This is a genomic window from Paenibacillus hubeiensis (genome assembly GCF_032334105.1).
GTDB lineage: Bacteria > Bacillota > Bacilli > Paenibacillales > Paenibacillaceae > Paenibacillus > Paenibacillus hubeiensis.
Genome location: NZ_JAVYAE020000007.1, coordinates 1 through 230,686, shown reverse-complemented (window position 1 = coordinate 230,686; position 230,686 = coordinate 1). Strand labels below are relative to the sequence as shown.

The window sequence follows — 230,686 nt, the reverse complement described above, 5'->3', positions numbered from 1 at the left end:
TTTTGTTATGTTAAATTATAATAACGTTATTATATTTGTAATGTACTATGTATGTACACGTCCGTCAATTGTTCATGCCGTTCACATCACTTTCTTCGATGAAGGAGCCTTGCCATGTCACGAAAAATTTCCATCCAAACGCTGGCCGACCAGCTCGGACTGTCCAAATATGCGGTATCCCGTGCCCTCGGCGGCAAATCGGGAGTCAGCGAAGAAACGCGCGCACGGGTGCTCGAATTAGCCCGAACGCTCGGATATCGCCAACACACGCCAGGCATTACGTCCACGCCGATAGCCAATGCAGGAGCAGACCCTCACAGGCCACCGAGCCCGCTGTTTGCCCTGATCTGCATGAACCAATCCAATCTCAGCGAGCCGCATTATTGGCAGCGCGTGCTGTCCGGCATGATATCTGCCTGCGATGAACGGGGATGGCATCATGCTATCGTTTCGCCTTCACTGTCTGCCGATGATGACCGCCTATCGCCGGAGCAAGCCCTCGCTCCGCACCTCGACTGGACGCATTGCGCAGGGATCGTTGTCATGGGTGCATTCCCGCATACCGTGATGAAGCGGCTGTCGAAAACGGGACGCCCCCTCATTCTGGTGGATCACCATGATCCGCTCCTGAACTGCGACACCGTCAGCCATGACAACCTGGAGGCGGGCATGACCGCCGCACAATACCTGCTGTCCGTCCGCTGCCGACGAATCGGGCTGATCACCGACGACGGCCGGGCCACCAGCTTTGCCCAGCGCAGAATAGGCATGGAGCTGATGGTCAAGCAGGCGCAAGCACAAGATGGCGTGACCGCAGCGCTGCGCGAATGGAGCATTCCTTATGAGCACGGCGATTGGCTTGAACAGTTGGCCCGCGAGTTTCGCCGGCTGCCTGAAGCAGAGCGTCCGGACGCCTGGGTTGGCGTCAATGACGACATTGCGATGCGATGGATGCGCAAGCTGCAGGACATGGGCTTCTCCGTGCCGGGCGATTGCCGTGTGCTCGGCATCGACAACGTACACGCGGCCGCCTCTGCGATTCCCCCCCTGACAACGGTTCACCTGTGCAAGGAAGAGCTGGGGCAGCGTGCAATCGAATCGCTGCAGCGCCGCATGGAGCGGCCCGGTTCGCCGAGGGAAACGATTATGCTGTCCACCAACCTGATCCCAAGGGACTCCGCGTAGCTTCTAGCATGCGGGCTCGGCTCGGGGGTATGGGTACTTGCCGTATGCTGAACCTTCAACAACAAAAAAGAGCGAAATTCTCCCGGACAACAGTGCCGGAAGCTTTCGCTCCTTTGTCTCTACATCTCCATTTTGACTCTTACGAACCTCACACATCTTATTCGGGCCATTTTGGAAAATTGAATTTCTTACGAACGTCAGACACCTTATTGTGGCCATTTGAGCGCCAGGAACTTCATTTTCACGCCAATAGCGTGTCTGTGATTCGCAAGAAATTTCTTTCCCTGAAAATTCGTTTAATAACGTGCGTCAGGTTCTTTAAAGCCTGATCCGTTTCACGCGCAAAGCTTCTCAGACACTGCCCTAACGCATTCGGAGCCTCGTTATCTACCAATCTACACAATTCAATCCCCGGCAGACATCGTCATGATCCGATCTCATTGATTCAACCAAGGCAGATGCTCCGATGAAGGAAGCTCCACCTCCCAATCGACGTCTTGATAATCATGAGTCTCCAAGGTGCGCTTCAAGGTCAGTTTGGTGCCTTTGTTTTGAGAAAATCCCCGAATAACGTACTTCAGATTCGCCGAAACAAATTTTCCACCATATTCAGAAGCAGTAGAGGTTCCGGCGATTTCCACTGTGTATTGCTCGCCATGCTCGTCTACTGCGACCCAGTGATCGGCTTGTGCTTCTTTCTGCCAGAACGAGCCTGAACCTTCAAGAATTAGATCCCCCCTATCATCTAATACACTTATCGGCTGGTTACCAGATACCCGGACGTGACCATACCCATAGTCGCTCAGCACCAGCTCATCCCCAGACTGTTCAAATTTCACCGGCTGCTCGCGGATCCGGTCCAAATCAATCTCTATTGATTTCTCATCTTTGACAGGCAAGGTGTACCCGTCCAGTACGAAACGAATCGGTCCCGCGCCTAATGTGACGAATTCGGGGTCCCACATTTCCGACAGCTTCAGCACGCCGCCATTCCCGCTCAGTCCGGTCGTATCGCGAAGGCTGTATTTTGCCTTACGAGCACCACTTCGGCTGCCGTTGAATATTCGATATTCCTGGGTAGCCGGGATCTCCAGATGGTACAGAATCTCCACTTGGTTTTCCCAACCCTCTCCCACCTTGGCAAGAAGCTTATCGTTCAGGCTTATATCCAGATCAAGACGTGTTCCGGTTGGCGTTTGCAGCAACTGCTTCATTTGCAAACGAAGCCCTTCCGGCGTCACATAGCTTTCGTTCATTGCCTTCTGCACGGCATATGTTTTGGCTTGGGCCAGATCGATTCCAAATTGAAAGCTCCAATCGACATAGGCCGTTTCATCGGTATACGTTCGGCTCTTCGCATCATATACATTGCCTACATTAAGGTGATTCAGTTCCCCTCGTACCACAATCCGATCCGGAACGTCATCATGCAGCTGAAAAACAAACTGGCTGTACTTCAAGCTTTGTATATTTACCTCTACTTCGGAGACTACGGATTCTCCCTTCTCATCCGTGATATGGATCCTGCTGGGGTCAGGTGTAATATCAATGGGCCCGCTTCCATCCGGTGCAGACCCCTGAAGTGTCAGCACAATCCGTGAACGATCCACCAGCACTTCTTCGATTTGCAGCGTATAACCCTGATCCTCAATCCGGATATTCGGATTAACGACCAGTCCGAGCGGTTGCAGGCGCTTATAATCATTGACCATATTATTGATCCTGAATTCATCCGGTACCGGAATATCCGGGAGTGGCGGATTTACCGCATGAATCGTACTTCTCGCAGCTGGCTGCTGCTGCACCCACTCCCAAGCAAACCATGCTCCGCCAACCAGCAGCAGCAGCGCCGCTGCGGAAACGGCTGCACGTTTCATCCTTTTCCCGGGAAGCTTGATCTGCGCTCCAACCGGATTCCCTTGCTCCTTTTTATCGATGAAGACCCCATCCAGCTTCTCCATGACGCGCAGCGTAAAATCCGACTCGGGCTGTTCATGAAACAAAACGCGCTCCCATTGCCGGTCCTCTTCACTTGGAATAGGCTTCATATATCGATAAACCTCCCTTGCGGTCCATTTGTTTTCTTAGAGCTTTTTTGCCACGATAAAGCGCATTGCGCACCTGGAGCTGATTCATGCCCATAATGCGAGCAATCTCCTCATAACTCAGCTCATTTGTGTACTTCAGCATTAACACGAGGCGATACGCTTCCGGCAATCGATCCAGCTGCTGCACGATCTCGCGTTTCATCTCCTGCTGCAGCACCGTTTTTTCGGGCGTTCCCTCCTCGGCAGCCTCCACCAGTTCCAGGGTATCTGCGACCATAACGGGTTTCTGCTGCCGCATGAAATCGCGCATCCGATTCACCGCAATCGTGTAGATCCAGGCCGAAAAGCTCGAGCCTTCCCGCCGGGTCGCCAAATACCGGTAAACACGGATAAACACATCCTGCGCCAAATCCTGCGCATCTTGATGGCTCGCGCCCATTCCGCGCAAAAGGCCAAACACTTTATTTTTGTACCGGTCCACAATTATGGCAAACAGCTGCTTCTCCCCCGCCACAATGCGCCGAACCAGCTCATCCTCCGGGATTTCAGGCATATGCTGTGTCATTGTATCCCCCTTCTCTACAGCGTCCATGCATGGTTCTGTACTCTATAGACGTCCTCTCCCCCTGAAACTTCTCACTTTGGCAAAAAAAAGAATTCACCCTTTCCCGCAAAAGTGCGTTTGGGGTGAATTCGAAAGACTGATGCCGCTTGCTATTCGCTTCCTATTTCCCGGCCACAAACTCGCTAAGCTGTGCATAAATGGCCACGATTTCATCCATGGACATGCGTACCAGCCCGCTGGAGGAAGGAGCAACAAATTCATGGATTTCCGGGACGACCGGGTCGTCCTGAAATCCCCAATCCGTTTTTCCGCGTTTGCTGTACTGGGCGTATACGCCTTTGCCGACGAAGCAGGCCACTTGCGGCCGGTATTCCTCCAGCTTTTGTTTCAAAATGAGGCGTCCCTCCGCATACTCCTCGCGCGTAATATCCTCTACGCCTCTCGTGGGGCGGGCCACGATATTTGTGAATCCATACCCCAGCTTGAGCAGATCTCCGTCCTCTTCCGGTGCATACAGACGCGGAGTCAAGCCCGAGCGTTCGAGAATGCGCCAGAAACGATTTCCTTTATAAGCGTAATGATGGCCCGTTTCGCCAGACGTCAGGCTTGGATTAAAACCGATGAACAGAATGGACAAGCCATAATCGAGATGGTCCGGAATAGCCATAAATTACCCTCCGTTTCATTTTTCAAATTGCGTCCTCGGATATATGCATGAAGTGATATAATGAGTAAAGTGTTTTTCGAAACCGGATTGAATCCCCATGAAAAAGGAAGCTGAACTCGATGATTTTTGACATCATACTGGAAGTTGTCCTGCCCGTCTTTCTCCTGATCGGAGTCGGGTCCTGGATGCAAAAGATCTTTAAGCTCGATTTATACACCCTCGCCAAAATCAACTTTTACTGCATCACTCCCGCCGCCGTATTCATGAGCATGTACCATTCCGACATGTCGGGCGAGCTGCTCGGGACGGTTACGCTGTTTTACGCCATTTACGTCATCGTTCTATATGTTCTCGGGTCAGCAGTCTCCCGGGCGCTCAAACTGAATAAAGGCATGAAAGCCGCCTTCAACAACAGCATCATGCTGGACAATGCAGGCAATTACGGGCTGCCGATCAATGCACTCGTGTTCCGCGGCGATCCGCTGGCCTCTTCCATACAGGCTCTCGTCATGTCGCTGCAATCGCTGCTCACCTTTACGTTCGGCGTTCTGTCGATCCAAGGGGCCAAGCTCAAAGGCAATTACCGCGCGGTCATCATCGGCTTTCTGAAAATGCCCGTGCCTTATGCGCTGCTGCTCGGCCTTCTATTCCAGATGTGGCATGTTCCGCTGCCGACCTTCCTGTCCATGCCGCTCACGTACGCGCAGCAAAGCATGGTCGCCGTCGCGCTGCTGACGCTGGGTGCCCAGATCGTCAAATATCCGATCAGGCTGTATCGCCTTGATGTGTATATTAGCACATTTTTGCGCCTCTTGATCGGTCCGGCCATCGGCATCTCCATCGTGCTGCTTCTGGGTATGCAAGGCGTCGCCGCCCAGGCGCTGATCATCGCTTCCGGCATGCCGACCGGCGTCAACGCCTCCATTTTGGCGGAGGAATATGACAACGAACCGGATTTCGCGGCTCAGACCGTGCTGATCTCCACCTTGCTGAACATCATCACGATTACTGCGCTGATCTCGTTTGCAAGAACGTTCTGAGCATATGGATTCGACTACGATCCTCCTTTCATAGATCTAAACCAAAAACGTTCAACCCAAAAACCTGTCCGGTATTTAAAAGCCGGACAGGTTTTTGGGTTGAGTATTGCAAGTATGCATCCAGATCGCTGGATCTTCGATTAGCGAGCTTCTTCTTGATAGGCTGCCGCTTCTATTTTATAGTTGCCGGCCTTGTTAAACACCACTTTGAATGTAGTATCCATGGACGGGCTGGTCACTGTGGCTAATTTGTTGGAGCTGGCGTAGAACACTCCGTTTTGTGTAAAACCATTCAATTTTACTGCCTCATTATTGATCATTTGATACACAGTCACATCGTCATTCGTTTCCACATAGGTATTATCTTCTGTTCTGGTGATGTTGAACTCGTAACGAATATTGTCATAATTTTGGCTCACGGTGGCACGCAGCGTCAGTTCTTTCTCTTCTCCTGCGTTTACCTCTTGAGTCGGGAGTACATTGACTTCAGCGCCGCTCGAGTTGATCCAGCTCAGCATGTATGTAGGTTCTTCCGGAGCATTTACCTTGAACGTAGCGGTGATCTCGTTGGAAAGAGTGATGTATGGCGCTGCTCCCGCATAGGCGGGGGCAACCATGGTAAACAGGGCGGAAGACAACAACAACGCTTTTATGAATGCAGGGGTTTTCATTGGATTTGATCTCCTTTTTCATGATTTGACGGTGAATTCGATGTTCACACGGTATATGATTTGAATCGGTTTTTACCTTTAAGAAGGAACTTTTATGGCTACAACTTTGATCACATACTCGCCAGCAGTGTTGAATTTCAGATTATACTTGAAATCTTGGCCTGGCGTAGAAATCGAAGGGTAAAAATCAGAGAAAATCACCAGATCTCCGATTCCATTCACATTTCCTGTTTCAGCATTTCCAAGGGAATCTTCAACGTACTCGGCCAGTTCCACGTCACCATTCTGCATGGTTGTACCGTCGGTACGAGTTATGGTGAACTTCAATTCAACGTTTGTATAAACTTGAGAGGTGATCGCGCGAACGGTTACATTCCTGCTGTCCCCGCTATTAACAGTTTGAGGCGAAAGTGTGTCCAACAATTCATCATCGCCGACCCATTTCAGCACAAAGCTAGGTGTCACGGGTTTGACCGTGAATGTGGCCGAAACCGTATTGGACACCTTTTGGGATGAAGCAGCATACGTAGGGGCAGCCATCATCAATAATGCCGAGGAAAGCAACAAAACCTTTACAAATCTGGTCGTTTTCATTGAATTAACACTCCTTTAGTATTCATGATGTTCATGCTTAACGGCAGTAATCTTCACGCTGTAGGTGCCCGGTTCGCCAAATTCCACTTGAAGGGACAACGTTTCTTTGGAAGTCGTCGGAGAATCGTCTGTTTTGGTAAGCAGCCAGCCGTTCCCCAGCTTCTCGTACTCATACCCTTCCGCACGAATAAACTTCGCTTGACTGGAAGGTTCGCCGTTCTCATCCGTCCATTGGAACAGGTAGCTTATATGCTCAACGTTGTTGGCCACTTCAAGGAGAGGCTCCGATGTGAAAGTGATGGTCTTGGCTTCGCCTGGCGTTGTCACAACGATGTTGGAGTTCTCGTTCCCGATCGTCAGCTTCAACGGCAGCCTGACATCCAGCTTCAGCTGAGCCTTCTCCGCTACCCCTTCCACCTTGCCCGAAAATACGTATACTCCCGGCACTTTGATGTGAACCGCACCATCCGTAATTTGCACGCCTTCAGGCGCGGTCCAGGCCACTGTCCGGTTTACCGTCGTGTTGCCGTCCAAACGCACGGACACTTGAGCAGGAAGCACGTACGCTTTGTCGACCTCTTGTATTTTGTTAATCGTTGGGATTACCGGGGCCGAGGAATTGCTATCGCTCCCGGAACTGCTGCTTCCAGAACTGCTACTGGTGCCCGATCCGCCGGAAGCAGCGGTTTGCGTTTCCCGGGGTTGTCCATTAATGAGCTGAATTTTGCCCTGGTTAATGCCATAATCCTTGACCAGGTTCGGCACAAGCCGTTTGTCCGGAACGATAATGTCGTTAATCTCGCCGGTTTCTTTCAACACGATCGAAGATCCGTCAACGGCAGTCTGGCTCACCGTCAAAGATTGAATTGAAGAATTTCCTGTCAAGCTCAGCTGGGAAGCCGTGGCAAGCTCCAGTTGATTCGACGTCACGTCGTGCAGCTCCAATGACGTTTTAGGTGCTCCGCCGGCGACGATTTTGCCGGCAACGGTCAAATGCTGGAGCTTGATGTGGTCTCCCAAAATCGTGATATTGCCGGAAACGCGGAGACCGCCGCCATCGAGGGTCAAATTGCTTTTGGAGGCAGGCACGGTCAAATCCACGATCTCCTGAATCTTGAAACCGGAGGTCAGCTTTACCTTTAATGTCGAACCGGAAAGCAGCTCTTTGTTGCCTGCGGTAAAGAGTGCCTTCATGTCATCCGTCACCGGATATTGGAAGGCACCGATGCGAACGATGCTTTCGTTTACGAACGTCAGCTCCAATTCACGGTTTTGCGGTTCCTGAAGGGCATCCATCAAACGAGTCAAAAAGACCGCGATTTCTTGCCGTTCCGTCGGTTTGTTCAAATCCAGCTTGCGACCGTCCCCTTGCAGCAAACCAAGCTCCAGAGACGTTTCAATGCTTTGTTTACGCTCGGGAGAGCTTACTTCACCTTCAGGCAGCGCAGTCGTTCCTCCCCCCTTCGCTCCGGTTGCTTGCACAAAAATCGACAGCAGCTCTTCCCGGGTAACGACGTCCGTAGGACGAAAAGGCTCATCGGGACGCCCCATCAGTCCCTGGTTCAGCACACGCTGAATGCTGTCGGCAGACCAACTGGACGGACGAACGTCTGAAGGCAATGTTACCGACGATGCACTCGTTGGAAGCTGCAGCGCGCGCACAAGCAGTTCGGCCACTTCCTGGCGGGTGATGGGTTTGCGCGGTTTGTACGTTCCGTCATCGTATCCGTGGGTAATGCCCTTTTCATTCAAATAGGCAATCGAATCCAATGACCAATTGGATGCCTGATGAATGTCGGAAAAGAGCAGATCCGACGCTTGCGCGGAAGCAAAAGGCACCTGAAGCTGACTGAGCAGGGTTACGCTCAGCGTCGTACGCAGAAGCCACTTGTTCACAAATATTGTCTCCCTTCGACAACAGATCGGAGGTTCATGAAGGTCATTCCTACTATTCAGCAGGATGACAGATCATGAAAACACTACCTTAGTCCTGAATTTTATTAGTTCAATAACCCCACTTTAACAAACCCGTTCTAAACAAATTCCAAACATGCGTAAAAACGCAAAAAAGTTCACATGTAACCCTCGAAGGATCCATGTGAACTTCTCATGATCGTGTACAAAAAACATGGCAGCTGCAAGGAAGTGATCGCCCTGCCGCAAAGAATCAGGACTCAAACGTCGTTCGATCGGGAAAATTCCCGCCTTCCCTAAACAAATACCGAACCAGCCGCTGCGCTGCCCGATTGAAATAAAAGCTTGAATTGACGCCCTCGACCCGGACCGGCTCCAATTCCTTGACGCTTTCTTTGATCTTATTCATTTCGATAAGTCCCATCTTGCGCTCATCCGGCCCGAATCGATAAATAACCTTCTCATCGTCCTCCGCCTGTTTGACCAGCAGAATCATGGATGCCATGCAGGTTACCCCCTATCGTTACTAACTGAGATTTCAATAAAAACATGCTCATTATCATTATCTCCCAGATCAGGGGGTAATCATATAGGGCTTTGGTTCGTTTGGGTATCCGGAATATCCCGGTCTCGCCTTTCCACAACCGGACCAACGTCCCTATGATTGGATGGCGATCCGTCCTCTGGAACGGTTTCCTTATAAACAATCGCTCAACATGAATCCATTCATCCTGCCGTCCGCCTTAAGAAATCAACCACGAATAACGGCTGCGATGAGTGTACACCTCCTCGGCATGAACAATCGCGGGAATGACATCCCCCCCTTTGTACAAAATCCGGTCCGCAAGCCTCTCTACGGGAACATGGTACGAAATTCGCAGCGCTCGGATCAGCATCGGTTCCAATAGCGCAACAAAGCAATTCAACCGGTGAAATTCCGCAAACTGTACGGCGGCCGACAACAGTTCGGCAACATAAGGCCCGCGGTGCGAGGATAACACGGCCAGCTTGTCAATTTCGGCAACCGCCCCGGAACCATTGGCGATCAGCGGATGATCTTGGAAATCACATATTTCATTGATATAACTTTCTCGGGAAAAGGGCTTGATTTCCGCCGTCCCGACGTAGCGTCCCTCCTCCGTGATGACAACATATCTTTCCAGAAATTGTTTCGAGTATTCCAGTTCATACCCTTTCTCGGCCCAAACCGTAGTCCAGATCCCATTAAACATGACCAGTTCCAACTCGTTTTCCACCACTTTGAACATCGTTTTCCCTTCCTCTCTCGCGCCAAATCAACGAATATAACCAGGTTTATCCGACGATGAAGACCTTTGAACAACGGGAATCAATCTCAAAAAAACAGTGATTATCAAACAGCATTCCGGAAAATCATCACATGAAGAAAAAGGCAAGCTTGCAAGGCCCCTTTCCCATAAATTTGCCTGCATCCGCTACAATCGCGGATCGATCCGCTCGGATTCGAGCGCCAGCGCTGCCAATATACACTCGTGAATGCGTTCTACAGGCTCACGGCGAACAAAGCGGTCGATCGCTTCCATGCCCAGCGCGCTTTCCATCAGCGCATGACGCTCCTTTCTGGACGTTCTTCGTTTGCGAAGACGTTCCAGATTGTCGGGGGCCAGATAATCCATGCCATAGATGATGTGCAGGTAGGAACGCCCCCTTACTTTGATCGCAGGCTGGATCATGTTGTCGCCGTTCCAAGCACGGAACCTGTCCGGTTTGACCACGATTCCCTCATGCCCCTCTGCCGTCATTTCCTCCCACCAGCGGACAGCTTCCTCTTCCTCGGCTTCGTTCGTAATGACGCGATACTCCGTCTCTCCGATCAGCGAAGACATTCCGGCCAGTTCGCGTCCCTGCTCCATATGCCACTCGTGCGACTTCTCCCAGAACGTTCCGGTGCTATGCGCTAACACATGAAATGGAGCTATCGCGATATCGTTTAGATCCTTCACGTCCCAACAGTATTTCTGGAACACGTCACGGAACAGCCCCGCATTTTCGCGTTTTCTCTCCGTTTCCCGGAGCCAGTCTTCCACATGCCGTCCGGCAGCCAGCGCTTTGCCCAACTGATCCAGCAATACGTCCCGATCCATCATCGCCGCCTCGGCCACGTGGGCATATTGGGACGAAATTAACTCACGCGCTTTCAGGTTCCATGGCACGATTTCGGCGTCCAACAGCACAAACTCGGTGGAGTGCCGTTCAAAGTAACCGTTCGCCCGAAGATCCGCATGCAATCGGGACAGCACCTCGCGTTCCGTCTCCGGGTCGAAGAAGGATCTGCCTGACCGCGTCACGATATTGCCCAGCATCGGCCTTCCCACCCATTGCAGCCCTGCCGCTTCATCCCGGAATAGAAGGAGCACTGCCCGGCTGCCCATATGTTTTTTCTCGGCTACCATGCGGGTCACTCCCTGTGCCCGGTAATACTGAAATGCGTCGCGTGGATGCTCCAGATACCCATCGACGGAGCAGGTTCCGGGCGGCGGGCTCATCGTAGGCGGCACATACACCAATTCTTCGAGCGGTACGGTAAAATGCGAGAACGTATCGATCGCGGCTCTCGCCTGCTCCCCGTTAATAGAGACATTCATCCGCGAGCCCGTCTGAACCGCGAAGCCTTCCGTGAACTTGCGCAGATTCGGCGCGGCGAACCGCCGCCGTTCCCAGCGCCGCAGCGGGCTGTCCGGGTCCCCCGCGTAATCCTGCCGCGCGGGAACGCTGACGGCTTGCCGCTCAGGCATCCTCCATGCGGTCAGCATGCCGCCGAATACCACGCCCTGATCGATGTTCACCGTGTCGTTCACGATGGTGGGGTAAGGCCTCGGATCATGGCCCCACACGATGCACTCGCCGGATTTGTGGTCCACGTACCAATCCTTGCGCATCGGCCGACCCGCAGCGTCCGTACCCTCCACGTCGCCGTACCGGCAGTAATCCTGGATGCGCGCCGACTGTTTGCCGATAAAGTGATCCCGAATGCCTGCGTGGGCAACAACCACTTGCCTGATGCCGTTTCGAGTGAATACGAGATGCGAGGGAGCCTCCTGCAAAAAATGCTTCAATGCGTCTTTGAATTGGCGAGCCACTTCTTCGCCGCGCTCTTCTTCAAACCGGCGCAATTCCTGCTCGACCAATTCGTCGCCATGGCCAAGCGTGACGTTGCGCCCATCCAGATAACGCGCGATCTTCCAGCCATGGTTGCTGTCCACCATGTAAGCAAGTCCTGCGGCACAATGTTGGTGCCAGAACATCAGGCTGGCAAGAGACTTCGGTCCACGACTCGTAACATCGCCTACCGAGACCAGCTTGCGGCCTTCCGGATGGCGAAACAGCCCATCCCCGTCGCGATTTACATAACCGAGCTTTTCGATCAGCTCCATCATTTCGTCGTAACAGCCGTGGATGTCGCCAATGATATCGATTCCTGTGCCGATGTCGACCATCAACGGGTTCTCTCCCCGGACAAACGCAATATCGTCCGGCTGCTTCAAGACATACACCGCATCAAAGCCGTCTTCGCGAACTCCGCGCTGCGTGCGTTTGAATTGCTGCACCTGCTGCTTGATCCGTTGGCGTCCGCGCGGATGTTCCCTTCCGGCATCACGCGCCAGCAATTCCTGTTCCGGAATGTCCAGCACAACGGCAATAACCGGCACATGCGCCTTGCGGGCAATATCCACCAAGCGTTGACGGTCCTCCGGATACAGATGCGTGGCATCGATCCACGTCAGCTTGTTCAAACGGCAGCGCATGCCGACATGCGACTCCAGTGCTTCAAACGCCTTCGCCGATACCTGCTGATATTCCGCGTAAATGACGTCGGCTTCACTGCGCGGACGGTTCCGCCAATCCACGTATTCGTCGTCTCCGATCAGCATGCGGAACTGGTCGGAAGATACCGCCTCGGTAGACAGAAGGGCACCTTCGGCAACGAGCCGCCGCAGCAGCGTCGTCTTGCCGCTGCCCGATGGCCCGACCAGCACGACGATGCCCGCATGCGGCATGCGAACCACGCGGTGATGTGCCCTATCCACTGATTTTGCGTCAGCTTGATCCTTGTTTGTATCTTTGTCTGTCCCTCTTTCCTTCTTCAGGACATGTGTGTTCCGATCCTCTTTCATGCGTTCCGCTCCTTTCCTTGCGTGAAGATCACCAACTGTGTCGGTTCCCCGAAACCGGCTGCTTCTTCCCCGATTCCCCGGATGTCGTAGGTGTATCCGCTATGCCGTGTCCATGCCTTGCAGCGTTCGGCCAGCTCAGCCCGGCTCCACTCGAATCGGTGATCGTGATGCCGCATGCTCCCCTGCTCCATTTCGTAGACAGCATTATACTCTCGATTCGGCGTTGTTACGATAAGCGCTTTAGGCCGATAATCATGCAAGAGCATCTCCATGATGCCGCTAAGGCGATACTCCTCGACATGCTCGATGACTTCGCACAATATCATGACGTCCTGGTCTTGCAGTTGTTCGTCAAAATAAAACAGGGATCCAATCACGGCCTCCGGCAAAGCGACGACATCCCTGCGCTCCTCCAGCTTCGCGAAGCGTTCCATGGCTCGCAGGCGGGACTGTCCGGAAGGTTCCACGGCCAGAATGGATTCCACGCCGGCCATATAGGCCAGCCGCGCAGACAGCTTGCCTTCCCCGGCACCCATGTCCACGATGCGCTTGCGTGCCGGAAGCTCGGCCACCATATCGACAATCGTCCGGTAGCGCAGCTCGTTCAAGCGAACAGGCCGCTCTTGGGGTGATTCCATGTCCGGGCTTTCCATGTCTGGGCCTTCCTCCTCCTGCTCTACTGCACGCACTGCCGAAATTGGCCCGGCAACTCGTTCATACTGCCGGATCAGATCGGAGAACCTCAACGCGCGGCGCACGATCAGTTCCTTCAACGGATGTTCGTCCAACCACCCGCTGCCGTATCGTCTCAGCTTATCGATTTCGTCCTCTCCGATGAAATAGTGCTTGTAATCGTCCAACACCGGAATCAGTACGAACAACTGGCGCAGGGCATTCTGTACCGTCGCTTTCCCGCGCAGGGAAATGCGGCGCACCGTGCTTCTTTTTTTCAACTCGAACGCATAGGATAACTCGCCGCGCTCCACGGACACCTCATACCCGACATGGGAAAACAAGGCTTCCACCACGTTATCCGGCAGATCCGAGGCAACCGGGCCAAAGGTCAGCTCCAGGTCAAACGGATGCTCCACCCACTGCAGATAAGGCTCCTTCGGTTTGCCGTTTAATGCAGTTCCGAGTGCAGAGCGAATGTAGGAGCAAAACAAGCTGCTCGTCACAAACTCCCGGTCATTGATATATTGCGTGATATCGTAGCCTTCCGGCGTGCCTTTAACCAAATCCACCGGGTCCGGCTCGGCATGAATCAACACTTCTGTATCGTTTTCTTCGTCCCTGGTATACACCATTCTGACGCGAACGCCTTTGTCCGTCCGATCATAGACGTTCTGCGGATGTTTGGCGAGCAAATGCGAAACGGCACCCGCGCCGTCTCCGCTAGCCCTGATCATGAGATGCATTCAAATTGGCCTCCTTGCCATAAATTGATGTACCACTCGAATTTACTCCGATGCTGCCCATACCTCATCCAGCGCGGCACGGAAGATACGATCCAGCTCGGCAACATCGACGACCGTTTCATGGGCCATGGCAGCTGCACGCTGTTCATACCACGCAATCCGTTCCTTCAGAAAAGCGTGAATGGCCGGCAGCTGGGGCTCCAGATCAAGCTCGTCGCCGGATTTCTTTCGCCGCAACAACTCTGTAATTTCGGAGTATAAAAGCGTGTCTGCCGGAATTAACTCTTCTACGAGCTGCCCAAATTCCATCGGCGGCATCGTATTGTGGCGTTCGATCCAACCGCAGGCCAGCAATGGCCGCAGCACGTAAAAATACTTTTTGATCTTGACGCGTTCGCCCTGCAAGTAATCGCGAAAATTCCCTTTGGCCATGTTCAGGTAATGGTACATGCATGACTTTGGCGAAAAGGTAAGCGGCGACAACCCACGAATACGTTCGGCTGCGCTATACCGTTCATCGTATTGGATCGGGGATTGCAGCCATTCCAGCAGCGGCGGGTTTGACTTGCGGAACAGTTTCAACGCTTTGCGCAAATCCCAGCCATTGATGTCGAGCTGATCGCTGATCGGAACTTCGATCACATCCCTCTGTTCTTCGATAGAGAGATACCATTCCAAAGGCCTGACGTATAAGAAACGCACATCGTAGTCGCTGTCCTGCGAGGGAAAACCCCATGCACGGCTGCCTGATTCGCAGGCATAGATGATTTTCACCTGCTCGTCCCGTTCGATTCGCTCCAGTTCCTGCCGTATCGTGTGTTTCATCTCTTCTTGAATGTTCATGTTCATCTTGTTCAACTCCTTCCGCACCATGGTTCGTGCTTCAATGGTTCGTGCTTCAATGGTTCATCGTTCACTGGCTCTTCCTCTTCATTATGCCTCGCGTGCGCGTGAGGGAACATGGCGAAAGTATGGCGAGATGTCCGTTAAATGCATCTATATAAACTGTAAAAACATACACACGTTAACGAAGAGGCAGAACCAATCTGAAGAAGCGAAGCGTTCGCCTTTATCACCGGATTTTTCCCTTAGAAAAGGGGGATTCAAAAAAATCTGGGGATAACAGCGATCGGAAGATGGTACTGCACTCGTAGTGGCCTAGTGTGATTGATTAATGCAGTTTCAATATTTCCAATATGGGCACTCCTTCATGAAACATGCCGGGAAGCCTGTTACAATAGAGGATACACATCTGACAACAGCAGCAAACAGGCAACGTCGGGCATTCGGGTCGGCCCCACCCGACATCAGCCATTGGGGAGTGAAACGCATGGCCAAAGAAAGCTTTGACAAGGAAATCCAGTTTCTTCGCATGCTCTCGCTGACAAACGGGGCTTACAGCCGCAAGCAATACGCAGAGAGACTTGGCATATCTATACATACGTTCGACAAAACGACCCGCCGTTTAAAGGAAATCGTGCAAACCGTCGCAGAGCAGCAAAGCGCGCCTGAACAAGGAGTCGAAATAGCAGACCTCATCCGGTTCCAATACGGGGATTCCGCAGAGCCTCTGTTGCTGTTTCTGTACCGGGCCAAATCGATGAAAGAAACCGAGGTACAGCGCTTATCCGTTATTTTGCATGCCCTTCAGGATGAACCGCTTACTGCCATGGAGCTGCTGGATACTTGCTGCGAGGGAATGCCTGAAGACATGGCGCTGCCCGACGAAAAAACGATCCGTTCCGACCTGAAATACCTGGAAGAAGTCGGGGTCATTCGCAAGCAGCCCGGCGGCAGGCCATATCGCTACAAGCTGGAACAGGACGCGCTGACGGAACTGACGGCAGAGGAACAACTGGAGCTGTACGATTTTGTGGATATTATGGCGAATACTCAGGTTCCGTCGGTACAGGGCTACCTGCTGCGCGACAGTCTCAAAAAGGCCATTGCCGCGAGTTATCCGCAAGAAGAAGCGATGGACCCGTTCATTTACAAGTATCATTATTACTCGCGCATTCTCGACGAAGCCCATTTGTATCCTCTCCTTGCTGCCATCCGGGAGCGCAAAAGGGTACAGTTCATATACTACTCGCCCAAAAAACCGTCCAGTTACAGCTCGCAGAATACAAATCCGTTGTTCGAGCGCGAATCGGGCGGGCGGCTCAATCGCATCATCCCGCTGGAGATTGTATACGACCACCAGTACGGACGATGGTATGTCATCGGCTATCAGGGAAGACGCAGATTCGTCAAATTCCGGATGGAAGGCATTACCCAACTGGAGGAACAGGATGACATCGAGGAAAAATACATGAGTCGGCTGAAGCAGGAATGGGCAGAACTTAGCCGCTATAGCTGGCTTGTGGACACGGGCCAACCGGTGACGGTAAAGGTACGTTTCTTCCATCCTTTGCACAACGAACGCAATTTCATACTGGATCGCGTTCGGCTGCAAGGACAATGGGGAACGATCACGCCGGAAACGGACGAATCTTTCCTCTACGAAATCCAGGTCAACGGCACAACGGAAATCAAGCCATGGCTGCGCAGCTTCGGTTCCAGCTGCGAAGTGTTGGAGCCGCGCAGGCTGCGGCAGGAAATGATCCAGGAATGGAAGGAGATTGCGGCGTATTATGAACCTGTTCGAGAAAATGTTCAATTACCAGATGATGACGAAGCTGAATGAAACCGGACTGTTTACCTGGACGGCGCAGGAACGCGCCTGGCTTCGCATGATGCTGGATCACCCGTCGGCGCAAGGCGCGCTGACCCCGCAGACACGCGAGAAGCTGGTGCACATGCTGGACGGGGAGCAAGACATGCAGCTTGGCGAGTATTTGACCGAAAAAGCAAAAAGCGAGGAAGCCAGCGTCCATCATCCGCTGTTGAAACCGCTGCGCGAGATGCTGCTGAAGCGGCAGGGCTTCCGGCTGACAGGCCGGGTGCGTCACGGGTGCGTCAGCCATGATCAGCTGGGATACCCGTATCGCCTCGAATATTCCATGGTCAAAAAGGAATGGTATGTCCTGTGGTACGCTCCGCGTTATCGCAAACTGATGGCTACCAAACTGCACAGCATCGTGGCCATAGAGCCCGTGGAGTTGAACCCTGAAGATATCGGCCGCTACGACAGGCAGATTGCCCTGTTGACCGACCGCCGAAAAACAAGCATCACCATTGAAGTGCTGCCTGAATACAACTCCGAATTGTCGCGTATTCTGTACGCCTTCTCCTGCTTCGAGAAACAAGTCACGTACGATGAGCCTACACAAACATATCGGATTGAGCTTAGCGTGCCTCGCGGCGAAATCGATTATGTCCTATCCAAAATGCGCTTTCTGGGCAAACGCGTACGCATCATCGAGGATGAGGTCTTACGTGGACGCATGTCCGAAACGGCAGCCAAAGTTTTGGCTCGGTATGCCGAAAGTGACATGGAGGAGATCGGCAATGAAAAGGATAGGAAATCCAGGGGCATGAACAACAGCTCCATTGAAAAAAAGGAAATCAGCGGCAGCGTTTAGCATATCCTTGGGAAGGCTCAGCCCGCTCTCCATACCGAACGGAAAACATGCCAAAAAGCCCTGCTCTATGCCAGGGCTTTTCTTCATGGCCGCTCCGTAAATACGCTATGATGCTACGTACTGCTGCTGGATGCGGCCGAGTTACGTATTTTGTTGATAGCATGTACGCCCATGACTACGGCGACCAATTCATAGCTATCGAGCTGATCGGATGTATTGCTTAGCATAAAAGCGCCCGAACTGAACCATCCACTCGTTCGCTGAAAGCGCGCAACCACGCTTCCATCCGTGCCCGCGATCTCGTAATCCTGGGAAAATGCAGGCGCACTCACTTCGTATATGCCGCGCTGCCCGGCATCGTATTCGTACTTTTTGCTGAAGAAGCTGAATCTGGCCCTCAGCACGCCGAGCGGGTACCCATCCGCGCGATCGATCTCCCATCGGTTGCTGAGCATGCGGAATTTCCCGCTGCACGCCAGGCCGGATCGGTCATAAACATCCAGCGATGAACCCCATGCGCTTTTCAGATCCAAATAACCGGCCTGTTCCTGTGCATGATTCATGATCTCCGTATAACCGGCATTGAAGAAGTTATCCCTGAAGTAAAGTTCCATGATCCCCCTCCTTATGCGACAAAATTAAAATTTCTGCCAAAAAAGACAATATATCATTTTTTACGTATAAGAGAGGGAATGGTTTCATTCACTCAGGCTTCCACCCTCCGATGGTTAAGATAAACCGTCACACCCACAAAGATGGCAGCCAACGCCACTTCAAAGACGATATGGCCCCACACCATCGAATCCCAGCCAAAATTCGTGGAGACAATGGAAATTTCGCTGCTGCTTTCCGTTACAACGAAAACATCCATCGGATTGATCCGTCCCGAGAAAATGATGTTATCCAGCCACGAAACCACGTTGGTTAACACGAAAAACGCAAGAATGCCGATCCAAGGGCCGGTTTTCCAGCGGAACGCCCCTGCAATGGAAATGGACAGGAAAATCGTAATGGCCATGAACATCGCGACCCACCAAGCAAAAAGGATAATCGCGGCCACCTTCGAAGGCCCAAATCCCATCATTTCAATAAAGTAGCCGAGGCCTGGCGTACCGTGCGCTGCTTTATAAATATAGAAATGAATGGCGGCCAAACCAAGCAAAACCAGTCCGCATATCGTGCCGAACAACAACGGTGACAGGACGTGGGACAATCCATGTACCGGTACAAGCCTTCGACTGTACGATCTCAGGTTGGACAGATAGGTGCGGATGACTTTGATGAAGATGGCTACGCCCACGCCAACATAACTGAATACCGCCAAAATCTCCTGCTGCGCTGGGAAGAAAAGCGCCATGGCAACCTGAATCGCGGCCAATACCACGAGCGAGGCAAGCAACCTGTTGAGGTTTTTTCTAAAATCGTATTTCAGCAATGTCATCATTCCGCATATACCTCCTTGAACATGTCATCCACGCTTTTCCCGTGCTGGAGACGAAGTGTCTCCACCTCTTCCTTCATTAACATTTCGCCTTCACGTATAAATACAACCTCATCGAAGATCCGTTCGATATCACTGACAAGATGCGTCGATATGATCAGACTGCTATCTTCGTCGTAGAACTTGACGATGGCATCCAGTATTTTGCCACGGGCCACCGGGTCCACGCCTGCGATCGGCTCATCGAGCAAGTAAAGATGTGCTTTTCGGGAAAGCGCCAAGGTCAGCTGCAGGCGTTCATTCATGCCTTTGGACAGATTGCGTACCCGTTCCCCGGCATCAAGCTTCATGAAAGCAAGCATTTCACGGGCCTTTGCTTCATCAAAATCCGGAAAGAAATCCCGGAAATAAGCCACGGCATCACGCACCTTCATCCAGCTTTCGGTCAAGGGCCGATCCGGCATAAACGACACCAAGGTTTTCGTTTCCAGTCCAACGGGCCTGCCGTTGATCTCAATCGTTCCGCTGCTCGGATGCAGCAGACCTGCAGCCAGCTTCATCAGCGTACTTTTGCCGCTGCCATTGCTGCCCAACAAACCGACGATCTTGCCGGGTTCAATGCGCAGCGAAACATCGCGAAGCGCCCTTTTGCTGCCATAGTTTTTGCTGACATTGCTTAGTTCAAGAATGCTGCTCATGTCCAGTTCCTCCCTTTCCCTGCTGCCCTTCGGCAACGGCGTCCGCCACAATGGCCACAATATCCCGATCTTCGATGCCAAGCTCCTGCATGCCGGTCAGGAACCGCTCCAACAGTTCGCCGGCCATCTCTTTTTTGATCGTCATGATTTTCGCCTCCTCGCTAGTCACGTATCTGCCCAGTCCGCGCCTGGTTTCCACCACTTCTTCCCGCTCAAGCTCCTGGAACGTGCGCTGCACGGTATTGGGATTAATCTGCAATTCCGCCGCAAGCTCGCGAACCGAAGGAATCTTGTCGCCGGCCTTGAGTTTTCCGGTCACGATTTGTTTTTTGATATGCTGCATAATCTGCAAATAAATCGGCAAGTTATTGTCAAATTCCATAGCCATATCGTGTCTCTCCTTTCTGTAACGGTGTGTTAGTTACATAGTACACTGGTATTCTATTACTGTAAAGCCCATTTTCTAATTTTCAATAAAAAGCAGTTCGCACCCATGAAAAAAGAGCAGATGCATACATCTGCCCTTCAATCATTTCCTGTTCCATTGATGTTCAAAAAAAGAACTAGACCATATCCAGCGGGACTTTGCGCCCCGGTGCGGGGAAAGCCTCGTTGATCCGTTCCAATTCTTCAGCCGTCAGGACGATGTCCATCGCGGCGGCATTGTCTGCCACATGGTCCGGCTGCACCGCTTTCGGAATAGCTAGCACGTCACCGTCTCGTATAACCCAGGATAGCGCAATCTGGGCCGGTCGCACCGATCGGGCCGAGGCGATATCCCGAATGACCGGGTGCTCCAACAGATCCCGGCGCAATCGTCCCCCTTGGGCAAGAGGACAGTAAGCCATAACGGGGATGCGGCGCTCCCGCTGCCACGGCAGCAAATCATGCTCGATCCCGCGCGAAGCGGCATGGTACAGCACCTGATTGGCAGCGCACTGTTCTCCGCCGTGTATGCGCCATAATTCTTCCATGTCTTCCGTATCCAGATTGGAGACGCCCCAACGCAAAATTTTGCCGGACTTCTTCAGCCGCTCCAATTCCTGCACCGTCTCTTCCAGCGGTATATGACCGCGCCAATGCAGCAAATACAAGTCGATCCGATCCGTGTTCAACCGTTTCAGGCTGTTCTCGCAGGCAGTCTGCATGTGCTTGCGACCGGCATGATGGGGATACACTTTCGAAACGATAAATGCTTCGTCCCGACGGCCCTTTATAGCCTCGCCCGTCACTTCTTCCGCTCTACCGTCGGCATACATCTCCGCCGTATCGATCAGCGTCATGCCCAGCGCCAGTCCGCTCTGCAGCGCTCTCACCTCATCATCACGTTGATGGATGCTTTCGCCCATATACCAAGTGCCTTGCCCGATGGCCGGCAATTCCGTTCCATCGGGAAGCCGCACCGTTCGTGTTTCTGCTTTGTTTCTGGTCATGTGTCTTCCTCCTTTTCCCGCCTGTTCAGAGCGATATTGGACGATTGGATTGAATGATGACCCTTTACGCTTTTCCAGCGCCATGGCGGGATTTCATCGAAATCAACCGCATTCAAGCCATATCTTCTAGGATTCGGCACCCCGTGAGCAATTCCTTTTCCGCAAACTTTACTTGATTTTAAAGTGTTGTCCAGGTCGGCGCATTGATTTATGATAAATGGAAAGGTCAGGAAAATAAAACAATGGCAGGAGGAGACACATTGAGCAAACAGCGTGGCATTACGCCGGAGGATCTATATCAGATTACATGGGTCCATGACCCAATCCCCTCTCCCGATGGCACTCGGCTTGTCTACGTTAGCCGCAGGGTCAATGAGCAGCAGGATGGCTATGTATCCCGCTTGATGCTTTTGGAACTGGATGAGCTCAAAGAGAGGCCATTCACCTCAGGTACGCGTGATCACTCGCCTGCCTGGTCGCCGGATGGAACACGGCTGGCCTTTCTGCGGGAACATGAAGGCAAAACCCAAGCGTGGCTGATTGCTGCCGATGGTGGAGAGGCGATTCGGGTCAAGCACCTTGAACAAGGTGTCAGCTCCCTGTGCTGGTCGCCCGACGGTTCCTCCTTGCTCGTGAAATCATCCGTAAAACCGGATACGGGAGCCGGAGAGGATGCGGATGAACCGGACAAACCGCTGCGGGAACTCGTAGTGGATCGAATCCGGATGAAATCCGATGCCAGCGGGTTGTGGAATGGGCAGCGAGCTCACCTCTTTGTTTTACCTGTAGACGGAGGCGAATCCCGGCAGGTCACTTCCGGCCATTTCGATGTGGCTGACTATGCATGGTCACCCGACGGGTCCAGCATCGCCTGGATCACCCAAATGCCAAAGGCGGGCGAGGACAACAACGACTTTTCAATGACTAACCATGTTTACCTTGCCCGTCCGGACGGTTCGGATGTCCAGCAACTGACGCCGGAGGGCTATCAATTCAGCCGTTTGGCCTTTGCGCCGGATTCAGGGTCCATCGCGCTGTTTGCCAGCGACCGTTCTTATGGCAATGCCACGCTCACCAAGTTATATGTCCTTCCTGCATCAGGTGGGGAACTTCGCTGTGTGAGCAAGGATTGGGATGTTCAGCTCGGTCATGCCATCGTTGGCGACATGCGATCAACACTTACCACGACCGGACCGGTATATACACGGGATGGCTCAACGATTTTGTGCCTGGCCACCGTTCATGGCAGCGTACGCGTTGCCCGATTCCCGCTGGATGGGCGTCATGGGGAATACCTGCTGCCTGCGGAAAAGGAAATTTATCAGTTCGCGGAATTGCCTGACGGATCGATCATTGCCGCTCAAGCCGATGTCCTGAATCCGGGTGATATTTATCTGTACGAACACAGCAAAGCATCGGAACAGGAGCCTGTGCAACTGACTTGCAGCAACCCGCAATTGGGGAAAGAAATCGGTGTCTGCACTCCTGAAACGTTTTGGTTCGATGCTTCGGACGGACTGCGTTTGCAGGGATGGATCATGAAACCCGGACATACGACCAAGGACGTCAAAGTGCCAACCATTTTGGAGATCCACGGGGGTCCGCACATGATGTACGGCTTCACGTTTATGCATGAATTCCAAATGCTCGCCGCGCAAGGTTATGCCGTCGTCTACCTTAACCCTCGTGGCGGTTTGGGCTATGGGCAGCAGTTCGTTAACGCATGCCGCGGGGATTACGGAGGCGGGGATTATCGCGATTTGATGGAAGCTTTGGACTACGCTTTATCCGCATACCCGTACATCGACGAATCCCGATTGGGCGTAACGGGAGGCAGTTACGGCGGCTTCATGACCAACTGGATCGTTGGGCATACGAACCGCTTCAAGGCCGCAGTTACGCAGCGCTCCATCTCCAATTGGCTCTCCTTCTACGGAGTCAGCGATATCGGATACTATTTCACGGAAGACCAGATTGGCGGCAACGCTTGGGAAGATACGGAAAAGCTGTGGAAGCACTCCCCTCTTGCTTATGTGGGACAGATCCATACGCCGCTGCTAATTTTGCACGGAGAGCAAGACCTCCGCTGCCCGATCGAACAGGCAGAGCAGTTATTCATCGCCTTGAAGCGACGCGGGCAAAAGACGCGTTTGGTCCGCTTTCCCGGCGCGAATCACGAACTGTCCCGCGGCGGCAATCCGTACCTGAGAGTGCGGCGGCTGGAACACATCGTCGGCTGGTTTAACGAGCATTTATAAAATATCGGCAATATGAACAACCACCACGGCTGATCTCCTATATTTCGGAGGATGCCTTGCGGTGGTTGTTTTTTTGGCGCCCTGTAATGCCGCACAAGCGAATAAATCCCCTCGATTTTGCAGATACAGGATATGACCCAAACCTATGGGAGACGGTTGCGCAATCGATGAATTTATCAGATAATAGTCTGTCGATTAGTGTCGCAAGAACGGATCTGAAGGGGGATTTTCCATTGAAAAAGAATACATTTGACGAACCGATTAATCGGCTTTCCTCCGGTTCGGAAAAATGGGATGCGCTGGAGGAAATATTCGGCGTCGCGGACGCGCTGCCGATGTGGGTCGCAGACATGGATTTCGCTGCGCCGCCATCTGTCGTACAGGCACTCCAACGCCGCGTGCAGCATGGGGTCTATGGTTATACTGTGCGTACCCGTGATTATCACGAGGCTGTGCGGGGCTGGATGCAGCGACGTCACGGCTGGCACATTCAGGACGAGTGGATGGTGTTTACGCCGGGAATTGTGCCGGCCTTGAGCATTGCGGTGCAGCGTTTCACCAAACCGGGAGATGCCGTCGTTATCCAAACCCCGGTATACGCGCCATTTTACCAGGTAGTGCGCGGCCAGGACCGGGAACTGATGACCAACCCGTTAAAACTGGAAAACGGCCATTATTTCATGGATCTGGAGCAACTGGAATCCTGCCTGCAAACCGGACGTGTCAAAATGCTAATTCTGTGCAGCCCGCATAACCCGGTTGGACGGGTTTGGACACGGGAGGAATTGGAAAAATTGTCCGAGCTATGCCTGCAATACAACGTGCTCATCGTTTCGGACGAAATCCATGCCGACCTTGTGCACCAACGCGGAACGCATACTCCGCTTTCGCTGGTTTCGGCCGAGATCGCTGAGCGAAGCATCATTTGCACAGCCCCAAGCAAAACGTTCAACATTCCGGGGCTCAGCACCTCCAACATCATTATTCCGAATGCCAAGCTTCGCGAAATATTCAGCCAAGGCGTGCAAACGATGGGGCTTTCGAGCATCAGCACCTTTGGCGCCGTCGCCACGGAAGCGGCATATAACGGTGCCGAAGACTGGCTGGACGACTGCCTCATGTATGTCCAAGGAAACATGGAGTTTGTGCAGCAATATGTCTCCGAACATTTGTCGCAGGTGGGGGTTCATCTCCCGGAAGCAACCTACCTGCTGTGGCTCGATTTTCGTGCCTTGGGCATTCCCCAGGAGCAGCTTGTTGACCTGTTGTTGAATGAGGCAGGACTTGCCTTTAATAGCGGCACTGCCTTCGGTTCCGAGGGGGACGGATTCATGCGGATGAACGTGGCCTGTCCGCGTTCCACGGTGGAAGAAGCGATGCGCAGGCTTCATGCACTTATACGTCGACTGGAATCCTCGAAGTAAGTGGACTCAGAATGGGAAACCCGCCATCTCCATACCGGAATATGGCGGGTTTCCCACGTTATACGAAGGCATCACGCAATACGAAGGCATCGCGCATTCATTGGCTATGTTTCTCGATAAACCGCGCTGCGGCGTGCAATGCCTGTTTGCCGCTGGCCGTGTCCAGCGCAAATTGATAGTCATGGCCCAGCTTGGCCGTTGAAGCCGAAAAAAAGAGCGTTTCGGTCTCCACTTCCAGCCGTTTCAACACTTGGGCAAGCTCGACCGACTGAACCGTCAAAGGGTCCTTATTCCCCGATGTAATAAATGCAGGCGGAAAATCCTTCGTAACCTGCAATACCGCGGACATCTCGTTCAAGCGCGGATATTCCTCGTAATCCTTCATGCCCGTATACGACCACAGGAACGTGCGCATGAACGGGAATCCGGTTTGGCCGACCGTGCTCAGATTGTACGGACCGCAGTACAGAAGCACCCCTCTTAATTGTTCCGCATCAACGGCGGGATGAATATCCATCAACCTGGCCAAGGACGGGTTCGTGATCACGGCTGCCATCTGGCTGGCGATCTGCGCACCCGCAGAATTGCCGGCCAAGAACAGTTTGGATGCATCGCCGCGAAACTCGGCTGCATGTTCCTTCACGTAAGCAAGCGCCTGATTGGCCTGCATGACAGGCGAGGGATATCTTTTTTGGGGCGCCAGTGCGTAATTCATGCTGACGACGACGTGACCCCGCTTCGCCAGTTCCGCTGCATAATGGGCAATCTGTCCTTTATCCCCCATAACCCAGCCGCCGCCATGGATCCATACAACGATGGGCAGCCGCTTCTTCGCCTCGGTTGGATAATACACGTCGAGCGTGCTATTGTCATGCTCTTGCCCATAAACGACATCTTGCAAGCGTGAAACACCCGCTCCTTTCATGAAGCGTTCATCCAATCCATGGTCAGGCGAGGCAAGGCGCATAACAGACTTCATCAACAAAACATTTACCTTCGGTGTGATGTGTCCCATAGCCCAGAGTCCCACGGCGAACAATGCCAAAACCAATGACGTAAGCCAAAGCATTTTCCTTGCAAACATAGGCCGATCCCGTGGACTCGATTTCAACTTTGACTGCAAAAGCTTCACCCCAATTCATTCCTTGAAGCGTTCCTCAACATTCAAAGTTGTTTACGCACAGGCAGCCCCTTAGGTTTCCGCGGTCACATCTGTTCTTCTTCGCTTCGCCTTCTGCAGCGTATCGTTCAAGAACTTAACTGTTGTTTTACCTTCTGGTAAACAGCCGTCACCTTCAGCTCCAGTTCATGAATCCGCTGTTGCGAGCCCGACCAATTCTCAGCGGCGGTGGCCAATGATTTGGCATCGGTTAATGTACGTGCTGCCTGCCCTGTCTTCATCGTCTGCTTCAACCTTTGCAAGGCGCTGGAATACCGTTCCTTGGAAGAGCTCGCCTGCCGTTTGGCCGTTTGAATCTGTTTTTTGACGGTGTCGGCGCTCGCAAGCCCGCTTCGCAGCTGTTTCATTTTTGCATTTTTTTGTTTGCGTGCATCGGCCAGTTTTTGTTTCTTCCCACGAATGTCCTGTCTTGCCAGCTGCACGACCGGTTTCATGCTCTCCACCTGTGTCCGGATGGCAGCGGTCCACTCCTTGTTCTTTGCCGCACGGGCTGCCTTAAGCTGTTTGTTAAGCGTTTCATACAGCTTGAACATCGGAGCGTAACGCGCTTCTGTTTGCTTCACCTCGCTTAGAAGTCCGTCCAGTTTGGCTGCATCCGTCTGTCGGATTGCCAAACGCAACCGATCTGCCTCGGCTGCATTGGCGGCATGGAGCACCTTGATTTTCTGCTCCCATGCCTGTTTCCGGGCTACCCACATTCCCGCATGCCCGTATGCTTCCTTCAATGCCGTGCTCGTCTTTGTATCCGCTTGCCCAAGCACTTTGTCCCACGCTTTCTGATAGGTCGGGCTCAGCTCAAGCCCCGAAGCCTCGGCACCGGTGGGCGGCCAAACGAACATCGTCAGGCCAAACAGCACAAACCATGCCGCGCAGACGGTAATCATGCGGCGAAAACGCGGTTTACCTGCCTCCTTGCCCTTGATTGAGCGATGATTCGATACAGCCGTACGTGCATTTCCGTTCAACGTTTCCATTAGCTCTCGTCCTCCCCGATAGAAGTATTGAAATGGGAGCATGAATTGCTCCAGCTGCAATGAATCGGCAGTATTAAACAACAAAAAACACCCGCATGACAGGTGTGTGAACAGTACCTGTGTCATACGGGTGCTTCCCCATAAGCCGTTCATTGCCGTGATTCGCCTTCATATTTGTTTGGCGGCGAATCACGATCATCTTTTTCTAATATATTCCATACCACTCTTGCAGTCAAGCCTGGTTGGAGCAGCCCATGACCGGGAGAACCCTTCCCGGAGCCTTCATGGGTTACTGCTCAGCCAAGATTTCTTTCATTTCCTTGGTCAAATCTTCCTGTTTGAGCATCATGTAGATGCTCTCGCCCCGATCGACGTTCAGCTTGATGTGGTAGACGACGTCCTGATCGGTATAAAATGCCGAACGCTGGCGCTCCAGCAAGTCGCCGATGATCTTTTTGTTATTGGTCGCGACCTGCTTGCTGCCATCGGGACTTCCATTCATAAAGTTTTCCTCTGCATACACCCATTTGAACTTGCCCGGACTGTTGATCTCCTCTTTCACAAATTGCGCGGACGAAATTTCATCGGGGGATACCTCAAGTTGTTCGTACTGCCCATGCTGCTTCAGCCATTCGATGGTTTGTTTGTAACTCGGCTTAATTTCATAATACGTCATGGGTACCTGCTGGTTTATGGATGCAGCGTCGGACAGTGCATAAATCTCGACGTTGAATTTCGGACTCCATGGCGTTAGCTGATCGTCATAAGTCTGATTCAGGACATCCTGCTTCAACAAGGCCTTGAATTCGCGGATCTGTCCGGGATTACTGATATAGGCCTTGCGGTTTCCGCTGACGTTGGAACTCAAACCGATGCTTCGTACGTCCCCATCCAGCAAATCGGTAGAATACGCGACGCGTTTATACTCGTCGGTCTCTTTGATCGCCTTCAATTCCTGCCTGAATTCCTCTTCGGGAATCTGGTATTTGCGCTGCATGGTTTTGCCGTTATCCAATTGGTAATTGATCATCACCGTTTCATCACGGAGACGATCCATGCTCGACGAGTTGGTCGGCAGCGGAAGATCCGACGTAACGATTTTTTCATGAAGTGCCAGGACGGCGCCAATATATTCCGGATTATCGGAGTATAAGTGGCTGTCATCGCTTTTCAGATACACGCCGTCTACATAAACGTAATAATCCCCGCCAAGCTTGACACTCTGAACCTTTTCAGGCTCAGGCACTCTGGAAGCATAACCGTTCCAGTCGGCGACCGGCACGTACAAAATCAGTCCTGCAACGATGCCGTAAACGGCAAATTGGGGCAGAAGCCTTGTGTCCCAAATCAACCAGGTTTTGCGAATGATCATTTCGGCTCCAATATAACCGACAATACCGCCTAGAACGTATCCCATGATACCCCAACCGGATGAGCCCTCAGGAGAGATCACTTCAAAGTAAGCTCCACCGATCAGCACCAGCGTGAACATGAACCCAAAACGGAATACCGGCTTCACGATCCGGAACGTCACAGCTTGCGTAGCCGATTCAACTTTCCTGCGTGCATATAACACGTAGCTGAGCAAAATGAATATAACGGTCAGAATTCCGTATATCGTCAGTTCAATCGTGTACGGGGGAACGCTGCTGATCGAAGCCACCCGTGTCACAAGCGATATTTTTTCGGCGTAACGTCCGATGGCTTCGCTCGGAAAACCAAGCAGATAATGCTGCAAATGAAGTTCGAAAACGCCCCAAACGACGACGGGCAGCAACAAAATGGCATATACCGTAAGGCCTTGCAGGACCGTTTGCCCGATGCACATGCCGATCGCTACGGTCAACATGAACATGAACAGGGTATAAATCGTCATGCTCAGGCCCCACATCCATATCTCTGCACCGCCAAAAATAAACGCCGGTTCCGCCTGCGCGGCCCACACCCACCCTGTTATGCCCACGGTCAACCAGATCGGCACCAGAAGCAGGATGAACCCGCTGAACAGATTAACCGTAAGCAGATGCTCGCGGCGCAAAGGCAGGCTGTGGAACAAATCCGCCGGTCCACCGGATTGCAGATACCGGAAAATAAACAGTCCGGCAACAACCGGAAAAGTGATCGCAAATAACAGCTGCGCCTCGCCATTGACCAGGAAAAGGCTTGCGATCTCCTGCGGCACCTCCCTGTATTCCGTGGCAATATGAAGCGGCACCGCAAACAGCAGCGCAAACAGATATAAAATGCCGATCCAGCCGTGCTGCCTGAAATTTTGGATCAGGATGCCCCGGTTAAAGTACAATCGGTTGAATGTCATACCCCGCATCCTCCATTTCGTAAATGAATATTTCCTCCAGCGTCAGCGGCAGCACATCCAGCAAATACGGCTCGAACGCCCGGAAGCTGGCCGTCACTTCGTCGCGATTCCCCTTGACGATAAACAGCGAGACGCTGCCGCGTTTCTCTTCGTGCAAAATCTCCAGCTGCCCGTCAAGCGCATCGGCATGTGCCGGATCGCGGAAAGCCACCTGTATTTTGTGCGTGTCGGCCTTGAGGTCGTCCAAATCGCGTTCCACGATGATGCGGCCTTTGTGCATGATGGCAACATGGTCGCACAGGTCCTCGATTTCGCGCAAATTGTGGGATGAAATCAGTATGGTCACCTGACGCTCCGCAGCTTCCTGGAACAACAGGTTTTTGATCTGCTGCCGCATGACCGGATCAAGTCCGTCGATCGGTTCGTCCATGAGGAGAACGTCAGGCATGCAGCTGAGTCCGAGCCAGACAGCGGCCTGGCGGCGCATGCCTTTGGACATGCGGTGCAGCTTGCGTTTCCTGTCCAGTTTGAATACATGGCCAAGCTGTTCGAAGCGCTCCTCGTTCCAACGCGGATACGCGCTGCGGTAGAAGGAAGCCATCTGCATAATCGAAGACTGGGGAAAGAAATAGGGAGCATCCGCCATAAAGATGACGCGATCCTTCAGGTCCAGATTCTCATAAATCTCCCTGCCGTCGATCCGGACCGTACCGTGATCCTGGCGATAAATGCCTGCCAGAATTTTAAGCAGGGATGTTTTGCCTGCGCCGTTGGAACCGAGCAGTCCGTAGATCGATCCTTTATGTACCTGCATCGTTACGCCATCAACGGCCTTCTCATGCTCGAATGCCTTGATGACCTGATTCAGTTCAATCATTCGGCTCCCCCTTTTCAATCCGGGCCATGGCCTCCTGGAATAGAAGCGCAATATCCGCCTTGGTCAAGCCCGCATAGCTGGCTTCGGCGATCAGTTTTACCAAAGACGCTCTGATTTCATCCCTCATGGCTGTATTCGGATGTTCCACGGACGATGATACGAAGCTCCCTTTTCCCTGCAATGAGTATATGAAACCTTCGCGTTCCAGCTCCCGGTAAGCCTTCTGGACCGTATTCGGATTCACCGTCAGTTCGGTCGACAGACTGCGCACGGAAGGAAGCTGCTCATCGGGTTTGAGAACGCCGTATACGATCATTTCTTTGAATTTATCGACCAGCTGTTCATAGATCGCCTTACGGCTGCGCACATCCAATTCGAACATCCCGCACCTCCTCTCTAAAATAGGTAATACACCTACACCCAATGCTGCTGCCGAATTCAGAGCCGGATTGGATGGATACGATTCAAGTGTATTAACTGTACTATTATTATTAGTACACCCCATACAGTATGTCAACCTTAACTTTTGACTTCTCATCGGAATCGCGTTATTTTTAAGATTGAATATGAATAAAGTAACATAACATTTTACTTTGACTAGGTTCGCCATTTGTGCGGATTGGCAGGAATGCCATGGAATTTCATACGCTTCAAGGTTGTTCTCCGCTTTTGGATTCCGTTAATATGGAGAAGAGGACATGCACTGGCATGACGTGTACTGTCCAAATACGACTATTTCAGTCTAAAAGGGAGAACCATCGATGAATTCGTCAAATGAAGCTTCGACTCATATAGGACAAACCGCTCAAGCACCGGGCGCTTCCGTGCCCCGCGTATTAATCGTCACCGCCGTCGACGCGGAAAAGGATGCCGTGCTGCGCGGTCTGGGCGACAACGCCGCCGCGCGCTTCGAAGTGATCGCTGCGGGGGTCGGCCCCGCCTCCGCCGCAGCGGGCACTGCCGCTGCGCTGGCCTATGCTTCGCCGGCCGCGGCGGCAGTGCCCGGGCCGGGCAGCCCGACCGACACCGCTAACCCACCGGCGCCCTATGCGCTGGTGGTTAGCGCGGGCATCGGCGGGGGCTTTCCCGGCCGGGCCGCCGTCGGCTCCCTCGTGGTAGCCGACGCCATCGTTGCAGCCGATCTGGGCTCGCAGACGCCAGACGGCTTCCTCAGCGTGGACGAGCTCGGATTCGGCTCGTCCATGGTGGCGGCGGACGCTGCGCTCGCCGCCCGGCTGCGCCAGGCGCTGGAGCGTGCGGGGCACGCGGCCAGCGGCGGCACCGCGGTCACCGTATCCACGGCGACCGGGACGGCCGAAATGGCCGCGGAGCTGCTGCGCCGCGTGCCGGATGCCGCCGCCGAAGGCATGGAGGGCTTCGGCGTGGCTACGGCGGCCGCGCGGTTCGGCATCCCCGTGCTCGAGCTGCGCGGCATTTCCAACGCGGTCGGCCCGCGCGACCGCGACGCATGGCGCATCAAGGATGCCCTGGATGCGCTCCAAACCGCCAGTTCCATTCTCAGGGAGGTACTTACATCATGAAGATCGCTTTTTCCCCTTGTCCCAATGACACATTCATTTTCCATGCCTGGGTGCATGGCCTGATTCCGGGCGCGCCCGAGCTGGACGTCCGCTATGCCGACATCGACATCACCAACGGGCTGGCTGCCAATCCAGGCGGCCCGGACGTATTGAAAATTTCCTACGCCGCGCTGCCATACGTGCTGAACGAGTATGCCCTGCTGCCTGCCGGAGGCGCGCTTGGCCGAGGCTGCGGACCGCTCGTGCTGACCGCAAACGGAACAACCGATCCGGCCTACTTGTCCGGACGCCGCGTTGCCGTTCCGAGCGAAAAATCAACGGCCTACTTGTTGTTCCGGCTATGGGCGGCACAGAATGTTCCCGGCGGCGTCGGCGAAATCGTCGTCATGCCGTTCGACCAGATCATGCCTGCAGTCCGCGACGGCCAGATCGATGCCGGCCTCGTCATCCACGAAGCCCGCTTCACGTATCCAACGTACGGGCTGAAACTGATGACAGACCTCGGCAGCTGGTGGGAGAGCGATACAGGCCTGCCGATTCCGCTCGGCGCCATCATTGCGCGCCGCGGCATGGATGTGCAAGCCTTGGCCGGATGGGCTCGCGCTTCCGTCGAATATGCCTGGGCCAATCCGGAGGCATCCAAGGCATACGTCATGGAGCACGCCCAGGAGATGGACCCCGACGTCGCTGCCCAGCATATCGCCCTGTACGTGAACGAGTTCAGCGCCAACCTGGGCGAGGACGGTTACGGCGCGATCACTGCCCTGCTTGGGCGGGCCATGAAGGAAGGGCTTGTTCCCGAATTTGATCTAAATCTGCTGCGCAATTAAACAAAATGGGGCTGGAATGACATAAGTGGTCACTCCAGCCCTTTCCTATAAACGTTGTATATTCTAACAAACCTGACGCATCTTATTTGGCCGCATTTCGCCAACATTATTTCTAACGAACTTTAGACACCCTATTAACCGGAATTCGGGTCCGAATTGCTCATTTTGTCTCCAATAAGGTGTCTGAGGTTCGTTAGCCATTTTCATCATTGAAAATCTGCAAAATAAAGTGTCTGAGGTTCGCTAGAGCTCTGATTTATAAAACAAGTGCTGGAACTGCGTCCACTTCAAAAATGGAGCAACCCCAGCACTCATTTCAAAACTCATGACTACCGTCTGCGTGCACTTCGCACCCGACATTTACTCAAATTTATAACGTAATCCCCATTGACCGCGAATGGTATCCATCAGCTTCATGATTTCCAGCGATTCTTCCAGCGGGATGACCGTGCTCTCCGTGCGCCCTTCCAAGATGCAGCGACCGGCTTCCTCAGCCTCGAAAGCATAACCGATGCAAGTCCGATCATCTTTAAACGTTTTCGGTTCGTCCTGACCGTTCTGGTGCAAATAGGCCTCTTTGCCTGCAAGGAAGAATGGCAAACGAATGTAACCCTCGGTACCGTAAATGATCGCTTCATTGCTCAGGTTGAGCCGCACCGCGCCATTCAGCGAAGCCGAGCGCCCGCCCGGGTAGGACAACAACACCGAGAACTGCTCGTCCACGCCGGTCTCGCCGATATGGGCCGTGCTCCACACATTCTGTGGCTGCTCGCCAAAAATCATCGACGCAAATGAAATCGGATACACGCCAGCGTCCAGCAAAGCGCCTCCGCCCAAATCCGGATTAAGCAGCCTGCTCTCCGGTTCCCAGCCGATCCGGAAACCAAAATCGGCCTTTACGAGGCGTACCTCCCCGATCTTCCCTTCGGCAATCCATTGTCTAGCCTGTACAACGGGCGGCAGGAAACGGGTCCACATGCCTTCCATAAGAAAAAGCTTGTTCTCCCGCGCGATTTCAACCAGCTGCTCCAGTTGGCGGGCATTCATCGTGAACGGCTTCTCGCACAACACCGCTTTTCCGGCTTCCAGGCAGGCGAGCACGTTTTCTTTATGAAACGGATGCGGCGTCGCGACATAAACGATATCCAGTTCCGGGTCCTGCAGCATTTCGTTGTACGAACCATAACTGCGTTCAAATCCATGCTCTCCCGCAAATCGGGCTGCACTTTCCTCCGAGCGCGAAGCCACGGCATATTTTGCCGCATTTCCCGCATGGGCAAGATCTTTCGCAAATTGGGAAGCAATCCAGCCTGTCCCCATAATGCCCCAATTTACTTGATTTCGTCCGGCCGTGTCTGTCATGATATATCCTCCTTGTCATGGATCATCGAAATACGGATGTTCAACATTATGATTCCACCCCTTATGGCACAAGTCGAAGACGACTCCCCTTTATCTTACCAAAAACAACCTTTTGTTGCAGTTGCTTTCCGAAGCCGTCACGGACGGCGATTTTCATTGCTCATCATTTTTGCTAAGATGATTAACATCATGTTGGAAAGGACGTATGCGGCTTGTCTACATTAGTATCCATCCATCAGTTGGCCAAAGTGATCGGCACCGAAGAGCAGCGCCTTCTGTTCAGCAGCGTTGAGGCCGCGATCGATCAAGGCGAACGGATCGCTGTACTGGGCGCTTCCGGTCAAGGGAAAAGCACGCTGCTTCGCATCCTCGGCCTGCTTGACGCGCCCAGCGAAGGCGACATGTTGTATAATGGCATCTCCTATCGCGCCTCCGATCCCCGAAACTGGCGCATGCGCATGACGTATGTCGCGCAGCAACCGGTGATGCTTGCAGGCAGCGTGGAGGATAATTTGAAAACCGTGCATCTGCTGCATCGCAAACCGTATGAAAAAGAACTCGCCGTCGAGCTGCTGGCCGGCATGGGGCTTGCCGGGCTTGATCTGCACAAGCGGGCCGGTGATCTGTCGGGCGGGGAAAAGCAGCGCGTCGCGCTGATCCGCTCCTTGCTGCTGCGTCCCGAAATCCTTTTGCTGGACGAGGTTACGGCGTCTCTGGACCTGGTCAACGCAAAGCTCGTGGAAGCTCAGCTCACAAGGTGGAGCAAGCAGGAAGGAACTTCGCTGGTATGGATCACCCATGACCAGGAACAAGCCCGCTCCTTCAGCGACACCGTCTGGTTCATGGGCAATCACACGCTGCTGGAGCGCCAGACCACGACCCGATTCTTTGCCGCGCCGGAAACCGAGCCTGCCCGGCAATACCTTTCACAATCCGATTCCGCCCTGAAGGCAGATTAAGGAGTGGTGCACTTATGTCCATCTTTGCATTAAGCTTCACGGTTGTGTTTATCATGATTACCATGCTCGTCTCCGTATGGCAAAAGCTCGGGCTCGAACGCGACATTGCCGTGGGCACGGTTCGTTCGGCCGTTCAACTGCTGCTTGTCGGTTATGTGCTGCAATTCATATTCAATACCGATCATCCGATCCTCATCGTGGCCATCGTCGCTTTCATGATTATGGTCGCCTCGTTCAATGCTGCCAAACGCGGCAAAGGACTGCGACGGGTCGGCCTGCATATTGCCATTTCGCTCGCCGTGACGGAAATGCTTATGATGGGACTGCTGCTTGGCCTGCACATCGTGGAGCCGACGCCGCAATACATCATTCCGCTCAGCGGCATGACCATCGGCAATGCGATGGTGGTTGCAGGACTGTTCTTGAACCAGATGAAACGCGAAGTCGAGACGTCCAAAGGCGAAATCGAAACGCTGCTCGCTCTTGGAGCTGCCCCCAGACGTGCTTTCCAGGACGTGCTGAAGCGGGCGGTCAAAGCAAGCATGATTCCAACCATCGACGGCATGAAAACCGTTGGTCTCGTTCAGCTTCCCGGCATGATGACAGGCATGATCATTGCCGGCGCCGACCCTGTTGAAGCAGTACGGTATCAGATTTTGATCGTGTTTGCCTTTACCAGCTCCGCCGCGATTACCGGCATCATTCTAAGTTTGCTGACATACAGGCAATGGTTCACTTCCGATATGCGGTTGCGTTCCCTATAATCGGCTTTCATCCATTTTTCGAGAGGAGGATTCGCTCATGTTTACTAACCAACCTGATTCTTTAGGAGCTGATTCCTCCGGATTGGCCGTTTCCGTTTCCCATTCGTCACATGCATCCAGACGGCACACCGAATCGAAGAGTACGCCGGAAGCCTTGGTTCAACCTGATCTGGACGCATTCCTGGCCAATGCCCTGATCGAACTTCGCCAAGCGGTACGCATCGCGAACGACTCCGGCATCGAATGGAGCAATCCTTTCCCGGAACGGCATGTTTTCATTTATCTGCATAAATTTGCAGGCAAGCTGATCGTGGATGGCGCGGAAAAATCGGTCGTCCGCAAAATTGCTTACCTCTGCCCCCCGGGAGCCCCTCTGAAGCTGATCGGCGATGCGGACCAAGAACTAGAGATTTTCGTGCTTGCTTTCGATCTGTTCCGTGCAATCGAAAAGACGGATGCAAGGCGTACTTACGAGCGGGAGTCCGATTTTCCGGTAAAAGGCTGGATTCGGGGTCCTTTTTACGGCATACAGCGCATCGCCTCCCAATTGGCGGAAAATGCCGAACTGGGTGAATTCAAACGCCAACGGCTGATCACCGATCTGTTATGCATGCTGTGGGCCCAGGAAGAATCGGATGCCCCTGCTCACGATCAGGAACAACCGGATGCTTGGCTCCATGCCACGATGCAGTACATGCGAGATCATTACATGCACGAGATCAAATTGGAGAAACTGGCCGACATTGCAGGCATGCATCCATCGTATTACTCCCAGCTGTTCAAAAGCCGGATGCATAAAAACCCTATTGAATACCTGACCCATCTGCGGATGAATCGTGCCAAAGAGCTCATGCTGACCTCGGACCTGCGCATTCGGGACGTTGCGCGCAGCGTCGGATACCGGGACGAATTTTATTTCAGCCGCCGCTTCCGCAGCCACTCGGGATTCGCACCGACCATCTATGTCAAACAAGTGCATCGAAACGTCGTCTCCCTGTCTTATCCATATACGGATCATTTGATAACGCTCGGCATCACTCCCTGTGCGGCGCAAATCCAGGGGCAGCTGCCCCATTTGCCCAAATCGCTAACCCTGCCGTTCCATGCTCACGAGCCTTGGGAACAAGGACGCCAGGCCTTCCTTGACGTCAAGCCCGACCTGATTCTGACCAAGGACAATGCTGCGGCCAAAGCGCTGGAACATATCGGGGACATCGCGCCGATCATCACCATTCCCTGGAACAAAACAGACATGTTCGGCCATCTGCAAACGATAGCCGGCATCATGGACCGTGAACATGCCGCAAAGGAATGGCTCGAACGTCATGACCGCAAGGCGGAGCGAGCCCGCAAACGCATCCGGGAGACGTGGGGACAGGCTGCCGTAGCCGTCTGCACCTTGACGGACAAAGGACCGCGAATGTACAGCAACCGCAATTTCGGCCATGTGTTCTACCGCAGCCTGCATTTGACGCCGCCCGATCGAATCCGGGCTGAACTGGCAGGCAAACCGACGGGCGTCGGCTTCAACTGGTTGCCCTTTACCCCCGGCGAATGGGATGGCCTTGAAGCGGACATCTTGATCGTAGCCATCACCTCCATGCAGGGCCGCGCAGCGGTGCTGCAGCAGCTTGCAGCCGATCCGCTCTGGCAGCGTCATCCTGCCGTGCGCCATGGGCGCGTGCATGTCATTGATTGGAATTCGTGGGTGGTGTATGCTCCTTATTCCATCAACCTCCAGCTGGATGAGGCCGTTCAGCTGTTGACGGGCAAAGCACCGATTATGTAATCTGAAAAATGTCCATCCCGAACATCTTAATTTATGTCATGTACGGGCATGAATTAAGATTTTATAATGATCTCTAATTGATAATGATAATCAATAACAGCAGCAATGCTTCGTTGTGCTGGCAACAAAGGAGTGACCCGCATCCAACATCCTGCTTGGCCAAATCGGAAGCCCAACTCGTCCAGAAATGCGACAACGGTTGGACTGATGTTCTTGTCTGCCCTCGCCGTCCTGCTGATGATCCTGTTCGTCTCGATCTCGCTTGGAGCCAAATCGCTGTCGCTGGAAACGGTGTGGGCAGCCATATTTCAATATAACCCGGCGCTGACGCCCCATCAGATCATCCATGAGCTGCGCCTGCCCCGGGTCATTGCCGCGGCTGTCGTCGGCGCTGCCTTCGCCGTTGCCGGTGCGCTCATGCAAGGCATCACCCGCAATCCGCTTGCGGATACGGGCGTGCTCGGCATCAATGCCGGCGCATCGTTTATGGTGGCGCTCAGCTTTGCCCTGTGGCCCGGCTTGCCTTATGCCTGGCTGATGGGCATTTCCTTTGTCGGCGCGGTCCTGAGCACGCTGTTTATTTTCATCCTTGGCTCGGCTGCGCCGGGCGGGCTGTCATCGATCAGGCTCACGGTGGCCGGGGCCATCGTCGCGGCCATGCTCAGCTCCCTGAGTGCAGGCATCGCCATCTATTTCGACCTCAGCCAGGACCTTGCATTTTGGTATGCCGGCGGCTTTGGCGGCATGGAATGGCGGCATGTCAAGCTCATCGTTCCGGTATTGCTGATCACGCTGCTGCTTACCATGCCGCTGGCCCGCCGCATATCGCTGATGTCCCTCGGGGAAGAGGCTGCCGTCAGCCTGGGCATCCGCCTGCGCTGGACGCGGATGCTTGCGCTCGCCGCCGTGGTCGTGCTAGCAGGCGTGTCCGTCTCTGCCGTCGGCTCCATCGGTTTTGTCGGACTGGTCATCCCGCATATTTCCCGCAAACTGGTTGGCGTCGATTATCGGCTCATCATTCCGATGTCCTCGCTGCTCGGAGCCATTCTGCTGGTGCTGGCCGATCTCGGATCACGCATCGTCAATCCGCCGGAGGAACTTGCTGTAGGCATCATGGTCGCCTTTGTCGGCGTGCCGTTTTTCCTCTATCTGGCCCGTAAGGAAAGGAGGGCCTTATAGTGAACCCAAACCAAAAGAACGCCGCTTCGCGGACGCGGCGATCCATTACGGTCAGCCTGATCCTGTTGGCTATCGCCTGTGTCGTCATTATCGTCAGCCTGAACACGGGCACGATTCGCCTGTCGCCCATGGCGGTGCTGCAAACCCTGTTTGGCGGCGGCACAGAGGCGGACCATATCGTACTGTTCGATTATCGCCTGCCCCGCATTCTGATTACCGTGCTCGCCGGAGCAGGTCTTGGCGTGGCGGGCGCCGCGTTGCAGGGCATCACGCGCAATCCGCTGGCCGATCCGGGCATTCTGGGCATTCACGCGGGTGCAGCGCTGGGCCTGATGGCGTTCGCCAGCCTTTCTTTTTCGATGGACAGCTCTGTCGCATTGTTGATCCCGCTGTTTACCTTTGCGGGAGGCATGCTCTCGGCATTGATCATCATGCTGCTCGCCTATGATCGCCATAACGGGGTATCCCCCATCAAACTCATTCTGGTGGGAATCGCCGTTGCGGCTGGATTTCACGCGCTGACGCTGTATTTGTCCCTGCGCCTCGATGAGGACACCTACTCCTTCGCGGCTCGCTGGCTGGCGGGAAGCGTCTGGGGACGGGACTGGATCCACGTCGCCGCCCTGCTCCCCTGGATCTTGCTGTGCATCCCTTACGTCTGGAGCCGTTCCAAAACACTGGACGCCCTAGGGCTTGGGGATGCCGCCGCCACGGGAATCGGCACGGCCGTAAAATCCCAGCGCATATGGCTGCTCTTGTGCACGGTCGCCTTGTCGGCCGTCAGCGTGTCGATGGCGGGAGGCATCGGCTTCATCGGGCTTGCGGCTCCGCACCTGGCACGGAGGCTTGTCGGCCCGATGCATCGCCACTTGATTCCGGCTGCCGGATTGATCGGCATGGTCATTCTCGTCGCAGCCGATACGGTGGGGAGAACCCTTTTTCAGCCCAATGCGATTCCTGCCGGAATTGTCGTTGCTGCACTGGGCGCACCCTACTTCCTGTATTTACTCGTCCGTACGCGTTAATCCCTATTCCAATGAAACCAAGGAGATTTCGAATATCCATGATCAAGAAAAACCTGATGTTATCCATATGCGCCGTCCTGCTGCTTCTGCTGGCAGCATGCGGCAATGCCGGCTCGTCAACCAACGCTGCCGACAACCGTTCTTCCAACGCCCCATCCGGACAAGCGGATGACAAGCCTGCTTCCGATTCTGCCGGCGAACAACGCATCGCGTCCATGTCGATCCACCTGACCAACGACTTGCTCGCATTGGGCATTACGCCTGTCGGTTCAGTTATTGGCGGCGAGGCCAAAGCCTTCCTGTCCCATGTAGCCGACCGTTTGCAGAACACGACGCCCCTGGGCCCGGTCAAAGACCCCGATATGGAAGCCCTGCTCGCTTTGAAACCGGATGTCATCTACCTGGATGAGGAATTCTCCGGCGACGATCAAGCCAAATTCGAAAAAATCGCGCCGGTTCACGTCTTTAATCTCGATGATGGCACATGGCGCGACCATTTGAAAGCCATAGGCAAACTGGTGAACCGTGAAAAAGAAGCCGATGCGTTCATCGACCATTACGCCAAGGAAACGGAAGAAGTGAAATCGCTCATCCATGACAAAATCGGCGACGGCAAAGTCATGGCCATTCGCGTGACCGCCAAGGAATTGCGCGTATTCAGTACAGCTCGTCCAATGGGACCGATCCTGTTTGACGATCTCGGATTGACCCCGGCCAACGGGATTACCGAAATGGATGCCTCGAAGCCCTATCAGGTCATCTCTCGCGAGGTGCTGCCGGACTATGATGCCGATGCCATCTTCGTTGTGGTGAATTCGGATGACGAAGCGAAAAACATGTTCGCCGAGCTGCAAAGCAATCCGATCTGGCAAGGCCTGAAAGCCGTCAAAGCGGGACATGTATACACCATCGGCGCCCAGCCATGGCTCGACTACTCCGCCATCGGCAACCAGATGGCGATGGATGAAGCCAAAGAAATGTTCTCGAAATAACAGCAGGGCCAATGAAAACACAAAAAACCTCTCTCCGGAAGCGGCGGGAAACGTGCAACGCGTATGCAAAAAGCACGTTCCCTCCCCTCGCGGAGCAGAGGTTTTGTTGTTTTGAGCCTCGAGTCATAGACTGCACACCACGATCTCGACATCTGTATCGGCGAAAGCATCGCGAATGATGCCGCTGGCCTTCTCCCATTTCAATCGGTCAAGCCCACAGCCGATCTGCGGCATGGCCAATTTCTCGATCCCCTCTTCGAGACAGACATCCTTCATGGACTCTACGGCTTGGGTAAAGGAAGCATACGTCGGTTTGTACGAAAACTTAGCCTTTGTGACCAGGTTCAAAGTACGGCCGACGCGGTAACATCGCCCGATCTCCAATGGCTCGATCTTGGCCTGTTCCTGCAAGTTTTCCAGACCGAACCGCTGCCGAAACTGTACGGCAATGCCTGCCCCCATCCGTGCGTCCGCCGAAATGCAGTGGGCCAAAACGTAACGGTCATCCATGGCAAACAGGTCTTGTTGTATTTCGCGAAATTCCATCGCGGTTCCCCTCCTCCGGGCATGAATCCGAATCCGTCAGGCTTTGGCCAAACGTTCCTGAAAAGCCTTTAAGGTTTGCTGACCGCGACTGCGGTCATACACGGCAAATACGATCCGGTCAAACAGATTCCCGTATCCTTGACCAATCAACACGTCATGGAAATAAGCGGCCACCTTGGCCGGGTCGTTTCGGAAAACGCCACATCCGTATGCCCCAAGCACCATCGTGCGATGTCCATGCCCTGCAGCGACGTCCAAAATATAGGCAATACGCTGTTTCATCACGGCTTCAATCCGTTCGTCATCCGCCTCGCCCCGTTCCTTCACGACGCCTGCATTGACCGCAGGTGCCGTGATAAACGCGGAAGCATAATACTGGTCGAGCAGACGGTCTTCATCGTCCCGAATGACCGGAACGCCAGGGGAATAGATCATATGATCCGAGTACAGGCAGGTTCGGAGTTTACGATTAAACTCGTACATTTCCTGCATTTGGGCAATGCATGGATACAGACCCGTAGCCCTTGCCAAACTTTCCTCCTGGGCCTGACTCCCGCCAAGGAAACCGCCGCCCGGATTTTTGGCCGAAGCAAAGTTCAGGCAGGCCGCGTCCTGTCGTCCTTCGCCTACGACCAGACGAGCTGCCGCAGCCAGCGTCGTTTCCCCGGTTACTTCGATATGCGATAATCCTGCCGAAGTGGTGGAATTGGCCGCCTGCATCGCATGAACTTGCTCGCTCACCTTTGGCAATTCCTCCGGTCGGTACAACACCGAATTTCGAATGGCCTCTTGCAGATCCGCGGCAATGCTCACCCGGCGATCATAGCCATTCACGTATTCGCCTGCCTCCAGAATCGCTAACGTCTCTTGCGCGATGCGCGCACGGCCCGCGCGCTGTCCCGTACTTTTCAGACCATTATGGTTTGTATTCATCTCGATCACTTCCCTATAAGTTCTTCTCGCAGCCGGGTCAAAATTTCACCCAGCCAATTGCTGCCTCTCCATGTACTTCGATTGCGAATTCGCGGATCTTCTTCCGCCAGCCCAACGCCCCAGATGCGGTCATCCGGGCTTGCTTCCACAAGGGTGGTTCCCTTCGTATCCAGCAGGGCCTTCAGCAGCTGTTCGTCCTGCGTGAATTTGGCGTAGTTGCCTTCGTAAACGATGCGCCTGCAGTGTTCTTCCCATACAGCCTGGTCGAAGCCCGCCACCTGCCTGCCCAGCTTTTTTTGGACCGAAGGAGAATTTGCCTTCATAATGTTGTCCGCGATGGCCTGATCCCCGAACAGCAGTGCCTTCTGATGCATCATGTACTGCTCCGCGCTGGAGTAGCTCGTGCCGTTTACCGTGAAACGGGCGGGATGCCACTGCGAGAACGGGGAAGCCGTCCGCCAAAAAAACGTAAATTTCTCTTTGCTCTCTTTGCTCATACTCTTATCCCCCTTTGCTTGAACGATTTGCTGATCTCATACTCTGTGCGGTTGTCCTGCGCTCATCACCGTTCCTGAGAGTTCCTGAGAACAGGTCTACATGTTTTCCCGTTCCGGGTTCAACCGGTATAAACGGGAAGGACGATGTCCGCCATGATCCGCATAGTCGCCGGTCTCGACGACCCAATCGGCGATTTTGCGCCGGAATGCCGCAGGTAACCACTTTTTGCCGCCAATGACTTCATACACTTTCTGCAAGGCCGTCAGCGTGAACGTTTCAGGCATCAAATTGAACGCAATATCCGTATAGTCCACCTTGGAGCGCAGTCGAGCCAGCGCATAATGAATGATCTGTGCGTGATCAAAGGCAATGCCGTCCGTTTGCACGACTTTCATGCTGCTGCTCTGTACCCTTCCCGACGTCATTTCCTTCGTTTCAACGATCGCCGTCAGCTCCTCCGTGCCGTTCGTCAGCACCAGCTGTACCCTGCGCTCCAACGTGCGTCCACGCTCATGAATATGCCGCTTCTCCTCCAGAAGCCTCTCCTGCAGGCGAAACCAATCGGCTTCGCTCGCATCGTCCCCGGCCTCAAGCTCCAATTCCGTGCTGTCCACCAGCGCCATATACGAACAACTGATGACCCTTGTGCGCGGATCGCGATCCACGTCGCCCCACGTATACAGCTGCTCCAGATAGATATCGTCCAGTCCGGTCTCTGTCCGCAGCTCCCGTCTTGCGGCATCTTCCAGCGACTCTTGCATGGAGACGAATCCGCCCGGCAGTGCCCATTGGCCCAGGAAAGGATGCCCTCCCCTGCGGATGAGCAGCAGTTCGAGCGCAGGCTCGGCGAGCTTCCGGTAATTTTCCTGAACTTCGCTGCGCACCGTAAACACCAGCATATCCACCGTTACCGAGGGACGCTCATAATCGGCCGCATCGTACGACGCCAGAAACTGGTCCTCGCTCATTCGTTCATGATCGCCGCGGTCCAGCTCTTTTCCTTCGAATTTCTCTTCATGCTCCATAAGCGAAAACCCCAATCCACGAACATCGTATTTTGTTATATACAATTTGTTATTAACAAAATGATATTAACAAATTAACACACCTCTCTTCCGGCTGTCAAATTTTCCAATTATCGATATCTTTACATTCCAAAACTATGGTACAAAGCACCAGTGTTCTCCCTAGAGTGCAAGTAAGGTTTCTGGCATTTTTTCGCTTTTGATTACGTTTTCACTTGACCATATGTCAAACCAAACTTATTATTTAGTTAGTCGACTAATTAAAAGGATGGGAGCTATTATGAAACCTGCCGGAAACGATCGGTTAATGGGACAGATGTCCGAACTCGTCAAATTGCAGCGATACAAGGTCCACGAACTGCTGACGAACCACCCGGAATTGTACCCCGGCCAACCGCCCCTGCTCTTCAAGCTGGAACGGGAAGACGGCCAAACCCAGAAAAGCCTGGCCGAACAGCTTCATCGTGCCCCCGCCACCGTTACCGTCATGCTGAAACGCATGGAAGCCGCCGGATACGTGCGCCGCGAACCGGACCCCAACGATCTGCGCAGTCTGCGGGTGTATCTCACCGGTCTCGGCCATGCGGCCCTTCGTGACTTGCGGGAAGCCTTTCAGAAACTGGAACGCCATGCGCGCAAAGGATTTACGCCCGAGGAAGCGGAGCTGATGTCTTCGCTGGTGCAGCGCATGGTGCAGAATCTCAAGGAGCTTTGATTCATTCATCAAATTCAAATTTTATGAGGTGATTATCTACTTGTGGACGCTCAAAAAATATTTGGCCCCCTATAAAACGGCGGCCATTCTTGCACCGCTGCTGATGGTGCTCGAGGTAGCCATGGACCTGCTTCAACCAAAGCTGATGTCGAGCATCGTGGACCATGGCGTGCTGGCAGGCAACCTGTCCCACATTGTAAGCACGGGACTGCTTATGCTTGTCTTTGCATTAATCGGTTGGGTCGGCGGTGCAGGCTGTACGCTGTTCTCCAGCAGAGCCTCCGTCGGATATGGCAGCGACCTGCGCCAGGAGCTGTTCGACCACATCCAGACGTTTTCCTTTCGCAACCTGGACGGATTCCAGCAAGGCTCGCTGATCACTCGCCTGACCAGCGACATTACCCAGATGCAGACGTTCGTGCAGATGCTGCTGCGCATGTTCATTCGTTCGCCGATGCTTATTATCGGGAGCGTGATCATGGCGTTTACGATCAGCGTCAAGCTGGCCCTGATCCTGCTGGTGACCATGCCCGTGCTGTTCATCCTGCTGTACGTTCTTATCAAAGCATCCTATCCGCTGTTTGCCGGCGTTCAGGAAAGGCTGGACAAAGTGAATGCCGTGCTTCAGGAAAATTTGGCAGGCATTCGCGTCGTCAAGGCGTTTGCGCGAGCCAAGCTGGAAAAGGAACGGTTCAACGAGTCCAATCAGGACTATACCAACACGGCCGTCAAAGCATGGCGCATCGTCACCCTGAACGTTCCCGTGTTAAACCTGATGCTGAACGCCACCGTCGTGGCCGTGCTGTGGTTCGGGGGCTTCCAGGTGACCAGCGGCGGATTGGCTGCAGGAGATCTGATCGCATTTATCAACTATGTTACCGTTGTGCTCTCTTCGCTGACGTCGATCGGCATGATGATGATGAGCTTCTCCCGCGCCAAAGTATCGGCCGCGCGGATTAATGAAGTGCTGAACACCGAGCCTGACATCCGATCGGCCAACTCCGATTCTTCAGCAGCGTCCAGGGTGCATCCGCTTGCGGCAGAAGCCGCAGCCTCAAGGACACCTCAGGGTAAGGGTGATTCCTTACCTACGCATAACCCGGACGTAGGCCGAATCGAATTCAGAGACGTTCACTTCCGTTACGACGGTGCAGATGCCTTGTCCGGCATCACGTTTACGGTTGAACCCGGACAGAAGGTCGCCTTACTTGGTTCCACCGGCTCGGGCAAAACTTCGCTGGTGCAGCTGATCCCGCGCCTTTACGATGCAACGCAAGGCGAGGTGCTCGTGGGGGGCACCGATGTTCGCGACTGGAACCTGGAAGAACTGCGCCGCCGAGTCTCGATCGTGCTTCAAGAGGCCGTGCTCTTCAGCGGCAGCATCCGGGACAACATTTGCTTCGGCAGGCCGGACGCGACGGAGACGGAAATGAGAACCGCCGCCAAGGCCGCCGCAGCCGACGATTTCATCGCCAAGCTGAAAGACGGCTATGGCACAGAGCTCGGCCAGCGCGGCGTCAACCTGTCCGGAGGACAGAAACAGCGGATCTCGATCGCCCGTGCATTGCTGATGCAGCCGGACGTGCTGATTCTGGATGACAGCACAAGCGCGGTCGATCTGCGCACGGAAGCCGGCATCCAGCGGGCCTTGAAATCGCTCATGAAGGACCGGACCACCTTGCTGATCGCACAGCGCATTTCCTCCGTGATGGATGCCGACTGCATTTACGTGCTGGACGAAGGACGGATTGTGGCCAGCGGCACTCATGAGCAATTGCTGGAATGTTCGCCGCATTATCAGGCGATCCATGATTCCCAGCAGCGAAAGGAGGATGTGCAGTATGGCTAAAACAGCGACTACACCGCACCAGCAGCATGTTATGCCGCCAATCGGAAGAGGCGGCCCTCCGGGCCGTATGCCGCTGCCCAAAGTGCGGGCCAAAAATGCCGGGCACACCCTGCTTCGCATCTGGTCCTACATGGGCCGTCAGCGAAAAGGCGTCATCGCCGCGCTTGCGCTCACGGCGCTGGGCACCCTGCTGAATCTGGCAGGTCCCTACTTGCTTGGCCGTACCGTAAATGAGCACATCGTGCCCAAATTGACGGACGGACTGCTCAAAGACTGCCTGCTGCTTCTGACGGTATACGTCCTGTCATCGCTCATGTTATGGGGCCAGTCCTATGTCATGATCGGGGTCTCCCAGCTGACGGTCAAAGATTTGCGTCAGGCTTTGTTTTCCCGGCTGCAGCAGCTGCCCATTCGCTTTTTTGACCGGAACCAGAGCGGGGATCTGATGAGCCGGGCCACCAATGACATCGATAATGTCTCGACCACGCTGAACCAGAGCGTGACCCAACTGATGTCCAGCGCCATTTTGCTGGTCGGATCATTGTCCATTATGGTGGCGCTGGATATTCGCCTTACGTTGCTTAGCCTGGTGACGGTGCCGCTGATCATGTTTGCTACGAAAATGATCGCCTCCCGCACGCGCAAACATTTTACGGCGCAGCAGAAGCTGCTTGGCGAGCTGAACGGTTTTTCCCAGGAAACGATCGCCGGGCAAAAGGCCGTCATGGCCTATAATCGACAAGAGGAGTCGCGCAAACATTTCAAGGAATTGAATGATAAGCTCCGTACGGCAAGCACGCAGGCACAAACCGTATCCGGCCTTGTCGGTCCGACCATGAATGTCATGAACAATATCGGTTTCGCCATTTTGGCGGCCGTAGGCGGTTGGATGGCTTATCACGATCTGACGTCGATCGGCCTGATCGTCAGCTTCCTCGCTTATTCCAGACAGGTTGAACGCCCGATCAACGATCTCGCGAACCAGTACAATCTGATTCAAGCGGCCATTGCGGGCGCAGAACGCGTTTTTCAAATCATGGATACGCCGGGAGAGTATGAAGATGAACAGGATCAACAACTGGAGCGCATTAATGGGAAGGTGGTATTCGACCACGTATCGTTTGGATACGATCCCGGGAAGGAAATATTGAAAGAGGTCAGCTTCACGGCCGAACCCGGCCAGATGATTGCCCTCGTGGGGCCTACGGGGGCAGGCAAAACGACCATTATCAATCTGCTGCCCCGATTCTATGACATTACAGGCGGAAAAATCACGATTGACGGCCAAGACATCACCGGGCTTGATAAGGACCATCTGCGACAAAAGCTCGGCATAGTTCTCCAGGATGCTTACCTGTTCTCAGGCACGATTCGGGACAACATCGCTTATGGCAAACCTGATGCCACCGATGAGCAGATTATCCAGGCCGCCAAACTCGCCAATGCGCATGGATTCATCCGCAAGCTCGCTGATGGGTATGATACGCCGATTTTGGCCGGCGGGGGAAATCTCAGTCAGGGGCAGAGGCAGCTATTGACGATTGCGAGGGCGATTCTGGCCGATCCGGCCATCCTGATTCTGGATGAGGCGACCAGCAGCATCGATACCCGCACGGAGCTGCAGATTCAAGAGGCGATGCGCACGCTGATGAAGGGACGAACCAGCTTTGTGATCGCCCATCGACTGAGCACCATACGCGAGGCGGACCAGATTCTCGTCATCGATGCCGGCCAAATCGCGGAGCGGGGAACGCATGATGAGCTCATGCGCCAACACGGATTCTATTATCAGCTTCATCAAAGCCAGCGCAGCCAAAATTAGCTGATTTCATCTGCCCATAAAAAGATCGTGACGAACGCCGCACCGATTTCTCTTGGAATCGGATGCGGCGTTATTCGGTTTCCTTTCAGGAGACTCCGGCCACAATCGGCAAATGGAGCGTAAACGTAGATCCGATGCCGACCTCGCTCCGCACGGTAATTTTTCCGGCGTGATCCTGCGCGATCTTCTGGCAGAGGGCCAGTCCCAATCCGGTCCCTTCTTCCTTGGTAGTATAGAACGGATTGAAAATTTGCGTCAGGGCCTGCTCCGGGATGCCGCTGCCCGTATCCGTAATCGAGATCAGCACCTGTTCTGGCGCATGCAAGAGTTCGATATGCACCTCGCCCGGGTCATGCATGGCTTCAAATGCGTTGCGGATCAGGTTGATCAGCACCTGAACGATTTTGTCCCGATCCATGTTGACGATGATGGTCTCGTTCACCATATTCAAATACATGCGATGCCCCCGCGAAGCAGCGTCCGATTCGGTCAGCGACATCACCCGCTCCAGGCAGTGAGCGACCTGTTCCGGTTTCATATGTTTGGCCTGAGGCTTGGAAAACTGCAAAAACTCGGCCGTGAGATCCGTCACCCTCGTAACCTCGCTCATGATGACTTCATACCACGGAGCAATGTTATAGGCCTGTCCGCGGGACAACTGAAGAAACCCTCGAATCGCTGTCAGCGGGTTTCGAATTTCGTGAGCCATGCCGGCCGCGAGTTCGCCTACCGCGCGCAGCCTTTCGGAGCGGAAAAGCTCTTCCTCGCTCTGTATCCATTTGTTGCGCTGCTGCTGAAGCAACCCGTCCTCCGCGATCGTAATGAATTGCTGCAATGACTCTGCGGTGCCTGGGTATTCGGCAATGCTGTAGACCACCTGCAATGGACCGAAATCCGCATCAAGCAGGTGGCTTAACCGTTCTTTGACATGTTCGGCACACTGCAATTCAGGCAAAATGATCGCGAACCGGTCCCCGGAGTATCGGGATATGCCCGCTGCTTCCGGGAACGCTTGCGTAATGCTAACGCTGATATTTTTGATGACAGTGCTCCAATGATCCTCACCATCTCGATGAAAGCCGTTCAAATTCTGAATACTGAGCAAAATCAGCAAAAACGGACGTTGTTCCGCAGCGGTCCGATTCAATGCGGTTATGTATCCTTCATAGTTCAAAAGACCTGTCAGCGGATCATGCTGGGCCAGAAAAAAGTTTCGTTCCCGCAATTGGCGTTTTTCCGCCTCGCTTCTGGTCAACGTATGGTACAAAACAATAACGACGATTACCGTTAATATGTCAAACAACGAAACTAATGCCGTGTAAGAGCCTGTCGGCGTATAACTGAGCCGAATTATGGTATATTGGAACATCAGCAGCATGGAAATCGGCAGCGTGTGAGTGACACGCTGTTTATTCTCGATCATCGACAAAATAAGCATGTAGTAAAGCAGGCTGCACCAGTCCAGTTCGCTGAAATAATGGAATGTCCCCAGAAAAATCCATTGCACCAAACGCAATGCCGGATATTTCCGCTCTGCACAGATGCTTGCCATAAAGATCAATCCGGCCAAAATGGTAAGCCGGAGATTGGAGGTGTATCCCAGGTAAGAAGAGGACAGGATCACAAGCAAACATCCCACCGGAAAAATTATCATTTTCATCTTATAGCTCAGCAAACCCGCCTCGCCCCCTTTGACCATAAATGCTTCTACCTAACACCTCATTCACATGTATTATATCGAGTATGATTAGCTAATGTTGTCGATTATTGGAAGATGGGCAAATTCGTAATCATGCACAACCGCAAGCTTCAGGCAAAGTTGCACCACATTATGGTAATATATGTATTGAGGTGATTTCATGACGCTTCAACACAAAAAACTGGGTATCGGCTCGCTTTCGCTCCTGATCATTTTCCTGGGACTGTTGTTCAATCTGCCTACAGGCCATGATCACATTTCCTTCAGTCATCACCTGTTTCATTTTATGGGCGTGCCTGTGTACAGTAACGGCAACCAGGGACTGCATTATCCCTTCCTGGCAGCTGCGATATTCTGGGTTCCGGCTTTCTGGCTTGCGCGCAAGCACCGTTCTCATTACGGAACAGGTCTATCCTATTATCTGTCCGGGCTAATGCTGGCTTTTTGCCTGATCGGCCCCCTAATCCTCATCCTGGATTGGTTCTTTTGAGAATTATGGATGGAAGGCCAGCCGCATAAACGGAAATCATACCGAGCAGCAGGCAAAAAAAGCGGAATTCCGGGATGGAATTTCGCCTTTTTTGATATGCAGGTGTTTCAATCCATGGCTATCTTGATCATCCGGACCTAATATTTAGGTATAACGAAGGCATGAATGTGCATCCAGCTATTTTTTCGCTACGTATTTGCGAATGTCGAACGCAACGGCGGCGACGATAATCAAACCTTTGATAATAAGCTGCCAATACGGACTCACGCCGATAAAGGTCAGACCATAGTTGATGACGCCGAAAATGAGGACCCCTGCCATGACGCCGGGCACGGTGCCGATCCCTCCGGCGGTCGATACGCCGCCGACAACGCAAGCGGCAATGGCATCCAGCTCATACATGTTGCCGTAGTTGTTCGTGGCACCACCGGTGCGGGCGGCCTCAAGCACCCCGCCGAGTCCGTACAGCGCACCCGCGATCGCATACAGCGCCACCAGGTTGCGTGCAACGTGAATGCCGGATACATGTGCGGCTTGAATGTTGCCGCCGATGGCGTACATGTTTTTGCCGAGACGTGTTTTGTTGAACACGACCCAGCAGACAAGGGCGACCGCTATGGCGATCAACACGATGTACGGGATCGAGTACCCTCCGCCCAAATCGATATACCCGGAACCGATAACGGTAAAATCGGGACGCAGCCCGCCGATCGGCTGCGACTGGTTCGGTTCGGTATCGAAATAAATCGAGTTCAGTCCATATACCGCCACCATCGTGCCGAGCGTAGCAATGAACGGCGGCACGTTCAACTTCGCCACGATAATGCCGTTGACCAAGCCAACGGCCAAACCGACCACGATGCCCACGAGGATCGGTATTCCTACCCACAAATGCGGCAGGTCGGGAAAGAAACGGTTGGCGTACTCATCCACCTGCAGCATGGATGCCGAGACCACGGCAGTCAGGCCGACGACCCGGCCTGCAGAAAGATCGACGCCGCCCGTAATCAGAATGAATGCCGCCCCCAGCGCGATGATGGCCCGAGTGGACGACTGCTGCAAAATGTCTCGCAATGTCGAGAATGCAAGGAAATTCGGATCGGCAATGGCGATGCCGATGACCAGCAGGATCAGCACGATAAAGATGGCCCGCTGCGTCACGTATTGCTTGACCTGGTTCACGATTGGTGTGTTCATCGGTTTCCCTCCCGACTAAGCCATGCGCTGCTGCGCGGCCAGTCTCATGATTTCCTGCTCCGTGGCATCGGCACCGTCGATGATCCCGGTCATGCGCCCTTCGCTCATGACCATGATGCGATCCGACATGCCGATTAGTTCAGGCATCTCCGAGCTGATCATGATGATGCTTTTGCCCTGTCTGGCAAGCTCGGTAATGATCGTGTAAATTTCGAATTTCGCCCCGACGTCAATGCCCCGCGTCGGCTCGTCAAGCAGCAAAATTTCCGGGTCGGTCAGAAGCCAGCGGGCCAACAGCACCTTCTGCTGATTACCGCCTGACAGGTTTCGAATCAGCGTGTTAACCGAAGGCGTTTTGGTTTTGAACTTTTGCGTCTGCTCGTACGCTTCCTCGCGGCCCTTCTTCTCGTCCAAAAGCCCAAGGCGATTCCGGTAGCGGCCAAGGCTTGCAATGATCGTATTTTCGTACACCGACAGCACCGGGAAAATGCCCGTAACCCTCCGTTCCTCCGTCAACAGCGCGATATTGTGGCGTTTCGCCGCCGCCGGGGAACCGATCCTCACCTTCCGCCCATGGATCGAGATCGAGCCCGAAGCAAGTCCGCGCAAGCCGAACAGCGATTCCATCAGCTCGGTGCGCTGCGCCCCGACAAGGCCGCCGATCCCGAGAATTTCGCCTTTTCTCAGCTCGAACGACACGTCCTTAAATGAATGCGGATGAATGGAAGTCAGTCCCTCCGCCTTCAGGATGACGTCGCCGGGGATATTGTTCCGCTCGGGGAAACGCTCGCTGAGATCGCGGCCCACCATGCGCGTAATAATGAGATCCGTGGTCAAGTCCTTCGCTTCCCACGTGCCCACCACGAAGCCGTCCCGCATGATCGTGACTTCGTCCGAGATCGTCAGAATCTCTTCCATCTTGTGCGAAATGTAAATAATCGACACCCCGCGGCTGCGCAGCTCCCGGATGATCGCAAACAGCTGTTCCACTTCCTTGCCGGTGAGGGAAGACGTCGGTTCGTCCATGACGATGACTTTGGAATGGAACGACACCGCCTTGGCGATCTCCACCGATTGTATTTTGGACACAGACAATGTCCGGGTCTGGGCCTTCGGGTCGATGTCCAGGTTCAGGTCTTTGAACAGGGCCAACGTGTCGTCATACATGCGTTTCTCGTCCACGAACCAGCCCTTCATCGGAAATCGGCCAAGCCAAATGTTCTCCATTACCGGACGGTGCGGGACGGGATTCAGCTCCTGATGAATCATGGATATGCCGTGCTCAAGTGCAGCTTTGGAGCTGGAAATCTGCACCTGTTCTCCATCAATGCGAATCATGCCTTCATCGGGACGATACATGCCGAACAGGCATTTCATCAGCGTGGACTTGCCTGCCCCGTTTTCGCCCATCAGAGCATGCACCGTTCCCGGCTTGACCTTCAGCGTCACTTGGCTCAAGGCCTGCACGCCGGGAAACGCTTTGGATATGCCGTCCATCTCCAGCAGATACGGCGATTTCATGCTTGTTCTCCCCTTCCAGATCCTGGCAAAAAAGGACGTCCCCTCACGGCGGACGTCCCTGCTGTGCATTATTATTGGGCGTCGGCGATGTTGTCTTTCGTAATTTTTTTGTAAGCGATCCAGACGTATTTGCCGTCCGTAATGTCATAGCCCGTATTTTCCTTGGTCGGCGTCTCCCCTTTGGCGAGTACCGAAGCCAGCGCCACGGTTGCCGCGCCCTGGTTCTTTGCATCGTTCAGCACCGTGCCGAGCATCGTGCCGTCCTGCAGCGCCTGAATCGCCGGAGCCGTTGCGTCTACGCCGACGACCGGCATCGTTTTGCCGTCTTTGAAATATCCGGCCGCCTTCAGCGCTTCGATCGCGCCGAGGGCCATGTCGTCATTGTTCGCCAGCACGGCTTCGATTTTGTCCCCATGGGACGCAAGAAATGCCTGCATTTTTTCCTGTCCTTTGACGCGGTCCCACATCGCCGTATCCTCAGCCAGCGCCTCGACCTCGATGCCCGCATCCTGGATCGCCTGCACCGAATATTTGGTGCGCAGCTCGGCATCCTGGTGGCCCGGCTCGCCCTTCAGCATGACATACTGCAGCTTGCCGTCGCCGTTTTTGTCCGCTTCGGGATGCGCTTTCCAGTAATCCACGATGAGCTGGCCGGAAATCGTGCCCGATTCCTCCGCTTTGGCGCCAACGTAGTACACTTTATCCCATTTGTTCATATCCTCCGCAACCGGTTCGCGGTTCAGGAACACGACCGGAATGTCCGCTGCTTTTGCTTTGTCGATGATGACACCTGCAGCAGTCCGGTCTACCGGATTGACGGCCATCGCGTTGTATTTTTTGGATACAAACAGGTCCACTTTTTCGTTCTGCGTCGGCTGCGCGTTCTGGCTGTCCACGATATCCAGTGCAGCTTTGCCTTCGGCCGCGGCGGTCATGGCATTACGCACGCCGGTCATAAACGTGTCGTCGAATTTGTAGATGGCCACGCCGATCTTCGGCGTCTCTGCGACCGTTTCCGTTCCCGTCTTGTCGCCGCCCGTGTCGGTACCGGTACTGCCTCCCGCACTCTCTCCACCGCCGCTGCTGCAACCTGCCGCCACGACCATCATTGCAGTAACCAGCAGCGTCATCCATGCTTTCTTCATCCCTGATGACCTCCCCCAATTTCATTCGGTTAACCCGATGCCTTTATTATGAAAGGGTTTACATCCAATGCGAATACAATATCTTCATCCGTTTTATCGAAATCTTCCTCAATTCACCAGTTCGACGTCGTTCCTTCATGTTCTGCGGAACGTGTCCCGTCACCGACAAGCCTGACATGAAATCCCGCCCCGTTCATTGCACAAAAGGAAACAACAGCTTCTGGTTATCCATCCAGAACATATTGTCCGTGCCGACAAGCTTGGTTTCGAGCGTGACGCGCGTCTGGGTCTGGCCGCCACGCAGTCTGGCCACCGCCTGATTCAGCCCGAGATATCCCGCGCTGAAGCCATTCTGTACGATTAATTGCTGGAAAACGCCTTCCTGCAGCTGCGCAAGCTGCTGCTGCTCGCTGCCAAAGGCGACGACGTTCACCTCCGCCGCCGATTCGCGCCGATTCAGCTCATCCGCCGCGCCAAGGGAGGCCATCTCCTGAAGGGCGATGATGCCGTTCACCGGGTTTCGGTCCAGCATCCGGGCTGTCTTCTGCCCGCATTCCTCCCGCGTGCCGCATGAAATTGCCGGAAGCACTTCAATCTCCGGATATGATCCCAGCGCCTCCATAATGCCCTGCTCCCGCCGTGCAAGGCCCGGATGGTTCAAAGGGTCCGAGCCAAGCAAAACGACGGTTCCCGAGCCATGGAGCAATTCCGCCATCGCTTCGCCTGCCTGGCGTCCAGCGTCTTCATGATCGATGGAAATGACGCTGGCAATGCCTTCGACCGGAAACTCATCGTTCAGCACGATGACGGGCACCGCTGTCCCCGCCGCGCCGGATTCTGCCGCCTGACGAACCATTTCCGTCAGCGCATGCTCGCTCATCGGGTCCACGATAAGCGCGGATGCCCCTTGCTTCAAAGCGCGTGCGACCGCTTCGATCTGCGCCTGCTCCCGCTCCTCAAGGGTTAACATGCCGGTGTCCGCCGACACGGCATGGCCCTTGGCGCGCGAGGCGTCTGCACCTGTGCCGACCTTATCGGACACGGCACTTCCCGAGGTCGGCTGTGCCGGCGGATAGGCCTCCACCGCAACCAGCGCGGCTCCGCTTTCTTTGGCCGCGGCCTCGGCGCCCAGCCGGATCGCCTGCGCCAGCTCGCCTGCGCCGGCGGGGGTAATCAGCGCTATGCGCAGCGGCGCTGAACCGGAACTGCTGCTGCCGGACATGCCGCCGCAGGCGGTGCTGATCAGCAGCAGACCCCATGCCGCAGCCGCCGTCAGCGCAAGCCGGCGTCTGCGAAGGAGGTTTCTGATCCAAACCGCACTAAGCCATCGTTTTTTTCTGATCATCCTGCGCTCCACCCTCCTCTGGTGCCCGCTGCACCGGAATGCGAATCCAAACCGTCGTGCCTTCCTCCAGCTCGCTTGCATATTCCAATCCATAAGCATGGCCGTAATACAGCCGAATCCGGTCGTGCACATTGCGCACCGCAACGCCCGAACCCGCGCCGCTTCTCGCCATGGGATATCCTTGTGCCAACGCACGCAGCTGCTCCTCGCTCATGCCGACGCCATTGTCCGTAATTCGGTACACCAGGCAATCCGCTTCCCGATATACGCGTACTTCAATATGCCCTTCGTCCATGTCGTATTCGATGCCGTGCACGATTGCATTTTCGATGAGCGGCTGCAGCAGCAGCTTCAATGTCAGGCAGTCCAGCGTATCGTCGTCCGCGTTTAAAGTGAAGCGGAATTTGCGTTTGAACCGCATCTGCTGGATCGTCAAATAATGGTGGGCATGCTCCAGCTCTTCTTTGACCGTAATGATCGTTTTTCCTTTGCTGAGGCTGATGCGGAACAAGCGCGACAGCGAGGTGATCATCGTGACGACCTCTTCATTGCGGCTCATGCCGACCATGCGCACCATCGAATTCAGCGTATTGTACAAAAAATGGGGATTGATCTGCGCCTGCAGCGCTTCCAGCTCCAAACGCCGTTTCTGCTCCTGTTCCCGGATGATTTCATCCATCAGCGTACGGACTTTGTGCACCATCAGGTTGAAACGGCGCGATACCCTCTCCACCTCCAGCGGACCTTCGATGGGCAGTTCCACGTTGAAATCGCCGCGTTCCACCGCCTTCATCTTGCGTTCCATGCGCCGGATCGGCCGCGTTAAGCTGGCGGAAAGCATAAGGGATACGAGAACGGCGAGCACCAGCACCACCGCCAGCACGCGAACCATATACCCGCCGACTTCCTGCCGGGTTGTAAGCATCTCGTCAAGATAGGCAACGCCGACGATTTTCCATCCGATATTGGGGACGGATTTGACCGTGTTCAGCCTTTTCTGGCCGTCCGCTTCGTCTTCGTAGCTGCCTGTGGCCACAAGCGCCTGTTCGATGTTTTCGCTGCGCAGCCCCATGTACATCAATTGCTGCTGGGGATGATACACGATGTTGCCTGCGCTTTCGTCGATGATGTATACGTATCCGCGCTGTCCAAGGCTGACCCTGCGGCTCAGCTCGTCCATCTGTTTGAAGTTGATGTCCACCAGCAGGATGACCTGCTGCTCCTGTCCGTTCCGCTGAACGGTAATGCCTTTGCTCATGGAGACGACCCACCGATAGGGACCTTCGTACATGTTTTGGATGTGCGGCAACGAAAAACTCAAATGATCGGGTACCCGCAGCGCGGATTGGAACCACCCCTGCTGGGTGACGTGGGCGCTCGGCTTCAGTGCGGCCGCAGGCCTGTTTTTGAGCAGACGACCGTCCGAATCCAGCAGTGTGATGGACAGGATATCCTCCCTGCTGCTCAGCAAGGTGTCGAGTTGTTTGTCGACCTGCTCGCCCTCCCAGGTGCCGTCCCGCAGCATATGCTCCTCGATCGCGCGATACAGATGCGACATGCTGCGGACATAATCCTCCAGATTGTAGCTGACCTGGTCCACGATCTGTTTCGTGCTCAGCTCGGCGCTGCGTTCGGCCGTTTGCGCGAATTTGTCGTAGAGCAGCATCGACATGATCGTAAGCACAAGCACGATGAACGCGGAAAAGGACAGCATGATGATGGCACCGATGCTGTTCCAGGCAAAGGACTGCAGCCCGGTGCGAACCCGGAGCATGCGGCGTCCGATCCAGCCGGCCAAGCTCCTCATGGCATCCTTCCTCCGTCCGGAGCGGAGGATGCTTGCTTACGATATTCCTTGGGAGAGATGCCGATATGTTTCTTAAAACAAAAGCTGAAATAGTTCGGCTCGGCAAAACCGACCTGCTCGGCGATTTGAAACGACTTCAGATCCGTGGAACGAAGCAGCTCTTTCGCGGCCTCCATGCGAATCTGCATCAGGTATTGCAGGAAGGTCAGCTGCACTTCTTTTTTGAAAATGGCGCAAAAATAACCGGAGCTGATGTGCAGATGCCCGCATACCTTCTGGATGGACAGCTCCGGGTCGGCATAGTGCTGCTTCGTAAACGCAAGCGCCTGCTCCACGATATCCTTGTATGCATGCTGGCGTCCGCTGGCGATCCGTCTCTGGACGTTGGCGCATACTTCGCGCACCCTGCCCTGGGCTTCCGGCAGACCGGGCAGCCGGAACAGATCGGCGTACAGCTGGAAGCCCGCTCCGAAGATATCCTCCATTTGTTCCCCGGAGGCCTGCGCCGCCTTCCAAACCGTGGTCAACGCCTCGATCAAATAGAGCTGGATGTCGCTGCGGCCGTGTTCGGCTGTAATTTCCCGGAAAATGATGTCCAGCACCTCACCCAGTTCATTCTGCGTGCCTGCCTTCAGGCAGCGCGTAAGCGCCTGCTGTTTCAATTCGTCGAAGCGCAGCTTGCCAGCCGCCTGCCGCTCCACGTCGCCGATATAGATGAGCGGGTCCGTTCCCGGTACAAGCCGGTAATCCAGCGCCAGCAGCGCATCCTCGTAAGCGTGCTTCACTTGGTCCAGCGATTGCACCAAAGCTCCAGAACCGATCGTAGCCTGCATGCGCAAATAGTGGTTGATGCTGCGAATGACCGTTTCGAGCGCCTGCTGCTGTCGTTTCTCGCCATCCTCTCCGCCCCACCGGTCGACGAACAGCAGCACAATGGCCTCCTGATGGATGAACGCATGGCCTGCTTCATGCTCTGCCCATACTTCTGCCGCAACATTCAAGGCGGCGAACTGCTTCAGCTCCCCGTCTTCCGAGTCCCGTATGGCGCCCGCGGCAGATGCCTTAACTTCTTCCGTTGTTTCACGCTGATCTGACTTGAGGGAAGAAGCGTTCAGGGACTGTTTCGGCGTTTTGCCGTCCGTATGCAGGGTTACCACGGATACGCCGTAACGGATGCCCTTCAGATCCAGCCCGCATTGCTCTGCCTTGCCGTGAATGTAGGCCGGCGGCTTCCGCCGATGAAGCAAGGTCGCCATCAGGTCGGCCTGCATCAAAGGCAGGCTGGCATAGTAATGTTCGCGCAGCTGCTGCACATTTTCGCGTTCTGCCACCTCGGCGGCCATTTGTCCGCGCAGGCGGGTGAGCAGTTCGGCCAGATGCGCGGCAGAAAACGGTTTGAGCAAATATTCATCCACGCTCAGCGAAACAGCCTGCCGGGCGTAATCGAATTCATCGTATCCGGTCAGAATGACGACTTTGACGAGCGGATTGCGCTCCCTTAACCTGCGGGCCAGCTCAAGACCGTCCATGAACGGCATGCTGATATCCGTCACCACGATGTCCGGCTCGACCCGTTCGGCCATTTCCAGCGCTTCCCTTCCGTTTTCGGCAAGACCAACGATCCGCAAATCCAGCGCTTCCCAGTCCACTTCCACGACCAAACCTTCCCGCACATCCTCTTCATCGTCAACCAGCAGCACCCGGTACATCGGGATTCCTCCTTTTTATTCAAGCAGGGCATGTGCCCAGGCAGTTATATATATGTCTCAACGGCTCAAGCTTGCCATCATACTATACAATATCGGTCTTGTTTTGTAACCGCTTACTTTATTACAGACCAAAAAGCCACCCATCAAGGATGACTTCGTAATATCCATACTCTGCGCATGGATGAATCGTTATGCACTTCCAACATGCTACTTAGCTTAACCGCCTGATCCAGCAAGCCTTGTCAGGAAGAAAGACCGTTCTGCGTGGACTTTTTATAGGCCATGGGTGTCATGTTCATCGATTGGCGAAACTGCTGGATGAAATAACTGGTGCTGTTGAATCCCACCTGATAGGCGACATCCGTAACGCTGCGCTCCGGCTGCTGGAGCAACACCAGGCTCTGCCGAATGCGGACGTCCATGACGTATTGAAGCGGTGATTTCTTGAGCATTCGCTTGAAATAACGGCAGCATTCGGACCGGCTTAGCTGCCCTGCACGCGCGATATCGTCCAGCAGCACTTTCTGGGCATAGTGTCGGTGAATCCAGTCCAGCATCGCCTTCATGCGCCGGTTTTTCAGCATCTCTGCCTGTTCGTATTCCAGCGGGAATCCGTTGGCGATCAGGTTTTTCCACAAGCGGGCGAGATTTGCGGTAATGTCCAGTTCATAATGGGCCGGGCGCTGCTCCACCAGCTGATGAATGGCAACAATGGCTTCCAGGATGGCTTCAGCCCACTCCTCTTCTGCATTCAAACGTACATAAGGCAGATTGGTCGCTTGCATGTAAGGATAAACGTAAGCCGAATAGAGCTCTTGGGACACCACAAACGATGGCGCTACGTTCAGGCAGATATATACGCACCCCGTCCGATGTTCATCCGTCGCCATATGCAAACAACCGCTGTTGATAAACAAACCTTCTCCCTGACCCAGACGAACATGCTTATCCTGCACCCGGAAATCAGCCTGCCCTTTCATCACGCGGACAAATTGAAACTCTTCGTGCCAGTGAAGCGGAATATGTCCCTGCATATGTTTGCGAATGGTCGTCCGGTAACATGCAAGCGGCAGCACGATTGTGCGATGCTCTGTCAGTTCCCTTAAATTGGGGTCGATTTGAAAATCCATGATTTGCATCCCTTTACCTCAATATATTTATATTTCTTCATCCGATTCGAGTATAATATTCAGTCGTTTCCTTTTAATATCTACAATATAACATACTATTTTTACATTCATGATGGAGAGATGAACATGCATCGGGGAAAAGGATTATTTTACATTATTACAGGGGCCGTATTCTGGGGTATTGGCGGCACCGTGGCCAAAAAACTGTTCCAGCACTACGGCGTGGACGTGAATTGGTTCGTCGCGGTGCGATTGCTCCTGGCAGGCGTATTGCTGCTGTCCATTCAAGGCTTTAACCGCAATCGCGGCCAAATCTGGTCCATTTGGACCCACTGGAAAGACGCGCTGCGTCTGCTCATCTTTGGACTGATCGGCATGCTTGCCGTCCAATACACTTACATGGCTTCGATCAAAGAAGGCAATGCCGCCGTAGCTACCCTGCTGCAATACTTGTCACCGGTTATGATTATCGGGTACCTGTTTATAAGCAGACAGGCCAAGCTGACGCCCAGGGATGGAATCACGGTATCGCTGGCGCTAGCCGGATGTTTCCTGCTCCTGACCAACGGCTCGTTCTCCCAGTTGTCCGTTCCCACGCCAGCCATCGTATGGGGGATATTGTCGGGCGTCGCGGCCGCCTTTTACACGCTGTATGCCATTCCGCTGCTCAAAAAGTTCGATTCGCTCGTCATCGTAGGTTGGTCGATGGTGATCGGGGGTTCTGCCCTTTCCCTGATTCACCCGCCGTGGCGGATCGAAAAAGGCCTTCTGACGGGCGATGCCTACCTGTATCTGGCCTTCGTCATCCTGTTCGGCACGATGCTTGCGTTCTGGTTCTATGTCGAAAGCCTGAACTACCTCGCCCCCAAAGAAACAAGCTTGCTCGGAAGTCTCGAACCGCTCGCCGCCGTGATCACGACCGTGTTCTGGCTGCATGACCCCTTCGGCCTGTTCCAGTGGATCGGCGCGGCGTGCATTCTGATCATCGTTGCTTTTATGGCTGCCGACAAACCGGCGGAATCGACCACCTCAACGACGGGATAGGCGTATGCGCAGACCGATGGCGTGAAGTTGTTCTGCTTGGGTTGATGTGGTGCACTTCTGCTGAACTTTGAGCAGGAGCTTCGCAGCCGGGGAAGGCATTCATGCCTAACAAACCTGAGACGTCTTATTAGGCGTCATTTCGAACATTTCGAATTCTAACGAACATGAGAGGCGTTATACCGAACACATCGCGTTCATCTGGTTCATTTTGAGCCGAATAAGGTGTCTGAAGTTCTTTAGCGAAAAAATACACCCAAAGATGACCGAATAGCGTGTCTGAGGTTCGTCAGCCCAAAAAGGGACCTTGATGCATCATTGCATCAACGTCCCTTTTTTCTCTTTTCACAAGCTGCTAACTGGATGTCAGGCTCACTTGTGAGGCCGTCTTGTCCCAGTCCACTTTCATTCCCAATGCCTCGGTAACGAGGCGAATCGGCACAAGCGTGCGTTTGTTCTGAAGGATGGCCGGTGTGCCGAGATCCAGCGATGCGCCGTTTAGCGTGGCTGCACTACTGCCGATCTTGATGACCAGCGTTTGCTCGCCCAGCTCGGCGGTTACGGTTTTCGCAGTTTTGTCCCAAGTGACTTTCGCACCCAACGCTTCAAGGATCGAATTCACAGGAACCATAACTCTTCCGTTTTTCAGAATCGGTGCCTGATTCGGGAACGACACCGTTTTGCCGTCCAGCGTTACGGAAATATCCTTGTTCGTTGAACCTGAGGAAGCATTGCCCGCAGCTGTTCCTGCACTCGTACCGGAAGAAGCATCCGTACCCGTTGATTCGCTTGCTCCATCGGACGTTTCCGGCAATGGCGTTACTTCGCGTCCAAGCTGTTCCTGTAGGTTGGCCAGGCGGTTGAGCGCAAAGGTGGTCAAGGAGCCGGCTGCCATGTTACCCATGCCTTGCCCGCCGCCGAAACCGCCTTGCGGAGGCGTTGGCATGCTGCCTGTCGTGCTGCCGTTATCCCCGGCAGCCGCCGCCTCGTCGCTGCCATCCGCCGTTCCGCTTGCCGTACCGTCAGGTCTCGTCGGCGCTGTCGTTCCATCCGGAGGCGTCATGCCTTCGAATCCTTCCGGCGGCGTCATGCCATCCGGAGGTGTCATGCCTTCAAACCCTTCAGGAGGCGTCATGCCCTCGAATCCGCCCATACTTCCCTCTTCTTCAGCATTTGCGGAATACGTAATGTTGGATTCGAACTGTTCCATCGTGTAGAACTTGCTTGGATCGGCTTCCACGTACGGACGGATCAGGTCGGAAAGATCGGTGATCCGGTCTTGAATGCCTTCAAGGTAATCGGTCAGCTCATTTACATAGCCGAGATACTTCGCTTTGTATTCCGGCACGGCCAGCAGGTTGCTGATCATTGGCACGCTATCCATGCTGATGCCCAGTACCGGTTCATCTATGGATGCGGTCGTTGCATTTGTGTTTGTTGCGGTGGTGCCTGTCGTTCTACGTCCACCGCCTCCAGCGGAGTATCCGTTGAAAGACATGTTAAAGTCCCACGGCACGACGCTGAATTTGCCGTTGGCGTCGCCGTATAACATGTAGTTATGCCCTTTGTCCCCGTTGTAGCTGTCATAGTTGCCGAATACAACGTTCCCTGCAATATATTTGAGCGCGGAATCGACGTCCAGTACGCTCTCGATCTCGCCTTTTTCGCCATCCGGCATGTCATTCAGCACTTTAATGAAGTTTTTGAGCTTCGTTTTGTCCTTGTCGGAGCCCAAATCCTTTGTCAGGGTGCTGTACTCCTCATTTTCCTCATATTGCAAATAGCTTTTCTCTTCCGTATCGTACAGAACGCCATCTTCATATCCTTCGCCATAGTTCCGTTCCAGGTAGCTGTCGTCTACCGACTCGACCCCGGTATAAAATCCGAACAACTCGCCGTTGATGTACAGGTTGACGAACGTCGTTTCCGGCACGTCCATCCCGATGCTGCGCAGTGCCTCATAATGCAGGTATTCGCGCAAGTAAGACGGGTCGGTGTAGTTGTTGTTCAGCACCATTTTGTCCAATCCGAGCAGCGTCTGGGTTTTATCGTATTTGTCGAACTTCAGTCTGAAGCTGTAACGGTCCGAATCCTCCATCGAGGCTACCGATCTCAGCGTCATGTTGCCTTTGGTGGAAAAACCAACGTTATCGAGCTTGTTGCCGTCTACCTCCACGCTTACGCTTTTGTATTCCTTGTCCATCGGGCTGGCGAGAATGCTCTCCCAGTCCTCATCACTGATCGTAACCTTCACATCGATCACGCGGTCTCCTTCAAACAGCGAAGAATACGCTGGCGTGGATGTTGTGCTTCCCTCTTCCGCGGCATAGGCGGTCGACGTTCCCAACGTCCATACCAGAGGCGCCGCAACCATCGACAGCGACAGTGCCGCAGCTGCAAAACGTTTCATGACCCTATTCACGAATCAAGTCCTCCCTTTTGGTTTCTGTAAGCAAAACATTGGCTTATATACCCAGTCTAGGAGACAAACCTTGAATGAATCTTAAATCGATGAGGAGATTAATCGTTGTAAATTTAATACCTGAGATTTGCGCAAATATTCATTAATAAACATAAATGTGAAAGAAACGCGGAAAATGCGTTCCAAATGTTGGTCCTTTAGCACCCTTTTCATTCCAAAACTAACATAAAAGTCACTCAGCATCCGATATATTTCATGAATGCCTCATGTTTGTACAGCTTATTTTAGTTAAATATACCCCCTCCAAATGAAATATATGGGAAATATAATATGAACACGTATAATACTTCCATCATGGATAGGAATAAGCAAATTGCACAAACATGAAAATTCGACAAATACAAACTAAGAGGAGTGAACCATGTTGTTTGCAAAGTTTCGATGGAGTACCCTTCCATTTTTCGCAAAAAACCTGATCATCTCGTTCGGCAGCATCACGCTGATCGGTATAATCCTGATTACGGCAGCATATCAGCTGCAAAAAAGTATTTTGGTTGAACAGCTGCACGACCAGGCCACCGTCATTACCGAAAAATGGTACAACGACCTGGACACCGGCAAAGTCGCCGAGGCTGTCAACGAAAAAAGTTATTCCGGTCCCGTACAATCGGAACTTAGAACGTATCTGGACTCCATCCATGAGTTTTATCCAAACATCGCGCAAGCGTACATTTTCGGTTCGGAACTGGAGCAAGGTAACGGCACGTCCATTATTGCGGTTCCTACCAATTTGTTGGAGCCCTTTGAGGAGAGCAATCTGGCCGCAGGCGCCATGTACCCTCTTCCCGAAAATAACGTCGTTGTCCTGGAACAAATGAAGATCGACGGCAAACCGGCCTTCAGCGATTTCTATACGGATGAATATGGAACATGGACCACCTTGATGTATCCGATCAACAATGCCGACGGATCCATTTACGCCGCTCTCTTTTTCGACGTAGATGCCAGCGCAGTTCCGAAAGGACTGGACAAACTGCTTACATACGGTTTGATGTTCCTTATCGGCTTCCTGCTCCTGTTCATGGTGCTTCAGTACGTTCTGTTGAAAAAGACGCTGCGTCCGATCCGCAACCTGATGAAGGGCATCGAAGAAGTCAGCACGGGCAACCTGGACGTATCCATTCCAACGGGGCGGGACGATCTAGGCATTATCAACGAAAAATTCAATACGATGATCGAACGCATCAACAACACGATGTTCAAGGTAAAAACGACGTCGGGCCACCTCTCGGACTCGTCCAAAAAGCTGTTGGAGATCTCAGCCGCGAACAACGAAAACATTCAATCGATCAGCAGCAACATCCGGGAAATCTCTGCGGGACTCCGCTCACAAAATCTGGCTACCGTAGAAAGCGCCCGTGCCATGACCGAAATGTCCACAGTGGTGCAGACGATCGCCAGCAGCTCGGCAGACGCGGCCGACGAAGCGCTGACCATGGAGCAGCGCTCCAATTCCGGCCATGAGATCATGCAGCAAGTCATTGATCAGATGCGCCTGATATCCGGCGCGGTACAGAACACGTACGCGTCCATCCAATCCCTGGAGAATCGTTCCAACGAGATTAGCAGCATCGTCAATATCATTACCGACATTGCCGGGCAAACCAACCTGCTTGCCCTGAACGCCTCCATCGAAGCGGCGCGCGTCGGCGAAGAAGGCAGAGGATTTGCGGTGGTGGCCGGAGAAGTCCGGAAACTTGCAGAACAATCTCAGGAATCAGCCACGCAGATCCGTGCTCTGATCGACGAGATCCAGAGAGACATCTTGCAGTCGGCCGAAGCGATGCAGCTCGGTTCCCAAGAGGTTGAAAAAGGGATGAGCGTGACTAGCGAAACCGGCGTATTCTTCGAGGATATCCTGTCTGCGACGGGCAAAGTCGCCAATCAGATTCAGGACATCTCCAGCTCCACCCAAGAAATTTCGGCCAGCACGGAGCAAATGTCCGCCACGGCGGATGAACTGTCCTCGAGCGTCAGCAAGGCGGCAAGCAGCACGAAACAGATCGAGCAATCCGTGGCCGAGCAGGAAGCCTCCATGGCCTCCATCGTCACGGCTTCCGACGAGCTGTCCGCGGTTTCGGAGCAGCTGCAGGAACTGATTTCGTTCTTTAAGGTAAAAGGAAACTGATCAGTTTCTAACCGACCAAAAAAGAAGACCATTATTACGCAAAAAACCAAGGCATCTGAGTTGTTGACTCGATGCCTTGGTTTTTTTGTTGGTTGCTGGTGCCTGGGAATTGCGACTGAGTAGGTTGTACAATTCATACGTTCTTGCAGGGTACGATCGGGACAAGGAAGATTAGAGCTTAGCTTTATCAGCTTCAAAGTTTAAACCTTGCACTCGGGATGACCAAAGAAATTGAATACCCACGACATGGTAACCATCACTTGAAGGTGTTTGGACATATCTTAGCGGCGCTCGACGGCTACGCCACCAAAGACTCCCCACAGATTTGCGGGATCATTTAAATATTTATGAGGAAAGCCGAGCTCAATCGCGCTTACCGTGTCGAGCCTTTGCAGTTGTTCCTCCGTAAGCTGCACATCAAGCATATCCAAATTGCTTTCAAGCTGTCCGGCTTTGCTTGCCCCCAGCAAAATGGATGTCACGGACGATTGTGCTCTCAGCCATGCCAACGCTACATGCGCTGCCGGAGCATTCACTTCATCTGCTACTTTTTTGACTTCATCCACAATATTAAATACCCGCTCATTCAGCATACCATGGTTAGCCATCATGGTTACCCGCGAGCTCCAGCCTTCGGATTCCTTGCTTGGCTGCTGCAAATCCTCTCTTGAATATTTTCCGGTCAAAAGACCGTTGGCCAGCGGCGACCAGGCAACAACCCCAAGCCCCATCTCCTGAGCCATCGGAGTGAGCTCTCTTTCCGACGTTCGCTCGATCAGACTGTGTTCATTTTGCAGGGCAACCAGAGGCGACCACCCTCTCAGGTCGGCGATCGTCTGCATCCGCGAAATCTGCCAGGCCGGCGTATCCGATATCCCTACATAAAGCACCTTGCCCGCTCGTACAAGATCATCCATAGCGCGCAGCACTTCCTCAACCGGCGTCGTGTTGTCCCAGGAGTGTAGATACAGCAGGTCGATATAATCCGTTTTCATCCCGACAAACTTGTTTCAACCGAGCGAATCATGCTTTTTCTGTGATTTCCGCCTGCATTCGGGTCGCCTTGATGCGTATTCATCGTATATTTCGTGGCAAGCACGATGCGCTTACGACGCTCGCCCAAAATTTCACCCAACATGTTTTCCGAGCTTCCGTTCGTGTATCCACTGGCCGTATCGACAAAATTTCCACCCCGGTCGAGATAAATGTCCAGCATGTTCTGGGCTTCATCCGTGCCTGCGCCCCATCCCCAATCCGTACCGAAAGTCATGGTGCCAAGGGCAAGCTCCGAGACGCGTAATCCGCTTTTTCCTAAGAAATAGTATTTCATATATGCCTCCTAATAATCGTTATTCTTTTTTCAAACTGAAAATCTATCATTTTTTATAAGAAAATGATCTTCGTGGATACGCCGCTTTTTTCATGAATCATCCCCTTTAATTAATATCTCTCCACCATGGAACCGACGGTATTTCAGAAGAACCAATCTCAACACTTTCGCCTATGCGAGGTACCGCGATGACAACGTTTCTTTCAGACGCAGCCTTGAGAACACGTTTGATCGGTTCATCCCAGTCATGGAACGCGAGTGTAAATGCGCCCCAATGAACCGGGAGCAATAAGTTACCTTGAAGTTCAATGTGGGCTTGAACCGTCTCCTCGGGGAGCATATGCAGTGGCCACCACCCGCTGTTGTCGTATTGTCCGGCCTCGAATAGTGTCAGATCAAAAGGACCATAATGATTACCTATCTCTTTAAAGTGAGGACCGTAGCCGCTATCCCCGCTGTAAAATATCTTTGTATGTTTTCCTTCGATAATCCACGAACACCACAATGTGGTATTTTGCTTAGAAACACCTCGTCCCGAGGAATGTTTTGCCGGTGTACAGCGAAATTTCAGACCTTCAAACCTGGCTTCCTTCCACCAATCAAGCTCCACAATCTTCTCAGGAGCAACACCCTATCTTTCCAAATGACTGCCAACCCCAAGGGGAACATGAAATGTTCTCACTTTATCCTTTAATCTCCGGATCGACCGGTAATCCAGATGATCATAATGATCATGTGAGATGAGCACCGCATCAATCTGCGGCAGATCTTCGATTTCAATGGGCAGTTGTTCGCTATAACGTCTGCCGCCAAACCTGAAAGGAGAGGAATAGGGCTCGAATATCGGATCTAACAGCAACAGCTGTCCATCCAGCTGAATTAACGATGTAGAGTGCCCGAGCCATGTAACTGCCGTTTTATTAACATCTTCCTTTGATAAAGGTGTGACGATTCGCTGTACCGGGAGTATTTCTTTCGGCCGTGCCCTAGGATTGCCTTTGATATATTGCCGAAGGATTGGGAGTAAAGCCTTCATGCTATAATCGACACGCGTTTCAACAGGATATTTAAATCTCCCGTTTACGAAGTTTTTGGATGTTTGATATTCCGTTCTTCTCTTACTGGACATAGGTATCAACTCTCAAATGGTTTATTGAAATTAATAAAAAATTGAATGTTCATTCATTTTAAAATTAAAAAAAGAAGGACTCTTATGCTTTAACAGCGTCCCAACTCGATTGAATCAAGTCCTTCACATTTTTATCATTAAATTCAAATTCTTTTCTGTAATATTGCTTGGCCAGTTCGGTAACAGGAGCATAAATCAAAACTAATAGCAGCATGGTATCGTAATCTTTAAGCAACTTCTGTTCTTTGCCTTCCTCAATCAATGTATAAAAAGGCTGGAACATCAAACTGGAGTCTTCTAGAAACAAATTTTCGACAAGCGGTGAATTGCAAAATTGTTCATAGAAGAGAAATTCATCTTTATGGTTAAGAATGAATTCAATATAGTTGCTCATAATCCGTTCAAATCTTTCCTTGACCGGCATTGGATGATGGACACCCTGGAACATACTCGAACTAATCTTTTGCTCGACGTTCAAAAACAGCTTCCTCAGCATGTCCTCCTTGTTTTCGAAGTAAACATAAATCGTTCCTGGTGATACCTGAGCCCGTTTGGCAATTTTAGACATGGAAATTTCAGAGAAGCCGATCTCGTTCAAAAGTTGAATGGTTGCTTGAAAAATAGCTTCATTTTTATTTTTGTCCTTATATCTCATGGCTGAATAATAAACGATCATTCAATTAAAGTCAAATCCATTGAGACACGTTCACGAGAAATTCCTGTTTATTGAGCGGCTTGCTGCTGACTCCAACCATTAAAGTGGCTGATGGCAATATTAGATTTCAATCCACGCACTCCATACGGAGTGCGACGGCTTGCTGATAATTTGCATGATCGCACTCATTTGCTTTCACTTTGAATAAAGGTCTTATCTATATTGTTCCAATTGCAAATGACAGTATGAAGACATTGAAAGTGCAACTCGCAGGCAGTGTGTCTCCGATGCAAACTCAAGACCTCGCGTGATCGTTCAGTTGGCTTACTTTGGAGTGAGTCCAGCAAACGTTTAGTGTCTTTCCTTCAAGTGTTGGAGTGGAAGCCATTTGGGTCTTCATATGTCTCCTTACCGTTGTAATCTACGTAACAATGCTTGTGCTTGCTTGTTTCGTTCTATTGCTGCTTCAGATGGCTTACTGTTTGTCTCTTTGAGAAATTACTCTGTGTATTCACTTTCTATGTAGGTAGTTATAGTAGTATCAATTGGAATAATCCTTGCAAAACCATCATTAACATCAACAACAATGTGGTTGTCTCGAGATCAATCGAATTTCTTTTTGCTAATCGTTCAGACATTGGAACATTTGAGTGTGGATTGGCTAGTTTGGATCTAGTTAATGGTTTGTCAGAAATTTTAATTCTATTCTTCATTTTCAAATTGCTCCCGCACTCTTTGTGTTTCCAGTTCAAAGTGTTGTTCCATTTTCTCTAGCTCCTTCACATCTCCCCGCATCGCCTTATCCATGTCACATCCACAATGTTCATTTAACCACCTCAAAAGCACACCAAGTCACCTCACAAATTCATCCATTGCCGAATCAGCCCAATATTCTGGCCCCATATGTTGTGCCATGCAATATCTTCCATGATTTCTTTATCAATTTCAGGCATGAAAGCATATTTAGTAGCTAGGTCAGGATCGATATTGTAAGTGTCAACCAACTCACGAGCAATAGCATTCTTAAAATTTGGATAGCCGTTCGCCAGTTCTTGCATAAGGCGATGTTCAATGCTTCCCCTTCTAGGTACGCGAACATGATTTTTGAGCCTTTCACGTACTTTCTCAATGATTGGGTCATACGGTTGATTCACGCCATGGGCAAAGTCAACAAAATCTCTATACTCTTGTTCACTGTTAACAATGACTTTTGTTGGACGAATCGGTTTTACTTGATTTCCTTCATTTTCATCTCCCTTTCTGCATAAAACTGAGCGACAATAATTACCAGCAAAGAGTTAACTTTTGCATCAAACTGTGCTAAACTATAGTCAACAAGGATACAATAAAAAAGAGTAGGGATGCGCGAACATCCCTACTCTTTACAACAGCCGCTTCTAAGGGCGGTGGCTGAACACAGGTAGCAGACTTAGACCGTCACCTTTGCCGAGGGCGGTCTATTTCTTTTTGTTAGACAGTAGCGCTACGATCAGCGAACCAAAGGTTAGCATCAGCATAAGTGCTTCAAATACTGTCACAAGGCATCACCTCCCTTCCGGGAGACTAGCCGACCGCCCATATTAGCCAATCTGTTGATAGGGATATTATACCACAGGTTATTACTCTAGCCTATTGTTATGTGAATGACAGGAACCACTAGGCTGATCAGAACACATCTGATTTATACGCTTAGTGTTTGCACACGATTCTAGTGGGTTTACTCTGTCATAATCAATCTAATTCAAACTAATTGGTTTGTTAATATTGGACATCAAAAAAAGCACCCCTAGGCGAGTGCTTAACCCCCCCATAAAAATCTCAACTTGTTTATCGTAGTGAGCTTTATGGGCAACTTTTCTTTTTCATAGTCTTCTGTAGAAATTACTTTGTTGATTTGATGCTCTTTATAATAATACATAAAAACGCAGTAAAGACAAACAAATACCAAGAGAAAGGACAACCAGTTTCCTTTCCCGTAAACGAACGCAAAAAGAAATGTAGCAACGCCAGCCAAAATCGCTCCATATTTGTACTTTTTTAGCATTCCCCTATCCATGTTGACTCACCTCCCAACTAGGGAAGATTATACCATGTGCAAGGTAATGGGGCTGTGGAATCAGCTAGATTTAATCAAAGCAGGGAGAGCATGCGCAGGCACGTCAAAGCTGTGTTTGTTATTCTTCGTATATAGAAACTCTTATCCAACTTTGACCAACATAGTTATGAATGATTTGAAGCACAATTTAATAGTACTCGTTCTGCTTGGGCGTTTCTCCCGTTCCTTCCGTAATACATTGCTAGTTCATAGCTGTATTGTAGATAATATGAGGCATCTACATCAGAAATGTTCTTCCAGTCAATGACCTGTATTTTTTCTTCAAATAAACTTTCCAAATTATTTATAGGCAATCCGCTTAATCGATTTGCCTCAAGTAGCGTTAAGAGCCCAGAAACCAACTCGTCCTCACTTTGCAGTATAATGTAAATATTCATCTAAAACCTCTGTTTTACCTTCCAATAAATCCAACACCATCAAATTAACTTTAGAGATTTCTGTATAATATTTAATTTCATCTATCGTTTCTGCATCTGTGATTCTTAACCATTTAAAATCGCCATAACCCTTAATACACTCTCTGGCTTTATCAAATTCCAATAACTTTTGATAAGCTATTCCCCGCATCAGTAGATGCATAGCCCATATAATAAACAAGCGCCCGATCCGTATGTAATTCTCCGAAGTCCCCTTATCCAACTATCATGTTTAAATTGTAAATTCTTATGGATTCATCATATAGTGTTTTGGCCTAGTACAATTATTTCGCTCCAGTTATTTAAACCATAAGCAATTCTGAGTAGTGTCACAGTCGAGTCAAGTTCAGATCCTTCATATAAGCTCGACATACCCTTCCTCCTTATTTACATTTAATAACACTATATTGATTATTATTCCATTTATCAATATGTTTTTATCTGGATCTTTTGCAGATAGATTTTATTTCATATCTCATTCATTTCTATCTAACACAAAAAACTCACCTCGTATCCCTGTGTAACATGGGTACGAGGTGAGTTTTTATTTCATGTATATAACTTCGTAGTATCCCTACTTTAATAGAGAATATGGCAACTCAAAACTCTCTTCTATTTAATCCCTGCACTTCATACGGAGTTCGACCAGTGACCCTCTAATGTAATCAATCTAGGCTGCAAATTTCAATCCACACACTCCATACGGAGTGCGACAGGGTGTAGCTCAGTTTGGTTAGAGCGCTTGTCTTGATTTCAATCCACGCACTCCATGCGGAGTGCTACCCCTTCCATTCCCATAGCTTCTATTTGAGTATTTCAATCCACGCACTCCATACGGAGTGCGACAGCGAAAAAAGACGTATATGTCTCTCTTTTAAACAATTTAACACGTTATTCCGCAACTTCCAACGATCAATATTCCCTCTTTATGCTAATCTACTGCGCCAGGTGTTGCCAAAAGGTTATAATTCGCTATGTTTCGACAAATTCTGAGGTGCGAATCCCCCAGGAAAACCATGTGAGCTTGGGGTTGCACCAGACTGAATCAACCTTTGTCTGAGTTGCAGCAATCCTGCCTTACCTCCTTAAAAACCCTATCACAACCCCGACACGGATACCTCGTTGTATAAAAAGACCATAAGCAAAAGCAGCACAAACAGTATCGCATAAATAAGCGTGCCGATGATGCCGCATACCAGGCCTGCAATGGCCATTCCCCGTCCTTGTTCCAGATTGCGTTGGATCTCTTTAAGAGACAACGACGCAAAAATAATGGCAGCAATGCCGATCAGGAGCCCCACGTACGGAGTGATGATCGATAATATGCCCAAGACCAAAGCGGCAATGGATTTACCGTTCGTCTTTGGTCCATAAGGCGGAGGTGGGGTTAATCTATGCTGATTCCAACCAGGTTGATGCTGTTCCAAAGTAAACCCTCCCTACTTCTCTTCAATAACCCCCATTACTAGGGTACTGATATTCAGTTCGTCAAGAAACCATCCCACTGCCAGCCCCCATCTTCGGCACGAATGTAATTGAATACCAACTCCGCGTACCCTTCATCATAGAGCCGAGCCAGCATGAGAACAGAGCGATTCGCTTCTTCCTGATGGTACCCTCTGAACTCCAAATCTCCCGGACGGACGTTCTTCAGAAATGCCGTTTCGTATTTATGCTCGCCGTCTTCAAAGCGGATCGAATTTTGCGCTTTGAGGATGTCAACATGAGAAGAAGCCACGGACTCCATGTAAGCATAGTCCTCGTTTTCCATGGCGGAAATCAGCTTGAATGCCAGATTCATCGTCTCCCGGATGTTCCCCTGCAATTCCTCTTCATTCACCAGACCAGCATCCTGCGCTTCTAATTGCTGCGTTAACTTTGCATTTTCATTCCGCAGTTGTTCCAGCTCATCTACACGACCTGCCTCACTGCCGATCCCCTCAAGACGGGAAGTTTCCGTCGCTTCTTTCTCACCATAGCAGCCTGTCAACGAGAGCCCAAGCAGCAGCCAAATGCCTAACCTTTTCATGACGTCCCCCCCTATTCACAAAAAGTACCATAATCACCCAATAGGTGGATGACATTATTGTTACTCCCTCTTTTCATTTCCCCATTTCCTCTATTACCTCCCAAGAGTATGACGAACATCACATGCGGATCTCTGGTCCAGATGCTACAGTTAATTCGACCAAATGACCAATATAGTAAATCGGTCAATTCCTTAAATCAGGTACAACAGTACATGAGACAACACCCTTTCTGACAAGGAGGTGAATATGCATGGCCGATATCAACCGAAGGCAGCAGGTCGTCTCCGCTGCGGAGAAATCCTTCTCCCTGTTTGGCTATAAGGCAACGACCATGGAGCAAGTGGCCAGACTGGCGCATGTGGGCAAAGGCACGATTTACAATTTTTTCGAAAACAAAGAAGAGCTGTTCCGCGAAATTTTGCACTCCATCATTGCCGACATGAAACGAATTACGGAGCAAACCGTGAAAGAAGAGCACTCTTTTCTCGACAATGTGCATGAGAGCATGGATGCTTTGCTGGAGTACAGGCAGGAGCACGAGCTGCTGCTGAAGCTCTTTCAGGAGGTTCATGATTTCGGTACGCCGCAGGCGAAGGAAGGGCTGCAAAAGGTGGAAACGGCGATCCTCGAATATTTGGAGCGGCAGGTCAAACGTGCAATGACATTGGGACAGATCAGGCAGGAGGACCCGAAGATCGTCGCATTTGTGCTGTTTAAGCTGTACGTCACCCTGGCCTCCGATTGGAACAAAGTGCATCCTGCGCTCCATAAGGAGCAGATTAAGGCATTTGTCGGGCCGTTCCTCAAGAACGGACTATCCCCGACTTAGAGGAACCCGCGCATGCAATCCATATAGAGAGAACAAGAAACGATGGGGAGAGAACATCATGAAATCAATGACTGTGTTTTTTCGGGAACTCGGGTCCGCCCTCAGAAAACCGAAAGTAATCATACCGATTATCGTTGTGCTGTTTATACCGGTGCTGTACAGCGGCATGTTTTTGGAAGCTTTCTGGGACCCTTACGGCAAAATGAACGAACTGCCTGTCGCGGTGGTCAACAATGACCAAGGAGCAACTTACAATGAGCAAACGCTGGAAGTCGGGCAGAATCTGGTCGACGAGCTGAAGAAAAGCGATGACTTCAACTGGCAGTTCGTCTCACGCGAACAGGCCGACGAGGGCATGAAGGATAACGCGTATTATATGACGATCGTAATCCCCGAGGACTTCTCCGCCCGTGCAACCACCTTGATGGACGATCATCCCAAGCCTGCCGAACTGATCTATGAACCAAACGAAGGATACAACTTCCTCGCAGGCCAGATCGGAGGAACGGCGGTAAAACAGATTAAAGCCAAAGTGTCCGCCAAAGTCACGGAAACCTATACGGAAACGCTGCTCGACCAGGTAGCCGTCATCTCGGACGGACTGGCAGATGCGGGGGACGGTGCCGGACAGTTGAGCGACGGGGCATCCCGTTTGCATGACGGCGCAACCACGCTCAAGGAAAATCTGACGAAGCTCGCCAGCGGCGCGGGCAAGCTGGAAAACGGTTCGCAAACGCTGCAAACCGGCGCGAAACAATTGGCGCAAGGCGTCGGCAAACTGCATGACGCCGCAACTACCCTCTCGGGCGGTTTGTCCCGGTTGTCTGAAGCGGGAGACCAACTGACGGCAGGAGCCGCCAAAGTGTCCGCCGGAGGACAGCCGCTGCTGAGCGGTGCCAAGGCCGCGCGTGACGGCGCAGCCAAGCTCGATGCAGGCCTGGCCTCGTCCGAGGAAGGCGCGGCGAAGCTCACCGCCGGACTGCAGGCCTCGGTGGCGGGCAGCGGCCAAGTCGCCGAAGGCGCGAAAGCGGTGGCTCAAGGGCTTGAGCAGCTCGCGCAGAGCAGCCCGCAACTGGCTGCAAGCCCCGAAGTGCAGAAGCTGCTCGCCGCAAGCCAGGCCGTGGCCGCAGGCAGCGAGCAGGTCTATCAGGGCGGACAGCAGCTCGTTGAAGGCAGCCGGACGCTGGAAGCTGCCCAGCAGCAGCTGCATCAGGGCAGTTCGCAGCTTGTGCAGGGCCAGGAGCAATTGCTGCAAGGGGTATCGCAGCTGGCCGATGGGCAGGATCAGCTCGCGAACAATATGAAGCAATTCAACGCCAAGCTGGCGGAAGCCGCGGCGGGTGGAGCAAAGCTCGCTCAGGGCACTGGACAGTTAAACGCCAGCACAGGCCGGCTCACCGATGGCGTGCAGCAGCTCGCTGGAGGCATCGCATCGGTTGCGGACGGCTCCCGCCAACTGGATGAAGGCGCGGGCAAACTCACCGATGCCACCGTCAAGCTGGCTGACGGATCAGGTACGCTGGCCGACAAGCTAAATGAAGCAGCAGAGGAAACGTCCAGCGTCACCAAAACAGATGAACTTGTATCCATGTACGCGCAGCCGGTTCAGGTCGAAGAACAGAAATATAATGAAGTTCCGAACTATGGTACGGGATTCTCGCCTTATTTCATGTCCCTGGGTCTATTCGTCGGTGCGCTGATCGCCACACTGGTCGTGCCGGTGCGTGACGGCGCCGTGGCTGAAGCCAGCAGCTGGAATCGGTTCGTTAGCAAAACGCTGGCATTCAGCCTCATGAGCGCGGCGCAGTCGCTGCTCGCCTCCCTGCTTGTGCTGTACGGACTCGGGCTGGAGGTCCAAAGCGTTCCGCTCTTCCTGCTGTTCAGCTTTGTGACCAGCTTGACGTTCATGTTCATCATACAAGCGCTGGTGACTTGGCTGGATAACCCGGGACGTTTCATCGCCATTCTGATGTTGATATTCCAACTGACCACCAGTGCCGGAACCTTCCCGCTGGAGCTCATTCCGGATTGGATGAAAGGCTTCAATCCATGGCTGCCGATGACCTATTCGGTAACAGGCTACAAAGCGATCATTAGCAGCGGCTTGTTCGGCGTAGCCTGGGATCAACTCGGAATCATGTGCATTTTTGCCGTCATCGGCCTTGGTGCCACGTTTGCGTATTTCATGAAACACCGTAAAGAGAACGTCGAACAAGTTCAAGGGGAAGCGGCGTTTCATGCTTAATCTTTATCGGTGAACGTTCAATCGTTAAAAGAGCAAGGCTGGCATGAAATGTTCGCCCAACTCGGTCCAATCGCGAGAGGTCGTCGCTTCATGCGCGGCCTTGCTTTTTTTGAAATGTAACTGGCCTTCATTGGTTGGATGCTGCCTCATCTTCCCTTACCACGCCAAAAAAAGACGATCTACAGATCATCCGCAAATGACCTGAAGACGTCTTTTTATCATCCAAACTAAGATGTCAGTATGACCATGCAATCAGAATGGCCGACTCCATCTCTCAATGGGGCTTTAGTAGCCGTAATAACTGCTTCCGGCAGCTGCCGCGAAGAAGACAATGAGAAGAATCAACATAATGATGGCATAAATCGCTGTACCGATGATTCCGCAGACGAGACCGGCGATGGCCAGCCCTTTCCCCTGCTCCATGCGAACCTTGAGTTCTTTGAGGGCCAGTGCTGCAAAGATGATGGCAACGATCCCGATCAAAAATCCAAGGTATGGAATCATGATGGACAATATCCCCAAAACGAGTGCGGCAATCGATTTGCCATTCGTTTTCAGCGGCATATATGGTGGTGGCGGTGGCATGAGTGGATCATGAAAATTCTGATCCCAATCATTCTGACGATGTTCCAAGGTAAATCCTCCCCATTCATTTCATTGACTACCATTATACTTGATCGCGCGTAGAATCATACTCCATATTTTGTAAATGCTAAGGGTTTCGTAAAAATTTTCTTATGGGGCCCTGTAAAGAAGTTGAACAAGTCATTTTATATGTGACCACACCAACAGTCAAAAACATATTCGGATCGAGGTTATCCCTTGGTTTTTGGGCTCTTTCTTATTTCAGATCACATAATTTGGAGGATTTTTGCAATCACAGTTGAATCAGCTCACGCTTATTACAACGTTATTTTGCCCAATCTTATGTATTAATACTGACGGTATTTATGCTTCAGCACACTCAATCTTCCGAGTACGATTAGACCGACCAATAGAATAATGCCTAGATAAATGCCTCCCAGAATTTGAAGTATGAACGACGACTGATCCTCTCCAATTTCCTTAGGAATGTCCAAATTAAGCATATAAGGCCAGAACTCTTCCTCGAATTGTTTTTCGGTACCCGTAAGTTCCTTCATATATTCAGTGGCGTGCCCCTTAATCTCGGGGTCTATCTTTTGCATACTGCCCGTGTTGTATATCGTGGTATCCATAGACAGTTCGCCATTATTCGAAGAATACGCAAGCTGGTCGTATCGGGATGAATGTTGTGCGAGCACTTGCACAATGAGTCCTTTTTCTTGATAAGGATAGATGTAATACAGGTAGTGATTCACCTCCAGATTTCCTTCCCGCTGCATATAATACCTGGCAAAAGCTTGGTGCATCTTCTCGAACTGTACCTCAACGTAGTCCCCTGCCTTTAGGGTTCCCGGATCCAAATGGTTCAAATCTCTGGGCCCCTCCGCATACTTCGCGTTGTTGATCAAACCTGAGACGATAAAACCTCCGAACACGAGTGTGGCCAACACAGCTGCAATCAGAAAGCCACGTATGACTTTCTTCTTCTCTAAAGCATATTGTTCTTGCAATTAATTCTCCCCTTCCCAATTATTTCTTCCACTTCATAGTAGTTATCGGTCAATCAGGGAAAAATATGAAGAATTGGTCTTGATACAACCACATATGAAACAACACAAAGATGCGTAAGCAATCGTTTACGCATCTTTGTCGCAGTCCAGGTTTTCTGTTGTTATGCACTCCATAGAGAGTGCGACGCGGGCCGTGAGAATGCGGTTGATCAACGTTTGATATTTCAATCCACTCTCACTCCATACGGAGTGCGACTAGACGAGCTCATTAACGGCCGCCCTCTCTCGCGATTTCAATCCACGCACTCCATACGGAGTGCGACTGGGTACTGAGGTATACGCTCCAGATTACGTCCAATTTCAATCCACGCACTCCATACGGAGTGCGACAGCAAAAAATGACGTAACAAATGTGTCAATCGGAACAATCGTTACGTAACTTCATCTTTTTTATTATACATCACTCAACTAATGGAGCAAATCCATTGCCAAAAGGTCACGAAAACGATCTTTTCGACAAATTCCTAGGTGCGAATCCCCCGGGAAATTCATGTAAGCATGAGGTTCGCACCTAAATTTCTAAACCTTTGCGCCGCTTTTCCCCTTATAACCGTATATAATACAATTATGTATAAGAAAAACGACGCGCTTTGAGTACCTTACGTGTCTAAGGAGAATGACAATATGAGCTTCCTAAAAGATTTGGGGCAATTCGCGGGAAAAGTTACAGGCAGAGTGCTCGGCGGATCCGTCCGGGTTGTTGGTGAAGTCACAGGCAGCCAATATATCAAAGAAGTCGGTAACGGCGTCGAAAAAGCAACCGTACATACCGGACGCACGGTGGGCGATCTTGCCAGCGGTGTATATGATGTCGCCAAAGGGGTAATTACAAACGATGGAGCCACGGTGGATCATGGCTTGAACGATATTGGTGGCGCTGTGTCCGATACTGCCAAAGGCGTCGTTGCTTCTGCCAAATACGTCTACAACAACGGCAAAGATGTCGTTACGGGCATCAAGGATGAGGATATGGATCGCGTGAAGCACGGTGCCAAAGGACTGGTTACTGCCGCGGCGGTGAGTGTCATTGCAGTCGGCATACTTGACGTGGCGGATGGCGCAGATGGAATAGGTGAAATTGCAGCCGAAAGTGACCCAAGTCATGCAGCGCCTATTGAACATACAACGGCGACAGCAAATATCGAGCAGACCGATACCGCTACGATCGAAAATCCGAATACTCACCACGTTGAACCTCATTATGTCGAAGGTTATGATCGCGCAGACGGCACGCACGTCGAGGGGTACTACAGGGATGGCGACGGGGATACCAGCGTGAACCGTCCAAATGGGGGATACGAACAGCATAACCCAGACTACAAAGCCTAAACCCAGGCGGATGCTTTTGACTTGAGATATCCGTTGTTGGCGTGGAATCATCATTCGATTGTACTGGAGGGAAATCATCATGCCGACCTTTACGGAGTACGAACAATTTGTCATTGGGGAAATGGCCAAAAGCCAAGTTTCGGTCAATCCGGTCCAAGCTGCGCTTGAAGTCGCCGGAAAACCCGTGTCTAAACTCATGGAGGCCGCTCATTCATCCAATAGCAAGATGATCAAAAAAGCCATCACCCGCATCGACTCCACAATTGAGTCTTCTTTGCGGGGAACGATCAAAATGGCCAAGGCGTTGACCAGCGAAGATGCCATTCGCAAAGAATATGCGAAAAAACACAATATCCGCATTGCCGGTCTAGAGGAGATCAGACGCTTGCCTTTGAGAGAGATGGATATCGTGGCAGATACGTTTGATGTCAGCAACGGTTTTTTAGTTACGGCAGAGGGTGCAGCATTGGGAATGGCAACAACTCTTTCAGGCGGACTGCTGCTTCCAGTTACCGTCGCGGCTGACGTGACCGCCTCCATGACGCTGATGTCCCGGCATGTAAGCCAAATCGCGGCGTCGTATGGATACTCTACGGCGGATCCGATGAATATTCCGCATGTCTTGGCGGCGATGGCGCCAACATCATCCGCTTCGGATGAAGGGTTTCTGGCGGCAAAATCGTTGGCCTTTTCCGAAGTGAGGGCTGCAACCAAGTTTGCCGAAGGAATGGCCGGAGAATTAACTGTCGAAGTCATCGAAAAATCCTGTCCCCAACTCATCCGACTCGTGCAAAAGGTGGCTGAGCGATTAGGCGTCGTCATCACGCAAAAGGAACTGGGCATGATCGTGCCCATTGCAGGTGCCGTTCTTAATGCAGGACTTAACCTGGCTTTTCAGCAAATGAACCACACCAATGCCAAAAATTATTTCCGCAAGCTTTATCTGGACAATAAATACGGACAGGATCATGTCCACCATTTCATTCAGTTGGAAGTGAAAAGACTACAGGAAGTTCCCGTATAAATGCTGAGGGATAACTTTACGGTAAATTATCTTTAGCCGGAAACTCAAATCGGTTCTCACTCAAAAAAGCTCGGCATATGCCGAGCTTTTTTCGTTGTAATCTAAGGACCTTCCCTTTATGTACTATAACCCTTGCATTCTATGCGGAGTCTACCATGCTGCTAAAGTATCTTATGGACAACATCAAAGAATTTCAATCCACGCACTCTATACAGAGTGCGACTTCCATCGAAAAGACGACGCGCTGTATGCTCAGAGGCGCACCAAGCCGGGATTTCAATCCACGCACTCCATACGGAGTGCGACCGGGTTCGCGGTGGTTCCATCACCAAAGCCACGCCATTTCAATCCACACACTCCATACGGAGTGCGACAGTATGGGACAGAGCCTCCGAACTTCTCTACGCGATTTCAATCCACACACTCCATACGGAGTGCGACTTAAACCAAGTCATTTTAAACCAAGCTGCAGCGTCATTTCAATCCACGCACTCCATACGGAGTGCGACCAGCCGCAGATGCAACAAGGCATCGGGCATTGGAGATTTCAATCCACGCACTCCATACAGAGTGCGACCCCAACATAGGGTTTCCCGTCTATGTTCTGCTTATTTCAATCCACGCACTCCATACAGAGTGCGACAGAATATGATCAAACAGCGACTGCGGAAAGCATTATTTCAATCCACGCACTCCATACAGAGTGCGACCCCAGTGCATTTCCAGCCATCTCGAAAATGTCCAAATTTCAATCCACGCACTCCATACAGAGTGCGACGACCTGATTTGATATACGAATCCCTTTTGACAGAGATTTCAATCCACGCACTCCATACAGAGTGCGACAGCGAAAAATAACGCATAAACTGCGTCCACTTCAAAAAACAAACTTTCCTACGTCATTTTCAGCACTCATCTAAACCAAAACATCCCTCTTCATTGCCAAAAGGTCACAAATTAGGCGTTTTCGACATTTTTCGAGGTGCGAATCCCCCAGGAAATTCATGTGAGCTTGGCATTCGCACCAATGATAACACAACCGCATGAATCCCGCCATTCCACAGCACACATCACACTGCCCCACATATCATCTGTTCCCCCTATCAACATCAGATGATTTGACAAACCTCAAAAATAGGACTACATTAATAACGAATTAACCATTCACTTTTAAGGAGACGTTCCGATTGCAGTCCAAAAAAGACGAAGTCAAAAAAGAAATCGAATATGCCGCGTTAAAGGTATTTTTCGAAAAAGGGTTTGTCGACGCCAAGATGAGCGATATCGCGAACGAGATCAACATTTCCGTTGGCAACATCTACACCTATTTCAGAAACAAAAAGGATCTGTTCTACTCCGTCGTGCCGCCCACCTTGGTGGAATACCTGAAAAATGTGCTGGTCGAGACGATTCATTTCGATAATCAGCATTTTTTCGACGGCGCCGACAGCGAGGAGCGGTCTGCCCTGTTTCAGGCTCAAGTGGACGTGTTGACGAAGTACAGCAAACAGATCGTCATTATTTTCGAGAAAAACAAAGGTACCACGTACACCAACGCGAAAAACGAACTGGTCGACCTGATGATCGAAACCAAAAAGGCCTATCTCAAGGATCGGTATAAACGCTACGAAATCGGCCACGAAGAAAACATGGTCATGCTCAACATCATCGCCCACAACGTCATCGACATGAATCTGGATCTGCTAAAAAGAGAGATGAGCGACGACAGCCGCAGACGTATTTTCGAAGCGTTGAGCATTTACAGACTGCACGGTATGAAAAGCTTGAACGAGTAAAATAAGCCGGACATGCCTTGCCCTTTTTTTCGCTCCAAAAATGAATTATTCATTCATTATACATCGCATTCTAGGAGGATTTTATGATGACAAAGGCCTATGCGCTCACCAACGGCAATATAATCCACGGCGACCAGCATCAAGGTTTGGCCAAAAATATGACCATTCTGGTCGATGAACACGGACGCATTCAACAGATCGGCAAAGAACACGAAATGGACATCCCCGGCCATTATGAAACGATCGACCTTGCGGGCAAATATGTCATGCCAGGGTTGATCAATGCCCACGTTCACCTGTTCGCCGACGGCAAGCCGTTCACGCTGTCCGCCAGCGAAGGCATGCTGCAATTTGCGTACAACCACATTTTGAACACGAAATTTGGAAAAAGCGTGCTGATAAAACGCATGAAACGCAATGCGCTGACGGCTCTGCATGCCGGGGTGACCACGATGCGCAGCGTCGGCGAATTTTTCTACACCGATGTGGCGCTCCGCGATGAAATCAACGCCAACACGTTCGTTGGCCCGAACTTGCTTGTATCCGGGTTTTTCCTGAGCGTCACGGGCGGACACGGCGCACCCTACCTCGCTCTGGTGGGAGACTCACCATGGGAGGCGCGCAAAAACATGCGCATCAATGTGAAACACGGCGTGGATCTGATCAAAATTTGCGTAACCGGCGGGGTGACCGATGCCAAAATGGTCGGCGAAGCGGGCCGTTTGCAAATGACGGTGGACGAAGTAGCCGCGATCTGCGACGAAGCGCACAAAATCGGGCTGCGGGTCGCTGCCCATGTGGAGAGCACGGAAGGCGTCAGAGTGGCGTTAAAAGGCGGCGTCGACACGATCGAGCACGGCGCGGAAATGGATGACGAAATCATCGACCTGTATAAAAACAATCCCAATGCCCTGAATGGTTACACGGCCCTGATCCCGACTCTGCAAGCCGCTTATCCGTCGGCATCCTTGGACACCAGTGTCACAAAGGTGAGCGCAACCGTGAAGGAAAACTCCAGGCTGGTTTACACATCCATGTTGAAAAGCGCGCGGCAAGCCATTGAACATGGCATTACGATGGGCGTAGGCACCGATGCCGCGATGCCGTTCGTTACGCATTACGACATGTGGAGAGAACTCGACCATTACATGCGACAGGCCGGTCTGAGCACGGCACAGGTCATCGAGATGGCTACCCGAACCAATGCAAACATTTTGGGCGTGGATGAATTTACCGGTACGCTTGAAGTCGGCAAAAACGCGGATCTGATCGTCCTCGAGCATAACCCGCTGGAGCGTATCGAAGCCTTGTCGAACGTCAACATGGTCATGGTCAACGGCAATCTTATCCCAACCCCATCCGTCACCCGAATCCCGGAAGTCGACCAACTTCTAAATTCGGTGTGGTAATCCTCAGGAGTGAACACGATGCTTGGAATATGGATCAATTGTTTTTCGATGATATGCGGCAGCACGATCGGAGCCATCTCCAAAAGGTTCATCCATGAGAGCTACAAATCCATTCTGAACCAGGTGATCGGCGTCAGCGCCCTGATCATCGGCATCAGCACAACGATGAACAGCCTTTCCACCAGCGAATTTCAAATCATGTTTATCATTTTCCTGGCACTTGGCGGGATCATCGGTCAGCTTATAAATATCGAAAAAAGGTTGGATAAACTGATGGCCCGGTTCTCGGCGGGCCGTTTGAATGAAGGATGACGGCACTCATTCTGGCTTCCACTTTCGGAATCGGCATCATGCTCACATCACTTATATTGTTTGTTATCGAAACAGCCGTATTTTTATCCGCAGATTTCATTTCCGGATACATGACGACCAGCGTGATCAACGAAATCACGATCATTGGTGGCATTCTTGCGCTCTGCACCGGCTTGAACATTCTGAACATTACAAAAATCAACGTGTTGAACCTGCTGCCAGCCTTGTTCATCCCCATATTTTTGCTGTAACGAACTTGACGCATCCTATCGACCGGAATAAAGCTCACGTTGAATCGTAACGAACCTGAGACACGTTATTATGGTGAAATGACACCCGAACGGCCCAAATTACGCTGTATAAGACTTCTCAGGTTCGTTAGGTGCTGCAAACCACGAAAACGGCCCATATAAGGTGTGTGAGATTCGTTAGCGCTCGCGGAAGACTGCAGCGTAAATTACGATCAGCATACATCGTATCGTCAACGCAAAAAAGAGCGAATCTTCCGGTTCCCTCGTGGTCCGACATGATTCGCTCTTTATGATGTGCAGCCTGGCTTAGGCGTCCAGCTCTACCCGCTGCAAAAACGTACGCGTACGCTCCAGCTGCGGATTGCCGAAAATTTGCTCCGGCGTACCGGATTCGGCGATCTCGCCGTTGTCCATGAAGAAAATGCGATCCGCCACGTCGCGGGCAAAGCTCATCTCATGGGTGACGATCATCATCGTCATGTTTTCCTGGGCGAGCTGTTTGATGACCCGCAGCACTTCGCCCGTCAGCTCGGGATCGAGCGCGGAGGTCGGCTCGTCGAAGAGCAGGATGTCCGGCTGCATCATGAGGGCGCGGGCGATGGCCACGCGCTGCTTCTGTCCCCCGGACAGATTGCCCGGATAGGTATCGGCCTTGTCTGCCAGCCCTACCTTGTCCAGCAGTTCCATGCTGCGCTTACGAATAGCGGCATTGCTTTCTTTTTTCAGCGTCTTCGGCGCCAGCTCCAGATTCGCGCGCACGGTCAGGTGCGGGAACAGGTTAAAATGCTGGAACACCATGCCCATCCGGTCGGTCATTTTGCGAATGTCCGCACCGGAAGCGTAACGTCCGTCCTCAACCAGCACCTGATTTTGCAGGCGGATCGTGCCGCCCGTAATTTCCTCCAGATGGATCAGGCTGCGCAGCATGGTGCTTTTGCCGGAGCCCGACGGTCCGATGACGGCAATGACTTCGCCCGGCTCCACGCTGAAGGAAACCTGCTTCAGGACGTCCAGCGTGCCGAACGATTTTTTCAATTGGTTGACTTCTATGATATGTGACATGTTTAGACAGTCCTTTAACGGATTGATTTTGAGTGCGGCCTCTGCGCCGCAGCTTTATTTAAACGAGTAACGTTTCTCCAACAGCTTGAACAGAACGGTCAGCACAAGGGTCATCACCAAATAAATGACTGCCGCCAAGAAAAACGGTATCAGCTGCATGTCGCGGTTGACCGCCGCCTGCGCGTAATACAGCAGCTCCGGCACGGCCACGGCGTACAAAAGCGCCGTATCCTTCACCAGCGTAATCGATTCGTTGGCGGTTGCCGGCAGCACCACGCGGATCATCTGCGGAACGATGACTTTGGTCATCGTTTGCCAGCGGCTAAGCCCCAGCACCTGCGCCGCTTCCTGCTGTCCTTTGTCGATGGAAAGCAGGCCGCCCCGGAAAATTTCCGCGAAGTATGCGGCATAGTTCAGCACAAACGCAATCGCTGCGGAAACGAAGCGGTCGAAGACCAGATGCTCCCCGATCACCGGCAGCAGCGGCAGGCCAAAGCAGAAGAACAGCACCTGCAGCAGCAGCGGCGTGCCGCGCATAACGTAAACGTACGCGTGCGCCAGCCAGGCCAGCGGTTTGAAGCGGCTGCGCATGACCAGCGTTATGCCGAAGCCGAGCGGCACCGACAATACGATCGCGACCAGGAACATGATGATCGTTGTCTGCGCCCCGTCCAGCATCGGTTTCAATACGGTAGATATATAATCCCAGCTCATGATTCAATCTCCTCTAATCTGTTGACCCCGCACTCCACCGAAGGCATTGCCTCCATCGGAAATACGGGGTCACTTGGTAGTGAACGGCGGCATGAAGGATTCAGGCCATGCCGTTCAATCGATATTGTCAGGTCCTTTGCGATTCTAAGTGGATCGGATCAAACCTGTTATTTCAGCACCTTGTTTTCGCCAAACCACTTGTTCGAAATTTCGGCAGCCGTTCCGTCCGCGTTCATCTCGTCAAGGGCTTTTTGCAGCTCGTTCAACAGTGCTTCATTGCCTTTCTTCACGCCAACGCCATATTGCTCCGGAGCGAGCGATTCGTCCAGCAGTTTGAACGTTCCTTCTTCTTTGGACATGTAGTATCTTGCTACAACCTCGTCGATGATCACGGCATCCAGGCGTTTCGTTTTGAGGTCGGTCAGGGCAAGTACGTTATCCTTGAATTCGGAAGCTTTTACTTTGTCTTTCAGCGGGCTTGCCGCGAGTGCATCTGCCGCAGAGGACAATGCTTGCAGACCGACGTTTTTGCCGTCCAGCTCGTCCAGCTTCGTAATCGGCGAATCGGCCAGCGTCACGACCACCTGGCTATTCTCCAGATACGGCTTCGTGAACAGGACTTTCTCCTTGCGCTCGTCCGTGATCGTGTATCCGTTCCAGATCAGGTCGATGCGGCCGCTGTTCAGCTCGGATTCCTTGGAAGACCAGTCGATCGGCTGGAACGTGAACTCTTTACCCATTTTCTCCCCGGCCGCGCGGGCATAATCAATATCGAAACCTACGATTTCGTTTTGCTCGTCACGGAAACCCATCGGAGCGAATTTGTCGTCGATGCCTACGACGATGGTATTGTCGTCTTTGCTTGCCGAGCCCGAACAGCCCGCGAGTACAACGATGAACATGCTGATCAGTAACAGTGCGATTCCCTTTTTCTTCATCATTTCTTACCCCTCCATGTCTATAGCCAGCAAAACGCTTTAGCTCGTTACCACGTTATCAGAGTTTTTATAATAACATAGCATGGAAAAAGAGTCGAGAGATTCGCAAGGTTAATCCTATCCTGCATATCCAGATGTTGAACATTGTTTGACTAATCCCGGTTCCACTCAAGCAAATGTTCCGCAATTTTAACGAAAGCCAATATGCCGTTCTGCAGCGCTTCTTCGTCAATCATAAATTTGGGATGATGATGGGGATACACGATGCCTTTATCCACATTGCCTGCGCCGATATTGAAAAACGTCCCTGGAACGACGCGCTGATACGCCGAGAAATCCTCGCCGCCCATGGATGGGGGCTGATGAACGACGGCGTCCCGGCCAAACGTTTCCACCAGCACCGTTTCAATCGTACGGGTCAGTCCCTCGTCATTCACGACCGGATCGTAGCCGTACACGTAATCCAGCTCGATGCTCGCTCCATGGGCCGAAGCGACTCCGCCGGCGATGCGCTCGATCTGTCTTTCGGCCTCTTTCCGCACTTCCGGGCTGAAGCTCCGTACCGTTCCTTTGATGATCGCCTGATCCGGAATGACATTGTGGGAGGCCCCTGCGGTAAATTGGGCAATGGATACCACGAGGCGCTCCAGCGGATCGGCATTCCGGGACACGATGTGCTGCAGGTTGGTCACGATTTGGGCGCCAATGGCGATGACGTCCACCGCCCTATGTGGAGATCCCGCATGTCCGCCGTACCCTTTGACAAGAATGGTGAAGTTGTCTGGCGAAGCCATCATTTCGCCATAGGCAATGCCTATTTGACCGACAGGCAGAAGGGACGCCAAGTGTTCGCCCACGACCCAATCCACCCCGTCCATGACGCCTGCCGCAACCAGTTCTCTTGCACCGCCCGGTGGCATTTCCTCCGCATGCTGGAAAATAAAACGAATCTCGCCGCGAAGCTGCTCCTTTCGCGCGCTAAGCAGCTTGGCCACGGCCAGCAGCGTGGCCGTATGCCCGTCATGCCCGCAGGCATGCATGACGCCCGGATTGCGGGAAGCGTCCTCGATCGGCGCTTCCTCTTCAATCGGCAATGCGTCGATGTCTGCACGCAGAGCCAGCGTTTTGCCCGGATGGGCGCCGATCAGCTTGGCAACGACGCTTGTCGGCGTAGGGCGGCTGATCTCCAGTCCGCCGAACGATTCCAATATGCCGGCGATGTACCGGGACGTTTCATGTTCCTGAAACGAAAGCTCGGGATGCCGGTGCAAATGCCTGCGCCAGGCAATAACTTGCTCAATCAGTTCGGTGGTCAATGGTTCAGGTATAGTTGACATCATTATCATCCTCCTAGATTAAATGGCTATTATATGTAAACACATTAACTTACTTGGTTATTCCATCATAATCCAAATGGCCCGCTTTGTATAATCGATTTTCATATGCAAAAAAAGCCCAGCCGCCAGACTCCCTCGTCTAACGGCTGCGCCTTGCATCATGAAGCCTTTCGATGTTGTTGCTTCATCTTATCGCTTCACTTCATAGATTCACTTTATAGTTCACCTTATTGCTGTATCTTATTGCTGTACCTTTTCGCGATCTTTGCCCTTGTCGGACTCGCCCGCGTTTTTGTTGGCGGCATCGCGGTCCTGCTGCATCTCTTCCACCGTTTTCACTTTGAGCCGCGCCGCGCCTTCGTATGCTTTCGTCGGAATAAGGTTGCCCGCCGCAAGCCGCTCTTTCGCCGCTGCAATGGCTTCGCCGTATTGCGGCAGCCATTTCGCCTGTGCGACCAGCATCTCGTCGACCATTTGCCAAATCTCTTTCGGATTGCATACCGCGCCGACGAGCGGGTCCATCATGAATGCCTGACGCAGCAACTGGTCATCGCCATGCACTGCCGCCTCCACCGCCAGACGTTGTACCGAAATGCTGACGTTGCATACGGCTGCCGGGCCGAGCGGCAGATCGCCGACATGCGGCATTGAGATGCCGTTGCGGTCCACATAGCCCGGCGCTTCGATAATCGCGTCATTCGGCAGGTTGGAGATCACGCCATTGTTGACGGTGTTGAAATGCCCGCGGTATACGCGTCCCGTTTCCAGCGATTCGATAATGTACGAACCATGCTCTTCGCCTCTTTTTTCCGGAACGAAACGCATAGGCTCATCTTTCATCCAGTTCGGGAAGTCGGTTTCAAACCAGTTGCGTCCTTCCGTGCATACCCGCAAATATCCTCCGGTTTCCCCGTTGATCCAGCTGCCCAGGTCGATCCAGTCCTGGATCTCGTCCGGACGTTTGCGGTACCAAGGTACGTATTCGCTCAGATGGCCGTTCGATTCCGTGCTGTAATATCCGAAGCGGCGCAGCATGTCGATGCGTACCTTTTCGGTCCGGCTGTACTCCGGATGTTTCTCGAACGCTTCAAGCAAGCCTGCCGTCAGGTCCTCGCCCTTGTGCGACGCCTTGATATACCAGGTCTGATGGTTGATGCCCGCGCAGACGATATCCACTTCCTTTTTATCCAGCCCGTACACTTCCGCGATCTGATGGTGCCCATGCTGTACCCCGTGGCACAAACCGATCGTACGCACGCCGCCGTATGTGTTGCAAGCCCAGGTCAGCATCGCCATCGGGTTCGAGTAGTTGAGCAGCAGCACGTCCGGCGCGCTCTGCTCGCGAATGTCCTTGCAGATGTCCAGCATCTCGGCGATGCCCCGCTGCCCGTACATAATGCCGCCCGCGCACAGCGTGTCCCCGACGCACTGGTCCACCCCGTATTTCAGCGGAATGTCCACGTCGGTCGCAAACGCTTCAAGCCCGCCTACCCGTATCGTGCACAGCACGTACTTGGCATCCTTGAGCGCTTCTCTGCGGTCCGTCGTCGGTTGAATCTGGATGTCCAGTCCGTTCTCGCGAATATCCCGTTGGCACAGCTCGGTCACCATGTCCAGGTTATGCTGATTGATGTCGCAGAACGCCACCTCGATGTTTTTGAACTCCGGCACGGTCAGCAAATCCCGCAACAATCCGCGCGTGAATCCGATGCTGCCTGCCCCGATAAAGGCCACTTTAAACGACATGCCCATGTCCTCCCATTGTCCGAAGACACTACTTCGGTTATTGTTTCACCACATGAGTCCATTGTAGCAATGCCTTTCGGGGAAGCGTTATCAAAATCATGACCTGTTTGCGGAAAGGGTGTCAAAAATCCTCACTTTTCATTCCCCCTCCGCATGGCTGCCATCCGGATAATGGCTAACATGGCGCTCCATGGATGCCCGGAATTCCAGCGGCGTCAGCCCCGTATGTTTTTTGAACAGCATATGAAAGTATTGGCGGCTGCCCACGCCCACGTAATCCGAGATTTCCGATACGGGAATGTCGGTCTGCTGCAGCAGCATTTTGGCCTTTTCCATGCGCAGCATCGTCAGGTAATCGGCAGGGGTTCGTCCCGCATGCTTGCGGAAGATGCGGTGCAAATACCCCGGATGCAGGTTGACGGCTGCGGCGATCTCTTTCATTTGAATGCTGCGGTCCATGTTCTGATGCATGAACTCGATCGTGCGCTTCACGTACAGCTCGGTCTGGTCAAGCGCGCTTCGGCGCTGCTCCCCGCGCAGGCGGGCCACCCGAACCAGCAGCTGCACGAACAGCGTGCGCACTAACGTGCCCTGTTCGGGAAACTGCAGGTTGCGGGCTTCGCGATGCTGCGAGCGTTCTTCGGGCGCAAGCACGCGCAGCGGATTCGGGGCTGCGGACGCGGCGGCGCCTGTTCGATCCTGCCGTTCCTGCGCAGCCAAGCCGCGCTGGTCCAGCTCCAGCACCAGGCTTTTCATGATGTGGTATACCTCTTCCGGATCAGGCAGCACCAGATAAGGAGACGCTCCGTCGAGCAGAGCTGCGACCTCCTGCTCTTCCCGCGCGAGCTGGCGAATCGAAGGCTGGCCCGGCGCTGCGGGCGCAAAGCCGAATTCCACGTTAAGCATCCGGCAGGGCACGCCGTCCTGCACCAGCAATCGGTGCGGAACGCCCGCATCCAGCAGGATGAACTGTCCTTTTTTCAACACCGCCTGTTCCGTGCTGCCGTCCGGCATCTTGACGTCCACTCTGCACATGCCGGATATGATGTACATGATTTCGGTCGAATCGTGAACATGGTGGGACATTTCGTAATCGTCCCATTGCTTGTAGTAGTAGGCGTAAAAACGCGGACCGCAGTCTCCCGCGCGCAGCTCCGGCTGGTACAAACTCCCGTTCAACTTTCCCTGTTCCATATCCTAACCTCCCCGTCCGTTCTGCCATATCGTCATGGCTCCATTGTAGCAGGTTTGGACCCATCGCGGCTGTCCGTATAACGCAAAACTCCGGCTGTCCGCCAACATGCATCACTGCACATTGGGGAAGCCGGAGCGGAGCGTTTATCCTATTTTGGCTGATGAGCTCTCTAACTGGGTCACGCTTCATGAAACGATGCATAGTACAATATCAAGCCTTGGCGTTTTCCTCCTGCGACATCGACCGGATGTAGAACGCCCCCATGACCGAGCAGAGCAGGAACGAGAAGAACGCCATGGCCGCAGCCTGCTCCCGTTCCTGGAATACGCTAAACACCTGCTGCATCGACACGCCCAGCATTTGCGGGGAGTTGGCGCCCATCAGGAACGGTGCGGTAAACGATCCGATCACGCCCATGAACACAAACGTCACGGCCACCAGAAACGTCTTGTAGGTCAGCGGCAGAATGAAACGAACGAACAGCTTCAACTTGCCTGCCCCCACGTCCTTTGCGCTCTCGATGACCGAAGACGGGATGCTCGCGAGCGCGGAGCTGAGCAGCATCGTCGTAAACGGTATGTTGAACCACAGATTGGCGATGATGATGCCCTTTTCGTCGAAAATGATCCGCGGCAGCTCAATGCCCGTGCCGTCCAACAGCCGTGCCAGCCAGCCATGGTTGCCGAGCAGGTTGATCAGCCCGTAGCTGGCAATGACGCCCGGAATGAACAAAGGAATCATGTACGTTTTGCGAATCATCTCCACGATCCGGCCGTTGTTGAACCGCATGTAGATGGCAAGCGCATAACTGACCAGCAGCACGAGCACGCAGGAGATCAGCGTGATGCGGAGCGTAAAGATGATGTTGGCCCGCATGCCTTTATCGGTAAATAACATCTGATACCGGCTGAGATCGTAGCCGCCCTCGCCATTGCTGAGACTCATGATCAGCGACTGGATGATCGGAATGATGACCACGAACAGCAGGACGGCAAAAGAAGGAAGGACCATGGCGAGCCCTGCGATCGCCTGTTTCGTTTTTTTACTCATTGCGCCGCAACTTCATTCTGCCAGCGTTTGTTCATCTCGGTGCTCAGATCGCCGATGTTGAACGTGCGGAACCCGTCGGATACGCCGTTGAATTTGTTCTGCATGTCCTGGGACATGTTCGAGAGCTCGATGCCAGGGAAACCGTTCATTTTGTCTACGATAACCTCTTGTGCTTCAGGAGACAGCACGAAATCGATAAACTGGTTGATCGCTTCCTTCTTGTCCGATTCGCCGTTCACCATCAGGTATGTCGGTCCGCCGTTGAAGCCAGGCGTGATCTGCTGCATTTTGACCGTATCCGGCAGGAGTCCTTCGTTGATCTGCTGCAGCACCATGTCGGACCATGCCGGGATGATCGACACCTCGCCGTTCATGAGCAGGTCCAGCGTGCCCTGGTTTTTCTTCGGATAGATGCCGTCGCCGTACACGTATTGGCCCAATTCTTTCAGCGTGTTAAAACCGGATTCCCACTTCTCCATCACGGCCGGATCGCTGTTGTGGATGTCTTCTTCGGGCAGGTCTTTATACACGACCGTCTGCACGAAAGAGCTGCCAGAACCGCCGGTGGACGGATCATTGTAAGCGAACTGGCCGGGGTTGGCTTTGATCCATTGCAAGAGCTCGTCCATCGTTTTGGGCGGGTTCGCCACTTTGGTGCTGTCATAGGCGAGTACCACGGCGGAAGAGCGATATGGAACGGCATAGTTTTCGACGTCCTTCATCGTTTGCGCGCTGACTTTGCTGATGTTCGGAATGTCGCCCTCGCTCAGCTGGGACCAGACGCCATCCTTGATGCCTTGGGAAACAACGGCGATGCCGTCTTCATACAGATCGATGTCGCCCGAGCCTTTGCCCGCTTGTTTGGCCGCCATGATGCGATCATAGGTTGGCTGGGCACCCGTTCCGGACGGAATATAGACCAGGTTCACGTCGACTTCCTTATTTTTCTCTTCAAACATCGGAACCAGCGTATCCCATAGGTCCTTCACGTTTTGCGATCCGGTGAAATAGAAATTAAATGAAGTCTTCGTTTCGGCCGCTGTGGCCGTGGATGAACCGCCTTCGGACGACGCAGCGGTGTTCGAAGCGCCGTTTCCGCATCCGGCCAGCATGACAGCAGACAGCATCACTGAAGAGAACATGGTTAACCAGGTTTTTTTTGTGCGCATTTTTTTCAGCCTCCGTTATTGGGTTACGAGTTCCGGATATCCGGTCAATCGGGTGATCGATACTTGAACGTCTTTGCCGATTCGCAACTGCTGCGTCGCTTCCTTCGTTTGAAACGTCCGCAGACTGCCAAGGCCGGCCAGATCGACCGTCACCTCGGCGTAGTGCCCCAGAATCATGATGTGTTTGATCTTGCCGGCCAACATTCCCTGTCCCTGCAATCCGTCGTGGATGCCCACGTCTTCCGGTCGAACCGCTACCGTTACCTTTCCGCGCAAATGTTTGTCATTCGGAAAAACGGCTTCCCCGACACGGATGTTCTGCTCATCCGCCACCCCCTCCAAAAAGTTCATTTTGCCGATAAAGCTGGCGACATACAGCGATGCAGGTTCATCGTAAATTTCCTGCGGCTTCGCAATCTGCTCGATGTTCCCTTTGTTCATGACGATGATGCGATCGGACAAGGACAAAGCCTCTTCCTGATCATGGGTAACGAACACCATCGTAAGTCCGGTCTGCATTTGGATTTCGCGCAGCTCCTCCCGCATCTCGTGCCGCAGCTTGGCATCCAGCGCCGAGAATGGCTCGTCCAGGAGCAAAACCGCCGGCTTGAGCAGCAGTGATCGGGCCAGCGCGACCCGCTGCTGCTGACCGCCCGACAATTGCGACGGATATTTCTTTTCGTAGCCGGGCAGGCGAACGAGCTGGAGCGCATCCGATACGGCAGCGCGAATGTCGGCTTTGGGCATTTTGCGAATTTTCAGCCCAAACGCCAGGTTGTCGTACACCGTCATGTGGGACCACAGATTGTAGCTCTGAAATACCATCGATGTGGGCCGCTTCTCCGGCGGAAGCTTGATGACGCTCTGTCCTTCGATGAGAATGTCGCCCGAGTCCGGCTCCAGAAAGCCGCCGATGCTGCGCAGCACGGTCGTTTTGCCGCAGCCCGAGGGACCGAGCAGCGTGACCAGTTCCCCTTTTGCCACTTCCAGATTGATTCCGCTGACGCCGTCACCGGTTTTGTAGCGTTTGGTCAATTCCTGTACCTTCAACTGCATGATGCTGTTGCCCCTTTCTGTCATGAAGCTCTCCGCCCCGTCACTTCACCTGGAATCCGCTGGCCAGCACGTCCGCGCTAACCAGCCGCTGCGCGGCAATCAGAAGAATGATCGTTGGCAGCGTCAAAATGATGGAGAACACCGCTCCCGCGCTGCTCGGGAAATCGGAAATGATCGAATACATCACGATCGGCATCGTTTTGAAATCGGGAATGCCGACCAGGAACGTGCCCTGGGCTTCATCCAACGAATGCAGGAACGTGAACACCGATGCAACGAGAATTCCCGGCATGGCCATCGGCAGCGTGATGCTGCGGAACACCCTGAACGGCGTCGCTCCCACGTCCCTCGCCGATTCTTCCTGGGCGGCATGTACGTTGCGGAATGCAGCCGTCGGAATCCAGGTCATGAACATCAGCACATTGATCATGTGGATCAGCACAACGCCCAGCAGCGTATTCATCAACCCCACCTTGTAGAAGAGCACCGCGATCGATACGTACAGTCCCATTTTCGGAAACGCATTGGTCAGCAGAAACGAAAACAGGAACATACGCTTCAGCGGAAACTGTATCCGGGCAAACGCATAGGCTGCCGGAATGCACAGCACGATGGATAACGCCGTAACCAGCGTTGCGATCAGGAACGACAAGGAAATGGACGAGACGATATCGTCCTTGGCAAGCACGAAGTTCCACCATTTAAAGCCCCATACCTGCGGAAGAACGTCCGGATAGTTCCATTTCTCGCTGAACGCCAGCACGAGCAAATTCAGCAGCGGTCCGGCAAAAAACACGGCAAAGATCGTCAGGAGCACAAATTCCACAATCCGCCTGAGGCCGACCGCTTTCCAATACCACAGCATGACTTCCCCTCCATCAACTTCAAGTAGACTGCCTGATCACGACTTCGCTGTCATATTCGACCAGCCGGGGCACGTCCTTCTCCCCGCCGATCAACCGGTCGAGAATGTCGACCGCATCCCGGCCGATGCCTGCCGCATTCACGCTCACTGTTGTCAAAGCCGGCGAATACATCGCGCCAAGCTCAATGTTGTCATATCCCATCACGGCGACTTCGCCAGGAATCCGTACTCCATGCTCCAGCAGCACTTTCATCGCACCCAATGCCAGCATGTCGTTCGTGGTGAACAAGGCTGTGTATCCGCCTGCGCGAAATGCGTCGTAATGCTGGTGCATCAGCCGGGCGCCATAATCGAAATGGGATTCGGGAGATTCGGCGATGAAAATGTCCTCCTCCCCGGATACGCCCAGCTGCAGCAATCGCTTGTGGAAACCGGATAACCGCAGCGAGTGGCTTCGGTGCGCGCCCGGGCCCGACAGGATGAAAAACCTGCGATGGCCGAGCCCATGCATATATTCCGCCGCGCGTTCCCCGCCTTCTTCGTCGTTGCTGACCAGATGAATGACCTCCGGATCGTCCGTCGATCCGTTGACCATCAGATACGGAATGTTGAATTTCTTCACGTAATCAATGACGTTTTTACGCAATCGGCTGACCAGAATCAGCCCATCTACCCGCTGCTCCAGCATGTAATCGGTCGAACGAAGCGACATTTCCTTGTCGGTTTTGAGGAAAACGGAGTAGCCTCTCGCTTCGGATGCCATGAGAATGGCATCGATGATTTTGCCATACAGCGGATGGGACACGATCGGCAGCGTCTCGCGAAACACGATGACGCCGATGTTGTTCGTGCGTTTCGTCACCATCGCCCTGGCGACGGCGTTTGGTTTATAACGCAGCTTCTCTGCCGCGTTCAGCACGCGTTCGCGCACCTCGGGGCTGGCGTAGCCTTTGCCGGAGATGACGCGCGAAGCCGTGGACTTCGATACGCCGGCCAGCTGCGCCAGCTCCTTTAAACTGTGATTCAGCTTGGTATTCAATCGCGTTTCTCCTTCGCTTCATTCCATTGCGCCTTGACGGCCATCAGCCCGGCCACGTTCCGCGTCGTGATCGACGCCACGCCCATCCCGGCGAGCCTGGCCATGTCGCTTGCGTCGGTCACGGTCCATGCGTAGACCTTCAGCTGTTCGCGCTCGGCCGTTTCCATTAGTTCCGGGCGGATCAATACATAGGGCATGTTCAGCCCAAAGCAATCCGCCGACCTTGCTTCATGGCATGCTTGCTTGACGGCCTCCGCGTAATCAAGCGTTCGGAAGCTGTCCACGTTTACGTTCAGCAGCTTGGGGACGTTGTTTCCGTAACGGTTGGCCTCCATGGCCACTTCATACTCGCAGCCGCTCAGGAAAGCTTGGTCCGTCATTTGCAGCCGGGTTAACATATGGAAGACAGGCTCCAGGCTGGCCGGCGTTTTAATGTCCAGATTCATCGTTTTGCCCGCGGCTCCGATCTGCCGCAGCATCGGCTCCAAAAGGGGAATCGGCTGCAGCAAGCCGGCGTTCAGTTCGTCCAGCGTCAAGCTGGATATGCTGCCATGGTTGCCGTCTGCCAGCACCACTTCGTCGTCATGGGCGAGCACGAGCACGCCGTCCCGCGTCACACGTATGTCGTCTTCGTAGATGTCCGCCCCCAGCGCGAGCGCCGCGTGCAGCGATTCGTTTGAATGCTCCGGCAAGCCCATACATCCCGTGTGTGCGGTTACCCATGGAAATGGCTTCATCTGCATGCACTCCTATTCAAAATAAATGGCATTCGTAAATGCGATCAGCATATAAGCACCCTGCACGCTGCCCCATAATTCGGCCCTGATCCACCTGCGGCCAGTGGCATCAGGAATGTTCAATTCGCATGGCTCCAATCGCGCATGGCTTTCGGGTGCATACACCTCACGAGTAACTTCCGTGCCCAGATTGGACTGCAGCACCAGCTTGCAGGTTCGTCCCGGCAGCGTCCATCGACCCGGCCTGACCGAGAAATCGATCGACACCGATGCGATGGCGAAATCGCCACCGTGTGCATCCGGTGGATGTGCCGGAATGATCGCTCCAAGATCATAAGCGGCACCTCCGGTTTTGATGCCTAACTCCAGCAGCGGACCGACCGTTACGGAGACATGTCCGCGGCGCAGGGCCTGGACGAGTTGTTCCTCGTCAGGATCGGCATCGTCCGGAATACCCAAATACGTCACGGACAGCGGATCCGTCGTGTCGGCCTGCGTATGCCAGTCGCGGCCGGAAGTAGCGGATATGCGATAGCCCTCGTTCAGCTTGTCATTCCATAAAGCGAATGCCCGTTGATTGTTGTGTTGGATCGGGGCAAAGGTCCCGGACCAAACCTCGATGTAATCGACGGCAGACCAGTCTTTGATCTCATACTCCCAATAACAGCCGGTGCAGGCCGGACTTCCGATTCGAAAAGGATGGGCAAGTCCTGCAACGCCGCCCTGTTCGTGGACGGCTGCGATGCCATCCAAAATGCCGTCCTTGTCTACGGTCCGCCAATCCACGTACGTATCCAGTCCAAGCGTGACCATATGTCCGTGGAACGTTGTCCACTCCATGCCCGGAATAATGAGCAGCCCATGTTCCTTAGCGATGTCTTTGCGATCGGCCAGACCGGACATCGTATTGTGGTCCGTCAAGGCAATCGCGTCGAAGCCAAGCTTGCTTGCTCCCGCGGCCAGTTCGGACAGCGTCTGACTTCCGTCACTGTGCAGCGTATGGGTATGCAGCTCACAGGCGAGCCATTTCATGCCTGCACCTCCGTTTCATCCGTCCAGACTTCCAGGCGATAATCGCACGCATCCGTCACGATGCAGTGGATGCTAAGCGTCACTGTCCAGTTCCCTGGCTTGATCAACCCACGAACAAGACCTGGGGATGCGTGAAGCTCGGATAGGTGTAGTTCTTGCACAGGGTCATGCCTATGGCATGCTCCACGATATTGATGCTCGTCATCCAGCGAGACGGTAATCAGATTGTTTAACGGCAAATAGGTGTCGGCCCGTGCCGCTGCCCGTTCCTGTTGATCCGGCAATACATATTTGGCAAAACTGGCTTCCAGCAAAGCGAGCGCTCGCTCGCGATCCTCCAGCACCTTCGGGGAATACGCGAATCGGATGTTCAAGCGCTCGGCAACCGCCGTTAATTGAAAAGGAATTCGAAGATGCGTCCCGGATTGTTCGGGAGTCACGCGTCCTTGGATGTCCATCAGGTTCATGGGGATGATCCTCCCTTGCCGTGATGTGGGATCGTTCCCACAGTGGGAACGATCCCACATGCCACTTATGTTACGGAGGAAGGATTAGCCCGATATCATCACGATGTTAAGCTTTTGTAAAAGGGAGAACAGAAAATTGGGGGCCTGAGAACGCTTCGAACTTGTTCTAACCCGCCGCGTGATTATTAGGTGGCATTGCATAAGAAGGAGAAGATGCGCGCTGACATTCAATATTCAGGATTGCAAATATAAATTAGTCGATTATATAATTAGATTATTATCTAATTATGAATTCATGAATCCTGTTATATTTGTAAAGGAGGTTATTTCATGGTTACCCATACTTTCTATCTGGTCAGGCATGGGCTCAAAGAGCAGGCGATCGGTGACGTTCCCCTTACCGCCGAAGGCATACGGCAGGCCCAAGCCGTCGCACGCATATTGGCTCCAATGCCCACTGACCTCATCGTAACCAGTCCGCTCCGGCGGGCGCGGCAAACGGCCGACTGCATTGCTGCACGGATCCAAGCGCCGTTGATGGAGGACGTACGCCTGAGAGAGCGGGCAAACTGGGGGGATCTGCCCGGCCAGACGCTGGAGCAATTCGTCGAGATGTGGGATCGCTGCACGCGCGATCCCGATTATGCGCCACCGATGGGCGACTCCGCCCGGCAGGCCGGGATGCGGTTCGCCGAAAGCCTGAACGAGCTTGGTGCCGTATCGGCTGCATCATCCGATGATGATCGCAATATTGTTATTGTTACGCATGGTGGCTTGATCACTGATTTGCTGGTTCACTTGTTCCGCGAAGATGAGCTGAACGTATGGCACGATGCGTTTATCGCCAAGCAGAGCCAGCTTGTGCCGGAGTGCTCCATCACGCGGCTGATTCATGAAAACGGACGGTATCGCCTGTCGGACTTTGCTTGCGTTTCACATCTGTCATGAATCCTTCTGCGAATGAAATTCACTGGCTTCGCGTTCGTCCAAGCGGCGCACCGCGATGGGCGAAATTTCACGAGCAATGTCAGGCATGAATTCTGCGGCTCTTGCGATGCAGCGCGTATTCAGTTTTTCGTTATTGTTAACCCTTGGGGCACAGCATTGTGAGCCTGTTTCTTGGAAAAACGAAAATAAGGCCCTGACGGGACCCGAGATGCCTGCCTCAAGCAGTTCGTGGCCCGTCAAAGCCTTTGTCTTTCCTTGCCTTATTGGAGATTCGTTTACCGGTTACCTTACTTACTTGTCGCCTTTACCTTTGCCTGGCGTATGGAACTTTGGCAGCGGCACCTTCGACCAGTCGATGTCCGAAGCCATGTAGAACGACGGATACGAAGGCTGGTTATACCCGCTGTTCTGGCCGGCGATGCCCACACGGTACATCGCGTCATGCATCAGCGTGTACAGCTTGCGATCCGTTAGCTCGGTGCTCAGGTAGATGCGGATCGCGGAGCTGTCTGCCGTGCGAACGAGCATCTCCTCGCGCCAGTCGCCGAAAATGTCCGCAACGAGCGACGGCGTTCCTTTCGTATGGTTGTTCGTCAGCGTGCCCGTGGCGGTGAGCAGCGTGCCGCGCGTCCAATCCTTGATCGTCGGCGTCACGTCGATCGCGCCGTCCACGATCTGGGTCGTCATGTTGCCTGCCCAACGGATGCTCATGTTGGTACCCGGAGCCGTATCGCTGATCTTCTGGCCATCGGCTGTCCACAGGCCTACGGCCCACGTTTCGAGGCCCCTGCGCGTCGGGTCAACGTCGCCGACCATGCCGCGTCCGGTATCTTTGCCGGTATACCCGCCATAGATCACTTCGCCGGTCTTGGCGTCTCTTAGCGAATAACCGTACGGAGCCCAAGGGCCGCCTTCATGCACCATGAAAATTTCGAGCCCCGGACGATCCGGATCGATGTCCGCCACATGAATCGCGTCGCCGTGTCCCAAGCGGGCCACCGTCCCCGGCGCAGCGCTCTCCGGCGGCATGACGTCGGTGGAACTGTACAAGACGCTGCCGTCATGGTCAATCGTGGCCGAGCCGTACACGATTTCCTGCTTGCCGTCCCCGTCCACGTCGGCCACGCTGAAATAGTGGGCTCCCTGCGTTGTGATCGAACCGTACTGCGGATCTGTGCCGTCTACGCCATGAGGCCCGTCGTTGAACGGATTTTTCATCGGCGTCCAGCCGCTGTCCACCTTCCATTCCTTCTTCAGCTTCTTGCCATCCCAGTTGTAAGCGACCATTGTAGAGCGAGTATAGTATCCGCGCGCGAAAATAGCGGAAGGCTTCTTGCCGTCCAGATAAGCCACCCCTGCCAGGAACCGGTCTACCCGGTTGCCGGGTTCGATGCGCGCCATCGCGTAATCGCCCCACATCAGGCCATCATCATGCCTTTCCGGTTCATAAGGCACGGTCTGCAGCTCTTTGCCGGATTCGCCTTCAAAGACGGTCACGTATTCCGGCCCGTTCAGGATGAAACCTTCAAACGTGCGCAGATCGTTCCGTGCGCTCCGTTCCGGCGCGTACACGTCCATAAAGTAGTCGGCCAAGCTCTCCGCATCCTGCTGGGAGAGAGGATACGTATACTTTTTCTCGATGCCGAAGGCTTCCTCCAGCGTGGCAGGCCAGTTCCCCTTGACGACTTCCTCGTGCTTATGCCAGTTCCGGAACATCTGCACTACATGATCGTAATATCCTTTTGCGCTCAGACGGTAATCATCCTCGTTCGAATAGCCCGCTTTGCGGTCCTCCTTCGGCAGGGTGATGTATTTCTCGGAAGTGACTTTGCCTTTTTTGTTGTATTTGATGATTTTGGTGCCGGGAGCGGTTTTGAACATCAATTCAGCCTTGCCGTCCCCGTCGAAATCATAAACGAGCATCTGCGTATAATGAGCACCCGAACGGATGTTGACCCCGAGATCGATCCGGTACAACAGCTGCCCGTCCAGCGTGTAACAATCGACGTAAGTGCTGCCGGTATATCCTTTTTGCGAAACGTCCTTGGCATTGGATGGATCCCATTTGACGAAAAACTCGTATTGGCCGTCGCCGTTCACATCTCCGACGCTCATGTCATTGGCGGAATACGTATAGGCTTCTCCGGCAGGAGTCACACCATCGGCAGGTTTCTGCAATGGCAGATCGATATATCCGTTGGCCCAAGGTTTGACGGCATCGCTTTTTTTGCTTTCCTTGCCTTTGGAGTTCACGGCGGCGACCTGGTACTTGGAGGACGTTTTGCCTGCCGGATCGACATAATTGGTGCTGTCCGTTACGGTCGCGATCTTCTTGCCGTCGCGGTAAACGTTAAAGTCCGTTCCCGTCAACCCCTTGTCGCTGTATCCCGTTGCTTCGTCCGCCAGCAGCCTCCAGCTGAGAAACACACCCTCGGATGTCGATGCGGCGACCAGCCCCCGATCCAGGTATTCGAGCTGAATGCTTTTCACCTGACCGCCTCCTTTGTTGGATTGCAGTTCAACATCAGCCGAACCGCTAACGGATGGCGCTGTCGCCCCGGCGATTCCTGAAGTGCCTGCCAGAAGCAAAGCTGCGCTAAGCGCGGAGGAAAGCACTTTTGCCGCCAAAGGCATGCGTGTCTTTCCACGTTTTGAGTACAATGGCGATACCTTGTTCTGAAACCTTGACATGTGTCTTTCCGAATTCATCCACCTTCACTCTCCCTTAGACCGAATCGGTGATGCTGCAGCAGCTTCATGATCAAGCTTTGGAACGTTTGGCCGCTCTATTGAAGAATCAGCCAGATTTCATTCATCTTTGAATGGATACGCTTACATTTTGCTTGAAATAAAAAAATGCCTTTCTTTGCATTGCGGCATACGATCTGCCGCAGGCCATCGATCCGATCCCCCTTTCATCCTTCGGCCCCCGCTGCCAAGCCTGATCCCTGGCAACCTGACGAAATGGTTAGAGCATACTTTTTGATCTGCCCATCGGCTATTATTATAGAGCCCGTTCCTGTCTCAATATAGTTAATTTTCAGTGCAAAATAGGCACTATTCAGTGTTTAAAATTTGAAATAAAGGAAAAACCGCCATCCTCCTTGCCAGAGGATCGCGGTTTTGTCCTTGTTATCCAAGCTCTTTCAAAACGCTGAGCACTGCCTCGGCAGTAGCCTCAAGGCTCAATGCCCCATACCAGGCTTCCGTCTTTATAAAGGGTTACCTTGCTCCAATCTTGATAAGAAGTTTTGGTCGGATCGTAGGAATAATCGTCGGTTTCGTCAAAATTGCTCCAGTCTGTTTTGTACATCCGCAGCTGGATATCCCCCGATTGTCCGCCAGCCGGAATGCTGCCTGCCCCTGCCGTGAAGCTGAGCTCCACATACCCATCCGCAAACGTGCGCTGGATGTTGCTGCCTCCGATCTGGGCATAATCGATGGCTGAATCCATCGCGGCGCTGCCTTCTTTCGTAAAGTAATAGCGAAGCTTCAAGTCGCTCAGGTTTACGACCGTATTTCCCGTATTTTTGATATTGAAATAGGGTTTGATCTGATTATCGGCCGCATTGGTATCTCCTGCATGGTATTGCACCACCAGATCACCTGTGGGAACGACCACGCTCTGCGGCGTTGCCGTCGCGGCGACGGAAGGGCTGCTCTCGCCTGCCGCATTCACCGCGCTTACCACGTAATGGTACGTCGTACCATTGTTCAGGCCCGTATCCGTGTACGATGCTGCAGTCACGTTCGCGGCCACCGTTGCGTATGGACCCGATGCATTCGTCGCGCGTTTTACATGATAACTCGTTGCTCCGGAAGACGCGCTCCAGCTTAAAGTCACTTGACCGTTGCCGGCCGTCGCCGTCAGTGATGCAGGTGCCGAAGGCGCCGTTTCGCCGTTGCCCGGCGTAGATCCGCCGCCATTGCTCGCCGGGATCACCGGAAACGCGTTCTGCACGAGCATAACGAATTGGTCATGGAACCAGTGCCCGGAAATCGGTGCATTCGGCAGCGCGCCGGTCAGAACGCCATCCCGGGTGACGAACGTGGGATCGCACATCCGGTCGAAGCCCTTGCCTTCATTGTTCGGAATGGCGGAGCTGGAGCCGTCCGACTCGCCCGGAGGCTTGACCCATACATAGGCGTCCAGATGAGCGGCCCCCGGTGCTGCCTGCGGCGGCTGCCCGATGCCTGCTCCGCTGTTGTTGCACCAGTTGCCCCGATGGTCGCGGCGATCGACGCGTCCGGAGTCGACGTAGGTGTTGATATTGCTGCCCGACGCGGTGGAAGGCCGATTCGGCCCGCCCCAGCCATTGCGGCTCGTATCGATGAGGAAGCCGATGCTGCTTGGCCATCCTGCCTGCACAAACCCGTTATAGAGGGCGGCGGTAAAATCGGTTTCGTCGAAATACGGATTCCATTCGTAGAAATCGGATGAACGGATCGGCTGGCCGCCAATGTTCAGATCCGGGTTCGGCAGGTTCGGCTCATGCAGCGGCGTCGTATTGGCCGTGTTGGTAATGAAGCCGTCCACGCTGTTCAAGCCGGACGTCGTTCCTTGCACAACATCGGTATAGAGCGCAATGGCGCCTGTACGGTTGTTGTCCCAGCCGAGCCAGCCGGAATGGCCGATGTCCAGATAGTTGTATACGTTCGGAATGGCATGAAGTTTATTGATCGCGTATTGCACGCCCTCTTCATAGATGCCGGTGGAACTCGCTTGCGCGCAGGCCGGCGTGCTCAGGTTGGTGACCAGGTTCGGCAAGCTGTCCGGCTCAATGACCGCGACGATGCGGATATCCTGGTATTTCGGGTCTGCAAAAATATCGGCGAGTACATCAATGTACTCCGTTTTGTACGTTTGAAGCGCAGCCTGCGTCAAAGGCAGCTCGCCGTTGGAGGCCAGCGCGTGGCAATCCCGGCCAGGCAGGTTATAGATGACAAACGTGGCCGTAATCGGCACGCCGGGCTGCTTCTGCGCGAGGACCGCGTCCAGATGCTGCTCCACGCTTTTGCGGCCCGCATTGTCGGCACCGCCATAGATTGCCGCGATGCGATCGACCCAGACGGCGGTCGGATACGATTTTACCGTTTCCATCTTGGCTTTGAGCGCCGTGTCGGACGTCTGTGCAATCGACGTGTCCACCAGGGCCGAATAATCCTGATTGACGTACGCGGTGGCACCTACGAACGGATTGTCCACATGCGCCTCCGCTGCCCGGATCGTGTCCGCAGTCATGCCCGGGAAGATGCCCGCAGCCAGCAAAGCTCCTGCAAGCACTTGTTTGATGCTTTTGCGAAACAGCTTTTTCCTTCCCGCCGGGCTTCCCGGTATCGTTTTCCTCTTTGCCATTATAATTCCACCTTTCTCCTTTTGGATTGGATGTTACCTCATGACTGATCCTCTGGGTCGGCAAGATGAACATGCCCGGTAGAGAACGCCCTGATGTATGGATGGGTATTGGCAGGCACACCTCCGTAAACAATTTGATAATGCTTGCTTATGAACCATGCGATGGATCGAACGATTCCATGGCAAGTTGGACAGGCCGGAAAGTTCGTCTACGTATACAGGAGCTCTCGATGGATAAATGAAACGTTGAAGGTCAGGCACTGAAAGGAGATTAGCGATGCTTTGTTGCGTCGAAGTCTGTAAGTAAAACCGAACCGATGCAAAGAAATGGGCAAATGTGGATGCTGCTCTGAGGGTGATTGCGGGTATTCGTGATGAGGTGGTTGACCGACTGCGAGTAAGCGCTTACTAAATTGAAGTTAATGGAAGCACATGATCTGGCGGTTTCGCTCGTTTGAACCTTACACGGCATGTTCACCTCCTTTTGAATCGATTATACCCTATGAAAATATTACTGTAAATTGAATTAATTAAAATATTTTATATTTTTTAGAAGAAAATCAACGGCAACAAACAAGCCGGGCAAAAACGGTTCTCTTTGCCCGGCTTGTCCTTATTTTTCGGCAGATGCCATGCTCGACACCGATTGGATTCATCGCCGTTAAGGTAAAACCACGATATCCCCTGGCTTCAATCCGCTAATCACTTCGGTCTGGTCCCCCGACTCCATGCCGGTTTTCACGGTTCGCGGCTCGGTCTGCCCGTTTCCTTTGTCGAGCAGCACGTAAGGTTCGGCTTGATCGCGCATGATGGCGAGGCTTGAAACGACGGTGGCTTTGTCCTTGCGCGCCGTTTCAATCTCTCCCTCAAGACTGACTCCGCCATACATCCGGGCATCCGGCTTCAGGTCAATGACGATATCGAACTGGGAAGCCTGCTTGAGGTCGGCGTCGGAGCCTTTGCGGGCGAATTTGGATACCTTGCTCACCTTGCCCGTGAACTCCGGCTCTTTATTGGCCGTCATGCGAACTTTTACCGGCATGCCGGGTTTGAGCGTAAACAGTTCCTCTTCGCCGATGACCGCCATGAATTGCAGCTTGGACGTGTTCGTGATGCTGCCTACGGACTGGCCTTCGCTGACCATGCGGGTCTTCGTGTCGGAATCGTTCAACTGGAAAATGCCCGATGCCGGAGCGTACACGGTCGCCCTGCCGATGACCTCTTGCTTCTTCTGTATGTCCTGTTCTTTCAAGGCGATTGCTTTCTGGTTCAGCTCATTGGTCATGCGTTTACTCTCCCGGTCGGCAAACGCCTTTTTGCGTTCTTCCTCGGTTACGCCGAACGATGCGCTCATGTCGGCTTGATCCATGGTCACCTGATTGATTTCGATTTCCAGCTTCGCCTTCTCCAGATCGCTTTGCAGCTGCTGGACCTCCGTTTGAAGCGTCGAAGTATCCAGCGTAAACAGCACGTCTCCTTTCTTCACCTGCTGCCCGTTCTTCACGTTCCATTGTTTGATGCTTGCGGCGTATGGCGCAAAAACGTCCGTCTGGTCCGTGTAGACCGACTTTCCTTTTACCTGTATCGTCTGGGTCATCGTTTGCCGGGTGACTTCGAACGTAATCGGCGGCGGAACCTCGATGGGAGCTTCCGGCTGCGGTTTGTATTTCTCATATAGCCAGTAACCCGCCCCTGCCATAATCGCCACGGTTACGATGACGTTGATCCATTTTTTCATTGCTGCATGTTCCCTTTCGCTGATAAAGTGATTGGCCGGACCTTGTACATGATCCGCTCTTGAGCTTGAGCTTGAGCTTGAGCCGGAGCTTGGTCATCCTGACTTGATCACGCTAAGCGCATTGGTTCGTGACGCGCTGATGGCCGGGTAGATGCCCGAAACGATGCCTACCAGGACGGCAAACAAAATGCCCTGCGGCAAGGCCGACTGCTGAATGATCACCGTCATCGGCCCGTTCTGCTGGTCGGCCATCTGGCTTGCCAGCAGGCCGTTCACGCCGCCAAGCGCGGCAAACGCGATGCCTACGCCGGCCAAGCCGCCCATCAGTCCAAGCATGGCTGCCTCGGCAATGAACATCTGGCGTACCTGCCACAGATTGGCGCCCAGCACCTTCATTACGCCGATCTGTTTGCGGCGTTGGTGGGTCGACATGATCATCGCCACGATGATCGACAAAGACGCCAGCACCATGATGAAGCCGCCGATGCCGATGGCTGCCTTCTGGTACATCGCGAGTTGGCCTGCCAAAGCCTCTTCCTGGAACAGGTTGCTTTCCGTATTCAGCATCAGCTTCTGGATCTGTTGTTCCACTTGGGCAACATAACGTTTGTCCTCGACTTTGACCAAGGCGGAATTCAGGCGGGCGGCGGCCTTTCCGTCCGCCCGCTGCATGCCGAGCTCATCCTGCAGCGCACGCGCCGTATCGAGCGGCATATATATTTTTTTATCGTTCCGGGCGCTTTCGCCGCTCATGTTCGCTGGCTGAGCCAGCTCCCCGGTCACCCGCACGGAGCCGCTTGTTCTGCTTTTGCCGGGATTCGCCATATCCTCGTACCTGAATTGCACCCGTTCCTGCACGAGCTTGTCCTGCTTGGACGCCATCTCCATGTATTGCTGGAGCAGGTCGTTGTTATATGGATCGTTGTTCAACTGCTCGAACAATTTTTGCGTCACTTTGGGGTCGACGAGTCCGAATGTTGCCCCGTAACTTGCAACGGCTGTTCGTCCGCCACCCGCCGCTCCGCTTCCCTGCGCATACTTGTATCCGAATCCGCCCAGCGTCCCGAGCTCCGTGCCGATCGCCTCCACATAAGAGCTTCGTCCGTCGGGCAGCACCATCTCCACCATGTCCAGCTTCAGCATCGGAGCTACGGCGATGACGTGCGGGAGCCGCTGGATAATTCCGATTTTCTCCGGCGTCAACGCGCCCCGTTCAAACGTCGAGGTCTGGCGGCTCGCGCCGCCGGTGCGAATGCCTTCATTCGGCCTGACCGTGATTTCGTCCATCTTGTAATTCGCATTTAGCGTCTGCTCGCTATACGCCTGAATGGATTGCCCTACGCTGAGCGCAATGATCATTGCGGCCGAGCCGATGGACAAGCCGATCATGCAGAGCAGGGTCACCACTTTCCTGCGAACGATTTGCCCCCATGCCATGCGGGTTACATCCCAAATTCTCACGTTACTTCTCCTTTACTCCGGCTTGCTGCACGGTTTCGCGAACGAGACGTCCCTGCTGAAGCGTAAGCACGACCTGCATCTGTTCAGCGACTTCCGCCTCATGGGTCACGATGACGAACGTAGTCCGCATTTCCCGATTCAACCGCTGCAAAATGGTAATGATCTCTTCCTCCGTCTCCGTATCCAAATTCCCTGTCGGCTCATCGGCAAAAATAACCGACGGCTCGGTAATGAGCGAACGCGCGATGCTGACGCGCTGCTGCTGCCCGCCGGATAGCTGGGAAGGGAACAGAGCAGCCTTGGGGGCGAGCCCCACCTGTTCCAGCAGGCTTAAAGCTTTGGTTTTGCGCTTGGATGGGCTTACTCCCATAAATACAAGCGGAAGCTCCACATTTTCGCGTACCGTCAGGTTGGACAGCAGTTCATACGACTGGAAAATAAAACCGATATGGCTGCGCCGAAACTCGGCCAGCCGGTTCTCGCCCAGGCGCACGATATCCTGATCGGCGATCCAGATCTTGCCTTGGTCCGGCTTCATCAGCCCGGCCATCAAGTTAAGCAGGGTTGATTTGCCGGAGCCCGAGCTGCCGAGAAGCGCAACCATCGTTCCCTTTTCCACCGTGAGGTTGATATCCTGAAGCACCGGCACACTTTCCTTGGCGTTGCGAAATGCGTGCGATACCTGTTCTACCCGTAACATTGCTGCCAATCGTTCATCTTCCTTTCCTTTCCTTTCCTTACCTCGCCTTACCTCAACTTCTCTCCTCGCCGGGACCGGCAACCGGAAAAACTCTGGCGAACTCCGATAGTTCGCAGACGTGCGGATGGGTTCCCATCGTTATGTACACCTTGATTATAGTGGCGAGATGTATCCGTCCTGACGGCGGATGTATCCAATTTGTAACATATGGGGATGACGCGTACATGGGAGGGGCGTTGAGGTAGGAGGGTCTATGTTGCCATTACACAACTTGAGTAGCCTTCTGCAATCTTGGAGGGAGAATCTTTTATTGGCCCGCTCTCTTACAAGTTTGGCAATAATGCCTGCAAGCTATGGTATTAAGGCAGGATGCGATTCGGTGAGGGTAGGCCCTCTTGCAAAGGAGACGCTTTTTCCTTAGGCGAACCCAGATATGTGTAGGTGATCCTTGTTGGCGTTCTTTGGTGGTGTTCTTTGGTGGTACTCTTTGTCGGTACTCTTTATTTGTGCGTCTTGCTGGTATTCCTGGTTCGTACTGTTTGTCGCATCGGATGCTTCTAGGGTGCTTCTCGGGTGCTCCTTAGATACTTCTTGGGTGCTCTCCCCCAATGTGCCACACTCTTGAACTCTAACGAACTTCTGGCGTCTTATTTAGGGTAAATCAGGCCAAAAAGGGCTCATTTAGGCGTAATAACGTGTGTCAGGTTCGTAAGAAAACGAAAAGGACGGAAATCGACCATATAAGACGTTTCAGGTTCGTTACGCCATAATCGGCATGGTGGTTTTCAAGCTGCGTCTTCATCCACAGCGTTTTGTCTACAACGTCTTGCCTACAGCGTCTTACGTCTTGCCAACAACGTTTTGCCACAACGTTTTGCCCACAGCCCACAGCCGTTTTGCCCTTCCGTTAGACTTGTCATCACCTCTTCCTATACCCATAAAAAAAGGTCGACCCGCGCCACTTTCATGACGTACAGGTCAACCTTCAACTTCTTAACGTTATGTATCAAAAAAAGAACCGCGACTGCCGTTTCGTTTCAGTGAATCGGGTTGCTTTTTCCCGCTTGCCAACACATACAGAGCCTATGTCCTGCATCACGCCCGACGTTTGCCGATAGGCACGACAAGCGGTGTACCCGTCACCGGATCCTCGATGACTTTGCAAGGTAAATCGAATACCTCCTCGACCAGCGCCTCGGTCACGATGTCCCGCGGATCTCCCTGCGCCACAATGGCGCCGTTTTTCATGGCGATGAGATGTGTGGCGTATCTGGCCGCATGATTCAAATCATGCAGCACCGCCACCAGCGTATGCCCGTCCGCATTCAGCTCCGTGAACAGTTCCATCAGCTCGATCTGATGCGCGATGTCCAGAAACGTCGTCGGTTCGTCCAGCAGCAGCAATGGCGTTTGCTGCGCCAAGGCCATCGCGACCCATACCCGCTGGCGCTGGCCGCCGGAGAGCTCGTCCACCAGCCGCCCAGCCAGGCTGCTCGTGCCCGTAGCTTCCATGGCCCCTGCAACAATCTGTTCATCTGCTTCCGTCCACTGCCTGAAAATGCTCTGGTGCGGATATCGGCCACGAGCAACCAGATCGGCTACCGCAATGCCGTCTGGGGCGATGGCCGTCTGGGGCAGCAGCCCCAATCGGCGGGCGACCTCTTTCGCTTTATACGTCGCGAGCTCCTTCCCGTCCAGCATCACATGCCCGCGCTCCGGCTTCAGCAGGCCGGACAGCGCCCGCAGCAGCGTGGACTTTCCACAGGCATTCGGACCGATGATGACCGTGAACGAATTCAGCGGGATCGTGACCGACAGGCTTTCGATGATCGTGCGTTTGTCATATTGGACACTTAACGTTTCGGCCCGCAGTGGCGAGGCAGCCGCCGCGCCGTGTCCCGCTTTTTTATGTTCGGAAATTGTCATGATTACCGGATTCGTCCCCTTCCTCTCCAACCTACTTGCCTGAACCGGACCCATTTTTTCTCGCCTGCATGAACAGCAGCCACACCAGATACAATCCGCCCAGCGACAACGTTACAACGCCGACCGGAAACACCGTTCCGCGTATCAGCCGCTGCGCCGCAAAATCGGCGCCCAGCATCATCAATGCACCCATAGCTGCGGCAGGCATCAAGCTGCGCGATGCTCCCGCAAGCCTTTTGGCCATCTGCGGCGCGGCCAGCGCAACGAAGGACACGGGACCGATCACCGCCGTCGGCACAGCCGTCAAGGCCACAGCCGTGGCAATAAGCAGGAAGCGGCTTTTTTCCACCGCAACGCCATGCGCCATGGCCGTATCGTCCCCCAGCTCCATTTCTCGCAAAGGCCTTGTCTGTAACATCGCACCCAAAAGAAGCACAACAGCCACAACCGATGCAGGCAGCACTTGTTCCCAACTAACGCCGTTCAATGAACCGACGCCCCACGCCGCGGCCGCAAACGCCGCATCCGGGTCGCTGCGCAGAAGCAGCATGGAATTGAGGCTGCCCAGCATGGCGGATATGCCGATCCCGACAATGATCAGGCGGAATCCTTTGGAGCCCCCGCGAAAAGCCAACGCATACACGATCACGGCCGTGCCGATTCCGCCCAGAATCGCTCCTGAAGCTACAGCCGCAAAGGATACGGTTCCCGTGCCCAGCAGCACCAGCAGCGCCCCCGTATAAGAACCGGAGCTGAACCCGATGATGTCTGGCGATCCGAGCGGATTTTTGGTCAGCGACTGGAAGATCGCCCCGCTCGCTCCGAGCGCTGCGCCAAACACCATGGCGGCAATGGCTCTGGGCAGCCTCCACTCCACCACAACGGTCCGCACCATACCCTCGGCATGGCCCATTATGGCCCGAAACACGTCTGCCACGCTTACCGGCATCGTGCCCACCATCAGCGAAAGAACGCCGAGCGCGATGACGATGCCGAGCATCGCCAGGGTAGCCAGCAGCGCCTTGACCCCCAGCCTGATCTTGATCGGCCAAGTCACTGCCCACTCGCGGCGACCGGCTTGAACAGGTCGCAATCGTCTCATCCCCTTTATCATGCCAACCCGTTTATAGACAATGTCATGAAGATAAGTCGAACTTAATGGCATTGGTCTGGTCTACAGGCCGCTTGCTTTTTTTCTTCGAATCAACAGAATCAGGATCGGCGCGCCGAGAAATGCCGTAATGATGCCTACCGGAATTTCGGCAGGCGGCATAACGACCCGGCCAAGGACATCCGACACAAGCAGCAGAAGCGGTGCCGCCACCAGCGAATAGAGGAAAATCCAACGTTGGTCCGGGCCGACGAACCAGCGCACGCAGTGCGGCACCATCAGTCCGAGGAACCCGACCGGTCCGGCGACGGCGGTGGCTCCGCCAGCCAGAAGGGTAACCGCGATCAGGCAGATGATCCGGGTCCGCTGAATGTGCACGCCCATCGACGCGGCCCGTTCATCTCCAAGAGCCACGGCATTAAGCGCCGGCGATACGGCGAGGGCAAGCAGCACGCCAACGATCATGAACGGCAGCACGGGCCAAAGATCGCTCAGGCTTCTTCTCGCCAGAGAACCGACGCTCCATTGCAGCATCTGGGAAAACGCCTCGCTGTTCAGCATGCGAAACACGGTCGTGATCCCGCTTAACGCCGCCCCGATCGCCACGCCTGCCAGCGTAATCTGCACCGGCGTTGGCGAGACTCTCCCTGCGCCGCCGCTGATCACATACACAGCCATCGTAGCCAGCAGCGCTCCCGCAAAGGCAAACCACATGTATCCCGTCATACTCGTCACCGAGAACAGGCCTATTCCAGCCGCAACGGCGAACGCTGCCCCGGCGTTGACGCCCAATATGCCCGGATCGGCGAGCGGATTCCGCGTAAAAGCTTGAATAAGCGCACCGGACAAGCCCAGCGCGCTCCCCACCGCCAAGGCGAGCACCGTGCGCGGCACCCGTGCCTCCAGTATGGCTGTATGATCGTAACTTCCGTCAGGAGCGGTCAACGCTGCCCATACGGTAACAGCAGAAAGCGGCTTGGCGCCAACCATGAGGCTGATCACCACGCCGCCCGCGAGCAGGATCAGCAGGGCGAGCAGCCCTGCCGTCCTTGTCACTGCCGCTTTCGTGTTTTGCGCGTGTCTGGCTTCCTCCGGCCTGCCTTTTTTCATGGAACGACTGGATGATGCCATCAATGGATTACTCCTTCCCGTTCAACGCGTCTGCGAGCTGCGGAACAAGATGTTCCACGGTCCAGAGCAAGGCAGGAATGCTTCCCGTCGAGAATGCGCGCGATGTTTCGCGATCCAGCACCAATCCCCGGCCATCCGCTACGGAAGGAATCTTCTGAAACAGCGGTTGCTCGGTGACCGCATTTGGCTCCACACCGATCGGTACAATGACCGTCAGGTCCGCATCCAGCATCTCGAGGCGTTCATCTGCCACTTTGATCGCAAAGTTGGTGCTTTCCGTCTCTTCGATCTCCTGTTTCGTCACGAAGCCGAGACGTTTCATGAAGTCGATGCGAGTGCTGCCCGTAACATACGCCCCGAACCCGCTGGATTGATAGGACCCGACCACTGCCGTTTTGCCGGCAAATTCGGGATGATCGCTCGCTGCTTTCGCAAATGCGTCATTGACCTGGGCCAGCAGCGCTTCGCCTTCATCCACCTTGTTGAGCGCCTTGGCAATCATGCGCAGCTGGTCTTCGGAGGATGTTTTGTAACGGTCCCCTCCTTCCGGAATGCCGAGGGTAGGCGCGATCTCGGACAAACGTTTGTAGCGCTCCTCATCCCCGGACGATTTCACGTCAAGGATCAAATCCGGCTCCAGGCTCGCGATCAGCTCATAGTCCGGCTCCAACGTTCCAATGATCGTTGGTGCTGTATGGTAACTGCCCTCCAGCCAAGGCCCTACGCCGTCGCCACCGAAGGCCACCCAGTCGCTGGCACCGATCGGTTCCACGCCAAGGCTGAGAGCCGTTTCCGCATCTCCCCACCCCAGTGCTACGATACGCTTCGGCTCGGCCGTAATATCCACCTTGCCAAATTTGGTTTCAATGGAAGCTTGATAAGGCTGGGATGCCGCCGTGTCCCCTGATGCGGATTGCGTTGTTGCCGTTTGCTGGGTGACGGACCCGCTTTGGTTGTCTGCCGCATTCCCGGCCGCTCCGCCCGAACCACTATTTCCCGTCGAGCAAGCGCTGAGCGCTACTGTAAAACAAAGCAGCATCGTTGCTGCCCACTTTTTGTTGCGGAACATGGATGAAGCCCCCTCTTTAGCATCTAAATAAGAATGATAATCCTTATCAATACTGTACTGCGCCAAAAAAGGATCTCCCATGTCATATCGTGCCATCCCGGATGGCAAATATGGACAAGTGGGGCTATATCTATGTTCGGTTCGATAGCGCAGAGGGGATACGCCAACGTGTTTTTTGAACATTTTGCTGAAATAATAACTGTCAGGCTGGCCGATGCTTTCGGCGATTTCCTGAAGCGTCGCATCCGTGCCGACCAGCAGCTCCTTCGATCTCGCAATCCGCAGATGAATGATGTATTCGATCGGGCTTTTTCCGGTCTCGTTCTTGAAAATCCGGGAGAAGTGGCGCGTGCTGCAATACAGCTTCGCAGCCAGCTCCTCCAGCGTGATGTGACGGGTATAATTGGCATGCATGTACTGGATGGCCCGGGATACCAGATCGTCGTGAACAAGCAGCGCACCGCTGGTATTGGCCTGCTGCAGAACCTCGTACACGAACTGGTACATGAGCGATTTGACGCGAATCCGCTGAAGCTTGTCCCGGGACTGGTTTTCCCAGGCAGCCATCATTTCCTGCACCTGATGCAGCAATACGGACGAGGATACCGGCGCTACGCTGTAGCTTTGATAATAAGCCCCTTGCCGATCCTTGCCTGGCAGCAACCGCTGCTTCAGCAGTTCCGGCAAGGTTGCCCCGTAAAAGATCAGGTAATATTCGAAGCAGGTTTCCACCCGGTCTATCACCAAAATACTCCCTTTGGTACCGTGCAATATAAGGAAGCGTTCGACTTGCCGGCGCACATCGCCGAGATGGATCGTCGCTTCTCCCTTCACTGCATACAAAAAGCAATTGGCCGGCAGCCGGTACGGCGCGCCCGTTTCCCCCTGATCCCGCACAATGTGGCGGATGTCCAAAACATGGATATGCGAATGGCTCCAAACGAGCAATGGCTGGCTCGCCTGCATTGCACGTTTCACCTCCTCTATGTTGATGCAGAAGCATACGCTTGTGTGTCTGGTCATGGCATTGAATCCACAACCCATTATATTATAATTGAAAACAATTCTCATTAAGAAGTTGAAAGGTTCCCGCCGGAAAGCTCGTTTGCTTTCAGACGGGAACCCCCATCATTGCTATCTTCTACTACATTTGCCCCTACCATACCCGGAACGTAAAACGATAGATTTCGCTCATGTCCATGGAGCTGCCTCCGACAAACAGACTATCCCCGGACCAGAGCAGTTTGTAGAAATCCTGAATGTTGCGGTAGATCACCGTATCCGAGGATAATGCCCCGTTTTTCAAATAAGCCACATGCAGCTCATTCTGCCCTTCCTGATTGTCCAGCACGTCCAAATAGGCGATCCTCGACCTGTCTTCATCCATGCCGAATCCGTAAATGTCCCCTTTGTGAAGCAGCTTGAACTCCTTGTTCTCCGGCTTGTACAAATATAACCCGTGCGTGCCGTTCACCTCGCCCAACATAACGATGCTGCCATTATTCAATACACTGAACTCCTGAATGTACTCGGTCTTGGCCAGGAGCTCGTCCTGCTCGCCGTCTTTCAGCGACATCCGGTAAATACCCTCTTTGTTCTCTCCATACTGGACCGTAACATAGAAAAAACGTCGGTCTTTGCTGACCGCAACGCTTTCCGGCATGGTCAAAACGTCTTTCGAAGCCGTATTTCCGGCGAGCCTTGACACACGCGAGGACAATTCATGATGGGTAATGATCGAATCCTGATCGCCTGTGGTAAGGTCGACCTTTTTATATTGATCATCATCATAGGCGACGTACACATCGTCTCCGATGAATTCGCGCCAGTAGGCATGGTCATCCTTCAGCTTCCGGTGCGTTCCCTTTTTCCAGTCGTATGCGTATAGTTGAGGCTTGTTTCTCTCATCGTAGCGGCTGTACACAACCTTGGTGCCGTCCGGGCTAAGAGCCATGCCAAAATCGGTGTTTGTCGCGATATCTTTCACATGATTGTCATCCATGTATAACATCGACAACTTGACGCCCGAATAGGAAGCGCGAAACCGATTCAAAAAAATGGCATTCTGCTCGGCAACCCGGAAATCGAACATCGGGAAATCGTTCTGCTGTTTGCTCGCCGACTCCAGCCGAAAGGACGAATCCGGCTCCGGCGCAAGCGCAAGCGCCCCGCCTACGCGGCTCTCGGGCAGGACGACCAATCTCGGTTTGGCCGACACGATACCGAACAAGCTGCCGATGCCGTACAACCCGCCTACGAACGCAACCAGCATCCCGGCTAAGAGGACGATGTCTCGCTTGTCTTTCAACCACTTCCAACCCTTATTCATGGGGCTGCTCCGGCAATAATATTCTCATTTCGCTCCCCCTGCCCAACACGCTGGTCATCTTGACCTGCCCTCCATGGTGCTCAATCGTATTTTTGACGATGGACAAGCCGAGACCCGCACTGCCCTTTTCTTCCCGGTTGACGTCATTATCACGATAAAACGGCTCGAAGATGCGCTCCAGCGCTTCTTCTCGAACCCCTTCCCCTTGATCGCGGATCAAAATGGCGATTTCGCCGCCGATCCGGAACGCATTCACTGTAATTATCGAATTTACGTATCCGTATTTGATGGAATTATCGAGCACATTAAGAAACGCTTCCTTTAATTTGTCACCGTCCCCCTGCATATACAGCGGATCTTCCAGCTCCGACTTGACCGTCATGTTGTACTTGGCCGCCTTGAACGACATATCGTCGCAGGCTTCCTTCAGAACGGCCGATACGTTGATCCGCTCGAACCGGAACGTCTGCCCCGGGGCGGCGGCTACGGAAGTTTCCAAAATGTCGACAACCATCGTGTTCAAGCGACGGCTTTCGTTGATGATGTAATTCAAACCCTTTTCGAAAAAAGCCTTGTCGGTAAATCCGTTATCCCGCAAAATCTGGGCGTATCCCAGAATCGTCGTGAGCGGTGTCTTCAATTCATGCGTCACGTTATCGAAAAAAACCTTGCTGCGCTCCTGAACCTGTTTCACCTCGTCGCGTTCGCGTTCGATAACATCGATCTGCTGCCGAATCCGCCGAATCATATTGGAGAAGCTGACGGCCAGCTCGCCGATCTCGTCCCGGGTCTGCACCTCGATGTCCGGATTGAGGCTGCCTTGCGCCACCGCCTTCGAATGCTGCGTGAGCACCCGAATCGGCTGCGTCATCCTTCGAGAGATCAGAATCGATCCCAAAAACACAAAAACAAAGATTATGATCGCAAAAGCGCTGATCGTATCCTGGAAGCGTAGATGGCGCCGATAGAGGCTCGAATAATCCTTCTGGAGACGAATGATGCCGACTACCTTGTCCTCGCTAATCAAGGGCGCGGACAAACTGGCCGTGACATGCCCTTTGTTGATCCGGGTGCCATAGGCAATGTTGGATTTCATCGCCGCCTCCACATCCGCCCGGTAGATGAGGCTCGGCTGAACATCGCCTGCCGGATATTTGAACGATGAACCGTCTGCCCGGTAGATGTCGATCTCACCCCCGATGGACAAGCCGATTTGCTTTTCCATGTCGTCCACGTTGGATTCGATGGCGTTTTCGTTCATGCGTTTATTTTTCAGCAAAAAGTATTGATTGACCGCGATATCCAGATTTTTTTTAAACTGTACCATATCTTCGTCGATCTCGCGGTACATGTTGTCCTCGCTCACTTTGTTGAACACAAGCAGCAGGGCCGCAAATCCGATGAATACGATCACGGCAAACAAGGCTGCCATTTTGAACTGGATCGTCCATCTCATGCCTGCACCTGGGTATCAAGCTTGTATCCTACCCCGAATACCGTCTCGATGATTGAAGCAGCCGCGTGGCCTTGATCCAGCTTTTTGCGGATGCGCTGCACATGGATATCCACCGTGCGGGTATCCCCGGCAAATTCGAATCCCCACACTTTGTCCAGCAGCTCGGAACGGGTAAACACCTTGCGGTTATGTTCCACAAGAAACATCAGCAGGTCGTACTCCTTGTTGGTCAGCAGCACGCGTTCGCCGTCCTTCCACACTTCGCGCTCGTCCCGGTAAATTTCGATATGCCTGCCAAGGCGCGTGGCCTCGCGGACAGGCTGTTCCAGCGTCTCGCCGATGAGCCCGATGCGGCGGAAAATGGCACGAATGCGCGCCACAACCTCGCGAATGTCGAACGGCTTCGTGATATAATCGTCTGCCCCAAGCTCCATGCCGAGCACCTTGTCCAGCATGTCCGACTTGGCCGTAATCATGATGACCGGCGTCCGGGTCGTCACGGACAAATGCCTGCATATATCGAATCCGCTCATGTCCGGCAGCATCAGGTCCAGCAATACCAGGTCCGGCTGGTGCTGTTCCAGTTGTGAAAGTCCGCCTCTGCCGGTCGCCGCTTCATGAATCTCGAAACCTTCCTTGCGCAGCGAATACGATAAAATGTCGCGAATACCCTCCTCGTCTTCAATGATCAAAATCCGTTTAGGTCTCATATGCTTTCGGAATCTCCCTGTCTATTTATCGTCTGCCCCGATTCGGGCCTCAACCCTAACCATGCTGCGGTGAAACGTTCCTTTTCACCCAGCTTCTTCTTTTATTCTGTCGCCAGTTCCCAAACTTGACCAGCCCCATCGCGCAAATGTTACAACTACGATACAACCTCGTTCTTTTTGGAAACATGGTGCCGATATAATGGATTTCAACTGCAAGGCACGGCCAAGAACATACACCAGAGGAGAGCGCCCCATGAATCCAATCGACATCAGCCACGTCTATCTTCAATATAAATCCGAAATCGTTCATTATCTATACAACATCTTGAAACATCCGCAAGATGCGGAGGATGCCGCCCAGGAATGTTTCATCCGGCTGCTGCAAAGCAAGGCCGACGTTCCCGAGGATCGAATCCTCTATTATCTAAAAAGAATTGCCCGCAATCTCGCCATGGATACCTTCCGCAAGCGTACCCGGACGCACAGACGCGACAGCAAGCTGGATATGCCTACCTATCATTGTGATACATACGGGCTTGAAATCGACGATGGCGTCGATGAACTGGTCTCTTTTGTCACCAACACGGAGCATCGCGAAATATTGAAATTACGCCTGATTCACGGTTTCTCGGTTAAAGAGACAGCACAGTTGGTAAACCGGAGTGAGGGCATGATCAAATCTTCGGTCTTTCACGCCGTCAACCGGATCCGCGCCAAGATCATCTCCTAGCGGTCCATTTTTACAAAAATCGTCATCTTGCATCGCGGAAAAGCATTTTTCGCGTCGAGTCTTCCACTCAGGCTGCGGGAAACCAGGAAAAAGCGCCTATCCCTTGCAGCCCATATCTCCTCATTTTCGTATAATCCAGACGGATAACGTCCCCCATTGGACCACAGGAATGCAATTCCAAAGAAACACCCCATTCCGTGTATTTCTCTCATTCATTCCAATTTCCTTTGTTTTCTGCGATAATCCCCCCTATTTTCAATGGTGTACATGTCGCCATAGACGGCCCTTCAGTGGTTCATAAGACCTGTTTTAACAATTTATGACCATGTTTTTACATATTGTTATGACGATGTGAGATTTTGGATGTTAAACTATGAACGGATTGTGGAATCCACTAATTTTTGGGAGGGATTTTGGTTGGCTAACTGGAAAAATTGGAGAGGAAAAGGGGTAAAAGCGTTTCTGGCCGTATCCATGGCTTTGCCGCTTCAATTCGGATTATGGGATGCCAATGCATCGGTACATGCAGAGGGTCCGACCGACCCGGCTCCTTTCATTCAGGCCAAGGTTGTCAATGAAAATGCAGGTAAAAAGGTATTATTCGACAATACCCATGCTCAAACGGCGGGCGCTGCGGACTGGGTTATTGACGGCGGTTTCTCCGATTTTGCCAATGGTCTTGCGAACGAAGGCTATGATGTCAAAGAACTGCGCAAAACGACGCCCATCACGTATGACGATCTGAAGGATTATAACGTGTTCGTCGTCGCAGAGCCTAACATTCCATATAAAACATCGGAACAGGCAGCCATGAAGCAATACGTCGAAAATGGCGGCAGCATTTTCTTCATCGGCGACCACTACAATGCCGACCGCAACAAAAACCGCTGGGACGGTTCCGAAGCCATTAACGGCTACCGCCGCGGCGCATTCGGCAATCCGACCAAAGGCATGAGCGCCGAGGAAAGCAATTCGGAAGCCATGAAAGACGTGACCAGCACGGACTGGCTGTCCGAGAACTTCGGCGTCCGTTTCCGTTACAACGCGCTCGGCGACCTTAACGCGACGAACATCGTTCCTGCCGATCAGGCATTCGGCATTACGGAAGGCGTATCTGCAGTAGCGATGCACGCTGGGTCCACGCTTGCGATCACCGATCCGACGCAAGCCAAAGGGATCGTATACCTGCCGAAAACAAACGCAGCTTGGCCAAATGCGGTTGACCAAGGCGTTTACAACGGCGGCGGCGTTGAAGAAGGTCCTTACGTGGCGGTATCCAAACTTGGTGCAGGCAAAGCCGGCTTCATCGGTGACTCTTCCCCGGTTGAGGATGCTTCTCCGAAATATTTGCGCGAAGAAACAGGCGCACGCAAAACAACGTATGACGGCTTCAAAGAAGTGGACGATGCCGCGCTGCTCGTCAACATGGTGAACTGGCTCGCTACGCAGGAAAGCTACACCAGTCTGACGCAGGTTCCCGGCCTGCAACTGGACAAACCTACAGCACTGCTGCCGTTCGAAACACCTGCCCTGTCCACGGAGCCTCAGGCAGAACCTTGGGCCGCACCTGCTGCAGGATACAAATGGTATGACCGTTCCACCTTCAAACCAGGCTCGTACGGCGGACCTGCCTCCAGCGCAAACGCCACATACAGCTTCGTGAAGCAGGATACGCTGCCTAACGCAGAAGACTTCCAAATTCGCGTCGTCGTTGAAAACATGCCTGCCAATACGACCGTATCCGGCTTCAGCGCAGGGATCTACCTGGCGGGCGGTACGCAAGTAGCCATGGTTCAGAACGAGAGCGGCACTTGGCCGACCTCCTATGGATACAGCTCGGCCTTCAGCGTGACGTCCGACAGCAAAGGCCGTGCCATCAAGGATTTGAACGTGCGCATCAAACCGGGTATTTCCGGTGCAGCCAACCTGCGCCTGCGCCTGAACGGAAGCAACCTGATCACGAATGCCGTGACGATCGCCAACGTTCCGGCCGAACCGCTTCCGGGAGAAGAAGGACCGATTCCGGCACCAATCAGCATTGCCGAAGCACGCGCCAAAGCCATCGGCTCCACAGTGACCGTGGAAGGCGTAATCACGACCGAGCCGGGCGCATTCGGCGGACAAGCCTTTTACATGCAGGATGAAACCGGCGGATTGTACGTCTTTCAAAGTGCCAGCGGATATCATGCAGGCGATGTCGTGAAAATCACTGCGGCATCGGCGCTGTATAATACCGAGTTTGAATTGACCGATATCGTTGCCATCGAGAAAACAGGAACAGCTTCCATTCCCGCTCCAGTAGAGGCTCAAACGGTAACGGCAGACAATCAAGGGCAGCTGCTCGAACTGAAAGACGTGACGATTCAAAATATCGTCAGCGCCGCACCTGCAGGCTCCTTTGAGTTTGACGCGGTAGCTGCAGACGGCACAAGCACGCACATCCGCGTGGATACGCGCACCGGCGTAAGCCAGTCCTCCTTCCCTTATGCGGAAGGCGACAAAATTTCCATCACTGGCGTATCCGCTATTTTCAAAGATGTGTTCCAGTTGAAACCAAGAAGCCTGAACGATTTTGTTCCGGCTGAGCAAGAAGAACAGGAACCAACGACTCCAGCAGCGGGGGCACCGGGTACACCGGTGCTTTCCCACAACAACGGTCATGCCAACGGACTGCTTGAAGGCACGTACACGGTGAGCATGAACCTGTGGTGGGGCGAGAATGCAACCAGCTACAAGCTGTATGAAGACGGCGTGCTGATCGACACACAAAAGCTGACTTACAATGCACCGATGGCTCAATCTGCCGAAACGAAAATTCAAGGCAAATCGAACGGTACTTACACGTATGTTGCTGAATTGACGAACGACAAAGGCACGACTCGCAGCCAAACGCTGACCGTGACCGTAGCCAATGCCGCTCCAGGCAAAGCCGTGCTTTCCCAAGACAATTGGGATGGAGACGGCAGCTACAAAGTCACCATGAATCTGTGGTGGGGAACCAATGCCACGGAATACCGTCTCTATGAAAACGATGTGTTGATCGACACGCAAGCGCTGAATGCAGCAACGCCTTCTGCGCAAAGCGCGGTAACCGAACTGTCCGGTCGTGCCAACGGAACGTACACGTACCGTGCTGAGCTGGTGAATTCAGCCGGTGTGACAAGCACCGAAACGATTACGGTTCAAGTCACAAAAGCGTTGCCTTTGGCTAGCTAATTGCCTCTGGTAAAGAGAGCATTGGCGCATGCCCCTCGCATGAGAAGCCCACGTATTTGACGCTTCACCACGTGTTACGCCTCGCCTCCGCATGAAACGCCTCAACGCAAAAACCGAAACCGGACACGGCCTTATTGGCCAGTTCCCGTTTCGGTTTTTTTCTCGTACCTGTAACGAACCCGACACACCTTATTCGGGATTATCAGGCCTTCTTGAAATGGTAACGAACCTGAGGAGCGCTATTTCAGCCAAACCCATGTACCAAGACCCTGAAATCCTCAAATAAGGTGTCTGAGATTCGTTAGCGCCGGAATCAGCTTGATATCGCCCGAATAAGACGTGTGATGTTCGTTAGCGCTCGCGGTTACCCGATCATCCGTAGACCGTTCTCCCCTTTGCTCCCCATACTCCGCCCTTTTCAACCAATTAACGCACACTATCATAAGTCCGATTTATAACCCAAACGCGTTGTCTCGACATCGGTCAATGAGGCGTGTCTTTAGCTGGCTGTTTGCTCCCAAAAAGGGGCCAACTGGACCGATATAACCTCTATAACTTCTTCAAACGTCGTTTCCACTGAGCGGTCTTGAGGGTTCCGGCTCCACTGCAAAGCCGATCCGAATATGCCCCAACTGATAACGAGTGCCATAGCTTCCAATTTTTCTTGCGAAAAGCTCTGTGTGTCCACTTCATTTATCCGTTTAAGCAGGAGTCGATGAAGATCCTGATGCATGATATTTTCAAACATCGCTTCAAACTGCTTGTCTCCCGGCGTACTACATTGATGAAACTGCAAAAGAAAATCGAGTATGGTTTGAATAAGGATTCGCAAATTGCCCGCATTGCAACTTGTTCCTTCCGGCAATCTATCCCTTATAGTCTTCTGGAACTTTTCCGTCATCCAATATTCAAGAAAATCATATTTATCCTGAAAATGCGCATAAAACGTTGTTCGATTTACGGTTGCTTGTTTCGTGATATCGTGCACAGAAATGGAATAGACGTTTCTCTTTTTCTCAACCAAATCGTTAAAAGCCTGCACGAACAATTGACGGGTTCTTTTAACACGCGGGTCCTCGGGATTTACCGACATCTTATCCCCTCTTTCTCTTGAACTCAAATAACAGACAAAAGGACAAAAATGTTGGGAACACAACACAAACAGCTTTTTGCAGGTTGTTTGCACGGGCTTATTCCTTTTATCTTTTACTTAAGAGGTTGTTCAAAAAGTCACTTTTTTGAACATGCACTTATACGATTATGATTGCACAAACCAAATCGTATAACAAGAAAATCTCTATCTGAATTGCGAACGAAAGGATGAGTGCATAAATGATTGTTGTTACTGGAGCGAATGGAAAATTAGGTCGGAATGTCGTAGAAGAACTTCTCAAGCGTGTTCCAGCCGGGGATATTGGTGTGAGTGTCCGTGATGTGAAAACGGTACAAGATCTAAAAGAACGCGGAGTTCGTGTTCGGCAAGGAAATTTCGATGATTCCGAGAGTCTCCTTCACGCCTTTGAGGGAGCGTCTCAAGTTCTTATGATCTCGTCCCACTCCTTGGGGGAAGCTGCTGTTCGTCAGCATCATACCGCAATCGACTCGGCAAAGAAAGCTGGTGTTAGTCGACTGTTGTATACTAGCCAAATGTTTTCATCTGCAACGTCGCATTTTCCTCCCATGGACGTTCATGCTGCTACAGAAGAGATGCTAAAATCTTCAGGACTGGCTTTTACGTCGCTGCGAAACGGCTTTTATGCCGCATCAGCAATCATGTGGATGGGTGATGCCTTGAAAACAGGGGAATTGATTGCTCCGGAAGATGGTCCTGTTGCCTGGACCACCCATTCCGACCTGGCTGAAGCCACAGCGGTAATCCTGACAGAGCAGAGATATGAAGGAATAACTCCCCACCTTACGGCTTCCGAAGCGATTGACATGGATCGAATCGCAGCGATTGCTTCCAAGGTCTTGGATCGACCGATTCGGCGAATGGTCGTGTCGGATGATGAATATCGGAACCACTTGGTATCCCGAGGACTGCCGGAAGTGATGGTCGGCATGCTTACGGGGATGTTTCAGGCAAGTCGACAGGGAGATTTCTCGCAAACCGATCCCACTTTGGAAAACCTGATTGGAAGATCGCCGGTGAGTTTTACGGATTTTTTGAAAGACTCGATTTCGTAATAACACCTTAACACTGACTGTTTGGAAAAAAAGTGATGAGAACCTGGATGCTATAGCAGGAACAATGAACAATCATTCGAACACAGCCCTCAACTTAATGACAAGGTGTGAGTTGTTGATACTTATATAAAAAGGAGTGCAGCTGCCACGGCCATGTTTATTGACCGACGTAACTGCACTCCTGATTCCTTCATGTACTTTGCACGGAATCAAGCATAGCACTGAACTATCGAGCACTTCCATTAAACGCTTATTTCTCGACCCTGATTTACACCAGCTTCTTGCGAATGTAACCGGAAATCAGGTCAATGATCGTGATCATCACGATGATGCCCAGCAAAATGATGCCGACGCGCGGCCAGTTCCGCGTGCTGAGCGCAAAGATCAGCGGCGTGCCGATCCCCCCTGCCCCAATGACGCCCAGAATGGTTGCGGAACGTACGTTGATCTCGAACCGGTACAACGTATAGTTGAGGAATCCAGGCAGCACCTGCGGCAGCACGGCAAACCACAGCTGCTGCATGCGCGTGGCCCCGGAAGCGAGCAACGCTTCGGAAGGACCGTAATCGATATTTTCCACTTCGTCGGCAAACAGCTTGCCCAGCATCCCGATGGAATGCAGCCCGAGTGCAAGGACCCCCGCGAAAGAACCCGGTCCCACGGCCTTGATGAACAGCAAAGCCATGATGATTTCGGGAAAAGTGCGAATGAAGCTCAGGACCATCTTGCCTGCCCCCGATATTGCGCGAAACCGGCTCATGTTTCGGGCGGACCAAAAAGCAAACGGAATGCACAGCACGGCCGAAATGACCGTTCCCAGAATCGAGATCGCCAGCGTGTCGAGCAATCCTCGCAGCAAATCTTCGCCTTCCGGCAAATAGACAAAATTCCAGTCCGGCGAGAAAATCCCGGCTACGATCGCCTTCATGATCTGGCCGGCCGTATCCTTGAGGCCGGTAAACGGCACGCCTGCCAATGCCCAGGCATATACCAGGATCAACAGCAGCACGATGACCCAGCGAAGCGGGTTCTTTCGTGGTTTGCGCCGGATGGCGCTTGTTTCATTTTTCATCATAACAACTTCTCCCGCAGCTTAGTACTTACATAATCGATGATGAGGACGATCGCAAGGGTAAACAGAATGATCACGCTCGTTTTGTCATACTCCAGGAATCCAAGCGTTGCCTCATAATAAAGTCCGATGCCCCCTGCGCCTACCAGTCCAAGGATAGCCGCCGCGCGCACATTGATCTCAAAGGCATACAGGACATAGGAAGTAAACTGGGCAGCCAGCTGTGGCACGACCCCATACACGATGAGCTGGATCCGGTTCATGCCGACGGCGGTCATCGCTTCCAGCGGTCCTTTATCGATCGTTTCCAGCGTTTCGTAAGTCAGCTTCGCAATCAGTCCGACCGAGAACACGGCAAGGGCCAAAATACCGGGGATCGGTCCCAGACCGAACACCGCGACGAACAGCGCGGCCAAGAGCAGGTCAGGCACGGTACGAATCAGGTTCAGCACGAAACGGGCCGGATAATAAATCCAGCGGCTCGGCATCAGGTTCCCCGCACAAATGATCGATACCGGAATCGCAATGATGGCACCGATGGTGGTGCCGATCAAAGCCATGCGAATCGTTTCCAGCATGCCCTGCACAATGTTGTCGAAGTAGGTCCAGCGTGGCGGAAACATTTCCTTCAGCAGATCCCACATATTAGGAAACCCTTCGATGAGTTCACTAAAGCTGGCATCGGTTTGTTTGGCACTGGCCCACAATAACAGCAAAATGATGATTACGGTGAGCAGATGTTTGGTGCGCCCCGGCGGTTTGGGGCGGTTGACAACCTGATTAGGTCCCAAACCCGGCTCCTTTCCCGCTCCTGTCCGTGGTTGGTGAAGTGAAGCGTTGGCCTGCCCCTTCATACCAGCACTTCTCCCTGCTCGGATACATGCTGTTTCTCCAACAACTCGTCGGCGAGAATCGGTCTGCCGTAGATTTCGGCGAAACGCTCATCCGTGGCCTCTTCCACCGGACCGTCAAACACGACTTCGCCTGCACGCAAGCCAACGATGCGCGTGGCATACTCCCTCGCCAAGTCGATAAAGTGAAGATTGACGATGGTCGTGATGCCGAGATCCTGATTAATGCGTTTCAAGTCATCCATCACTTGTTTGGTTGTGAGTGGATCGAGCGAGGCAACCGGTTCGTCGGCCAAAATGATTTTGGCCTCCTGTGCAAGAACGCGTGCAATCGCCACCCGCTGCTGCTGTCCGCCGGACAGCTGGTCCGCACGGGAATAAGCCTTCTCCGCGATGTTCACCCGTTCCAAAGCCTGGAATGCAAGCTCCGTATCCTCTTTTGGAAAACGGCCCAGGATGGTGCGCAGCGTGGAATGATAACCAACGCGTCCTGCCAGAACGTTACGAAGCACGCTCGATCGTTTCACGAGATTGAAGCTCTGAAAGATCATGCCGATATCGCGCCGGATCATGCGCAATCGCTTGCCCTGCGCTTTGGTGATCGAACTGCCATTAATCAGAATCTCTCCTTCGCTTATATCATGGAGACGATTAATGGATCGCAGCAGCGTGGATTTTCCCGCACCGGACAATCCCACGACCGCGATGAACTCGCCTTGTTCAAAGGTAAGATTGATATTGTTGAGGCCTTTCGTACCATTCGCGTACATTTTGGTGACGTTATGAAGCTCGATCATTACGCTAATCCTTCTTTCTATAATGGGATCTATCGGAGGGCAGCAGTAACGGGACAAGCCAGCGCAGCGTATGTCACGCTGAACTGGCCTGTCCGCACTGCGAATACATCTGTTTCATGGGATAGAAGCGAATGACAATCGGATGATTTTCAATCGTCTACGTGATCGAAAACTACCCGGTTTTTACTTTTTCGCCGTATTGACGAACGATTTCGAACTTGCTGTCGTCAGACTCTACATAACCTTCATGCGTATAGATTTCTTTCACGATCTCATGGCCTTCCGGATCTTTACCGATGTCGATGAAAGCTTGTTTGATTTTCGCCGACCAGTCAGCGTTCATATCCGTACGTACAGCGATGGTGTCGTTAGGAATAGGCTCTGTGAACGCCAGTACACGTGTATCTTCGAATACGGTCGGGTAGTCTTTGGAAACCGTGTTGCGAGCATCTTGGAAAATCGCCGCGGCATCAACGTCGCCGTTCAATACGGCGATAACGCCTTGGTCATGCCCTTTTACCGTAACTGGCGTTACATCTTTCAATGGATCGATGCCTTTATCCAGCAGCAGACCTGCCGGCCATACATAACCTGCGGAAGAAGTTACGTTCTGGTAAGCGATTTTTTTGCCTTTCAAATCTTCAATGGATTGGATCGGCGAATCTTTCTTCACGATAAACATGGATTTATAGGAATCGGCCAAATCCTCTGTCGGAGCACCTGTTTCATCATTCACGCCAAAACGCTGCGCCTGCAGGATAACTTGTGCAGCGCCTTTTTCTTTAGCAAGCACGTAAGCTGTCGGAGGCAGGAAACCGACATCGACTTTTTTGGAAGCCATGGCTTCGATGATCGTGTTGTAGTCTGTCGATACGCTGACTTTAACCGGGATGCCCAGTTTGTCGCCAAGCAGCTTCTCCAGCGGTTTAGCTTTTGCTTCCAGCGTATCCGCGTTTTGGGATGGTACGAATTGCACCGTCAGTTCAGTAGGAACGTAACCTTCGGCAGTTTTGTCTGTGTCTGCCTCGTTTGAGGACGTTCCGGAGGCCGCATTCGAGCTCGAATTTGTTCCGTTAGCGGAATCTGTAGTTGTACCCGCGTTTGACCCACAAGCACTTAATAGCAGAATGACAAGCAACAATGGTAAAAATAATGCAGACTTCTTCAAGCGAACACCCTCCAAAGAGTTTCTATTTTTCAATACTTGTCTACTATAGTTGTCAATGATTAGGGTGATGTGAAACGAAATTTGGAGTTTTGTAAAGTTTCTTGTCAGGCTGTCAGCCCGTTTCGAATCTGTTAGAATAGCCTCATTATGGCTCGTCACCGAACCGGCTCCATCTCGAAACGCAACAGAAACGGAATCACGCCGTGATCGAACCTGCCCATTTTATACCCTAGAGGAGATTGTAAAATGACATCATCCAACCGCACGGCCCGTGTCGACATCATGTTTACCAGCGACCTTCACGGGGCCATTCGCCCCATTCAGTACAATACAAATGCCCCGCGCCAAGCCGGTCTCGCCCATCTCGCCACCTTGATCCGCCGGGAACGGGAGCGTTCGCCCGAAATGCTGCTGATCGATAACGGCGATCTGCTGCAGGGCTCTCCGCTTGCTTCCTATGCCGCCGCATTCAACGAAGCCGATTCGACGCATCCTTTCATCCATGTATTGAATGAGCTCGGCTACGATGCTGCGGTCATGGGTAACCATGAGTTCAATTATGGACAAGGCATGCTGCGCAAAGCGGTGGAAGATTCCCGCTTCCCTTGGCTGTCCGCCAATATCGGTTTTGCAAGGAGCCCGCAGCCGGACGACAATGCTGGACTTCCTTGGGAGGGGCATGAGACGGATCAACCGGATTACCTTACGTACGACGATGAACGCATCGTCATCCATGCTTATGGTGACTCTGATTCGTTAATACCGCCATCTGCTCCTGCAGGGGCAGCCATTCCGGCATTCGGCCCGCCTTATTGGATCAAAACGTTATCGACAGGCGTAAAAGTCGCCATTCTTGGCGCCACCACCCACTACATTCCCAACTGGGAGCATCCGAAAAACATCGAAGGTTTGCACTTCGTTGACGCTTTGGAAACGATCCGTGTCTGGGTGAACCATATTCGCCAAACGGAACAACCGGACGTGCTCGTGGTCAGTTACCATGGAGGCTTCGAATGCGATCTTGAAACAGGAGAGCCTGCCGAGCGGCTTACCGGGGAAAATCAGGCATACGCCATCTGCCGCGATATCGAAGGCATCGATGTATTGTTAACCGGACATCAGCATCGCGAGCTGACGGGCCAAGTGCACGGCGTCACCATCATCCAACCAGGATTCAATGGCCATGCCGTCGGCCAAGTATCGGTGCAGCTGGAGCAACAGGCCGAGGGGCGCTGGCAGATCACGGATAAAGCAGCTCGCCTGCTTCATTCCAGCGAAAGCGGCCTGGAGGCAGATGCCACCGTCCTGCGTTTGACGGAACAGCTTGAAAACCTGACTCAGGCTTGGCTGGACCAGCCGATCGGCGAAGTACATGGCGATCTGACCATCAAAGATGCCACGACGGTAAGACTGGCCGCCCATCCGTTCATCGATTTCGTACATCGGGTTCAAATGGATGCTACTGGCGCGCAGGTGTCGAATACGGCGCTGCTGAGCGAGGAAGCGCGCGGCTTCGGTGCACGCATCACGGTCAGGGATGTTTTGTCCAATTTCATCTACCCGAATACCTTGACGGTGCTTGAGCTCAGCGGGCAGGACATCCGCGAAGCGTTGGAGCAAACCGCGCGTTACTTTGTGCTCGATGCGGGTGGTCAGGTCGTCGTTAATCCGGCCTATATCGATCCCAAGCCGCAGCATTACAACTACGACATGTGGGCAGGGATCGAATATGAATTGGATATTTCCAAACCGATGGGCAGCCGCGTAGTCAAACTGGAACGCAACGGAACTCCTATCGGCCCTGAAGATACATTCTCTGTTGTTATGAACAGCTACCGCGCTGCCGGCGGCGGCGATTACGCGATGTACCCTGGGAAAAAGGTGCTGCACGAAGGCGCGACGGACATGGCCGCTTTGGTCGAAGAATATGTTCGCAGACATCGGCCGTTAACGGTGCAACAGCCCGACAATTGGAAGGTGGTTGGCGGGAGCACAAACGGATCATGATTCATAATGAAAGAGCAGAACCCGAATTCGGGCTCTGCTCTTTATTTTTCCTTTAAACGCAGATGTACAGGAAGCTAACCTACCTTAATCCACGCTCCCCTTTCATCGGCTGAACGTATCTCCGCTTCGACGATTTCGAGCGAACCGACGGCACTCTCCGGTGTACATGTTGCAACAGATGTGCCTTCCGCCACGGAACGAATAAAATACTGGAGCTGATGGTAATACCCCGATTCTGGTGAAAGCTCGGGAATGAACCCTGGTGCGTTATTCGGGTTGACCTTTAACTCGCCGTTCTCGAATACCAGATTGCCTTGTTCAAAATTCACGCGATATGTCATCGAGAAACCGTAATCGCCTCCCAACGTCCAGTCCGCCTGAGCATTGAGGACTTTGCCGTCCGAGTATGCATAATGTGTGGAGACGGCATCGTAACCGCTTCCCGGAATGACGTTCCGGGCCAGCGTGGATACCCGATCCGGCTTGCCGAACAGCCAGTGCACGATATCCGTGTCATGAATGTGCATATCCAGAATGCAGCCGCCGCTTTTTTCCCCATCCAAAAACCAGTCCTGCGGCGCACCTGAACCTCTGAAAAAATAACCTCCGGTTACCGCGCCATAACGGCCGTCTTCAACCACAGATTTCAGGTAAGCATATGCCGGCCAAAAACGCAGGCATTGCCCGATCATCAACGTTCGCCCCGTCTGCCGGGCCGTCTCCGCCATTTTCCAGCCATCTGCCGAATGGCGCGCCACCGGTTTCTCGCAGAGCACATGAATGCCTTTGTTCAGAATTGAACGCGCAATCTCAGCATGCAAGGGTGTTGGCAGCGTCAAATCAACGATATCCAGTTCCTCCTGCTCCAGCATGGTCGCGATGTCATCATACAGGCGATAGGCTGACAGGTCGTATACTTCCTGCTCCGTGGCCATGTTACCGGATGCTTTTCCGCTTTTCAGTTCCTCGATTCTCAAGTCGCAGATGGCGACCATCTCCACCGGCTCCCCTTCCGAAGCCAGGCGTACATAATTGTCGAAATGCATCCGTCCCATAAAACCAAAACCGACCAATCCCACTTTCAACATAAATTCTGCCTCCCGATCGAAAATGTAAGTTCGATAACACGTAGTTACCCGTATTTATATCTGAGAGCGGCCCAGAATGGCATCCATCGCTTGGGATGTGTTAAATACAATCTGATTGGAATGATGCGTATACGCCGGAATCATCTCCGCAGTCACGTAGTTATCGTAACCGATCGCGCGCAACGCTTCCATCACCGCCGGATAATTCACGTCACCCGCCAGAAGATCCACAAAGCCGTGCAATCCCCCTGCCTGACGGCGGTAATCCTTGAAATGCACCTTTTTGATCCGGTGACCCAAAATGCGAACCCAATGCTCCGGGTATCCGCCCTGCACCACATTACCCACATCGAAATAGGAGCCGACATAAGGGGAATCGAATCCATCGATGAAGCTCTTCAGCTCAAGCGGTGACACCAGAAATTTGTTCCATACATTCTCGATGCCGATCGACACCCCGGCACTCTCCGCATAAGGCAGCAAATGAGCTATCGCTTCCTGAGCCCGTTCGTAGGCAACTTCGTAATCGGTCACTTCGCTATCCGGAATAAAATCGACGCCGACGGCACCGGGAATGACGAGAATGGTATCCACGCCCAAAGCCGAGGCAAGCTCAAGCTGTTTTTTGCATACGTCAAGCGCTTTCGCACGAATTTCGGGCCGGGCGCTGGTCATCGGATAATCCCAATACAGTCCCGTGGCCAGTCCGGCAATTTCTAGTCCGGCTTCCTCCAGTCGTCCCTGAATATCCCGGACTTCGCGATCCGACGCGGACAGGCTCAGCTCGCCTTCTCCATTCAGCGAAAGCTCAATTCCATCGAATCCTGCCCGGCTGGCCGTCTGAATGCAATCCGCAATAGATGCATTTTCCGGAAACGACCAAATGTTTATTCCTTTTTTCATACCCCAATCCCCTCCTGTAATTGATGCAAATAACGGCGGCCTTACGATTGGATCGTCATACGAATCGAACAAAGCCGAATCGATCAGGCAAATGAAAATTGACGGCGCCGGTAGGCTGCCAGGCCTGATACTCCCTCATTCCCCGTATATCCTCGTCAATGCGGTACATGTTAACTCTCCAACACGTCCCTTCCATCAAAGGTGACTCGAAATTGCTGGCAGGAATATGGATCGAATACACCAAATTGCCGCGATCATCCGACTCCACCGTCGTCTGAATTCCCTCCAGGCTCCAGTTCATATCCGCTCTTATCCCTGAAGCCACACCTTCATGACGAATGAACGCATCAAACACAACGTTGCGCGGACTGACCTCCAGTTCCATGTATTGCTTGCCGTCTCCCTGTTCATCAATGAACAGTTCGACCACATCCTGCTCGTAGAGCGGCTGATCACGTTCCGTGAAATCGGAAACGACATGATCATCCTCGCACACATACCGGATATGCAAATACTCGGGACTCCAGCCCATGCGTACTTCCGTAGACTGACGCGCAGGCTTGCCGGTCACCGTATCCACCAGTTCCAGCGGTTCGCACCGTTCCCAGTCCCTCACAACGGGAGGGCCGCTTTGGAACAAGGTATTCTCCAATTGTCTGCAGCAATAGACTGATCTGGATGCGACTACCGGGAAGCCCACCATGCCTCATCCCCTTTTTAAATAAATCCGTGACATTGTTTCTCTTCATCAAACATGTGATAATACTTGTATTATAGATGTTCCGCACCATTTTTTATTTAGGGAATCAAGAGATTTTTTGCACGATTCCGTTTGAATTCCAGCCTATTTTTTTATCACCAATTTATCCTGAAAGGAGAACCTTCCATGCCTCCCCAACCAAATGGTTATCCGCTGAAACGCATCGCGAATTACGGGGAGTGGTCTCCCAGCGTCCACTATGCCCAGTTCCAGAGCCTGCCCCCGGGCAAGCTGGCGAAACGGCGGCTGTACGATTTCGAGCTGCTGTACGTAAGCCAGGGCGAGGCAGCAACCTATATGTATGATCAACGTTATGCGCTGACAGCGGGACAACTCATCGTCTTGCCTTCAGGCATCCACCACCAGAACGAAGTCGTCTCCAGCCCCGAGGCACGCTTCATTGGCATTCACTTTGATTTCTTCAATGAATCGACCATCCAGACCGAAGCCGACATGGTCGTAAACGAAGAGAACGTGCAGGCCCACAAGTTCGCGGCGGAAGCCTGCGCCGAAGGGATGAAACCGTTATCTTCGACTCCCATTTATACTCCCTCTCCTTACGCAGTACAGCTTATGGAGCAACTTGTGCATGAATTCACGATGCGTCCCCCGGGTTATGAGCTGGCATGCAAAGCATTGATGCTGCAATTGTTGACCCAATTGCTCCGTTCATCCTGGGTTAGCGCGCCCCGCCACGCATCCGTTCATGACGACAAGCTGTTGGAGATCATGAAACAGATCGAGACGAGTCCCGGAGAAAAGTGGACCAATACCGGCATGGCCAAACAATTGAACCTGAGCGTGGATCATATGGCCAAATTGTTCCGACAAGTGGCCGGGATTCCCCCAAACGAATATATCCAGTCCATCCGTTTGCGCGAGGCGCGCAGGCTGCTGCGGGAAACCGACGACTCCATCGAAATGGTCGGCGCCCGAAGCGGCTATCCGGACATTCACTATTTCAGCCGCCTGTTCACCAAACACGAGGGCATCTCTCCCCGCGAATACCGGAAGCTGTCCAGAATGCTGTAAAAGAGGCCGATCTTAAGGCGCCTCATAAGAAAAAACGAGCTTCCTGCCCCCGGGCAAAAAGCTCGTTTCTGGATAATGCGTTTCAAACCAATGAACGATGCCAAGCTGGCGTATCCCGCACACCGCCTAAATCGTCGAAGAAGAATGATCGCGTTTACCGTTCGAAGACTGCCGAAATATGCAGCGATACGGAATGATCATTTTCACGGCTACTTCGTATTGATGCTCCAAATAGTCGAGCAGCTGTTTCACGGCGAACATGCCCATTTCCAGCTTGGGTACGTGGATCGTGGACAACGGAGGCGAGGTGAATTCGGAGATTTCGATGTTGTCCACGCCAAAAAAAGCAATGTCATCCGGAATCCGGAGACCCTGTTCCGTAGCCGCTCGCATGGCTGCAATAGCCATCATGTCGCTGGCAGCAAAAATGGCGGTTGGCTTGCCCGCATTGTTGGCAAAAGCCTTTTTGGTCAGTTCGTAACTGAGCGATACATCCCATTTCACATCGATGACCCAATCATCATCAATCGTCAAACCGGCTTCCTGCATGGCGCGCCGATAACCAAGGAAACGTTTTTCCGCGCGAAAATCATTTTTGTACTCCGCTCCCCCGATATACGCAATCTGCCGATGTCCCTGGTCGATCAGGTGTTTGACGGCTTCCCTGGCCGCCGCTTCCCGATCGTAACCAACGACCGGAATATCCGGATCGGTGATATCCACTCCGACCACCGAACGAACATTAGCCTTGATCCAGCGGTAGGCTTCAGGGTCGATCCGTTCTACGACGATCATGCCGTCAATCCGATGCTCCTTGACCAAAGCCTGCATTTGCAGCGTATCTCCATCCTTCTCAATGCTGTACACGAACTCCAGTCTCATGCCCAGATCTGTCAGCTGTTTCTCAATGCCTTCCATAATGACCGAAAAATACGGACTGTTATATTTATTTTGCGGCATCGCAACCACGCAACCGATCGCATACGCCGTTTTGGGCTCCAGCTTTTTTTTCTTGGCAGGTCGCTGCGAACGGTATCCGAGTTCCTCTGCCGCATCCCATATTTTTTTACGGGTTTCATCACTGACGGAACGGTTCGCGTCGTTCTTCATCACGCGTGAAACGGTAGAGATCGAAACGCCCACCCGGTCTGCAATATCCTTCAATCTAGCCATGTGAAGTCCCAACCCTTCATCTGTCATTCTATTTCAAGCCCCAACTCGATTGGGGCAATTTTGTCCATTTTAACACAAATTTGCGGCAAATTTAATCTTATATTTCAGTTTGAAAGAAGTCAACGTGACGTCATGCATGCCACCATGGCTCGCGTCCCCACAAGCAACGGAACCGTTTCTCGCAAATGAAGACGGCAGCCCGGGTCGGACCCGGGACTGCCGCTTATTCAAGTATTTTTGCCTACATCGATACATTTGAATCCAATCCCATATTTACTCCTGAACGAATAGTTTCATCACGATCTGATTATTGCATCTTGGACGCCAGATCCTGAAGCGCCGCATCCAAGTCGCCTTCCCCTGCAAGGGGGAGCTTCAGCGACTGTTCGCCATATGTCCATACCAGATCGGTTTTCTTCGTGGTGAACGGCGAAACGATGCCGTACTGCTGTGCATCCAGGAATATCTTATTGTCTTCTCCGACGGTGGCGATATACGCATCCGCTGCCGCTTTATTCGCCGGAATGGAGTATCCTTGCTTCGCCAGTTCGATCTGTCCGTCCGGGCCGGCAAGCCATGCGAGCAATTTATAGGCGGCCTCTTCATGCGCGGTGTTCGCGCTGATCGCAATGCCTGCCGGTTGAACCACGGTCTGATTCGTTTTGAATTTCGGCAAATACGAAATGCCGTAGTTCACTCCGGCCTCCTGATAGTTGGTGGTGTTCCAGCTTCCGCCCGGATTCATCGCCACCTTTGCCGTGGTGATCGCCAGGTTGACCTGGCCTCCCAACCCTTCAATCTGAGCAGGGGTGGTGTTGATTTTTTTGTTTTTGGTCAGATCGATGAAATAATTCAGCACTTCCTTCGCTTCCGGTGTATCCAGGGCAAGGGAACCGTCGTCATTCACCAGCTTCGCGCCGTTGGACCACAGCTCAGGCTCCAGGAACCAGTCCATCGTCGACCCTGGCGAAACGGACATGCCCCACTGTACAATGTTGTTGGCATCGAACCCTGATTCGGCCGCAGTTTTCCCGTTTTTGTCCAGCGTCATTTTGGTGGCTATATCAGCAATTTCATCCCACGTCGGTTCAAGTGACGGTACCGCTGCTTGCTGAGGATTCGTCGCAGGGTCCTCAAACATGTCTTTGTTGTAATACCATACGATGACATTGGCATCGATCGGCAAAGATACTTGCTTGCCCTGATATTGGTGAAGCCCCAGCAGGCTTTTGTCCACATGGTTCAGATCGAACCCGTTCTCGGCGAGCAGCGTGTCCAATTCTTTGAAAATGCCCAGCTCGGCGTATTTCTCCACGTAGGCGTAACTGGTTTTGAACACGTCGGGGAGCGTGCCCCCGGCTGCATTCGCCGTCAACCCATCCCAATAGCTGCCCCAATCCTTGCCCTCCAGCTTGACCTTCACATCCGGATTCGCCTTCATGAATTGATCCAGAAGTTCCTGCGTCCGGTGCAGCTCTTCTGCCGTCCCCCACTGGGAGTACGTTATCGTTACAGGTTCGCCCGGAGTGCCGCCGCCTTCGGCAGAACTCCCGGATTCGGAAGATCCCCCGCTTCCACATCCACTGATGACCATCATCGCCGCCAGCACAAGTGCCCACACATTGAACAGCCGTTTGCCCTTTGTTCTCATATACAACTCCCCTTTACGTCTAATCGAAAAGTCATGGCGATGCAAAAACCGGAAAGCCGACAGCCCGTTTACCCCTTGGTGCCCGTCAGCACCACCCCCTCGACGATATAACGCTGCGCAAACAGATACAGCAGGCCAATCGGCAGTATGCTGATGAATGCTCCCGCGGCAAGCGCGGGCAGATCTTGGCTGGTCTGGCCGATCAGCAGTTGCAGTCCGACGCTCAGCGTGAACATTTCCGCATTTTTGATATAAAGGAACGGCCCCAGAAAATCGAGCCAGGAATTCACGAAGGCAAAAATAATGGTTGTCATGATAATCGGTTTGGATAGCGGCATGATCACTCTGGCGTATACCGTCCAGCGATTGCCGCCGTCGAGATAAGTCGCCTCGTCCAGCTCTTGGGGAATGGTCATGAAAAATTGCCGGAACAGGAAAATGTAATAGGCTCCGCCAAGCCAGGATGGAACGATGAGCGGCAACCAGGTGTCGATCCAATGCAGCTTGGTAAAAAGGACGTATGAGGGGATCATCATGATGGACGGGGGAATCATTAACGTGACCAGCACGATGGGAAACAGAATATTCCGGTATCTGGTAGCAAACCGTGAGAATCCGTAAGCGACAAGAGAACTGGACACCACAGCTCCCGCCGCAACGAAAAACGAGATGAACAACGAATTTTGTATCCAGTGCCACATCATCGGCTGTACGGCGAACAAGCGTTCAAAAGCTTCAAGACTGAATTTCTCCGGCAAGACCGTAGGAGGTACCTTGTACGTCTCAGCCTTGGTTTTCAGCATGGTCGACAGCATCCACACCAATGGTCCTGCAAACAGCATTAAAGCTGCGATCAGCAATGTATATTGGGACGCTTTTGCCACGATTTTGCGGCTGCTCATATTGCTCTCCTCCTAACGTTCTCCTTCGTAGTAGACGAAGCGGTTCGAAATTTTCATCAGGATCAGCGTCGCCAGCGAGATCAGCGCGAACAGGAAAATCGACTGCGACATCGCCATGCTGAACTTCAGGTCGGTGAAGGCTGATTTGTAGATATTGTAAACAAACGTATAAGCAGCGTAGTTCGGCCCTCCCTTGGAAAGCAGCAGCGCTTCCGTGAACATCTGAAAGTTGTACATCGTCTGAATGATGATAACAAACAGGATGGAGGGGCTGATCATCGGCAAGGTAATGTGAAAAAAACGCCGAACGCCTCTGGCGCCGTCTATGGCCGCAGCTTCATACAAATGTTTGGGCACGTTTTTCAGCGCCGCCAGGAAAATGAGTACGCCGCTGCCGGAGATCCAGACCTGCAGCATGATGATGACGGGCTTGATCGTATGTTCGCCGCCGATCCAATCCACTTTGCCCATGCCAAGCGCCCCGAGCACGCCGTTCAGAATGCCGAATTCGGAATTGAATACGAGCCGCCAGATGATGACTGTGGCTACGATGGGAACTAAAGTGGGCAAATAAAAGAAGGTGCGGAACAGCGCGATGCCTCTGACATTGAAATTGAGCAGCATCGCCAGGCCAAGCATGCCCGCCGTCACGATGGGAACGCCGAATCCGACGAAATAGAGGGTGTTCAGCAAGCTTTTAAAAAAAACGGGGTCATCCATCATGCGCATGAAATTGTCAAAGCCGACAAAATTGTATTGGGTGGCTCCGGGAAGCCTCGCGTCCGTAAACGCGTAAAAAACCGAGGTTCCGAAAGGAATCATGAAAAAGGTGATGAACCCAATGATCCAGGGCAGGATGAAAAGGAAAAACAGCAGCGTGTCATATTTTCTCAGTCCATTCATGATGACACCCCTCAGCCGGAAATTTCTTCTAGGTATACATACCGTTCTTCAATGATCGATTTCTCTGCCGCGAGGGCAATCAACAGAGCGTCGCGTCCGACCTGCGCACTGGCAAACGGCTGCTTTCCTTCCCGTACGCATTTCAAAAAATCTATGCGCTGGGTCTGCCCTCCCGTATGCCCGCCCATGATGGAATCGGAAGCCACGTCAATGTCGAGATGGTCTTTGGTCCAGTCCTGCCCTCCTACGATATCAATCGTTTTGTCGTTCCGGGCTACCATCTGGCCGCCGTTCTCTCCGATGAGGCCGATCTCAAGCCCTTCACCCATCAGATTTCGCGGTTTCAAATACATGCACAGGCCCAGATTGGCCTTGCTGCCGTTATCATAATCAATGGTGATAAAGGCATGGTCCACGATCGAGGTATCCGAAATCTCTTTGGGCTCGTAGTGGCTGTAAGAATTCCGAATCAAGTTAGGCTCCCCCTGCTTCATGACGTGTTGTCCCCCGGAGGCAAAAACCCGTACCGGCTTTGCCTGGATCATCCAATTGAAAATATCGAAATGGTGGCAGTCCTTCTCGACGATCGCACCGCCGGATTTGGATTTGTCGTAGAACCAGTCCGCAGGCGGGAAAGGATCGCGAAACTCCTTGCACCACATCAATTTCACGTCGCCGAGCCGTCCGCTCTCCAGTTCTCTCGCCATCCGTCGGTACAGATTGGAATATCGGTACACCAGCCCGATCTGCAGCGTGCGCCCTGCCGTCTCGGCAGCCTGAATGATGGCATCGCAATCCTCGATCGTATGGGCTACCGGCTTTTCCAGAAATACATGCTTGCCTGCCTCCAGGAAAGCTACTGCAACTTCCCGGTGCAAATAGTTGGGAACACTGATGACGACGGCATCCAGATCTTCTTTTTGCAGCAATTCCCGATAATCCTTCACCACGACCGGACGGCTGTGTTTGAGCTCGGCCAGCGTTCGCTCCACATTCGCTTCGTTCATGTCGCAAACATAACGGACTTCGCTCTCCTCAAGCCGATCAAAACCGATGCAATGATGCGACCCCATATCCCCAACGCCGATAAAACCCATTTTTATCTTATCCATGCTCACACTCTCCGTTACTCATAAATTTGCGGCAAAAGCCTTAAAGCGATAATGATGTCAACAAAGCTAACAAGGGATTGAATATGTATCGATAGTAAAATAGTTCAGAATGATTGTCAATCGTTTTTGGCTAAATTTTAAATTATCTTTGCGGCAATAAAATTCAATCATTTTATCAATAACACAGGTATATATTTGTTTATTCGCAGCGCGTTAAGCGTTTACAATTTATTTATTGTATTATATAATTTAAGGGAAATCGAATATTTTTGCGGCAAAATTAAATCAATGTTTCTTTTGATATATACATCAATTTTCCGAAAACAACCTTACATTTTCAGGGAAAATACATGAATAGTTTGAGAAATTTTGGATTGAATCTCTTCCAGTCTTCCCCTATAATGCAATGTAGACGTGGATCCCGTCGATCGCAACGATCATTTTATGTTTTTGCCGCAAACATTTATTTTACTTTTTCATGTCTCATCCCCTATGATTGCCATTACCATGACATGAAACGTCACTATTCCTCCGCTTTTTTTGACTGAAGCAAACTACTTTTCCCAACTTTTGAACGACATCAAGACGAGAAAGCGTAAGCGAATAACCTACATTCCGTATTAGGAGGTTTACCATGAACACATTGTTCAACCGAAGCAAACGGACCATCGGATTGGTTTTTGCTCTCATTCTCATGTTCACCCTGTTCTTGCCTGGTGCTGCTCCAAAGGCTTCTGCCGCCACGATCACCATTGATGGCAACGTCAGCGACTGGAGCGGAATTGCTGCGCTCGCAAGCCAATCAGGCACGGCTCAGACGCTTAAAGCAACCCATGACGGGACAAATTTGTACCTGCTCGTTCAGGGCTCAGGTTTGAGTACGACTATGGGAAACTTCTGGATTAATGCCGATAACGATGCCTCGACAGGATACCAAGCGTCCGGCTGGTCGGCCACCGGAGTCGAATGGCTGCTTGAAAATCAGGGACTATACCGTTATGGCGGCAGCGGCACCGATTGGGTTTGGAATTCGGCCGCAACATTGACGAATTCCCAATTTTATCGCAGTTCCTCCGTCATCGAGGTTGCCATTCCTTTGGCCACCCTGCAGGTCGGAGCAGGCAGCACGGTTCGGGTCGGTTACATTGATAACGGTTCAGATACGGCCAGACTGCCGGCAGCAGGCCAAGCGCTGCCAGGCTATTCGCTGACCTCCGGTTCCGAAGGCGGTTCCGGCAATGAAACGGTCGCGTACCCTCTGGAGCTCGATAGTCCGCTTAACAATCCATTCAAAGGCTGGGCCCCTTCCGCCAAATCCACCGACTATGCACAGCCGCACAGACTGGTGTATGCCGGGGTTACCTGGAAGGAGCTGGAGCCCGTCAAAGGAACGTATGACTTCAGCGCAATCGAAGCAACGAATCATTTTGCCTACTGGAAAAACAAGGGCGTCAAAGTGGTGCTGCGCTTCATTCTGGACAGCCCGACCGGTCAGGCTCACCGCGATATTCCAGACTGGCTTTACAACGATATGGTCGCGCGCGGGGAATCGCCCGGAACACCTTACAGCGACGAAACCGGAGGTATGGGCACAGGAAACAATACGGGCTTTTCGCCGAATTACAGCTCTTCTTATCTCCAGGAACGGCATAAATTGGCTATCGAGGCCATTGCGGCACACTATAATACCAATGATCGCCCGGTTGCGTTCATCCAGATCGGTTCTCTTGGTCACTGGGGCGAGTTCCATACCTGGCCTTATGTAGGCCCCAACGGCGAAACCAATTACACCGGGGTTTTCCCTCCCAATGCCGTTTCGAACGTTTACGTGCAGCATTACATTGACGCTTTTGCAGGCAAGGAGGACAAGATGCAGGTCTTGATCCGCCGCAGCATCGCTTTGGCGAAAACCAACAACAAGGGCATGATCATGGGCATGTTCAACGACGTGTTTGGACACAAGGACAGTTTTGATGCGGATTGGGGTTGGTACACCGGCACTCAGAACGGGTACTGGGATGATATCGGCCAGCAGCAGCCCGCACACGCCAACTTCTGGGAGACGCGCATCTCGGGCGGCGAATTCTACGGGGGCGCTTCCGGCATGCTTGCCGCATTGACCAGCGGCAGCGGATATACGGAAACTTTGCGCCAAACCGAGCTGAGCAAACCAAGCTGGCTAGGACCCAACTCGCCGGCGTCCCTTCCGCTCAATCATGCGCTTCAAGCCAATATCGATGCCTTGAAGAAACGCATGGGTTACCACTTCGTGGTGAAGGAAATTTCCCATCCTTCCACCATTACCGGGAACACCTTTACGCCAACGATTCAGATCGAAAATAAAGGCGTGCAGCATTTCCCGTTTGCATGGGCGGTGGAAATTCAGCTGCGGAGCGGAAATACGGTCGTTGCCAAAAAGACAACGTCAGCGAACTTGACCACTTGGAAAACGGGCAGCTACACGCTGACCGACTCCATCCCCGTATCGGGCCTGGCCTCAGGCACCTATGACATCGCCATCGCGATCATTGATCCGGCAACGAATAAACCCGGGGTGGATTTTGCGAATACGAACAGGCTCGCGGACGGCGCATACAAACTCAGCAGTGTAACCAAGTAAACGGATAGACAAGAAAGAGCAGGATCAGAGGACATTATGCCTCAGAACCCTGCTCTTTTTCGCATTCTCCTTATTGCAATGCCTTTTTCCGCAACTGGCTGTAGTACAACTCGCTATAGAACCCGCCTTGTGCAAGCAGCTGCTCATGCGATCCTTGTTCCAGCAGCCGTCCGTCCTTCAGCACCAGAATCCGGTCCGCCTGCCGGATCGTATTCAGCCTGTGGGCAATGACAAAGCTGGTCCGTCCCTGCATCAGACGCTGCAATCCCTCCTGGATTTTGATCTCCGTCACGGTATCGATACTGCTCGTCGCTTCATCCAGCACAAGCATGGACGGATCGGCCAGAATCGCACGCGCAATGGCAAGCAGCTGCTTCTGGCCCTGGCTGATGCCGCTGCCTCCGTCCTGCAGCACTTTATCGTAGCCGTCCTTCATGCGCACGATAAAGGAGTGGGCATTGGCCAGACGGGAAGCCGCTTCGACTTCCTCATCGGTGGCATCCAGACGGCCAAACCGGATGTTCTCGCGAATCGTGCCCTGGAACAGGAACGAATCCTGCAGCACAAACGCCATATGCGAGCGCAGGTTTTCACGCCGAATGGTCGTAATGTCGCGGCCATCGACGGTAAGAAGGCCACCCGTCGGGTCATAGAACCGGGACAGCAGCTGAATCAATGTCGTTTTGCCTGCGCCGGTCGGTCCGACGAGCGCAATCATTTCACCGGGTTTCGCCTCAAAGCTGATGTCGTGCAGAATGCTGCGCCCCTCGTCATATCCAAAGGAAACGTGCTCGAAGCGGACCGCACCCTGCACTTGCTCCAATGCAACCGCTGCGCCTTCATCCTTCGCTTCCTCGTCTTCGTCCAATACCTCAAACACGCGCTCTGAACCAGCAATCGCCGACAGCAGCGTGTTCCACTGGTTGGCGAGATCGTTCAGCGGACGCGTAAACTGGCGGGCATATTCCACGAAGATGATAATGACGCCGACCGTCACCGAACCCTGGATAGCCAAAATACCGCCGATCCCGGCCACGATGGCAAAGCTCAGATTGTTCAAACCGTTCATCAGCTTGGGAATGAAGCCAGATATCGTCTGTGCCCAGAACGCCGAGATGCGGATTCGCATGTTGCGTTCCTCGAAGCCACGAATGACCCGCTCCTCTTGAGAAAACGCCTTAATGATCCGTTGCCCCGATAACGTTTCTTCAATATATCCGTTCAACTCCCCCAAATTGCGCTGGCGCTCCTTGAACAGCGGCCCGGTTCTGCGTGTAATCCAGCGCATGCCGAGGGCCATAAGCGGCACCACCGTAAACGTCAACAGGGTGAGCAGCGGACTCAGCCAGACCATCACCCCGAAAGTCCCGAGCAGCGTGAGCACGCTGGAGAAAATTTGGATAGCCGAGCTGTTCAGCGTACCGCTCACATTTTCAATATCGTTCGTCACCCGGCTCATAATCTCGCCTTGCTGGCGCTTGCCGAAGAACGGGATCGGCAGCTTGTGCAAGTGGGAGAACAAGTCGTAACGCATGCGGTACACGGTTTCCTGGGCGACCTCGATCATCCAGATGTTTTGCAGCCAGGACGTCAGCGAGAAAAGCAGATAGACTGCTGCCAATGCCAGCAGGAACAACGTCCAGCCGCCTTCCCCCGCGTCACCGGAGATATAACGGTCCACTGCCATGCCGACCATGTAGGGACCCAGCAAAGCAAGGGCCGAACTGGCCAATACCATGAGAAGCACCATGCCCAGCTTGACTTTGCGCCGCGCCAGATATGCCCAGACCCGGCTTAACGTGCCCGACCAGTTCTTCGCCCTCGCTTTGGGCTTGCGGCCTCCGCCTTCCCGGAAAACGTTCGGGTCAACCGGGGGCGGCGGCTGGCGGAAAGGTTCAATGAATGCTTTGAACATGCGGCGTACCCTCCCCGTATTGTGATTGATGGATGCGGCGGTATAACTCGGACGATTCCATCAGGTCCTCGTGTTTGCCTTGTCCGATCAGCCTGCCCTCATCGAGCAGCAGGATCAGGTCGGCCGAAGTGGTGGAGCTGATTTTCTGCGTAATGATGAAGGTGGTGCACGAGAGCTCCTCCAACGCATCCAGCAGCTTGGCCTCCGTAGCCACATCCAGCGCGCTGGTGCTGTCGTCCAAAATAAGAATGCTCGGACGGCGAATCAACGCACGGGCGATGGACAAGCGCTGTTTCTGCCCGCCGGACAAATTGACTCCGCGCTGTCCCAGCATCGTATCGTAACCATTCGGCAGCTTCTCGATCGTTTCATGGATCTGGGCACGACGGGCCGCTTCCTGAATCTCCTCCAGCGTAGCGTCTTCCCGTCCCCAGGCAATATTATCCTTCACGGAACCCGTAAAAAGAATAACCTCCTGCGGAACGTATCCGATCGCTCCCCGCAAGGCAGTCACGTCATACTCGTCGGCATTCGTGCCGTCGATACGAACGACGCCCCGATCCTGGGCATACAGCCTTGGAATCAGCTGCACCAGCGTCGACTTGCCGGAACCGGTGGCCCCCATAATCGCGATCCGTTCGCCTTGCTTGGCCGTAAAACTGATGTCCGACAGCACCGTGATGTCGCTGTTCGGGTAATGGAACTGAACGTCGCGAAATTCGACTGCGCCCCGAACGGCAGCTCTCTTCCCGGTACCCACAGCATTGGAAATTGCATGCGGCGTCGCTCCTGGCTGCCCTGCCGTCACCGAATCGATGCCGTCTTCGGGCGTGTCCAGCACCTCATGAATCCGCTGCGCGGATGCACTGGCCCTGGAGAACGTGACGAGAATCCACGATAATGCCGACAGCGCGCCGATGGTTCGCAGCAAATAGTTGATGACCGCAACCACTTCGCCCACGCTGGCATGGCCCACGGCGATGTCCCGGCGGCCGAACCAGAGGACGGCGATGATGCACAGGTTCATGACCAGCAGCATGAACGGCATCGTTGTCTCCGTCAGGCGCAGTGCGGAGATCGTGCCTTTCATCAGCTTGCCGCTGAATCCGGCAAAGCGCTCGATCTCATGGCCCATTCGCACGAATACCCGAATCAGCCGAATGCCTGTCAGATTTTCCTGGATGACGCCGTTAACGGCATCCAGCCTGCGCTGCACGTTACGGAACAGCAGCGCTGCCTTTTTGATCATATACACCACGCAGAGCAGCAGCACCGGAACCATGACGACAAGCAGCAGCCCCAGCTTCGCATTGACCACCACGGCCATAATAACGCTTCCAATCACGACCAGCGGAACCCTCGTCATGAAGCGCAAGCTCATGAATATTGTGTCCTGTACCTGGGTGATATCCCCGGTTAGACGGGTGATCAGCGATGAGGTCGCAAAACGGTTGAATACCGAATACGTGAACGACTGCACTTTGCCGTATAGTCTCTCCCGCAAGTCGTAACCAAACCCGAGGCTCGCATGTGATGCAAAAAACGAACTCGCAATGCCCGCGGCGAAGGCCACGACGGCACTGCCTACCAATACGCCGCCCCACAGCCAAACGACCGACAGATCTCCCTGCTGGATCCCGTGGTCAATGATTTTGGAGATCAGATAAGGCTGGGCCAATTCGACGGTCAGCTCAATCAGCATCATCACCAAGGCTGCAATCGCGGCGACTCGGTACTTTTTCAGATAAACCAACAGCTTGATCATTATGCATACCTCCAGCCCGGAGGGCTTGTTCCTTTGCCCAAGCACACGTCAAATTTACAATAGCCGCTCCGTTCGTTCCCTTTCTTGTAATCTATGTAAAATTTCACGTACCCAATACGGCTATTATAGCGCATTTTACGATAACGAACCGCCAATATCTTCTTCCCCTATCATGATTACCCTGAAATGGACGCCAAGAACGCCTCCTTGCAAAAAGAAAAACCCGGGCAATCATGCCGCCCAGGCCTCATTATTCATAGTAGGTCTACCATCTTCTGCGGTCATGGTCCCCGTAACCCGGATCATAACCATTCATGCGCTCAAACTTCTCCCCGGTCTCTTTATAAATGCGAATCAAGGCTTGTACCTTGGCAAAGTCAGCATCCTCCGGTCCAATGCCTTCCATGAACATGCGCTGAATGATTTGCTGGAAAAAATCCACTCGTGACCGAATCTGCTCCAGTTCAAGCTTCAGCACTTCATCAAAAGTATGATTCTCTATGTATCGCATAAGTTCGTCATCCTCGTCATAACGGTCTCCCAACCTGCGATCGGATAGCCGGTCTTCATAAACATCCGGTTGATCCAGGTTAATCGTGGTCCGCAATTGGGACAACATGATTTTTTCCTTGGCCAGCATGACATGAAAATCCTTGTTTTTCAGCAATTCAGACACGATCAGCCGGCACATGTCGCGGTTTTCGATCAGAATGCCGTCGAACGGATGCAGCGTCCAGCCTTCTTGCGTCCAAAACAAATTAAAGTTGAACATCTCGCTGCCGTACCTGTACTGAATGTTAATTTTGGTCTCGTCAATAATCTCGAATGAAAACTCCAGCATCTTAAGCAGACTCCTTCATGAACTCCCAAAGTTTACCTATATTCTATCAAACCAGGCATGAAAAATATAGTTCATTAGCGTTCATTCAACTCTGCAATAGACTCTGCCTTTTCACTGCTGGCTACCACGATCAGAACTAGCAGAATACCGGCAATAATGATAGGTAACATCGCATGATCCCTCCCGCAAAAGTGGCGATCCTTCTTCCTTACCAGAATGTATGCGAAGAAATTCGATGTATGCCATTATTTCCGCTGCCTGTCCAACATATACAAAAAAGATGCCTCAAGGTGAGACATCTCTTCAAACTTGATTTTAGTTATTGGTTATTATATAAACCGCACTAAACTATCACACAGGGCACTGCGAGTCCAGTACCATCTTCCGATCGCTGTTATCCCCAGATTTTTCAAATTCCCTTTTTCTAAGGGGAAATCCGGTGATAAGCCTATGCTTCCGATGCAGCTTTCTTTCAGAAAGCTTTTAAGCGACCGCTTCGCTTCTCCAGATTGGTTCTGCCTCTCCGTTAACGTGTGTATCTTTTTTGCGGTTTATATAGGCGGTGAATTAGTCCAAAAAAGACTGGATGGCACTGCGGTCCGGCTGTCCCGCGCTCCGAATGGCTTGTTGGCTGGAACCTTCCAGAGCCAATCTCTCACTCATTTTAGCGTTGAGCGCCGTCATTTTCGCCGTATAATCGTTGCAGCTCTCGATAATTCTGCGATTGGACTGCTCGGAAAGATCCAGTGCAGACATCAGATCGCCGATGGCCTGGTTCACCGACTCGATGGACATGGCCGGCTTGGACAACAGATCGTTGGTCCGTTCCGTCGTCGTGCGCAGCAGCCTTGCATTTTCCTTGAATTGATCCTCGATCGTTTTGTTGGTCGCCTCTACGGCATTAATGACCTTCTCTTGATCATTGAGCGCCATTGCAATCATCGCGGATACGGTGATCAGGTTGGCCGTTTTGTCGATCGCGTTATTGACCGAATCAATGAGCTTGTCGTTGTTGTCATTGATGATGTCCGTAGCGGCAATAGCCTGGTTGTACAGCATGATCATTTCCGTCATGGACTGTATGCGGGTAACCACTTTACGCAATCCACGTTCGAGATGTGGCCTGCGCGTTTCGTTCTCCGGTTTGGCAATCTCGGCCTCGAACAATGCCTTCAACTGGTTGCCGAAGGCAATCTTCGTCTGAATATTGTAAATCTCCTGCATGGAGGAGCGCTTCAGCTGCCGCATGTTTACGATATTTTCCTCAAGATTATCCTTCCCGTCCCGGAGGCCGTTGATGATGCTGTCGATATTTTTGCGCACCGATTGGTATCGGTAGACGTAATTTTTGAGCGGACTCTTACGCAGCAGCCTTCCTACAAAACTTACGTTTTTGCTCTGCTGCAAGCTCTCGCATTCATCGCGCAGTTTCAGGATCATGTTGGACACTTCAGCTCGGTTGCCTGACATCAGATCGTTCACGGGCCGATCCAGAAGCTTGAGCGTCTGCCCTGCCTTTTCCTGCGTCTTGACGCCAAGCTTGCCGATATCATCCATAAGCGTGTCCAGTTGGAGTGCATCGCTCTGCGCCACCTTTTGGATCAGCTGAGCTGCCTCCTGTTGTATGCGCTGCTCGTCTTCCTGTTTTAATTGAAGCAATTCCGTAGCCATGTCGTTCCCTCCTATAGCTCCGATCCGTTGTATCGCTGATGAATCAGCTCTGCCTTGTTCTGCAGTTCCATCAGATCCTTATGCTCGATGGTTGATACAATTTCGGATATTTTTGAATCCACATCCTTCAAACCGCCCAGCAATGTTCGCCGGTTCGTACGTTTCGCATCGCCGCTCAGGCGCAAGAACGGATTGATTAATCCGTTCAGGTCTTTTAGAATCAATCGCCGCACCATATGGTTAATATCCCCGTTATTCAACTCGTTCAGAGCAGGAATGACACGCTGCAAACGCGCGAATAATGCCAAGGACTTCTCAACGATTTCGTTATCCAGTTCATTCTTTTGCCCTTCGGAAATAACCATGTCTTCCAGAACCTCAAGGTACTCGATGACGGGACCAAACACAGGATCAAGCTTACTGATTTCGGCAGCTCCCTGGTCTTGAGCTGGGGTCTCCTGCCCGAATCTGACCGAAGCTGCTGTTTGCTGACCATCACCCGCTTGTCCTTGAGGGCTCCTCTGACGCTCCCCATTGTCCGTGCTTCCACCTGCCTGCCAATCCTGCAAATTCTTTTGGTTGGCACGATTTCCACGACGATCATCATTCAGGCGAGCTGCGTCTTCGGAAACACTCCGTGACCGGGGTGCAGCAGACGGTAACATTCCGGCAACCAATGTGGTCACTGCGGGAATGGCCCAGGACACAAATTCGGGAACAAAAGGACTGCTGACCGCAGCGACGACATATCCGATTAGCGCTCCCCATCCGATTTTTGTTTTCCGTAACATGATTAGTCCTCCTGACTATAACAGCACCTGCAACGCCAACCGCGACGCACCCTCTCAGTAGACAGACCGCCCTTAGTCGTAGATTTTCTTGCAATATCAGGATGCCTATTCTTCGAGGTGCAAGCTTTCTGATATTATAAGAAAATCACCCATCGACGCACCCTCTCAGTAGACAGACCGCCCTTAGCCGTAGATTTTTCTTGCAATATCAGGATGTCTATTCTTCGACGTGTAATCTTTCTGATATTATAAGAAAATCACCCATCGACGCATCCCCACTGTAGACAGACCGCCCTTAGCTGTAGATTTTCTTGCAATATCAGGATGCCTATTCTTCGACGTGTAATCTTTTCTGATATTATAAAAAAACCGTTCAGAAAGTGTCAAACTATGGAAAGCAGCCCTAAGTACCAACAACCTTTCCCGGATCAATAACCAGCGGCTGTTCGACATGGCTGCCAAGAATGCCGTACTTCGGCTGCAAAGGCCCAACTTCGTATCCCAAAGCAAGCTTTACGGCCAAATACGGAAAGTTGATTCCCGATAGACAGGATACATGCAGGCCACCCGACATGCGCGGATTGATTTCCAGCAGTTTGGGGACGTCTCCGCGGTATTTCATCTGGATGTTGAAATTGTAAGGAATGCGGTATGCCTCCGCCACATCCTGCGCAATTTTCAGCAGTTCGGGATGCTCCTCCAGCAATCGCAAACGTCCGCCTGCCTTACGGCGCGGCACGGCGGCGAGCAGATCTCCATTCCCGCCCGCAAGGCAGTCGATGCTGTACTCGTAGCCCTCTAACCGTTCCATTACCATCGTTTTAGGGAAAGATTCCACCGAGGAGAACGCATCAAGCGCGTCTTGGTAAGAAATGCGGTTCTGCGCATGGCCGAACAGCTCCTGCAATCGATCCCGGCTGTTATCGATCACCCGGAAGCCCATCCCGCCTTCCCCGTTGCAGGGCTTGAAGCATACTTCGTGCCCACGGGCAGAGAGGGCTTCGTACGCTTCCCGAAACTCGGCGGCATTGCTTGCCGTGAAGTACTCGGGAATGCTCATGATTCCTTTCTCCCGGACGGACTCGTAGAACCGGTCCTTCTCCATAAGCTGCTCCAAAAGCTCTGTATCCGTACAGACGATGACTTTGGTGCCGATCTCTTCGAACAGGTGCACATGCCTGCTTATATCAAGCATGTTCCAGCGAGGGATAAAGACATCAATTTGGTGTCGGCGGCAAAAGTCCAGACAGAAATCTACATATTCCCTTCCAGTGACTTTCGGTTCCACTTCCGCATAATCGCATCCCTGCAGCGCCATATTTCCAGGATCGGAATGTGTGCCGTAAATTTCGAACGGCATCCCATCCTCGTTGTTACGGATCAAATTCATGTAGTGATATGCAACCGAGAACCAGCGATTAAAATAAATGCGCACTTTGCTCATGAGGCAGCCTCTCCCGTCAATGCTTGATGTGTTGTCCGTACATAATCCACGATCTCGTTTGCCGCAAATATGCCGGCTTGTTCCGTAAAACGATATGGGATTTGTTCAGGATGCCGCTGCTTCTCCCGATATAACTCGCCATGCCGCGGGGCTATCGCATAGTCGGCAGCATCCAGAAGGCAGCGATCCAGCAAAGAATCCCCTGAGGCAAGGACCGGCCCGCCTCCAACCTGCTCTCGCACATAAGCCACGGCATCCCACTTGTTCACGGCCGAGGGAACAAGGTATAATTTGCGGCCCTGAATGGAAGCTTCCCAGCCCAAGCGCCCAAGCTGTTCGATCTTTTCCATGACTGCCTCCAGCGGCATGCGATCCCGATGAATGACGTATGCGTAGAACAGCCCGTCGCACAATCGTTCTCCGGCCACCCAATCCGTATTCAGTATAGGTTCAATAAGTCGTCTCGCTTCTTCGGGCGCTGCGGACTCTTCCATCAGCCTGGCCCGAACACGCTTATGCCACGTTTGATCAACAAGTCCGTCGACCAGAATATTTCCACCATTGCTGGTGATGGCAAAGGACGGCAAGAGGTCTTGTTGAAAAATAGCAATCCGCTTATACTGTTCGACTGTTCGAGTCGTCACCGGGATAAAGGTAACCTCTTCTGCAAGCGCCTGAAGCTGCCTCAGGGCAACTTCAGACATATAAGCGGACAGTTCCCCCTTAATCCATTCCGCAGGCACAAGCCCAGGGGTTTCTTCCGACACTCCCATCGAGCGGCGGGAATAGATCAACGTCTGATCCAAATCGCTGGCATAGATCATTCTCCGCCCCCCTTAACCGATTGAATGATTCCGCAACAGGAGTACGTTAGTCCGGGAAATACTTCCACAGGAACGTTACGATCCTTCGCAAGCAGCATGATGTGCCTCAAATTCGGATTATCGGGTGAATCAATGAGGATTTTCCATGGCACGCGCCGCAGCAGCACTCTGGTGGTTTCCCCGATTCCGGGCTTCACCATATTGACGTCATCAATGCCGAATGCCTCTTGAATGGAACGGATATCCTTCATGCCTTGCCAAGTCACCGCAGGGGGATGCAGCAGCGCGTCTTCTGCCTGCCGCTGCGCCAAATCCGACACTTCGGCGAAACAGCTGGATATTCTATCGACGAAATGCCGGGACAAATCGGATTCGGACCACTCCTTGTACCACTTGGCACCATGGAAATCCTCCGGTCCGATCAGGTCGTCCCGCAGAACCGTCCGGCTCATTAATCCGGAGACGGTCGAATTCAGGCAGGCGCTTGGAATGAGGTAGTCCTCTCGCGTGCCATAGGTGGCGGAACATTGTCCCGGATCTGCAAGCACGGCCAGATCGTCATCGAGCCTGATTCCGTAGCGTTCCTCCAGCATACGGCAAGCGTCCATCAGAACATGGCGTATCGCCCCCTTGCCCGTCCATCCATCAATGAATTGCAGTCTGGCATCTGCTCCATGCTGCTGCAAAATATAAAGAATCGCATTCTCGTCGATGCCTTTGCCACGAATGATCGAAATGCTGTAATGGGGAAGATCCCGATTCGTTTTCATTTTAATGTAGCGTTTGATCAAAATGCCGATCGGCGTCCCTGCGCGCGCAAGCGATACCAGAACCGGTGGCGGCCCCTGCTTCCGCAAAATCATCTCGGCTACCGTGGCGGCAGCCAAAGCCACTTTCGCGGCGGAGTGTTCAAGCGTTTCATGAAACAAAGCTATATATTCATCCGTAGGGTGATATTCCACAGGCAGCATTTCCGAATAATGCACGCCTGATTGAATGGCATGTTCACGTTCCTCGGTCTCTTTTTCCAAATTCACATTACTTAGGTCCTTTAACAGAAAAACAACGTCAGACGGGTCATAACTCCCCATCGGTACAGGCGGGTTCACCTTACGCTGCATGACTTGCTCAATAACGGATACATTCATGCCCCAGCTTCATCCTTCCTCTGAAATACCGCAGTACACCATATGGATGTGCTCACATCCAAGGCCCGACAATGCATCGATCATCGGCTGCATGCGTTCCTTCGGCATCTGTCTCTCAACCAGGACAAAAATTTCGTCGTACTGCCCTGGCACTACATTATAGATATAATTCATCACGGTCGGGTCCTCCGGCGAAGCATAACTCTTTCCGGCAACAACAGCATAGTCAGGTCTGTCGATCGTTTGAATCGGACTGCGGGTAGTCGATTGATAATAAATCCCTTCCCCCATCTCCGCCGCAACTCTCATTGGAATGTACATGAATTCCCCGGTACCCATGACCAGTGTTCGTTGTCCTCTTCGCCGTTGGCGCAACACCTGGGCGATATCGGAAAGATCCGAACGCAGTTTAGCATTATCAGCCGATTGGATCCCGAACCTTCCCGTCATTCTGACATAGGGGCCGGAGCAGCGGCGTCCTTCCGAATCCGCGGATTCCATGATGACGTACTCCAGCTTGTCCGCTACGGATATGTGGTTGATATTCGCGCGTTCAGCGTCGTGACGGATCGGTTTCATTGGTTCTAAACGTGGTTCTCCTTGTACCCAGAACTTGCCTTTAAGCAAACTCAAAGGAATAATCTCGATTCCCAGCTCGGCTTCCAGTTCGGCGAATCGGCGCTCATCTGCCTCGGTTCGCCAGTCAAGCAGGGATGCAATGTAATACCTGGAACGCGGATACTGCCGCTGGATGTCCCGTATAATGTTTAACGTTGTATTGCCTGTAGTGATTTCATCATCCACCAGAACAAGAGGCCCTGTGCCTTCCAATGCTTCCCTTTCAAGAGCGTAACAACGGTGAGCGGTAGCATGGGAATGCTCCTCTTCGAATCGGATATTCGGCTTCACATCCGGGAAATATTCCCTTGTCGAATGAATATACGTCGCCTGTTCCTTAAACATCTCATACATGCTGTGCCCAAGAGCCGTGGCCGTTTCCGCAAAACCGACGAAACGAACCTTTTCCGGCAAAAGCATGCCCGCATCAAGCAAGACTTGGTAAGCTTGCTGCGCTTGGTCAGCATCCGTGATCCCCCTGAATATCTGCCGCTTCCATTCGGATATCCGTTCATCCGCTCCCTGCACGCAATCTTCATATAATAATACCGCAAGTGCCGCTCCGCTCAGCAACGAACTGTACGGATTAACGGGAATATGTTTGCCGAGTACCTTGCTCACAAACAGAAAAGAGCGCTTTTTGTTGATCCGGGCGGCCATGGAAAACAGGCATTCCAACGGGATCTGCAGCGGATTGTGCGCAGCTTCGACCGTCACGCTGAACGTATCAAGAATAGGAAACGTATGAGTGCTGGTGCTTGGGCAAGAGCCCGACATAGTGCTGCTGTTCATGTAACACCCCATATATTTTTGATCGAATTAAAATACGACGAGCCCAACTTAAATGTGGTTTGATTTCATTCATTTTGTTGGTGTAAATGCTTTTGAAAACACCTAAAGTACCGTCGTTCCGCGCAATGATCTCTTGAGCATCCATGTATTCTTCATGCGTTACGACGTACATAGCCTGTACAAGCTTGATGTGTGACGGGTGGATAATCGTCTTGCCGACGATGCCATTCTCCTTGTCCAACATCACTTCCTTCATCAAGCCATCCATCGAGTTAGTGATATATTTCATTCTCAAACTCCGGCCCGTTCTGCCCAACGTTTCTTCAAACGGAGTCTGGCGCAACTGTGGTTTAAATATCCTTTCCCGTTGGCTAAAATACTCCCAGACCGGTCCGGATATGACGTATCCACCGTCTGTGCGTCCGAAGAGATTAATGATATCCGCAATGCAATCCCGGATGATCGCCACATCATAGATCGTTATCTCAGGACTGCGCCGCAAACCGAACAAGCTAGAAAAATCGGTAGCACCGATCCGGACATTCAGCACGTATTCCGCATATTCATCAATAATACGTTTAAGATGCACCAGCGTTTCCCAACGAGTCTCACGGTAGATGATTTCGGCCGTTTCCATGATGGGCATTGCATACAACACCGGGGATTCAGAAGATTTCTGACGGTTATATTCCCGGATCAGACGGAGATAAGCTTGGCCGTTCTCCACCCCGAATTTCGGCAAAGCTACGCCTGTTAGCAGGGATACCCGATCTCCAAGCACTTCAAGTAGACGTTCCAACTGTTCCGGTGTCCGAACTCTGACAAAAAGCAAAGGAAGCCGTTCCGGAAGCAACCTTCCCGTATGCAGATCCTCTTGAATTCGGGAAAGGGATTGTGCTAGACGATGCTCCGCCAATTCAACCTCCCCATCCCCTACAGCATCTTCCAGATCCATAATAATGGTCGTTAACCCTTCGTGTTTGCCGCTTAAAATATCGTCCGCAATATGGGGACGCGTGGCCGGCATATAGAGGGCGGCTCCGACAGCGTAGGCCAGCATGTCTTTTGATGTCAGACGATCGAACGGTTCTGGTGAAGAATAGAAGAGGGAGGCCTCCTCGTCCGGGTTCAAAAAACTGAAGTATTTCAAAATATCCTCTCCTTGCTCTGTAGCTTGAGGCGATCTGCACTGTTTGCGATTCCGTCCGAGTATAAAAACCAATCCCTCCAAGATGACGGAGGGATTGATAATTTTTGATCTTTGTGTGAACAGGCAATTATACCTGGCTTTTGTTTTGTTTTTTGTTTCGAATCGAACTGAGAACAATGGTTCCAACAAACACTGCGATCAACAGCGAGAAGAATGCCACGTTCGGGATGTGAACCCCAAATGCGCTGAGCATCATCTTGACCGAAATGATGGCAATCAAAATGAATGCCGCCTTCTCCAGTTCGGGAAACTTCTCAATCAGGCGCAAGAATACCTGTGCCACTCCACGCATCATGAGAACCCCGATGATCCCTCCAAGGAAGAGAACCCAGATCTGTTCGCTTACGCCGAACGCTGCAATGACACTATCAATACTGAACGCAATGTCCATCAGTTCGACCATAAGCACCGTTCTCCAGAAGGAATATTGCTTGCCTTCCTGCTGCTCATCCGCTTCTGATTTGAACAAACCTTTGTACGCGATATACAGGAGATATAGTGCTCCAAGTACCTTGATCAGCGTAAACTTCACTAGGAAGGTACCCAAACCGATGGCAATGAACCTGAAAATATACGCTCCAAGAATACCGTAGAACAAGGCCCGTTTTTGCTGGTCTTTCGGCAAGTGCTTGACCATGACCGCAAGCACCAGCGCATTATCGGCAGACAATAATCCTTCAAGCAAGATTAAGGTACCGATAATCCCCCAGCTCACCGGATCGGATAATGTAGCTACGATCTCGGTCCAGGAGAAGAAATGCCCGTAATTCTCGCTAATGCTTCTAAAAAAATCACTAAACATGAAAAGGCGGCCTCCGCTAATTCAAAATGTTATTTACTTCCGGCTGTCCAACGCATGTTCCAGCCATGTGCCTGGTCCATATCACGATGTCCTGGATAAAACTCGACAATCCGCTCAATGCTGAACGTCTCGTCATTTTGATTGCTGAACATGGCAATGCCACACATGCCATATGAGCTGCCATATTCGTTCATCCGAACGATAATATCCGGACCGTCCTTTTGGTATATCGTGACTACCCCGTCGGCCTGGGACCAGTTGGCAACTCCATCATAAATGTACGTAAATACAAGAATCCGTTTAATCTCGGATATGCGTGCACCATTAATGCGAAGATTTTCGCCTGTTTTGACCGATCCGGTACGATCGTCGCCATCCAGAGCAATATACGGAAAGCGATTCAGTGAACCAAAGGATTCCCCCAGTGCCTGAACGACGCCTTTGCTCCCATCCTTCATTTCGTACAAGCAGCCGAGATCCAAGTCTACGCCTTTGCTGCGTCCAAACAGCCCTCGGCTTGTCTGTTGATTCCAGTTCAGATTGATCAGAATCTCGCCGAGTCCGCCCGCGTTTTTCTTCAGATTGATGGAATCTCCCTTTTTCTTCAGCTCAATTTTGCTCAGATTCAATTCCGGCTTGGGCTGAGGCGGCGGTGCGGGAGGTGTTGGAGGCTGCGGAGCAGGAGGAATCGGTGCTGGCGGTACCGGTTGCGAGGAAGAAGCGCCGCTGTCCACATCCACCCCGAAATTGCCGCACAGCGCATTCAGCCCTCCGGCGAATCCCGCCCCGACCGCGTTGAACTTCCACTCCCCGTTATGCCTGTACAGTTCTCCGATCACGATCGCCGTTTCCACCGTAAATCCGCTGTCCAGATCGTAGTTCAGTACGTCCTGCCCATTAGCGGCATCGGAAAAGCGGATAAAGGTATTTTGGACCTGTCCAAAGTTCTGATTTCTCGAATCGGCATCATAGATGGTCAAACTGAACGCAATCTTCTCGATCCGGGCAGGAATGCGGCTTAGATCGATGTCGAACTGTTTCTTGGCAGGAGCATATGCCGCATCTTTGTACGTAATGAACTCCGTGGACGGCTGATTATAGAAAATGAAATCTGCATCGCCGGATACTTTGCCGTTCGCCCCCAAAAGGAATGCGGAAGTATCCAGATCAAGCGAAGACGACGAATTCCAACCGATGCTTACCGTCATGCGCGTAAGCCCCGGGTTGGTCTTGGTCAGGTCCGCCTTCTGCCCTTTAACGACAGTTACAGCCATAGTCAATCACCTTTCCTGTCAGTTCTTCCTTATTGCGCATCCAAACCGTAGTTTTTGCAGAGCGCCGCGAGTCCGCCGGCAAATCCGCTGCCAATGGCTTGGAATTTCCAATCGATGCCCGAGCGGTAGAACTCGCAGAACACCACTGCGGTTTCCGTGGAGAAATCCTCTCCGAGATCAAAACGCAGCACCTCGCGATCGCTCGAGGCATCCACAACACGCACGAATGCGTTCGAAACTTGGCCGAAATTCTGGCCACGGCCTTCATAATCATAGATCGTTACCGTAATGCCGATCCGTTGGATGTGAGCAGGCACTTTGCTGAAATCAACGATAATCTGCTCATCATCACCTTCGCCCTCACCCGTACGGTTGTCTCCTGTATGGGTGACGGAGCCGGCTCCGCCTGTAGGGTTGTTGTAGAATACGAAATCATCCGCGCCTTTGGCTTTGCCGTCCTCATGCAGCAAAAATGCGGAAGCATCAAGGTCAAAATCGGCACCGCCGCTATATTTGTTCGTATCCCAGCCCAATCCGACGACAACTTTCGTCAAACCCGGATTTGTCTTTGTAAGATCGATTCTCTGTCCTTTTGCCAAACTGATTGTCATTATTCATGCCTACCTTCCCTTAAAATTCGTGATGCAGGAATCCAAAAAAACGGAACTCCTGCATCAAACAGTCTTACGAAATAAATCCTCGATTCCTTATCCCTGAAAAAAACGCTTCGCAGAGTAAGTCGCGCGGACGGCTCCTTACTTATTGCAAACCGTAGTCACGAGTCAGTCCCACCAGGCCATCCTTGTAGCCGCTGCCGATCGCGCTGAACTTCCATTCGCCATTGTGACGATACAACTCGCCGACAACGACGCCAGTCTCGATCGAGAAGTCCTCTCCCAAGTCAAAACGGATCAATTCTTCGTTGTTCGCTTCGTTTACGATACGGGCATAAGCACGGGATACCTGACCAAAATTCTGGTTGCGCTCTTGCGCCTCATAGATTGTGATCGTAAAAGCGATTTTCTCGACGTTCGCCGGAACGTTCGGCAGGTCGATTTTGATTTGCTCATCATCGCCGTCCCCTTCTCCGGTACGGTTGTCGCCCGTATGTACAACGGAGCCATTTTCATTTTGCGGGTTGTTGAAGAAGATGAAGTTTTTCTCGCCTTCCACTTTGCCTGCCGCATTCGCGCAGAACACGGATACGTCCAGATCGAAATCTTTACCGCCGTCATACTTGTTGGTGTCCCAACCAAGTCCAACCGTGATTTTGGTCAAGCCAGGGTTGGATTTCGTCAAATCCACTTTTTGACCTTTTGACAAATTGATTGCCATTATTCTCATCTCCGCTTCGAATATAATGTTTGAAATTGAATGCTATCAACCTTCTATATCAAAACTAAAATCGTATGATTACGTATAACGGCGGGCCAACTCATCGATATGTACCGCATGATCACCCTCACCGATTGCGGAAAACTTCCACTCGCCATTATGTCGATACAACTCTCCGCAAATGAGAGCCGTCTTGCCGGCATAACTCTCAGAAAGGTTAAATCGAACAAGCTCCTCAGAGCCCCGTGCATCGAGAATACGGATATAGGCACGTTCGATCATTCCGAAATCCTGCTTACGGTTGATACAATCGTAAATGTTGACCACAATGAGAATTTTGTGCACATCGGCAGGAACGGCCGTCAGGTTGATTTTGATCTGCTCGTCATCTCCCTCGCCTTCGCCGGTAAGGTTGTCCCCACTGTGAACGACGGATCTGCATGCGCTCTGCTTATTATGAAAACAAACGAGATTGCTCTCCTTTGTTAACTTGCCTTGATCGTCAAGCAAAATTGCCGAGGCGTCACAATCGATGTCCGCCTGTTTCTTTCTTCCGAAAAAACCACGGGCCACGACAGGATCCCATCCCAATCCAGCAATGATGTGAGTCAGGCCTGTCTTTCCTTTGGTCAGGTCAATCTTCTGTCCTTTAACCAGACTGATTCCAGCCACTGATACTCACCTCCTTTCCATGATGATTCAAGGCCATCCCGAAGTCTTTTTTTTCAGCCGTTGCTATAAGTTGAATTCGCTTGGATTCAGACCAAGCACCGTGCAAATCTCAGCTACAACTTGTCGTTCCTGATCGTCGAAATTCCCGTCTGCTGCGCCAATGGCGCTGCACACACCTACAATGACCCGAGCAACTTCAGGTTTGGATTTAAACTTGCCGATCGCTTTTAATGCCTCTTGTTTCCCGATCTGCGGAGAAAACTCGAAGTTAGACACGTAGTAATTGAAACGCTCGATTACGACAGCCATGTCGAATACTTTCAATTCTTGGCTCAAATTGATGTATCCGGCCATCTTGTTCTTCTCCGATGCGTCGATCGTGCCGTCCGCAAACGCTACCAACGCGCAACCAGCTACAACGGCATCCATAAAATCTTTGTTTTTAAACTTTTTGACCTGGTCCTCAAGTCCCTGTTTGGCTGTATTCAACCAGTTACGAAAAGAGCTCATCCTGATCCTCCATCTACGTTTTGTTCGTAATTACGAAAATTCATGAGATAAAAAAAATACATTTCTCATATAAAAAACGATTGAAATCAAAGTTAAATTATTCCTCTACTATACTCTTTTTTTTGTCATTTTTCTACATATAAAAGTAAAATATTACTCTCATTACTCTCTGTGTAACGAAAACGACATCCTATTTCGACTTTCTTTTCCACAAAATTCAACATTCAATTTGCATGATTTCTTTGCATGATTTCATCGTAAGAAAAAAGAACTACAATTTCATGAAACAAAAAACCCGGGCGTTGCAGCCCAGGCACATTTGCTTTCTCCCATTTATACTCTACTTTCTCCGTTCCTCTACACCTCGCAATGAGAGGCCCTGAAACTCAGAGAATTCCATACGACGGTTAGCCAATCTGGTTAACCTCTCCGGCTGTGCGGAGGTTACTTCGCTTTCTCGAAATCCGCCTGCTGCTGCTGATAAATCTCGTAGAAATCGTCCCATACCAGCACGTTGTCCTTCTCCTTGCTCCACCAATCCTTGTACCAGGCCTCGATTTCAGGACCGCCTCCCTGCTCCCACTTCTGCCGGGCTTCCGCGTCGGCTTGTTCCACCGTATATTTGCTTCCGCCGATGATCGAGCGGGTATAAATGTCGTTAATCGCCGTCGTTACGTTGGTGAGCTTCACCTGCAGCTCCTTCGGCAATTGCGGCATATGCTCCGAATGCGTGACTCCCTCGCCGACCGGCAGATCGCTCATGTACACTTCCCGCGCTTCCTTGAAAAGGCGAAGACCTTCCTTCTGCGACGGAATATCGTCGCTGAACAGCATCTCGGTGTACCCGCATTTGCCTTCTTCCAAGCGGCTGTACAGCATGGAATAATCTCCGGCCCAGCTAACTTCCTGCTTGTATTTCTCCTGGTCGGAGATGCGCGGGCAGCCTTCTTCGTTGAGCGTATAATGCGTGCCTTCAAAGCCGTTCTTGAAGGTCCGGCCCGATTCGGTTTTGGTCAGGAAATCGATGTACTGCATGACGGCTTCGGGATTTTTGGCACGGGCATTGACCACGGCCGTCATTTGCACCGGGTTGTTCCAGACCATTGTGTACTGCCCCACCGACGTTGACGGCAGCGCAATAACCTTCAGCTTAGCTTCGGGAACGTTCTGCATCAATGTATCCAGTTCTTTAGCGGCAAAACCGGTATAATCCGAAGTCATCGCGGCATACATGCCGATTTTTCCGTTCAGGAAATCCTGTTTGGACTTGGCGCCGTCCTTGTCGGTAAGGAAATCTTTGTCGACCACGCCCGCTTCGTACAGGGCGCGTTTGAAGGCCGTCGCCTCTTTCATGTGGTTCGGCCCAACCACCAGCTCGCCGTTCTCCACGTTCACCCAGTTGGCATTGAACATGTAGCGGAACAGCCCGGCCGTATCGCCGAATTGCAGGCCGCCGATGCCGTACGTATCCTTCACGCCGTTCCCGTCCGGGTCCTGTTCCGCAAATGCCTTGGCGACCGCGAGCATCTCCGCTTCGTTCGTCGGCACGTCCAGATTCAGCTTCTCCAGCCAGTCCTCGCGGATGAAAAAGCTGGTCAACGGAAACACCTCGTTCATGCGGCCGACTTCGTACAGCTTGCCGTCGCTTTTGATGCCTGCCTTCCTAAGCTGCGGATATTTCTCCAGCAGCGCTTTGTATTCCACGCTCGAATTCTCGATCAGGTCATCCAGCGGCATCAGCTGCTTCTGATTGAACAGCGTGTTGCGGATCGGCGTCCCGAATTCGAAAATGACGTCCGGCGCGCTGCCGGAAGCGAAGAGCACGTTCAGCTTGGACTGCGATTCCCAGCGCGGAACGGCCGTATATTTTACGTTCACCGGACCGTTCTCGTTGATCCATTTGGACCACATGTTGTCCTCGATCGTACCCATGCCGCTCGGCACCGCCCCGCGGTCATAGATCGTCGACGTAATGCTGCCGCGCGCTCCTTCCCCATCCGCCGGCGAGCCTTCCCCGTTTCCGCCGCCGCAGCCTGCCAGCACTCCGCCAATCAAGCCGAGTACAAGCCCCGACTTCAACCATGCCTTGATCGAAACCGCCATAGATCAGACCCTCTTTCTTTGTATGATATGAAACGAAACTGCCGGAACAACCGAATGCCGCTTTAGTAACACCACGTCAGCCCTTGATGGAGCCAAGCATGACACCTTTCACGAAATACTTTTGCAAAAACGGGTACACGGCCAGAATCGGAATCACCATAACGATGACCGCGGCAGCCCGGATGCCTTCCGGCGTCAGGTTGGAAATCATCGTCGGATCGGTGAAATCCTGCACGTTCAGATTGGACATGATCATGTTCTGCACCAGCACCGTCATGTTGTACTTCGACGTATCGTTGATATAGATCATGACGCTCATGAACGAATTCCAATAGCCGACGCCGTAAAAGAGCGCGATCGTCGCCAGCAGCGGCTTGGATAACGGCAGCACGATGCGGAACAGCAGTCCCAGCTCGCTGCAGCCGTCGATGCGTGCCGCCTCATCCACTTCGCCGGGCAAATTTTCGAAATACGAGCGCATGATCAGCATATTGTACGTGCTTACCAATCCCGGCAACCACAGTGCCCCATAGCTGTTTACGAGCCCCAGATTCTGCACGACCAGATAGGTGGGAATCAAGCCTCCGTTGAAAATCATCGTGAACACCATCGCCATCGTGAAAAAGCGGCGGTGATAAAAATGCCTGCGCGACAGCGGATAAGCCGCCATGATCGTTACGGCCATGCTGAGCCCCGTGCCGATCAGCGTGATTTCCACGCTGTTCCAGAACGCGTTCAGGATCGGTGTGCCCGTTAGCAGGCTTTGATAGGAAAACCACGTAAAATCGACCGGCCACAGTCCCACCTGGCCCGACAGCACGGCTCTGGCGTCGCTCAGCGACAACGCTATGATATTGAGCAAGGGCAGGATGCAGCTCAGGGCGACCAGCGACAACAGCGCGTAATTGACGATGTAGAATATTTTTTCTCCACGGGTCGTTCTCACGTTCCCCCTCCTTACCACAAACCTTCGTTAAATCTTCTGGCAATATAGTTGGCGCAAAAAATGAGGATGAACGCAACCAGCGACTCGAACAATCCCATGGCCGTGGTCAGGCTGAACTGCGCTCCCTGAAGCCCCGTACGGTAAATGTACGTGCTGATGACGTCCGCGACCTCGTTGACGTTGGAGTTCTGGAGCATGTAGACCTGATCGAACCCGACCTCCATGACACGTCCCATCGACAGGATCAGCAGCAGGATGATCGTGGACCGGATGCCCGGAAGCGTCACATGCCAGATCTGCCGCAATTTGCTTGCCCCGTCCATCTGCGCCGCCTCGTATTGGCTCGGATCGATGGTCGTCAGTGCCGCCAAAAAAATAATGGCGTTGAAGCCCATGTCCTTCCAGATGCCCGAACCGACGAATACGGCGATCCAGGAGCCTTTGTTGTACATGAACGGGTACGGCTCCCCCCACCATGCTTCGACCCAGCGGTTGACGATGCCATTCTCCAGCGAGAATACGGTCATGATCATCATCGCGATGATAACCCAGGAGAAAAAGTGCGGCATGTACACGATGGTTTGCACCGACCGTTTGAACGCCATGTTCTTGACCTCGTTCAGCATGATCGCCAGCGCAATGGGGATCGGAAAACCCACGATGATGCTGAGCAGGCTGAGGAACAGCGTATTGCGGATAATCTCCACCGTGCGCGGGTCGCTGAACAGCGTTTCAAAATGCTGGAAGCCTACCCAGGGGCTGTTCCAGAGGCCATCGTAGAAATTGTAGTCCTTGAAGGCGATGACCAGCCCGCCTATCGGGGCATATCGGAAAATCAGGTAAAACAGGACGACAGGCAGAAACATCAGGATCAGCGGAATGTTTATTTTGAAGCGTCTGATTCGCTGCTGCCGAATTCGTTCTCTTGCTTCGCTCTCGGGCGTTTGAAATCCGGGCGGTCTCGCGGTAAGCTGCCCTTTCATATGCCTCCTCCTCTCTCGGCTGTTGTGTACATAGCTGTATTGTAGAAAATTATGTAAGCGCAAACATTCGATATTTACCGATCCTTTATCAAATTTCTACGCAAAAAAAGCTCCCGCTTGGGGGAGCTCTGCCTATCCTTCCCGGCCATGCTGGTTGCGATAGGCCCGCGGAGATAACCCGGTCAACTGTTTGAATACGGTCGTAAAGTAGCTCGAATTATCAAACCCGGTCTGTTCCGCGATGGCCGCCATGCTCTGGCGGGTGTTCTGAAGCAGCAGCTTGGCCTTTTCGATCCGCAGCTTGCTGACATACTGGCTGAATCCTTCGCCGGTTTCCTTTTTGAACAGGTGGCTGAGATAGTTGGGAGTCACATGGACGTGGGCGGCGACGGTTTGCAGCGTGCAGCTTCCGGCATAATGCACGTCGACGTAGTTCATGACCCGCGTAACGACATGATCCTGTTGTTCCCTCAGGAGGCGCTCCAGCAGGCGGAGCCACTCCTCGCTCTTTCGGCGGGACCACGCCGCCACCTCCGGCATGGAGTGCATCCATAGTAATGGATCCGTTCCTCTGGCAGCGCCATCCGCAGGCTCCCTGAAGTTGAAATGCTGCGTCAGCATGTCCTCCATGACCTGCAGCAGCCTGTGAATTTCGGCTTTGCCATCCGGCAGCGGCATGCGCGAGGCCTCGTCCAGCCACTCCCCGACACGCGCCTCCAAGGTCTCAAGCTGCCTGCTGAGCAGCAGCCCCGTCAACTCCGTCTTCCATCGTTCGACCCGTTCCTGTTGATTGAATTGGTTCATGATATGCAAGTCGGCTTGCTTGCGGCGAAACCTGTCGTACGCTTTGCGCAGCACCCGGCACGCTTCGTCCAGGGAAAACGGCTTGAGCAGAAACTCAATGGCGCCATAACGAATGGCGCGCTGTGCATACTCGAATTCCCGGTATCCGGTCAAAATGATGATCATGACGTCCTGGCCGCGGTCATGAAGGCGCTCGGCCAAGTCCAGCCCGTTCATCACCGGCATGTTGATGTCCGTGATGATCAAATCGGGCGAGCAGCGGTCCACGACCTGCATAGCCTCCTCCCCGTCCGCGGCCTCGCCCACGACTTCCCAGCCCAGCGGATTGCTGCCTACCATATGAACCAGACCCTGACGGATCAAGGCTTCGTCATCGACTACCAGCATGCGTCCATTCACTGTACGTCTCGCCTCCCTGTTCGTTATGTTCCCCTTCCACCTGATTCGTCAGGTACGGCAGGCAAAGACGAATCAGCGTTCCCTGCCGCGCGCCGCCGGATTCAATCTGAACCCCGTAAGGCTCCCCGTGAATCAGTTCGATGCGCCGGAGAACGCTGCGCATGCCGATATGCCGGCGGTCTTCCCCAGCTTCTTCCATCGGAGCCAGAATGCGCTCGATCGTCCTTTCCTCCATGCCGCAGCCGTTATCCTCAACTTCAATGATAAGCATCTCCGGCTCCCCTGGTTGCGCATCCTTCATCCGAGCGCGGATATGCAAATGGCGGTTGTTCTTTTGGTTTGCAAATGCGTGCACGAAGACATTCTCCACAACAGGCTGCAGCAGCAGCCGGATCATTTCGCAATTATGCAGGTTCGGCGGCACGGAAATGTCGACCGATAATTCCTCGGGATAACGCGCCTGTTGAATCTGCACATAATGGTTGATTAACGTCATCTCGTTCTCCAGCGTGGTCATCTTATGGACGGGCTCCAACGTATATTGAAGCATTTCGGACAGCGCCGTGACCAAGCGGGCGGATTGCTCGTCCCCGAGCATATAAAATTTCCAGAAAAACATGCTCAGCGTGTTATACATGAAATGCGGATTCAACTGGGCCTGAATAGCTTTAAGTTCCGCCTGCTTCTCGCTCAACTCGCGCTCATACACCTCATGGATCAACGTATCGATCCGGGAAGCCATCGCGTTGAACCGTTCCCCGATGAATCCCAGCTCATCCGACGTCTCGACGGGAACGCGCGTATCGAACCTTCCGTCCCTCACCCGCTTCATCGCATTGACCAGTCTGGCCAAGGGGCGCAATAACCTGCGGCTGACGACCGTGATGATGATCCAGGAGCACAGCACGCTGGCCGCCGCCGAAAAGACGGCCACCTGCACGATGATTTTGCCTTTTTGCTGGATCTGGGCCAGGGACACTTTGCTCACCAGCGTCAGCTTGGCTTTGTCCGACGTCTGTTTCGTGTACAAATGGGTCGTCCCGTTTTCATCCCGGATCTCCGTGGCTCCCATGTTCAGCCGGGTAAGCGGCGGGGGATCGGCATCCTGGTTGCGAAACGCATAGATCATCTCTCCGTTCCCGTCCAGCAAATAAGCCGCGACATCCTCGTTCAGGCGCAGGTCTTTGAGATAGGATTCGAACAAGGACGTGTTGAACAAAATCAGCATTACGCCATAGGTTTCCAGGTCCACCGATTTCATCAATCGCCCGGCCATAATCCAGTTCGACTTCTCCTCCTGCGCGAAGGCATCCTTATTCAGGCGGTTCCAGACATACTCTCCGCCCGTTCCCTCCAGCTTATGAACGAAATCCGCCAAAAAGGCAGGGTCCATCTGTTGAAAGGAGCCGGCAAACGTGCCGAGGTTGAACATATTTCCCTTCAGGTCGTATATGCGGATTCCCATAATTTCCGGCGCATCGAGACGGACCTGATAGAGTTGGTCATCCAACTCGTCCTCCAGTTTCATCTGGTCGTACGAGGAAATGCCCGCCACCTGGTCCTTTATGGCGTTCTTCACCGAAGGGTTCAGCGTGATGTAATCCGTCACCTTGTACATGTCGTTCACCCTGGAGTCGAGCCTCGCCAGCACCTGTTCTGCCGTCAATCCGTATTGGCGGCTGACTTCCTCGTTAAACAAGTCGATATGGATGCGATAGGTGATCAGCCCCGTCAATCCCGAGATGACCACCGTAGCCACAGATAAAATCAATATCAGCTTCGTCCTGAATTTAAAGCGTTTCCAAAAACGTCCTCGCCAAAGCATCAGCACCGATCCCCCTGCTCCGAACCTCATGGTTTTTCTTGTAAAAAGATACCATACCCCTTCCCAAAAAAACAGAAAAACTCCGACCGTGTCATCTTCGGTCAGAGCCGTTTATGTTGGACAACTATCGTTCGGCTAAAAAACGGATCATTTAACGAATGCTTATGGAGTCGCAGTACCTTCCTGCTCGGCCAACGCGTTCTCCAAACGTTCTTGCTCATTCGTTGACAGCAAAATATTAAGCAAACCCATGGCATTGTTGGTCGCGGTTCTTGCTTCCTTGTAAGTCTCTGCGAAGGCCGTCTCATCCTGTTCCGGATCGATGGCGGCCAATCTGCCCCATGCCTGACGGGCCTTATCATAATGCTCGCTTAACGTAATGTCGTACGGATGCTGGGCGACGGGCGCCATGGAATCAAATTTCGCCGCGGTCTCGAAAAAGTTCATGGAATCCCTAAACGAGCTGCTGGCATAATCCTTGTCATTCATGGCATCTTCAGTAATCAGCAGACCTTCACGAGAAATAAACAATGTCTTGACCATGGCCCGTTCCAGGTTGGTGGCTTCCTCCCAGGTCACATAGGAGACATCGGGCGCCTGTACCGTTGTAAAAAACGGAAATGCATCGTCAATCAGACGCTGGGAATCGTTATGAATCGGTATGCCCGTATTCATATCTACCACGGCATCGCTGTAATTGGCGATGTTAATGTTTTTTGCATCGTTCTGGCTAACCCGGCGGACCGGGTGATCGGACAGCGGCACGCGTATGTATCCAAGACGGTCTGCGTACTTCTCCTGCAGCTCTTCCAGGGTGGAATCAAAGCCGATTTTCCCTTGATCCGCAGAAGCATCCGCAGTCCCGGTTCCCGAATCGGATGTGCCTGCAGACGTACTTGATACATCTTGCGAATCTCCATTTCCCGCTGCGGGCGAATTCGGGCTTTCGGCTGCCGTTGCTGCCCCGCTTTGCCCTGCAGCAGACGAATCCATTTCCTGTGCCTTCCCTCCGCATGCTGTCAGCATGACGGCCAGCACACTGACCACCGCAATTAAACGGATAGATCGATTCCATTGCATCATTCATCTTCCCCTTGTCCTTGGTTGTACGCACTTTCATATAACAAGCATGGTTCATACCCAAAACATGGTGTACATTCTATCATAAGTTCGCCAGAGGAGATATGAGACGATATACCCGTGCCTTTCGATGGCCTTTCCTTCAATGCCTGGATCATTAGAATGACATAAGATACCCCCTACCAAGCCTTTCTTTAGGAAAACAGACCGCATGTTCAGCGATCGACATTCAAATCGAGCTTCGTTGACCGCAAGAATAAATCACACTAGGTCACTACGAGTGCAGTACCATCTCCCAATCGCTGTTATCCCCAGATTTTTTTTCGAATCCCCTTTTTCAAAGGGAAAATCCAGTGAACAGTCTATGCTTCCGATGCAGCTTTCTTTCAGAAAGCTTTTAAGCGACCGTTTTGCTTCTTCAGTTTGGTTCTGCCTCTCCGTTAACGTGTGCATGTTTTTTGCGGTTTATATAGTCTAAAAAAAGCGCCATTCTCCTTGAAGAGAATGGCGCTGATGCCCAGCTTATTTGATCCCTTTGGCTTTCTCCATATGCTCTGCACGGATCTCGGAGTTCGTTGCATTGGCCGCGCACAACAACTCATGAATCGTTTGAATATCCTGTTCCGAATATCCCTTTCCCGTAGATTCGGTCTCCAGTTTTTCCGTTTTGCGAACGATGGTTTCCACCAACTCGTGATCGTAGACGACCAGTTCATCGGATTGCATGTAACGGACATCCGGGTCTACGCTGATGCGGCAGCGATTCGTAAACGTGACGACGGAGACGATTCGTATGCCTGCGTAATCGCCGAGGTGCGCCTGAATGGCCTGAACATGTCCCCGATGCTGCATGAGCGGGTTGTACATCTTGACTTTGCTGGTGCTGACCGTCCAATTGGCATCCCGCCGACCGCCGCGAATCTCCCCTGTGGTCATGCTGCGCGTCTCGATCACGAATACGCACCTCGGGCCAATGACGACATGATCCACCTGCGAATATCCCGAACGGGACTTGGAGTTGGGCACAAGCAGGTCGTTCAGGTGTTTGTAGCCATCCGGCAGAAGGTTTAACCGCTCGGCCGTTCTTGGCTCCTCGATGGCACTTAACCATTCCGAATCGATGCCCTTTCGCCGGCTGCGGGAACGTCTTAATGCTGCCGGGGCGCTTTCTTTGAGCGAACGTGTCGAAACCGCGACATTGTCGGCCGGCGCCGGTTGCGTCTTGAACAGAGACAGGATTCTCTTGAACATGGGCAAGCTCCGTTCTATATGGAATATGAATCATGAAAAACTGGTTTATTATGTAAATACATTCGAGCAAACCGTATGTAGATCCTTCATTTCTTATTTCGGATGATTCGCGGCAAAATTAAAGGGGAATTTCCGATTTTGCCCGGTTTTTTTACGCATACCTATGAATATTTAAACAATTTCGTGACTTTTGACTCATATTTGTGCGAAAAAACGTGTCCTCATGTTTTTATAAGGACACGTTTTTAGAGATGCAATTCATTTTCCAGTTCAAGATGCTTCCGGGAAACAGACCTTGCTAATCTTTAAGCTTGCAAGTAATACGTATATAACACCTGAGTGCCTTTTTCGTCGAGTCCGTTCCGGGCTATTTCCTGATACAGCGACTCAGCCAGCGCCAATCCAGGCGTTCTCATGCCCATGGCCTTGGCAGACTCCAGTGCAATGCCCATATCTTTAATAAAATGCTTCACGAAAAATCCAGGCTCATAGTCGCCTGCAATCATGCGGGGACCCAGGTTGCTGAGCGACCAGCTGCCCGCTGCTCCCGTAGCGATGCTTTGGAGCACGTTTTCGGGGTCCAGCCCGGACGTTCTGGCGTACGCCAACGCCTCGCACACCCCCATCATGCCTGAAGCAATGGCAATTTGGTTGCACATTTTCGTATGTTGGCCTGCCCCTGCTTTTCCTTGCAGCACGATATTGGTTCCCATGCACTCGAACAACGGACGTACGGCTTCGAAATCTTCCCTTTTGCCACCAACCATGATGGACAGCTTCGCATCGCGGGCTCCGATATCGCCGCCGGATACAGGCGCATCCAGCACATGCAGCCCTTTCGATTCCGCGGCTTCCGCGATTCTCTCAGCGAGCAGCGGGCTGGAGGTGGTCATATCGATCAAAAACGTTCCGGTTTTGGCGCTGTCCAGCAAACCGTTCTCTCCCAGGTAGATCTCTTCCACATCTTTCGGATACCCGATCATGGTGATGACGACATCACATGCGGCGGCAAGGCTCACCGGCGTATCATGCCAGATGGCGCCTTCCTTCACCAACGCTTCCGCTTTGGAAGCGGTTCGGGTGTATACATGAAGTGGATAACCGGCCTTTTGGATATGTCGGGCCATACTTTTGCCCATCACGCCCGTACCGATAAATCCGACATGCGTCTCGCCAGGTGTTTTCGAATGGATCATCGCACGTTTCCTCCCATTTTCTCTATGTTTTGCTTGGATGCTTGTTCAACACTTGCTTAGTTCAATGTTATAGCTTTTGGCCGCTTCCGTCCATCCTTTGCAGCTGCTCCACATTAAATACATCATGCAGGAATTGAAATTCCATATGCTGCACATCCTAACGCATACTTCCTTGATCTCTTTCGAAAGGAGGCTGCGTCCTTGAACCACTCCAAAAACCAGATTACCATCTGGTTGTCCTTTTCCATTATTTTGCTGAGTGCTGGCCTCGTGTGCCACGTCTTGTCCATTTCGGCGATCCTGGAAACGGCAGGAAGGGACGGTTGGCTTTCCGTCGTGGCTGCCGCGCCGCTCTTCATGCTGTTCCTTTGCATGCTGTTCATTATCGTTCGCCGAATTCGGGGTCAGCGATTGACGGACTGGATCAGTCGCGAATTCGGCATCATTCCTTCATGGATTTTTCGGATTACCGCCGTCATTCTGCTGCTGTCCTTGGGCACTCATACGCTGTATGAAACGACCAACTGGACGGTGTCGACCTACCTTCAGTTCACTCCGCCATACGTTCTGGCCGGGGGCGGAGCGCTCGTAGCCGCCTGGTCTGCCGCCAAGGGCATTCGCTCGATTGCCATGACCTCCAGCCTGTTGCTGCCCTTCGTCATTCTCCTGGGTTATTTTGTCGCGTCCGCCAACTTGAAGTACAAGGACTACTCCCTGCTGTTCCCGCTCATGGAAAACGGATTTGAGCCTGTCTGGAGAGGCATGTTCTATTCCCTTGCCGGATTGATGGAGATTTGGATTCTCATGCTGTTCCAGCATGACATCCGGGGCAAGATCCGCTGGTGGCATTTATTGCTGCTTGGTTTGTTCATTCTCAGCATGGCCATCGGGCCCACAATCGGCGCCATCGTTGAATTCGGTCCCGAGGAAGCCGCCAAGCAGCGCATCAGCCCTTATGAGCAGTGGAAGCTCGTGAACATCGGCAAGCTTTTGCAGCACGTTGATTTTCTATCCATTTACCAATGGCTTAGCGGTTCCTTTGCCAGACTTGCCATCTCCATTTACTTAATGGTGGACCTTCTGGATATTCGCAAGCCAAAGAAACGATACATCGCCATTTTATCCATCGCCTGCATGATGAGCGCAATGGCCATGCAATGGTGGCGGATCGACTATGTCGACTATTACGTAAAACACATTCAGTTTCCGGCCATGCTCGCTTACGTGTCCATCGTAACGATTCTGTTGACCCTGGCAGCGCTCATACACCGAAAGGACAAGGAGGTACCGGATCATGGCAGTCACGACTCCATCCAACACAAATAACCGCGCCGAACCATTCCGGTTGAACGAACATAACCTGCGAACATTCTTCTCAGGCTCCGACGACGTAATCATCGCCAGCCACATGATCGGGGACGCTCCTGCCCAAATCGTCATGGTTTATTGCAGCGGCATGGTAAACAGCAAGGAGATCCAAGAGACCATTCTGCCCGCCATGGTCGATGCCTACGAGGATACCCGCTTCCTTCGCGTTTCGGATATCGAAAAAACCGTGCGCATCCAGTGGACGCGCCTTGATTTGCAGGACCCGGCTTTCGGCACCGAACTGATGTCCGTTCGCGTGTTTGAAGGCCATATGCTCATTGCGATTCCTTCCCTGCAGGCCATATGGAGCATCGACGTCTCGAATATGCCGACCCGTACCCCGGACGAGTCCTCGACCGAGGTGTCCATTCGCGGAGCCAAAGACGGATTCATCGAACCGATCGCGGTCAATGTGGCCCTCATCCGCTCGCGTGTGCGCACCGCCCAGCTTGCCTGCAACTTCGAAGTCATCGGCACGCGGTCCCCGACGAAGGTCGCGCTCATGTATCTCAAAAACATTGCCAATCCGGAACTCATCGAACATGTCCAGAACCGTCTTCGGCAAATCAAGACCGAACGGCTTATCACCGCCAACCAACTGGAAGAATTGTTGTCTCCCTCAAAAGTCACGCTGTTCCCGGTAACCCATTATACGGGGCGACCTGACTTTGCCGCCGAATGCTTGCTCAACGGACGTTTTATTCTGATCGTGGACGGGAACCCAAGCGTCATTATCGGTCCGGTGAACCTGTTCCTGCTGCTCAAATCGCCGGAGGATGCCAATTTCCCTTTCCTGTCGGTGAACACGGGGCGTTTGCTGCGCTTTTTTGGCCTGCTGACCACGATCTTCCTTCCGGGTTTCTATATCGCGCTGACTTCGTACCATATGGATCAGCTTCCGTTTCCGCTCGTCGCCACCATCTCTGTCGGACGGATGGGGCTGCCTATGGAATCCGGTGTGGAAATGTTCCTGATCATGCTGTTGATGGAGCTGTTCAGAGAGGCCGGGGTACGTTTGCCCAGCGCGATCGGGCAGACGCTGACCGTCGTTGGCGGCCTGATCATCGGGGATTCGGCCATCCGCGCCGGCATGGTCTCGCCGCTGATGATCGTCGTCATTGCGGTCACCGTCGTCGCCGGAGCAACCGTCGTCAACCAGGTGATGACCAGTTCCGTCCTTATACTGCGTTTCCTTTGTTACGTGCTCGGCGCTTCTCTGGGCATTTTTGGATTCATCCTGTCACTGATCCTGTTCCTGATCTACCTGACAGACCTCAAATCGTTCGGCATTCCCTACTTGACGCCATTGACTCCGCTGAATTTCAAACAAGCCGTCGCGGCGCTCTTCAAGCTGCCTAAAGGGTTCAACAAACGCAGGCCCGTCTATCTGGAAACACAGGAGCCGAACAAGAAAGGAAAGCGGCCATGAAACATATGCTGCGCAGAAGTTTGCTTGGCATGGTGTCGTTGTCCCTGTGTCTTCTTACAAGCGGGTGCTGGAGTTCATTCGAAATTCAACAAGTGGATTACGCCAAAGCATTCGGCATCGACTACAAAGACGGAATGTACCATCTATACATGCAGTCCCTGGATTTTTCAAGCATCGCCAAAAGCGAGGGTTCCGGCAAAACGTCTTCGCCGCCTCCGGTATGGGTCGGCCATGCCGAAGGCAAAACGCTAAGTCTTGCCCTGAACGAGCTGTTCCGGACATCCCAGCTGCACATCGCGTGGGGGCACGTCACTTCCATCGTCATGGCCGAGAGCGTGTTGACCAGCAAACATATTAAAGAAGTTTTTGATATGGTGGGGCGTTTTCCCGAATCCAGATATACGGTCTGGGTATACGGCACGCGGGAGCCTTTGGAAAAAATTTTGAGCGCAACATCCATCTACAACTTGAGTCCGCTGGACAGCATTCTCCATAATCCGCTGCCAAGCTACATGGAAGAATCCCTTTTTCCTCCAGTGCTCGGCTTTCAGCTGATCGCCACGCACAACGATCCGGCAACGACCACCTATTTGCCATGTATCGCGCTGAATGACAACCATTGGACGGAGAACGAAAAGAAGCAAGATCTGTTTTATATCGAAGGGGCATTTTTCGAAAAGTCGGGTTCCTCGTTCGAGTATTTCCCCCATAGCCAGCTTCCGGGCTATCATTGGCTGCGGAAGGACATGAGAAGGGCTGCCCTGCTCCTGCAAAAGGACGGCGAAATCTACGGCGCGTTAAGCGTTGGTCTGCCCAAGATCAAAATCAAACCGATCGTTCAAGGAAACCACGTTGCGTTTGATATCAAAGCCAAGTACCTGACCGCGTTGTACGAATATCTGGTGCCTATCTCGTATGACGAAATGGTCGCGATGAGCGAGGTCAAGCTGCGGGAGCAGATACTGCAAACCTACCGCCACGGCTTGAAGCGAGGGATCGATATCTTCGGGCTGGAAGAAGAACTGTACCGCCAACATCCGAAGCTATGGCGCAAGCTGTCCAACGACGGGAGCAGGCTGATCATCGATGAAGACTCCATCCGGAAACTCGACATTCACCTGACGATCCCATATACCGGAAAATATAAAAGAAAAGTATAGCTTCATCCTGTTGATACCGGATCGGCTCGGTATCCAGGAATAGCAAAACACCCCCATATTCATTGGATGCAGGCCATGACAGGGGGTGTTGTGTGTTCGTTTGGGCCGGAACGTTATGGCATGGACCGCAAAGATCATCAGGCATGGAATAACGAATCGATCTTGGTAACCAGCAGGCTGGCCATCGGCCAGAGCCACGGAACATGTATAACCCAATAAGGGGACTTGAATCTCCCGGCCTGATAACAAATCCCGCTATAAAAAATCGCAAACAACACGCCTAGTGGATAAGAAATCAATATGTACCCGAGCCCTTTCAGCGCTGCAGCGCTCATTTCCGAAGGAGCTCCCAAAGACATGGCGCCTACATACAGGAAGAAGGGCCAACCCAGCAAGCTTAAACCATAGATACTCATAAAAAAGGCTAAATAAACGAACAATTTCTCATTTTTCCTCTGGCTCATATGTACCTCCCGATGCTCTTGCACAACTTGCAAAACTTCATTAGAACCCGGCCTGGCATCGCTCCATAGCTAGAGTTAACCGTTCGAGCTTGGAAAAGGTCCTGCGCATCTAGGCATGCGCAAACTCTCACTGAATGTTGTAATACTGCATGATCCTCATGCGCGTAGTCAGGATCAACAGCTGCGGGAGCATAACCACGCCAATATAGACCAGTACGATCAGCCACAAATGCGCCGCAAAATTTTCCGCTCCGGCGGACGGTTTCGGAACCTCGATAAAATACCACCAGCATGGGATGGCGACCAACCACGTCAGTGCGGTGGATATGAAAAACTCTTTGATCCCCTTCCACAAAAAACAAAACGCAACCCCAAAGACGATGGGTCCCACCCATGAATGAAGGATTGGCCCGAAGCTGCTAAACCAAAAGATTGTTGCCGGGTACAACAGCGTGATTCCCCAGCGGATCAGGGGATGCTCGTATAGCTTCATCTCATTTCCTCCTTTTCGGTCCCGCGCGCATAATTTCCATTACGCGGTTCATACTACGTTCAGGAAAATATTGAGGGAGTGACCAAGGTGAAATCCAGAACATGGTTGACTGCCGGAGCAGTAATCGTCTGCTGTACGCTGCTCTGGGGATGTACGAACACAGACCGCAGCCCGTCCCCATTGGCAAATAACGCGGACGTTGTCCAGCCCGAAGGTTTCGGCGATCTGAAACGGTTGGAAGCTTCCCATTTGGAAGCACTGGAGCGCATGGAGAAAGACCACATTCACCGCATGGTGTCCCTAAGCGCCCGCACCGATGAGGATCGCGTCATGACCGTGCTCGATCGTTCCAGCCAGAAGCTGGAGGAAATGCGGCCGTTGGCTGAAATGCTGCAATACCAGGGACATCCTGCCCTTTTGCAGCGTATTCAAGAGATGTCCAGCGACATCCTGGGCTCCCAGACTGTTCTTGCCCAAATGAAAAAGGTCGCAAACGACGGCAGCATCAAGATCCAATCGTCCAAAACGGATGCGCTGCAACACATCAACAGCTTCAACGACTATCATCGCTATATTCGGGAAGAGGTTCAGACGCTGAGCGGCGAATCCCAATCAACCAAGTCCTTGCGTTGACGGCTTGGATTCGACCATGAAACAGATTAGGTGGGTATGGTGCATTCCCGTCTAATCTGTTTTTGCATGCACATGCGCTGATCTTGTAACATAACCCCCGACAACCCGCTCGGTCCCCTATTATAGATCATCTATACCCGCCAAGGTAGCTGGTCATCCAAAAACAGGAAAATAGTCACCGTATCATTCCAATTAGAGCTGTGGCTCATTGGATGGGTATAGGCTGTTGTTACCAGAACCGACGTTGGCGTAACGAACCTGATACGTCTTATTTGTCCTGTTTGTGCCTGCGATCATTTCTAAAGAACCTGAGACACGTTATCCGTGCAAAATCAGCTCCGGATCGCCTACTTTGGTGCATATAAGCTCGCTGATGTTCGTTAGAAATTCGGGACTGTCCATTTCCCCGAAATAAGGTTCCTGATGTTCGTTAGGCCTGCACCGCCGCTTCAAGATTCATTTCGGTCGGCTGCAAAAAGAGGCCCTCTCCGCTGTCGATCCTATATTCAGCATCATGCCAACGGACGTTCACATCGGCCATCGGAATGATCTGAGCAGGATGCTCCATGACGAGCGGATACAGGGAATACCGTTCCCCCATCTGCCAGCACGCACGCATTCTGCATTTCGTAGATCATCGGAATCATCGCTTGGAACCCGCATCGTAAAATTCCACGAGCATACCACATCCCTATTCCGCCCGTCCCCCTTGCCTCAGTGAAGCAACTTAACAAAAAAGCGGCCCAGACTGGAAAGTACCAGTCCAAGACCGCTCTGATCGGACGATGCGATATAATTATGGATTATGCCGAAAGTACGGCATTCAAACAGATTGCGCCATGTTCGCGCACGTTGACCACGATGACCGGCGTATCCAGCATGCCGCGCATCCAGTTCATGTACTCTTCGGCCTTGTCGTTGGGCACGATCGCCAGAATAACACCGGCGAAACCGCCGCCATGAACGCGGCACGCGCCATCGCCCAATTGGGCCAAATAGTTCTCCGTCAGCGCAAGCGCGACCGAGATTTCCTGTTCGCGCACGGCACCGCTCTGATATACGTTCTGCAGCCATTTCCACGAGGAGTTGCCCGATGCCGTAATCAGGGACAGGAAGTCTGCGAAACGTCCTTCGCGCAGAGCCTGCACCTGACCGTCCACGCGTTTGTTCTCTTCCAGGAAATGAAGCGCGCGCAGCACCGCCCGGTCCCCGGCCGCTTCGCGTATCGCAGGCAGCTTGGCGTAGATGTCTTCCTCCGAAATATCGCGAACGTACTCTCCGCCGAGCGCCTCGGCCACCGCTCTCATTTCGTTCGGCACGGAGGCATAATCTTCGGTCAGGTCGGCATGGTTGCCGCCCGTATTTACGATGACCAGAGAATAACCGTTCTCCTGGAAGTTCCAGTTCACAGGTTCGATCACAGGCTCGGCCGCATTGGCAAAATCGATCGAGATCAGTCCGCCGTATGCACATGCCATCTGATCAAGCAAGCCGGACGGTTTGTTCCAGAAATTATTTTCCGCATACTGTCCGATCTTCGCCAGCGTCACGACATCCAATCGGCCTTCATTGTAAAAATGGTTCAGTATCGTGCAGATCAGCATCTCGAACGATGCGGAAGAGCTCACGCCGGACGCCGAAAACACGTTGCTGGAAATGTCTGCCTGGAACCCGCCAACGTTGTATCCGAACTCCACGAAGCCCGCTGCCATGCCGCGGATCAGCCCGGTCGTTCCATCGTCTTCGCTGTTGGGCTTCAAATCCGCCAGATCGATGACGTACTTTTTGTCGTATCCCTCGGAATAAAACGTAATCACGGCGTCGTCCGTCGGCACGGCCACCGCAATCGTATCCAGCGTAATGCTGCCCGCAAGCACTTTCCCGTGGTTATGGTCCGTATGGTTGCCGCCGATCTCGCTGCGTCCTGGCGAACTGAACAATTGCACTCCGTCCTGTGCGCCAAAATGCTGCCGGAACGACGCATCCAGCTTCTCGTAACGTGCTGCCTGCTCCTCGACGTGCTGCGCTCCGTACATTTGGGCCAGCAATGCTTGTCCCTTTGCCGATCTGATGATCTCTGTGATCTGTGTCATCTGTGTATTCCTCCCGTTTCATATGTAAGCGGTATAGTTTTGGATTATCCATGTTGTTCTGGTCGAAAAAATATCGCGTTTACCTCCCCCATTATCTCAGCTTCCGAAGGGAAAAGGTAGGGCAGTTTTGAAATTTGTAAGCGTTTTTTGAAAGATGTGTCCGAATGGGTACTCTATGGTCCTCGACATACCTCTAGGCGACGGGTCCGACAGCTTCCCGGAAACTCCGCTTAAGGGAATAGAACAGATGTCCTTGCACGGAAAAAGCGCTTGAACACCTTCCCGATATCCACTAAATTTGTATTTAATGGAAACCGGGACTTGCAGCCTCATTTTTGGGATAACATTCTTTTGAACATGGGAGGTCTTGATGAAAACCAAAACGAACTACGCCAAGCTCTTTGCCGCGTTCTCCATCACGTTCCTGGGGGACGGTCTCACCATAGCGGCAGTGCCTTGGCTGATTTCCACCCTCACCAGCGATACGCTGTATGCGTCCATCACGATGACCGCGTTACGTCTGCCCTGGCTGCTTTTCAGTTTGCCCATCGGTGTCCTGATCGATCGCTATTCACGCAAACACCTGTTGGTCGGTGCCGGCATGGTCCGCATGGTCCTGCTTGTTTTCATGACCTTGTGCGTGTGGAGCGGATGGATCAGCATTCCGGCGCTGGCCCTGTTTATGTTCGGCATCGGCGTCAGCCGGGTCATATTCGACAGCACCGTGCAGACGATCCTTCCACAGATCGTGGATGAACGCAAACTGGAAAAAGCCAACGGCCAGTTTACCGCAGGGCAGCTGATCACGAGCGACATTCTGGGCGTGGCGCTGGGCGGGTTCATTCTCGGCCTGCACATCGTCTTTCCTTTTGCCATCGATGCGGTTACGGCGGTTGTCGCGGTCTTGCTTCTGATCGGATTGAAGGGGACCTTCACACCAGGGCAAACCGCCAATCTCGATGTACCGGCTGCGCCGGAGCATGGACAATCCTCCAAGCCTGATCGGCCCATGACCAACTGGCGGCGGGAGCTTGGGGAAGGCATTCGTTACGTGATCCAGGATCGTTTCCTTCGCGGCTTGGCACTGCTATCGGTTACCGTGACCTTGATGTATGCCGTCATTTTGTCGACGCAAATCTTTTTCGTGCGGGAAGTGCTGCATCTCGAACCGCATGCGTTCGGCATGCTCATTGCTATTGCCACCGTGGGCAGCATTATCGGCAGCCAGGCCGTAGCCCGGATGCGCAACCGTTGGAACGCCAAGCAGCTTATCTTGCTATGCGTGTTAAGCATGGGCGTAATCTATGGTCTGGTGGGCCTTACTACGAACGCTTATGCCGTGGGTGCATTGTACTTCTGCGCGGCCTTTTTCATCGTCGTTTACAACGTGATCCGTTCCTCCATCCTGCAGCGTTCGGTGCCGAATGAGCTGTTGGGCCGAGTAGGCAGCGTGTTTCGTTTTCTTTCGTTCGGCATTAGCGCCATCGGTACGTTTCTCGGCGGATTGTTGGTCCGGGTTAGCGAAAACTGGCTGGATCGGGAACTCTCCTTGCAGCTGCCCTATCTGTTGCTGAGCGCAGTCTACCTGCTCTCCTGCTTGTTGTTTGCGGTGAATTTAAGAAGTCATCCGGAACAAACAAACCACGCCTCACGAATGTGATCCGAATAATCAGCCATCATGCATAGCCAAAAACCTTTGAGTTCTCGCTGCTGCCTGGAGCGAATCATCAAAGGTTTGATTTGCGTACCTATATAAACCGCAATCACAAATCACACCAAGCCACTGCGAGTGCAGTACCATCTTCCGATCGCTGTTATCCCCAGATTTTTTTCAAAGGGAAATCTCATTGAATGGTCGACATTTGTGCCGAAATGGACACGCTACCGTCCTTCACGACCACCTCGTTGAAAAATGGCTCAAACAAGGAAGCCGGCACATACGTAACGCCTTTATGCGTTTGGACCGGCGCGGGTAGATCCACTTCTTGCGTCAGGTTAATGATCTTCAATTTCCCGGTAAATTGAACCGCTTGGCTGCCGCTTTTCACCAACATCCATTGAATGCCGTCTTCCACGCGAACCGCCTTCTCTTCCGGCATCCAACTTACGGTGTATCCCAACGCCTCTGCCGTTTGGCGCAAAGGAACCATCACCGCTCCTTGTACTTCATAGGGCGAAAGAGCGTGGCCGTCCGGCTCCACGATTTTTCCGTTGACCTTTAACGTGTACGACGGAGAAGCTTTTCCCGTGCCGGCGTTGGACGCTTTTGCTTTCGACGCATACGCGGCTCCTGCCACCGTGACCACGCAAAGGGCAGCGAGCAGCATATAATACACTTTTTTCATGTTACGCCTCCTCTCTACGATTTCCATCCATGGTTGTCTTCCTTTATAAACGGGATTATACGGCGTTTTGTTTCATCATGATGATCATGGAGGCCCCTTGGCTCATCATAACAACAAAACAAAGGAAAGCAGGGCCGCAACCTCCCTACTTCCTATGTATTTTCCAGACTGCATGGATTGGATTGAAGCAGACTCTCCTCTACCTTTAAGAAGAACCATCGGATTGTTCCGTAAGAAACAGTTGTTTGCAGAACTCCGAATACGTCGGAACCTGATCCAGCTTATAATTCATGATTTTGACGATCAATCCTTCCACAATGGTCTGGGACAGATCGTCCCGTTCCTGCGGTCTGACCTCGCTCCTCATCTTCTGAATAACCGGTTGAAAGGCGTTGATGATGCGCAGCATGCTATCCCGATCACCGCGCTGTGCTTTTTGAACTTCATCATAGAACTCAATGTTTCCTGGATTCATCTTTAATCACCGCTTTGATGACTTCGATCAGATTCCCTATGTTCAGGGAAAGCTGGTCCAGCTTTTTTTCGAATCGTGTGAACAAATACAACGTGATCATAATGGGGAAACCGACTTGACTGATCCCTGCGATTAGCGTCGAAATAGAACTTTGGTCCATCGCTTATTCCCCTCTCGCCAGTATCGTTTTCATTTTTTTCAATGCCGCGTTTCTCGTCTTCGCCACAGCCTGTTGGCTGACCTGAAGACTGCTGGCAATTTCATGATCGAAATATCCTTGTCCGTAATATAACGTCGTCACTTTCTTCTGTTTTTCCGTCAACCGCTCAAATGCCGACTCCACCTGTTCGTTCTCAAAACCTCCCCTGAACCGAATCGTCTGCTCATCCGACATCGGGGGTTCATATGAAGCTTGATATGCAGTTATCGTTTCCCCAAGTCGCGTGTCCGAATCTTCCGCGGATGGTTTGTCATAGATAAGCACATTGCGGGTGGCATAACGCTGATTGCGCCTCATCTGATCCATGCTCATGAATTTGAGCGAAAGCGTAATGTACGTAATGAACCGATATTGGAACAAATAACGCCGAAACGACTCGTTCAGTTCTTTTTCCTTCCCCTCCTCGCCTCTGATCGACTGGATTAACAGCTTTCTGTGCTTTTCCTGCTCAAAAAAGGTGGCAACGACCCGGTTCATAAATAACGCGGGATGCTGCTGTTTGTACTCTTCAAACTGTGCGCTCCATGTTTGCGTGGCGTAATCGCGATGTCTTTCCAGGGTGCTCATCCGACTCCCCCTCCTTCATTCTTTATATATAAGAAGGCGAAATTCAATCCCTTAAAAACAACCAAAATAAGAACACCTGTTCGTTTTATTATACTATATTTTTTTCCATTATGTACAAAATAAATAAGCAGCAGACGAAGTTATTTGCATCTTGGTAACCCATTTTCCGCTAGCGGCACGTCTGATCGTAAGTTGCTCCTTTTTAAGAAATAAATTACATGTTATCCACTTCTATGGGTTATAGATGATGTAAAATCATCTTTGTAAAATACACGAGCATTTAGAAAGGAAGCGATTTCAATAATTTTCAAGAAACCTTCGTTTGTCCTAAGCTCCATAGCTGCAGTCAGTATTTTGTTATCTGGATGTGGTACTGAGAGTTCAGAAAAGTCTATAGATCAGACCGAAAGTACATCGACGGAGACGAATAAGGGTGATGAATTCAAAAATCAAAATCCAAAATCACCCTATGCTAATGTAGTTAAAATTGATTCCTATCAAGAACATCCGACTGTTCGAGCCCGGGTAGATACAGATCACGGTGAGCTATATGTTGTCTCCAAAGGAAAAGAAGCGATTGGCCAAGTCACCACACCAAGTGTTCTAGGGAGTGAAGGAGACTTCTTTTGTCAAGGTAATTACTCCGTGGTTTAAAACATCATGAGGAGATAAAAGAAATAAAAGAACTACAGGAGCTTGTGTTTATTCAACCTTCTGACCAGCCTATTCCCTTCAAGAAAATCAGCTTTGAAGCCATGGACGTTTTCCTGCTCACTCCTGAATATACCTCTTCAAGAGGGTATAATTCTTATGCTTTTGGCGTGGATAAAGAAAGCGGAGAAGCATTTGCAATCCCTTTTAAAAAGGCTGACAACGTTCAGGAAACAATCAATTATGAAAAGACGAGTACTCCCGATAATGAAAGCGAAAAGCTGGTCGTAACCACGAGAAATACAGAAGGACAAGGCGATACATTAACTACAACATATAGCTTTAATAAAAACAGTAAACAGTTCGTTGCAGAATAGATAAGCATGAGAACGTGTGAACCGGTAGATCGCTAAACCTTGGGAACAAGGAAAAGAAGCTGCTGCAATTAAAAAAGGACATCAGCCCGGGCAAGGGCCAACGTCCTTTCATCGATTTTTTTGCTGCATGGAATGTTTATTATTCACGAGGAAACTCATCTAACTGATGGCTATCATCCAGTTGGATCTCCACCTTCTTGATCTTGCGACGTTCCGAGGATAACCAGTCTTTGATCGCGTTAAAATCACTGGTATCCAGGGCTGCCGTTTCGAGATCGAATCGATCGTTGTTGATCCATGCATAAGACAGGACTGGCCATGTCGGCTTCAACATGAACTGTTTTTCAAGATCGGGCGATGCATATCGAATCACTTTAAAGGAGTCTAGATCCACTGCAACGATAATGTGCCGGACGACCACACCGCCTTCATCGTTGGCATACCGAAACAGCATTTTATCATGATCGGGAGACAGCTTGTAATCCTGAAAAATGCCAACAGGCATCGTTAAACTATCGGTATGTTCGCCATCGGTTCGGATCAGGATCGTGGAGCACGCTTGGGTTCCGCAGCTATACTTCAACATCGCATGCGTTTCAGCAGTAGATACAGGAAGTTTCACAAACTGCGTGCGCGCAATCTCTGATTCGATATTTCCCTGATTCAGCAAATACTTTTTATACTGCGGGATGTCGTTAAGGTGTACTTTGAGGGACGTATCATCGCTTTTGAATTCCACGACATCAGGCAAAGAAGCCGCAGCTGAGTCGCCAGATCCGGAGCCAAGTCGTTCCATGTGTACCGCGCTTGTTTCGGCGGCCTGACTTGTTGTCATGGTGCTTGTATAGACCCAGATCAGACTCCCCGTACCAATTATAAAGAAGATCAAGAAAGCGAGGGCATATTTTTTCATCGAAGATTTTCTCCATTCCAGGTTGTTTTACGCCAGACTTCATTCGCTTTATGAGTATTCCCAAACATAAGGAGATGAAGCACATGGCACTTACAGACAGCTTGAAAGACAAATTGTTGAGAAACACCGGATTCTTTGAGGGTAACAACGGTTACTCCAACCTGAGCGGCAACTTTGACGGGCAAGGGTTATCCTTCGGCATCATCCAGTACAATTTTGGCCAGGGCAGCTTGCAACCGCTGCTGAAGGAGTACATCCAGAACAACGAGACCGAGTTCAAAGGCATATTCGGCACCACCAAGGCAGCAACCCTGAAAGACGTCGTCCTCAACAAAACGAAGGCTCAACAGATTGCTTGGGGGGACAGCATCTCTACAAGCGGCGGCGGGGTCGTCTCTGAATGGAAAAGCCTGTTCGAAGCGATGGGCGCCAAATCGGCAAACCAGGCACTGCAGCGCAAGCATGCTCAAAGTTATCTGGATCGCGCCGTTGCCTTCGCCGGAAAATTCGGCATCGTAAGTACGCAAGGCCTTGCCTTCCTGTTCGATCATGCCGTTCAATCCTGGAGCCTTGATGGCGAGAGCTCGATTATTTCCGAGATCACGTCGCTTGAGAAAGCTTGGAGAAATTCCGGCGAAACGGGCCGCTACCCTGACAAAGACCGTCTATATTCCGTCTTGAAAGGCGTCAAAGGTTCTGACCCCATCGCCCGCAGGACGGCGATCCGCAACGGTTCGGGGACAGTGCATGGCAAAAGCTATAATATTTCGTCTTTCGGATTGTCGTACTCGACCAATTTCTAAGCGTATCAGGCGGGACACCCCTCATCGGGGTGTTTTTCCAATTTAAGTCATTATATAATACGGGATTCCGATTGGGGTTTCAGTTCGGTATCAAAGCCGTAAAGAAGAAAACCAATATTGTAACTATTCGTAAACAAATTGGAAATAGATTAGATGGGAAAAAGCCCAACCCTTCGAGAAACGAAGATCGGGCTTGGTTATTTTGAATTTTTAAAGGGGGATTTCCGAGGCTTTCGCCATTTATATAAGTTGAACCGATGATTTTTACACGGAGTCACTACGTGGTCAGAACCATCTTCCGATCACTGTTATCCCCAGATTTTTTTGATCCCCTTTTTTCAAAGGGAAAATCCGGTGATAAGCCTATGCTTCCGATGCAGCTTTCTTTCAGAAAGCTTTTAGACCGCTTCGCTTCTCCAGATTCTTTCTGCCCTCTCCGTTATCGTGTAAATGTCTAGTTCAACCTATATAGATTAAATCTTTCTTTCTATTCTTGCACACCTCGTTCGAAATACGCATGCAACCGATACAGACAAATTTCCCTTGTCCATCGGTATAACAAATTACGTTCTGCATCGTCATGAACCTGAATATTCAATGAGAAGACGCCGTCTTCGAAACGGGTCATGCTTCCTTTGGCCCCGCCCCACTTGGACATTGGCATATCGGCAATCAGCTTCTCCACCTTCGCTGCGGTTTTCTCATTCCATTCCCATAACGCCAGCTTGTCTTTGTCCGAAAAGTCCTTCCGTTTCCGATACTCTTTCTCTGTCAGATAGTTATGGAAAAACGAAGCCACCTCGCTCGGCGTAATCGGATCGAGCCAATGTTCTTCGCCACGCTCCAGCATGTAGAGCAGTACAACCATTTTATAGCTTTTGTTCATAAGCGTCTTCTCCACGTCTTTCAGCCAGAGCTCCTGCCGTACATAGACTTTGATCTCATTGGCAGATAGCAACTCGGCCCAATGCAGAAAACCGACATACGAACCGAATTCGCTCCGGTACCCAATGCTCGGGGATTGTCCCATAAGATGCAGCTCAAGGTACGTAGGGATGCGGCCCAACTCTTGCTTCACGTCCAAAAAGTCCTTATGAAGCTTCTCCCGGCGCGGAAGACGCTTGCGGCTTAGCTCCTGAAGCAGGTTGACCACCCGCGTGTCCAAATGAATTTCGCAGTTGGCTGGAACTTGCGGGATGGTAGAATCCGACCTTTTCTCATCCGAATCCTCGTTTGCACGCGCATCCAGCAAACTCAGCTTCACATCCGCATTGCGGTAGTTCCCGATCAGGTCGATAATGACGCAATGAGACTTACCTTCGGCAAGACGCAGCCCTCGGCCCACCTGCTGAGTAAAGATCGTCAACGACTCCGTCGGCCGCACGAACAGCAGCGTGTCCACGCTGGGGATGTCGGTTCCTTCGTTGAACAGATCGACGGTAAAAACAATATCCAATTCGCCCTCGGCCAGTCTTCGTATCGCTTCTTCACGGGACATTTCCGTCGTACGGGAATGCAAACTGAGCACGTTCACCCCTTGGGCTCGGAAATACTCCCCCAAATAGTTCGCCTGCCGGATCGAAGAACAAAAACCGATCGTGCGCGTTTGCTTATGCTGCATCCAAGCAGCGTGAATTTTCTCCGCGTACGTCTCGTGAAGCTGAGCTGCCATCAACTGCTCTTCATCATAACGCGTCCCGATCCAGCGGATTTGCGAATAATCCGTATCATCGAACACGCCATAATATTGAAACGGCGATAGCCATCCTCTCCGGATTGCTTCGATAAAATGCATCTGGTACGCCACATTGCCATCGCACAGTGCATAGACATCTTTGCCATCCAGTCGGTCCGGCGTTGCCGTAATGCCGAGCAGGAATTGGGGACGGAAATATTCGATGACGTTGATGTATGTTTTGGCTGCCGCATGATGGAACTCGTCCACCACGATCAAGTCAAACGCATCCGGCTCGAACGCGCTCCGATGCTTCTGCATGCTAAGCGTGTAAATAGAGGCAAAAACGCAGTCGGCTTCGCCATCCTTATGCTGCCCATTGTAAATGCCATGGCTGCGTTCAGGCATGATCTGCTGAAATGACTTTTTCGCCTGGTTCAAAATCTCTTCCCGATGCGCCACGAATAACACACGCTTAAACCGCTCAGCGAAGAATCCTGCCAAATACGTCTTGCCAAGCCCGGTCGCCATAATAACCATCGCTTTGTCGTACTGTTCTTCCATGGTGCTATGCAAAGCTTCTAATGCGTCGATCTGTGCGAAACGCGGCTGAATCGGTACAAGAGACACCGTTGCAGCTACCTCTTCCGTTTCCTCGACATGTCCCACGCTGATCTCGGCTTCCTCCATTTCGGTGATGCGCTGGATCAGTTCAGGGTTCCGCTGGTGATATCTCTCATACTCTTCTTCATACAACGCAATCGAATCGGGATTTACGGGTAATGTCGTCTCGTGGTAGAAACTTTGCATGAACTTGTCCAAGGCCATCTGAAACGTATACGGTTCTGCCTCCGCATTCATCGCAAGGTTCCATTCATATCCAGTCTTCAGGGCTGTAAACGAAAAGTTGGACGAGCCGACAATCAGCAATCCTTCGCCATTGTCATGATCGAACAGATACGCTTTCGGATGAAACGATGTCCCCATGCTCCGCCATAAGCGAACCTCGATCCGAGGGTCCACTTCGCACAACGCCCTGAGACCATCCGGCTGCGTAATATATAAATAGTCCCCGGCAAGCATCCGCACCTCTGCGCCACGTTCGGCAGCCTGTTTCAGATGCGGAGCCAGCAGCTTTACCCCGGATTCCATAATAAACGAGGTCATGATATAAATCCCGGATGCGGTATGCACCCGGGCAATCAGTTCATCGGCAAGATTGTCGGTAATCAGTTTGACATTAAGCTTCGTCGACATCGATCAAATACACCCGTTCCTGAAATCCGCCGCGCTCCTCGGCCTTATCCGCCCGCAGCTTGTCCAGTTGCGCCGCATTCGCGCCGTGCACTTCAGCCAGAGAACGAATGACTTCCAGCATGTCGGCGAGTTCCTCCAATGCTTCCTGACCGTTCTTTGCGCTAAAGTATTCGTCAGACTCCTCGCGCAGCTTCGTGCGCAGTTCTTGCTTATATTCTTCCGGGTCCAAAATACGTGTGCGGCTTTCTTTCCCGCTAGATGCAATAATATGCGGAATTTTATCCCGCACCAATTTGTTGTATGTAGGCATATGGCATGACATCCTTTCTAAGATGAGAGTATTCAGGTTTATCGCCAAAATCTCCCTTTTTGCCATTATACCATCTGCCATGGGTAGGAAGTCAGTTAATTCTGTAAAATAGTAGGTATTGTTAATTTACTTATTGAAAGTTATATTCTCTTGCTCATTTTTAATCAATTTATGGCCGGAGATTTGCCAGCATAGATTTTTCTCTCCATCGTGATCATCGATTAGGAAATATCCCGTTATGTCCGAAATGGCGGCCATCTCTGATAGTTGCTTTCTCATAAAATCAAGATAATATTCTCTAATATCGGCCCCATAAAATACATAAGCTGTCCAATTGATTTGTGTCTCTGGAAAAGTCCAACCTGACTGGTACATTTCTAATTTGCTCTTGTCCAGTAAAGTATCATTATATTTCTCGGTATAGTCATCCCGAATCTTTCTGACCTCATGCACAGTTTGTTCATCACACTCTAACCAACCTCTAACAGATACATACTTTCCCATTTTAATCCCCCATTCCTGTTCTCACGATAATTCCCTTTAAGATAACTTGGGTGAATTATTCATCATTCGTGTGGATAGCTCCTCTAATATTTCTTCTGTTCGTTGGACAAGCCTTTTGATGTTCTTTAGCTCCAGTGGCTGTTCATGTGAGTAGTCCTCCAAGGAAGACATAAATTGCATCGTGCCGATGAACAACGCTATCTCTAATCCAGGGTCGGTGTCTGTATGTACTAGAGGCAAGATTTCGTTCATAGTAAGTTCCTTGGGTGGGTGCGCTAAATAATACTTTTGGATATATAACGCCTTGATCATGGAGGCTAGAGCCCAATCGCAGAGAATCAGACAGGTTTTAAATTGATGGTGATTCCCCATGATAGCAGCAAGTTTGATGTGATACTGAGCAAGTTTTTGATAGTCCGTAACTTTAGTATGTAGCATGTGATCAGTTTGAGTTTGATTGGACTTGGGTTGTATGTAGTTATCAGGGTCTGGCGAAATTGAGGTACAATCCAAATGGTGAACACAATGTGCATCGGGTACTGTCCAATTTCTTGCCATTGTCATCCCTCCAAAAGAGTTAATACCAGTATTATACAATAAAATGATACCTATAGTAATCAAAATATCTTTTTGTATTTATTATTTGGTGTTTACCTTAAAGAAACTTGTCTACACTTTTGAACATAGAGAGGTGAATACCATGAACAAGGACAGAGAAGTTTTGAAGCTGGTTGGAGCCAGAATTCGCGCATTACGCAAAGAAAGAGGGTATTCACAAGAATCCCTCGGCGAAAAAGGCGGATTTCATTTTTCATACATAGGACAAATCGAACGTGGAGAAAAGAACGTTTCTTTGGTGAACTTGGCAAAGATTGCTGAGTCTCTTGAGGTTAATTTAGTTCAGTTATTTGCATATGTAAATGAGGATGTTGAGGTAACGAATTCTGAAACGGAGATACGGGAGATCGTAAATTTATTAAGGGATGCATCTGCCGATAGACTTCAATTAGCCAAGAAAGTAATCAAAGAAATCGTGACATAAATAAACCCCATCACTTGTGAGAAAGTTGATGGGGTTTTAATTCCCTTTATTTAATTCTTTATCAATCTTTCATTCAAATAATCTCTTAAAGTTTTATCTCTACAATACACATAACAGCCCTTCATTCCACGTGACATTAAAATTTTATATATATTTTTTACAAGTCTTGATAACTCCTCGTTTTTAAATTTCAATCCCCTTTTTCCCATTTTGTCTTTATACTCTTCATAATCCGAATATATTTCCATTTTATCCGAATCAAACTTTAGATCGTTTCCTATAATAACGCCAACATAATCAAACTCAAGGCCCTGAGACGTATGAACACATCCAATTTGATCTATCCCACTCTCATGTATGGCCCAAGTACTTGATATTGAACGTGCATTCCAAGGCATAGCAAAATTATGCTCTTTAATCGTCACATCAGGGACTTCTCCATTCCGATTGCCTTCTTTATCAGCAGTCCAGTTCCAAGCAAACCCTGCCAACATCCTCGCCTTATACCCTTGATCGTTTTTATTTTTAATTAGATCGTACACTTCATTTGGAGTATCCACTAATTTAAATTCAAATGAATCTTGGTCCCAGCCTTCGAAATTAGCTGTAGGGCGAATTTGCAGAACATCATCAACCCAATTCAAAAAACCTTCTGCTCCAGAGCAACGAAATTGTGCTGCTAATGAATATTCATGAACCTCAGAGTTATATTGGGCAGCTACACGTTTAATTTCTGCAATAGAACCTATGTCTTCAGGACGAATTCGTTGAAAGTCATCTATGAAAAACACATTAACTTTAGACGCTTTAATGATATCTTCTATTTGATTTTCTCCAAGATATTGATATGCCCCTTTACCTTTCAAACGGTGGGCTTCATCGACAACAAGTACGTCATACATATCCGCAGGCTCTTTATAAAATTGACTTGATCCCGTAAATAACATCTTTGTCCTTGTTTTATTTCTAACTTGTTGTTTAGTCAAGGTCTCAACCATGACCGTTCGAAATGAAGCATTGGGGGCAATAAATTTCACATTCAACTTGTTTTTGAGTAAACCACCAAGTGCATTCATAGATATTACTGATTTTCCTGTCCCAGGCCCGCCTTGGACGATAATGGTTCGTTTCACATCTGTATGCTTAGCCAGGCTCATAATCGCCTCATACGCAACCTTTTGTTCATCAAGTAAAACAAAATCAGAATTCCCTTGAAATAAACCATCGATATGATCAATCAGCTTCTTGGAAGGTCGAATTTTACCGTTTTCAATTAAATAAAGTAAATTAACTCCATTTCCTTGTCCTACATGCCTTTTCAGAAAATCCTGAAGCTTGGATGCATCTTCAGCTAGAAACAAGGGAGCTTCACGGATAATATCCTGATATTGAGTATATCGTAGAGGGTCAGGCTGAACTGTCCTGTAATTATGTAGATATGCACAGGAATATCCATTAATGTCTTTGGAATATACAGCCTCATTCATATCACTCAAATACTGTTTATATGACCATGCTTGATATGAAGGATGCGGTGTTTCTCTTGTCCTCCCACCAATATACGCTCTGACAACATCCTCGCGATCCATAGCCTCTACCGCGTCCCATTGTTTTAACTCAACGATCACAAAGTTGTCGTTCTTTTGTTCGTCCTGACCCGCAATGATAAAATCTATTCGTTTACTTGTAGAAGGAATATTGTACTCAATTAATATCCCGCAATCATCTGCTACCTTAGAATTGCGAATAATTCTCTCCATAAACTGCATAGAGTTATTCCAGGCTCGCACCTCTCCTTTATTTGGCCTCTTCCCCATTCCTTTAATAAAGGCTTCTTCAATCTGAACTGTAATTTGATTGTTATCAACGGACTCCCGAAAAGCTAATGCGCTACTACTGTAGATAATCATGGTGTCACCGCCTAAAATAAAATTACTTATCTTGACTAGTTTATATGTGGTACTCTATTGATTCTTCGTTGTTTTTCAAAAGTTTTAACAGAAATATTTTTTCGGTTAGTATCTTTGAGCGTTCTTCGGTCCGGAAAACTGTCGCATCTTGCTTAAACTCTTTATTCCCTAGTAAAAATCTTTCGTTATCCATCAGGTGGTAAATAAACCATCTCTCATTGGTATTTCCTTGTTCTAAAATATAGAAGCACTCATAGTGATACTTGCTAAATTTATCTCGAAGTTGAACCAATGTAGTGGCACTTAATAGAACAAATACAACAAGAACTACACCGCAAAGAAGTAAATTGTTTAATAATTCTTCTGGCTGATTGAAGGTAAGGTTTATCTTCCCATCCAAAATTAGAAAAGAAATTCCTAGTGGGCCTATTGAAAAGAAAGATAACATTTGAATCATAAATATAATCATTGTCAATTTTAAGTTGGCTGATTCAGAAAGATATTTATCAAAAGCAGTTCTTTTTATGACCATAATGTATGCAACTATCAAATATGCAAGAATTCCTACTATTATAACAACAGGTATAATACTTTCTATGCTCGAAAGATTGTAATATGCAATTGTCAGAATAATACTGAATATGAATCCTATAATTACAAACATAATAAAATTTAAAATTTTTATTACAGTCCTTTTTTCTTTTGATGAAAGTAGCCTTTCAACCTTAGACGAAGTTAATGTTGTAATGACTTGGTTTTTTCTCAGAAATGAAAACAGAGTAACGAACGCTAAACCCAAGCCTCCCCAACTGCCTATTTTAGAAATAACTTCTCCGTCAAGGAATTGACTCCACACGAACTTCAACCTCCAACTAAAGTGATTTTTTTGCCATATAACTATTCTCAAACAATACACTTATTCGCCACAGCCACCATCTTCGCAGGCATCTCTTCTCGCAGCCGCCACACAAAGCTCATCGGTTTGTTCCCCTCATGGCTTACATAATCCACTTCCCCCAGAAACACAAACGGAGACGTATAGTTGTGCTCTTCCTTATATTCCCGCACAAACAGCGCGATCCGGTGCCCCGTCTCCCGATGGTGAATGTAGCGCTGCGCGGTTGTCGTTTGCTCCGATACCCGACTTTGGGTCTGCCAATGGAAGAGGCGCTCGTTAATCGCATAATCCTCATACAACGTGGATGGAGAAAAGTCTTTGTCTGACTTGTTCAGCGTAATGAAGAAAATATCTGTTTTCTCGTCTACAAAATACTTCACACCCTCGCGAAAAGCTGGGGATTGATCGGCATTCCAGTAGCCAAAGGCGGCCAGTACCTGATCAATGGAATATGTACAGTGGATATCCAGTGGACAAGTATATGGAAAATCATTTTCTTTATCCACAAACCGCAAGTGGGTCAGGTTATATTTCAGAATATCCACAATCTCGGCGCGAAAAGCTTCACAAGCCAGCACCCGTTTTACGCCGTCCTCTACCCCACTTAAGCCCAGCTTCTCGGGTGCAGCCCGGTGGAACGTATAATAGAACATGACGAGCATACGCTCTTCTTCCTCGTTATTTGGCCCATACCCCTGCTCAATATAACGTAATAGAAAATTAAGCCAACTTCGGGAATTGATCGACAACAGTGACGGCAGCCTGCGAATATATTCCCCCGGTTCTCCTTCAATGGTATCCGTCAACCCCGCCTCGGCCATCAGGCCGCGGAAATACCTTTTACCTGTCCGACCTCCGTAAAAGTCATGCAATGTCATCCCGTGATGCTCTACAAAATGGGATAACGTTAGCGGCAATCCAGTATCTGCTTCGAATGTTTGCAGCTTCTGAATCAGATGTCTGCGGCTTCTGCTCGCTTGCTTGAGGTTGCGCATCACATAGTCTTTGGCCTGTTTTTCCAATTGAATGAACGTGCCGCGCGGCAGATTGGAGAACCCGTTCTCCACATAATGCGAGATCGAATGCTTCGTCGGTCCGATCAAGGCTCTGAACTTGTCCTGGAAGTTGTATTCCCTGTGCGCCTGTCCAATGAAATCCAGCACCGTCAGGCATTCTTTTCCATCTGCCAAACGCAGTCCACGACCCAACTGTTGAAGAAAAATGGTCAAGCTTTCCGTTGGCCGCAAAAAGAGCACCGTGTTCACTTCCGGAATATCGACGCCCTCATTGTAAAGGTCAACGACAAAGATCATGCGCAACTCTCCGCTGACAAGGCGGCTTTTCGCCGACTGACGCTCCTGTTCACTCGACTCCCCATGCAGCGCAATAGACGGAATCCCCGCCTCTTCGAACACCTTCGCCATGTACTTGGCGTGATCCACGCCGACGCAGAAGCCCAGTCCTTTGACCTCGTTCAGATCAGTGACATACTTGTCCAAACTGTTCATGATCTGGGTAGCCCTAATTTTGTTATGCGTGTACAGCTTCTCTAACTCATGGAGGTCGTATCCTTTGCGCGACCATTTCACTTGAGACAAATCGACGGTATCCGTAACGCCAAAATATTGAAACGGACTCAGCAGCTTACGATCAATGGCATCGGTCAAGCGAATTTCGGCCGCTACGGTATGATCAAAATACGTAAGAATGTCCCGTCCATCCATGCGTTCCGGCGTAGCAGTCAACCCCAGCAGAATAGACGGCGTATAGTGCGCAAGCAACTTCTGATACGAAGGTGCAGCCGCGTGATGGAATTCGTCCACCACAATGTAGTCATAGAAATCCGGGCTTGTAACTTCGGTGAGCTTCATAGAATTCAGGCTCTGAATGCTGATAAACAAATGATCCAATGATTCCGCCTGATGACGTCCCACGTGCAGCTCACCAAAGTTCATATCTTTCAGGATGTAACGAAACGTATCCCGGCTCTGTTTGAGAATCTCCTCTCGATGGGCAACGAACAACAATCGGGCTCGTGCATTCGCTCCTGCATATCGTTTGTAATCAAAAGCGGAGATGACCGTTTTACCAACACCCGTCGCAGCCACGATCAGATTGCGCGTTCTTCCGTACAAGGCACGCTCAGCATGTAACTGTTCTAACACTTCTTTTTGGTAGTCATACGGTTGAATATCCAAATGAAACGAGTTAAGGTGCTCTTTTTTCCGATCCAATGCCGTTTTGAGCTGTTCCTCATGTGCAGCATCTTCGGCAATGTATGCCGTAAATTCCCTGTCGTTCCAGTAGCTCTCGAATGTCGCCTCAATCTTGCGCAGGACGTCCACGGAATCCTTCTCGGTCACCTTCAAATTCCATTCCATGCCGCTCGTAAGCGCTGGGTTGGAGAGATTCGACGAGCCGACATATGCTGTGGTAAATCCGGTATCTCTATGAAAAAGGTATGCCTTTGCATGCAGACGCGTTACTTTGGTATCGTACGAAATGCGGATTTCTGTGTTCGGCAGCTTGCTTAGTTCGACGATCGCTTTTAGATCAGTGGCTTCCATATACGTTGTCGTAATGATCCGCAACTTGCCCCCAGCCGCCGTAAATTGCTGAAGCTGTTCCAGCAGTAAGCGAATGCCGCTGAATTTAATGAATGATACGAGCCAGTCGATGCGGTCTGAAGTCACGATTTCTTTTTGCAACTCCAATAGCATGCTGGGCTCGGATTTTGCACCCGTAAACAAGGAACTTTGAGATAGCGGCGTTTCTGGCCGCAAGATTTTAGACTCCTTGACCGCCCGAATACTGTTCAGTTTGGAATAAACATGCGTCAGTACCTCGCCCTGCTCGTCCAATTGAAGCTCCCGGTATTCTTCGTCGCCGATCGTATGTTTCAATGTTGCGATGATCTCATTGCACGTCCGAATCTGTGCCAATACCGCACCGCTGTCCTCTGTCTGTTCCCGCACGATCTTGAGTGCCCGTCTCGTGACCGCTGCCAAATATGTAGATAACAGCTTCCGTGCCTCCTCTGCATCCAACCGCTCGGTCCCAATGGAATATGCATCAGGGTCCAGCGCAGACAGTTCTTCACGAGTGATCGTATTGATTAATTGTTCGTATATGCCTTGTTTCATGACTGTACCTCTTGTCCGTAGAATGTTGTATTTGGGAATGCTATGTACATGGGATATCTAGTAAAAAGCTATTACAACTATTATCGGCCAATTTGTAGTAGATTGCATTACCCTCCATATGAAAATCTGACCAGCGATAATTCAAATCCAAGTTTCTAGGTGTTCTTGTTGTAGTATAATGACAGTAGTAGAGAAAGCGTTAAACTAAAAAAGCCGCGATGCTCGATACATCGTGACTTTTTAACAAAGGCCTGCGAGCTACCCACGGCGAGAGATTCATACGGAATGAAAAACCACCGGTTTTGGCGCCAACCTATCGCCGGTGGTTTTTCTTGTCTTTAGAATCTTCACCAAAAGATCAAGTGACACAGCTCCCCCTTTCGAGTAGCTTCGCCATGCCAAAATCCCACCAGCTACTTCGTCCTATTCCTCCTATTAATCCTTTATTTTCTGAAATTGGCTAGGATTGATGTAGCACCAATGATCAACATCATTTTCCTTAAGTTTGTTCAGATCGGCTAATGTGTAGAACCAGTCTTCTTCAATCCAAACTCTAGCATTGGGGAATTCATGGAGAAAAACACATAGGAATTTGAATAATAAATCTTCGTTGTCTACAAAATCGCCAGAAACCAACGTTTTAAAATACTCTTGTGGAGATGACTCCCAGTCGAACTCAACAAGTTTATACGGATACGGTTCATCAGCAATACCAAAACAAATTGGCCTATTATAACTTTCATATAATGGAATATCGCTAACACAGTATTCGCAGTATTTTAATTTCCCAGCATCGTCTACTTCATTCGAGGTGTGGCTATAGAACATTCCTTCGTTCTTGCATAACTCATCTAATCGAAGTACTAAATCATTTATTTCAATGCTATTTCCTCTTTTAAAAAGAATATGTGCAGAAATCCCCATTTTTCCCCCTTAGTAATAACAAGTACGCTTTCCCATTCATAATTCAATCGAGAGTTTAAACTCCGACGTTCTCACACGATTTTCTCACTAGACCATAGCGGATTGTATGGCATGTTACTTAACCTAATGAGGTCATTAGCCGTATAATACCAATCCGCATCATCAAACCATAGATAATCTTCAGGATGATCTCTAAAATACGCTATAACAAAATGATAAATAAACGCGTAGTCATCTTTAATATTTTCGATATCGATAGCCCAAAAATACTTTTCGTTTTGTGTTAGCCAGGTAAAGCTGTCATATGAGTCTTCATCCACTGGATTAATATTAAATGTGAAGTACTTTAGATGCTCTTTGTTATCCGCACTTAAAAATGCAGCCTCATCCACTTCCGATAACGTTCCTTCGCCAGATACAAATTGACCTTTGCTTGACTTCGTCCTTGTTAAAATGCAAAACATGCCTGCTTTCGTAGCGGCCTGCTTAAATGCTTCTAACGCATGTTCGGGAGAATAGTTCTCTATCTTTTTCAAAAAAATGATCGAGCTCACTTTTTCAAGACCTCCTCTAATTCATTTTTAGAACTGATGATTTTGATTCCTTTATCTTCAATCATTTTAACGATGTTTTCTTGCGCTCTTCCTTTGATTTTTACGTCTTCAATATAATAAATAATTTCTCTGTTATCATAGTTGAAGTATTTTTCATTTAATGGATTGGTCAGCTTATCAAATTGCTTCTTATCGACTGCGCCTAGGGACTTCTTAACCTCAATTATGTGTGAATCGGTCAAGACATCTATATCTCCTGCGATTCTACCATCTTGCATTTTCAACTCTACTCCCGTTCCCTGTAATCTACCTATTTTTTTCACTTCACTTGCTACTTCCCCTTCTAATCTGTCACCGGGTTGGGCGCTTTTTAGGTTTTTATCGATAATTGCATCTATGTCACTGGATCTTTGATTAACCCAAGAAATTTCACTACCATATTGGTTTGTATATATCATTTTGTTTCCTTCACTTCTTACCTTCTCATTACCTATTCCTAAATTCCCTTTCCAACTCTCCGACTTCCCGCCACTCGACCCACCAATCTCGCCATGCTTATTATCCACCGAGCGAAGCGCTCTCCCAAAGAATACATAAGCCAACGCTTGACCCGTAAGAGCACCGCCATAATACCCCGTCTTGTCTTCGGTGATCATCTTCTTCTGCTCTTCTACAAACTTCTCGGCATCCGAGCGGGCAGTTCCGGTTCCCCATAATGCATCCCATGCAAACGAAATGCCCCGTCCGACATCCACAACTCTGCCTACCGTCAACCCATAGCCCAGACTCGCCAATGTGCCGAAAGGATCATGCCACAATGCATTAGCCGCGTCCCCGATTCCGTTAACCGTTTCGCCTACAGATCCATCTAGCAAACCTACAGTAAAGTCTCTCTTCAACTCTTCCGGAATATAAAGAGCAACCTCCCCCGTGTTATCGGTCGTTCTGAAGTTGTTGGCGATGAACGTGAACTCGTTCTGAATGCGGCTTAGCAGTCCTAGCGTTGTGGGGAATACTTCCCTGGCCAATCTGAAATCTTGAAAAAACTTCTCCCCGGTGATCCCCGACCATTCCGACTGTAACATATAAATGGACTTCTCGAGCTCCCAAACCATTCGCTCAAGTTCCTGCTTTTTTTGCTGAACCATTCGTGCCTTCTCATCTAACAAATCAGGATGAACCATAATGCGTTGCATGCCGTCTTCACCGCCAAACTGAACTCGAATGATATCTAAATTTTAACAAGTCAGTTTGTTTACTGGAATCGACCCTACGTTGCATTTTCCCATGACTTCTAGTCCGTAAATAAACAATGCTTGTTGACTACCATACCTACATATTCGTGTAATCTCCTCAACATGCTTACTCTTGTTAACATTTATTCTTTGGTCAAACGGACCTATGTGTGCTTCACCTATGATACTTCCACCAAAAAAATGCTCCCTCTCACCTGTCTACTATAGAGGAGCAATCAAAATTCAGAGTCACTCTTTTGGTGGTATGGGAAACTAAACTCTTTATCAAGTTGTTATTACAATAGAAGCCGCATTAATCAATCACACTAGGCCACTGCGAGTGCAGTACCATCTTCCGATCGCTGTTATCCCCAGATTTTTTCAAATCCCTGTTTCAAAGGGGAAATCCGGTGATAAATGCGAACGCCTCGCTTCTTCAGATTGGTTCTGCCTCTCCGTTAACGTGTGTATGTTTTTTTGCGGTTTATATACTAAGTACCAACTTACAAATTAAGGTTATCGTTCTGTTGAGTATAGATGTAATGAAATAAGAAACACTAGCTCCCCCAGCTGTTAGCACCTTTTTACCTTAAATAGAAAGGTTGTCTTTTATGAAAAAAATAGTCACTAAGTTAGCCTCCGTACTGGGTTACGGTGTTTTAATTGCGCTTGCTATCTTTTTCCTCATAGCGCTAATTGCGATTATTATTCTGGCTATTTACGAATTTAAAAAGTGAATAGCAATATGATCCTTTCATTTTGAATCCCAACCGTCATATGGTAATATTACCCTCAACTAGAAGGGAGAGATATGAATGCCGAGAAACTTCTCATCGCTCTTGGGATTAACGTTGTTGTTCGTCGCACTCATAAGCGGATGCACATCACCCGGGCCTTCCAATGAGATGGAAGCAGAACCCACCGTGGAACAACCGGAGACGCAGCAGCCAGATGTTACCCCGGATACGTCGATGGATGAACAAGAAATGGCCGAAGCCATGAAGGCAGCGGAAACGTACAAGACCAAAGAGTATACGATCGACGAGATCCCGGAGACGCCTTTGGAGGAAGAGGCCATGATGAAACGCCTTGCAGAAATGGAACCTCTATACGCGGATAATTACACCGACAAACCGGGCAATACAAGCTACAGTGGCTTAACGTTCCGAATTGCGACCGTCCAGCAAGTTTCCATGAAACCGGAGAACCTGATCTTTGAACTCTATCAGGAAGCGGAAAACTACGTGGATTTCGATTATACGGTAGACTTGATCCTGACTCGGCAAAACGGGGAAAGCGAACGCCTTCCTTTGGAAGGCCGCCTGACCCTCGTCCGTAAAAACGGAAAATGGCTTGTCCAAGCGGATGAGATCGACCCCGACTTTGGCAATCGTGTGATTACACACAAATAGTTCCTCCACGCATAAAAATTGCTGCGCAAGATGAAAAGGGATGCCCTCGTCACGCCATCGTGACCGTGGACATCCCTTTTCGTCGTTGGACCATCCCCCTCGGTCCAACCTCATGTAAGAGCCGAAAATAAAATATTAGACTTTCAATACTTCATTAAATTAACGTCAGCAACCAATACTTCTTCTTCTGACTAACGCCCCCCCATTCCTTCGTTGAAAGGATTGGGGGTAATTTTTTCCTTCCCCATCGGAATGACTCGTGCTAAACGACCCGGAATTTGAAGAATATTGTAACAAATCCAGATCATATGGTAACTATTTTGTCTCTAAAAGCGTTATTAGTAGTGAGCGAAAGGTTATCTTGGCATCATTGTAAATAGGATGTAGTTCCGCAAAGTAATTTCACGGATTCACAGGATGATGATGTATAATATTTACAATGTAATAATCAGGTGTTTGCCGGTCCGATTGTTCGGCTTTCAACGAACTTGCGGGTCATGGGAGGTGATGGTTTGATCCCGCAGACGTGTGTTGTCTGTCCCTAGCTCCGTGTTTAGAACGATTCGATTTCTTATGAAAAAAACCTTTCCTGTGATTCCTTAGAATAGAGAAATTGCTGATAGCTTGTTTATTGTTCATGTTTCGATCCAAACAGCCGAATGTTCATATAGTAAGCTAATTTAAAACAGAGGTGTGAAATGAAGAAATCTATACTTATGTTATTGTGGTTTAGTATACTGATGCTTTTTCTACTTCCCATTCAAACCAAAGCAGCTGCAAATCAAACGAAAATTATTTTGGATGGCCAGGAACTAACCCTGCCCAATGACGTTGAAGTCGTGAATGTTCGAAACAACATCATGATTCCCATTCGCGTCGTTGCCGAAAATTTGAAATTCAATGTGAACTGGGACCAAAAAACACAGAATGTGAGTATTCAACAGGGTTCCAAAGCGATTTCGTTGACCGTAGGACAACAGGAGGCCATTGTCGAGAACAGCAACGTAACGCTTAACATCGCTCCCCAAATGATCAAGAACACGGTTGTTGTTCCTCTACGTTTTGTTAGTGAAGAAATGGGGCTTCGGGTCGGTTGGAATAACAAAGAAAAGATCGTCACTCTAACCAACACTGCCTCCGTCCCGTCCTCTCCTTCGAATGGTAATGGGAATGAAGGGACAACGAACCTTGTTCATGAAATAAACTATGCGAACAATCAACTTGTCGTTTCTATGGATCAGGAAGTGACGCCGGTCATCACCACGTTAAAAAATCCCGAGCGGATTGTTGTGGATTTTCCTTCTACGGATTTTGGTAATATGGGGCAAGTGCTGCCAGTAGGTTCGATGGGCAAATTGGATACGAGCGACAGTCCGAATGTGACCGAGGTCCGTTACTCCCTATTTAAAAATGATCCGGCTCAAGTCCGAATCGTCATTGAATTAAATAATGTCAGTGCGGTTAATTATTCTCAACAATACGTTGCAGGCAAATTCATCCTTGATTTGAGCATGGTCAACGGCCCAACGACTGCACCCCCTGTCACGGATGGCAAGAAAGTCGTCGTTATTGATCCAGGACACGGGGGAAGCGACCCGGGCACCATAAGCTTTACGAACAAACCCGAGAAGAATTTCACTCTTGCTTTAGGTCTAAAGGTACAAGCCCTGTTGAAGCAAGAACCAAACATTGAATTGATTATGACGCGAGAAACGGATGTATATCCTACGCGTTCGGAGCGAGTTAAACTGGCTAACGATCTTAATGCGGATGTTTTTGTATCCATTCACGGAAATAGCGTAAAGGGGTCTCCTCAGGTAAGCGGTACCGAGACGTTTTATTACCAGCGTGCAAGCAGTAAAGAGTTAGCAAACATTATTCACAAACATTTGATCGAGGCTTTAGGGTTCAAAGATCGCAGCGTCAAAAATGGCAATCTTCAAGTCATTCGAGAAACCACCATGCCCGCAGTTCTTCTGGAGATCGGATTTTTAAGCAACAAAGATGAAGAAGAAGCGATGATGTCGGAGAGCACGCAAGACAAGGCCGCCCAAGCCATTGTTGACGGAATTAAAGAGTATCTGAACTTATAAGCCAGCGAAAAACTCAAGAGGATGTGCTTCTATGAAAAAAGGAATTCAGCTCGCACTCGTAGTCTGTGCAATCAGCTTGGTGGCAGCAGGATGCGGCACCAAACCTACCTCTTCCGGGCCGGTGCAGGCCTCGAATCCTGCAAGCACTTCACCGGCGGAACAGCAACAGGAGAATAAGCAAACTCAAGAAATCAAGGTATATTACGTGGATGATCAACTAACTCAACTGGAGCAAGGTACGAAGGAAATTACGTTTGAAGACGACTCCGATAAGTACAGCCAAACGTTTGCCGCTCTCCAAAGCAGCGATCCAACCGAACTCATCTCCCTGTGGAACAAGATTGATTTACTGTCATCCACGTTCGATCAAGGGGTGCTGACTTTAGATGTCCATATCCCGGAAGACGCGGCATTGGGGGCTAGCGGTGAGCTCTTAGCCTTGGATTCCCTCAAGGAGACGTTTTTTCAGTTCGAGGAAGTGACGAGTATCGATCTGCTGGTAGACGGAAATGCAGCGGAAAGTTTAATGGGGCATGCCGAACTGGACCATCCCATGAACCGAAATTGACTCAACCAGCCTCACTTGCGTTGTCATCGGGGTTTTATTCCATGACTGATCCGGCCAGTAAAATTACTGGTCGGATCTTTTTTTTACTTATACTGGCGTGGAGGATAACGCTGAAATGACGAAGAACAGCATCTCCCGAGTTAAACGAAAAAAAGACCTTATAAGGCTCTTCGTCCTTTAAGGTCTGCCCGTCCAGGTGCTCTTATCCGAGGATTGCCAATTGTATCTTGGATTCAGCGAATCTTGGATGTGCAACATCCGTCAATGGTTCATCTTCGTTCAGCATCTCTTTTTTTACCCCAAAGCGATCGACCTACTTCTCCATTCCTTTGCGCAAGCTTGCATAAAACGTCTGCGGCTCCGTCCCGTCCGGCAGCCCGGCAACTTGCCCGTCGCCCAGCTCCATGATGATCCAGCCACCGTTCTTCCGCTTCGCGAAGTCCATCGTGAAAAAGCGGCTTTCCACCGACCGGGCCACGTCCAGAAACGAATCCAGCACCTCCGCAAATTCGCCGTCCTCGCCGGCTTCCCAGTAGTTCGAGACGAAGACAGGCTCGCCTTTCAGGAAAAAGACCCGCATTTCCCGCGACAACGGCATGCCGCTGCGAGCATGGTAGGACAGGAACTCCAATTCCGCAAACTCCCGGAAAACAAGGCCTTCGTTCAGGTCGTCGCCCTGCCGCGTCACGAAGGTCCGCACCACTTCGGCCACCCGTTCCGCATCGGATGCATCCGGGATGTAACACGCTTCGTTCCACTCATGTTTACGGGATTTGACGTAATCCTTTACGATGATCGGACGCTGACCGAATGCGCTGACCGCATGTTGAACGGCATCTTCCGATTCTTCTACCTCTCCGATCGGCAGCCATGTCGACTTCGGCGTATATTCCTGGATTTTTGCGTACGATTCCGGCAGGTAATGACAGTGCTTATATTCCTCCGGCCGGTTGATTAACTTCAAGTTTTTAGCCAACAGCGCCTCGTATAACATGGCATAATCTTTCGGTGTCAGCATCCACCCGCGATATAACACGTCTTCCCGATCGCTTGCAGACGGCAGCCGTTTCACAGCACGAGCTGGACTCTGTTCCGCTATGAGCTGCTCCAGATTTACCAGCCCTACCTCAAAGCCAGCCTTTGCAGCGGCAGCATATTCCTCTTCATACATTTCGTCCACCTTTCGTTCATCCAGCGGTGAACTGCCAAATAGGATCAACATGTCTCTCCCCCTCCCAACTGCCATTTCTCTATAACTTGCACATGCATTTCATCGGTCTCATAGATCCTACGCTTTACTCGTCCGTAAGAAACGATTGTTTTCTATACCAAAGCACTTGGCATGAAGCTAGTCGAATTCTGATAGGGACAGGGAGAACTCAACCGCAACATGCTATAACTTTGGCAGCATAAACGCGTAGTCTTCATTTTCGCAACCAGTAAGAATGTAAAATTCTCCGCCCTGCTCCGCCTTCATGGTGCCGATGCCCTGGCAAGCATTGTTCACGATCCGGCCTTTTCCGGCGTAGGCGTCCCTCGTATTGTCATAGCTGTACTGTATAGCTGTACCATCATAATTGAGTTCATAGATGATCGGATCGCCTTCGATCGTATAGATCGTTACGCGAACCTGGTCCTGTTGTTTGGCATGGACTTGGTCCATGAATTGTTCCCACCGTTCCTGGTTCGTCACCTGGCCGTGCAAATTAACGACATCGCCGTTCTGCTTCGCGTGCTCAGGGGTATACGGATCCGTGATTGCCGGCAAAGCCGTTTTAGGGGGTTCGGGAGCATCAGGCACGTTGGCCACGCAGGCCGTTAGCAGCATGATCGCCAAGAGCAGAAGCATCAGAACGGTCTTCTTCTTTTCCATAACATCACCTCATGGACAATAACGTTTGGGGTTCCTAAAATGTTCCAGAAGTTCGTTTCATTGGACCGACCCAATCACCCTCCGCATGGATTGGATCACGCCCAGATGGTACCACTCATGATATAACGTGCGCGGTATGACTTCCCCGATCGTGCTCATGCCCAGTTCGCTCACCCGGAGCAGTGTTTCCTCCAGACGGCCCTTGAATTTCTCTTCCAGTACCCGGGGCTGAGCGATCAATTGCTCCATAAGTTCTGCCCAGGCTGGCGGTTCATCCGCCCATGTTTCCGGGCTTGTCCCATATCCAAAAAAATGCTGGTAACTCGCCGGAACTTCCGCCTGATCGTGTATCAAGTAGTGAAACCACGTATCCTGATCCAGCACGATATGTCCCACGTTCCACAGGATCGAATTGTTAAAACCTCCAGGCACGACATGAACCTGCGCAGGATCAATCTCCCGACATACGTGGACCGTAAACTCCCTCACATCCCGAAGTTGATTCCATAGTACCTCTTCCTGGTATTTCATAGCTCTATCCTCCATTCTCCCGATTCACTCTTCAAATATTTGGAATAATCCTATTTTATACGTATTGCAGCACAAAAAAAAGCAAGGCCTGATCCATGCCTCTTATCCGAAAACTCGCCAAGAGCGCTTCTTCACTCCCGTAACTTTCTTCATCCTGCATACGTTTAGAAGGAAGAATGCAAATCCCCTAAATCATCCCCTATGAAAGAAGGCGACAATATGCCCTGGAGGAATCCATCCAGTCATTCGGATCAACATCAAGTTTCATTCCCCGTCACCAGTGACGCGGGCTCGAACCAGCGAAAGGAAATGAGCCTGGCTTCCAAGCTGCGCGCCCTGACAGCTGCAACGCTTGCAGCGGCACTGTTATCCGTCGGCCTGCCTGCCGGGGCCGCTTCCGCTACACCTGCGCCAATCCCGCCTGCCGTGCCGGCTCCCACATCCTCGGCTCCAAGCTCGGCGAATGAAGCAGCCGCGGCATCAACGGCCAGAGACAACCTGCATTACACCGCCGTCGAAGGGGCTCACTACCATTCCGTTGGCCTGCGCAGCGACGGCACCGTCTGGGCATGGGGACGCAACCTGTGGGGAGAACTCGGCGCGACGGGCAAGGTACGATACCGTCATACCTTCAGTCCGATCCGCGTTCCCCAACTGGAGGGGATCATAGCGATCTCAACGACGGGAGGGGGAAACCATACTGCGCTGCGCAAAGACGGCACGGTCTGGGAGTGGGGGCGGACTCCACTGCCAGTACAAGTTACCCAGATTTCTGACGCAAAACAGATTTCAACCAGTGGTTTTTTTAGCTTGGCGCTGCGCAAGGACGGTACCGTGTACTCCTGGTCCACTCCGTCCCAGGGGACCGAGGCTGCAAAAGCTCATGTCGTAAAGGGGTTAACCGATGTCGTTTCAATCGATGCAAGCGGCACACGAGCCTTTGCCGTCCGCAAAGACGGCACGGTCTGGACCTGGGAAGAATCAGACACCCCGGAGACATCTCCCTCTACCCCAGTGAAGGTGAAGGGATTAAGCAGCATCTCCGCGGTTTCAGGCTCTTACGCCTTGGATAAGAAGGGAAAAGCGTGGCATGTCGACGAACGGGGAAAAGTCACTGCATACCATCCGGAATTAAAATTATCCCGGCTGGAAGTAAGCTCCCAATTCACTTTAATGCTGACGACCAAAGGCGAGGTATACAGCTATGGACAAACTCCCACTGGCAAACAGGGGAAAGTAAATGGCCTCTCCAGCATTGCCGACATTTCGGCAGGCACGTATCATGCTCTGGCCCTGGATGCGAACGGGAACGTCTGGGGATGGGGAGGCGATAAATATCAGGAAGCCGGTGGGCCCGCAACGTCACCGGGCGGTATGGCCTATAAGCCGATCCAAGCTCCCCTTGGCACTGACGTTTACATCAACGGCCAACTGCTGGAAGCGCCCTATGCGACGGTTGCGACTGCAACAACGGTCCAACTGCCAGCCAAGGCGGTTGCTACGGCCCTGGGTGCTACCTTCACTGTCCATCGCAACAACGATGGCTCCATCGATTATTATTCGCTTGCCCTTGGCGACGCCAAAGCCACGATTCGACCGGGAGATACAGAGCTCCACGTGACGATTGACGGGAAAATCAAGGACAAAATCGTTCCTTTGCCTGAGCCCGTCGGCAGTTACTCCGGAGCAACCACATTGCCGTATGAAGCGCTGGAAGCGCTTGGTTTAACCGTTCATTGGGATGCACAGCGATATATACTGACCATTGACGATACCCACTGACGGTGCCGATCCACGCGAAAATCCCCTGTGAGGACGCTAGGCCGACATGGCTTTACGCGCCCCCCACAGGGGATTTGGTTTTAGTTATGCTTCACGAACCGTCCATGAGCATCCCGACCTGGTTTCGGGCCGTAAAAGGAAAGGATGGTTCGGTTTTCATTCCACTTATTTCTCGAATCGGAACCAGCCGAAATCGAAGCTGCTGCCCGGCAGGAAGATGAACGTCACCTTCTGCACGCCCGTCACCTTCTCCAGCTCGAACACGCGCTCCTCATAGCCTGCGGATTGCGTGAACTCGACCAATTGGTTCATCTGGCCGTCCGCTCCGGAGAAACGGATGTGAATCGTGTTTTTATCGATCGGCGAATGGCCGTGGATGACCAGCTTCGACGTGCCTTCCGCGCCAAAGTCCATCGCGTCGAACTCCAGCGAAACGTTGTTCCCGATGCCTTCGACGAAATCGCCCTGGATCGTGAACGTATCCCCATATAGATGGTCGCAGGAAGCGGCCGTGTTTTGCTCGTACGCCCGGCTTTGCCGTTCGAACGAGAATCCTTTGATATGGATTTTCTGCTTCAGCACAAAACAGATCGACGTGATGCCCTGCAGACGTTTGTTCAGCTTATACGTCTCCTCTTGATACACGTTCCACTTCGTTTCTTTCTGGTACACGACGTCGGCCAGCAGCTCGCTGCCTTCTTCGCCCGGCATGCCTTCCCAGATTTGCAGGAAATACTCCTCGCTCGACAGCGCAAAGATCGGAATCGTGATCGTATCCGAACCATAAGCGCCGAAATCGATGTTGCGGAAGCATACGTGCGTCTCGCCGTCACGGCTCGTCGCCACGCCGCGTTCGTTGCCGTTGCCGACTTCGCCCTTCGTATCGTCGTATAGACCGCCCGAGATAAAGCCGTACGGATCTTTGTATGCCGTTCCTAGTCCCGCTGCTTTAAATTCCAGCTGGGAGATCAGCTTCGTTTTGTCTGTGCCGTTGCTGCTCGTTGCCCGCAGTCTGAACTCGCCGTCACCGAGGGCAAACACCTTCACTTCCAGTCCGTTCGCTTCGACTCGCGCAATGTTGGATTCAATGCCTGCATCGTTGACGACCGCCCACTCGATATCGCGGTAGGACGTGTTCTCCGGATACAGCTTCGCTTGGACCACCATCTCCTGCGTCGAAGGATCGAATTGTTGTCCGGCCTGGCTGATGATCTCGATTTTGCGCAAAGGAATTTCCCGGGCTGCGCCCGTAACGACAGGATACTCCTCGTTGCTCGTCAAAGTCGAAGCAGCCGCCGAGCGTTGTACATCACCATCTGCTGCTTCCGGCCCCGCAACCGCGGTGAATTCGGCCACGGCGCTCTCCAGTCCTTCGGATGTTACCTCGATGCGGATCGGGCCTTCCTCGTTCGTCGCGCCGATGATCGCCATCAGCTTGCCGCTGAACAATCTGCGGCTGAGGCCTTTGTACTGGTCGTAATCCGTGCTGTCGCCGTTGTCCAGACCGAGCAGGCGGCCAGCGCCGGTCACGTTCACGTTCACGCGGTTGTTCGCGTTCTGCACCGGATGGCCTGCGGCATCGTCCGCCCCGATCTCGACGAAGATCAGGTCCTTGCCGTCTGCGGTCAACTCGGTTTTATCCGCTTGCAGCCGAATACTGGCGGCATCCTTGAATGAGCGCTGTACGTCCGTCGCAATGACGTTGCCTTGCTCGTCATAAGCGATCGCTTTCAGTTCGCCTTCCTCGTAAGGCACTTTCCACCAGCCGACCAGTTGTTTGCCGTGCGCATGGTCGATATCGAACATGCCGATGGAGCGGCCGTTCAATTGCAGCTCGACCTTCGGCGCATTGCTTGCTACGCGTACGTCGATGATTTGCCCGGGGTTGAAGTCCCAATACGGGAGCAGATGAACCATCGGGCTTTTTTTGTAATCCGTCCAGGCGGACTGATAAATATAGTAGGAATCTTTCGGGAACGTTGCCGTGTCGAGCTGGCCGAAATACGAGTTTTTCGTATGGTACGGCGTCGGCTCCCCGATATAATCGAATCCGGTCCACAGGAACTGTCCAAGGGAATACGGCGTATCGCGTTCGGCCAAAATGCAGAACTCCGGCGATTTCGCCCCCCAGCTCGTCGTGCTGTTGCCAAGCGCGGAGCACTGCTCGTCATCGTCGGCAAGGATCGATTGCTCGAACGGGAAATGATAGACCCCGCGGCTCTGCACGACCGAGGCCGTTTCGCTGCCGTAAATGATCCAGTCCGGATGCTCGGCATGATGCTGGTCATAATATTTCTCGGCATAGTTGTAGCCGGCCAGCTTCACGATATCGGCGCATTTCTGCGCGTTTTCCCATGGCATGTAGTTGGAACCGATCGTTACGCCCGCGTTCTGCTTCGGATCGAATTCCAGCACGTAGTCCATCAGCATGCGGGTGACTTCCTGCCCGCGCTCGTCGGCATGGGTATCGTAGATTTCGTTACCGATGCTCCACATCACCAAGCTTGGATGGTTACGGTCGCGCGTCACCCAGCTTTTCACGTCGGCATGCGCCCATTCCGGGAAAAATCTCGCATAGTCGTACGGCGTCTTCGCCCGTTCCCACATATCGAATGCCTCGGACACCACGAGCATGCCCGTCTCGTCCGCCAGATCCATGAACTCCTTGGCAGGCATGTTATGGGAGGTACGGATCGCGTTGACGCCCATCTCCTGCAGCAGCTTGAATCTGCGGCGCAATGCCGTCAGGTTGAATGCCGCGCCCAGCGCGCCGAGATCGTGGTGCTCGCACACGCCGTTCATTTTCATTTTGACGCCGTTCAGGCGGAAACCGTCGTTCGGGTCCATCGAAATTTCGCGGAAGCCGATGTTTTGCGTGATCGATTCGATCAAATGGCCATCATTGCCGTTATCCGTCAAACGCAGCTCCGTCACGAGTTGATACAAGTTCGGCTGCTCCGTGCTCCACAGCTCGGGCTGCTCTACGGTCAGCTGCTGCTCATTTTTCCGTGCTCCCGCCTCCCCGGCTTGAACGGAGATGGCTGCGCTGCTTGTCGCCACGACCTGTCCGTCCCGCACAATCCTATGCGTCAGCTCCGCATCCTGATGCAGGTTCACGTCCGTGTCGACTTCGACGCGCCAGTCCTCTTCCTGTTTGCGGATCGAGACATAAATGCCGTGGCTCTCGACATGGTTGCGGTCACGCGTTTTCAACCAGACGTTGCGGTAAATGCCTGCACCGGAGTACCAGCGGCTGTTCGGGCTCTGATGAACGACTTTGACGACAATTTCGTTGTCGCCCTCTACAAGCGCCTCTGTGATTTCATGCTCAAACGCGGAATAACCGTATTTCCATTCGCCCACAAGCTGTCCGTTCACATATACGGAAGAATCCATATACACCCCGTCAAAGCAAAGCAGCAATTGCTTCCCTTCATCTTTGTGTTGGAACGTTTTGCGGTACCAGCCGATGCTGTCCTCATACAGATTCTGCGAATCGTAAATCAGCCAGTCGTGCGGAAGCTCTACCTGCTCGAACACCAGTCCTGCCGGCTCCGTGACTGCCAAGCTGCTTTTGGCGAATTGCCATCCATCATTAAAAAGGGTTCTTTGGTTCATCGTGAATTCTCACTTCCCTGAAGTTGTTATGGTTACGTTTACATAAATATACTTTTACTGCACCGAGAATGAACCATTCCATGTTCGGAAATCTTGCTGCTCGTACCGATTATACCACTAGAACGAACTTTGTAGGGGCAATAAACAAAGTTTTTTTGACAATAGTGCATTGAATCACGAAAAGCTGTAAATCTCCCCTCCGCGATTGACTGAGGGGATGGCCGGCAGTAGAATAAAATCCTTAAACATGAAGCCGCACAGACACATGCACTTGGCCATGATTACAACAGATGCGAGGGATGAAACGATGCACATACGCGAGATTGAAGAACAAGATAACCGGGCCATGGAGCAGATCATCAAACGTTCGCTGGAATCCTTCGGATTGAACATCCCCGGAACCGCCTATTTTGACCCACAGCTTGGCAGCCTGGCACAATATTACGAACGAATCCCGCTGGCCAAATATTGGGTGCTCGTTACGGATCAGGGCGAGGTCACAGGCGGCGTCGGCATCGGCCCGTTCGGCCAAAATCCGGAAATTTGCGAACTGCAGAAGCTGTACCTCTCTCCTCAAGCCCAAGGCAAAGGGCTGTCCAAACAACTGATGAACGCTGCATTGGACTTTGCCGCAGCGCATTACCGTTACTGCTATCTGGAAACCTTCGACAAACTGGAGGCGGCGAACGCCCTGTACGTGAAGTACGGTTTCCGACCTTTGGAGCAAGGCTTGGAGGAGTCCGAGCATAATGCATGCGATGCCTGGTATATAAAAGAACTCACGTAAATGGAAAATCAGTGCTTTTTTCATATAAAGCGAAGATTTTGGGACTAATTTCATCATTCTGATCGGGAACGGATGTTCATAAATCAATATATTTGCCCAACCTTATACCTAATAATTCCGGTTTCCGCCCTCCTTCTCATCATTGCAAGGCATTCGGATTCGTATTTATACCGTAAACAAGGAAAATTTATGAAGGCGATTGGCAATCAATTCCTGTCATATTTTGTGATCTCATGTTAGTTTATGTAATAGAAAATAATCACATATATAGATAAGGGGAATTACAATCGTGAAAAAATCTTGGTTGCTTTCTTTGATGATGAGCTTTGCTTTGCTGGGCGGCGCAGTGCTTCCAACCGGAGCTTCCGTTTCTGCAGCAAGCGACACCACTCCTGTTTACTACGATGAGAACAGCGCAGTGACTGAGGATACCGCAGGGGAAGATACTTCTGCAGATGAACCTGAATTTACGGCGGACGAAGCCGACCTGCTCGACTATATCGATCAATTGGAAGCGGCTGCCGTATACGAGGAAAGAGCGTTCAATTCCTTCAAAGGCGGAATGACCATTACTTCGGCCAACCGCAAATCCATTTTCCTCAAGTTGAACAATACGGCCATTCCTAACTATACAAAGTATGTGTCCAAGCTGAAATTGATCAAACCGAAGAACGCCGAGCTGCAAAAAATCCATGCCAAACTGGTCAAAGGCAGCTACACGCAGCTTGAAGCATATCAGTTGTTCAAACAGTCCGTTTCCAAAACGAAAGTGAACAGCACCCAATTGAAACAAGGCAACGACAAATTGGCCGCAGGTGCCAAACTGATCGAGCAATCCAACCAGGAATTCATCAAATATGCCAACAAATTGGGATTCGATCTGTAATCCATACAGGACTGAATGGAAAAACCCGTCTGCATGCAGGCGGGTTTTTCGTTGGCGTCGTTTCAACATGGAGCGAAATGAATGGCGCCATACAAAACAGCAAGAATGGTGCTGGGAGGAAACTGAAGCCCGTTATTTGTCACAGGTGTGCGTTACGCAAGCTTGAATTCTCTCAGGGTGAAACTGTAACGAACCTCAGACACGGTATCGGAGACCATTTTGCATGTTTGAAAATGTAATGAACCTGAGGCACGTTATTGGTTCAAAAACGTGCTTCTGCCGGCGATCTTCACCCGAATAAGACTGCTCATGTTCGTTAGCCGGGGATTAGCCTCATACATGCCCGAATAAAGTGCGCTATGTTCGTTAGATCATCAGCAGCTTGCTTTAACACGCTGCAGCCAGCTTCATCGCACAAAAAAGAAGCGCTCCCGCCAATTGCAAACCCGTCGGCGGAAGTCGCTTCGTTCTAACATACAGGTTATTCAATCATCCGTTATGCAGCCTGTTCAGTCACCAGCACCATGAGCTAATCCATCACCGGCACAGCCTGTGCGCATTTACGCGAAACAGCCCTTGCCCAACCAAAACTTAATACGAAGTCCATCCTGCGTCCGCAGTGACCACGGTGCCGTTCACGAAGCTGGATTCGTCCGATCCGAGGAACAAAGCCACCTGCGCGATTTCTTCGCTCTTGCCCAAGCGCGGGTTGATGGCCATGCCGAGCTGCTGGCGGCCTCCGCCGAACGGGCTGAAGCTTTTCATCGAAGCGCTGATATTCGTTTCTACGCCGCCCGGTGCAATCGCATTGCAGCGAATGCCTTGGGGAGCGTACATGTATCCCGTATTTTTCGTAAAACCGACCACCGCGTGTTTGGAAGCCGTATAAGCCGCGCCTGCACGACCGCCAAACAGCCCGCCTGCGGATGCGACGTTAACGATCACTCCTTTTTGTTTCTCCAGGAAAATCGGCAGCACTTTGCGCGTTGCGCGCATTACGCTGGTTGTGTTGATCGCGAAGACGCGATCCCACTGCTCGTCGGTGATTTCCCCGGCTGGCTCCATGCCGTCCATGATGCCCGCATTGTTAACCAGAATGTCCACCGTACCGTACGTGCTCACCGCGGTATCGATCAGCCTCTGGATGTCGTCTTCCTGCGCTACGTTGGCTACAACCACGATCGCTTCGCCGCCGCTGGCCTTGATATCGTCAACCACCGCTTGAGCAGTGCCTTCATTGATATCCGACACGACCACTTTGGCGCCTTCCTGCGCATACAATGTCGCAATCGCTTTGCCCATGCCCGATCCTGCGCCAGTAACTACCGCTACTTTATGTTCAAGTCTCATATGGATCTTCCTCCCTGTATTCGTTTACATAAAGTTAACAAACAAATGTTCATTAACTCTTGTCTTTAGTATAATAAGTCATGGCTAAGCCATTCAATCAGTAAACGAGGGCCGGAATGTACGTTATCGAACATATGGTGCCCATATTGTACTTTTTCGTCAGACGGATTGTCAAGCCAAGTGCGACAGTTCCTCTGAAAAGGATTCGTGAGCGGTTCTCCAGTCCAGACATTTACGTGGTCTGTGATTAATCGAGTGCAGAGCGTTTTCTAGAGCTTCATCCGTGATTTGGGCGAAATCCGTCCCCTTGGGGAAAAACTCTCGCAAGAGGCCATTGGCATTTTCATTCGAGCCGCGTTGCCAAGAGGAATACGGATCTGCGAAATACACCTGCACCCCATGAATGGCTTCCAGGCTGGTGTAACAGGCAAACTCCTTGCCTCGGTCTGCAGTAGCGGTTTGAAATACAGGGGCAGGATACTGTGAGGCCGCTACACCAAAGGCAATCTCCATGGACAACGCGGTACGGTCAGGCATACGAATCCCAGTGTACAGGCGAGTCTTGCGTTCGATGAACGTAGCTACGCAGCCCTTGCTTTTCCCACGGCCCGAGACCACCGTATCAAGCTCCCAATGGCCGAAGGTTTCCCGGTTACGCACCTCTTTCGGACGCTGAGAGATCGACTTGCCCACAGCAAACTTGCCGCGTGTCTCTGCTGGCTTCTGCCGCTTACCTTTGTGCCTGAGGACGGCAAGTGCACCTTTCACCAGACGGCCTGTATACAGCCAACGATAGATCGTTTTAAAACATACCATTGCTTGACCCTCCTGACGCAATCGCCCTACGATCTGCTCTGGAGACCAGGTCGCCTGAAGCTTTTCTTCGATGCGACTCGCCAGTTTTAGATTCCACTTACCTCCGGGAACTGACGCCTTACGGCGCTGGACATAGCTCTCTTGAGCGTTTTCCGCGCAGTACGAGTGTTCTGCTGTATTTCGGCGGAGTTCCCGACCAATGGTGGCATGATGTCTGCCAAGTTCCTTGGCAATCGCTCTGGTACTTTTCCCCTGCTGGTGGAGGATTTCTAGCTTGCTACGCTCAATTATGCTAAGATGTGTGTAGCTCATGGTGGATTCTCCTTGTGTGAATGTGGTGTAGGAACCTTCATTCTACACGAATCCGGCCTTGGGCCCTTTTTTATTTATTTCCAGTAGGTGTCGCACTTCATATTACAATCCGTCGTCAAAAAAACGGTTGAAAGGAGCATGCACTATGTCTGATCTCCCGGCACAGGACCGCCGAATCAAAAAATCGAAGGCCGCCCTCAAGGACGCCTTGATCGCTCTGATGCAAAAGAAACCTTTCAAGGAAATTTCCATTACGGACATCGTGCAGCTCGCGGACCTGAATCGCGGCACCTTCTACAGACATTATCAGTATAAGGAGGATCTGTTCAACGAGCTGATCGAGGATGTCGTTCAGGATCTGGTCACTTCCTTTCGCGAGCCGTATCGGGACAAAGATGCCTTTCAAGTCCATGCCATGCCGTCTTCGGCCATCACCATCTTTAAGCATGTTCACCAACATGCGCCCTTCTATACCCTTGTCGTGAAATCGGATGCTTCATCCCATTTTCAAGAGATGATCTGCAATGTGCTGCGCGATCTTGCCCTGCAGGATCTCAACGACATTTTCCCGGATCACATCAATCATGAGCTGCTGGCCAGTTATCAGTCGCATGCCATCTTCGGCATGATCCTTGAATGGATTCGCCAGGATTTCAGGCACACGCCCGAATACATGGCAAACGAGCTGTTCAAAATTATACACATGAAGTCCCCTGAAGCTTAACCGTGCATTTCTTTCTTGCAGCTCCTCGAACTTGTTGTTAAGTCCAAAACAAAACGGTTGATGCAAAGTATGCTCTGCTCAACCGTCTGTGGCATCTATGATATGTAATGTCGGATTCCTACCGGTCGATGACTTTGCCGCTGATCCATCCGTACTTTCCGCCGCTTGTCCATACTTCGTACCAAGTGCGTCCATCCGTCGGATCATACACGGAGCCGCCCCAATGTTCCAAACGGTCGCCCTTGTCCACGACGGCTACGGCAGCCCCGTTGATCGAAGGCACTTCGCGCATATTGGCATGCGCCACCGTTACGGTCAAATACTCTGCCTCGTTCCATACCGATGTGTCGCCTTCGTAATAACGGCCATCCGACTGCATGACGACTTTGCTGCTCACCCAGCCGATGCTTCCGTCGGCAGTGCTTACCTGATACCAGGTGCGGCCATCCGTCGGATCGTAATTTTTGCGATGCAAATATACAACTTCCTCGTCTTTGTACAGCACTTTTACCGAACGTCCGTGAATGCTCGGCGCTACGCGCATATTGATTTCCGAAGAGGTCGGCTTCATATAGTCGATGCTCTGCTCGGCCGACGTTTCCTCTACGGCATAGCTTGCTTCTTCCTTTGGTTTCTCTACGTTTCCGGAATCTGCTTCCTTCGGCTTGGCCGCATTGTCGTCTGCCAGCTTAACCGTCGTTTCAGGCGCTGCTTCGGGCTGTTTCCCACCGCTGATCGGCTCTTGCTGAACCGTCGTCGGAGAAGCCTCTTCCGCCTTTGTACCGCCCCCTTCCTCCTTAATCGTGATTTCGATCCCTCCACAACCGCTGACAACCACGGAGATGCCCACCAGCAGGGCAAACAGCTTGTAACTCCTCATTCGTATTCCTCCAGCTCATGATGTAAAAAAGTCGACTGCTCCGCTCCTGCAGGAGCTTCATTCATTGTAATCCCCTTGGGTAATTTTGTATATGGGGTGGGAATGAAAACGGCCCACGCAAAGGGCCGTCTCCGGAATATCGTTATGCCGAACGTGAAATTATTTTGCATTCGAGGTTCGAAATCAACACATTCATCGTCCAGGGCCGTGCTTCTTAAACGTACTACAAGCCGAGCTTCTGGCCTTTCTCCAGCCGCTGGATCTGCTTCTCCCCCGTGTCGGCCAGTTCGCGGAACTGGTCGATCGTCTCGCGCATCCGCGGCAGCGCTTCCTGCTTATACTGGCTGATCGAGTCGAGCGCGCTCAGCACGTCGGTGAAGGCCTGCTTCATCGTATCCACCGAAATGCTGGCATTGTAGGCCTGCTTCTGGATCGCGATCCCTTGCTCCTTCAGCATCTTGGACGTACCTGCGATCAGGTCGTTCGTGGTCTGATTCAGCAGCTCGATCTTTTGCAGCACGATTTTCTGGTTATATAACGCGCTCGCTACCGTTACGGCGATCTTCAATGCCGAGATGGTCACGTTTTTCGCTCGATCCACGCCCCGGATCAGCTCGCGATTGTTGCGAATCACGACTTCGATCGCCATGATGCCCTGCTGGTTGACCACCAGCATCTGCTGCAAATCCATCACCCGCTGGCGCAGCGGGAACAGCACTTCCTCGGTGATGAAACGCACCTTCTCCGGGTCTTCGCCGCGGATTTTGGCCGCCTCGATCTGACCATCGATCGATTCGTCCATCAGCACGCCGAGCTGGATTTCCTTTTGCAGCTTCTTCGTCAGTTCCCGCAGCGTCTGCTGTTCCAGCTCCAGCGTCGTATTGTCGTTGCGCAGCGTCGCCCGGCCTTTGTCCAGGGAGACGACGATGTCCGCAATGACGGCATCCGCCTTCTGGAACTTCAGGAAGTAGGCCCGCAGCGGGTTAAACAATTTGCCAAGGAATCCGCTCTTGGCAAAGTCGACCGCGCTGGGGTCGAGGTCTTTCAGCTGCATGTGCAGCTCGGTCAAGCCTTTGGCGACCGTCCCGCCCTCGTCTCCCGTCTTGGACAGGTGTCCGACGGAGACTTGAAGCAACGCGTTTTTCTCGGAAGAGCTGCTCATCGTTTTCATGCCGAACCCTTCGATCGACTGCAAAATTTCCTGGCGTTTCTCCAGCGAATCGAAATCGAGGGCCATGATCGCCTCCACGTTGGCACTTGCTATCTGCTGCAGCTCCGCCACCTCGGCCGGCACGGGTTTCACCTGCTCCTCAATGACTGCCTGAATCTCCTTCGTGCTCGGAATCTCCATCGAAAATGACATCCGCGTTCCCCCTCATTCATGGATTGAATTACATCTGTGCGTTGAACAGGTTGCCGATCTTGTACACGACGTCGTCGGTATCCGCATTGATGCTCGCCGCCTCGTTAATGCTCGATATGCTCTCCAGCGCCTTGATGTCGGCGTTATAACCGATCGTATAGATCGGAACCTGAGCCGTCTCCACCAGATCGCGAATGTCCTTGAGGGTGTGACCCTCGTTCGTTTCGCCGTCGCTCAGGACGAAGATCAGCGGTTTCACGTTCGGGTTGTCGACCATGTAATCCTCCAGCATTTTCATCGCAACCGCGATGCCGTCGAACGTTGCCGTGCCGCCCCCTGCTTGCAAACTGTCCACCGTGCCGACGAACATGGACTGCTGGTTCGTATCGTATTTGGCAATCGGCAGATTTATGGTTACGCCGCTCGAATAAGACACGAGGCCGATGCTGTTGTCGGTTCCCAAATATTTTTGCCCTTGGCGGAGCGACTCCTTGAGCCGATTCAGCGGTTCGCCGTCCATGCTTCCGGATACGTCGGCGACAAACACGGCAGCGATCGGTTTGGCGCCGTTTTTCTTTTCTTTCCATACTTTCTGGGCTGCAAGCAGCGTGCCGCCGTCAATGGTGGCCAATTCGGATTTGTAATCCTGCAGGCCGTTGAAGCCGAATTCCTCCGCCGAACGCTGGTATTCATCCTTTTCCGCAAACGCGGCGAATTGGCGAATGATCTCCAGCTTGTTCTCCGGCAGTTGGCCGAGCGCATAGAGCGGGCTGTCGTGTCTTACGCCAAACGGCGTGAACACGTAACCGCTCTTCAGGTCGGCTGTATTGACGTACGTCTGATACTCCAGCACGAACGCATCCAGCCTGCCGGACTTGGCCGCTTCCCGCATCTGGATCGTGGTAGACGCGGTAAACGGCACGTTGGCTTGGAATTTCTCGAAGCCTTGAATGGCCGTTTCGCCGAGCGGATCGGCGCTATCGTAGGTGTTCAATGCCGTAACGAGAAAATTAAGCCCCGTCGAACTCGCAAATGGATCGGTATATCCCATGGAAAGCTCATTGTTCGCAATCGCTTCGGTCACCGTTTTGACGTTTACCGAACCGTAGGTGTCCACCAGCGCATCGTATTTCGCTTTCGAGATGACGATGCCGGGCACGTTGCCGACCAAACGCTGGGCGACCATATCGGTGTTCACCCCGCTCGCCGCGACCATCTCGCCCCAAAACTCGTTCGATGGCGTATAGGCATCAGGCACGTATTTCCCCGACTTGATGTAATCGGCAGCCGTACCGGAAGCGATGTTGCGTATTTTGACCGATACCGGTTTGCCATCCACTTGCATGCCTGCCTGGTTAAACGCCTCGGCCACTTCCGTCAGCCAACCGTCCACGCCGGTGCCCGATTTCTCCGGAGACGAAAAGATTTCCACGTAATCACTGGTCGTGCTTTCTACCGTGATCGGAAATTTCGAGATATCCGGCAGGGCGTCCGCCACATTCACCGGGTCAAGGTCGATTTGTCCTTTTACCGGCTCTGCCGTGCCCGGATGGATGTCCGCAACCATTTTGGCCAGCTGCTTCGACGCATTTTCAGTGCTCACTTGCGAACCCGTTTTGCCCAGGTTGGACGTCAGCGTAATGCCTGCATAAACCAAGCCGAACACCAGCACCAGCATTACGATGGAGGTGATCCAAAACTTCCCCTTCTTCGCCATATTCTACAACCCCTCACTATCTGTATAGTTTGGTATGCCTGATCAATTGATCGATCTCCTTCATGCAAGGCATATGTTCAATCTCTTCGGCTGCCACGCCGTCCAGGCGGGAGATTTCCAGCAGCAACTGGTCAAGCTTCAACAAAATTTCCTCATTGATGTGCAGCGTGCTTTTCATATAGGACAAGTAATCCTGATAAACCTTCGCTTTCTCCTGATAAAGCTGATCGGACATCCCGGCCGGCTTCGATTTCATCATGCTTGCATACTCCGCTTTGTCGAACACGTTCAGCCGGTTCAAGATGCTGCGGATGTTCAGATAGAGCAGTTTCTCAACCTCCATAGCCACGCCCGCAAACTTCTGGTAGCTCAGTTCACCGGGTTCGAAGCGCTGGTTCAATACGTTAATGAGCGTTTCTTTCTTGTTTTTCATCCGGTTCAGCTGGGACATGGCAAGTGCTATATCTTCATGCAGCACCTTGATTCGCCTGTAAAAGGATAACGCCTCGACGTAATCTTCGTGGGTTTCGATCCGTTTCACCGGCAAAGCGACGGGCTGCCTGAACAGCAGGGCATAGCTTCCATACAGCAGCGCGGCTGCACTGCCGAAGAGCAGGGTTACGGCAAGCGCGGTCGTAAAGGCGCCTCCGTCAAAACCAAGCCCGATCAAACCCGGGGAAAAGACCAGCACGTTCAGTGCGGCGAGGCCAACGATCAGCCCCAGCATTTTTATGTATCTCATCATGGGCATCCGGTTCCTCCTTTCATAAAGGGGTGGTCCTTTCTGACAAACGAAGCTTGTTTTTGCGTTTATTCAAAATATACGTGAGAGTGGCTTATCCCATTTCCATTTCATGAGGACAACAAGTAAAAATACGCGGGAACGGAATGGGATGCGGAACAAGGCAGGAAAAACATAGTAATCCGCTATAGAAAAAGTGTATGTAATGGGTAATACGCAGAAAAGATGCAGACGTGTCACTTTTTGTATAATCTTCCTGCAAAAAAAATGCCCCGACGAAAGTGTCAGGGCATTAGCAAGCATATATGGATTCGCAAGCGTTCTGAAAGTCTTAAGATTCGTCGTTCAGCCTGAACAGGCTTGGGAGTGGGATGTTCAATCCGGGGTACAGTACGGATTGGATCAGATCCTGTTCCGCATACAACTGGCGACTCTGGTAACTCCCCTCTTCCAGCGTATATACATGTACGGTTCGGTTGCCGGGATCCACGATCCAATATTCGCCCACGCCGTACTTCTGGTACAAGTTGAACTTTTCATTAAAGTCCTTCAGCGCCGTCGATGGAGACAACACTTCGATGATCAGCGAAGGAGCGCCGCTGCATCCTTGGCGGGAAATTTGCTCTTTCGAACACACGACCGACAGATCGGGCTGCACCACATGATCCGGCGAATCAAACTGTCCACTCTCGCTAAGAAAGACGTCAAAGGGAGCCGTAAACACCATGCAGGCATCGTTTCGGAAAAACGTGCGCAGCGAAAAGTGCAGTTCTCCCACGACAAATTGATGCAAGGAAGCTGGTGCAGGCGACAAGTCATGTGCTCTTCCGTTAATCCATTCCCATGATCCTTCCCAGCTCAGCCAATCCTCAAAACTATATATACCGTTTGGGTCGGGTTTTGCCATGAGATCAGCTCCTTTTGCGACGTTTTCCCCTCATTTTATCACGGCTTGGACTGACCTTATGATCATTATCCTCGACGATCAGGAAAAGATCGATTGCGGTTTGCTTCTCGTCGTGCGCACCTCGGTGACTTTACCCGCACAGCCCTGCTCCCCGCTGGCCCGGAACATGACGGTTACGTTGTCTTTGCCAGACGTCGCTTCCTCCGGAATCGCATACGCCACGTGGAAGACTTCCCCGATTTTATTCATATGGATGCGCTGGTCGCCCACTACAATACCGTCCACGAGCACTTCGAACTCCCGTTTGTACAACGACCCGTCCCGTTCGAACGGCGAATGGTCACCGCCCCAATATGCGACGGATAGATAGTTCGGTGCCGTCCCCTCCACAGCAAGCTGGTAACTGAAGTAAGCGTCGTTCACGCCATAGGCCTCGCGCCACATAACCATCTTGTTGCGCCCGTCCGCAAACGATCCCTGGAACGTCGTCTCGCGGCAGTTGCTGTCCATCCGGTGACCGATTTCGTCCTGCTGGCCGTCCGGCTCCACGCGGTCGATCGTAATGTCGTTCAGCGCTTTCTCCACCGCGTCGCCTTCGTCATTGTACGGCCAATATACGGTATAGAATTCATGATGGATGTCGTAAAAAGGAATCAGCTTCACGGCTTGGCCGTCCGAGGTGACTGTGCCGGACAGTTCAAAGATCAATCGGTCCTTGTCCACGGGCTTGATCCATTCGGTCACGTCATCCTGCTCGGTCCAGATGACCGGCACGGGTGCCGTCTTGGCATTCAGCGCCGTCTCGTCGATGATGGTATCCTCCGGCAATCCGTCGCTTCCGAGCGCGCCCGCGAGCACGATCGGGCCGTACAGGAACGCGACCTTGTGCGCATCGTCGCGTGCGGTGTATTTGCGCAGAGCCATCGGCAGCGCAATCGTCACGGTATCTCCGGCGGACCATGTCCGTTCCAGGGAGAGATGCCCGGGTTCGATGCGGGAGACGGCCTGCTCCTCGTCCCCGTTGACCGTCACCGTCATCGGCTCCTGCAGCCAGCCCGGGACGCGCAGCTTGAGATTGGCCGGGGCGCTGCCCTCGGTGATCGTCAGGGTTACTTTTTCCGAGTAAGGGAATCGGGTCTCCAGCTTCAGGTTCAGCCCTTGAGAAGTCCAATCCAGGCGGGATGCGATGTACAGGTTCACGTACAGGTCCTCGCCGTCCTCAAAGTAGATCGCCTCGGCGTATTTGCCGGGATTCTCCATACCCGAGCCCGTACAGCACCACCAAGCGGTGTCGTGCGTTCCGTAAATTTTGAAATGGCCCTGGAGCGTGGAGGAGAAATACGTTTTGTGGCCCGTATCCGGGTCCTGCGTGCCGAGAATGTGATTGTAGATCGCATTTTCGTAATAGTCCATGTAGGCGCTGTCCGGTGTCCAGTCATAGAGCTGCTTCGTCAAATGCAGCATGTTGTGCGTGCAGCAGCTCTCCCCGGTTTTGATGCCAAGGCTCTCCATGCCCTTCGCCTCGTAATGCTCCGAAATGCTCGTTGCGCCAAATACGTAGGAACGATGATTGACGGTCGTGCTCCAGAAAAACTCCGCCGCTCTCCGGTAACTCTGCCGCGCCGGGTCCTGATTGTAGATTTCGGCTGCGCCGATGACCTTCGGAATCTGGGTGTTGGCGTGTTTGCCTTGAAGATCGTCGATTCTGCGTTCGAGCGGTTTCAGGATGATTTGGTGGGTGAACCGTTCGGCCGTCTCCAAATACTCCGGTTTGCCGGTAAACCCGTACAACTGCGCGAACACCTCGTTCATGCCCCCGTGCTCGCATTGAAGCATGTGCTGCACCTGCTCTTCCGTCATCTTTTCCATGCCGGCCACGGCCCAATCGGCGAAGCGTACGACGACATCCAGCGCTTCTTCATTGCCCGTCAATCTGTAGGCGTCGATCAGTCCGCGATAGATTTTGTGCACGCTGTACCAAGGCACCCAGTATTCGCCAATATTGAAGCTGCCGATGTGCTCTGACCGAAAGGCGATACGGAACGCTTCTTCGGACAAACCGCCGATGTATCCGCTGCCCGTTGCCTGCTGAATGGAGGCCAGCTCGCTGACTGCGTAATCCAGTCTTTCTTTTAACGTTTCATGGCCTGTGGCCTGGTAGGTGACGGCGAGCGCCGACATGTAGTGTCCGAGGGAATGGCCGCTGATGGAGCGGGCTTCCCACCCGGCGTACCGTTCTTTTTTGGCGGTCAATCCGTGCGCCTCGAAACACGGAGCCAGAAAACGGTCGATGTCCAGCGACAGCAAATACCGTTCTCCGACCTCCTGCGATGTTTGAAAGATGCCATCCAACAAGTCTACATGTTCCGGGCCCAGAAATCCTTTTTTCGTATCGATCATGAAGCTCACTCCTTCTTGGTATGTAATCTCAGGCTGTGTACATGCTCTCCTGTGATATAAAGGGTAAAATCCGTGGTTATCATCCAACCGCTCGAAGCTGCACTGTTCGCCTGATGGCTTGAATGTCCCCATATTATCAAATAAAATACAATTACATCAGACTCATAATCCAAGAAAAGGTGGATAAATCCGTCCTATGCGAAAGTCACTGGAACATTACCTGTGCGGCAAGTTCATCACCGAAGGCAATTGGAGCCATATGCGGCGCAGCATGCCTGTTCACGAGATCATTTTGATGCTGGAAGGTGAGATGTACATCGCGGAAGAAGAGAAGCAGTACGTCGTTCGTGCCGATGATCTGCTGTTCCTGAGAGCTGGCCGCACCCATTACGGCTACCGGATCAGCGACGCGCCCGTTAGCTTCTACTGGGTTCACTATGATGCCGTGCAGGCAGAGTTCCGGCACTTTCCGACGCATGCCACCATTCAGGTGCCTTCCATGGCCAATCAGCTGTTCAAGCAGCTGCTGCATGTGTCGTCCTTCTCGCCGGAGGAAGCCGATGCGGCTACCCTCTTGCTGCTCCGAGAGCTGAAGCGTAACATCCAGGCCGATTATCGCCCGCACAATGCGATTGTGGACCATATTTGCAAGTGGGTCGACATTCATCTGCATACAAACATTACGGTGAGCCAGATCGCGGAGAATTTTAACTTTAACAAGGACTACATCTCCAAAATGGTGAAGCGCGAGAAGGGAGTCGGACTCAAAACCTACATTCTCACGGAACGGATTCGCCGAGCCAAACAGCTACTGCTGAACACCAATGCCAGCGTGAAAGAAATTGCCGGACAGTGCGGCTTCTCCGATTACAAGCTGTTCCTGCGCATGTTCAAGCAATACGAGGGCAACACCCCGACCGAATATCGCAATCACTTGTACTCGACGCAGCTCAATCGATAATGCCTTGGTCTATAGAAATGACTGAGTCGCATATAGAAAATTTGAATGAATCCGATGAAATGGGTTGTGATACAATGCATGATAATTACATTTCTAACTTAACCCATAAGATAAGGGGGATTAAAGATGACAACGGCTGCCATTACGATTCATCCTGCCACCAAAGCTGACCATGACGACATTGTACATATCCTTGTGGCGAGTTACGCCGAGTATCGGGAGACGTTCGAACAAGCGGACCGATGGGAGGCCTACTTGAAAGATATTCGGGAATCCGTGGACAATCCGTACCTGACGGAATTGTGGATTGCCAAGATCGAAGACCGGATTGTGGGCACGGTTCAATTGTTCGAAACGGCGCACCGAGCCTATCCGAATTTTGAATTGCCGATCGATTATCCGTTTATCCGTTTGCTGGGCGTCGATCCGGAGTGGAGGGGGCACGGGATTGCACGGGCATTGCTCCAAAAATGCGTGGAATCTGCCAAAGCCATGGGGAAAAATACGGTCTATCTATATACGGGCGGTCAGATGGTGAATGCCATCCGATTATATGAACGTTTCGGCTTTGTCGAGGATGCGGAGTTCAGCTCTGAGGGGAATGGAGGCAAAGCTATCTGCTACCGTTATGATTCATAGTGGAAGGATCCATGTTAAAAGGACCGCTCACCCGAGCGGTCCTTTTCGTTGAAGTGCTGCATCATTTGCATCATTCTACTTTATTTTAAATTCTTACCTTAGCCTCCGATCTCCACCAAAATCTTCGCATGGCTCTTATCGCTCATCAACAGCTCCAGGCCGTCCTGCACGATATCATCCAATTTGATCTTTTTGGTGATGACCTGTTTCACATCAAGTGCTCCTTCTGCAATCAGCGAGATTACCTCTGGAAAGATATGGCGATACGCCAATGTCGCGGTCAGATTTGCTTCCTTGACCAGCAGTTCGAAGAAGTTCACTTGAAGCGGGTTCGGAATCGCAGCGATGACCACGACTTCCCCGCCTTTTTTGACTACGGCTACAGCACTGTCCATCGTTGGCTGCACGCCAGCCGCTTCATATGCAACGTCGATTCCACCCGATTGCTGCAGGATGACTTCGGTGGCATTGACTTTGGCGCTGTTCACCGGAATCGCTCCCAATTGGGCTGCCAGGTTCAGGCGTTCCTCAAACACATCGACGGCATAGATTTGAGAGGCACCGGCAGCTTTGGCCGACAAAATGGTCAATAAACCGATCGGACCGGCTCCGTATACCGCTACCTTGTTCCCCACTTTCAGCTTGCTGTGACGAACCGCGTGAAAAGCTACGGCTGTCGGCTCTACAAGCGCCCCTTCCTCAAAGGATACGTTATCCGGTAACGGATGCACCATATAGGCTTCGACCACTACATACTCGGCAAAACCGCCATCGCCATTCAGCCCAACGAATCCGAATTCGGTACATTGATTATACCGTCCCTGGATACAGTACTCACATTTTCCGCAATGATAGAGCGGCTCCACCACGACCCGGTCGCCTACGCTGATACCGCTCACATTCTCTCCCAGTTCACTGACGGTTCCTGCAAACTCATGCCCGAGCGTGAGCGGAGCTTTCTGTCCCGAGAGCGGATGATTCTCGCCTTCCTGAATCCCTACGCCATGGTGATAAGCGTGCAAGTCGCTGCCGCAAATGCCGGCATACTCCACTTTAATCTTAACCTGACCCGCCTGAGCGACCGGAACCTCGCGATTTTCCACGCGAACGTCTTTATGTCCATACCATACCGCTGCTTTCATCACGTTCATCCCCTTTGTCTACATGCCTAATAGCAATGAATGTCATGCTTGTCTATTTATTATATCGCCGTTCATGTATTATTCATATTTATAGATATTAATGTTAACATTAGATATATTAATACTAAACGGAGATGAGATCATGAATCTGGAACAGCTTGAATATGTCGTCGAAATCGCCAAAACCCAATCGTTCTCCGCTGCCTCGGAGCATCTTCATGTCACGCAATCCGCGATTAGCCAATCCGTTCATCGACTGGAGAAAGAACTAGGGATGACCCTGTTCGAACGCTCCAGACAAGGTACCCACCCCACGTCTGAAGGCAAACAATTTATTGCCAAAGCGTTAGACATTTTGCAACGAATCGATGAATTGAAATCGCTGAACGCCGAATCGTCCTCCCTGACCGGAGAGCTTCATGTGGCTACTTTCCCCAGTGTCATGCCTTATCTTGTCCAGTCTGCTGCAGAGATGAAGCGGGAGCATCCGCAGCTAAGCATTGCCATTGAAGAAAAAGGGTCGATGGAGATCATTGAGGATATACGCAACAACAAAACCCATCTGGGCTTTATCGCGATCTACACCAAGCAGCTGCGGGAATTCGACGGTCTGCATTTCACGCCCATGTATTCCGGCAAGCTCGTCGTATGCACCCATCATCTGTCCGAATTGGCCAAACAGTCGCGCGTTACGCCTGACCAGTTGAAAGAACATAAACTCGCCCTGTACCGGGACGGCTTCATCGAGGATTTTCTCCGGGAGTTCACGTATGATTACGGACCACTGTCCATCCTGTTCAAAACCAATAACTCCGAAGCCATCAGCACCGTGTTAAAAAACAATATCGCGGCTACAATCGGCCACGACTACTCCTTTTACCAGCATCCGCTGTGGAAAGAAGGTTTGGTCAAAATGGTCGAGATTGCCGAGATCGAACAGCCCAAGATGCAAATCGGCTTCGTGCAGACGGAATCCAAAGAGGTCGCCGCTGCCGCAGAACGATTCGCCCGGCGTTTCAGACAGGCCATTGAGCTGGATCATCTGTAATCATGCGAACACAAAGCTCCTTGTTATACCTTCACTTTTCTCACAGCTTCGCTCATCTCGTTCGTCTGCTGCTCCAGCATGTCTGAGGTTTGCGCCACCACAGCAGCAGACTACTCCATCCGACACATCCGAGATATTTTCCATCTGTTTCTTCATAAGGTTCATGCTATGTTTGCCGGACTCAGCGGTCGCAAGTGCAGTCGTTGCCGCATCCGACACCACCATAGACGATTCAGGCTCATTAGGCAAAAAAACTCCAACGCCAAAAGCGTTAGAGTCTGTTCATTTTTTAATGATTGAATTTAGGCCAAGCATGAGCGCATCTCTAAGAATATCGGTGTAATTGTCATATTCCTTTTCTACTTTTATCTTATCAAAAACTTGTTTTATAGTCCCATCGATCACAACAGTAAGTCCCTCTACCTCAATCTCAGTATTTCCTTTACGAAATTTATCGCTAATTATGGTTAGTTTGTCACTCATGTTAGTCCTCCTCCTTTAAATGATTTTGCTCTACTTGATATCGTTTCTTTATTTCATCCACACCCTGTATAACCCAATAACGCTCGTTAGATGGAATATCATCTTCAAAACTTGCATACTCACCAGACCAACCGTTAGGGACATATTTCTCAAAAGGTAATGTTTCGGGAAAATTAGAGACTAGTCTCTTATGGTCAAAATGAACGAGGAGCGACGGAGCCACAGATAGAATGGTATCCCCGTAGTTCCCTGACTCTATAATTGTTCTGATGTCATCTAGATTAACCTTGTATCCATCAATTGCATTCAGAAACTCTTCTGCTGTTTCCTCATTAACAACTTCAATGTTAAATCTAAAGTCTAGAATGGGATCTAAATCATAACTATAGCCAGCCTTCAAAAAATCTTCTCTACGTTTGTTTAAATCCAAAATCCAGTAATCTTTATCGGTTAGATACCAATTAAAAATATTTTTATAATAAACTCCAACAATAATAATGTCAGCATAAACAGGTTGGTTGGTCACAAATTCATCTCCATTTAAACATCATGAAATTCTTCTATCTTTTCTTAGCACTGCCTCCATACTCTTCTAGCCATTCCATCCAAGGTACAGGGAACTCATAGCTTGTTCCTGGCGTTGTAGGATCAACTATTTTAACCGCTGTCCCTTGCTGATTAAGAGGATTATTTTTGTAACCGTCTTGAGGTATTAGTGTCTCTTTCACAAAATCATCTAACCATTTCGGGACTTGGAATTCCACTATTTCTCCACCAGGCCTTTTGGAATCTCTGTAGTAAAGTGCGTGTTCCAAGTCATAAGCACTAACATTTAAATCAGCTTTTTTGTTTGGTATTTCTATACTACCATCTTCATGTACAACAATTCTATATTGGCTGGTTTTACTACCACTTCCACCACCTTGAACTCTGTAATAGGCAACCGTTTCATCTTCAATATTATTTTTCCCAAACTCTTTTTCCTTCTCCACAAACTCGGAAAATTTAGAGGATTCTCTCGCCTTTTTGGACTCGGATATATTTTCTATTACTCGAAGACGTTGATCTTGAAATCCATTAAAGCCTCCCGTCATTTGTCCTGTACCCGGTGGACGGTTGAAGGCATTTATTTTCACACCGCCTCCTGATGATGTCAGTAGATTATGCGGCTTAATGAGAGAAGAGGCATATCCGGTGCCGACCAACATTCCTCCCATACCAATCATATTAGCCCAGTGCTCACTAGACCAGGCATTGGTTGGGAAGGTAGCCTCCCGGATCGTGCCATGAATACCGAATGTAAGCCAATTGGCTGTATCATTGGGAGAATTGAACGCTTTATCTGCACGATCCATATACCCTTGAACGAGTCCACTAGGAATACCGAACGTCCAGTAATCCAAAAATCCACCAATACTATCATAACGTTTTTGATATCGATCTTCCGCAGATTGCATGAATGCACGACCCAACTCTGCCAAACTGTCAGCCGATTTTTGGAACACATTACGAGTATCCACTGCAGGAGCCCTGCATTCATCTGGCGGCGGTGGTGCACACCTCGGGTCATAAGATTGTACGGTTTGACTATCGACCAGTTTGAACTTTTCCGCATGACCTCTGAGTTCTTTCGATATTGACATTGATAAGGTGACAAAGTTATCCATAACCTGCTGTGCATGAGTGAAATCAACATAAAATCTTTCTTTTGTGCTGCCATTCCACCCTCTCTCAATTTCAAACAACCGTTGTTTCAAGTTATTATTCATTTGGTAAATCCGGTGCTGGGCGACTTCGAACTGTTTGGATACGGCAAGAAGTTGCTCTGGGGTTACTTTTATTGTGGTCATGGAGTACCTCATATAATATGTTGGTTGTTAAACGAATATTTACTTCCGAATTTTATTGGCATAAGAACACGGTTCGATAATAAAATGAAGCTTTATTATAGTAAACTCCCCAATGAATAGGTAGCTACTAACGATGTATTTTTATATAGTTCTCAGCACCCCATATACATCCGAAATATAGCAGTACTTGGAACCTAATCTTGGTTCTGCTCATCCTAATCTTCCTACTTCGTCTATCCCAACATATTAATTTTAGAGTTAACTTTTCCTCAATATGAAGTCACGTTTACTGTTGACATTTGCTTATGAATCAGTTCGATTTATAAGGAGTATCTATGTCTTCTCCAACTTCATTGATCGTCTCTTCAATGATTTCCCTAACTTGCTTGTCCAGACCCCTGTTCAAAGCTGACTTCATTAACTCATAACTTTTTGTCAAATTTAGATTTATAACTACATAAGCGTAATGATCAACTAACTCCGCAGATGAAACATCCCACAGTTGTTGCACAATATGATCCACTCTTGATCGTAGATTAATTTCCAACAATTCGTAGGTATAGACCTTTCTATCCGCCAATTCGGATAATGTTTCTAAAACGTCTATGCTGTCCAATTTCTCTACGTTTTCAACCAAATCCAAGTAAGCTTCAAAGTGTTTGTTTAAATCTTCTTTGGACATTACATCAGGTAAATTTTTAATATCCGAAAGTTTCATAATACCCCCAAACTATTCGTAGTTTAATCAACCTACCGTCACCACTGTTGTTCAAGGTGTTACTATGATCGTTGTAACGATGTATCTCGTTCTGAATCAACTATTTTCAAAGTAAACACAGATAATTTTGCAGAGGCTGTTGGTTTATTAGTCTAGTACGTGCTCCCCTTCAGGCCCTTCGAGAAAATTCCCGGCGAACGCACCTCCGGACTGTACATAAATTCTAACGAACATCAGACACGCTATTCACCACAGATTGGCACGTCTGAAAATGTAACGAACCTGAGAAACGCTATTCCACCTTCGAAGCATGGATATTACCCATTAATACGCAAATAAGACCGCTGATGCAGCTAGAATAAAAAGTGGACACATCGTTAAGGAACAGAAATAATAGACCTAACGAAAGAAGAGGTGTCTACGGCATGGGAGAACAACGGCAACGTTACAATGAAGAATTTAAGAAACAAACGGTAAAGTACATTCAGGAGCAAACA

Annotated in this window: 199 protein-coding genes, 1 pseudogene and 1 CRISPR repeat array; of the genes and pseudogenes, 53 read left to right on the top strand and 147 right to left on the bottom strand. The window is 51.7% G+C overall.

The window, feature by feature from the left end; genetic code table 11:
• Positions 1-114 precede the first annotated feature (114 nt).
• Positions 115-1,185: a LacI family DNA-binding transcriptional regulator gene (locus RSX24_RS19320; protein ID WP_343261547.1), complete on the top strand. Its 1,071-nt coding sequence runs from the start codon at positions 115-117 to the stop codon at positions 1,183-1,185.
• A gap of 437 nt (positions 1,186-1,622) precedes the next feature.
• On the opposite strand, the gene RSX24_RS19315 is transcribed toward RSX24_RS19320, so the two are convergent.
• The 3 genes from RSX24_RS19315 to RSX24_RS19305 form a co-directional block, all read right to left on the bottom strand.
• Complete coding sequence (locus RSX24_RS19315; protein ID WP_343261546.1) at positions 1,623-3,233, bottom strand: hypothetical protein; 1,611 nt, start codon at positions 3,231-3,233, stop codon at positions 1,623-1,625.
• On the bottom strand, positions 3,214-3,798 hold the full coding sequence (locus RSX24_RS19310) for an RNA polymerase sigma factor (RefSeq protein WP_343261545.1): 585 nt from the start codon (positions 3,796-3,798) through the stop codon (positions 3,214-3,216). Before RSX24_RS19310 ends, RSX24_RS19315 begins: the two co-directional genes overlap by 20 nt.
• Before the next feature lie 160 nt (positions 3,799-3,958).
• Complete coding sequence (locus RSX24_RS19305) at positions 3,959-4,465, bottom strand: mismatch-specific DNA-glycosylase (protein WP_236420152.1); 507 nt, start codon at positions 4,463-4,465, stop codon at positions 3,959-3,961.
• Between the two features lie 119 nt (positions 4,466-4,584).
• Here RSX24_RS19305 and RSX24_RS19300 point away from each other — a divergent pair, with 119 nt between their 5' ends.
• Entirely contained in the window at positions 4,585-5,505 is a 921-nt protein-coding gene (locus tag RSX24_RS19300; protein ID WP_236420153.1) for an AEC family transporter, read from the top strand.
• A gap of 140 nt (positions 5,506-5,645) precedes the next feature.
• On the opposite strand, the gene RSX24_RS19295 is transcribed toward RSX24_RS19300, so the two are convergent.
• The 8 genes from RSX24_RS19295 to RSX24_RS19260 all read right to left on the bottom strand — a co-directional run bounded on the left by RSX24_RS19295 (position 5,646) and on the right by RSX24_RS19260 (position 15,105).
• Entirely contained in the window at positions 5,646-6,176 is a 531-nt protein-coding gene (locus tag RSX24_RS19295; protein ID WP_236420154.1) for a hypothetical protein, read from the bottom strand.
• A gap of 78 nt (positions 6,177-6,254) precedes the next feature.
• Complete coding sequence (locus tag RSX24_RS19290) at positions 6,255-6,770, bottom strand: hypothetical protein (protein WP_343261544.1); 516 nt, start codon at positions 6,768-6,770, stop codon at positions 6,255-6,257.
• A 15-nt stretch (positions 6,771-6,785) separates the two neighbouring features.
• Positions 6,786-8,666 (bottom strand): S-layer homology domain-containing protein, encoded by a 1,881-nt coding sequence (locus tag RSX24_RS19285; protein WP_343261543.1) that lies wholly within the window; start codon positions 8,664-8,666, stop codon positions 6,786-6,788.
• A 271-nt stretch (positions 8,667-8,937) separates the two neighbouring features.
• On the bottom strand, positions 8,938-9,189 hold the full coding sequence (locus tag RSX24_RS19280; protein WP_236420157.1) for an RNA-binding protein: 252 nt from the start codon (positions 9,187-9,189) through the stop codon (positions 8,938-8,940).
• A gap of 238 nt (positions 9,190-9,427) precedes the next feature.
• On the bottom strand, positions 9,428-9,952 hold the full coding sequence (locus RSX24_RS19275; RefSeq protein ID WP_236420158.1) for a GNAT family N-acetyltransferase: 525 nt from the start codon (positions 9,950-9,952) through the stop codon (positions 9,428-9,430).
• A gap of 186 nt (positions 9,953-10,138) precedes the next feature.
• Positions 10,139-12,751, bottom strand: coding sequence for a polynucleotide kinase-phosphatase (locus tag RSX24_RS19270; RefSeq protein WP_438286861.1), 2,613 nt, complete (start codon positions 12,749-12,751; stop codon positions 10,139-10,141).
• Between the two features lie 83 nt (positions 12,752-12,834).
• A complete protein-coding gene (locus RSX24_RS19265; RefSeq protein ID WP_343261542.1) occupies positions 12,835-14,256 on the bottom strand; it encodes a 3' terminal RNA ribose 2'-O-methyltransferase Hen1 in 1,422 nt (473 codons plus the stop codon).
• A 42-nt stretch (positions 14,257-14,298) separates the two neighbouring features.
• A complete protein-coding gene (locus RSX24_RS19260; protein ID WP_343261541.1) occupies positions 14,299-15,105 on the bottom strand; it encodes a nucleotidyltransferase domain-containing protein in 807 nt (268 codons plus the stop codon).
• A gap of 481 nt (positions 15,106-15,586) precedes the next feature.
• Here RSX24_RS19260 and RSX24_RS19255 point away from each other — a divergent pair, with 481 nt between their 5' ends.
• Positions 15,587-16,942, top strand: coding sequence for a helix-turn-helix transcriptional regulator (locus tag RSX24_RS19255; RefSeq protein WP_343261540.1), 1,356 nt, complete (start codon positions 15,587-15,589; stop codon positions 16,940-16,942).
• Entirely contained in the window at positions 16,890-17,780 is an 891-nt protein-coding gene (locus RSX24_RS19250) for a WYL domain-containing protein (protein ID WP_343261539.1), read from the top strand. Before RSX24_RS19255 ends, RSX24_RS19250 begins: the two co-directional genes overlap by 53 nt.
• Positions 17,781-17,893: 113 nt before the next feature.
• On the opposite strand, the gene RSX24_RS19245 is transcribed toward RSX24_RS19250, so the two are convergent.
• The 5 genes from RSX24_RS19245 to RSX24_RS19225 form a co-directional block, all read right to left on the bottom strand.
• Positions 17,894-18,394 (bottom strand): LURP-one-related/scramblase family protein, encoded by a 501-nt coding sequence (locus tag RSX24_RS19245; protein ID WP_343261538.1) that lies wholly within the window; start codon positions 18,392-18,394, stop codon positions 17,894-17,896.
• Positions 18,395-18,486: 92 nt separating this feature from the next.
• On the bottom strand, positions 18,487-19,224 hold the full coding sequence (locus tag RSX24_RS19240) for a hypothetical protein (RefSeq protein WP_339276427.1): 738 nt from the start codon (positions 19,222-19,224) through the stop codon (positions 18,487-18,489).
• Positions 19,221-19,919: an ABC transporter ATP-binding protein gene (locus tag RSX24_RS19235; protein ID WP_236420165.1), complete on the bottom strand. Its 699-nt coding sequence runs from the start codon at positions 19,917-19,919 to the stop codon at positions 19,221-19,223. The genes RSX24_RS19240 and RSX24_RS19235 overlap by 4 nt, the downstream gene beginning before the upstream one ends.
• Positions 19,903-20,307 (bottom strand): GntR family transcriptional regulator, encoded by a 405-nt coding sequence (locus RSX24_RS19230; protein WP_236420166.1) that lies wholly within the window; start codon positions 20,305-20,307, stop codon positions 19,903-19,905. The genes RSX24_RS19235 and RSX24_RS19230 overlap by 17 nt, the downstream gene beginning before the upstream one ends.
• A 175-nt stretch (positions 20,308-20,482) precedes the next feature.
• Positions 20,483-21,352 (bottom strand): aldo/keto reductase, encoded by an 870-nt coding sequence (locus RSX24_RS19225; RefSeq protein WP_343261537.1) that lies wholly within the window; start codon positions 21,350-21,352, stop codon positions 20,483-20,485.
• Between the two features lie 260 nt (positions 21,353-21,612).
• On the opposite strand from RSX24_RS19225, the gene RSX24_RS19220 reads away from it, so the two are divergent.
• Positions 21,613-23,610, top strand: a complete 1,998-nt coding sequence (locus RSX24_RS19220; protein ID WP_343261536.1) for a S9 family peptidase — start codon at positions 21,613-21,615, stop codon at positions 23,608-23,610.
• A 233-nt stretch (positions 23,611-23,843) separates the two neighbouring features.
• Positions 23,844-25,034: a MalY/PatB family protein gene (locus RSX24_RS19215; protein WP_343261535.1), complete on the top strand. Its 1,191-nt coding sequence runs from the start codon at positions 23,844-23,846 to the stop codon at positions 25,032-25,034.
• 97 nt (positions 25,035-25,131) lie between these two features.
• Here the strand turns inward: RSX24_RS19215 and RSX24_RS19210 are convergent, their stop codons facing one another.
• The 6 genes from RSX24_RS19210 to RSX24_RS19185 form a co-directional block, all read right to left on the bottom strand.
• The gene (locus RSX24_RS19210) at positions 25,132-26,013 is read right to left on the bottom strand and encodes an alpha/beta hydrolase (RefSeq protein ID WP_343261534.1); all 882 of its coding nucleotides are present in this window, start codon (positions 26,011-26,013) and stop codon (positions 25,132-25,134) included.
• Complete coding sequence (locus RSX24_RS19205) at positions 25,982-26,176, bottom strand: hypothetical protein (RefSeq protein ID WP_343261533.1); 195 nt, start codon at positions 26,174-26,176, stop codon at positions 25,982-25,984. Before RSX24_RS19205 ends, RSX24_RS19210 begins: the two co-directional genes overlap by 32 nt.
• A 106-nt stretch (positions 26,177-26,282) precedes the next feature.
• Positions 26,283-27,188, bottom strand: coding sequence for a hypothetical protein (locus tag RSX24_RS19200; protein WP_343261532.1), 906 nt, complete (start codon positions 27,186-27,188; stop codon positions 26,283-26,285).
• A gap of 289 nt (positions 27,189-27,477) precedes the next feature.
• Positions 27,478-29,505 (bottom strand): hypothetical protein, encoded by a 2,028-nt coding sequence (locus tag RSX24_RS19195; protein WP_343261531.1) that lies wholly within the window; start codon positions 29,503-29,505, stop codon positions 27,478-27,480.
• Positions 29,480-30,382 carry an ABC transporter ATP-binding protein gene (locus RSX24_RS19190; protein ID WP_236420174.1) on the bottom strand — a complete coding sequence of 301 codons (903 nt, stop codon included), beginning with the start codon at positions 30,380-30,382 and terminating at the stop codon, positions 29,480-29,482. The genes RSX24_RS19195 and RSX24_RS19190 overlap by 26 nt, the downstream gene beginning before the upstream one ends.
• Positions 30,375-30,764, bottom strand: a complete 390-nt coding sequence (locus RSX24_RS19185; RefSeq protein WP_236420175.1) for a GntR family transcriptional regulator — start codon at positions 30,762-30,764, stop codon at positions 30,375-30,377. Before RSX24_RS19185 ends, RSX24_RS19190 begins: the two co-directional genes overlap by 8 nt.
• Before the next feature lie 379 nt (positions 30,765-31,143).
• Between RSX24_RS19185 and RSX24_RS19180 the strand changes: the two genes are divergently transcribed.
• Both RSX24_RS19180 and RSX24_RS19175 read left to right on the top strand, forming a co-directional pair.
• Entirely contained in the window at positions 31,144-31,923 is a 780-nt protein-coding gene (locus RSX24_RS19180) for a futalosine hydrolase (RefSeq protein ID WP_343261530.1), read from the top strand.
• Positions 31,920-32,753, top strand: coding sequence for a 1,4-dihydroxy-6-naphtoate synthase (locus tag RSX24_RS19175; RefSeq protein WP_236420177.1), 834 nt, complete (start codon positions 31,920-31,922; stop codon positions 32,751-32,753). Before RSX24_RS19180 ends, RSX24_RS19175 begins: the two co-directional genes overlap by 4 nt.
• A 360-nt stretch (positions 32,754-33,113) precedes the next feature.
• Here RSX24_RS19175 and RSX24_RS19170 read toward each other — a convergent pair whose 3' ends face one another.
• Positions 33,114-34,115 carry a Gfo/Idh/MocA family protein gene (locus RSX24_RS19170; RefSeq protein ID WP_343261529.1) on the bottom strand — a complete coding sequence of 334 codons (1,002 nt, stop codon included), beginning with the start codon at positions 34,113-34,115 and terminating at the stop codon, positions 33,114-33,116.
• A 212-nt stretch (positions 34,116-34,327) separates the two neighbouring features.
• Here RSX24_RS19170 and RSX24_RS19165 point away from each other — a divergent pair, with 212 nt between their 5' ends.
• From RSX24_RS19165 to RSX24_RS19140, 6 genes are all read left to right on the top strand, one after another.
• Positions 34,328-35,074, top strand: a complete 747-nt coding sequence (locus tag RSX24_RS19165) for an ABC transporter ATP-binding protein (protein WP_236420179.1) — start codon at positions 34,328-34,330, stop codon at positions 35,072-35,074.
• A 14-nt stretch (positions 35,075-35,088) separates the two neighbouring features.
• Entirely contained in the window at positions 35,089-35,838 is a 750-nt protein-coding gene (locus RSX24_RS19160) for an ABC transporter permease (protein WP_343261528.1), read from the top strand.
• Between the two features lie 37 nt (positions 35,839-35,875).
• Positions 35,876-37,627, top strand: coding sequence for a helix-turn-helix domain-containing protein (locus RSX24_RS19155; RefSeq protein ID WP_343261527.1), 1,752 nt, complete (start codon positions 35,876-35,878; stop codon positions 37,625-37,627).
• A 207-nt stretch (positions 37,628-37,834) separates the two neighbouring features.
• Positions 37,835-38,806: a FecCD family ABC transporter permease gene (locus RSX24_RS19150; RefSeq protein WP_343261584.1), complete on the top strand. Its 972-nt coding sequence runs from the start codon at positions 37,835-37,837 to the stop codon at positions 38,804-38,806.
• Positions 38,806-39,831 (top strand): FecCD family ABC transporter permease, encoded by a 1,026-nt coding sequence (locus RSX24_RS19145; protein ID WP_343261526.1) that lies wholly within the window; start codon positions 38,806-38,808, stop codon positions 39,829-39,831. Before RSX24_RS19150 ends, RSX24_RS19145 begins: the two co-directional genes overlap by 1 nt.
• 41 nt (positions 39,832-39,872) lie before the next feature.
• Positions 39,873-40,823 carry an iron-hydroxamate ABC transporter substrate-binding protein gene (locus RSX24_RS19140; RefSeq protein ID WP_438286860.1) on the top strand — a complete coding sequence of 317 codons (951 nt, stop codon included), beginning with the start codon at positions 39,873-39,875 and terminating at the stop codon, positions 40,821-40,823.
• 123 nt (positions 40,824-40,946) lie between these two features.
• Here the strand turns inward: RSX24_RS19140 and RSX24_RS19135 are convergent, their stop codons facing one another.
• The 4 genes from RSX24_RS19135 to RSX24_RS19120 all read right to left on the bottom strand — a co-directional run bounded on the left by RSX24_RS19135 (position 40,947) and on the right by RSX24_RS19120 (position 43,768).
• Complete coding sequence (locus RSX24_RS19135; RefSeq protein WP_343261524.1) at positions 40,947-41,369, bottom strand: macro domain-containing protein; 423 nt, start codon at positions 41,367-41,369, stop codon at positions 40,947-40,949.
• 36 nt (positions 41,370-41,405) lie between these two features.
• A complete protein-coding gene (locus RSX24_RS19130) occupies positions 41,406-42,302 on the bottom strand; it encodes a TIGR02452 family protein (protein ID WP_343261523.1) in 897 nt (298 codons plus the stop codon).
• A gap of 5 nt (positions 42,303-42,307) precedes the next feature.
• Positions 42,308-42,799 (bottom strand): riboflavin biosynthesis intermediates N-glycosidase, encoded by a 492-nt coding sequence (gene ybiA, locus RSX24_RS19125; protein WP_343261522.1) that lies wholly within the window; start codon positions 42,797-42,799, stop codon positions 42,308-42,310.
• A gap of 96 nt (positions 42,800-42,895) precedes the next feature.
• Positions 42,896-43,768, bottom strand: a complete 873-nt coding sequence (locus RSX24_RS19120) for an NUDIX hydrolase (protein ID WP_438286859.1) — start codon at positions 43,766-43,768, stop codon at positions 42,896-42,898.
• Between the two features lie 337 nt (positions 43,769-44,105).
• Here RSX24_RS19120 and RSX24_RS19115 point away from each other — a divergent pair, with 337 nt between their 5' ends.
• The 3 genes from RSX24_RS19115 to RSX24_RS19105 are packed head-to-tail and all read left to right on the top strand — an operon-like array spanning position 44,106 to position 48,211.
• Positions 44,106-44,540 (top strand): MarR family winged helix-turn-helix transcriptional regulator, encoded by a 435-nt coding sequence (locus RSX24_RS19115; protein WP_343261520.1) that lies wholly within the window; start codon positions 44,106-44,108, stop codon positions 44,538-44,540.
• 40 nt (positions 44,541-44,580) lie between these two features.
• Complete coding sequence (locus RSX24_RS19110) at positions 44,581-46,389, top strand: ABC transporter ATP-binding protein (protein WP_343261519.1); 1,809 nt, start codon at positions 44,581-44,583, stop codon at positions 46,387-46,389.
• Positions 46,382-48,211 carry an ABC transporter ATP-binding protein gene (locus RSX24_RS19105; protein WP_343261518.1) on the top strand — a complete coding sequence of 610 codons (1,830 nt, stop codon included), beginning with the start codon at positions 46,382-46,384 and terminating at the stop codon, positions 48,209-48,211. Before RSX24_RS19110 ends, RSX24_RS19105 begins: the two co-directional genes overlap by 8 nt.
• Positions 48,212-48,296: 85 nt before the next feature.
• Here the strand turns inward: RSX24_RS19105 and RSX24_RS19100 are convergent, their stop codons facing one another.
• The gene (locus RSX24_RS19100) at positions 48,297-49,910 is read right to left on the bottom strand and encodes an ATP-binding protein (protein ID WP_343261517.1); all 1,614 of its coding nucleotides are present in this window, start codon (positions 49,908-49,910) and stop codon (positions 48,297-48,299) included.
• Positions 49,911-50,070: 160 nt separating this feature from the next.
• On the opposite strand from RSX24_RS19100, the gene RSX24_RS19095 reads away from it, so the two are divergent.
• A complete protein-coding gene (locus tag RSX24_RS19095; protein ID WP_236420191.1) occupies positions 50,071-50,400 on the top strand; it encodes a hypothetical protein in 330 nt (109 codons plus the stop codon).
• A gap of 177 nt (positions 50,401-50,577) precedes the next feature.
• Here the strand turns inward: RSX24_RS19095 and mglC are convergent, their stop codons facing one another.
• The 7 genes from mglC to RSX24_RS19060 all read right to left on the bottom strand — a co-directional run bounded on the left by mglC (position 50,578) and on the right by RSX24_RS19060 (position 60,263).
• Positions 50,578-51,597, bottom strand: coding sequence for a galactose/methyl galactoside ABC transporter permease MglC (gene mglC / locus RSX24_RS19090; protein WP_343261516.1), 1,020 nt, complete (start codon positions 51,595-51,597; stop codon positions 50,578-50,580).
• Between the two features lie 15 nt (positions 51,598-51,612).
• Complete coding sequence (locus tag RSX24_RS19085) at positions 51,613-53,118, bottom strand: sugar ABC transporter ATP-binding protein (protein WP_343261515.1); 1,506 nt, start codon at positions 53,116-53,118, stop codon at positions 51,613-51,615.
• A gap of 71 nt (positions 53,119-53,189) precedes the next feature.
• Positions 53,190-54,263 carry a galactose ABC transporter substrate-binding protein gene (locus RSX24_RS19080; protein ID WP_343261514.1) on the bottom strand — a complete coding sequence of 358 codons (1,074 nt, stop codon included), beginning with the start codon at positions 54,261-54,263 and terminating at the stop codon, positions 53,190-53,192.
• Positions 54,264-54,456: 193 nt separating this feature from the next.
• Entirely contained in the window at positions 54,457-55,608 is a 1,152-nt protein-coding gene (locus tag RSX24_RS19075) for a substrate-binding domain-containing protein (protein WP_343261513.1), read from the bottom strand.
• Positions 55,583-57,382 carry a cache domain-containing sensor histidine kinase gene (locus RSX24_RS19070; protein ID WP_343261583.1) on the bottom strand — a complete coding sequence of 600 codons (1,800 nt, stop codon included), beginning with the start codon at positions 57,380-57,382 and terminating at the stop codon, positions 55,583-55,585. The genes RSX24_RS19075 and RSX24_RS19070 overlap by 26 nt, the downstream gene beginning before the upstream one ends.
• Positions 57,383-57,411: 29 nt before the next feature.
• Positions 57,412-59,124: a response regulator transcription factor gene (locus tag RSX24_RS19065; protein WP_343261512.1), complete on the bottom strand. Its 1,713-nt coding sequence runs from the start codon at positions 59,122-59,124 to the stop codon at positions 57,412-57,414.
• A 242-nt stretch (positions 59,125-59,366) separates the two neighbouring features.
• Positions 59,367-60,263, bottom strand: coding sequence for an AraC family transcriptional regulator (locus RSX24_RS19060; protein ID WP_343261511.1), 897 nt, complete (start codon positions 60,261-60,263; stop codon positions 59,367-59,369).
• A 117-nt stretch (positions 60,264-60,380) separates the two neighbouring features.
• Here RSX24_RS19060 and RSX24_RS19055 point away from each other — a divergent pair, with 117 nt between their 5' ends.
• Complete coding sequence (locus RSX24_RS19055) at positions 60,381-61,298, top strand: EamA family transporter (protein WP_339276386.1); 918 nt, start codon at positions 60,381-60,383, stop codon at positions 61,296-61,298.
• Positions 61,299-61,650: 352 nt separating this feature from the next.
• Here the strand turns inward: RSX24_RS19055 and RSX24_RS19050 are convergent, their stop codons facing one another.
• A complete protein-coding gene (locus RSX24_RS19050; RefSeq protein ID WP_343261510.1) occupies positions 61,651-63,717 on the bottom strand; it encodes a CotH kinase family protein in 2,067 nt (688 codons plus the stop codon).
• 421 nt (positions 63,718-64,138) lie between these two features.
• On the opposite strand from RSX24_RS19050, the gene RSX24_RS19045 reads away from it, so the two are divergent.
• On the top strand, positions 64,139-65,905 hold the full coding sequence (locus tag RSX24_RS19045) for a methyl-accepting chemotaxis protein (protein WP_339276384.1): 1,767 nt from the start codon (positions 64,139-64,141) through the stop codon (positions 65,903-65,905).
• Between the two features lie 281 nt (positions 65,906-66,186).
• On the opposite strand, the gene RSX24_RS19040 is transcribed toward RSX24_RS19045, so the two are convergent.
• The 10 genes and pseudogenes from RSX24_RS19040 to RSX24_RS19000 all read right to left on the bottom strand — a co-directional run bounded on the left by RSX24_RS19040 (position 66,187) and on the right by RSX24_RS19000 (position 73,580).
• Positions 66,187-66,900 (bottom strand): aldo/keto reductase, encoded by a 714-nt coding sequence (locus tag RSX24_RS19040; RefSeq protein WP_343261509.1) that lies wholly within the window; start codon positions 66,898-66,900, stop codon positions 66,187-66,189.
• Entirely contained in the window at positions 66,897-67,235 is a 339-nt protein-coding gene (locus RSX24_RS19035; protein ID WP_343261508.1) for an aldo/keto reductase, read from the bottom strand. Before RSX24_RS19035 ends, RSX24_RS19040 begins: the two co-directional genes overlap by 4 nt.
• Positions 67,236-67,341: 106 nt before the next feature.
• A pseudogene (locus RSX24_RS19030) lies at positions 67,342-68,271 on the bottom strand (MBL fold metallo-hydrolase).
• Positions 68,272-68,446: 175 nt separating this feature from the next.
• The gene (locus RSX24_RS19025; protein WP_339276380.1) at positions 68,447-69,040 is read right to left on the bottom strand and encodes a TetR/AcrR family transcriptional regulator; all 594 of its coding nucleotides are present in this window, start codon (positions 69,038-69,040) and stop codon (positions 68,447-68,449) included.
• 836 nt (positions 69,041-69,876) lie between these two features.
• Entirely contained in the window at positions 69,877-70,077 is a 201-nt protein-coding gene (locus RSX24_RS19020; RefSeq protein ID WP_339276378.1) for a hypothetical protein, read from the bottom strand.
• A 399-nt stretch (positions 70,078-70,476) separates the two neighbouring features.
• A complete protein-coding gene (locus RSX24_RS32360; RefSeq protein ID WP_438286858.1) occupies positions 70,477-70,557 on the bottom strand; it encodes a putative holin-like toxin in 81 nt (26 codons plus the stop codon).
• Positions 70,558-70,817: 260 nt separating this feature from the next.
• Positions 70,818-71,075 (bottom strand): hypothetical protein, encoded by a 258-nt coding sequence (locus RSX24_RS19015; RefSeq protein ID WP_339276377.1) that lies wholly within the window; start codon positions 71,073-71,075, stop codon positions 70,818-70,820.
• 408 nt (positions 71,076-71,483) lie between these two features.
• Positions 71,484-71,732: a hypothetical protein gene (locus RSX24_RS19010; RefSeq protein WP_343261507.1), complete on the bottom strand. Its 249-nt coding sequence runs from the start codon at positions 71,730-71,732 to the stop codon at positions 71,484-71,486.
• Positions 71,733-72,648: 916 nt separating this feature from the next.
• Positions 72,649-72,978 carry a DUF4190 domain-containing protein gene (locus RSX24_RS19005; protein WP_343261506.1) on the bottom strand — a complete coding sequence of 110 codons (330 nt, stop codon included), beginning with the start codon at positions 72,976-72,978 and terminating at the stop codon, positions 72,649-72,651.
• 53 nt (positions 72,979-73,031) lie between these two features.
• Positions 73,032-73,580, bottom strand: a complete 549-nt coding sequence (locus RSX24_RS19000; protein ID WP_339276374.1) for a hypothetical protein — start codon at positions 73,578-73,580, stop codon at positions 73,032-73,034.
• Between the two features lie 251 nt (positions 73,581-73,831).
• Between RSX24_RS19000 and RSX24_RS18995 the strand changes: the two genes are divergently transcribed.
• Together RSX24_RS18995 and RSX24_RS18990 are read left to right on the top strand one after the other, a co-directional pair.
• Positions 73,832-74,410: a TetR/AcrR family transcriptional regulator gene (locus RSX24_RS18995; protein WP_339276372.1), complete on the top strand. Its 579-nt coding sequence runs from the start codon at positions 73,832-73,834 to the stop codon at positions 74,408-74,410.
• Between the two features lie 58 nt (positions 74,411-74,468).
• Positions 74,469-76,655, top strand: coding sequence for a YhgE/Pip family protein (locus tag RSX24_RS18990; protein WP_343261505.1), 2,187 nt, complete (start codon positions 74,469-74,471; stop codon positions 76,653-76,655).
• Between the two features lie 285 nt (positions 76,656-76,940).
• On the opposite strand, the gene RSX24_RS18985 is transcribed toward RSX24_RS18990, so the two are convergent.
• A complete protein-coding gene (locus RSX24_RS18985) occupies positions 76,941-77,240 on the bottom strand; it encodes a DUF4190 domain-containing protein (protein WP_236420261.1) in 300 nt (99 codons plus the stop codon).
• Positions 77,241-77,587: 347 nt separating this feature from the next.
• Positions 77,588-78,250 carry a DUF6709 family protein gene (locus RSX24_RS18980; protein WP_343261504.1) on the bottom strand — a complete coding sequence of 221 codons (663 nt, stop codon included), beginning with the start codon at positions 78,248-78,250 and terminating at the stop codon, positions 77,588-77,590.
• Positions 78,251-78,934: 684 nt separating this feature from the next.
• Between RSX24_RS18980 and RSX24_RS18975 the strand changes: the two genes are divergently transcribed.
• The 6 genes from RSX24_RS18975 to RSX24_RS18950 all read left to right on the top strand — a co-directional run bounded on the left by RSX24_RS18975 (position 78,935) and on the right by RSX24_RS18950 (position 84,431).
• Positions 78,935-79,639: a hypothetical protein gene (locus RSX24_RS18975; protein ID WP_343261503.1), complete on the top strand. Its 705-nt coding sequence runs from the start codon at positions 78,935-78,937 to the stop codon at positions 79,637-79,639.
• Positions 79,640-79,718: 79 nt separating this feature from the next.
• Positions 79,719-80,663, top strand: a complete 945-nt coding sequence (locus RSX24_RS18970) for an EcsC family protein (protein ID WP_343261502.1) — start codon at positions 79,719-79,721, stop codon at positions 80,661-80,663.
• Positions 80,664-80,853: 190 nt separating this feature from the next.
• Positions 80,854-81,509: direct repeats of the CRISPR family, unit length 33 nt; unit sequence ATTTCAATCCACGCACTCCATACAGAGTGCGAC.
• Between the two features lie 341 nt (positions 81,510-81,850).
• On the top strand, positions 81,851-82,459 hold the full coding sequence (locus RSX24_RS18965; protein WP_343261501.1) for a TetR/AcrR family transcriptional regulator: 609 nt from the start codon (positions 81,851-81,853) through the stop codon (positions 82,457-82,459).
• A gap of 86 nt (positions 82,460-82,545) precedes the next feature.
• Positions 82,546-83,868 carry an amidohydrolase family protein gene (locus RSX24_RS18960; protein ID WP_343261500.1) on the top strand — a complete coding sequence of 441 codons (1,323 nt, stop codon included), beginning with the start codon at positions 82,546-82,548 and terminating at the stop codon, positions 83,866-83,868.
• An 18-nt stretch (positions 83,869-83,886) separates the two neighbouring features.
• The gene (locus tag RSX24_RS18955) at positions 83,887-84,180 is read left to right on the top strand and encodes a DUF554 family protein (RefSeq protein WP_343261499.1); all 294 of its coding nucleotides are present in this window, start codon (positions 83,887-83,889) and stop codon (positions 84,178-84,180) included.
• A gap of 38 nt (positions 84,181-84,218) precedes the next feature.
• Entirely contained in the window at positions 84,219-84,431 is a 213-nt protein-coding gene (locus tag RSX24_RS18950) for a DUF554 family protein (RefSeq protein ID WP_343261498.1), read from the top strand.
• Positions 84,432-84,737: 306 nt separating this feature from the next.
• Here the strand turns inward: RSX24_RS18950 and RSX24_RS18945 are convergent, their stop codons facing one another.
• From RSX24_RS18945 to RSX24_RS18880, 14 genes are all read right to left on the bottom strand, one after another.
• Positions 84,738-85,493 carry an amino acid ABC transporter ATP-binding protein gene (locus RSX24_RS18945; RefSeq protein WP_290371486.1) on the bottom strand — a complete coding sequence of 252 codons (756 nt, stop codon included), beginning with the start codon at positions 85,491-85,493 and terminating at the stop codon, positions 84,738-84,740.
• A gap of 54 nt (positions 85,494-85,547) precedes the next feature.
• Positions 85,548-86,207, bottom strand: coding sequence for an amino acid ABC transporter permease (locus tag RSX24_RS18940; RefSeq protein ID WP_236420218.1), 660 nt, complete (start codon positions 86,205-86,207; stop codon positions 85,548-85,550).
• Positions 86,208-86,374: 167 nt separating this feature from the next.
• Positions 86,375-87,145 carry an amino acid ABC transporter substrate-binding protein gene (locus tag RSX24_RS18935; protein WP_343261582.1) on the bottom strand — a complete coding sequence of 257 codons (771 nt, stop codon included), beginning with the start codon at positions 87,143-87,145 and terminating at the stop codon, positions 86,375-86,377.
• A 152-nt stretch (positions 87,146-87,297) separates the two neighbouring features.
• Positions 87,298-88,485 carry an amidohydrolase gene (locus tag RSX24_RS18930; protein ID WP_343261497.1) on the bottom strand — a complete coding sequence of 396 codons (1,188 nt, stop codon included), beginning with the start codon at positions 88,483-88,485 and terminating at the stop codon, positions 87,298-87,300.
• 237 nt (positions 88,486-88,722) lie between these two features.
• On the bottom strand, positions 88,723-90,228 hold the full coding sequence (locus RSX24_RS18925) for an alpha-glucosidase/alpha-galactosidase (RefSeq protein WP_343261496.1): 1,506 nt from the start codon (positions 90,226-90,228) through the stop codon (positions 88,723-88,725).
• Between the two features lie 138 nt (positions 90,229-90,366).
• A complete protein-coding gene (locus tag RSX24_RS18920) occupies positions 90,367-91,407 on the bottom strand; it encodes a helix-turn-helix domain-containing protein (RefSeq protein ID WP_343261581.1) in 1,041 nt (346 codons plus the stop codon).
• A gap of 226 nt (positions 91,408-91,633) precedes the next feature.
• A complete protein-coding gene (locus RSX24_RS18915; protein WP_236420220.1) occupies positions 91,634-92,473 on the bottom strand; it encodes an ABC transporter permease in 840 nt (279 codons plus the stop codon).
• A complete protein-coding gene (locus RSX24_RS18910; RefSeq protein ID WP_343261495.1) occupies positions 92,470-93,642 on the bottom strand; it encodes an extracellular solute-binding protein in 1,173 nt (390 codons plus the stop codon). Before RSX24_RS18910 ends, RSX24_RS18915 begins: the two co-directional genes overlap by 4 nt.
• Before the next feature lie 15 nt (positions 93,643-93,657).
• Positions 93,658-94,698 (bottom strand): ABC transporter ATP-binding protein, encoded by a 1,041-nt coding sequence (locus RSX24_RS18905; protein WP_343261580.1) that lies wholly within the window; start codon positions 94,696-94,698, stop codon positions 93,658-93,660.
• A gap of 40 nt (positions 94,699-94,738) precedes the next feature.
• Positions 94,739-95,563: an ABC transporter permease gene (locus RSX24_RS18900; RefSeq protein WP_236420223.1), complete on the bottom strand. Its 825-nt coding sequence runs from the start codon at positions 95,561-95,563 to the stop codon at positions 94,739-94,741.
• Positions 95,564-95,582: 19 nt separating this feature from the next.
• Complete coding sequence (locus tag RSX24_RS18895) at positions 95,583-96,602, bottom strand: LacI family DNA-binding transcriptional regulator (RefSeq protein WP_343261494.1); 1,020 nt, start codon at positions 96,600-96,602, stop codon at positions 95,583-95,585.
• A complete protein-coding gene (locus tag RSX24_RS18890) occupies positions 96,599-97,339 on the bottom strand; it encodes a glycerophosphodiester phosphodiesterase (protein WP_343261493.1) in 741 nt (246 codons plus the stop codon). The genes RSX24_RS18895 and RSX24_RS18890 overlap by 4 nt, the downstream gene beginning before the upstream one ends.
• 12 nt (positions 97,340-97,351) lie before the next feature.
• Positions 97,352-98,371, bottom strand: coding sequence for a CehA/McbA family metallohydrolase (locus tag RSX24_RS18885; RefSeq protein ID WP_343261492.1), 1,020 nt, complete (start codon positions 98,369-98,371; stop codon positions 97,352-97,354).
• The gene (locus RSX24_RS18880) at positions 98,368-98,838 is read right to left on the bottom strand and encodes a hypothetical protein (protein WP_343261491.1); all 471 of its coding nucleotides are present in this window, start codon (positions 98,836-98,838) and stop codon (positions 98,368-98,370) included. The genes RSX24_RS18885 and RSX24_RS18880 overlap by 4 nt, the downstream gene beginning before the upstream one ends.
• A gap of 330 nt (positions 98,839-99,168) precedes the next feature.
• On the opposite strand from RSX24_RS18880, the gene RSX24_RS18875 reads away from it, so the two are divergent.
• Positions 99,169-99,786, top strand: coding sequence for a histidine phosphatase family protein (locus RSX24_RS18875; RefSeq protein WP_343261490.1), 618 nt, complete (start codon positions 99,169-99,171; stop codon positions 99,784-99,786).
• Between the two features lie 291 nt (positions 99,787-100,077).
• Here RSX24_RS18875 and RSX24_RS18870 read toward each other — a convergent pair whose 3' ends face one another.
• From RSX24_RS18870 to RSX24_RS18815, 12 genes are all read right to left on the bottom strand, one after another.
• Positions 100,078-102,420 carry a rhamnogalacturonan lyase gene (locus RSX24_RS18870; RefSeq protein WP_343261579.1) on the bottom strand — a complete coding sequence of 781 codons (2,343 nt, stop codon included), beginning with the start codon at positions 102,418-102,420 and terminating at the stop codon, positions 100,078-100,080.
• 544 nt (positions 102,421-102,964) lie between these two features.
• Positions 102,965-105,142 carry a glycoside hydrolase family 6 protein gene (locus RSX24_RS18865; protein WP_343261489.1) on the bottom strand — a complete coding sequence of 726 codons (2,178 nt, stop codon included), beginning with the start codon at positions 105,140-105,142 and terminating at the stop codon, positions 102,965-102,967.
• A gap of 661 nt (positions 105,143-105,803) precedes the next feature.
• Positions 105,804-106,880, bottom strand: coding sequence for an efflux RND transporter periplasmic adaptor subunit (locus RSX24_RS18860; RefSeq protein WP_343261488.1), 1,077 nt, complete (start codon positions 106,878-106,880; stop codon positions 105,804-105,806).
• Between the two features lie 93 nt (positions 106,881-106,973).
• The gene (locus tag RSX24_RS18855; RefSeq protein ID WP_343261487.1) at positions 106,974-108,341 is read right to left on the bottom strand and encodes an ABC transporter permease; all 1,368 of its coding nucleotides are present in this window, start codon (positions 108,339-108,341) and stop codon (positions 106,974-106,976) included.
• 1 nt (position 108,342) lies between these two features.
• Positions 108,343-109,041: an ABC transporter ATP-binding protein gene (locus RSX24_RS18850; protein ID WP_343261578.1), complete on the bottom strand. Its 699-nt coding sequence runs from the start codon at positions 109,039-109,041 to the stop codon at positions 108,343-108,345.
• 1,095 nt (positions 109,042-110,136) lie between these two features.
• Entirely contained in the window at positions 110,137-110,967 is an 831-nt protein-coding gene (locus RSX24_RS18845; RefSeq protein ID WP_343261486.1) for an ABC transporter ATP-binding protein, read from the bottom strand.
• A gap of 31 nt (positions 110,968-110,998) precedes the next feature.
• Positions 110,999-112,060 carry a FecCD family ABC transporter permease gene (locus RSX24_RS18840; RefSeq protein WP_343261485.1) on the bottom strand — a complete coding sequence of 354 codons (1,062 nt, stop codon included), beginning with the start codon at positions 112,058-112,060 and terminating at the stop codon, positions 110,999-111,001.
• A gap of 81 nt (positions 112,061-112,141) precedes the next feature.
• Positions 112,142-113,209, bottom strand: a complete 1,068-nt coding sequence (locus tag RSX24_RS18835; protein WP_236420235.1) for a FecCD family ABC transporter permease — start codon at positions 113,207-113,209, stop codon at positions 112,142-112,144.
• A gap of 7 nt (positions 113,210-113,216) precedes the next feature.
• Positions 113,217-115,244, bottom strand: coding sequence for an ABC transporter substrate-binding protein (locus tag RSX24_RS18830; protein ID WP_343261484.1), 2,028 nt, complete (start codon positions 115,242-115,244; stop codon positions 113,217-113,219).
• 190 nt (positions 115,245-115,434) lie between these two features.
• On the bottom strand, positions 115,435-116,607 hold the full coding sequence (locus tag RSX24_RS18825) for a hypothetical protein (protein ID WP_343261483.1): 1,173 nt from the start codon (positions 116,605-116,607) through the stop codon (positions 115,435-115,437).
• On the bottom strand, positions 116,600-118,063 hold the full coding sequence (locus tag RSX24_RS18820; protein ID WP_343261482.1) for a sensor histidine kinase: 1,464 nt from the start codon (positions 118,061-118,063) through the stop codon (positions 116,600-116,602). Before RSX24_RS18820 ends, RSX24_RS18825 begins: the two co-directional genes overlap by 8 nt.
• Positions 118,060-118,773 carry a response regulator transcription factor gene (locus tag RSX24_RS18815; protein ID WP_343261481.1) on the bottom strand — a complete coding sequence of 238 codons (714 nt, stop codon included), beginning with the start codon at positions 118,771-118,773 and terminating at the stop codon, positions 118,060-118,062. Before RSX24_RS18815 ends, RSX24_RS18820 begins: the two co-directional genes overlap by 4 nt.
• Positions 118,774-119,026: 253 nt before the next feature.
• On the opposite strand from RSX24_RS18815, the gene RSX24_RS18810 reads away from it, so the two are divergent.
• Both RSX24_RS18810 and RSX24_RS18805 read left to right on the top strand, forming a co-directional pair.
• The gene (locus RSX24_RS18810; RefSeq protein WP_343261480.1) at positions 119,027-119,503 is read left to right on the top strand and encodes an RNA polymerase sigma factor; all 477 of its coding nucleotides are present in this window, start codon (positions 119,027-119,029) and stop codon (positions 119,501-119,503) included.
• A 474-nt stretch (positions 119,504-119,977) separates the two neighbouring features.
• A complete protein-coding gene (locus RSX24_RS18805; RefSeq protein ID WP_343261577.1) occupies positions 119,978-122,719 on the top strand; it encodes a chitinase N-terminal domain-containing protein in 2,742 nt (913 codons plus the stop codon).
• A 499-nt stretch (positions 122,720-123,218) separates the two neighbouring features.
• On the opposite strand, the gene RSX24_RS18800 is transcribed toward RSX24_RS18805, so the two are convergent.
• A complete protein-coding gene (locus RSX24_RS18800; RefSeq protein WP_343261479.1) occupies positions 123,219-123,812 on the bottom strand; it encodes a TetR/AcrR family transcriptional regulator in 594 nt (197 codons plus the stop codon).
• A gap of 239 nt (positions 123,813-124,051) precedes the next feature.
• Between RSX24_RS18800 and RSX24_RS18795 the strand changes: the two genes are divergently transcribed.
• Positions 124,052-124,906 (top strand): SDR family oxidoreductase, encoded by an 855-nt coding sequence (locus tag RSX24_RS18795; RefSeq protein ID WP_343261478.1) that lies wholly within the window; start codon positions 124,052-124,054, stop codon positions 124,904-124,906.
• A gap of 268 nt (positions 124,907-125,174) precedes the next feature.
• On the opposite strand, the gene phnE (RSX24_RS18790) is transcribed toward RSX24_RS18795, so the two are convergent.
• From phnE (RSX24_RS18790) to RSX24_RS18775, 4 genes are all read right to left on the bottom strand, one after another.
• Positions 125,175-125,981, bottom strand: coding sequence for a phosphonate ABC transporter, permease protein PhnE (phnE, locus tag RSX24_RS18790; protein WP_339276327.1), 807 nt, complete (start codon positions 125,979-125,981; stop codon positions 125,175-125,177).
• A complete protein-coding gene (gene phnE / locus RSX24_RS18785) occupies positions 125,978-126,832 on the bottom strand; it encodes a phosphonate ABC transporter, permease protein PhnE (RefSeq protein WP_236420244.1) in 855 nt (284 codons plus the stop codon). The genes phnE (RSX24_RS18790) and phnE (RSX24_RS18785) overlap by 4 nt, the downstream gene beginning before the upstream one ends.
• A complete protein-coding gene (phnC, locus tag RSX24_RS18780) occupies positions 126,829-127,626 on the bottom strand; it encodes a phosphonate ABC transporter ATP-binding protein (protein WP_339276323.1) in 798 nt (265 codons plus the stop codon). The genes phnE (RSX24_RS18785) and phnC overlap by 4 nt, the downstream gene beginning before the upstream one ends.
• 172 nt (positions 127,627-127,798) lie before the next feature.
• Positions 127,799-128,794: a phosphate/phosphite/phosphonate ABC transporter substrate-binding protein gene (locus tag RSX24_RS18775; RefSeq protein ID WP_343261477.1), complete on the bottom strand. Its 996-nt coding sequence runs from the start codon at positions 128,792-128,794 to the stop codon at positions 127,799-127,801.
• A 246-nt stretch (positions 128,795-129,040) separates the two neighbouring features.
• Here RSX24_RS18775 and RSX24_RS18770 point away from each other — a divergent pair, with 246 nt between their 5' ends.
• Positions 129,041-130,801, top strand: a complete 1,761-nt coding sequence (locus RSX24_RS18770) for a bifunctional metallophosphatase/5'-nucleotidase (protein ID WP_343261476.1) — start codon at positions 129,041-129,043, stop codon at positions 130,799-130,801.
• Between the two features lie 74 nt (positions 130,802-130,875).
• Here RSX24_RS18770 and RSX24_RS18765 read toward each other — a convergent pair whose 3' ends face one another.
• Genes RSX24_RS18765 through RSX24_RS18755 form a run of 3 tightly spaced genes read right to left on the bottom strand, consistent with a single transcriptional unit; the run spans position 130,876 to position 133,495 of the window.
• Complete coding sequence (locus RSX24_RS18765) at positions 130,876-131,889, bottom strand: Gfo/Idh/MocA family protein (RefSeq protein WP_343261475.1); 1,014 nt, start codon at positions 131,887-131,889, stop codon at positions 130,876-130,878.
• A gap of 54 nt (positions 131,890-131,943) precedes the next feature.
• Positions 131,944-132,792, bottom strand: a complete 849-nt coding sequence (locus RSX24_RS18760; RefSeq protein ID WP_339276318.1) for a sugar phosphate isomerase/epimerase family protein — start codon at positions 132,790-132,792, stop codon at positions 131,944-131,946.
• A 55-nt stretch (positions 132,793-132,847) separates the two neighbouring features.
• On the bottom strand, positions 132,848-133,495 hold the full coding sequence (locus RSX24_RS18755) for a carbohydrate-binding family 9-like protein (protein WP_343261474.1): 648 nt from the start codon (positions 133,493-133,495) through the stop codon (positions 132,848-132,850).
• Between the two features lie 183 nt (positions 133,496-133,678).
• On the opposite strand from RSX24_RS18755, the gene RSX24_RS18750 reads away from it, so the two are divergent.
• A complete protein-coding gene (locus tag RSX24_RS18750; RefSeq protein ID WP_343261473.1) occupies positions 133,679-134,584 on the top strand; it encodes a helix-turn-helix transcriptional regulator in 906 nt (301 codons plus the stop codon).
• Positions 134,585-134,710: 126 nt separating this feature from the next.
• Here RSX24_RS18750 and RSX24_RS18745 read toward each other — a convergent pair whose 3' ends face one another.
• The 5 genes from RSX24_RS18745 to RSX24_RS18725 all read right to left on the bottom strand — a co-directional run bounded on the left by RSX24_RS18745 (position 134,711) and on the right by RSX24_RS18725 (position 140,325).
• Positions 134,711-135,757, bottom strand: a complete 1,047-nt coding sequence (locus RSX24_RS18745) for a LacI family DNA-binding transcriptional regulator (RefSeq protein ID WP_236420252.1) — start codon at positions 135,755-135,757, stop codon at positions 134,711-134,713.
• A gap of 307 nt (positions 135,758-136,064) precedes the next feature.
• Positions 136,065-137,408 (bottom strand): ABC transporter substrate-binding protein, encoded by a 1,344-nt coding sequence (locus RSX24_RS18740; RefSeq protein ID WP_343261472.1) that lies wholly within the window; start codon positions 137,406-137,408, stop codon positions 136,065-136,067.
• Positions 137,409-137,476: 68 nt separating this feature from the next.
• Complete coding sequence (locus RSX24_RS18735) at positions 137,477-138,310, bottom strand: carbohydrate ABC transporter permease (protein WP_236420254.1); 834 nt, start codon at positions 138,308-138,310, stop codon at positions 137,477-137,479.
• Between the two features lie 12 nt (positions 138,311-138,322).
• Positions 138,323-139,213: a carbohydrate ABC transporter permease gene (locus RSX24_RS18730; RefSeq protein ID WP_343261471.1), complete on the bottom strand. Its 891-nt coding sequence runs from the start codon at positions 139,211-139,213 to the stop codon at positions 138,323-138,325.
• A gap of 11 nt (positions 139,214-139,224) precedes the next feature.
• On the bottom strand, positions 139,225-140,325 hold the full coding sequence (locus RSX24_RS18725; RefSeq protein ID WP_339276309.1) for a Gfo/Idh/MocA family protein: 1,101 nt from the start codon (positions 140,323-140,325) through the stop codon (positions 139,225-139,227).
• Positions 140,326-140,959: 634 nt separating this feature from the next.
• Between RSX24_RS18725 and RSX24_RS18720 the strand changes: the two genes are divergently transcribed.
• Positions 140,960-142,945, top strand: coding sequence for a DUF4832 domain-containing protein (locus tag RSX24_RS18720; RefSeq protein ID WP_343261469.1), 1,986 nt, complete (start codon positions 140,960-140,962; stop codon positions 142,943-142,945).
• Positions 142,946-143,015: 70 nt separating this feature from the next.
• Here the strand turns inward: RSX24_RS18720 and RSX24_RS18715 are convergent, their stop codons facing one another.
• The 24 genes from RSX24_RS18715 to RSX24_RS18600 form a co-directional block, all read right to left on the bottom strand.
• A complete protein-coding gene (locus RSX24_RS18715) occupies positions 143,016-144,860 on the bottom strand; it encodes an ABC transporter ATP-binding protein (protein WP_343261468.1) in 1,845 nt (614 codons plus the stop codon).
• Positions 144,841-146,625, bottom strand: a complete 1,785-nt coding sequence (locus tag RSX24_RS18710) for an ABC transporter ATP-binding protein (RefSeq protein WP_343261467.1) — start codon at positions 146,623-146,625, stop codon at positions 144,841-144,843. Before RSX24_RS18710 ends, RSX24_RS18715 begins: the two co-directional genes overlap by 20 nt.
• Positions 146,626-146,890: 265 nt before the next feature.
• Positions 146,891-147,466: a hypothetical protein gene (locus RSX24_RS18705; protein ID WP_343261466.1), complete on the bottom strand. Its 576-nt coding sequence runs from the start codon at positions 147,464-147,466 to the stop codon at positions 146,891-146,893.
• 567 nt (positions 147,467-148,033) lie between these two features.
• On the bottom strand, positions 148,034-149,137 hold the full coding sequence (locus RSX24_RS18700) for a toxic anion resistance protein (RefSeq protein WP_236420954.1): 1,104 nt from the start codon (positions 149,135-149,137) through the stop codon (positions 148,034-148,036).
• 11 nt (positions 149,138-149,148) lie between these two features.
• Complete coding sequence (locus RSX24_RS18695; protein ID WP_343261465.1) at positions 149,149-149,928, bottom strand: hypothetical protein; 780 nt, start codon at positions 149,926-149,928, stop codon at positions 149,149-149,151.
• Between the two features lie 403 nt (positions 149,929-150,331).
• Complete coding sequence (locus RSX24_RS18690) at positions 150,332-151,372, bottom strand: ATP-grasp domain-containing protein (protein WP_343261464.1); 1,041 nt, start codon at positions 151,370-151,372, stop codon at positions 150,332-150,334.
• The gene (locus tag RSX24_RS18685; protein ID WP_343261463.1) at positions 151,369-152,196 is read right to left on the bottom strand and encodes an HAD family hydrolase; all 828 of its coding nucleotides are present in this window, start codon (positions 152,194-152,196) and stop codon (positions 151,369-151,371) included. Before RSX24_RS18685 ends, RSX24_RS18690 begins: the two co-directional genes overlap by 4 nt.
• Complete coding sequence (locus RSX24_RS18680) at positions 152,193-153,344, bottom strand: cysteine protease StiP family protein (RefSeq protein ID WP_343261462.1); 1,152 nt, start codon at positions 153,342-153,344, stop codon at positions 152,193-152,195. Before RSX24_RS18680 ends, RSX24_RS18685 begins: the two co-directional genes overlap by 4 nt.
• Positions 153,345-153,353: 9 nt before the next feature.
• Complete coding sequence (locus RSX24_RS18675; RefSeq protein ID WP_343261461.1) at positions 153,354-154,754, bottom strand: phosphoribosyltransferase family protein; 1,401 nt, start codon at positions 154,752-154,754, stop codon at positions 153,354-153,356.
• Entirely contained in the window at positions 154,690-155,904 is a 1,215-nt protein-coding gene (locus RSX24_RS18670; protein WP_438286856.1) for an HpcH/HpaI aldolase/citrate lyase family protein, read from the bottom strand. The genes RSX24_RS18675 and RSX24_RS18670 overlap by 65 nt, the downstream gene beginning before the upstream one ends.
• A 127-nt stretch (positions 155,905-156,031) precedes the next feature.
• Positions 156,032-156,766, bottom strand: a complete 735-nt coding sequence (locus tag RSX24_RS18665; RefSeq protein ID WP_343261460.1) for a TerC family protein — start codon at positions 156,764-156,766, stop codon at positions 156,032-156,034.
• Between the two features lie 29 nt (positions 156,767-156,795).
• Positions 156,796-158,040: a TerD family protein gene (locus RSX24_RS18660; protein WP_343261459.1), complete on the bottom strand. Its 1,245-nt coding sequence runs from the start codon at positions 158,038-158,040 to the stop codon at positions 156,796-156,798.
• A 29-nt stretch (positions 158,041-158,069) separates the two neighbouring features.
• Positions 158,070-158,651 carry a TerD family protein gene (locus RSX24_RS18655; protein WP_236420962.1) on the bottom strand — a complete coding sequence of 194 codons (582 nt, stop codon included), beginning with the start codon at positions 158,649-158,651 and terminating at the stop codon, positions 158,070-158,072.
• A gap of 148 nt (positions 158,652-158,799) precedes the next feature.
• Positions 158,800-159,375, bottom strand: a complete 576-nt coding sequence (locus RSX24_RS18650; protein WP_343261458.1) for a TerD family protein — start codon at positions 159,373-159,375, stop codon at positions 158,800-158,802.
• Between the two features lie 78 nt (positions 159,376-159,453).
• A complete protein-coding gene (locus RSX24_RS18645; RefSeq protein ID WP_343261457.1) occupies positions 159,454-160,047 on the bottom strand; it encodes a TerD family protein in 594 nt (197 codons plus the stop codon).
• 63 nt (positions 160,048-160,110) lie between these two features.
• On the bottom strand, positions 160,111-160,557 hold the full coding sequence (locus RSX24_RS18640) for a tellurite resistance TerB family protein (RefSeq protein WP_343261456.1): 447 nt from the start codon (positions 160,555-160,557) through the stop codon (positions 160,111-160,113).
• Positions 160,558-161,001: 444 nt separating this feature from the next.
• Positions 161,002-162,660 carry an extracellular solute-binding protein gene (locus tag RSX24_RS18635; RefSeq protein WP_343261455.1) on the bottom strand — a complete coding sequence of 553 codons (1,659 nt, stop codon included), beginning with the start codon at positions 162,658-162,660 and terminating at the stop codon, positions 161,002-161,004.
• 76 nt (positions 162,661-162,736) lie between these two features.
• Entirely contained in the window at positions 162,737-163,606 is an 870-nt protein-coding gene (locus tag RSX24_RS18630) for a carbohydrate ABC transporter permease (protein WP_236420967.1), read from the bottom strand.
• A gap of 11 nt (positions 163,607-163,617) precedes the next feature.
• Positions 163,618-164,589, bottom strand: coding sequence for an ABC transporter permease (locus RSX24_RS18625; protein ID WP_343261454.1), 972 nt, complete (start codon positions 164,587-164,589; stop codon positions 163,618-163,620).
• A gap of 132 nt (positions 164,590-164,721) precedes the next feature.
• Positions 164,722-165,792 (bottom strand): response regulator transcription factor, encoded by a 1,071-nt coding sequence (locus RSX24_RS18620; RefSeq protein ID WP_343261453.1) that lies wholly within the window; start codon positions 165,790-165,792, stop codon positions 164,722-164,724.
• Positions 165,764-167,617 (bottom strand): sensor histidine kinase, encoded by a 1,854-nt coding sequence (locus tag RSX24_RS18615; RefSeq protein WP_343261452.1) that lies wholly within the window; start codon positions 167,615-167,617, stop codon positions 165,764-165,766. Before RSX24_RS18615 ends, RSX24_RS18620 begins: the two co-directional genes overlap by 29 nt.
• 162 nt (positions 167,618-167,779) lie before the next feature.
• Positions 167,780-168,700, bottom strand: coding sequence for a hypothetical protein (locus RSX24_RS18610; protein WP_343261451.1), 921 nt, complete (start codon positions 168,698-168,700; stop codon positions 167,780-167,782).
• A 519-nt stretch (positions 168,701-169,219) separates the two neighbouring features.
• Positions 169,220-169,948, bottom strand: a complete 729-nt coding sequence (locus RSX24_RS18605) for a nuclease-related domain-containing protein (RefSeq protein ID WP_236420972.1) — start codon at positions 169,946-169,948, stop codon at positions 169,220-169,222.
• Positions 169,949-170,253: 305 nt separating this feature from the next.
• Positions 170,254-171,183, bottom strand: a complete 930-nt coding sequence (locus RSX24_RS18600) for an NAD(P)-dependent oxidoreductase (RefSeq protein ID WP_343261576.1) — start codon at positions 171,181-171,183, stop codon at positions 170,254-170,256.
• A 162-nt stretch (positions 171,184-171,345) separates the two neighbouring features.
• Here RSX24_RS18600 and RSX24_RS18595 point away from each other — a divergent pair, with 162 nt between their 5' ends.
• From RSX24_RS18595 to RSX24_RS18585, 3 genes are read left to right on the top strand one after another with little or no spacing between them, the layout of a single operon-like run.
• Positions 171,346-172,470 (top strand): GerAB/ArcD/ProY family transporter, encoded by a 1,125-nt coding sequence (locus RSX24_RS18595; protein WP_339276285.1) that lies wholly within the window; start codon positions 171,346-171,348, stop codon positions 172,468-172,470.
• Positions 172,439-173,941, top strand: coding sequence for a spore germination protein (locus tag RSX24_RS18590; protein WP_343261450.1), 1,503 nt, complete (start codon positions 172,439-172,441; stop codon positions 173,939-173,941). The genes RSX24_RS18595 and RSX24_RS18590 overlap by 32 nt, the downstream gene beginning before the upstream one ends.
• On the top strand, positions 173,938-175,101 hold the full coding sequence (locus RSX24_RS18585) for a Ger(x)C family spore germination protein (protein ID WP_236420976.1): 1,164 nt from the start codon (positions 173,938-173,940) through the stop codon (positions 175,099-175,101). Before RSX24_RS18590 ends, RSX24_RS18585 begins: the two co-directional genes overlap by 4 nt.
• A 137-nt stretch (positions 175,102-175,238) precedes the next feature.
• Here the strand turns inward: RSX24_RS18585 and RSX24_RS18580 are convergent, their stop codons facing one another.
• The gene (locus RSX24_RS18580; protein ID WP_343261449.1) at positions 175,239-175,565 is read right to left on the bottom strand and encodes a hypothetical protein; all 327 of its coding nucleotides are present in this window, start codon (positions 175,563-175,565) and stop codon (positions 175,239-175,241) included.
• A 127-nt stretch (positions 175,566-175,692) separates the two neighbouring features.
• Positions 175,693-176,058, bottom strand: a complete 366-nt coding sequence (locus RSX24_RS18575; protein ID WP_343261448.1) for a hypothetical protein — start codon at positions 176,056-176,058, stop codon at positions 175,693-175,695.
• Between the two features lie 87 nt (positions 176,059-176,145).
• Between RSX24_RS18575 and RSX24_RS18570 the strand changes: the two genes are divergently transcribed.
• Positions 176,146-176,691 (top strand): hypothetical protein, encoded by a 546-nt coding sequence (locus tag RSX24_RS18570; protein WP_343261447.1) that lies wholly within the window; start codon positions 176,146-176,148, stop codon positions 176,689-176,691.
• A 430-nt stretch (positions 176,692-177,121) separates the two neighbouring features.
• Here RSX24_RS18570 and RSX24_RS18565 read toward each other — a convergent pair whose 3' ends face one another.
• Positions 177,122-177,292 (bottom strand): hypothetical protein, encoded by a 171-nt coding sequence (locus RSX24_RS18565; RefSeq protein WP_343261446.1) that lies wholly within the window; start codon positions 177,290-177,292, stop codon positions 177,122-177,124.
• Between the two features lie 202 nt (positions 177,293-177,494).
• On the bottom strand, positions 177,495-178,784 hold the full coding sequence (locus tag RSX24_RS18560; protein WP_339276276.1) for a galactokinase: 1,290 nt from the start codon (positions 178,782-178,784) through the stop codon (positions 177,495-177,497).
• A 370-nt stretch (positions 178,785-179,154) separates the two neighbouring features.
• Between RSX24_RS18560 and RSX24_RS18555 the strand changes: the two genes are divergently transcribed.
• On the top strand, positions 179,155-180,444 hold the full coding sequence (locus RSX24_RS18555; RefSeq protein ID WP_343261445.1) for an MFS transporter: 1,290 nt from the start codon (positions 179,155-179,157) through the stop codon (positions 180,442-180,444).
• Between the two features lie 184 nt (positions 180,445-180,628).
• On the opposite strand, the gene RSX24_RS18550 is transcribed toward RSX24_RS18555, so the two are convergent.
• The 4 genes from RSX24_RS18550 to RSX24_RS18535 all read right to left on the bottom strand — a co-directional run bounded on the left by RSX24_RS18550 (position 180,629) and on the right by RSX24_RS18535 (position 182,391).
• On the bottom strand, positions 180,629-181,129 hold the full coding sequence (locus RSX24_RS18550) for a copper amine oxidase N-terminal domain-containing protein (protein ID WP_343261444.1): 501 nt from the start codon (positions 181,127-181,129) through the stop codon (positions 180,629-180,631).
• Between the two features lie 205 nt (positions 181,130-181,334).
• Positions 181,335-181,604 (bottom strand): helix-turn-helix domain-containing protein, encoded by a 270-nt coding sequence (locus RSX24_RS18545; RefSeq protein ID WP_343261443.1) that lies wholly within the window; start codon positions 181,602-181,604, stop codon positions 181,335-181,337.
• The gene (locus tag RSX24_RS18540; RefSeq protein WP_236420984.1) at positions 181,585-181,764 is read right to left on the bottom strand and encodes a YvrJ family protein; all 180 of its coding nucleotides are present in this window, start codon (positions 181,762-181,764) and stop codon (positions 181,585-181,587) included. Before RSX24_RS18540 ends, RSX24_RS18545 begins: the two co-directional genes overlap by 20 nt.
• A 3-nt stretch (positions 181,765-181,767) precedes the next feature.
• Positions 181,768-182,391, bottom strand: coding sequence for a sigma-70 family RNA polymerase sigma factor (locus RSX24_RS18535; protein ID WP_343261442.1), 624 nt, complete (start codon positions 182,389-182,391; stop codon positions 181,768-181,770).
• Positions 182,392-183,089: 698 nt separating this feature from the next.
• Between RSX24_RS18535 and RSX24_RS18530 the strand changes: the two genes are divergently transcribed.
• The gene (locus RSX24_RS18530; protein ID WP_343261441.1) at positions 183,090-183,419 is read left to right on the top strand and encodes a hypothetical protein; all 330 of its coding nucleotides are present in this window, start codon (positions 183,090-183,092) and stop codon (positions 183,417-183,419) included.
• Between the two features lie 139 nt (positions 183,420-183,558).
• Here RSX24_RS18530 and RSX24_RS18525 read toward each other — a convergent pair whose 3' ends face one another.
• Positions 183,559-184,332 (bottom strand): hypothetical protein, encoded by a 774-nt coding sequence (locus RSX24_RS18525; RefSeq protein WP_343261440.1) that lies wholly within the window; start codon positions 184,330-184,332, stop codon positions 183,559-183,561.
• A gap of 83 nt (positions 184,333-184,415) precedes the next feature.
• Between RSX24_RS18525 and RSX24_RS18520 the strand changes: the two genes are divergently transcribed.
• Entirely contained in the window at positions 184,416-185,135 is a 720-nt protein-coding gene (locus tag RSX24_RS18520) for a hypothetical protein (protein ID WP_343261439.1), read from the top strand.
• Positions 185,136-185,622: 487 nt separating this feature from the next.
• On the opposite strand, the gene RSX24_RS18515 is transcribed toward RSX24_RS18520, so the two are convergent.
• The 4 genes from RSX24_RS18515 to RSX24_RS18500 all read right to left on the bottom strand — a co-directional run bounded on the left by RSX24_RS18515 (position 185,623) and on the right by RSX24_RS18500 (position 189,439).
• A complete protein-coding gene (locus RSX24_RS18515) occupies positions 185,623-188,067 on the bottom strand; it encodes a DEAD/DEAH box helicase family protein (protein ID WP_343261438.1) in 2,445 nt (814 codons plus the stop codon).
• The gene (locus RSX24_RS18510) at positions 188,051-188,377 is read right to left on the bottom strand and encodes a nucleoside triphosphate pyrophosphohydrolase (protein WP_343261437.1); all 327 of its coding nucleotides are present in this window, start codon (positions 188,375-188,377) and stop codon (positions 188,051-188,053) included. Before RSX24_RS18510 ends, RSX24_RS18515 begins: the two co-directional genes overlap by 17 nt.
• A gap of 126 nt (positions 188,378-188,503) precedes the next feature.
• The gene (locus RSX24_RS18505; RefSeq protein ID WP_343261436.1) at positions 188,504-188,881 is read right to left on the bottom strand and encodes a hypothetical protein; all 378 of its coding nucleotides are present in this window, start codon (positions 188,879-188,881) and stop codon (positions 188,504-188,506) included.
• Positions 188,882-188,917: 36 nt separating this feature from the next.
• Complete coding sequence (locus RSX24_RS18500; RefSeq protein ID WP_343261435.1) at positions 188,918-189,439, bottom strand: hypothetical protein; 522 nt, start codon at positions 189,437-189,439, stop codon at positions 188,918-188,920.
• 142 nt (positions 189,440-189,581) lie between these two features.
• Between RSX24_RS18500 and RSX24_RS18495 the strand changes: the two genes are divergently transcribed.
• Complete coding sequence (locus RSX24_RS18495; RefSeq protein ID WP_343261434.1) at positions 189,582-189,923, top strand: helix-turn-helix domain-containing protein; 342 nt, start codon at positions 189,582-189,584, stop codon at positions 189,921-189,923.
• Positions 189,924-189,973: 50 nt separating this feature from the next.
• On the opposite strand, the gene RSX24_RS18490 is transcribed toward RSX24_RS18495, so the two are convergent.
• The 6 genes from RSX24_RS18490 to RSX24_RS18465 all read right to left on the bottom strand — a co-directional run bounded on the left by RSX24_RS18490 (position 189,974) and on the right by RSX24_RS18465 (position 198,548).
• A complete protein-coding gene (locus tag RSX24_RS18490; RefSeq protein ID WP_343261433.1) occupies positions 189,974-191,833 on the bottom strand; it encodes a DNA/RNA helicase domain-containing protein in 1,860 nt (619 codons plus the stop codon).
• A gap of 40 nt (positions 191,834-191,873) precedes the next feature.
• Positions 191,874-192,689 (bottom strand): hypothetical protein, encoded by an 816-nt coding sequence (locus RSX24_RS18485; protein ID WP_343261432.1) that lies wholly within the window; start codon positions 192,687-192,689, stop codon positions 191,874-191,876.
• A gap of 47 nt (positions 192,690-192,736) precedes the next feature.
• Positions 192,737-195,874 carry a DEAD/DEAH box helicase gene (locus RSX24_RS18480; RefSeq protein WP_343261431.1) on the bottom strand — a complete coding sequence of 1,046 codons (3,138 nt, stop codon included), beginning with the start codon at positions 195,872-195,874 and terminating at the stop codon, positions 192,737-192,739.
• 435 nt (positions 195,875-196,309) lie between these two features.
• Entirely contained in the window at positions 196,310-196,798 is a 489-nt protein-coding gene (locus RSX24_RS18475) for a hypothetical protein (protein ID WP_343261430.1), read from the bottom strand.
• A 71-nt stretch (positions 196,799-196,869) separates the two neighbouring features.
• Positions 196,870-197,352: a hypothetical protein gene (locus RSX24_RS18470; protein ID WP_343261429.1), complete on the bottom strand. Its 483-nt coding sequence runs from the start codon at positions 197,350-197,352 to the stop codon at positions 196,870-196,872.
• Positions 197,349-198,548 (bottom strand): WXG100 family type VII secretion target, encoded by a 1,200-nt coding sequence (locus RSX24_RS18465; protein WP_343261428.1) that lies wholly within the window; start codon positions 198,546-198,548, stop codon positions 197,349-197,351. Before RSX24_RS18465 ends, RSX24_RS18470 begins: the two co-directional genes overlap by 4 nt.
• Before the next feature lie 854 nt (positions 198,549-199,402).
• Here RSX24_RS18465 and RSX24_RS18460 point away from each other — a divergent pair.
• From RSX24_RS18460 to RSX24_RS18450, 3 genes are all read left to right on the top strand, one after another.
• Entirely contained in the window at positions 199,403-199,999 is a 597-nt protein-coding gene (locus tag RSX24_RS18460; protein ID WP_343261427.1) for a hypothetical protein, read from the top strand.
• 698 nt (positions 200,000-200,697) lie between these two features.
• The gene (locus tag RSX24_RS18455) at positions 200,698-202,092 is read left to right on the top strand and encodes an N-acetylmuramoyl-L-alanine amidase family protein (protein ID WP_343261426.1); all 1,395 of its coding nucleotides are present in this window, start codon (positions 200,698-200,700) and stop codon (positions 202,090-202,092) included.
• A gap of 31 nt (positions 202,093-202,123) precedes the next feature.
• Positions 202,124-202,660 carry a GerMN domain-containing protein gene (locus tag RSX24_RS18450; RefSeq protein ID WP_343261425.1) on the top strand — a complete coding sequence of 179 codons (537 nt, stop codon included), beginning with the start codon at positions 202,124-202,126 and terminating at the stop codon, positions 202,658-202,660.
• A 313-nt stretch (positions 202,661-202,973) separates the two neighbouring features.
• Here the strand turns inward: RSX24_RS18450 and RSX24_RS18445 are convergent, their stop codons facing one another.
• The 3 genes from RSX24_RS18445 to RSX24_RS18435 all read right to left on the bottom strand — a co-directional run bounded on the left by RSX24_RS18445 (position 202,974) and on the right by RSX24_RS18435 (position 205,064).
• A complete protein-coding gene (locus RSX24_RS18445) occupies positions 202,974-203,882 on the bottom strand; it encodes an ATP-grasp domain-containing protein (protein WP_343261424.1) in 909 nt (302 codons plus the stop codon).
• A gap of 171 nt (positions 203,883-204,053) precedes the next feature.
• On the bottom strand, positions 204,054-204,533 hold the full coding sequence (locus tag RSX24_RS18440; RefSeq protein WP_236421017.1) for a DUF4362 domain-containing protein: 480 nt from the start codon (positions 204,531-204,533) through the stop codon (positions 204,054-204,056).
• Positions 204,534-204,590: 57 nt separating this feature from the next.
• Entirely contained in the window at positions 204,591-205,064 is a 474-nt protein-coding gene (locus RSX24_RS18435) for a DinB family protein (protein WP_343261423.1), read from the bottom strand.
• 219 nt (positions 205,065-205,283) lie between these two features.
• Between RSX24_RS18435 and RSX24_RS18430 the strand changes: the two genes are divergently transcribed.
• Entirely contained in the window at positions 205,284-206,846 is a 1,563-nt protein-coding gene (locus tag RSX24_RS18430; protein ID WP_343261422.1) for a stalk domain-containing protein, read from the top strand.
• A gap of 165 nt (positions 206,847-207,011) precedes the next feature.
• On the opposite strand, the gene RSX24_RS18425 is transcribed toward RSX24_RS18430, so the two are convergent.
• Entirely contained in the window at positions 207,012-210,464 is a 3,453-nt protein-coding gene (locus RSX24_RS18425) for a glycoside hydrolase family 2 TIM barrel-domain containing protein (RefSeq protein ID WP_343261421.1), read from the bottom strand.
• Between the two features lie 307 nt (positions 210,465-210,771).
• On the opposite strand from RSX24_RS18425, the gene RSX24_RS18420 reads away from it, so the two are divergent.
• Positions 210,772-211,251, top strand: a complete 480-nt coding sequence (locus tag RSX24_RS18420) for a GNAT family N-acetyltransferase (RefSeq protein WP_236421021.1) — start codon at positions 210,772-210,774, stop codon at positions 211,249-211,251.
• A gap of 289 nt (positions 211,252-211,540) precedes the next feature.
• Positions 211,541-212,137: a hypothetical protein gene (locus RSX24_RS18415; protein ID WP_236421022.1), complete on the top strand. Its 597-nt coding sequence runs from the start codon at positions 211,541-211,543 to the stop codon at positions 212,135-212,137.
• A 591-nt stretch (positions 212,138-212,728) separates the two neighbouring features.
• On the opposite strand, the gene RSX24_RS18410 is transcribed toward RSX24_RS18415, so the two are convergent.
• Positions 212,729-213,487 carry an SDR family oxidoreductase gene (locus tag RSX24_RS18410; protein ID WP_339276222.1) on the bottom strand — a complete coding sequence of 253 codons (759 nt, stop codon included), beginning with the start codon at positions 213,485-213,487 and terminating at the stop codon, positions 212,729-212,731.
• Positions 213,488-213,658: 171 nt separating this feature from the next.
• Positions 213,659-214,615 (bottom strand): IS30 family transposase, encoded by a 957-nt coding sequence (locus RSX24_RS18405; RefSeq protein WP_343261420.1) that lies wholly within the window; start codon positions 214,613-214,615, stop codon positions 213,659-213,661.
• Positions 214,616-214,760: 145 nt separating this feature from the next.
• Between RSX24_RS18405 and RSX24_RS18400 the strand changes: the two genes are divergently transcribed.
• Entirely contained in the window at positions 214,761-215,339 is a 579-nt protein-coding gene (locus tag RSX24_RS18400) for a TetR/AcrR family transcriptional regulator (RefSeq protein ID WP_236421024.1), read from the top strand.
• 118 nt (positions 215,340-215,457) lie between these two features.
• Here RSX24_RS18400 and RSX24_RS18395 read toward each other — a convergent pair whose 3' ends face one another.
• The 6 genes from RSX24_RS18395 to RSX24_RS18370 all read right to left on the bottom strand — a co-directional run bounded on the left by RSX24_RS18395 (position 215,458) and on the right by RSX24_RS18370 (position 223,348).
• Positions 215,458-216,219 (bottom strand): SH3 domain-containing protein, encoded by a 762-nt coding sequence (locus RSX24_RS18395; protein ID WP_343261419.1) that lies wholly within the window; start codon positions 216,217-216,219, stop codon positions 215,458-215,460.
• A 223-nt stretch (positions 216,220-216,442) separates the two neighbouring features.
• Positions 216,443-217,582, bottom strand: coding sequence for a toxic anion resistance protein (locus RSX24_RS18390; protein WP_343261418.1), 1,140 nt, complete (start codon positions 217,580-217,582; stop codon positions 216,443-216,445).
• A gap of 28 nt (positions 217,583-217,610) precedes the next feature.
• The gene (locus RSX24_RS18385) at positions 217,611-219,299 is read right to left on the bottom strand and encodes a vWA domain-containing protein (protein ID WP_343261417.1); all 1,689 of its coding nucleotides are present in this window, start codon (positions 219,297-219,299) and stop codon (positions 217,611-217,613) included.
• A 16-nt stretch (positions 219,300-219,315) separates the two neighbouring features.
• On the bottom strand, positions 219,316-220,044 hold the full coding sequence (locus tag RSX24_RS18380) for a hypothetical protein (RefSeq protein WP_343261416.1): 729 nt from the start codon (positions 220,042-220,044) through the stop codon (positions 219,316-219,318).
• A 328-nt stretch (positions 220,045-220,372) separates the two neighbouring features.
• Positions 220,373-220,948, bottom strand: a complete 576-nt coding sequence (locus tag RSX24_RS18375; protein WP_343261415.1) for a Uma2 family endonuclease — start codon at positions 220,946-220,948, stop codon at positions 220,373-220,375.
• Between the two features lie 78 nt (positions 220,949-221,026).
• A complete protein-coding gene (locus RSX24_RS18370; protein WP_343261414.1) occupies positions 221,027-223,348 on the bottom strand; it encodes a beta-L-arabinofuranosidase domain-containing protein in 2,322 nt (773 codons plus the stop codon).
• Between the two features lie 196 nt (positions 223,349-223,544).
• On the opposite strand from RSX24_RS18370, the gene RSX24_RS18365 reads away from it, so the two are divergent.
• Together RSX24_RS18365 and RSX24_RS18360 are read left to right on the top strand one after the other, a co-directional pair.
• Positions 223,545-224,309 carry a helix-turn-helix transcriptional regulator gene (locus tag RSX24_RS18365; RefSeq protein WP_343261413.1) on the top strand — a complete coding sequence of 255 codons (765 nt, stop codon included), beginning with the start codon at positions 223,545-223,547 and terminating at the stop codon, positions 224,307-224,309.
• A 126-nt stretch (positions 224,310-224,435) separates the two neighbouring features.
• Positions 224,436-224,948 (top strand): GNAT family N-acetyltransferase, encoded by a 513-nt coding sequence (locus tag RSX24_RS18360; protein WP_236421032.1) that lies wholly within the window; start codon positions 224,436-224,438, stop codon positions 224,946-224,948.
• A 98-nt stretch (positions 224,949-225,046) separates the two neighbouring features.
• Here RSX24_RS18360 and RSX24_RS18355 read toward each other — a convergent pair whose 3' ends face one another.
• Positions 225,047-226,090 carry a 2,3-butanediol dehydrogenase gene (locus tag RSX24_RS18355; protein ID WP_343261412.1) on the bottom strand — a complete coding sequence of 348 codons (1,044 nt, stop codon included), beginning with the start codon at positions 226,088-226,090 and terminating at the stop codon, positions 225,047-225,049.
• Between the two features lie 142 nt (positions 226,091-226,232).
• Between RSX24_RS18355 and RSX24_RS18350 the strand changes: the two genes are divergently transcribed.
• Positions 226,233-227,138, top strand: a complete 906-nt coding sequence (locus RSX24_RS18350; RefSeq protein WP_343261411.1) for a LysR family transcriptional regulator — start codon at positions 226,233-226,235, stop codon at positions 227,136-227,138.
• 282 nt (positions 227,139-227,420) lie between these two features.
• Here RSX24_RS18350 and RSX24_RS18345 read toward each other — a convergent pair whose 3' ends face one another.
• The 4 genes from RSX24_RS18345 to RSX24_RS18330 form a co-directional block, all read right to left on the bottom strand.
• Positions 227,421-227,621, bottom strand: coding sequence for a hypothetical protein (locus RSX24_RS18345; RefSeq protein WP_236421035.1), 201 nt, complete (start codon positions 227,619-227,621; stop codon positions 227,421-227,423).
• Position 227,622: 1 nt separating this feature from the next.
• Positions 227,623-228,147: a hypothetical protein gene (locus RSX24_RS18340; protein ID WP_343261410.1), complete on the bottom strand. Its 525-nt coding sequence runs from the start codon at positions 228,145-228,147 to the stop codon at positions 227,623-227,625.
• Between the two features lie 34 nt (positions 228,148-228,181).
• A complete protein-coding gene (locus tag RSX24_RS18335) occupies positions 228,182-229,471 on the bottom strand; it encodes a WXG100 family type VII secretion target (RefSeq protein ID WP_343261409.1) in 1,290 nt (429 codons plus the stop codon).
• Between the two features lie 310 nt (positions 229,472-229,781).
• The gene (locus RSX24_RS18330) at positions 229,782-230,189 is read right to left on the bottom strand and encodes a hypothetical protein (RefSeq protein WP_343261408.1); all 408 of its coding nucleotides are present in this window, start codon (positions 230,187-230,189) and stop codon (positions 229,782-229,784) included.
• Positions 230,190-230,686: the final 497 nt, after the last annotated feature.

Excerpts from the sequence above, each read along its gene's own strand:
- RSX24_RS18660 (WP_343261459.1), bottom strand. The coding sequence starts at position 158,040 with ATGGCTGTAACTGTCGTTAAAGGGCAGAAGGCGGACCTGACCAAGACC.
- RSX24_RS19240 (WP_339276427.1), bottom strand. The coding sequence starts at position 19,224 with ATGATGACATTGCTGAAATACGATTTTAGAAAAAACCTCAACAGGTTG.
- RSX24_RS19045 (WP_339276384.1), top strand. The coding sequence starts at position 64,139 with ATGTTGTTTGCAAAGTTTCGATGGAGTACCCTTCCATTTTTCGCAAAA.
- RSX24_RS19150 (WP_343261584.1), top strand. The coding sequence starts at position 37,835 with ATGTTCTTGTCTGCCCTCGCCGTCCTGCTGATGATCCTGTTCGTCTCG.
- RSX24_RS18870 (WP_343261579.1), bottom strand. The coding sequence starts at position 102,420 with ATGCCTTTGGCGGCAAAAGTGCTTTCCTCCGCGCTTAGCGCAGCTTTG.
- RSX24_RS18370 (WP_343261414.1), bottom strand. The coding sequence starts at position 223,348 with ATGATCGATACGAAAAAAGGATTTCTGGGCCCGGAACATGTAGACTTG.
- RSX24_RS18550 (WP_343261444.1), bottom strand. The coding sequence starts at position 181,129 with ATGAAAAAAGTGTATTATATGCTGCTCGCTGCCCTTTGCGTGGTCACG.
- RSX24_RS18710 (WP_343261467.1), bottom strand. The coding sequence starts at position 146,625 with ATGATCAAGCTGTTGGTTTATCTGAAAAAGTACCGAGTCGCCGCGATT.
- RSX24_RS18715 (WP_343261468.1), bottom strand. The coding sequence starts at position 144,860 with ATGTTCAAAGCATTCATTGAACCTTTCCGCCAGCCGCCGCCCCCGGTT.
- RSX24_RS19115 (WP_343261520.1), top strand. The coding sequence starts at position 44,106 with ATGAAACCTGCCGGAAACGATCGGTTAATGGGACAGATGTCCGAACTC.
- RSX24_RS18375 (WP_343261415.1), bottom strand. The coding sequence starts at position 220,948 with ATGGCAAAACCCGACCCAAACGGTATATATAGTTTTGAGGATTGGCTG.
- RSX24_RS19035 (WP_343261508.1), bottom strand. The coding sequence starts at position 67,235 with ATGAAATACTATTTCTTAGGAAAAAGCGGATTACGCGTCTCGGAGCTT.
- RSX24_RS19065 (WP_343261512.1), bottom strand. The coding sequence starts at position 59,124 with ATGTACCGGGTGCTGCTGGTTGACGATGAAGAGGATGTGCGGGAAGGT.
- RSX24_RS18700 (WP_236420954.1), bottom strand. The coding sequence starts at position 149,137 with ATGGCTACGGAATTGCTTCAATTAAAACAGGAAGACGAGCAGCGCATA.
- RSX24_RS18850 (WP_343261578.1), bottom strand. The coding sequence starts at position 109,041 with ATGTTACGGGTAGAACAGGTATCGCACGCATTTCGCAACGCCAAGGAA.
- RSX24_RS18335 (WP_343261409.1), bottom strand. The coding sequence starts at position 229,471 with ATGACCACAATAAAAGTAACCCCAGAGCAACTTCTTGCCGTATCCAAA.
- RSX24_RS19305 (WP_236420152.1), bottom strand. The coding sequence starts at position 4,465 with ATGGCTATTCCGGACCATCTCGATTATGGCTTGTCCATTCTGTTCATC.
- RSX24_RS18745 (WP_236420252.1), bottom strand. The coding sequence starts at position 135,757 with ATGGCTAGATTGAAGGATATTGCAGACCGGGTGGGCGTTTCGATCTCT.
- RSX24_RS18350 (WP_343261411.1), top strand. The coding sequence starts at position 226,233 with ATGAATCTGGAACAGCTTGAATATGTCGTCGAAATCGCCAAAACCCAA.
- RSX24_RS19185 (WP_236420175.1), bottom strand. The coding sequence starts at position 30,764 with ATGTTCGAATTGGATGTGCGCAGCCGTAAGGCGATCTATGAACAGCTG.
- RSX24_RS18330 (WP_343261408.1), bottom strand. The coding sequence starts at position 230,189 with ATGAAACTTTCGGATATTAAAAATTTACCTGATGTAATGTCCAAAGAA.
- RSX24_RS19055 (WP_339276386.1), top strand. The coding sequence starts at position 60,381 with ATGCATCGGGGAAAAGGATTATTTTACATTATTACAGGGGCCGTATTC.
- RSX24_RS18555 (WP_343261445.1), top strand. The coding sequence starts at position 179,155 with ATGAAAACCAAAACGAACTACGCCAAGCTCTTTGCCGCGTTCTCCATC.
- RSX24_RS18455 (WP_343261426.1), top strand. The coding sequence starts at position 200,698 with ATGAAGAAATCTATACTTATGTTATTGTGGTTTAGTATACTGATGCTT.
- RSX24_RS18730 (WP_343261471.1), bottom strand. The coding sequence starts at position 139,213 with ATGAATGGACTGAGAAAATATGACACGCTGCTGTTTTTCCTTTTCATC.
- RSX24_RS18385 (WP_343261417.1), bottom strand. The coding sequence starts at position 219,299 with ATGGCGAAGAAGGGGAAGTTTTGGATCACCTCCATCGTAATGCTGGTG.
- RSX24_RS18945 (WP_290371486.1), bottom strand. The coding sequence starts at position 85,493 with ATGTCACATATCATAGAAGTCAACCAATTGAAAAAATCGTTCGGCACG.
- RSX24_RS18540 (WP_236420984.1), bottom strand. The coding sequence starts at position 181,764 with ATGGACCAAAGTTCTATTTCGACGCTAATCGCAGGGATCAGTCAAGTC.
- RSX24_RS18640 (WP_343261456.1), bottom strand. The coding sequence starts at position 160,557 with ATGAGCTCTTTTCGTAACTGGTTGAATACAGCCAAACAGGGACTTGAG.
- RSX24_RS18425 (WP_343261421.1), bottom strand. The coding sequence starts at position 210,464 with ATGAACCAAAGAACCCTTTTTAATGATGGATGGCAATTCGCCAAAAGC.
- RSX24_RS18970 (WP_343261502.1), top strand. The coding sequence starts at position 79,719 with ATGCCGACCTTTACGGAGTACGAACAATTTGTCATTGGGGAAATGGCC.
- RSX24_RS18360 (WP_236421032.1), top strand. The coding sequence starts at position 224,436 with ATGACAACGGCTGCCATTACGATTCATCCTGCCACCAAAGCTGACCAT.
- RSX24_RS19015 (WP_339276377.1), bottom strand. The coding sequence starts at position 71,075 with ATGGATAGGGGAATGCTAAAAAAGTACAAATATGGAGCGATTTTGGCT.
- RSX24_RS18695 (WP_343261465.1), bottom strand. The coding sequence starts at position 149,928 with ATGTTACGGAAAACAAAAATCGGATGGGGAGCGCTAATCGGATATGTC.
- RSX24_RS18995 (WP_339276372.1), top strand. The coding sequence starts at position 73,832 with ATGGCCGATATCAACCGAAGGCAGCAGGTCGTCTCCGCTGCGGAGAAA.
- RSX24_RS19235 (WP_236420165.1), bottom strand. The coding sequence starts at position 19,919 with ATGAGCAGCATTCTTGAACTAAGCAATGTCAGCAAAAACTATGGCAGC.
- RSX24_RS19260 (WP_343261541.1), bottom strand. The coding sequence starts at position 15,105 with ATGAACATGAACATTCAAGAAGAGATGAAACACACGATACGGCAGGAA.
- RSX24_RS18420 (WP_236421021.1), top strand. The coding sequence starts at position 210,772 with ATGCACATACGCGAGATTGAAGAACAAGATAACCGGGCCATGGAGCAG.
- RSX24_RS18760 (WP_339276318.1), bottom strand. The coding sequence starts at position 132,792 with ATGAAAAAAGGAATAAACATTTGGTCGTTTCCGGAAAATGCATCTATT.
- RSX24_RS19315 (WP_343261546.1), bottom strand. The coding sequence starts at position 3,233 with ATGAAGCCTATTCCAAGTGAAGAGGACCGGCAATGGGAGCGCGTTTTG.
- RSX24_RS19040 (WP_343261509.1), bottom strand. The coding sequence starts at position 66,900 with ATGAAAACGGATTATATCGACCTGCTGTATCTACACTCCTGGGACAAC.
- RSX24_RS19135 (WP_343261524.1), bottom strand. The coding sequence starts at position 41,369 with ATGGAATTTCGCGAAATACAACAAGACCTGTTTGCCATGGATGACCGT.
- RSX24_RS18905 (WP_343261580.1), bottom strand. The coding sequence starts at position 94,698 with ATGCAGTTGAAGGTACAGGAATTGACCAAACGCTACAAAACCGGTGAC.
- RSX24_RS18800 (WP_343261479.1), bottom strand. The coding sequence starts at position 123,812 with ATGTCGGTAAATCCCGAGGACCCGCGTGTTAAAAGAACCCGTCAATTG.
- phnE (WP_236420244.1), bottom strand. The coding sequence starts at position 126,832 with ATGAAGGGGCAGGCCAACGCTTCACTTCACCAACCACGGACAGGAGCG.
- RSX24_RS19195 (WP_343261531.1), bottom strand. The coding sequence starts at position 29,505 with ATGACATTCAACCGATTGTACTTTAACCGGGGCATCCTGATCCAAAAT.
- ybiA (WP_343261522.1), bottom strand. The coding sequence starts at position 42,799 with ATGAGCAAAGAGAGCAAAGAGAAATTTACGTTTTTTTGGCGGACGGCT.
- RSX24_RS18765 (WP_343261475.1), bottom strand. The coding sequence starts at position 131,889 with ATGTTGAAAGTGGGATTGGTCGGTTTTGGTTTTATGGGACGGATGCAT.
- RSX24_RS18565 (WP_343261446.1), bottom strand. The coding sequence starts at position 177,292 with ATGGGGGAACGGTATTCCCTGTATCCGCTCGTCATGGAGCATCCTGCT.
- RSX24_RS18440 (WP_236421017.1), bottom strand. The coding sequence starts at position 204,533 with ATGGAAAAGAAGAAGACCGTTCTGATGCTTCTGCTCTTGGCGATCATG.
- RSX24_RS18865 (WP_343261489.1), bottom strand. The coding sequence starts at position 105,142 with ATGGCAAAGAGGAAAACGATACCGGGAAGCCCGGCGGGAAGGAAAAAG.
- RSX24_RS19225 (WP_343261537.1), bottom strand. The coding sequence starts at position 21,352 with ATGACCAGAAACAAAGCAGAAACACGAACGGTGCGGCTTCCCGATGGA.
- RSX24_RS19180 (WP_343261530.1), top strand. The coding sequence starts at position 31,144 with ATGAATTCGTCAAATGAAGCTTCGACTCATATAGGACAAACCGCTCAA.
- RSX24_RS19130 (WP_343261523.1), bottom strand. The coding sequence starts at position 42,302 with ATGAATACAAACCATAATGGTCTGAAAAGTACGGGACAGCGCGCGGGC.
- RSX24_RS18495 (WP_343261434.1), top strand. The coding sequence starts at position 189,582 with ATGAACAAGGACAGAGAAGTTTTGAAGCTGGTTGGAGCCAGAATTCGC.
- RSX24_RS18400 (WP_236421024.1), top strand. The coding sequence starts at position 214,761 with ATGTCTGATCTCCCGGCACAGGACCGCCGAATCAAAAAATCGAAGGCC.
- RSX24_RS18940 (WP_236420218.1), bottom strand. The coding sequence starts at position 86,207 with ATGAGCTGGGATTATATATCTACCGTATTGAAACCGATGCTGGACGGG.
- RSX24_RS18560 (WP_339276276.1), bottom strand. The coding sequence starts at position 178,784 with ATGACACAGATCACAGAGATCATCAGATCGGCAAAGGGACAAGCATTG.
- RSX24_RS19060 (WP_343261511.1), bottom strand. The coding sequence starts at position 60,263 with ATGCAAATCATGGATTTTCAAATCGACCCCAATTTAAGGGAACTGACA.
- RSX24_RS18880 (WP_343261491.1), bottom strand. The coding sequence starts at position 98,838 with ATGAACCTGATGGACATCCAAGGACGCGTGACTCCCGAACAATCCGGG.
- RSX24_RS18615 (WP_343261452.1), bottom strand. The coding sequence starts at position 167,617 with ATGCTTTGGCGAGGACGTTTTTGGAAACGCTTTAAATTCAGGACGAAG.
- RSX24_RS18955 (WP_343261499.1), top strand. The coding sequence starts at position 83,887 with ATGCTTGGAATATGGATCAATTGTTTTTCGATGATATGCGGCAGCACG.
- RSX24_RS19300 (WP_236420153.1), top strand. The coding sequence starts at position 4,585 with ATGATTTTTGACATCATACTGGAAGTTGTCCTGCCCGTCTTTCTCCTG.
- RSX24_RS19265 (WP_343261542.1), bottom strand. The coding sequence starts at position 14,256 with ATGCATCTCATGATCAGGGCTAGCGGAGACGGCGCGGGTGCCGTTTCG.
- mglC (WP_343261516.1), bottom strand. The coding sequence starts at position 51,597 with ATGAACACACCAATCGTGAACCAGGTCAAGCAATACGTGACGCAGCGG.
- RSX24_RS18380 (WP_343261416.1), bottom strand. The coding sequence starts at position 220,044 with ATGATGAGATACATAAAAATGCTGGGGCTGATCGTTGGCCTCGCCGCA.
- RSX24_RS19190 (WP_236420174.1), bottom strand. The coding sequence starts at position 30,382 with ATGATTGAACTGAATCAGGTCATCAAGGCATTCGAGCATGAGAAGGCC.
- RSX24_RS18460 (WP_343261427.1), top strand. The coding sequence starts at position 199,403 with ATGCCGAGAAACTTCTCATCGCTCTTGGGATTAACGTTGTTGTTCGTC.
- RSX24_RS18535 (WP_343261442.1), bottom strand. The coding sequence starts at position 182,391 with ATGAGCACCCTGGAAAGACATCGCGATTACGCCACGCAAACATGGAGC.
- RSX24_RS18655 (WP_236420962.1), bottom strand. The coding sequence starts at position 158,651 with ATGACAATCAGTTTGGCAAAAGGACAGAGAATCGATCTTACAAAGACA.
- RSX24_RS18585 (WP_236420976.1), top strand. The coding sequence starts at position 173,938 with ATGAAACATATGCTGCGCAGAAGTTTGCTTGGCATGGTGTCGTTGTCC.
- RSX24_RS19155 (WP_343261527.1), top strand. The coding sequence starts at position 35,876 with ATGTTTACTAACCAACCTGATTCTTTAGGAGCTGATTCCTCCGGATTG.
- RSX24_RS18395 (WP_343261419.1), bottom strand. The coding sequence starts at position 216,219 with ATGAGGAGTTACAAGCTGTTTGCCCTGCTGGTGGGCATCTCCGTGGTT.
- RSX24_RS18685 (WP_343261463.1), bottom strand. The coding sequence starts at position 152,196 with ATGATCTATGCCAGCGATTTGGATCAGACGTTGATCTATTCCCGCCGC.
- RSX24_RS18830 (WP_343261484.1), bottom strand. The coding sequence starts at position 115,244 with ATGCAGGCGAGCCAGCCATTGCTCGTTTGGAGCCATTCGCATATCCAT.
- RSX24_RS18490 (WP_343261433.1), bottom strand. The coding sequence starts at position 191,833 with ATGATTATCTACAGTAGTAGCGCATTAGCTTTTCGGGAGTCCGTTGAT.
- RSX24_RS18545 (WP_343261443.1), bottom strand. The coding sequence starts at position 181,604 with ATGAATCCAGGAAACATTGAGTTCTATGATGAAGTTCAAAAAGCACAG.
- RSX24_RS18795 (WP_343261478.1), top strand. The coding sequence starts at position 124,052 with ATGATTGTTGTTACTGGAGCGAATGGAAAATTAGGTCGGAATGTCGTA.
- RSX24_RS18675 (WP_343261461.1), bottom strand. The coding sequence starts at position 154,754 with ATGAACAGCAGCACTATGTCGGGCTCTTGCCCAAGCACCAGCACTCAT.
- RSX24_RS19230 (WP_236420166.1), bottom strand. The coding sequence starts at position 20,307 with ATGGCTATGGAATTTGACAATAACTTGCCGATTTATTTGCAGATTATG.
- RSX24_RS18820 (WP_343261482.1), bottom strand. The coding sequence starts at position 118,063 with ATGAGATGGACGATCCAGTTCAAAATGGCAGCCTTGTTTGCCGTGATC.
- RSX24_RS19310 (WP_343261545.1), bottom strand. The coding sequence starts at position 3,798 with ATGACACAGCATATGCCTGAAATCCCGGAGGATGAGCTGGTTCGGCGC.
- RSX24_RS19095 (WP_236420191.1), top strand. The coding sequence starts at position 50,071 with ATGACGCTTCAACACAAAAAACTGGGTATCGGCTCGCTTTCGCTCCTG.
- RSX24_RS18925 (WP_343261496.1), bottom strand. The coding sequence starts at position 90,228 with ATGTCGTTTAAAGTGGCCTTTATCGGGGCAGGCAGCATCGGATTCACG.
- RSX24_RS18815 (WP_343261481.1), bottom strand. The coding sequence starts at position 118,773 with ATGAGACCTAAACGGATTTTGATCATTGAAGACGAGGAGGGTATTCGC.
- phnE (WP_339276327.1), bottom strand. The coding sequence starts at position 125,981 with ATGATGAAAAATGAAACAAGCGCCATCCGGCGCAAACCACGAAAGAAC.
- RSX24_RS18610 (WP_343261451.1), bottom strand. The coding sequence starts at position 168,700 with ATGATGCAATGGAATCGATCTATCCGTTTAATTGCGGTGGTCAGTGTG.
- RSX24_RS18430 (WP_343261422.1), top strand. The coding sequence starts at position 205,284 with ATGCCCTGGAGGAATCCATCCAGTCATTCGGATCAACATCAAGTTTCA.
- RSX24_RS18405 (WP_343261420.1), bottom strand. The coding sequence starts at position 214,615 with ATGAGCTACACACATCTTAGCATAATTGAGCGTAGCAAGCTAGAAATC.
- RSX24_RS18510 (WP_343261437.1), bottom strand. The coding sequence starts at position 188,377 with ATGCCTACATACAACAAATTGGTGCGGGATAAAATTCCGCATATTATT.
- RSX24_RS18885 (WP_343261492.1), bottom strand. The coding sequence starts at position 98,371 with ATGAAATGGCTCGCCTGTGAGCTGCATACCCATACGCTGCACAGTGAC.
- RSX24_RS18635 (WP_343261455.1), bottom strand. The coding sequence starts at position 162,660 with ATGGCGGTTTCGATCAAGGCATGGTTGAAGTCGGGGCTTGTACTCGGC.
- RSX24_RS18435 (WP_343261423.1), bottom strand. The coding sequence starts at position 205,064 with ATGAAATACCAGGAAGAGGTACTATGGAATCAACTTCGGGATGTGAGG.
- RSX24_RS18770 (WP_343261476.1), top strand. The coding sequence starts at position 129,041 with ATGACATCATCCAACCGCACGGCCCGTGTCGACATCATGTTTACCAGC.
- RSX24_RS19000 (WP_339276374.1), bottom strand. The coding sequence starts at position 73,580 with ATGAAAAGGTTAGGCATTTGGCTGCTGCTTGGGCTCTCGTTGACAGGC.
- RSX24_RS19105 (WP_343261518.1), top strand. The coding sequence starts at position 46,382 with ATGGCTAAAACAGCGACTACACCGCACCAGCAGCATGTTATGCCGCCA.
- RSX24_RS18860 (WP_343261488.1), bottom strand. The coding sequence starts at position 106,880 with ATGAAAAAATGGATCAACGTCATCGTAACCGTGGCGATTATGGCAGGG.
- RSX24_RS18680 (WP_343261462.1), bottom strand. The coding sequence starts at position 153,344 with ATGAATGTATCCGTTATTGAGCAAGTCATGCAGCGTAAGGTGAACCCG.
- RSX24_RS19275 (WP_236420158.1), bottom strand. The coding sequence starts at position 9,952 with ATGTTCAAAGTGGTGGAAAACGAGTTGGAACTGGTCATGTTTAATGGG.
- RSX24_RS18445 (WP_343261424.1), bottom strand. The coding sequence starts at position 203,882 with ATGTTGATCCTATTTGGCAGTTCACCGCTGGATGAACGAAAGGTGGAC.
- RSX24_RS19250 (WP_343261539.1), top strand. The coding sequence starts at position 16,890 with ATGAACCTGTTCGAGAAAATGTTCAATTACCAGATGATGACGAAGCTG.
- RSX24_RS18740 (WP_343261472.1), bottom strand. The coding sequence starts at position 137,408 with ATGAGAACAAAGGGCAAACGGCTGTTCAATGTGTGGGCACTTGTGCTG.
- RSX24_RS18985 (WP_236420261.1), bottom strand. The coding sequence starts at position 77,240 with ATGCCACCGCCACCACCATATATGCCGCTGAAAACGAATGGCAAATCG.
- RSX24_RS18750 (WP_343261473.1), top strand. The coding sequence starts at position 133,679 with ATGCCTCCCCAACCAAATGGTTATCCGCTGAAACGCATCGCGAATTAC.
- RSX24_RS18825 (WP_343261483.1), bottom strand. The coding sequence starts at position 116,607 with ATGAATAAGGGTTGGAAGTGGTTGAAAGACAAGCGAGACATCGTCCTC.
- RSX24_RS18355 (WP_343261412.1), bottom strand. The coding sequence starts at position 226,090 with ATGAAAGCAGCGGTATGGTATGGACATAAAGACGTTCGCGTGGAAAAT.
- RSX24_RS19160 (WP_343261528.1), top strand. The coding sequence starts at position 35,089 with ATGTCCATCTTTGCATTAAGCTTCACGGTTGTGTTTATCATGATTACC.
- RSX24_RS18605 (WP_236420972.1), bottom strand. The coding sequence starts at position 169,948 with ATGTTCAAGAGAATCCTGTCTCTGTTCAAGACGCAACCGGCGCCGGCC.
- RSX24_RS18345 (WP_236421035.1), bottom strand. The coding sequence starts at position 227,621 with ATGAGTGACAAACTAACCATAATTAGCGATAAATTTCGTAAAGGAAAT.
- RSX24_RS19075 (WP_343261513.1), bottom strand. The coding sequence starts at position 55,608 with ATGATCAGAAAAAAACGATGGCTTAGTGCGGTTTGGATCAGAAACCTC.
- RSX24_RS18950 (WP_343261498.1), top strand. The coding sequence starts at position 84,219 with ATGCTCACATCACTTATATTGTTTGTTATCGAAACAGCCGTATTTTTA.
- RSX24_RS19070 (WP_343261583.1), bottom strand. The coding sequence starts at position 57,382 with ATGCTCCGGGTTCGCACCGGGCTGCAGTCCTTTGCCTGGAACAGCATC.
- RSX24_RS19100 (WP_343261517.1), bottom strand. The coding sequence starts at position 49,910 with ATGGTCAAAGGGGGCGAGGCGGGTTTGCTGAGCTATAAGATGAAAATG.
- RSX24_RS19200 (WP_343261532.1), bottom strand. The coding sequence starts at position 27,188 with ATGGAAACGTTGAACGGAAATGCACGTACGGCTGTATCGAATCATCGC.
- RSX24_RS18410 (WP_339276222.1), bottom strand. The coding sequence starts at position 213,487 with ATGAGACTTGAACATAAAGTAGCGGTAGTTACTGGCGCAGGATCGGGC.
- RSX24_RS18845 (WP_343261486.1), bottom strand. The coding sequence starts at position 110,967 with ATGACAATTTCCGAACATAAAAAAGCGGGACACGGCGCGGCGGCTGCC.
- RSX24_RS18975 (WP_343261503.1), top strand. The coding sequence starts at position 78,935 with ATGAGCTTCCTAAAAGATTTGGGGCAATTCGCGGGAAAAGTTACAGGC.
- RSX24_RS18935 (WP_343261582.1), bottom strand. The coding sequence starts at position 87,145 with ATGAAGAAAAAGGGAATCGCACTGTTACTGATCAGCATGTTCATCGTT.
- RSX24_RS18575 (WP_343261448.1), bottom strand. The coding sequence starts at position 176,058 with ATGAAGCTATACGAGCATCCCCTGATCCGCTGGGGAATCACGCTGTTG.
- RSX24_RS18835 (WP_236420235.1), bottom strand. The coding sequence starts at position 113,209 with ATGGCATCATCCAGTCGTTCCATGAAAAAAGGCAGGCCGGAGGAAGCC.
- RSX24_RS19020 (WP_339276378.1), bottom strand. The coding sequence starts at position 70,077 with ATGCAAGAACTGGCGAACGGCTATCCAAATTTTAAGAATGCTATTGCT.
- RSX24_RS18450 (WP_343261425.1), top strand. The coding sequence starts at position 202,124 with ATGAAAAAAGGAATTCAGCTCGCACTCGTAGTCTGTGCAATCAGCTTG.
- RSX24_RS19085 (WP_343261515.1), bottom strand. The coding sequence starts at position 53,118 with ATGAAATCGCCGTATCTGCTGGAGATGGACGGCATATCCAAAGCGTTT.
- RSX24_RS18705 (WP_343261466.1), bottom strand. The coding sequence starts at position 147,466 with ATGCTGGAGTTTTCATTCGAGATTATTGACGAGACCAAAATTAACATT.
- RSX24_RS18525 (WP_343261440.1), bottom strand. The coding sequence starts at position 184,332 with ATGAAAAAATATGCCCTCGCTTTCTTGATCTTCTTTATAATTGGTACG.
- RSX24_RS18500 (WP_343261435.1), bottom strand. The coding sequence starts at position 189,439 with ATGGCAAGAAATTGGACAGTACCCGATGCACATTGTGTTCACCATTTG.
- RSX24_RS19255 (WP_343261540.1), top strand. The coding sequence starts at position 15,587 with ATGGCCAAAGAAAGCTTTGACAAGGAAATCCAGTTTCTTCGCATGCTC.
- RSX24_RS18735 (WP_236420254.1), bottom strand. The coding sequence starts at position 138,310 with ATGAGCAGCCGCAAAATCGTGGCAAAAGCGTCCCAATATACATTGCTG.
- RSX24_RS18900 (WP_236420223.1), bottom strand. The coding sequence starts at position 95,563 with ATGCTGTGGTATTGGAAAGCGGTCGGCCTCAGGCGGATTGTGGAATTT.
- RSX24_RS18725 (WP_339276309.1), bottom strand. The coding sequence starts at position 140,325 with ATGGATAAGATAAAAATGGGTTTTATCGGCGTTGGGGATATGGGGTCG.
- RSX24_RS18625 (WP_343261454.1), bottom strand. The coding sequence starts at position 164,589 with ATGAAAGGGCAGCTTACCGCGAGACCGCCCGGATTTCAAACGCCCGAG.
- RSX24_RS18480 (WP_343261431.1), bottom strand. The coding sequence starts at position 195,874 with ATGAAACAAGGCATATACGAACAATTAATCAATACGATCACTCGTGAA.
- RSX24_RS18915 (WP_236420220.1), bottom strand. The coding sequence starts at position 92,473 with ATGAGTAAAAAAACGAAACAGGCGATCGCAGGGCTCGCCATGGTCCTT.
- RSX24_RS19290 (WP_343261544.1), bottom strand. The coding sequence starts at position 6,770 with ATGAAAACGACCAGATTTGTAAAGGTTTTGTTGCTTTCCTCGGCATTA.
- RSX24_RS18390 (WP_343261418.1), bottom strand. The coding sequence starts at position 217,582 with ATGTCATTTTCGATGGAGATTCCGAGCACGAAGGAGATTCAGGCAGTC.
- RSX24_RS18720 (WP_343261469.1), top strand. The coding sequence starts at position 140,960 with ATGAACACATTGTTCAACCGAAGCAAACGGACCATCGGATTGGTTTTT.
- RSX24_RS18580 (WP_343261449.1), bottom strand. The coding sequence starts at position 175,565 with ATGAGCCAGAGGAAAAATGAGAAATTGTTCGTTTATTTAGCCTTTTTT.
- RSX24_RS18515 (WP_343261438.1), bottom strand. The coding sequence starts at position 188,067 with ATGTCGACGAAGCTTAATGTCAAACTGATTACCGACAATCTTGCCGAT.
- RSX24_RS18960 (WP_343261500.1), top strand. The coding sequence starts at position 82,546 with ATGACAAAGGCCTATGCGCTCACCAACGGCAATATAATCCACGGCGAC.
- RSX24_RS18590 (WP_343261450.1), top strand. The coding sequence starts at position 172,439 with ATGGCAGTCACGACTCCATCCAACACAAATAACCGCGCCGAACCATTC.
- RSX24_RS18505 (WP_343261436.1), bottom strand. The coding sequence starts at position 188,881 with ATGGGAAAGTATGTATCTGTTAGAGGTTGGTTAGAGTGTGATGAACAA.
- RSX24_RS18690 (WP_343261464.1), bottom strand. The coding sequence starts at position 151,372 with ATGAGCAAAGTGCGCATTTATTTTAATCGCTGGTTCTCGGTTGCATAT.
- RSX24_RS18805 (WP_343261577.1), top strand. The coding sequence starts at position 119,978 with ATGGCTTTGCCGCTTCAATTCGGATTATGGGATGCCAATGCATCGGTA.
- RSX24_RS18910 (WP_343261495.1), bottom strand. The coding sequence starts at position 93,642 with ATGCGCACAAAAAAAACCTGGTTAACCATGTTCTCTTCAGTGATGCTG.
- RSX24_RS18890 (WP_343261493.1), bottom strand. The coding sequence starts at position 97,339 with ATGAAGCCATTTCCATGGGTAACCGCACACACGGGATGTATGGGCTTG.
- RSX24_RS18755 (WP_343261474.1), bottom strand. The coding sequence starts at position 133,495 with ATGGTGGGCTTCCCGGTAGTCGCATCCAGATCAGTCTATTGCTGCAGA.
- RSX24_RS19210 (WP_343261534.1), bottom strand. The coding sequence starts at position 26,013 with ATGAAGTCTGTTATGCGCCTTGCCTCGCCTGACCATGGATTGGATGAA.
- RSX24_RS19120 (WP_438286859.1), bottom strand. The coding sequence starts at position 43,768 with ATGAGCGAGGACCAGTTTCTGGCGTCGTACGATGCGGCCGATTATGAG.
- RSX24_RS19170 (WP_343261529.1), bottom strand. The coding sequence starts at position 34,115 with ATGACAGACACGGCCGGACGAAATCAAGTAAATTGGGGCATTATGGGG.
- RSX24_RS19080 (WP_343261514.1), bottom strand. The coding sequence starts at position 54,263 with ATGAAGAAAGCATGGATGACGCTGCTGGTTACTGCAATGATGGTCGTG.
- RSX24_RS18520 (WP_343261439.1), top strand. The coding sequence starts at position 184,416 with ATGGCACTTACAGACAGCTTGAAAGACAAATTGTTGAGAAACACCGGA.
- RSX24_RS18665 (WP_343261460.1), bottom strand. The coding sequence starts at position 156,766 with ATGTTTAGTGATTTTTTTAGAAGCATTAGCGAGAATTACGGGCATTTC.
- phnC (WP_339276323.1), bottom strand. The coding sequence starts at position 127,626 with ATGATCGAGCTTCATAACGTCACCAAAATGTACGCGAATGGTACGAAA.
- RSX24_RS18475 (WP_343261430.1), bottom strand. The coding sequence starts at position 196,798 with ATGGGGATTTCTGCACATATTCTTTTTAAAAGAGGAAATAGCATTGAA.
- RSX24_RS18365 (WP_343261413.1), top strand. The coding sequence starts at position 223,545 with ATGCGAAAGTCACTGGAACATTACCTGTGCGGCAAGTTCATCACCGAA.
- RSX24_RS18465 (WP_343261428.1), bottom strand. The coding sequence starts at position 198,548 with ATGCAACGCATTATGGTTCATCCTGATTTGTTAGATGAGAAGGCACGA.
- RSX24_RS18990 (WP_343261505.1), top strand. The coding sequence starts at position 74,469 with ATGAAATCAATGACTGTGTTTTTTCGGGAACTCGGGTCCGCCCTCAGA.
- RSX24_RS19025 (WP_339276380.1), bottom strand. The coding sequence starts at position 69,040 with ATGATCGTTTATTATTCAGCCATGAGATATAAGGACAAAAATAAAAAT.
- RSX24_RS19245 (WP_343261538.1), bottom strand. The coding sequence starts at position 18,394 with ATGGAACTTTACTTCAGGGATAACTTCTTCAATGCCGGTTATACGGAG.
- RSX24_RS19175 (WP_236420177.1), top strand. The coding sequence starts at position 31,920 with ATGAAGATCGCTTTTTCCCCTTGTCCCAATGACACATTCATTTTCCAT.
- RSX24_RS18930 (WP_343261497.1), bottom strand. The coding sequence starts at position 88,485 with ATGATGTCAACTATACCTGAACCATTGACCACCGAACTGATTGAGCAA.
- RSX24_RS18650 (WP_343261458.1), bottom strand. The coding sequence starts at position 159,375 with ATGGCAATCAATTTGTCAAAAGGTCAAAAAGTGGATTTGACGAAATCC.
- RSX24_RS19295 (WP_236420154.1), bottom strand. The coding sequence starts at position 6,176 with ATGAAAACCCCTGCATTCATAAAAGCGTTGTTGTTGTCTTCCGCCCTG.
- RSX24_RS18810 (WP_343261480.1), top strand. The coding sequence starts at position 119,027 with ATGAATCCAATCGACATCAGCCACGTCTATCTTCAATATAAATCCGAA.
- RSX24_RS18875 (WP_343261490.1), top strand. The coding sequence starts at position 99,169 with ATGGTTACCCATACTTTCTATCTGGTCAGGCATGGGCTCAAAGAGCAG.
- RSX24_RS19320 (WP_343261547.1), top strand. The coding sequence starts at position 115 with ATGTCACGAAAAATTTCCATCCAAACGCTGGCCGACCAGCTCGGACTG.
- RSX24_RS19280 (WP_236420157.1), bottom strand. The coding sequence starts at position 9,189 with ATGGCATCCATGATTCTGCTGGTCAAACAGGCGGAGGACGATGAGAAG.
- RSX24_RS19205 (WP_343261533.1), bottom strand. The coding sequence starts at position 26,176 with ATGAATTGGGGTGAAGCTTTTGCAGTCAAAGTTGAAATCGAGTCCACG.